This window comes from Flavobacterium gyeonganense (genome assembly GCF_029625295.1).
GTDB classification, from domain to species: domain Bacteria; phylum Bacteroidota; class Bacteroidia; order Flavobacteriales; family Flavobacteriaceae; genus Flavobacterium; species Flavobacterium gyeonganense.
In genome coordinates this window covers 4,094,670-4,325,355 of sequence record NZ_CP121112.1, presented here as the reverse complement: position 1 = coordinate 4,325,355, position 230,686 = coordinate 4,094,670, and the positions used below count along the sequence as shown (strand labels likewise).

184 protein-coding genes and 7 pseudogenes (1 of these 191 running past the window's edge) are annotated in these 230,686 nt (G+C 34.3%); 99 read left to right on the top strand and 92 right to left on the bottom strand.

The features are described 5' to 3' along the window. Positions 1-560 precede the first annotated feature (560 nt). From P5P89_RS18720 to P5P89_RS18700, 5 genes are all read left to right on the top strand, one after another. Complete coding sequence (locus tag P5P89_RS18720; protein WP_278009676.1) at positions 561-965, top strand: T9SS type A sorting domain-containing protein; 405 nt, start codon at positions 561-563, stop codon at positions 963-965. 348 nt (positions 966-1,313) lie between these two features. Continuing rightward, positions 1,314-1,718 carry a T9SS type A sorting domain-containing protein gene (locus tag P5P89_RS18715; protein ID WP_269235837.1) on the top strand — a complete coding sequence of 135 codons (405 nt, stop codon included), beginning with the start codon at positions 1,314-1,316 and terminating at the stop codon, positions 1,716-1,718. Between the two features lie 351 nt (positions 1,719-2,069). Further along, positions 2,070-2,474, top strand: coding sequence for a T9SS type A sorting domain-containing protein (locus tag P5P89_RS18710; RefSeq protein ID WP_278009675.1), 405 nt, complete (start codon positions 2,070-2,072; stop codon positions 2,472-2,474). A gap of 338 nt (positions 2,475-2,812) precedes the next feature. Next, positions 2,813-3,220: a T9SS type A sorting domain-containing protein gene (locus P5P89_RS18705; protein WP_278009674.1), complete on the top strand. Its 408-nt coding sequence runs from the start codon at positions 2,813-2,815 to the stop codon at positions 3,218-3,220. Positions 3,221-3,610: 390 nt separating this feature from the next. Beyond that, the gene (locus P5P89_RS18700) at positions 3,611-3,997 is read left to right on the top strand and encodes a secretion protein (RefSeq protein WP_278009673.1); all 387 of its coding nucleotides are present in this window, start codon (positions 3,611-3,613) and stop codon (positions 3,995-3,997) included. A 54-nt stretch (positions 3,998-4,051) separates the two neighbouring features. Here the strand turns inward: P5P89_RS18700 and P5P89_RS18695 are convergent, their stop codons facing one another. Beyond that, positions 4,052-4,273, bottom strand: coding sequence for a hypothetical protein (locus P5P89_RS18695; protein ID WP_278009672.1), 222 nt, complete (start codon positions 4,271-4,273; stop codon positions 4,052-4,054). Positions 4,274-4,697: 424 nt separating this feature from the next. Here P5P89_RS18695 and P5P89_RS18690 point away from each other — a divergent pair, with 424 nt between their 5' ends. After that, on the top strand, positions 4,698-5,069 hold the full coding sequence (locus tag P5P89_RS18690) for a flagellar motor protein MotB (protein ID WP_278009671.1): 372 nt from the start codon (positions 4,698-4,700) through the stop codon (positions 5,067-5,069). A gap of 71 nt (positions 5,070-5,140) precedes the next feature. On the opposite strand, the gene P5P89_RS18685 is transcribed toward P5P89_RS18690, so the two are convergent. Beyond that, positions 5,141-5,548: a helix-turn-helix domain-containing protein gene (locus tag P5P89_RS18685; protein WP_278009670.1), complete on the bottom strand. Its 408-nt coding sequence runs from the start codon at positions 5,546-5,548 to the stop codon at positions 5,141-5,143. Positions 5,549-5,744: 196 nt separating this feature from the next. Here P5P89_RS18685 and P5P89_RS18680 point away from each other — a divergent pair, with 196 nt between their 5' ends. After that, on the top strand, positions 5,745-6,065 hold the full coding sequence (locus tag P5P89_RS18680) for a hypothetical protein (RefSeq protein WP_278009669.1): 321 nt from the start codon (positions 5,745-5,747) through the stop codon (positions 6,063-6,065). A gap of 498 nt (positions 6,066-6,563) precedes the next feature. Here the strand turns inward: P5P89_RS18680 and P5P89_RS18675 are convergent, their stop codons facing one another. From P5P89_RS18675 to P5P89_RS18665, 3 genes are all read right to left on the bottom strand, one after another. Beyond that, entirely contained in the window at positions 6,564-7,178 is a 615-nt protein-coding gene (locus P5P89_RS18675; RefSeq protein WP_278009668.1) for a hypothetical protein, read from the bottom strand. Between the two features lie 122 nt (positions 7,179-7,300). After that, on the bottom strand, positions 7,301-10,741 hold the full coding sequence (locus P5P89_RS18670) for a methylmalonyl-CoA mutase family protein (protein ID WP_278009667.1): 3,441 nt from the start codon (positions 10,739-10,741) through the stop codon (positions 7,301-7,303). Between the two features lie 211 nt (positions 10,742-10,952). Further along, complete coding sequence (locus P5P89_RS18665; RefSeq protein WP_278009666.1) at positions 10,953-11,522, bottom strand: Crp/Fnr family transcriptional regulator; 570 nt, start codon at positions 11,520-11,522, stop codon at positions 10,953-10,955. Positions 11,523-11,760: 238 nt separating this feature from the next. On the opposite strand from P5P89_RS18665, the gene P5P89_RS18660 reads away from it, so the two are divergent. The 3 genes from P5P89_RS18660 to purU all read left to right on the top strand — a co-directional run bounded on the left by P5P89_RS18660 (position 11,761) and on the right by purU (position 14,733). Further along, complete coding sequence (locus P5P89_RS18660; RefSeq protein WP_278009665.1) at positions 11,761-12,864, top strand: pectate lyase family protein; 1,104 nt, start codon at positions 11,761-11,763, stop codon at positions 12,862-12,864. 265 nt (positions 12,865-13,129) lie between these two features. Next, positions 13,130-13,849, top strand: a complete 720-nt coding sequence (locus tag P5P89_RS18655) for a DUF4197 domain-containing protein (RefSeq protein ID WP_278009664.1) — start codon at positions 13,130-13,132, stop codon at positions 13,847-13,849. A 29-nt stretch (positions 13,850-13,878) separates the two neighbouring features. Beyond that, the gene (purU, locus tag P5P89_RS18650; RefSeq protein WP_278009663.1) at positions 13,879-14,733 is read left to right on the top strand and encodes a formyltetrahydrofolate deformylase; all 855 of its coding nucleotides are present in this window, start codon (positions 13,879-13,881) and stop codon (positions 14,731-14,733) included. A 68-nt stretch (positions 14,734-14,801) separates the two neighbouring features. Here purU and P5P89_RS18645 read toward each other — a convergent pair whose 3' ends face one another. Next, the gene (locus P5P89_RS18645; protein WP_278009662.1) at positions 14,802-17,501 is read right to left on the bottom strand and encodes an SdiA-regulated domain-containing protein; all 2,700 of its coding nucleotides are present in this window, start codon (positions 17,499-17,501) and stop codon (positions 14,802-14,804) included. Between the two features lie 193 nt (positions 17,502-17,694). Beyond that, entirely contained in the window at positions 17,695-18,864 is a 1,170-nt protein-coding gene (locus P5P89_RS18640) for a proline dehydrogenase family protein (protein ID WP_278009661.1), read from the bottom strand. Between the two features lie 289 nt (positions 18,865-19,153). On the opposite strand from P5P89_RS18640, the gene aroB reads away from it, so the two are divergent. The 5 genes from aroB to recQ all read left to right on the top strand — a co-directional run bounded on the left by aroB (position 19,154) and on the right by recQ (position 25,659). Then, positions 19,154-20,221 carry a 3-dehydroquinate synthase gene (gene aroB / locus P5P89_RS18635; RefSeq protein WP_278009660.1) on the top strand — a complete coding sequence of 356 codons (1,068 nt, stop codon included), beginning with the start codon at positions 19,154-19,156 and terminating at the stop codon, positions 20,219-20,221. Between the two features lie 291 nt (positions 20,222-20,512). Continuing rightward, a complete protein-coding gene (locus P5P89_RS18630; protein ID WP_223682891.1) occupies positions 20,513-21,916 on the top strand; it encodes a type III PLP-dependent enzyme domain-containing protein in 1,404 nt (467 codons plus the stop codon). Between the two features lie 101 nt (positions 21,917-22,017). Beyond that, the gene (locus P5P89_RS18625; RefSeq protein ID WP_278009659.1) at positions 22,018-22,986 is read left to right on the top strand and encodes a deoxyhypusine synthase family protein; all 969 of its coding nucleotides are present in this window, start codon (positions 22,018-22,020) and stop codon (positions 22,984-22,986) included. A 7-nt stretch (positions 22,987-22,993) separates the two neighbouring features. Further along, entirely contained in the window at positions 22,994-23,404 is a 411-nt protein-coding gene (locus tag P5P89_RS18620; protein WP_278009658.1) for a DNA primase, read from the top strand. A 137-nt stretch (positions 23,405-23,541) separates the two neighbouring features. Then, a complete protein-coding gene (recQ, locus tag P5P89_RS18615) occupies positions 23,542-25,659 on the top strand; it encodes a DNA helicase RecQ (RefSeq protein WP_278009657.1) in 2,118 nt (705 codons plus the stop codon). 94 nt (positions 25,660-25,753) lie between these two features. Here the strand turns inward: recQ and lon are convergent, their stop codons facing one another. Next, positions 25,754-28,207, bottom strand: a complete 2,454-nt coding sequence (gene lon / locus P5P89_RS18610) for an endopeptidase La (protein ID WP_278009656.1) — start codon at positions 28,205-28,207, stop codon at positions 25,754-25,756. A 288-nt stretch (positions 28,208-28,495) separates the two neighbouring features. Between lon and P5P89_RS18605 the strand changes: the two genes are divergently transcribed. The 4 genes and pseudogenes from P5P89_RS18605 to P5P89_RS18590 all read left to right on the top strand — a co-directional run bounded on the left by P5P89_RS18605 (position 28,496) and on the right by P5P89_RS18590 (position 31,678). Continuing rightward, entirely contained in the window at positions 28,496-29,065 is a 570-nt protein-coding gene (locus P5P89_RS18605) for an RNA polymerase sigma factor (RefSeq protein WP_278009655.1), read from the top strand. Then, the gene (locus P5P89_RS18600) at positions 29,049-29,585 is read left to right on the top strand and encodes an anti-sigma factor (RefSeq protein ID WP_278009654.1); all 537 of its coding nucleotides are present in this window, start codon (positions 29,049-29,051) and stop codon (positions 29,583-29,585) included. Before P5P89_RS18605 ends, P5P89_RS18600 begins: the two co-directional genes overlap by 17 nt. Then, entirely contained in the window at positions 29,569-30,630 is a 1,062-nt protein-coding gene (locus P5P89_RS18595) for a hypothetical protein (RefSeq protein ID WP_278009653.1), read from the top strand. The genes P5P89_RS18600 and P5P89_RS18595 overlap by 17 nt, the downstream gene beginning before the upstream one ends. A gap of 159 nt (positions 30,631-30,789) precedes the next feature. Beyond that, positions 30,790-31,678: pseudogene (locus P5P89_RS18590) on the top strand (carbon-nitrogen hydrolase). 83 nt (positions 31,679-31,761) lie between these two features. Here the strand turns inward: P5P89_RS18590 and P5P89_RS18585 are convergent. Beyond that, positions 31,762-33,036 carry an OmpA family protein gene (locus tag P5P89_RS18585; RefSeq protein WP_278009652.1) on the bottom strand — a complete coding sequence of 425 codons (1,275 nt, stop codon included), beginning with the start codon at positions 33,034-33,036 and terminating at the stop codon, positions 31,762-31,764. A gap of 588 nt (positions 33,037-33,624) precedes the next feature. Here P5P89_RS18585 and P5P89_RS18580 point away from each other — a divergent pair. Further along, a complete protein-coding gene (locus P5P89_RS18580) occupies positions 33,625-34,665 on the top strand; it encodes an agmatine deiminase family protein (RefSeq protein ID WP_278009651.1) in 1,041 nt (346 codons plus the stop codon). Positions 34,666-34,780: 115 nt separating this feature from the next. Here P5P89_RS18580 and fahA read toward each other — a convergent pair whose 3' ends face one another. Further along, complete coding sequence (gene fahA, locus P5P89_RS18575; protein WP_223683404.1) at positions 34,781-36,064, bottom strand: fumarylacetoacetase; 1,284 nt, start codon at positions 36,062-36,064, stop codon at positions 34,781-34,783. 108 nt (positions 36,065-36,172) lie between these two features. Between fahA and glyA the strand changes: the two genes are divergently transcribed. The 7 genes and pseudogenes from glyA to P5P89_RS18540 all read left to right on the top strand — a co-directional run bounded on the left by glyA (position 36,173) and on the right by P5P89_RS18540 (position 42,495). Beyond that, the gene (glyA, locus tag P5P89_RS18570) at positions 36,173-37,447 is read left to right on the top strand and encodes a serine hydroxymethyltransferase (RefSeq protein WP_278009650.1); all 1,275 of its coding nucleotides are present in this window, start codon (positions 36,173-36,175) and stop codon (positions 37,445-37,447) included. 130 nt (positions 37,448-37,577) lie between these two features. Continuing rightward, the gene (locus P5P89_RS18565; RefSeq protein WP_243234424.1) at positions 37,578-38,171 is read left to right on the top strand and encodes a MiaE family protein; all 594 of its coding nucleotides are present in this window, start codon (positions 37,578-37,580) and stop codon (positions 38,169-38,171) included. A gap of 106 nt (positions 38,172-38,277) precedes the next feature. Beyond that, positions 38,278-39,830 (top strand): annotated as a pseudogene (porX, locus tag P5P89_RS18560) (T9SS response regulator signal transducer PorX). Positions 39,831-39,900: 70 nt separating this feature from the next. Further along, positions 39,901-40,308, top strand: coding sequence for a tRNA (adenosine(37)-N6)-threonylcarbamoyltransferase complex ATPase subunit type 1 TsaE (gene tsaE / locus P5P89_RS18555; RefSeq protein WP_278009649.1), 408 nt, complete (start codon positions 39,901-39,903; stop codon positions 40,306-40,308). Positions 40,309-40,330: 22 nt separating this feature from the next. Continuing rightward, positions 40,331-40,804 carry a GNAT family N-acetyltransferase gene (locus tag P5P89_RS18550; protein ID WP_278009648.1) on the top strand — a complete coding sequence of 158 codons (474 nt, stop codon included), beginning with the start codon at positions 40,331-40,333 and terminating at the stop codon, positions 40,802-40,804. An 81-nt stretch (positions 40,805-40,885) separates the two neighbouring features. Next, positions 40,886-42,084 (top strand): annotated as a pseudogene (locus tag P5P89_RS18545) (alanine dehydrogenase). 36 nt (positions 42,085-42,120) lie between these two features. Beyond that, on the top strand, positions 42,121-42,495 hold the full coding sequence (locus P5P89_RS18540; RefSeq protein ID WP_278009647.1) for a DUF4258 domain-containing protein: 375 nt from the start codon (positions 42,121-42,123) through the stop codon (positions 42,493-42,495). Positions 42,496-42,803: 308 nt separating this feature from the next. On the opposite strand, the gene P5P89_RS18535 is transcribed toward P5P89_RS18540, so the two are convergent. Next, a complete protein-coding gene (locus P5P89_RS18535) occupies positions 42,804-46,031 on the bottom strand; it encodes a cytochrome c biogenesis protein CcsA (RefSeq protein ID WP_278009646.1) in 3,228 nt (1,075 codons plus the stop codon). Between the two features lie 244 nt (positions 46,032-46,275). Between P5P89_RS18535 and P5P89_RS18530 the strand changes: the two genes are divergently transcribed. From P5P89_RS18530 to P5P89_RS18485, 10 genes are all read left to right on the top strand, one after another. Then, a complete protein-coding gene (locus tag P5P89_RS18530) occupies positions 46,276-47,037 on the top strand; it encodes a Rossmann-like and DUF2520 domain-containing protein (protein WP_278009645.1) in 762 nt (253 codons plus the stop codon). Further along, positions 47,021-47,548 carry a KdsC family phosphatase gene (locus tag P5P89_RS18525; protein ID WP_278009644.1) on the top strand — a complete coding sequence of 176 codons (528 nt, stop codon included), beginning with the start codon at positions 47,021-47,023 and terminating at the stop codon, positions 47,546-47,548. Before P5P89_RS18530 ends, P5P89_RS18525 begins: the two co-directional genes overlap by 17 nt. 51 nt (positions 47,549-47,599) lie before the next feature. After that, positions 47,600-48,526 carry a geranylgeranylglycerol-phosphate geranylgeranyltransferase gene (locus P5P89_RS18520; protein ID WP_278009643.1) on the top strand — a complete coding sequence of 309 codons (927 nt, stop codon included), beginning with the start codon at positions 47,600-47,602 and terminating at the stop codon, positions 48,524-48,526. After that, the gene (locus tag P5P89_RS18515; RefSeq protein WP_278009642.1) at positions 48,519-49,103 is read left to right on the top strand and encodes a Maf-like protein; all 585 of its coding nucleotides are present in this window, start codon (positions 48,519-48,521) and stop codon (positions 49,101-49,103) included. The genes P5P89_RS18520 and P5P89_RS18515 overlap by 8 nt, the downstream gene beginning before the upstream one ends. Positions 49,104-49,113: 10 nt before the next feature. Further along, on the top strand, positions 49,114-49,644 hold the full coding sequence (locus tag P5P89_RS18510; RefSeq protein ID WP_278009641.1) for a mechanosensitive ion channel domain-containing protein: 531 nt from the start codon (positions 49,114-49,116) through the stop codon (positions 49,642-49,644). A 108-nt stretch (positions 49,645-49,752) separates the two neighbouring features. Then, positions 49,753-50,847 (top strand): AI-2E family transporter, encoded by a 1,095-nt coding sequence (locus tag P5P89_RS18505; RefSeq protein WP_278009640.1) that lies wholly within the window; start codon positions 49,753-49,755, stop codon positions 50,845-50,847. Between the two features lie 295 nt (positions 50,848-51,142). Next, positions 51,143-51,901: a hypothetical protein gene (locus tag P5P89_RS18500; RefSeq protein ID WP_278009639.1), complete on the top strand. Its 759-nt coding sequence runs from the start codon at positions 51,143-51,145 to the stop codon at positions 51,899-51,901. Between the two features lie 95 nt (positions 51,902-51,996). Continuing rightward, a complete protein-coding gene (locus P5P89_RS18495) occupies positions 51,997-52,749 on the top strand; it encodes a hypothetical protein (RefSeq protein ID WP_278009638.1) in 753 nt (250 codons plus the stop codon). 168 nt (positions 52,750-52,917) lie between these two features. Further along, positions 52,918-53,418: a hypothetical protein gene (locus P5P89_RS18490; protein ID WP_278009637.1), complete on the top strand. Its 501-nt coding sequence runs from the start codon at positions 52,918-52,920 to the stop codon at positions 53,416-53,418. Between the two features lie 215 nt (positions 53,419-53,633). Beyond that, entirely contained in the window at positions 53,634-55,253 is a 1,620-nt protein-coding gene (locus P5P89_RS18485; protein WP_278009636.1) for an LVIVD repeat-containing protein, read from the top strand. Between the two features lie 320 nt (positions 55,254-55,573). Here P5P89_RS18485 and P5P89_RS18480 read toward each other — a convergent pair whose 3' ends face one another. Together P5P89_RS18480 and gyrA are read right to left on the bottom strand one after the other, a co-directional pair. Beyond that, positions 55,574-56,842 (bottom strand): tetratricopeptide repeat protein, encoded by a 1,269-nt coding sequence (locus tag P5P89_RS18480; RefSeq protein ID WP_278009635.1) that lies wholly within the window; start codon positions 56,840-56,842, stop codon positions 55,574-55,576. A gap of 41 nt (positions 56,843-56,883) precedes the next feature. Next, positions 56,884-59,526 (bottom strand): DNA gyrase subunit A, encoded by a 2,643-nt coding sequence (gyrA, locus tag P5P89_RS18475; protein WP_278009634.1) that lies wholly within the window; start codon positions 59,524-59,526, stop codon positions 56,884-56,886. A 255-nt stretch (positions 59,527-59,781) separates the two neighbouring features. Here gyrA and P5P89_RS18470 point away from each other — a divergent pair, with 255 nt between their 5' ends. The 3 genes from P5P89_RS18470 (at position 59,782) to P5P89_RS18460 (ending at position 64,437) form a co-directional block, all read left to right on the top strand. Next, entirely contained in the window at positions 59,782-62,328 is a 2,547-nt protein-coding gene (locus P5P89_RS18470; RefSeq protein WP_278009633.1) for an ATP-dependent Clp protease ATP-binding subunit, read from the top strand. A gap of 141 nt (positions 62,329-62,469) precedes the next feature. Further along, a complete protein-coding gene (gene rimK / locus P5P89_RS18465) occupies positions 62,470-63,840 on the top strand; it encodes a 30S ribosomal protein S6--L-glutamate ligase (protein WP_278009632.1) in 1,371 nt (456 codons plus the stop codon). Positions 63,841-63,921: 81 nt separating this feature from the next. Then, on the top strand, positions 63,922-64,437 hold the full coding sequence (locus tag P5P89_RS18460; RefSeq protein WP_278009631.1) for a DUF421 domain-containing protein: 516 nt from the start codon (positions 63,922-63,924) through the stop codon (positions 64,435-64,437). 69 nt (positions 64,438-64,506) lie between these two features. On the opposite strand, the gene P5P89_RS18455 is transcribed toward P5P89_RS18460, so the two are convergent. From P5P89_RS18455 to P5P89_RS18435, 5 genes and pseudogenes are all read right to left on the bottom strand, one after another. Further along, entirely contained in the window at positions 64,507-65,358 is an 852-nt protein-coding gene (locus P5P89_RS18455; protein WP_278009630.1) for an IS3 family transposase, read from the bottom strand. A 14-nt stretch (positions 65,359-65,372) separates the two neighbouring features. Beyond that, positions 65,373-65,801: a transposase gene (locus tag P5P89_RS18450; protein WP_278009629.1), complete on the bottom strand. Its 429-nt coding sequence runs from the start codon at positions 65,799-65,801 to the stop codon at positions 65,373-65,375. A gap of 105 nt (positions 65,802-65,906) precedes the next feature. Further along, the gene (locus tag P5P89_RS18445; protein ID WP_025572948.1) at positions 65,907-66,356 is read right to left on the bottom strand and encodes a hypothetical protein; all 450 of its coding nucleotides are present in this window, start codon (positions 66,354-66,356) and stop codon (positions 65,907-65,909) included. Positions 66,357-66,581: 225 nt separating this feature from the next. Then, a pseudogene (locus P5P89_RS18440) lies at positions 66,582-67,930 on the bottom strand (DEAD/DEAH box helicase). A gap of 451 nt (positions 67,931-68,381) precedes the next feature. After that, complete coding sequence (locus P5P89_RS18435) at positions 68,382-69,005, bottom strand: NUDIX hydrolase (RefSeq protein WP_269235709.1); 624 nt, start codon at positions 69,003-69,005, stop codon at positions 68,382-68,384. Positions 69,006-69,012: 7 nt separating this feature from the next. Here P5P89_RS18435 and pyrE point away from each other — a divergent pair, with 7 nt between their 5' ends. From pyrE to P5P89_RS18420, 3 genes are all read left to right on the top strand, one after another. Beyond that, positions 69,013-69,657, top strand: coding sequence for an orotate phosphoribosyltransferase (gene pyrE / locus P5P89_RS18430; protein WP_278009628.1), 645 nt, complete (start codon positions 69,013-69,015; stop codon positions 69,655-69,657). A gap of 63 nt (positions 69,658-69,720) precedes the next feature. Continuing rightward, positions 69,721-70,113 (top strand): SRPBCC family protein, encoded by a 393-nt coding sequence (locus P5P89_RS18425; protein ID WP_278009627.1) that lies wholly within the window; start codon positions 69,721-69,723, stop codon positions 70,111-70,113. A gap of 255 nt (positions 70,114-70,368) precedes the next feature. Continuing rightward, complete coding sequence (locus P5P89_RS18420; protein WP_278009626.1) at positions 70,369-71,031, top strand: hypothetical protein; 663 nt, start codon at positions 70,369-70,371, stop codon at positions 71,029-71,031. A 42-nt stretch (positions 71,032-71,073) separates the two neighbouring features. On the opposite strand, the gene P5P89_RS18415 is transcribed toward P5P89_RS18420, so the two are convergent. Continuing rightward, positions 71,074-71,802, bottom strand: a complete 729-nt coding sequence (locus tag P5P89_RS18415) for a biotin--[acetyl-CoA-carboxylase] ligase (RefSeq protein ID WP_278009625.1) — start codon at positions 71,800-71,802, stop codon at positions 71,074-71,076. Positions 71,803-71,894: 92 nt separating this feature from the next. Here P5P89_RS18415 and rsfS point away from each other — a divergent pair, with 92 nt between their 5' ends. From rsfS to P5P89_RS18380, 7 genes are all read left to right on the top strand, one after another. After that, complete coding sequence (gene rsfS / locus P5P89_RS18410; protein ID WP_110306154.1) at positions 71,895-72,266, top strand: ribosome silencing factor; 372 nt, start codon at positions 71,895-71,897, stop codon at positions 72,264-72,266. Between the two features lie 18 nt (positions 72,267-72,284). Then, positions 72,285-74,210, top strand: coding sequence for an ATP-dependent zinc metalloprotease FtsH (gene ftsH / locus P5P89_RS18405; protein WP_278009624.1), 1,926 nt, complete (start codon positions 72,285-72,287; stop codon positions 74,208-74,210). Between the two features lie 115 nt (positions 74,211-74,325). Beyond that, complete coding sequence (locus tag P5P89_RS18400; protein ID WP_278009623.1) at positions 74,326-74,931, top strand: lactate utilization protein B/C; 606 nt, start codon at positions 74,326-74,328, stop codon at positions 74,929-74,931. A 1-nt stretch (position 74,932) separates the two neighbouring features. Next, the gene (locus P5P89_RS18395; protein WP_278009622.1) at positions 74,933-75,823 is read left to right on the top strand and encodes a phosphatidate cytidylyltransferase; all 891 of its coding nucleotides are present in this window, start codon (positions 74,933-74,935) and stop codon (positions 75,821-75,823) included. Next, positions 75,813-76,466 (top strand): phosphatidylserine decarboxylase family protein, encoded by a 654-nt coding sequence (locus tag P5P89_RS18390; protein ID WP_278009621.1) that lies wholly within the window; start codon positions 75,813-75,815, stop codon positions 76,464-76,466. Before P5P89_RS18395 ends, P5P89_RS18390 begins: the two co-directional genes overlap by 11 nt. After that, complete coding sequence (locus tag P5P89_RS18385) at positions 76,466-76,735, top strand: acyl-CoA-binding protein (protein ID WP_278009620.1); 270 nt, start codon at positions 76,466-76,468, stop codon at positions 76,733-76,735. The genes P5P89_RS18390 and P5P89_RS18385 overlap by 1 nt, the downstream gene beginning before the upstream one ends. 7 nt (positions 76,736-76,742) lie before the next feature. After that, a complete protein-coding gene (locus P5P89_RS18380; protein WP_278009619.1) occupies positions 76,743-77,522 on the top strand; it encodes a superoxide dismutase in 780 nt (259 codons plus the stop codon). An 84-nt stretch (positions 77,523-77,606) separates the two neighbouring features. Here the strand turns inward: P5P89_RS18380 and glmM are convergent, their stop codons facing one another. Then, on the bottom strand, positions 77,607-78,995 hold the full coding sequence (gene glmM, locus P5P89_RS18375; RefSeq protein ID WP_278009618.1) for a phosphoglucosamine mutase: 1,389 nt from the start codon (positions 78,993-78,995) through the stop codon (positions 77,607-77,609). Between the two features lie 207 nt (positions 78,996-79,202). Between glmM and P5P89_RS18370 the strand changes: the two genes are divergently transcribed. The 4 genes and pseudogenes from P5P89_RS18370 (at position 79,203) to P5P89_RS18355 (ending at position 85,248) form a co-directional block, all read left to right on the top strand. Further along, complete coding sequence (locus P5P89_RS18370) at positions 79,203-79,787, top strand: acyl carrier protein phosphodiesterase (RefSeq protein WP_278009617.1); 585 nt, start codon at positions 79,203-79,205, stop codon at positions 79,785-79,787. Between the two features lie 75 nt (positions 79,788-79,862). Then, positions 79,863-81,647 (top strand): chloride channel protein, encoded by a 1,785-nt coding sequence (locus P5P89_RS18365; RefSeq protein ID WP_278009616.1) that lies wholly within the window; start codon positions 79,863-79,865, stop codon positions 81,645-81,647. Positions 81,648-81,770: 123 nt separating this feature from the next. Next, positions 81,771-84,601: pseudogene (gene uvrA, locus P5P89_RS18360) on the top strand (excinuclease ABC subunit UvrA). A gap of 23 nt (positions 84,602-84,624) precedes the next feature. Then, complete coding sequence (locus P5P89_RS18355) at positions 84,625-85,248, top strand: DNA-3-methyladenine glycosylase (protein WP_278009615.1); 624 nt, start codon at positions 84,625-84,627, stop codon at positions 85,246-85,248. 20 nt (positions 85,249-85,268) lie between these two features. Here P5P89_RS18355 and P5P89_RS18350 read toward each other — a convergent pair whose 3' ends face one another. From P5P89_RS18350 to P5P89_RS18340, 3 genes are read right to left on the bottom strand one after another with little or no spacing between them, the layout of a single operon-like run. Then, positions 85,269-87,539 (bottom strand): ATP-binding protein, encoded by a 2,271-nt coding sequence (locus tag P5P89_RS18350; RefSeq protein ID WP_278009614.1) that lies wholly within the window; start codon positions 87,537-87,539, stop codon positions 85,269-85,271. 2 nt (positions 87,540-87,541) lie between these two features. Then, complete coding sequence (locus tag P5P89_RS18345) at positions 87,542-87,793, bottom strand: biliverdin-producing heme oxygenase (protein WP_278009613.1); 252 nt, start codon at positions 87,791-87,793, stop codon at positions 87,542-87,544. Positions 87,794-87,816: 23 nt separating this feature from the next. Further along, a complete protein-coding gene (locus P5P89_RS18340; RefSeq protein ID WP_278009612.1) occupies positions 87,817-88,137 on the bottom strand; it encodes a heme oxygenase-like domain-containing protein in 321 nt (106 codons plus the stop codon). Positions 88,138-88,532: 395 nt separating this feature from the next. Between P5P89_RS18340 and P5P89_RS18335 the strand changes: the two genes are divergently transcribed. Next, on the top strand, positions 88,533-90,041 hold the full coding sequence (locus P5P89_RS18335; RefSeq protein ID WP_278009611.1) for a PAS domain-containing sensor histidine kinase: 1,509 nt from the start codon (positions 88,533-88,535) through the stop codon (positions 90,039-90,041). Positions 90,042-90,400: 359 nt separating this feature from the next. Here the strand turns inward: P5P89_RS18335 and P5P89_RS18330 are convergent, their stop codons facing one another. Beyond that, on the bottom strand, positions 90,401-91,357 hold the full coding sequence (locus P5P89_RS18330; RefSeq protein ID WP_278009610.1) for a ClpXP adapter SpxH family protein: 957 nt from the start codon (positions 91,355-91,357) through the stop codon (positions 90,401-90,403). 150 nt (positions 91,358-91,507) lie between these two features. Here P5P89_RS18330 and P5P89_RS18325 point away from each other — a divergent pair, with 150 nt between their 5' ends. Further along, positions 91,508-91,819, top strand: a complete 312-nt coding sequence (locus P5P89_RS18325) for a winged helix-turn-helix transcriptional regulator (RefSeq protein ID WP_278009609.1) — start codon at positions 91,508-91,510, stop codon at positions 91,817-91,819. Positions 91,820-91,905: 86 nt separating this feature from the next. On the opposite strand, the gene P5P89_RS18320 is transcribed toward P5P89_RS18325, so the two are convergent. The 4 genes from P5P89_RS18320 to P5P89_RS18305 form a co-directional block, all read right to left on the bottom strand. Beyond that, the gene (locus tag P5P89_RS18320; RefSeq protein ID WP_278009608.1) at positions 91,906-92,382 is read right to left on the bottom strand and encodes a DinB family protein; all 477 of its coding nucleotides are present in this window, start codon (positions 92,380-92,382) and stop codon (positions 91,906-91,908) included. Between the two features lie 54 nt (positions 92,383-92,436). Further along, the gene (locus tag P5P89_RS18315) at positions 92,437-93,357 is read right to left on the bottom strand and encodes a hypothetical protein (protein WP_278009607.1); all 921 of its coding nucleotides are present in this window, start codon (positions 93,355-93,357) and stop codon (positions 92,437-92,439) included. 180 nt (positions 93,358-93,537) lie between these two features. Then, positions 93,538-93,852: a nuclear transport factor 2 family protein gene (locus P5P89_RS18310; RefSeq protein WP_278009606.1), complete on the bottom strand. Its 315-nt coding sequence runs from the start codon at positions 93,850-93,852 to the stop codon at positions 93,538-93,540. Positions 93,853-93,871: 19 nt separating this feature from the next. Continuing rightward, positions 93,872-94,666, bottom strand: coding sequence for an SDR family oxidoreductase (locus tag P5P89_RS18305; protein ID WP_278009605.1), 795 nt, complete (start codon positions 94,664-94,666; stop codon positions 93,872-93,874). Between the two features lie 125 nt (positions 94,667-94,791). Between P5P89_RS18305 and P5P89_RS18300 the strand changes: the two genes are divergently transcribed. Continuing rightward, the gene (locus tag P5P89_RS18300; protein WP_278009604.1) at positions 94,792-95,151 is read left to right on the top strand and encodes a winged helix-turn-helix transcriptional regulator; all 360 of its coding nucleotides are present in this window, start codon (positions 94,792-94,794) and stop codon (positions 95,149-95,151) included. A gap of 34 nt (positions 95,152-95,185) precedes the next feature. Here P5P89_RS18300 and P5P89_RS18295 read toward each other — a convergent pair whose 3' ends face one another. Together P5P89_RS18295 and P5P89_RS18290 are read right to left on the bottom strand one after the other, a co-directional pair. Beyond that, the gene (locus tag P5P89_RS18295; protein ID WP_278009603.1) at positions 95,186-95,755 is read right to left on the bottom strand and encodes a Crp/Fnr family transcriptional regulator; all 570 of its coding nucleotides are present in this window, start codon (positions 95,753-95,755) and stop codon (positions 95,186-95,188) included. Between the two features lie 4 nt (positions 95,756-95,759). After that, positions 95,760-96,572: an oxidoreductase gene (locus P5P89_RS18290; protein ID WP_278009602.1), complete on the bottom strand. Its 813-nt coding sequence runs from the start codon at positions 96,570-96,572 to the stop codon at positions 95,760-95,762. A gap of 47 nt (positions 96,573-96,619) precedes the next feature. Between P5P89_RS18290 and P5P89_RS18285 the strand changes: the two genes are divergently transcribed. Next, a complete protein-coding gene (locus tag P5P89_RS18285; RefSeq protein WP_278009601.1) occupies positions 96,620-96,757 on the top strand; it encodes a hypothetical protein in 138 nt (45 codons plus the stop codon). Between the two features lie 30 nt (positions 96,758-96,787). Here the strand turns inward: P5P89_RS18285 and P5P89_RS18280 are convergent, their stop codons facing one another. After that, a complete protein-coding gene (locus P5P89_RS18280) occupies positions 96,788-97,261 on the bottom strand; it encodes a hypothetical protein (protein WP_278009600.1) in 474 nt (157 codons plus the stop codon). Positions 97,262-97,573: 312 nt separating this feature from the next. Here P5P89_RS18280 and P5P89_RS18275 point away from each other — a divergent pair. Further along, positions 97,574-97,777 (top strand): annotated as a pseudogene (locus tag P5P89_RS18275) (IS91 family transposase); the annotation flags it as partial. 218 nt (positions 97,778-97,995) lie between these two features. Here the strand turns inward: P5P89_RS18275 and P5P89_RS18270 are convergent. From P5P89_RS18270 to P5P89_RS18215, 12 genes are all read right to left on the bottom strand, one after another. Further along, positions 97,996-100,119 carry a CHAT domain-containing protein gene (locus P5P89_RS18270; RefSeq protein ID WP_278009598.1) on the bottom strand — a complete coding sequence of 708 codons (2,124 nt, stop codon included), beginning with the start codon at positions 100,117-100,119 and terminating at the stop codon, positions 97,996-97,998. Between the two features lie 374 nt (positions 100,120-100,493). Then, positions 100,494-102,425, bottom strand: coding sequence for a glycoside hydrolase family 43 protein (locus P5P89_RS18265; RefSeq protein ID WP_278009597.1), 1,932 nt, complete (start codon positions 102,423-102,425; stop codon positions 100,494-100,496). Between the two features lie 48 nt (positions 102,426-102,473). Next, positions 102,474-105,047 (bottom strand): alpha-L-arabinofuranosidase C-terminal domain-containing protein, encoded by a 2,574-nt coding sequence (locus tag P5P89_RS18260; RefSeq protein WP_278009596.1) that lies wholly within the window; start codon positions 105,045-105,047, stop codon positions 102,474-102,476. Then, positions 105,047-106,417, bottom strand: coding sequence for a glycoside hydrolase family 27 protein (locus P5P89_RS18255; protein ID WP_278009595.1), 1,371 nt, complete (start codon positions 106,415-106,417; stop codon positions 105,047-105,049). The genes P5P89_RS18260 and P5P89_RS18255 overlap by 1 nt, the downstream gene beginning before the upstream one ends. A gap of 130 nt (positions 106,418-106,547) precedes the next feature. Continuing rightward, positions 106,548-108,968: a glycoside hydrolase family 2 TIM barrel-domain containing protein gene (locus P5P89_RS18250; RefSeq protein ID WP_278009594.1), complete on the bottom strand. Its 2,421-nt coding sequence runs from the start codon at positions 108,966-108,968 to the stop codon at positions 106,548-106,550. Between the two features lie 79 nt (positions 108,969-109,047). Beyond that, positions 109,048-110,634, bottom strand: coding sequence for a glycoside hydrolase (locus P5P89_RS18245; RefSeq protein WP_278009593.1), 1,587 nt, complete (start codon positions 110,632-110,634; stop codon positions 109,048-109,050). 207 nt (positions 110,635-110,841) lie between these two features. Then, on the bottom strand, positions 110,842-112,479 hold the full coding sequence (locus P5P89_RS18240) for a glycoside hydrolase (protein ID WP_278009592.1): 1,638 nt from the start codon (positions 112,477-112,479) through the stop codon (positions 110,842-110,844). Between the two features lies 1 nt (position 112,480). After that, positions 112,481-114,082, bottom strand: a complete 1,602-nt coding sequence (locus P5P89_RS18235) for a RagB/SusD family nutrient uptake outer membrane protein (protein ID WP_278009591.1) — start codon at positions 114,080-114,082, stop codon at positions 112,481-112,483. An 11-nt stretch (positions 114,083-114,093) separates the two neighbouring features. Next, positions 114,094-117,126, bottom strand: coding sequence for a SusC/RagA family TonB-linked outer membrane protein (locus tag P5P89_RS18230; RefSeq protein ID WP_278009590.1), 3,033 nt, complete (start codon positions 117,124-117,126; stop codon positions 114,094-114,096). 33 nt (positions 117,127-117,159) lie between these two features. Next, positions 117,160-118,557 (bottom strand): cadherin repeat domain-containing protein, encoded by a 1,398-nt coding sequence (locus tag P5P89_RS18225; protein WP_278009589.1) that lies wholly within the window; start codon positions 118,555-118,557, stop codon positions 117,160-117,162. Between the two features lie 682 nt (positions 118,558-119,239). Continuing rightward, positions 119,240-122,305 (bottom strand): hybrid sensor histidine kinase/response regulator transcription factor, encoded by a 3,066-nt coding sequence (locus P5P89_RS18220; protein WP_278009588.1) that lies wholly within the window; start codon positions 122,303-122,305, stop codon positions 119,240-119,242. A 77-nt stretch (positions 122,306-122,382) separates the two neighbouring features. Next, positions 122,383-123,243, bottom strand: a complete 861-nt coding sequence (locus P5P89_RS18215; RefSeq protein ID WP_278009587.1) for a ligand-binding sensor domain-containing protein — start codon at positions 123,241-123,243, stop codon at positions 122,383-122,385. Between the two features lie 264 nt (positions 123,244-123,507). Here P5P89_RS18215 and P5P89_RS18210 point away from each other — a divergent pair, with 264 nt between their 5' ends. Both P5P89_RS18210 and P5P89_RS18205 read left to right on the top strand, forming a co-directional pair. Then, the gene (locus tag P5P89_RS18210; protein WP_278009586.1) at positions 123,508-124,431 is read left to right on the top strand and encodes a phytanoyl-CoA dioxygenase family protein; all 924 of its coding nucleotides are present in this window, start codon (positions 123,508-123,510) and stop codon (positions 124,429-124,431) included. A 59-nt stretch (positions 124,432-124,490) separates the two neighbouring features. Beyond that, positions 124,491-124,847, top strand: coding sequence for a hypothetical protein (locus tag P5P89_RS18205; RefSeq protein WP_278009585.1), 357 nt, complete (start codon positions 124,491-124,493; stop codon positions 124,845-124,847). Between the two features lie 69 nt (positions 124,848-124,916). Here P5P89_RS18205 and P5P89_RS18200 read toward each other — a convergent pair whose 3' ends face one another. The 5 genes from P5P89_RS18200 to P5P89_RS18180 form a co-directional block, all read right to left on the bottom strand. Then, the gene (locus P5P89_RS18200) at positions 124,917-126,335 is read right to left on the bottom strand and encodes a TolC family protein (RefSeq protein ID WP_278009584.1); all 1,419 of its coding nucleotides are present in this window, start codon (positions 126,333-126,335) and stop codon (positions 124,917-124,919) included. Continuing rightward, positions 126,316-127,671 carry an HlyD family secretion protein gene (locus tag P5P89_RS18195; RefSeq protein ID WP_278009583.1) on the bottom strand — a complete coding sequence of 452 codons (1,356 nt, stop codon included), beginning with the start codon at positions 127,669-127,671 and terminating at the stop codon, positions 126,316-126,318. The genes P5P89_RS18200 and P5P89_RS18195 overlap by 20 nt, the downstream gene beginning before the upstream one ends. A 2-nt stretch (positions 127,672-127,673) precedes the next feature. Then, positions 127,674-129,329, bottom strand: a complete 1,656-nt coding sequence (locus P5P89_RS18190) for a peptidase domain-containing ABC transporter (RefSeq protein WP_278009582.1) — start codon at positions 129,327-129,329, stop codon at positions 127,674-127,676. Positions 129,330-129,425: 96 nt separating this feature from the next. Then, complete coding sequence (locus P5P89_RS18185) at positions 129,426-129,908, bottom strand: hypothetical protein (RefSeq protein ID WP_278009581.1); 483 nt, start codon at positions 129,906-129,908, stop codon at positions 129,426-129,428. Positions 129,909-130,003: 95 nt separating this feature from the next. After that, positions 130,004-131,233: a PQQ-dependent sugar dehydrogenase gene (locus P5P89_RS18180; RefSeq protein ID WP_278009580.1), complete on the bottom strand. Its 1,230-nt coding sequence runs from the start codon at positions 131,231-131,233 to the stop codon at positions 130,004-130,006. 310 nt (positions 131,234-131,543) lie between these two features. Between P5P89_RS18180 and P5P89_RS18175 the strand changes: the two genes are divergently transcribed. The 4 genes from P5P89_RS18175 to P5P89_RS18160 are packed head-to-tail and all read left to right on the top strand — an operon-like array spanning position 131,544 to position 136,821. Beyond that, positions 131,544-133,052, top strand: a complete 1,509-nt coding sequence (locus P5P89_RS18175; RefSeq protein WP_278009579.1) for an ankyrin repeat domain-containing protein — start codon at positions 131,544-131,546, stop codon at positions 133,050-133,052. Positions 133,053-133,105: 53 nt separating this feature from the next. Further along, on the top strand, positions 133,106-133,588 hold the full coding sequence (locus P5P89_RS18170; protein WP_278009578.1) for a DUF2271 domain-containing protein: 483 nt from the start codon (positions 133,106-133,108) through the stop codon (positions 133,586-133,588). Positions 133,589-133,615: 27 nt separating this feature from the next. After that, positions 133,616-135,799, top strand: a complete 2,184-nt coding sequence (locus P5P89_RS18165) for a PepSY domain-containing protein (protein ID WP_278009577.1) — start codon at positions 133,616-133,618, stop codon at positions 135,797-135,799. A gap of 14 nt (positions 135,800-135,813) precedes the next feature. Beyond that, positions 135,814-136,821: an FAD:protein FMN transferase gene (locus P5P89_RS18160; protein ID WP_278009576.1), complete on the top strand. Its 1,008-nt coding sequence runs from the start codon at positions 135,814-135,816 to the stop codon at positions 136,819-136,821. A 144-nt stretch (positions 136,822-136,965) separates the two neighbouring features. Here the strand turns inward: P5P89_RS18160 and P5P89_RS18155 are convergent, their stop codons facing one another. Continuing rightward, a complete protein-coding gene (locus P5P89_RS18155) occupies positions 136,966-138,000 on the bottom strand; it encodes a LacI family DNA-binding transcriptional regulator (protein WP_278009575.1) in 1,035 nt (344 codons plus the stop codon). A 156-nt stretch (positions 138,001-138,156) separates the two neighbouring features. Here P5P89_RS18155 and P5P89_RS18150 point away from each other — a divergent pair, with 156 nt between their 5' ends. Then, positions 138,157-138,948: a polysaccharide deacetylase family protein gene (locus tag P5P89_RS18150; protein ID WP_278009574.1), complete on the top strand. Its 792-nt coding sequence runs from the start codon at positions 138,157-138,159 to the stop codon at positions 138,946-138,948. Positions 138,949-139,028: 80 nt separating this feature from the next. Here the strand turns inward: P5P89_RS18150 and P5P89_RS18145 are convergent, their stop codons facing one another. After that, positions 139,029-139,517: a TlpA family protein disulfide reductase gene (locus tag P5P89_RS18145; RefSeq protein ID WP_278009573.1), complete on the bottom strand. Its 489-nt coding sequence runs from the start codon at positions 139,515-139,517 to the stop codon at positions 139,029-139,031. A gap of 257 nt (positions 139,518-139,774) precedes the next feature. Here P5P89_RS18145 and P5P89_RS18140 point away from each other — a divergent pair, with 257 nt between their 5' ends. The 3 genes from P5P89_RS18140 (at position 139,775) to P5P89_RS18130 (ending at position 141,222) form a co-directional block, all read left to right on the top strand. After that, the gene (locus P5P89_RS18140; RefSeq protein ID WP_278009572.1) at positions 139,775-140,236 is read left to right on the top strand and encodes a hypothetical protein; all 462 of its coding nucleotides are present in this window, start codon (positions 139,775-139,777) and stop codon (positions 140,234-140,236) included. A 223-nt stretch (positions 140,237-140,459) separates the two neighbouring features. Then, positions 140,460-140,912, top strand: a complete 453-nt coding sequence (locus P5P89_RS18135; protein ID WP_278009571.1) for a hypothetical protein — start codon at positions 140,460-140,462, stop codon at positions 140,910-140,912. Between the two features lie 4 nt (positions 140,913-140,916). Beyond that, positions 140,917-141,222 (top strand): hypothetical protein, encoded by a 306-nt coding sequence (locus P5P89_RS18130; protein ID WP_278009570.1) that lies wholly within the window; start codon positions 140,917-140,919, stop codon positions 141,220-141,222. 8 nt (positions 141,223-141,230) lie between these two features. Here P5P89_RS18130 and P5P89_RS18125 read toward each other — a convergent pair whose 3' ends face one another. The 13 genes from P5P89_RS18125 to P5P89_RS18065 all read right to left on the bottom strand — a co-directional run bounded on the left by P5P89_RS18125 (position 141,231) and on the right by P5P89_RS18065 (position 163,646). Beyond that, positions 141,231-142,175 (bottom strand): hypothetical protein, encoded by a 945-nt coding sequence (locus P5P89_RS18125; protein ID WP_278009569.1) that lies wholly within the window; start codon positions 142,173-142,175, stop codon positions 141,231-141,233. 53 nt (positions 142,176-142,228) lie between these two features. Then, on the bottom strand, positions 142,229-143,617 hold the full coding sequence (locus P5P89_RS18120) for a M20/M25/M40 family metallo-hydrolase (protein WP_278009568.1): 1,389 nt from the start codon (positions 143,615-143,617) through the stop codon (positions 142,229-142,231). A gap of 330 nt (positions 143,618-143,947) precedes the next feature. Then, positions 143,948-145,852: a family 43 glycosylhydrolase gene (locus P5P89_RS18115; protein WP_278009567.1), complete on the bottom strand. Its 1,905-nt coding sequence runs from the start codon at positions 145,850-145,852 to the stop codon at positions 143,948-143,950. Positions 145,853-145,961: 109 nt separating this feature from the next. Continuing rightward, positions 145,962-148,262, bottom strand: coding sequence for a beta-glucosidase BglX (bglX, locus tag P5P89_RS18110; protein WP_278009566.1), 2,301 nt, complete (start codon positions 148,260-148,262; stop codon positions 145,962-145,964). 196 nt (positions 148,263-148,458) lie between these two features. Beyond that, positions 148,459-149,832: a glucoamylase family protein gene (locus tag P5P89_RS18105; RefSeq protein WP_278012039.1), complete on the bottom strand. Its 1,374-nt coding sequence runs from the start codon at positions 149,830-149,832 to the stop codon at positions 148,459-148,461. Between the two features lie 79 nt (positions 149,833-149,911). Then, on the bottom strand, positions 149,912-151,372 hold the full coding sequence (locus P5P89_RS18100) for a RagB/SusD family nutrient uptake outer membrane protein (protein WP_278009565.1): 1,461 nt from the start codon (positions 151,370-151,372) through the stop codon (positions 149,912-149,914). A gap of 4 nt (positions 151,373-151,376) precedes the next feature. Further along, complete coding sequence (locus P5P89_RS18095; RefSeq protein WP_278009564.1) at positions 151,377-154,382, bottom strand: SusC/RagA family TonB-linked outer membrane protein; 3,006 nt, start codon at positions 154,380-154,382, stop codon at positions 151,377-151,379. Between the two features lie 244 nt (positions 154,383-154,626). Next, on the bottom strand, positions 154,627-157,371 hold the full coding sequence (locus tag P5P89_RS18090; RefSeq protein WP_278009563.1) for a helix-turn-helix and ligand-binding sensor domain-containing protein: 2,745 nt from the start codon (positions 157,369-157,371) through the stop codon (positions 154,627-154,629). A gap of 130 nt (positions 157,372-157,501) precedes the next feature. After that, a complete protein-coding gene (locus P5P89_RS18085) occupies positions 157,502-158,686 on the bottom strand; it encodes an acetate/propionate family kinase (RefSeq protein WP_278009562.1) in 1,185 nt (394 codons plus the stop codon). A gap of 76 nt (positions 158,687-158,762) precedes the next feature. Further along, on the bottom strand, positions 158,763-160,856 hold the full coding sequence (gene pta / locus P5P89_RS18080; RefSeq protein WP_278009561.1) for a phosphate acetyltransferase: 2,094 nt from the start codon (positions 160,854-160,856) through the stop codon (positions 158,763-158,765). A 49-nt stretch (positions 160,857-160,905) separates the two neighbouring features. Further along, positions 160,906-161,979 (bottom strand): magnesium/cobalt transporter CorA, encoded by a 1,074-nt coding sequence (gene corA / locus P5P89_RS18075; protein ID WP_278009560.1) that lies wholly within the window; start codon positions 161,977-161,979, stop codon positions 160,906-160,908. A gap of 216 nt (positions 161,980-162,195) precedes the next feature. Continuing rightward, positions 162,196-162,762 (bottom strand): Riean_0653 family protein, encoded by a 567-nt coding sequence (locus P5P89_RS18070; protein WP_278009559.1) that lies wholly within the window; start codon positions 162,760-162,762, stop codon positions 162,196-162,198. 212 nt (positions 162,763-162,974) lie between these two features. Continuing rightward, entirely contained in the window at positions 162,975-163,646 is a 672-nt protein-coding gene (locus P5P89_RS18065; protein ID WP_278009558.1) for a TetR/AcrR family transcriptional regulator, read from the bottom strand. A 217-nt stretch (positions 163,647-163,863) separates the two neighbouring features. Between P5P89_RS18065 and P5P89_RS18060 the strand changes: the two genes are divergently transcribed. Continuing rightward, complete coding sequence (locus P5P89_RS18060; RefSeq protein ID WP_278009557.1) at positions 163,864-164,688, top strand: bestrophin family protein; 825 nt, start codon at positions 163,864-163,866, stop codon at positions 164,686-164,688. A 16-nt stretch (positions 164,689-164,704) separates the two neighbouring features. Then, positions 164,705-165,346 carry a carbonic anhydrase family protein gene (locus P5P89_RS18055; RefSeq protein WP_269235633.1) on the top strand — a complete coding sequence of 214 codons (642 nt, stop codon included), beginning with the start codon at positions 164,705-164,707 and terminating at the stop codon, positions 165,344-165,346. A 250-nt stretch (positions 165,347-165,596) separates the two neighbouring features. Here P5P89_RS18055 and dnaK read toward each other — a convergent pair. Continuing rightward, positions 165,597-167,479 (bottom strand): annotated as a pseudogene (gene dnaK / locus P5P89_RS18050) (molecular chaperone DnaK). A 395-nt stretch (positions 167,480-167,874) separates the two neighbouring features. Here dnaK and P5P89_RS18045 point away from each other — a divergent pair. Continuing rightward, complete coding sequence (locus P5P89_RS18045; protein ID WP_278009556.1) at positions 167,875-168,549, top strand: hypothetical protein; 675 nt, start codon at positions 167,875-167,877, stop codon at positions 168,547-168,549. 88 nt (positions 168,550-168,637) lie between these two features. Beyond that, positions 168,638-169,075: an acyl-CoA thioesterase gene (locus tag P5P89_RS18040; RefSeq protein ID WP_163394670.1), complete on the top strand. Its 438-nt coding sequence runs from the start codon at positions 168,638-168,640 to the stop codon at positions 169,073-169,075. An 81-nt stretch (positions 169,076-169,156) separates the two neighbouring features. Here P5P89_RS18040 and P5P89_RS18035 read toward each other — a convergent pair whose 3' ends face one another. Then, positions 169,157-172,165, bottom strand: a complete 3,009-nt coding sequence (locus P5P89_RS18035; protein WP_278009555.1) for a LamG-like jellyroll fold domain-containing protein — start codon at positions 172,163-172,165, stop codon at positions 169,157-169,159. Positions 172,166-172,414: 249 nt separating this feature from the next. On the opposite strand from P5P89_RS18035, the gene P5P89_RS18030 reads away from it, so the two are divergent. From P5P89_RS18030 to P5P89_RS18020, 3 genes are read left to right on the top strand one after another with little or no spacing between them, the layout of a single operon-like run. Beyond that, positions 172,415-173,386 (top strand): alpha/beta fold hydrolase, encoded by a 972-nt coding sequence (locus P5P89_RS18030; RefSeq protein ID WP_278012038.1) that lies wholly within the window; start codon positions 172,415-172,417, stop codon positions 173,384-173,386. Between the two features lie 23 nt (positions 173,387-173,409). Next, on the top strand, positions 173,410-173,799 hold the full coding sequence (locus P5P89_RS18025) for a DUF1398 domain-containing protein (RefSeq protein WP_278009554.1): 390 nt from the start codon (positions 173,410-173,412) through the stop codon (positions 173,797-173,799). 19 nt (positions 173,800-173,818) lie between these two features. Continuing rightward, complete coding sequence (locus P5P89_RS18020; protein ID WP_278009553.1) at positions 173,819-174,667, top strand: sulfurtransferase; 849 nt, start codon at positions 173,819-173,821, stop codon at positions 174,665-174,667. Between the two features lie 80 nt (positions 174,668-174,747). Here the strand turns inward: P5P89_RS18020 and P5P89_RS18015 are convergent, their stop codons facing one another. Both P5P89_RS18015 and P5P89_RS18010 read right to left on the bottom strand, forming a co-directional pair. Continuing rightward, positions 174,748-176,199, bottom strand: coding sequence for a family 43 glycosylhydrolase (locus P5P89_RS18015; protein ID WP_278009552.1), 1,452 nt, complete (start codon positions 176,197-176,199; stop codon positions 174,748-174,750). A gap of 34 nt (positions 176,200-176,233) precedes the next feature. Next, positions 176,234-176,968, bottom strand: a complete 735-nt coding sequence (locus tag P5P89_RS18010) for a hypothetical protein (protein ID WP_278009551.1) — start codon at positions 176,966-176,968, stop codon at positions 176,234-176,236. 376 nt (positions 176,969-177,344) lie between these two features. On the opposite strand from P5P89_RS18010, the gene P5P89_RS18005 reads away from it, so the two are divergent. Beyond that, the gene (locus P5P89_RS18005; RefSeq protein ID WP_278009550.1) at positions 177,345-178,580 is read left to right on the top strand and encodes an ATP-binding cassette domain-containing protein; all 1,236 of its coding nucleotides are present in this window, start codon (positions 177,345-177,347) and stop codon (positions 178,578-178,580) included. 159 nt (positions 178,581-178,739) lie between these two features. Here the strand turns inward: P5P89_RS18005 and P5P89_RS18000 are convergent, their stop codons facing one another. Next, positions 178,740-179,174, bottom strand: a complete 435-nt coding sequence (locus P5P89_RS18000) for a winged helix-turn-helix transcriptional regulator (RefSeq protein ID WP_278009549.1) — start codon at positions 179,172-179,174, stop codon at positions 178,740-178,742. Positions 179,175-179,272: 98 nt separating this feature from the next. Here P5P89_RS18000 and P5P89_RS17995 point away from each other — a divergent pair, with 98 nt between their 5' ends. Together P5P89_RS17995 and P5P89_RS17990 are read left to right on the top strand one after the other, a co-directional pair. Continuing rightward, positions 179,273-180,073, top strand: coding sequence for an SDR family oxidoreductase (locus P5P89_RS17995; RefSeq protein ID WP_278009548.1), 801 nt, complete (start codon positions 179,273-179,275; stop codon positions 180,071-180,073). A gap of 4 nt (positions 180,074-180,077) precedes the next feature. Continuing rightward, on the top strand, positions 180,078-181,082 hold the full coding sequence (locus tag P5P89_RS17990; RefSeq protein WP_278009547.1) for an NADP-dependent oxidoreductase: 1,005 nt from the start codon (positions 180,078-180,080) through the stop codon (positions 181,080-181,082). Between the two features lie 143 nt (positions 181,083-181,225). Here P5P89_RS17990 and P5P89_RS17985 read toward each other — a convergent pair whose 3' ends face one another. Further along, the gene (locus P5P89_RS17985) at positions 181,226-181,867 is read right to left on the bottom strand and encodes a protein-L-isoaspartate(D-aspartate) O-methyltransferase (protein WP_278009546.1); all 642 of its coding nucleotides are present in this window, start codon (positions 181,865-181,867) and stop codon (positions 181,226-181,228) included. Positions 181,868-182,071: 204 nt separating this feature from the next. Between P5P89_RS17985 and P5P89_RS17980 the strand changes: the two genes are divergently transcribed. The 6 genes from P5P89_RS17980 to P5P89_RS17955 all read left to right on the top strand — a co-directional run bounded on the left by P5P89_RS17980 (position 182,072) and on the right by P5P89_RS17955 (position 187,477). Further along, positions 182,072-183,037, top strand: a complete 966-nt coding sequence (locus P5P89_RS17980) for a Gfo/Idh/MocA family protein (protein WP_223680797.1) — start codon at positions 182,072-182,074, stop codon at positions 183,035-183,037. Positions 183,038-183,125: 88 nt separating this feature from the next. Then, complete coding sequence (locus P5P89_RS17975; RefSeq protein WP_278009545.1) at positions 183,126-184,019, top strand: 3-hydroxyacyl-CoA dehydrogenase family protein; 894 nt, start codon at positions 183,126-183,128, stop codon at positions 184,017-184,019. A gap of 11 nt (positions 184,020-184,030) precedes the next feature. Next, positions 184,031-184,720 carry a YggS family pyridoxal phosphate-dependent enzyme gene (locus P5P89_RS17970; protein ID WP_278009544.1) on the top strand — a complete coding sequence of 230 codons (690 nt, stop codon included), beginning with the start codon at positions 184,031-184,033 and terminating at the stop codon, positions 184,718-184,720. 57 nt (positions 184,721-184,777) lie between these two features. Next, positions 184,778-185,125 (top strand): four helix bundle protein, encoded by a 348-nt coding sequence (locus P5P89_RS17965; protein WP_223680961.1) that lies wholly within the window; start codon positions 184,778-184,780, stop codon positions 185,123-185,125. 124 nt (positions 185,126-185,249) lie between these two features. After that, positions 185,250-186,611, top strand: coding sequence for an exonuclease domain-containing protein (locus P5P89_RS17960; protein WP_278009543.1), 1,362 nt, complete (start codon positions 185,250-185,252; stop codon positions 186,609-186,611). A 29-nt stretch (positions 186,612-186,640) separates the two neighbouring features. Then, positions 186,641-187,477 carry an ion transporter gene (locus P5P89_RS17955; RefSeq protein ID WP_278009542.1) on the top strand — a complete coding sequence of 279 codons (837 nt, stop codon included), beginning with the start codon at positions 186,641-186,643 and terminating at the stop codon, positions 187,475-187,477. On the opposite strand, the gene P5P89_RS17950 is transcribed toward P5P89_RS17955, so the two are convergent. Beyond that, complete coding sequence (locus tag P5P89_RS17950) at positions 187,474-187,632, bottom strand: hypothetical protein (RefSeq protein ID WP_278009541.1); 159 nt, start codon at positions 187,630-187,632, stop codon at positions 187,474-187,476. The genes P5P89_RS17955 and P5P89_RS17950 overlap by 4 nt on opposite strands. Between P5P89_RS17950 and miaA the strand changes: the two genes are divergently transcribed. Further along, positions 187,633-188,553, top strand: coding sequence for a tRNA (adenosine(37)-N6)-dimethylallyltransferase MiaA (miaA, locus tag P5P89_RS17945; protein WP_278009540.1), 921 nt, complete (start codon positions 187,633-187,635; stop codon positions 188,551-188,553). Positions 188,554-188,636: 83 nt separating this feature from the next. Continuing rightward, positions 188,637-189,386 (top strand): acyl-[acyl-carrier-protein] thioesterase, encoded by a 750-nt coding sequence (locus P5P89_RS17940; protein ID WP_278009539.1) that lies wholly within the window; start codon positions 188,637-188,639, stop codon positions 189,384-189,386. Positions 189,387-189,503: 117 nt separating this feature from the next. On the opposite strand, the gene P5P89_RS17935 is transcribed toward P5P89_RS17940, so the two are convergent. Genes P5P89_RS17935 through hutH form a run of 3 tightly spaced genes read right to left on the bottom strand, consistent with a single transcriptional unit; the run spans position 189,504 to position 193,085 of the window. Beyond that, positions 189,504-190,844 carry an inorganic phosphate transporter gene (locus P5P89_RS17935; RefSeq protein ID WP_278009538.1) on the bottom strand — a complete coding sequence of 447 codons (1,341 nt, stop codon included), beginning with the start codon at positions 190,842-190,844 and terminating at the stop codon, positions 189,504-189,506. Between the two features lie 33 nt (positions 190,845-190,877). Then, the gene (locus P5P89_RS17930; RefSeq protein ID WP_223680779.1) at positions 190,878-191,522 is read right to left on the bottom strand and encodes a DUF47 domain-containing protein; all 645 of its coding nucleotides are present in this window, start codon (positions 191,520-191,522) and stop codon (positions 190,878-190,880) included. A gap of 48 nt (positions 191,523-191,570) precedes the next feature. Beyond that, a complete protein-coding gene (gene hutH, locus P5P89_RS17925) occupies positions 191,571-193,085 on the bottom strand; it encodes a histidine ammonia-lyase (protein WP_278009537.1) in 1,515 nt (504 codons plus the stop codon). 549 nt (positions 193,086-193,634) lie between these two features. Here hutH and thrA point away from each other — a divergent pair. From thrA to thrC, 3 genes are all read left to right on the top strand, one after another. Continuing rightward, the gene (thrA, locus tag P5P89_RS17920; RefSeq protein WP_278009536.1) at positions 193,635-196,082 is read left to right on the top strand and encodes a bifunctional aspartate kinase/homoserine dehydrogenase I; all 2,448 of its coding nucleotides are present in this window, start codon (positions 193,635-193,637) and stop codon (positions 196,080-196,082) included. A 93-nt stretch (positions 196,083-196,175) separates the two neighbouring features. Beyond that, positions 196,176-197,099, top strand: coding sequence for a homoserine kinase (locus tag P5P89_RS17915; RefSeq protein WP_278009535.1), 924 nt, complete (start codon positions 196,176-196,178; stop codon positions 197,097-197,099). Positions 197,100-197,442: 343 nt separating this feature from the next. Further along, positions 197,443-198,732, top strand: a complete 1,290-nt coding sequence (thrC, locus tag P5P89_RS17910) for a threonine synthase (RefSeq protein WP_278009534.1) — start codon at positions 197,443-197,445, stop codon at positions 198,730-198,732. Positions 198,733-198,807: 75 nt separating this feature from the next. Here thrC and P5P89_RS17905 read toward each other — a convergent pair whose 3' ends face one another. The 4 genes from P5P89_RS17905 to P5P89_RS17890 form a co-directional block, all read right to left on the bottom strand. Further along, positions 198,808-199,476, bottom strand: coding sequence for a P-loop ATPase, Sll1717 family (locus tag P5P89_RS17905; RefSeq protein ID WP_422851768.1), 669 nt, complete (start codon positions 199,474-199,476; stop codon positions 198,808-198,810). Between the two features lie 13 nt (positions 199,477-199,489). Continuing rightward, positions 199,490-201,178, bottom strand: a complete 1,689-nt coding sequence (locus P5P89_RS17900) for a P-loop ATPase, Sll1717 family (RefSeq protein ID WP_278009532.1) — start codon at positions 201,176-201,178, stop codon at positions 199,490-199,492. A 603-nt stretch (positions 201,179-201,781) separates the two neighbouring features. Beyond that, positions 201,782-203,164 carry an MFS transporter gene (locus P5P89_RS17895; RefSeq protein ID WP_278009531.1) on the bottom strand — a complete coding sequence of 461 codons (1,383 nt, stop codon included), beginning with the start codon at positions 203,162-203,164 and terminating at the stop codon, positions 201,782-201,784. 492 nt (positions 203,165-203,656) lie between these two features. Next, entirely contained in the window at positions 203,657-204,427 is a 771-nt protein-coding gene (locus tag P5P89_RS17890; RefSeq protein WP_278009530.1) for a hypothetical protein, read from the bottom strand. 297 nt (positions 204,428-204,724) lie between these two features. On the opposite strand from P5P89_RS17890, the gene P5P89_RS17885 reads away from it, so the two are divergent. Further along, the gene (locus P5P89_RS17885) at positions 204,725-205,093 is read left to right on the top strand and encodes a GNAT family N-acetyltransferase (protein ID WP_278009529.1); all 369 of its coding nucleotides are present in this window, start codon (positions 204,725-204,727) and stop codon (positions 205,091-205,093) included. A gap of 103 nt (positions 205,094-205,196) precedes the next feature. Here the strand turns inward: P5P89_RS17885 and P5P89_RS17880 are convergent, their stop codons facing one another. The 5 genes from P5P89_RS17880 to P5P89_RS17860 form a co-directional block, all read right to left on the bottom strand. Beyond that, entirely contained in the window at positions 205,197-206,066 is an 870-nt protein-coding gene (locus P5P89_RS17880; RefSeq protein ID WP_278009528.1) for a phospholipase A, read from the bottom strand. A gap of 539 nt (positions 206,067-206,605) precedes the next feature. Continuing rightward, a complete protein-coding gene (locus P5P89_RS17875) occupies positions 206,606-206,989 on the bottom strand; it encodes a DUF3037 domain-containing protein (protein WP_278009527.1) in 384 nt (127 codons plus the stop codon). Continuing rightward, positions 206,979-207,761: a HipA family kinase gene (locus tag P5P89_RS17870; RefSeq protein WP_278009526.1), complete on the bottom strand. Its 783-nt coding sequence runs from the start codon at positions 207,759-207,761 to the stop codon at positions 206,979-206,981. Before P5P89_RS17870 ends, P5P89_RS17875 begins: the two co-directional genes overlap by 11 nt. A gap of 143 nt (positions 207,762-207,904) precedes the next feature. Then, entirely contained in the window at positions 207,905-208,951 is a 1,047-nt protein-coding gene (locus tag P5P89_RS17865) for an RluA family pseudouridine synthase (RefSeq protein WP_278009525.1), read from the bottom strand. Next, a complete protein-coding gene (locus P5P89_RS17860; protein ID WP_223680752.1) occupies positions 208,941-209,564 on the bottom strand; it encodes a PASTA domain-containing protein in 624 nt (207 codons plus the stop codon). Before P5P89_RS17860 ends, P5P89_RS17865 begins: the two co-directional genes overlap by 11 nt. Before the next feature lie 383 nt (positions 209,565-209,947). On the opposite strand from P5P89_RS17860, the gene P5P89_RS17855 reads away from it, so the two are divergent. The 4 genes from P5P89_RS17855 to P5P89_RS17840 all read left to right on the top strand — a co-directional run bounded on the left by P5P89_RS17855 (position 209,948) and on the right by P5P89_RS17840 (position 213,185). Beyond that, positions 209,948-210,919 carry a D-alanine--D-alanine ligase gene (locus tag P5P89_RS17855; protein WP_278009524.1) on the top strand — a complete coding sequence of 324 codons (972 nt, stop codon included), beginning with the start codon at positions 209,948-209,950 and terminating at the stop codon, positions 210,917-210,919. A gap of 186 nt (positions 210,920-211,105) precedes the next feature. After that, positions 211,106-211,798, top strand: a complete 693-nt coding sequence (locus P5P89_RS17850; protein WP_278009523.1) for a DUF421 domain-containing protein — start codon at positions 211,106-211,108, stop codon at positions 211,796-211,798. A gap of 96 nt (positions 211,799-211,894) precedes the next feature. Continuing rightward, positions 211,895-212,359: a pantetheine-phosphate adenylyltransferase gene (gene coaD / locus P5P89_RS17845; RefSeq protein ID WP_278009522.1), complete on the top strand. Its 465-nt coding sequence runs from the start codon at positions 211,895-211,897 to the stop codon at positions 212,357-212,359. Positions 212,360-212,606: 247 nt separating this feature from the next. Then, on the top strand, positions 212,607-213,185 hold the full coding sequence (locus tag P5P89_RS17840; RefSeq protein WP_278009521.1) for a PhnA domain-containing protein: 579 nt from the start codon (positions 212,607-212,609) through the stop codon (positions 213,183-213,185). Between the two features lie 85 nt (positions 213,186-213,270). Here the strand turns inward: P5P89_RS17840 and P5P89_RS17835 are convergent, their stop codons facing one another. Beyond that, positions 213,271-213,825, bottom strand: a complete 555-nt coding sequence (locus P5P89_RS17835; RefSeq protein WP_278009520.1) for a fasciclin domain-containing protein — start codon at positions 213,823-213,825, stop codon at positions 213,271-213,273. 212 nt (positions 213,826-214,037) lie between these two features. Here P5P89_RS17835 and P5P89_RS17830 point away from each other — a divergent pair, with 212 nt between their 5' ends. Then, entirely contained in the window at positions 214,038-214,559 is a 522-nt protein-coding gene (locus P5P89_RS17830; protein ID WP_278009519.1) for a biopolymer transporter ExbD, read from the top strand. A 12-nt stretch (positions 214,560-214,571) separates the two neighbouring features. Next, complete coding sequence (locus P5P89_RS17825) at positions 214,572-215,093, top strand: ExbD/TolR family protein (RefSeq protein ID WP_278009518.1); 522 nt, start codon at positions 214,572-214,574, stop codon at positions 215,091-215,093. Between the two features lie 84 nt (positions 215,094-215,177). On the opposite strand, the gene P5P89_RS17820 is transcribed toward P5P89_RS17825, so the two are convergent. From P5P89_RS17820 to P5P89_RS17810, 3 genes are all read right to left on the bottom strand, one after another. After that, the gene (locus P5P89_RS17820) at positions 215,178-217,763 is read right to left on the bottom strand and encodes a DUF7619 domain-containing protein (protein ID WP_278009517.1); all 2,586 of its coding nucleotides are present in this window, start codon (positions 217,761-217,763) and stop codon (positions 215,178-215,180) included. Positions 217,764-217,939: 176 nt separating this feature from the next. Continuing rightward, positions 217,940-219,718 (bottom strand): 30S ribosomal protein S1, encoded by a 1,779-nt coding sequence (gene rpsA / locus P5P89_RS17815; protein ID WP_229355991.1) that lies wholly within the window; start codon positions 219,716-219,718, stop codon positions 217,940-217,942. 371 nt (positions 219,719-220,089) lie between these two features. Next, positions 220,090-221,583 (bottom strand): aminotransferase class V-fold PLP-dependent enzyme, encoded by a 1,494-nt coding sequence (locus P5P89_RS17810; RefSeq protein WP_278009516.1) that lies wholly within the window; start codon positions 221,581-221,583, stop codon positions 220,090-220,092. Positions 221,584-221,765: 182 nt separating this feature from the next. Here P5P89_RS17810 and msrA point away from each other — a divergent pair, with 182 nt between their 5' ends. Both msrA and P5P89_RS17800 read left to right on the top strand, forming a co-directional pair. Then, entirely contained in the window at positions 221,766-222,299 is a 534-nt protein-coding gene (gene msrA, locus P5P89_RS17805) for a peptide-methionine (S)-S-oxide reductase MsrA (RefSeq protein WP_278009515.1), read from the top strand. Between the two features lie 9 nt (positions 222,300-222,308). Then, entirely contained in the window at positions 222,309-223,877 is a 1,569-nt protein-coding gene (locus P5P89_RS17800; protein WP_278009514.1) for a protein adenylyltransferase SelO, read from the top strand. Positions 223,878-224,522: 645 nt separating this feature from the next. On the opposite strand, the gene P5P89_RS17795 is transcribed toward P5P89_RS17800, so the two are convergent. The 6 genes from P5P89_RS17795 to P5P89_RS17770 form a co-directional block, all read right to left on the bottom strand. Next, complete coding sequence (locus P5P89_RS17795) at positions 224,523-225,491, bottom strand: YpdA family putative bacillithiol disulfide reductase (RefSeq protein WP_278009513.1); 969 nt, start codon at positions 225,489-225,491, stop codon at positions 224,523-224,525. Positions 225,492-225,498: 7 nt separating this feature from the next. Continuing rightward, positions 225,499-225,972 (bottom strand): CYTH domain-containing protein, encoded by a 474-nt coding sequence (locus tag P5P89_RS17790; RefSeq protein WP_278009512.1) that lies wholly within the window; start codon positions 225,970-225,972, stop codon positions 225,499-225,501. A gap of 93 nt (positions 225,973-226,065) precedes the next feature. Continuing rightward, complete coding sequence (locus P5P89_RS17785) at positions 226,066-227,112, bottom strand: o-succinylbenzoate synthase (RefSeq protein ID WP_278009511.1); 1,047 nt, start codon at positions 227,110-227,112, stop codon at positions 226,066-226,068. A gap of 103 nt (positions 227,113-227,215) precedes the next feature. After that, a complete protein-coding gene (locus P5P89_RS17780) occupies positions 227,216-228,418 on the bottom strand; it encodes a tetratricopeptide repeat protein (protein ID WP_278009510.1) in 1,203 nt (400 codons plus the stop codon). A 252-nt stretch (positions 228,419-228,670) separates the two neighbouring features. Next, the gene (locus P5P89_RS17775; RefSeq protein ID WP_278009509.1) at positions 228,671-230,209 is read right to left on the bottom strand and encodes a DEAD/DEAH box helicase; all 1,539 of its coding nucleotides are present in this window, start codon (positions 230,207-230,209) and stop codon (positions 228,671-228,673) included. Positions 230,210-230,317: 108 nt separating this feature from the next. Next, positions 230,318-230,686: the 3' portion of a DUF6155 family protein gene (locus P5P89_RS17770; RefSeq protein ID WP_278009508.1), read on the bottom strand. Its footprint extends 165 nt past the window's final position; 369 of the gene's 534 nt are visible here — the last part of the coding sequence; its start codon lies off the right edge, out of view; the stop codon is at positions 230,318-230,320.

The window sequence follows — 230,686 nt, the reverse complement described above, 5'->3', positions numbered from 1 at the left end:
AAATGCAAAAGCGAATGGAAAGCTAATTAGTTTTTGCTTTGAACAATTTTAATAAATCATACCATAAATAAGATATTGGAGATTTAATTGTTATGAGAAAAAAATTAAAAAAAAATAAAGTAAACACATAGTAATCATTTTTATCAAATTCTAATTAAATAGTGCTAATACCCGTAGGGAGAATTTATTCTCAAATTATCCTCATTTTTTCCTTTTTCAACACTTTTCTTTAATAAAACACCTTTAAAACACTATCTAATTGCATTTTTACAAATCAAAGAACAGATGAAAATTATTACAACCTTATTTTTTTCTTACAAAATTTGCGATATATTAATTATTAAACCGATTTATATTTCATATTCTCAGTCAAGCAAGAAACATTGAAAAATAATAACCATATAAGCCAAAACACCAAGAATAATTTAAATTTTAACATATAACGGTTTCGTAAATGAGAATATAGCATATATATCAGAAAATACAGTTGTGCATTCTACTACTCTGTTGAAGTAATTTAGCAGTATAGAAATCAGAACAATAATTTAAAATTATATATCATGAAAAAGATAGTTAAATTAAGTGTAGTAGCAGCATTACTTTTCGCAGGAACAAGTATTTATGCAATTGATGGTAAAGATTACGTTCTTCATGTAATTAAAGAAAACGGTAAAGAAATTACTTTTGGATTAAACAATACTACAAAAGCATACTTATCAATTTATGATGCAAGTGGGAATTTGATCTATTCTGAAAAAGCTTCCGGAAAACACGGAATCTTAAGAACTTTCAGCTTTGAAGAATTTCCGGAAGGAACTTATTTCTTAGAAATAGAAGATAATGTAAAAACAACAAAACACGAAATTACCATTACTAATAATACTACAGTATTATCAGCACAAGCAGTTTCTTCAGTTTATAAAGCAGGATTTTCTGCAGAAAATACAAGCGTAGCAGTACGCTAGAAAAGTTTATACTTTCATAGTATAAAAATGAGGTTAGATAGTTAGTAAAGTTTAAAACTTAACGGTTTTTGAAACAGCTCTTGGTGGTTCTTGAGCTGTTTTTTTTGTTCTAATAATTAATAAGAACATCCAAAAGCAATTATTTTCTACTCCTGTAATTACTTTTTAAAATTTGTTAAATAAACATCAAATTAACATTATCGGTATAAATAATTTAAATTTTAACCTATAACGGTTTCGTAAATGAGAATACAGCACATATATCAGAAAATACAGTTGTGTACTTTATTACCTTGTTGAAGTAATTTAGCAGTATAAAATCAGAACAATAATTTAAAAATATAAATCATGAAAAACATCTTAAAATTAAGCTTAGTAGTAGCAGTACTTTTCTCAGGAATAAGCAGTTATGCAATTGATGGAAATGATTACATCCTTCATGTTATCAAAGAAAATGGTAATGAAATCACCTTTGGATTAAACAGGGTAACTGAAGCAAAATTAGTAATCTATGACCAGGACGGAACTGTACTTTATTCTGAAAATGCGTCAGGCAAAGATGGGATCTTAAAAAGAATCACCTTTGAAGGTTTTCCAGAAGGAACTTATATCTTAAAAATAGAAGATAGTGTAAAAACAACAAAACATGAAATCATTGTTTCTTATAATAAAGTAGCTTTATCATCAAAAGCAATTTCAACAGTTTATAAAGACAACTCTTCTGTTAAAAATACAAGCGTAGCAGTACGTTAAAAAAGTTTATACTTTTCATAGAGTATAAAAATGAGGTTAGATAGTTAGTAAAGTTTAAAACTTAACGGTTTTTAAAACAGCTCTTGGTGGTTCTTGAGCTGTTTTTTTATTTCTTTTTTAGTGATAATTTAAAGAAACCGACTGATTTTCACATGTATACTCCTTCCCTGAATCTTATTAAATAATCATCAAATTAACATTAACGTAATAAATAATTCATATTTTAACCTATAACGGTTTCGTAAATGAGAATACAGCATATATATCAGAAAATAGAGTTGTGCACTTTATTACATTGTTGAAGTAATTTAGCAGTATAAAATTAGAACAAATAATTTAAAAAATAAAGCCATGAAAAAGACATTAAAATTAAGTGTAATCGCAGCAGTACTTTTTTCAGGAATCAGTACATATGCAATTGACGGAAGCGAAGGTGGAACTCTTCACGTGATTAAAGGAAATGGTAATAAAGTTACTTTTGGATTAAATAACATCACAAAAGCAAACTTATCCATATATGACGATGAGGGAAATCTTATCTATTCTGAAAGAGCTTCAGGTAAAGATGGAATCTTAAAAACTTTCAGCTTTGAGGAATTCCCTTCAGGAACCTATTTTCTAAAAGTTGAAGACAACGTAAAAACTACAACACACGAAATTGTCATTAAAGGTAATATTGCCGTTTTATCACCAAAACCAGTTTCATCAGTTTACAAAACAGGATCTTCCGCTAAAAGCAATATAGCAGCTAAATAATTAAACTTAACAGTTTAAAAAAACAGCTCTGGACGGGCTGTTTTTTTTTGTTACTATTCCCAAATAAAGCTATTTCCATTATTTCTTAATTTATGAAGAAAATTACGATACATTAAAAAGGCAATTGCAGCAGCAGAGATTCTTTCAACATGATCAAAACATTAAAAAATAGTAACCAAATTAACATTAAGGGCAATAATAATTCAAATTTTAACCTATAACGGTTTCGTAAATGAGAATATAGCACATATATCAGAAAATACAGTTGTGCATTTTACTGATCTGTTCAGGTAATTTAGCAGTATAAAATTTGAACAAACAATTTAAAAAATATAATCATGAAAAATATCTTAAAATTAAATTTAGTAGCAGCCTTACTTTTTGTAGGTATCAATACTTATGCAATTGGCGGTAATGATGATTTTGCCCTTTACGTAATTAAAGGAAATGGTAAAGAAGTGACTTTTGGTTTAAACAACGTTACAAAAGCCAATTTATCTATTTATGACCAGGATGGAAACCTAATTTATTCTGAAAAAGCTACAGGTAAAAACGGAATCTTAAAAACTTTCAGCTTTGAAGAATTTCCTGAAGGGACTTATTTTTTAGAAGTTGAAGATGGTGTAAAAACAATAAAACATGAAATTACGATTAGAGATAATGCAACTGTATTATCAGCAAAAGCAGTTTCAACAGTTTACAAAGAGAAATCTTCTGATAAAAATACAAGCGTAGCAATACGATAAAAAGTTTATGCTTTCATATAAGTATAAAAATGAGGTTAGATAGTTAGTAAAGTTTAAAACTTAACGGTTTTTAAAACAGCTCCTGGTGGTTCTCGAGCTGTTTTTTTTATTTTAAGATTTTACTCTCGAAAACAAAAAAGCTATAAGGATTTAACAAAACAATACCTATAACACCTAAAGTGCTAAATGTTAAAACATTAGATAAAATTTAAAAAAACAGAACCAAAAGCTCAATAAATTCGTAAGTATAGCAATAAAGAACAGAAATACTTTTAAATCAACAACTTAGTGTTAATAAAAATCACATAAAAAATTTTGATATAAGATAAGTATTTGTAGTTTTGTCAATACCACGAAAAAGAAAATTAAGATTAAAAATTAAAAAAAAAGATGAAACAAATTTTAAGACTGAGCTTTGTTGTAGCTGTATTTTTAACAACATTAAGTACGTATGCAGGTAATGAAAAAGGTGATTATATCTTGTATATAAAAACTGGAAATGGAAAAGTAGTGAGTTTTACATTAAACGCTGACGAAAAATCAAATTTTTCAATCCTTGACGAAAAACAAAATTTACTTTACACGGGAGAATTTTCTAGCAATGAATTAGAAGTTTCAAAAACCTTAAGCCTTGAAACTTATCCTGCCGGAACTTATTATTTAAAAGTTTTGGAAAACAACAAAGTGGTAAATCATAAAATTACGGTTTCTGCAAAAAAATCAAAAACAATTGCGTTAGACCAATCAGTAAACGAAAGTCCTGCCTTTCGTCGTTAATTTTATTTTGCCCCTGTAGAAAACAGCCCATCCCCAAGGGCTGTTTTTTTTATTTTATTTTCTCAAACAAAGCGCAATCTTTACCATTTTCCAAAAAATATCAGCTTCTGATGTCATCGTTATTTTTTTAGATTTTTTATAAAAAGAAGAATGTGCAAAAGCATAAACATAATCCAAAAGTTCTACAGCTGTGAAGTTTTGCCTGAATTCCGGACGTAATTCAATACTATTAGCAAAGCAAACATTTCCGGCTTCTTTTTCACTCGAAAATAGCAAGCCCAAACAATCTGAGAATGACTTTATTATTTTGCTATTTAGACTAACCGATTCAACTGATTTCTCAAAAAGATCCTAAAGCGTAAAATAAATCTTTGAATTATCCTCCAAAATTTTTGAAACTGTAGTTTCTAAATTATCATTAGAAAGCTGAGGAATTTCCTCCTCTACACTCAAATTGATTATTTTATTTGAATACTCTTGGATTGTCATAATGAGACTGGTTTACACTATAAAGTTATACCATATTATCTTATTAACATTTTCCTGTATAAAAAATGTCTGAAAACTTTTAGATAACACATCCTAAATAGTTAAAAATCATAAAAAAAGCATGCAAAAAAGACATATATCACTGATTTAAATATATTTGCGAAAACAAAAACAAAAAAATACCACGAACGATTCTCTTAAACCGATGCTTATGCAAAAAAGACTTGTTATTTTAGTATTAGGGACTATTTTTTCATTCAGTGCTGCTGCCCAAAGTGAAAAAGTCTTTATTACTAACAAAGTAAGCGATACTTATGCTTATGTTGATGTAATGAAAACGTACGAAAGGATTGCTGCAAAAGGCTACAAGTCTGTAGATTTATTTCAAAAATTAGGAGATTCTTCTTTCTCACATTTTAAACTGGAAAAAGCTGCCGAATGGTACAGTAAACTTTTTTCGCTGACTTTAGATTTAGCTCCTGAATATTATTACCGTTATGCTGAATCGTTACGATTCATTTGCGAAAATGAAAAGGCTGATGCTATCCTTGAAAAGCTGAAACTGGCAAAGAAGAAGGTTTGACACATCGTACTTTTCTAAAATAATAAAAGCAGCCCGTACAAGAGGCTGCTTTTTATATTTCTATTGCTTTTTTATTTTCCTTTAAGCAATTTTTCTAAATATTCGATTTTATCTTTTTCCACCTGAAGCAAACGTTCGTAAAGGTTTTTATTCTCTTCTACAGTTTCCATTAATTTATCTAATGGATTGAAAGTACAATTACTAAGTCCAAAATAGTTGTTAGGGCTTTCATTGAAAGTATTAAAATAATTGATCACACCTTCTTCAGAAAAATTCTTAATAGCTTCAACCGTTACGCCAAGCGCTTTTGCAACTTCAATAAGCTTTTGCTCATCTATGGTTTCACTGTTTTCTAAAACCGAAACAGCTTGCTGGTTTGTTCCTAAAGCCTGCGCCAAAGCTTCCTGTTTCATGTCACGAAGTTCACGAATGCGGCTTATTTTTCGCCCTATATGATTTGGTTTTGTAAGTGTGCTCATAATTCAAAGATAACAATTAAGTTCATTAACAAGAAATATGTAAAAAACATATTTACCGCCGTATCATACGGCAAAAAATGATTTGATACCGTGTAATCTATTTCTTTCTTGCAGTATGAAACAAAAATACATTTTTTCTGATAATAACAAATTCTAAAAGTCAAATTCTAACGATTCACACTCAAAAACCAACGAAATGGAAACCACTGAAATTAGAAATTTAGAAGTTCTCAAAAAATTAGCCAGCCGGTCTTTTCAAACACTAAAACCGGCTCCTGACAATTCAAAGTCCTACATCGCTCAAATTAAGCTTTCCAATTATGTCGAACTCGGCGGCTTAATTACCGACCTGATAAAATTATGCATTTTGGCACTGGATCCGGAAATACCTAAAATTGCTGATAAAAACAATGAACCTGTTAATGTGGGACTTATTTTAGAAACTGTGCTTCAGCTGTTTCCTTTGGAAGAGATGGAGTTTTTGAGTGATGTTGGGGAGGTTGTTGGTAAAGATTGAGTTCTTTAAAAACAACCACAATATTGTCATTTCGACGGAGGAGAAATCTTCACGAGAAATTCTACAAAGATTGGCGACATTCTGTACGGAGCTACTTGCGGAGATTTCTCCTTACGTCGAAATGACAAATTGGAAAGGGGAAACTTTGGGTTCACGAATGTAACGCTCCCGCAGCAAGGAAAATGGAGTTTTTGAGTAATGTTAAAAGGTTGTTGGTAAAGATTGAGTTCTTTAAAGATAACCCCAATATTGTCATTTCGACGGAGGAGAAATCTTTACGAGAAACTCTACAAAGATTGGCGAAATTCTGTACGGAGCTACTTGCGGAGATTTCTCCTACGTCGAAATGACAAATTGGAGAGGATAAGCTTTGGGTTCATGGGTAAAACGCTCGCAAAGATTGGCGACCTGCATTGTCGAGCTTCTATTGTGATTTCTCCCTTCGGTCGAAATGACAAACTTTATGGAATTTTATGTTTTGCTGGAGCGAGGAAAATTCTATTTTTGTGGCTCTAATGTTGCGATTAAATAATATTGCATTTCATTTGAAGATAAACCCAACAGATTTTGTAAAGTTATAATATCATCATCTTCCGAAAATATTATCTCATCTTGTCCGTCAAATCTATAACTATCATATTGAATAGTATCTAAAGTACCATCTTCATTAAATGATGCCGTAATTATTGGAAAATAATCGTCTTTTTCAAAATCATAAAAATACTTTTCAGTTTCCTCAAATTTTGGTAAGCCAGTTAAAAGATCAATAGTTTCTTGACATATCAGATTATTACTATTATTATACAAATATCTAGAATGACTTTTAAGTTTCATCTCTGAATATTCTTTATGAACTTCAATAATATAATTTCCAAAATCTAATTTTTCTATTATCGAATAAAAAATGCCTGAATAGCGATATAATTCAACAATATCATCTTCACTTTCTATGTTATTTTTGTAATGATCTATATGCTTTAAAGTATTATCAATATAAAATTCCTTTTTAAGTATTACTTGATTTTCACTAAACACTTTATGATATTCCCTTAAATTACTTAACTGCTCAATAGCTACATCTTCATCATTTATATTTTGGTATCTGATAGTCATTTTTAAACACTATATAATTATTCTTTCTATTTGCTAATATATAAAAGCTTTAATCTCATTTCAACAAAAAACCTCCCAAAAATCTTGAGAGGTTTTTTTCATATAATTAAAACAAATAAATTCTACATATTCCTTCTATACTGCCCACCCACTTCAAACAAAGCCGAAGTAATCTGACCTAACGAACAAACCTTTGTAGCTTCCATTAAATGATCGAATAAGTTTTCGTTTTTAATAGCAGCTTGCTGTAACGTATTTAAATGCTCGTTTACTTTTGCTTCGTGGAAATTATGCAAGTTATCCAGCATTGTAATCTGATATTGCTTTTCTTCTTCTGTAGCACGAATAACCTCAGCCGGAATTACCGTTGGCGAACCCTTTGAACTTAAGAAAGTGTTTACACCCACAATTGGGAAATCGCCGTTGTGTTTTAAGGTTTCGTAATACAAACTTTCTTCCTGAATTTTAGAACGCTGGTACATTGTTTCCATTGCGCCCAGAACTCCGCCACGCTCTGTGATTCTGTCAAATTCTTGTAAAACAGCCGCTTCAACTAAATCGGTTAATTCTTCGATGATGAACGAGCCCTGAATTGGGTTTTCGTTTTTCGCTAAACCTAATTCTTTATTAATAATCAACTGAATTGCCATCGCACGACGCACAGATTCTTCTGTAGGTGTTGTAATCGCTTCGTCGTAAGCATTTGTATGTAATGAATTACAGTTGTCATAAATGGCATATAAAGCCTGTAAAGTCGTTCTAATATCGTTGAAATCAATTTCCTGGGCGTGTAACGAACGTCCAGAAGTTTGAATATGATATTTCAGCATTTGTGCTCTTTCGTTGGCTCCGTATTTATTTTTCATGGCTTTTGCCCAAATTTTACGAGCCACACGACCAATAACCGAATATTCTGGATCTACTCCGTTTGAGAAGAAAAATGATAAATTTGGTCCAAAATCGTTGATGTTCATGCCTCGGCTCAAATAATATTCCACGTAAGTGAAACCATTTGAAAGCGTAAATGCCAATTGCGTAATTGGATTTGCTCCCGCCTCGGCAATATGATATCCTGAAATCGAAACCGAATAGAAATTACGAACGTTTTTAGTAATAAAATATTCCTGAACGTCTCCCATTAATCGCAAAGCAAATTCGGTTGAGAAAATACAAGTATTCTGCGCCTGATCTTCTTTTAAAATATCGGCTTGAACCGTTCCTCGAACTTGGGATAACGTTTTGGCTTTTATATCATTATACACTTCTTGAGGTAAAACCTGATCTCCGGTAACACCCAAAAGCATTAATCCTAAACCGTTGTTACCAGCAGGAAGTTCGCCTTGGTATTTTGGTCTTTCGATTCCTTTTTCTTTATAAAGTTTGTTGATTTTAGCTTCAACTTCTTTTTCTAATTCATTTGCTTTGATGTAAATCTCACATTGCTGATCGATTGCCGTGTTCATAAAGAAACCTAACAACATTGGCGCAGGCCCGTTAATTGTCATACTTACCGATGTCAACGCATGAACCAAATCGAAACCTGAATATAGTTTTTTAGCATCATCCAAACAGCAGATTGAAACTCCTGCATTTCCAATTTTTCCGTAAATATCCGGACGCAAATCTGGATCGTTTCCGTATAAAGTTACACTATCAAAAGCGGTCGAAAGACGTTTTGCAGGCATTCCCGCGCTTACATAATGAAAACGTTTGTTAGTTCTTTCTGGTCCGCCCTCGCCCGCAAACATTCTTGACGGATCTTCGCCTTCACGCTTAAACGGATACAATCCTGAAGCAAACGGAAATTCTCCAGGAACATTTTCCTGTAAATTCCAACGCAGAATATCGCCCCAGCCTTCATATTTAGGCAAAGCAATTTTTGGGATTTGCAAATGCGATAAACTTTCAGAATGTGTCGCAATCTTGATTTCTTTATCACGAACTTTAAACGAGTAAACTGGATTTTTATATTTCGCCACTTTTTCGTCCCAATTCAGAATAATTTCCCAGTTGTACGGATCTAAGTCCATTTTTACTTTATCAAATTGATTCAGCAACAGATTTAAAAAGATTCTGTTTTCGTCGTGTTCTGCAATGCCGCTTGGTAAAACAGTCGAATCATCAATTCCTGCTTTAGTTATTTGAGGCACTTTTCCTGAAACCGATTCTATGGTTTTGAAAATTCCGTATAATTTCTGCGCTACTTTTTGCTGCGAAAGTACGATTTCGTCATATGATCTGTTATTCTCTGCAATTTCAGATAAATAACGCGTTCTTCCCGGCGGAATCACGAAGATTTTCTCGCTCATTTCTTTAGTGATTTCAAAAGTCGATTTCAAATCTGAAGCCGTTTTTTCTACCACTTTATCCATAATCGCTTTATAAAGCGTGTTCATTCCCGGATCGTTAAACTGCGAAGCAATCGTTCCGAAAACGGGCATTTCGTCTGGGCTTTTATCCCAAAGATTATGGTTTCTTTGATATTGTTTTTTTACATCGCGCAAAGCATCAAGCGCGCCGCGTTTGTCAAATTTGTTTAAAGCCACTAAATCGGCAAAATCAAGCATGTCGATTTTTTCCAATTGCGTTGCCGCTCCAAATTCTGGCGTCATTACATATAAGGATACATCAGAATGATCCATAATCTCCGTATCAGACTGACCAATTCCTGAAGTTTCCAAAATAATCAAATCGTATTTTGCGACTTTTAGAACCTGAATTGCTTCGGCTACATATTTAGACAAAGCCAAATTGGACTGGCGCGTGGCCAGCGAACGCATATAAACACGAGGATTATTAATCGCATTCATACGGATTCTGTCTCCTAAAAGTGCTCCTCCGGTTTTTCTTTTCGAAGGATCGACAGAAATTAATCCGATTGTTTTTTCTGGGAAATCAATTAAAAAGCGGCGAACCAATTCGTCTACCAAAGATGATTTTCCTGCTCCACCCGTTCCCGTGATTCCTAGAACTGGAATTTTAGAATCAGCATTACTTTCGTGAATTTGATCAAAAACAGGTTTTGCAATTTCTGGGAAATTTTCTGCTGCAGAAATTAAACGTGCAATTGCTATTGGAATTTTATTTTCGATATGATCAATTTCTCCGTTTAGTTTATCTCCAATAGGAAAATCAGCACGCTGTACTAAATCATTAATCATTCCCTGAAGTCCTAAAGAACGTCCGTCATCTGGAGAATAAATTCTTGTAATACCATATTCATGTAATTCTTCGATTTCGCCTGGCAGAATTACACCGCCCCCGCCTCCGAAGATTTTAATATGTCCCGCTCCTTTTTCGCGAAGCAGATCATACATATATTTAAAGTATTCATTGTGTCCGCCTTGGTAAGATGTCATGGCGATTGCATTCGCATCTTCCTGTATTGCAGTGTTTACCACTTCTTCAACACTGCGGTCATGCCCTAAATGGATTACTTCAACACCAGTTGACTGAATAATACGGCGCATAATATTGATGGCTGCATCATGACCGTCAAAAAGCGAAGCGGCTGTTACAATTCTTACTTTATTTTTAGGAATATATGTTTTTTGTTGTTCCATTTTGAGAATATGATAATTTTATAGTACAATTTACAAAATATTTCATCAATTCAATGAAACGATAGTTTTATGTTAACAAAAAACAATTACTTTTCAGGCATACAAAATCCCTATCATCCAAAATACATTTTAAACAATAAATAAAATATTGATTTTAAGCCAATTAGTTTATTAATAAACTAAATGAGGTTTTTAGCTTATTTGTTTAAGATTAAAAACTTTTTTTGATTTTCGATAAAAATTCATGTGTTACTCCCAAATAAGAAGACAAATTTTTATTGTTTATTTTTTGGGTCTTTTGCGGATATTTCTTTACAAACTCAATATAACGTTGCTTTGAAGTTTTATTTAAAACATCAACCAATCTTTCCTGTATGGCGATATTTGCCCTTTCAACCATTAAAATATGAAATTGAATCAATTTTGGAACTTGTTTAAATAAAAGCATTTTATTGGATTTATTAATTACTAATATCTCACTATCTTCAATCGCTTTTATGTTATATTTAGTCAATTTATGATAATAAAAACTTTCCAGGTCGCATATCCATTCGTTTTCAAATGAAAAGAAAATGACAGTTTCTGTTCCGTTTTCATTCAAAATATAAGTCTTAAATGCCCCGTTCAGAATAAAACCTTCGTAAGAATTATTAGAGTCCTGGATTTGCAAAAACTCATTCTTTTTTAATTTAATAAATTCTGTTTTATCCAATATTAATTTCCACTCTTCGTCTGTAAGAGTAATTTTTCTTTCAATATTCTGCCTTAGTTCTTCGTACATACTTTTAATTATTTCTTAATTAAAATTTCTAAAATTCTAAAATTTGGGAGTGAATTTAAATAATGTAATCGATTACGCAAAAATATAAAAATTATATTATACTCAGAATAATTATACAAAAAAAATCAAATATTCAAATTAATTACAAAATAATTGAACAAGTTCAATATTCGTGTAGGATTTAATCAACATCTTTGCATTACTATAAAATGTAGTAATAACCAAACAAAAAACCATTATGAATTTTAAAACCAAATTTGCGATTTCGCTATTTGCGATTACCTTGAGTTTTGCAGCCTGTAACACAGATGATGATCAAAATGCTGACAACGCTGTCCTAAGTACCCAGGAGACAGTTTCTGCTTCAACTTCAAAAGTTGGGGTTTGCTCTGAAGTGCCGGGATGGGCTTCTCAAAACGGAAGCACAACCGGAGGAGGCACATCTGCAGAGACAACAGTAACCACTTATGCACAATTGAAATCAGCTATTGAAAGCAGTTCAGTAAAAGTGATCAAAGTGTCCGGTACTATCACTGTTTCAGCCCGATTATCATTACAAGACCAGACTGGCAAAACTATTTACGGCACCAGCGGTGCAAAACTGGTATCGACAAACCAGACTAAAGATGGTTCAGGAATAATCAACATTAAAAGATGTAAAAACCTGATTATCAGAAACCTTATTTTCGAAGGCCCGGGCGCTTATGATACTGATGGCTGGGATAATGTAATTCTTGACAACTGTCAGAATGTATGGGTTGACCATTGTGAATTCAGAGACGGTGTTGACGGAAACTTTGATATTAAAAACCAATCTGATTACATAACGGTTTCATATTCAAAATTCACCTACCTTAAAGCTCCAAGAGCAGGTGGTTCAGGTGGTTCAGATGACCACAGATATTCTAACTTAATTGGTTCAAGCGATGGGGCTACTGCAGATCGTGGCAAATTAAGAATCACATTTGCACGTTGCTGGTGGGCTAGCGGATGTAAAGAAAGAATGCCTAGAGTTCGATTTGGTAAAGTACATATTGTTAACAGTTATTTCAACAGTTCTGTTAGCAACAAATGTATTGCCGCAGGTTTTGAAGCCAATATCAAAGTTGAAGACAATGTGTTTGAAAATGTAAAAAACCCAATTGACCTAATGACTGGTTTCACTGCTGTAAGTGTAACGTCCGGAAATGTTTTCACTAATACAACTGGTAATAAAACAGGACAAAACACCGCTTTTACACCTCCTTATACCATTGTAAAAATTGCTGCGTCTGCTGTTAAATCTGATGTTTCTGCCAATGCTGGAGCTACATTTTCAGGTAACATTTGCGGTTCATTCTAACTAAGTATAAAAAAATTGTTCTATAAAAGCTATCCAAAGTGGGTAGCTTTTTTGTTTTTTATGAATCTTTTGAAGACGTCTGATGAAACTAAAATTTCTAACCTAGCCCCGATGGAAACGATATCCCGCGCTTTTTTTTGCGCGGAATTTAGTGGACAGCGGGACAAAAGTTAATTATGAAACAAAATGTTTATGCTCCTGAAATAAAATTGTGGCTTTGTTTTTGAATAAGTAGTATTTTTGAAACTTAATAAAACCCCATTTAATGAAAAAGATATTACTTCTTGCCGTAGCATTTTCTCTTAATTCCTGTGCACAGGTACAACAAACTTTAAATCAGTTACCGCAAATATCTTCGCAAATCCCGGGAGTTGGCGGTGTAGATATCGCTTCGGGCTTAAAAGAAGCTTTAAACAAAGGAATTACACAGCAGGTGAGCAAACTGACAGCTGTTGATGGCTTCTATAAAAATGAAGCAGTAAAAATTCTGATGCCTGCAGAATTGCAAAAGGTAGATGCCACTTTACGAAAAGTTGGTCTTAGCTCCCTGGCTGATGAAGGTATTAAAATGCTGAACCGCGCTGCAGAAGACGCAGTAAAAGAAGCCACTCCTATCTTTGTTTCGGCAGTAAGAAACATGACTTTTACTGATGCCAAAAATATTTTATTAGGCAATGATAGTGCTGCAACAAATTATTTACAAGGTAGCACTACAACTGCTTTATATTCCAAATTTAATCCGGTAATTAAAAATTCTTTTGAAAAAGTAGGTGCCGATGCTGTATGGACAAAAATCATTACAAAATATAACACGATTCCACTGGTAAAAAAAGTAAATCCTGATCTGACAGATTACACAACCAATCAGGCTTTAGCCGGCGTTTTTAAAATGATTGCTGTGGAAGAAAAGGAAATTCGCAATAATATCAGTGCAAGAACAACACCGTTGCTAAAAAGTGTTTTTGCTATGCAGGACAAGAAATAAGCCATTAACCTATTAACCAAAAATTTATAATGCAAAAAATAACTATTCTGATTCACTGCAAGGATCAAAAAGGAATTATTGCTGCAGTAACAGCTTTTATTGCGAAAGTAGAAGGGAATATTACATACATCGATCAGCATGTGGATACAGAACAAAATGTCTTTTTTATGCGATTGGAATGCGACTTAACAAATCACAATATCAGTATCGAAGCCATAAAAGACGATTTTAACCAAACCATTGCAGCCGATTTTGATATGTCCTGGGATTTATACAATCAGGAGCAGAAACCTAAAATGGCTTTGTTTGTATCTAAATACGATCACTGTCTGTTTGATATTTTAGGACGTTACAGTGCCGGTGAACTGAATGTCGAAATTCCGGTAATTATCAGTAATCATAATGATTTACGTTCTATTGCAGAACGTTTTGATATTCCATTTCACTGTGTTCCTTTTACAAAAGAAAATAAGGAAGAAGGTGAAGCCAAACAAATTGAACTTTTAAAAAGATATCAAATCAATTTTATTGTTTTGGCGCGTTATATGCAGATTATCACACCTGGTTTGATTTCACTTTACGAAAACAAAATCATCAATATTCACCATTCGTTCTTACCGGCATTCCCGGGAGCAAAACCGTATCATTCGGCATTTAAAAGAGGAGTGAAAATTATTGGCGCCACGAGTCATTACGTAACAGAAGAATTAGACGAAGGTCCGATTATTGAACAGGATATTGCACGTGTTTCTCATATCCATTCTGTTGAAGACTTTATTATGAAAGGACGTGATCTTGAACGAATCGTTTTGGCAAGAGCCATAAAATTGCATGCAGAACGCAAAACAATGGTTTATAGTAATAAAACTGTAGTTTTTTCTTAAAATTATAAAATTAAAGAAGCCGTTTCAGTTTATTTGAAACGGCTTTTTCATTGGCAAATATTTTGATATTATTTCTTAATCACACGGATTGTTTTACTATTTCCTCCCTGAATTACAATAACATTATAAATACCGATTGCATAATCACTTCCTATTCTTTGATTTTGCGCTTCGTTGATATCGTTGAACTCATAAGCATCTAACTGTCTTCCATTCATATCATATACTTTTATTACAACACTATCATTACTAAGTGTTCCTAAATCTAATTGGAAAACTGAACTGTAAGGAACCGGATAAGCTACTACTCTAAAAGTATTTATTTCCGAAGGGTTCTCAACACCTAAATTAGGGCTTGTTTTAACAAAAACACCAGGAGAACCAATTTCTGTACTGCTATTAGCAGCAACAAATGCTCCGTTAATACCTACTACACTTAATTGTGTAATAGGTGTAGTTATGGTTGCAAGTCCCTCAGTATTATTAAATGTTCTAAAAGTTCCTGTAGATGAAGCCCCGAACAATACAGAAGTTACTGGTGTACTGCTTGTAGCATTATATAGATTTACCTGATCACCACTTGCCCCTAAACCAATTCCGGAACCCGTATAATTTCCAATTCTCAAGCCTGCCGGACGATTTACTCCAAACCAGTTATTTAAAAATTCTGTCGTTTTTCCTGCTAAATCGGCAGTCTCAATAAATATTACAGATTCTCCCGGATTAATGCTTGTAATTCCGTTTAATACAACGGCAGCTGCAGGAGACTGTGAATTATCATCAACTTTCCAGCCTGTAATATCAACCGGTACTGCTTTAGTATTCGTAATTTCAAACCAGTCAGCTCCTACAGGGCTGTCACCGCTTGACCATGGCGCCACTTCAGAGATAAATAATTTTCCTGTAGTTCCTGGAGAACCAATTTGATTCGCATCATTTTTAGCTGCAAAAGCATCATTAACACCAACCTGACTTAATGTTGAAATTTCAGCGTTGTTGAGACTGGCTGCATTATTAAATGTTACATTGGTAGTTGATGTTTTAAAAATAATATTTGCTTTAAGATTTCCACTTGCATCAAATAAATTTACCTGATCGCCTCCTGAACTTAAACCTATTGAACCGCCAGTGTAACTTCCAACTTGTAAACCTGCCGGTACATTACTTCCAAACCAAACTGACTTGAAGTTAGCGATTACAGTTGTGTTATTTGCAGCAGTTGTTTCTAGGAAAATTACAGATTCTCCCGGTTTAATAGTGGTAATTCCATTTAAAGCTAAAGCGGAAGAAAATGCTTTAGAATCGTCATCAACTTTCCACCCTGTAATATCAAGATCAGTTGTTCCGTTGTTTGTTACTTCAAACCAATCGGCTTTAATTGGATCAATGCTGCTGGACCAGGGTGCTACTTCTGTAATGCTTACTGTTGCAATTGGTGCTACTTCATTAACTACATCTGTAACTGACAAGGTAAAGTTAACAGATGCATCAGGAGTTGAACCAACAGTTGTGTCATCTACATTGATAGTCACACTGTAACTCGTTTTAGTTTCATAATCCAATACTGCTCCTGCTTTGATATATAAAGTTGAACCAATGATTTGAAAAGAACCTGCATCTGCACCTGATAATGATAACGTGTTTGTACCTAATCCATCATCTGTAACCAAAATATCTGAAATTTTAACTGCAGGTGTAGTCGTTGTATTTTCTAAAACTGAATTTGTTGTATTTGCTAAAGTAACAGCTGTCGGTGCCTGATTTGGCAATGCTGAAGGAGCATACACCCAAAGCTGCGGATGATCAATATCTCCACCTCCATTTTCGTTAACTATATACAAATTACCATTACGGTCCATGGTCATCCCTTCATGTTGCTGATTAGCAGCATCTAAAGGATTTCCCGGATCTGACACGATAGTTAAAGTACTTGAAATTACGCCATTTCGGTCTATATTTACCACTTTTGCATTTTCCTGACTCAATACCAGTAAATTATTATATAAAGGCTGGCCATTTAGTGCCGGCAAATTCGATAAAGCAAAAACATCGGCAACATCTGAAAACCCTAACAAAGCAGGATCGAAAAGATTAACAGAATTATCTGTTGTAGCAGAACCATTTGTTGCAGTTCCTGCATTAAAATCAATTCCTGTCTGGAAAATTCCCATTGGAGATATCTCTTTTAAAACTATATAACCATTAGTCAACGGATCATAAGAAAGCCCTTCTATTCCTGTATTATTCACAAATGTTCCTAATTTTACTGTTTTTGTATTGCTCCTGGTAAGTGTTGTTCCCGCTGCATAAGTAAACAAAACTACTTGTCTGTCACGCTCTTCAGTCATTACAAACTGACCATTACCTATATAAGTAATTCCTTCAGAGTCATAAAAATCAGTTCCCTGAGGGCTGCTTCCCTGAGCCAGTGTCATAGTATCGATAAATTGTCCTGTCAGTGACACCTGAGTAACAGAGGTAGTTCCGTCTCCAACAATAAAAAGAGTATTGGTATCCCAGTTGTAGGTTACTCCTGAAGCTTCCTGTGCAAGTAAATTATTTGTTGGATGTGCTGTTCTCGTTGGTTCAGGCAAATCGTATCGACCCACTCTGACGTAAGTCGAAAGATCTACAGTCTGGGCAATACTATTTTGATTAAACGCTAATATTACCATAATCGTAAATAATCCTGTTCTCAAATTACGAAGCAATTCAGGCTTAAAATTGGTTACAGCGTTGTGTGGATTTAATAGTAAAGATTTTATCATATTCAGAGTAAATTTTAAATTCGATACAAATGTATCCAACAGTTAAAATTTGCATTTGATGTAATAGTTACGTTATGATTAACTCTTTGTGTTTTATTATTTAAGTAAATGTTACGAAATAGCTATCAAAAAAATAAGCTTAAAAAAACCGTCTCAGATTGTGAGACGGTTGTATTTAAGAGCCTATATCGTTTTATTTTTCTTTTCTTCTTTTACGTTCAGCCTTAATCATAGACAATTCACGGCTCGTTTGTCCGGCTACAGAAGTATTTTCTTCAGCGCGGCGAATCAGGTACGGCATCACGTCTTTTACAGGTCCGAAAGGCAAATATTTTGCAACATTATATCCATTCTCTGCAAGATTATAACTGATGTTATCACTCATTCCGTATAATTGTCCAAACCAAATTCTGTTATCACTTTTTGAAATTCCTTTTTGTTGCATCAATTCCATTAGTTTATAAGAACTCAATTCATTGTGGGTTCCAGCAAAAATTGACATTTTGTCAAGATGTTCCAACATATAAAGTACTGCTGCATCATAATTTTCATCCGTAGCTTCTTTAGAAACACAAATTGGCGAAACATATCCCTTTTCTTCCGCCCTTTTGTTTTCTTTTTCCATATAAGCACCACGAACTAATTTCATTCCAATAAAAAAGTCTTCATTTTTAGCAACCTCATGCAGTTTTTTCAAATAATCCAAACGATCCCAACGATACATTTGTAACGTATTAAATACAATTGCTTTTTCTTTATTGTATTTACGCATCATTTCGGTAACTAAATCATCAGCTGCATCCTGCATCCAGCTTTCTTCCCCATCAATTAATAATGCTACATCTTTTTTATGTGCTTCACTGCATACCTGGTCAAAACGAGTTACAACTCTATTCCACTCTTCTTGTTCAGCAGCATTTAAAGTTTGTTTTTCGCCTAATTTCTCATACAATTCAAAACGTCCTAAACCTGTTGGCTTAAATACTGCAAACGGAATCGCAAGGCGTTCTTTTGCAAATTCAATAGTTTTTAATGTCATTTCTAAAGCAGCATCAAATTGTACTTCTTCTTCTTTTCCTTCAACTGAATAATCTAATACAGATGAAACCCCTTTGATAAACATTTTATCCACTACAGTTAAACAGTCGTGTTCGTTTATACCGCCGCAAAAATGATCAAATACAGTGGCACGGATCAAACCTTCTACCGGAAGATGCGCTTTAATAGCAAAATTAGTAACCGCTGTTCCTATCCTAACCAAAGGTTCGCTGTCAATCATTTTAAAAAGAAAGTAAGCCCTGTCAAGTTCTGTATCGCTTTTTAACGAAAAGGCAACCTGAGTATTATCGAATATTTTTTCCATTAAGTTTAGTTTTGAGGCAAAGATAAAGAGTGTTTTGAATATTATTTAACAAAACAACTATATTTTTAAAAAATTATAACATAACAGCTAGAATTATAAATATCAAGTCTTTATTAATCTATTATAAGGAATAAGCAAAAAAATCAACCAAATATTTTTGCAGTATCGCCAATCAGAAATTCTGCCTGAATTAATATCAAAGCTCATTTTTTAAACAAATTAGACTCAGGTTTTGAATATTATTTAGTTTAAAATGCCTTATTTTGCGGATTCAATTAACCAAAGAATTATGCAATCTATTCAAGCAAATAATTATTTAGTCCATTTTAACCAAAATGCATACGAAGCTTTAAACAACCATTTAAAAGAGAATAAATACTCTACTATTTTTATTATTGTTGATGATAAAACAAATGAGCATTGTTTGCCTAAATTTTTGCCTTTACTGGAAACCAATTTGACAATTGAAATTATAGAATTTGAATCTGGAGAAGCCAATAAAAATATCGAAACCTGTATTGAAGTATGGAATGTACTCACCGAATTAGGTGCAGACAGAAAATCAATTGTCATTAATCTTGGCGGAGGTGTTGTCACAGATTTAGGAGGTTTTGTGGCTTCTACATTTAAACGCGGAGTAAATTTCATCAATATTCCAACCACTTTATTATCTATGGTAGATGCTTCTGTTGGGGGAAAAACCGGAGTTGATTTAGGAAATCTTAAAAATCAGATTGGCGTAATTAATGTACCTCAAATGGTTTTGATTGACACGCAGTATCTTGAAACTTTACCACAAAGCGAAATGCGTTCCGGTCTGGCAGAAATGCTCAAACACGGTCTTATCTATGATGCTGCGTATTGGCAACAATTTTTAGATTTACAATCCATAGATTACGCAGATTTTGATGAACTGATTTATCGCTCTGTTGAAATCAAAAATGAAATCGTAATTCAGGATCCAACTGAGAAAAACATACGCAAAGCATTAAATTTCGGGCATACTTTAGGGCATGCTATCGAAGGCTACTTTTTAGAAAGCGAACATAAAACAACATTGCTTCATGGTGAAGCCATTGCTGTGGGAATGATTCTGGAAAGTTATATTTCATTACATAAAAACCTCATTTCAGCTGAAGAATATGCCGAAATCAAAACGGCAATTAAAGGTATTTATGATGATGTAAAATTTGAAGAAGAAGACATCGAGCCGATACTAGAATTACTTATCCACGACAAAAAAAATGAGTACGGTTTAATTCAGTTTGCACTTATTGAAGGCATCGGAAAGATAAAAATTAATCAATCTGTTGAAAATAAATTAATTCTGGATGCGTTTCATGATTATAAGTCTTAAACTTTTTTTAAGTAAAAGCGTTGCATTAGGTATATATTATTTTTTACATTTGCCACAATGAAAACAAACAACAGACAAAGACATTTCAGCTCTTACCGAAACCGCCTCAACAGTTCTTTACTAAGGATGTTGAACCGTTTTTACAATAGCAAAAGTCCGTTTTGTCTGGACGTTTTTTTATGTTCAAAGGCAGAGCACGAAAAACTGGAAATTGTATTTGCCAATATCAGGGTTTGAATTAAGATTTAGAGACGTTTACTAAATTAAAATACATTCTAAATATTGGACTAAATGAATACAAAATATTCTGACTTAATCAATCAAACATACTATTTTCCCCAGGAAGAGTTCAAACTAAACAAAGACAACTTATTATTTCACAATATCGATTTGATGAAATTAGTTGAACAATACGGAACTCCTTTAAAATTCACCTATTTGCCACAGATTTCTGAAAATATCAACAAAGCAAAAGCCTGGTTCAGAAAATCAATGGAAAAGAACAAATACGATGCAAAATATTACTATTGCTATTGTACAAAAAGCTCTCATTTTGAATACATTATGAATGAAGCTTTTAAAAACAATATTCACGTAGAAACATCATCTGCTTTTGACATTAATATTGTAGAAAATTTACTTGAAAATGGTAAGATCAATAAAAGTACTTATGTAATTTGCAATGGATTTAAAAGGGACGAATATATTAGCAATATTGCAAGACTAATTAATAACGGACATAAAAATACTATTCCGATTATTGACAACTACGAGGAGCTTGATCTACTTCAGGGAGAAATAAAAGGAAAATTCAAAATCGGAATCCGTATTGCGGCTGAAGAAGAACCAAAATTTGAATTTTATACGTCAAGATTAGGTATTGGATATAAAAACATCGTTTCTTTTTATAAAAAACAAATTCAGGAAAATGACAAGTTAGAGCTTAAAATGCTTCACTTTTTCATTAATACCGGAATAAACGATACTGCATATTATTGGAATGAGCTTGTAAAATGTATCAAAGTATATATTGCACTTAAGAAAGAGTGCCCGACCCTTGATGGCCTGAATATCGGAGGCGGATTCCCTATTAAAAATTCACTGGCATTCGAATATGATTATCAATATATGATTGATGAAATTATCAATCAGATTAAAATTGCCTGTGATGAAGCTGAAGTAGATGTTCCTAATATTTTTACAGAATTCGGATCATTCACAGTAGGTGAAAGTGGCGGTGCTATTTATCAGATTTTATATCAGAAACAACAAAATGACAGGGAAAAATGGAATATGATTGACTCGTCATTCATTACTACTTTACCTGACACATGGGCTATAAACAAACGTTTTATTATGCTGGCGGTGAACCGTTGGAATGATACTTATGAGCGGGTTTTACTTGGAGGCCTAACTTGTGACAGCGATGACTATTACAATTCTGAACAAAATATGAACGCCATTTATCTTCCAAAATACAACAAAGAAAAACCGTTGTATATTGGTTTCTTTAATACAGGCGCATATCAGGAAACTATTGGTGGATATGGAGGTTTACACCACTGTCTGATTCCACAGCCTAAACATATTTTAATTGATCGTGACGAAAACGGAATTTTAGCAACTGAAGTTTTCTCTGAACAGCAAACTTCTGACGACGTTTTAAAAATTTTAGGTTATACTAAAAAAGCATAAAAAAAATCTGCAAATTAAAAGTTAATCGCTATAAAATTATTAATTTGCAGTATACCCAAAAGGTTAAACTTAATTCAAAAAAAAAACAAAAAAACAAAAAAATGAAAGGACCAATCAGTCAGTTTATTGAAAAACATTACTTGCACTTTAACTCTGCTGCCCTGGTTGATGCTGCAAAGGCCTACGAACAGCAATTGGCAAACGGAGCAAAGATGCTGGTAAGTATGGCTGGCGCAATGAGTACTGCAGAAATTGGTAAAATTTTTGCTGAAATAATCAGACAGGACAAAGTTCAGATTATTTCATGTACCGGAGCTAACTTAGAAGAAGACATCATGAACTTAGTAGCACACTCTCATTACGAAAGAGTGCCAAACTATCGTGATTTGACACCGGAAGACGAATGGGCCTTACTTGAAAGAGGATTGAATCGTGTTACAGATACCTGTATTCCCGAACATGAAGCATTCCGTCGTTTACAAAAACACATTTATAAAATCTGGAAAGATGCAGATGATAAAGGAGAACGTTATTTTCCGCATGAATTCATGTATAAAATGTTGTTATCCGGCGTTTTAGAAGAATACTACGAAATTGATTTAAAAGACAGCTGGATGTATGCTGCTGCCGAGAAAAATTTACCTATTATTGTTCCGGGATGGGAAGATAGTACAATGGGTAATATTTTCGCATCATACGTGATAAAAGGAGATTTAAAAGCGTCAACAATGAAATCCGGTATTGAATACATGACATTCCTTGCTGATTGGTATACTAAAAATAGTGGAAATGGAATTGGTTTCTTCCAAATCGGCGGTGGTATTGCTGGAGATTTTCCAATTTGTGTAGTTCCAATGTTATATCAGGATATGGAAATGCATGATGTTCCTTTCTGGAGTTATTTCTGCCAGATTTCTGATTCTACAACCAGTTACGGTTCATATTCAGGAGCAGTTCCAAACGAAAAAATTACTTGGGGTAAATTAGATATTAAAACCCCTAAATTTATTATTGAGTCGGATGCCACAATTGTTGCTCCGTTAATTTTTGCTTATTTATTAGATTTATAGGATATTTATGAAAAGAGTTATAGTAGACTACGCCAAACTTACCAACGAAATTTTAAACCTTTTGGTTGAAAAATTTCCTGACGGTTATGATGATTCGGATGTTATTCGTTTCAGAAATGCTAAAAACGAATTAGTCGAAGCTGTTGAAGTTCGCACTGAAGACACTATTTATTTAGTAAAAATTAGTACTAAACTTGCAGACAGAATCGAAAATTATGACGAAGATGATGATATCGATCTTGATGTTGATACAATCGAACCTGTAAAAGGAATTGATCTTGATGACGATAGTGACGATGACGAGGATGACGACAATATTGATAAACCTGATACAGATGGTGGAGACGATGATGACGATGACGATGAAGATAAAGATGATGTTTCAGATGACGATGACGACGAGGAGGATGAAGATTAATTCATTTATTTAAAATAAATTTAAAGGAACTCTATTCGGGTTCCTTTTTTTATTCTTTCATAACTAACGACAAGCTTAAAAAAAAATATAAGAAAAATATTATTTTTTAATTTATATTTGAAAAAAATATAAGCCGAATGAATCCAGAAATATTACACGCCAGATTAAAAGAAAATTTTGGTTTTGAAAAATTCAGACCAAACCAGGAAAACATCATAAATACAATATTGTCTGGTCAGGACACGTTGGCTATTATGCCTACCGGAGGAGGTAAATCAATATGTTTTCAGCTTCCAGCTTTGATTTTTCCCGGAATCACAATTGTTATTTCTCCATTGATTGCATTGATGAAAGACCAGGTGGATAGTTTAAAGACTAACGGAATTTCAGCTTGTTACATCAATAGCAGCCAATCATCCGAAGAACAGCAATTTTATATCGATAATTTAAAATCAAATACTTTCAAATTAGTTTATATTGCTCCGGAAAGTTTATCCTATCTGGATGTAATATTTAACGAATTAACAATCAGCCTTATCGCTATTGACGAAGCGCATTGCATTTCTTCATGGGGACATGATTTCCGTCCGGCTTACACCAATTTAGGCTATTTAAAAAACCGCTTCCCTTCTACTCCAATACTAGCTTTGACCGCTACAGCAGACAAAGCAACACGTACTGATATTACAAAACAATTAAATTTAAAAAACTCGAAAACTTTTATAGCTTCATTTGATAGAAAAAATTTAAGTCTTGAAGTTCGTCCGGCACTTGACCGTGTGAAACAAATAATTGATTTTGTAGAAAATAAACCAAACGAATCCGGTATTATTTATTGTCTTAGTAGAAAAACAACGGAAGAATTAGCAGAGAAACTAAAAAAAAGCGGCATTACTGCAAAAGCATATCACGCTGGACTCGATAATACTGTTCGCGCTAAAACCCAGGATGAGTTTATAAATGACGACTGTCAGGTTGTTTGTGCAACAATTGCTTTCGGAATGGGAATTGACAAATCGAATGTTCGCTGGGTTATTCATTACAATTTGCCAAAAAACATTGAAGGCTATTATCAGGAAATTGGACGTGCCGGCCGTGATGGATTACCCGCTGAAACTGTTTTGTTTGAAAGCTATGCTGATGTGATTCAGCTTCAGAAATTTGCCTCAGAAGGTTTGAATTCTGATGTGCAGCTGGCCAAACTAGACCGAATGAAGCAGTATGCCGATGCATTGAGCTGTAGAAGGAAAATCCTACTCTCTTATTTTGGTGAATTAGTGACAGAGGACTGTGGTAATTGTGATATTTGCAAAAATCCACCAACTTTTTTCGACGGTACAATTTTGGCGCAAAAAGCGTTATCAGCCATTACCCGTTTAAAGGAATCTGAGCCTTTAGCAGTAATTGTAGATTTTTTAAGAGGTTCAAAAAACGCTTACATTTACGAAAAAAACTATCAGGAATTAAAAACGTACGGAATCGGAGCTGACATTTCCTGGTATGACTGGAACCAATATTTGATACAGTTGATAAACTTAGGTTATTGTGAAATTGCTTTTCATCAGCACAACAGAATTTTACTGACTCCTTTTGCCAAAAAAGTTTTATTTGAAGGTGAAAAAGTAAAACTGACAACGGTTATTAAAAAAGTAATTGATAAAAAAGAAATCAAAGAAGCAAAAAGCAAAGTCAAAACAGTTGAAGGTTCTCTTTTTGAAATCCTTAGAAAATTACGTTACGAAATTGCTCAAAAAGATGAAGTCCCGGCTTATGTAATTTTTAGTGATGCCGCATTGAGACAAATGGAAACTTTACGCCCAATGAGTGATCAAGAATTCCTGGCCATTGACGGGGTTGGAAAAGCAAAACTTGAAAAGTACGGCTCTGATTTTATAAATGCCATTATAGAATTTCAAAAAAATAAAAAGATAAATAAGAAGTCTAAAAAAGAAAACAGTACTTATAAAACAACCTTAGAATTATTTCAAAAAGGAGTTAGTGTTGAAGAAATTGCTGAAACAAGAAGTTTAGGAATTTCAACTATAATTTCACATTTGGCAAAACTATATCTGGATGGCGCTGCTATTGATGCGAGCCAGTTTATCTCTGATAAAGAAGTTGAACAATTACAAAAAGCACAAGTCGAACTTCAAAACCCAAATGCTTTAAAACCTTATTTTGACCACTTTGAAGAAAGAATGGGATATGATAAAATTCGTTTTGGACTTGCTGTACTGGAGAAAAATAATCAATAAAGATTAAAAAGTAACAATAAAAAAATCCAAATTCCAATCTGAATGTTTCAAATTGGAATTTGGATTTTAATTTTTGGAATTTAACTATGAAATTTTATTTCAATGTCTTAGCATTCTTTACATTCTGATCTGTCAATGCAAGCGTCAATACTTCACTCATTTCTTTCACATAATGAAAAATAAGCCCTTCTAAATATTCTGCTTTAATTTCATCAACATCAGATTTGTTTTCGTGACATAAGATGATTTCTTTAATACCAGCTCTTTTTGCCGCTAAGATTTTCTCTTTAATTCCGCCAACCGGTAAAACTTTTCCACGAAGCGTAATTTCACCTGTCATGGCTAAACTTTTCTTTACCTTTTTTTGAGTTAATAAAGAAACAAGGGAAGTCAGCATAGCTATACCTGCACTTGGTCCGTCTTTTGGAGTAGCCCCTTCAGGTACGTGTAAGTGAATATTGTATTTTTGAAACAAAGCAATATCTAGTCCTAATTTTTTCGCATTTGCTTTAATATATTCCAAAGCAATTGTAGCCGATTCTTTCATCACAGTTCCTAAATTCCCTGTAATACTTAAGGAACCTTTTCCTTCAGAAATCAAAGACTCTATAAACAAAATATCTCCTCCTACACTTGTCCACGCAAGTCCAGTAACTACTCCGGCAATATCATTGTTTTCATATTTGTCACGTTCCAGTCTTGGTACGCCCAAAACCTTTACAATATCTTCATCAGTAACTTTTTTGTTATATTCTTCTTCCATCGCAACTGCTTTTGCGGCGTTACGGATTACCTGAGCAATTTTGGTTTCCAAGTTACGAACACCAGACTCACGTGTATAACCCTCAACAATTTTTTCCAATTGCTTTTTACCAATTGTTAAATCTTTGGCTGTTAATCCATGTGCTTCTAATTGTTTTGGGAAGAGGTGTCTTTTGGCAATCTCAACTTTTTCTTCAATCGTATAACCGGACATTTTAATCACTTCCATTCTGTCCCGTAACGCTGGCTGAATAGCCCCCATATTATTTGAAGTTGCAATAAACATCACTTTAGACAAATCATAACCCATTTCAAGGAAATTATCATAAAAAGCATTGTTCTGCTCTGGATCTAAAACTTCTAATAAAGCTGAAGACGGATCACCACTGTTCCCACTCGATAATTTATCGATTTCATCCAGAATAAAAACAGGATTTGAAGTTCCGGCCTTTTTCAAACTTTGAATAATTCGGCCCGGCATTGCACCGATATAAGTTTTTCTATGTCCGCGAATTTCTGCTTCGTCACGTAAACCGCCTAGTGAAATACGAACATACTCACGTCCTAGAGCCTCTGCAACAGAACGTCCAATAGATGTTTTTCCAACACCCGGAGGTCCTGTTAAACATATAATTGGTGACTTCATATCATTGCGAAGCTTCAAAACAGCCAAATGTTCAATCATTCTTTTCTTAACTTCATCAAGACCGAAATGATCTTTATCTAATATTTTTTGAGCATGTTTTAAATCAAATTTATCTTTGGAATATTCGCCCCATGGCAACTCTAAAAACAATTCCAGGTAATTACGCTGAATTCCAAAGTCAGGCGACTGCGGATTCATTCTGCGCATTTTTGATAATTCTTTTTCGAAATGTTGCTGCGTCTTTTCGTCCCATTTTTTGGTTTTCGCTTTCTGCCCCATTTCGTCCATTTCTTCCTCCTGTGAAACGCCTCCCAATTCTTCCTGAATGGTTTTCATTTGCTGATGAAGGAAATATTCACGTTGCTGCTGATCTAAATCAAAACGAACTTTTGACTGAATATCATTCTTCAGTTCTAATTTCTGAAGCTCAATATTCATATAACGCAGCGTTTCCAATGCACGTTCTTTCAATCCATTTATTGATAAAAGACCTTGTTTCTCTTTTACAGTCAAATTCATGTTAGAAGAAACAAAATTGATTAAAAACGACTGACTTTCAATGTTTTTAATTGCAAATGTAGCTTCAGACGGAATGTTTGGACTTTCTTTAATAATCTGAATCGCTAACTCTTTTACAGAATCTAAAATAGCTGTAAATTCTGTATCATTATCATCAGGACGTTCTTCAGAAACTTCTTGAATTGTGGCAGTCAGATAAGGCTCTTCTGAAACAACTTCATTAATCTCGAAACGTTTTTTTCCTTGTAAAATAACGGTAACATTCCCGTCAGGCATTTTTAAAACACGCAGGATTCTGGCAACAGTACCTATTTTGTGAATATCATCTTTAGACGGATCTTCGTCTTCTTCATTAATCTGAGAAACAACGCCAATAATTTTTTCACCGGCATTGGCATCGTTGATTAATTTTATCGATTTATCCCTTCCTGCAGAAATAGGAATAACAACACCAGGAAATAAAACTGTATTTCTTAAAGGTAAAATTGGAAGCGAGACAGGAAGCTCTTCATTGTTCATTTCCTCCTCGTCTTCCGGAGTTAATAATGGAATTAATTCTGCCTCCGAGTCAAATTCCTGAAGTGACAGATTGTCAATAGTTAGTATTTTATGATTTGACATAATAATATATAAGTCGTTTTGTCATTAAAAGGTTTGTTCCAATATCAAACACAAGTTAAGAAAGCAGTATTTAAGTAAAAAACATGCTTCAGATTGCCTTTGAAAATCAGGTGATAAAAATAGACAATCATTATGCCAAAAACAAAGACATTTTTATTTGAATTTTAAATCGTAAAAACTATTTGATGTCAACATGATATACATTCTCCAAAAAAATAAAATTAATTTTACCAAAACTGTAACAAATCCAAAAAGGCAAAGTCATTATAATAAACCAGCAATTATTACTTGAGCACAACCAATCAAAATATCGAAGAGTTAATCAAACTTTGTAAAGAAAATAATCAAAAAGCACAATTTGAAATTTACAATCGCTATTGCAAGGCTATGTACAATGTGGCTTACAGAATTGTAAAAGATGAACATTTTGCACAAGACGTCATGCAGGAAGGTTTTTTGAGAGCTTTTACCAAAATTAACGATTATAAACAGGAAGTTGCATTTGGAGCATGGCTCAAAAAAATCATTGTGAATCACAGCATCGATTTTTACAAAAAAAACAATGCTTTTCAGATGGAAGATCTGAACAAAACGCTTTACAAAATAGAAGAAAAGGATACATTATTATCTGAAAGTATTGATTTGAATTCACTTAAAGTGAAACAAGTCCTGGATGCCATTGCGGGTTTAAAGGATAATTACCGAATGATTTTAACACTCTTTTATATTGAAGGGTATGATCAGGAAGAAATTAGCGAAATTTTAAATATCAGTTATGCAAATTGCAGGACTACATTAAGCAGGGCTAAAGAATGTTTACGAAAAAAAATAGAAGAGATATATGAAAAAGGAAAATGACGACTTAGACAAATTATTTAAAAAATTTGAAAATCAATGGGATATACAGGAAATGAATTCTGGTCATCAGATGGATTTTTTAAATAAACTGAACAAAAAACAACCTAAGAGAAATAATTATTCGGTTTGGGCAATTGCCTCCTCAATAGTGATTTTATTAGGTGTGTCTGTTTTTTACAACAATAATGAAAAACCTAAGGAATTTAAATTTGCATCAAAAGAGACCAAACAAACCGATTCAATTTTTAGTATTTTAATTGAAAAAGAATTAGTTAAACTACAGGAAAAAAGCTCTCCGGAGAACGAACAAATTATAAATGATGCTTTAAAACAAATGAAAGTTTTTGATGCCGATTATGAAAAAATTATAAAAGAGCTTCAGAAAAATGGCGAGAATAAGCAAATCATTTATGCAATGATCAGCAACCTGCAAACCCGAATATCTTTTTTACAGACGGTTTTACAGCGTATAGAAGAAAATGAAAATTTAAAAAACACTACTCATGACGAAACATTTTAACATATTAATTTTATTCATTTTAATTCCTCTTACAGGATTTTCAAATGATGATACTTTTATTTCAAAGCAAAAAAACATTAAAAAAACCTTTATTGTTAACCCAAATGCAGGAATTGATATTGATAATAAGTACGGAAACATCACTGTATCAACCTGGGATGAAGATAAAATTGACTTTGACATTACTATAAAAGTTACCGGTGGAAACGAAAATTGGGTAAACGAAAAATTAAATAGCATCGACGTTGATATAAATGCGCTAAAATCGATGGTTACAGCAATTACGAAAATTGGAAGTTCAACTTTAAAAGTCAAAGGAAGCAGCAACAGTTTCGAAATCAATTACATAATTAAAATTCCAAAAAACGGCACAGTAAAACTAAATAATAAATATGGCAATATTACTGCACTTGCTTTAGAATCAACAACGGATATTTCCTGCAAGTACGGAAAAATCACTCTTGGAAAGTTAAACGGCCCTAACAATCGCATTAAAATTGAATATTGCCAAAACTCAGCAATTGATTACATTAAAAACGGAATTATTCAGGCATATTATTCAGGTTTAAAAATAAATGATTCCGGAAATTTAACTTTAGATACAAATTATACAGATTTAGCCATTTCTGATGGTCAAACCATTAAATACGACTGTAATTACGGAAATTTTAAATTTCAAAAAATAAACTCACTCTCAGGATCTGGTAATTACCTTACAATCAATGTTGCAGAAATTTCAAATAATATAAATATTGACGCCAATTACAGCAAAATAAACGTTGGAATAATTACAGAAAAAGCTAATAATGTAAATATCAATTCGGGCTATTCTGATGTTTCTCTGGGATACGACACCAATTATACATTTGATTTTAATATAAATACTAAATATGGAAATATTAAAAAGGATAATTCTTTAGATATTTCATCAACTGAAAGTAAATCCACTTCAAAAAAAATAAGTGGCTATAACAAAAGAAAAGGCCAAAATAAAGTCAATGTTAATTCGAATTACGGAAATGTAAGCTTAATCAAAAAACAATAATATTTTCAGAACAGTTTTTCAATCAGTAAAACACCAGTATATCAGTGCTGGTGTTTTTTCTATTATATGTAGGATAGTGAAATTGAGTTTTTAGGAACTCAGGACAGCCTTTGCCATTCGCTTAAAAAATTACTATTTTTGCACTCTAAATTTTATGTCATGCCGAAAAGAAAATATAAAATAGCCGTCGTTCAGTTAAACCTTAACGACGTAGCCGAAAATAATCTGAAAAAATGTATCACCTGGGTAAAAGATGCCGCTAATAAAGGTGCCGAAGTTATACTCCTGCCTGAGCTATACAGCAGCCATTATTTCTGCCAGAGTGAAGATGTTGATAATTTTGCATTAGCAGAACCTCTTTACAGCACTTCATTTATCGCGTTTAGCGAATTAGCAAAAGAACTAGGAGTTGTTATCATAGTTCCTTTCTTCGAAAAAAGAATGGCAGGAATTTACCATAATAGCGCCTATATTATTGATACTGACGGAACCGAAGCTGGTTTATACCGTAAAATGCATATCCCGGATGATCCGCATTTTTATGAAAAATTTTATTTCACTCCTGGTGATTTAGGTTTTCAGGCTATTGAAACCAAAAAAGGGAACTGTGGGGACATTAATTTGCTGGGATCAATGGTATCCTGAGGCAGCACGTATAACAGCCTTAAAAGGTGCCGAAGTGTTATTTTATCCTACTGCAATTGGATGGCATCCAAAAGAAAAAGAGCAATACGGAGAAAACCAATATGGTGCATGGATGAATGTTATGAAAGGTCATGCTGTTGCAAATGGCGTTTTTGTTGCTGCCGCTAACCGAATTGGTCTTGAACAATATATTGATGGAACCGATGGAATTCAGTTTTGGGGGGCTTCATTTATTGCTGGTCCTCAAGGGGAAATTTTAGCACAGGCATCACACGATCAGGAAGAAATTTTAATTGCTGAAGTTGATTTGGATCTACAGGAAAACGTTCGTCAAAACTGGCCGTTTTTCAGAGACCGAAGAATTGATGCATTTGGAGATATTACTAAAAGAGCAATTGATTAATCAATTCTATATTTTTTATAAAATAAAAAATGCTGTTTCAAATATATTTTGAAACAGCATTTTGTTATTAATAAGTATCTTATTTATTTCACCTGGAAAGAAACTCTTCTCACGATTTGACGAGCCTCTTTTGATTTTTTATTTACAGAAGTATCTTCTCCATTAGCAATTACATTTAATCTTGAAGCATCAATTCCTGCATTTATAGCAATTTGCTTAACAGCCTCTGCTCTTTTTCTTGACAATTCAACATTATAACTTGAACTTCCAATTTCATCAGCATACCCTACTACGTCTGCTGTTTTATTTGGATTATTTTTCAAATATTTTACTAAGAAATCAATACCAGATAAAGATGCAGTAGTTGGTTTAGTAGAATTGAAGTCAAAATATACATTTACATATCCATCGTTGATCAATTGTTCTACTGTGCTGTTTGTCTGAACACCACCACTTTTTTGACCATAAGTTTTTTCTAAGTAACTTTCTAATTCGTCAGGAACACCATTTTGATTATTATCAATAGATTGTCCTTTCGTATTGACAGCAACACCTGCAATTGAATTTGGTTCTAAATCATACAAATCAGCCACTCCGTCTTTATCTGTATCTAAAACACCTGTTTCAAGTAATGCTACTCTTTTTTCTAAATCATCATATCTGTCTTCTTCTCCAACCCAGTCAGCATGTTTTTGATTTTTACCTAAATAAAATGTTAATCCTAAAGATGCGTTTACCAAACCTCCATCAAAAACACCTGTTGGTGCAGATCCCATTCCATCAAAATTCCAATTTTGTTGGGCATGAACAATTCCGGTAAGATCCCCAGTCAATGCAACTCTGTCACTTAATCTTACCTGAGCTGTTAATCCTAAAATCCCATTAATCATATAGTCTTCGCCATCAAAACCTGTCTTACTGGCAAGTTGAGAAGCTCCAAGTCCACCATGAACTAATAAACCGAAGGTATTTGTCCAAGTTTCAAAATTTAAAGCTCTTCCTAGGTTTATGACTCCTTGTAAATCTGTTCTAATATATCTGCTTTTAAAATCTAATGAACCATTATTATCACTGTTTTGAAATTGGTCATATCCAAAATCTAACTTAAGACCAAATTTAGGATTGAACATATATCTTACCCCTAAATCAGCGTGAAAAGAATTAAGATTAAAAAATTCGGTATAGTAACCTGGGGTTAATGCTCTTGCTGGCTTAGTTAAACCACCATTTAATTCGATAGACCATTTATTATATGAAGGTTTATTATCGTAAGGTTCAGTTGAAGTTACTGTTTCATTTTGCGCATTTGCAAAAAATGAAAGAAATAAAAAAGTTAAGGAAGCTAATTTTTTTTTCATGATATTTAAGTGTTTTAAATTTTACATTTTAACGGTGAATTTTAACTTATGAGTCGTTAAAAACTCAGAGCAAAATTATGTTAACCATATAAAAAAAGCTTTCTATTCCTTTTCAGAATTTTTATATAATTCCCATACATTAGGCTATGCGGGGAATTATTGAAGGTTTAGCTTTTTTAAAACAACTTGGGGCGGGATATTTCAAATAACAAATTAATTTCAATTATTAGCTTATAGATCAAGAAAAAGCAATGAATTCTTTAAATCGATATATTTTTCTATAACTTTAACATAAAAATCAGTAAACTTAAATAGAAATTTGTTAAATTATCAAGGGTAAAATTAATGTTTTTTTTTAAAATAAAATGTTTTTTTCTTAAAAATTATCAACCATATATCTTTAATAAAATATTAATAAAAAAAGTATAATTGATTATTATTTACAAACATTTGATTTCTAAAACACTTTTTTTGAATTATTCACTGAATTACAAGAGCTTACGTGTAAATTTAAATTCAAAATTCCTATAATGTTTCATAATACTAATGAATGCTTATCTTTGTACTCTTTTAATTTAGAAAACTTTTATGAAATTAGATAATAGACGATTTCCGGCAGAATGGGAGAAGCAACAGGGCATTTTACTATGTTTTCCTCATAATGGAAACGATTGGCCTGGTAAATATGAAGCAGTTCAATGGGCTTTTGTTGAATTTATTAAAAAAGTAGCGATTTTCGAAACTGTATTTTTAGTTGTAGCTGATGAAAAATTAAAAGGAAAAGTGTTTGAAATGCTCGAAAGAGCACGGGTTAATATTGGAAATATTTCTTTTATTATTCATAAAACAAACAGAAGCTGGATGCGTGATTCAGGACCGATTATTGTAAAAAATGGTTCTAAAAGAGAAGCTTTAAATTTCAATTTTAATGGATGGGCAAAATATACAAATTATCAGTTAGACAAATTTGTCCCGGGTAAAGTAGCTGATTTTATTGATATTCCGTTAACTCAGGTAACGTATAAAGGGAAGCCAGTAATTGTTGAAGGAGGTGCAATTGATGTAAATGGAAAGGGAACCTTACTAACTTCTGAAGAATGCCTGATGCACCCTAAAATTCAGGTTCGAAATCCAGGTTTTACCAAACAAGATTATGAAGCCGTTTTTAAAGAATATCTTGGCGTAACTAATGTAATATGGCTTGGAGACGGAATTGAAGGTGATGATACCCATGGACATATAGATGATTTATGCCGATTTGTAAATGAAGATACTATTGTAACGATTGTAGAGACTGACAAAAACGATTCAAATTATAAGCCTTTACAGGATAATTTGAAAAGACTTCAGAATGCAAAATTAGAAGATGGAAAATCACCAACAATAGTTGCATTGCCAATGCCAAAACGTGTAGATTTCGAAGATTTAAGATTGCCGGCAAGTTATGCTAATTTCCTAATTTTGAATAATTGTGTTTTAGTACCAACCTTCAATGACAGTAACGATCGTATCGCTTTGAATATTTTAGCACAATGCTTTCCGGGTCGCGAAGTAATTGGAATAAGCTGTATCGATTTTATCTGGGGATTTGGAACTTTACATTGTTTGAGCCAACAGATTCCTGCTTAACATATAATATATTCTTAATTTATTAAAAAAAATGCCTAAAAAAAGAATAACTTCTTTGAGGCATTTTTTTTAGTATTATCTCCTATCCTATTTTAAGATAATTTTTTATTTCTCTTCATGGCCTTACAAAAGGTGGTAACAACTGGCTGCAAACTTCTCCAAAACCAATTCGAACCTCTGCATTTTCACAAAAACCTCTTATTATTACTGTATCATTATCTTCGATAAATTTACGTTCGCTTCCATCTTTTAATTTGATTGGATTTTTGCCTCCCCATGTTAATTCTAACATTGAACCAAAACTATCAGGCGTTGGTCCGGAAATAGTTCCTGATCCCATCATATCACCAGAGTTTACACGACATCCATTAGAAGTATGATGTGCCAACTGCTGACTCATAGACCAGTATAAATATTTAAAGTTTGATTTGGAAACGACTGTTTCTTCCTGATCCTCCGGTTTAAGTAAAACTTCCAGATGAATATCAAATGCTTTCTTTCCTTTCGTTTGCAAATAAGGTAGAGGTGTCGGATCCTGCTTAGGCCCTTTAGTCCTGAAAGGTTCTAATGCATCCATAGTTACAATCCAAGGAGAAATTGATGTTGCGAAACTCTTTGCCAGAAAAGGACCAAGTGGTACATACTCCCATTTTTGTATATCTCGCGCACTCCAGTCATTCAATAAAACCATTCCAAAAATATAATCTTCTGCTTCATAAGTCGAAATATTTTCGCCCATTACATTTACATCAGTAGTAATAAAAGCAGTTTCTAATTCAAAATCGACCAGACGCGACGGACCAAAAACCGGGTATTTTTCTCCCGCTGGCAAAATCTGCCCCATTGGCCTGTGAACAGGAATTCCGGACGGAACAATAGTAGAACTTCTTCCGTGGTATCCAACCGGAATATGCAGCCAGTTTGGCAATAAAGCATTTTCAGGATCACGAAACATTTTTCCTACGTTTGTAGCATGTTCTTTACTGGAATAAAAATCAGTGTAATCGCCAATTAAAACCGGCAATTGCATCTCTACATCTTCAATCTTAAAAATAACAACATCACGGTCTTTTTCTGAATCTCTAAGCTGAGGATTTGTTTCATCAAAAATATCTGCAATACGGTTTCGGACTAGTCGCCATGTTTTTTTTCCGTCAGAAATAAAATCATTTAGCGTATCCTGCATAAACATATCATCTGTTAAGTCTATTCCTTCAAAATAGTTTAATTGTTGTAAAGCCCCTAAATCTATAGCGTAATCGCCAATTCTCGTCCCTACAGTAACGACATTTTCTTTGGTAAGAAATACACCGAATGGAATATTCTGAATAGGGAAATCACTATTCTCTGGTACATCCAACCATGATTTTCTTTTGGTATCGTTGGCGGTTATTGGCATGTGAATGTTAATTATTTGTTGAAAAAATCTATGTCAAATATATCATAATCTAACAGTTTCACAAACGTTTTTTTGTATTTTTGCAGGAAATTAACGAAAAACGAAAAAATGCAACGCGACGAACAAATTTTTGACCTTATACTAGAGGAACAAGACAGACAAATTCACGGATTAGAACTTATTGCTTCTGAAAACTTCGTAAGTGATGAAGTAATTGAAGCTGCTGGTTCAGTTTTAACAAATAAATATGCTGAAGGATATCCTGGCAAAAGATACTACGGCGGTTGCGAAGTAGTTGACGTTATTGAACAGATTGCTATTGACAGAGCTAAAGAATTATTTGGTGCTGAATATGCCAACGTACAACCTCACTCTGGTTCTCAGGCTAATGCCTCTGTTTTTCACGCTTGTTTACAGCCGGGCGATAAAATTTTAGGATTCGATTTATCACATGGTGGTCACCTTACTCACGGTTCTCCTGTAAATTTTTCAGGCCGTGTTTACAACCCTGTATTTTACGGTGTAGACAAAGAAACAGGAAGATTGGATTACGATAAAATTCAGGAAATTGCTACTAAAGAGCAGCCAAAATTAATCATAGCTGGAGCTTCTGCTTACTCTCGTGATATGGATTTTGAACGTTTCAGAGTTATCGCTGACAGCGTTGGTGCAATTTTGATGGCTGATATTTCTCACCCTGCAGGTTTAATTGCAAAAGGATTATTGAACGACCCAATTCCACATTGTCATATTGTAACTACTACAACCCACAAAACATTACGTGGACCAAGAGGTGGTTTGATTTTAATGGGTAAAGATTTCGAAAATCCTTGGGGATTAAAAACGCCAAAAGGGGAAATCAGAATGATGTCTGCTTTATTGGATTTAGCTGTTTTCCCAGGAAATCAGGGAGGACCTTTGATGCACATTATCGCTGCTAAAGCTGTTGCTTTTGGTGAAGCTTTAAAAGATGAGTTCTTCACTTATGCAATGCAATTACAAAAAAATGCTAATGCTATGGCAGATGCTTTCGTAAAAAGGGGATACAACATTATCTCTGGCGGAACAGACAACCACATGATGTTAATTGACCTAAGAAATAAAAATATTTCAGGAAAAGATGCTGAAAATGCATTGGTAAAAGCAGAAATTACAGTAAATAAAAACATGGTTCCATTTGATGATAAATCACCCTTTGTAACTTCAGGGATACGCGTTGGAACAGCTGCAATCACTACTCGTGGTTTAGTAGAAAAAGATATGGAAACTATCGTCGCTTTAATCGATAAAGTACTTGCTGATCATACAAACGAAGCTCTTATCGAAGAAGTAGCTAATGAAGTAAATGAAATGATGAGCGAAAGACCAATTTTCGTTTACTAATTATAGTTTCATTTTTAAAGGTTTCAAGTTTAAAGTTTTGTAACGCGTAAGAAAACGTAAAACAAAACTTTAAACTTTTTTCGTTCCTAAAAGAACCTGAAACCTGAAACAAATAAAACAAAATAAACATATGGGCGTACTTAGATTACAATTGCCAACCGACCCAAGATGGGTTAATATTGTTGAGAAAAACATAGAAGAAATCTTAACCGATCACGCTTGGTGCGAGCAAAAAGCAGCTACAAATGCAATTACAATTATAACCAATAATTCTGAACATCAGGATTTAGTGCAGGATTTATTAGCTTTAGCCAAAGAAGAAATTGATCATTTCGAACAAGTTCATAACATTATCATTAAAAGAGGATTAAAACTAGGACGTGAACGTAAAGATGATTATGTGAATGAATTATACCAGTACATGAAGAAAAGCGGAGACGGAAGCCGTGTTTCAGGTCTTGTTGAGAGATTATTATTTTCAGCAATGATTGAAGCCAGAAGCTGTGAACGCTTTAAAGTACTTTCTGAAAATATTCAGGATGAAGAACTGGCTGTTTTTTACAGAGAATTAATGGAAAGCGAGGCCGGGCATTACACTACTTTCATCACATACGCACGTAAATATGGCACCGGAATTGACGTTGAAAAACGCTGGAGAGAATGGCTTGCTTTTGAAGAATCTATAATTACAAACTATGGCAAAGGTGAAACCATTCACGGATGATACTTTACATAAATAATTACAACTGATCATTTAATTTTATACTATTTTTAATACTTTTTAAGTTCTAGACTTTTAAATTGCAGTAAAATTAAAGTCAATTATGATTATGGATAAAATAAAAATACTTTGGGTCGATGATGAAATCGATCTTTTAAAACCTCATATATTATTTCTGGAGAAAAAAATTATTCAGTTACAACCTGCAATAACGGGCTCGATGCAATTGGGCTTTTTGAAGAAGAAAATTTCGACATCGTTTTTTTAGATGAAAATATGCCCGGAATGAGTGGTCTTGAAACACTTTCTGAAATGAAAGAAAAAAAGTCTGCTATTCCTATGATTATGATTACCAAAAGTGAAGAAGAATACATCATGGAAGAAGCAATTGGATCTAAAATTGCCGATTACCTGATAAAACCAGTAAATCCGAATCAGATTCTTCTAAGCTTAAAGAAAAACCTTGATCATTCCAGATTAATTTCTGAAAAAACGACTTTGGATTACCAAAAAGAATTCAGAAAAATTTCTATGGAATTAGCAATGGTAAATTCTTATGAAGACTGGGTTGAATTATATAAAAAATTGCTGTTCTGGGAATTAGAGCTTGAAAACATTAACGATCAGGCGATGATTGAAATCCTGGAATCGCAAAAAGTTGAAGCCAATTCGCAATTTGGTAAGTATATCGAACGAAATTACGAAGACTGGTTTGCTCCCAAAGCAGACAAACCAATTCAGTCACACAACTTATTTAAAGAATTAGTCGTTCCGGAACTGAAAAAGAAAGACAAACCTGTCTTGTTTGTTGTTATTGATAATTTGCGTTACGACCAGTGGAAATCTTTTGAAACCGTAATATCCAATTATTACAAGTTAGAAAAAGAGGTTCCTTATTTCTCTATACTTCCAACCGCTACACAATATGCCAGAAATGCTATTTTTTCTGGTTTACTGCCGGTTGAAATGGAAAAACAATTTCCTGAATATTGGAAAAATGATGTAGAAGAAGGCGGAAAAAATCTTTATGAAGCCGAGTTCCTTAGCGCTCAATTAAAACGTTTAGGACTCAATATAAAGGAAGATTATTTCAAAATCACCAATTATTCAGGTGGTAAAAAGCTGGCTGAGAACTTCAAAGCTTTAAAAGGAAATGATTTAGTAACTGTTGTTTATAATTTTGTAGACATGTTGTCGCATGCCAAAACTGAAATGGAAGTTGTAAAAGAGCTTGCTTCAGACGATAAGGCTTATCGTTCCCTCACTTTAAGCTGGTTTAAAAACTCACCTTTACTTGAAATAATTCAACAGGCACAACTTTTAGGTTTTAAATTAATCCTGACAACAGATCACGGAACCATAAACGTAAAAAACCCTTCAAAAGTTGTTGGGGATAAAAACACAAGCTTGAATTTACGTTACAAAACTGGGCGCAGCTTAACTTACGAACAAAAAGATGTTTATGTAGTAAAAGAACCAAAAACTATAGGCTTGCCAGCTATAAACATGAGCAGTTCTTTTATTTTTGCAAAAAATGATCTGTTTTTGGCCTATGTAAACAATTACAATCACTATGTTAGTTATTATAAAAACACCTACCAGCATGGCGGAATTTCGCTTGAAGAAATGATTATTCCATTTTTGGTATTTAACCCAAAATAAAAAACAATTTCAGTCCCGGTTTTATAATTACATAATTCCGGGACTAATTCAAATAAAGAAATACAAACCAATGAATATCGTTTTTTCATTAGATCAGATTCAGGAAGTAGCCAAAAAAATTATTGCTCGAAATCCCAAAAAAATCATTCTTTTTAATGGTGAAATGGGTGTTGGAAAAACTACTTTGATTAAAGAATTATGCAAAACTCTAGGAATTAAAGACGCTACAAGCAGCCCTACTTTTTCTTTAGTTAATGAGTATTACACCTCTAATAATCAAATTGTTTATCATTTTGATTTTTACCGGCTTAATAAAGAAACTGAAGCACTTGATATGGGTGTAGATGATTATTTATATTCCGGAAACTGGTGTTTTATCGAATGGTCTGAAAAAATTGCTGGTTTGATTCCGGAGGAGCATTCTATAGTTAATATTCAATTAAAGGCAGATGGTAGAAGAAACTTAGAGTTAATTTAATCCAACGAATGCTATTTTAACAATGAATCACCAAAATATCATAGAAATAATTCCTTTTTCACCTGAATTGAAAGAATACATTAAAACGTTGAATCTTGAATGGCTGACAAAATATTTCAGAGTAGAAGAAAAGGACGAATTAGTACTTTCCAATCCGCAGGAAGAGATTATAGCCAAAGGCGGAATGATTTTTTATGCTAAACTTAATAATGAAATCCTTGGCACGGTTTCCTTAATGAAAATTGATGCTGAAAATTTTGAATTGAGCAAAATGGCGGTTTCAGACAAAGCCCAGGGACTTGGAATTGGTAATAAATTGCTTCTTCATGCCTTTGCCATAGCCAAAGAAAATAACATCAAAAAGTTAATTTTATATTCAAATCGAATTTTATTACCCGCAATTCATTTATATAAAAAGTTTGGTTTTGTCGAAGTTGTCCTTGAAGAGGGACTTTACGAAAGAGCCAATATTAAAATGGAAAAAATGATAGTTTAACTGCTAATTCAATATTCGCAGAATATTTTACTAATTTTAAAACTTTTTACGTAATTTGTACTCTTAATTCTTGCATCACACATGTCAATAACCTTAACCCCATTTACCAAACAGCAATTGTTGCCACAAGAAGAAAAACTTGAAATTGGCCGCCAAAAAAGAGAACTTTTTATAGGTATCCCAAAAGAAACAAGTTATCAGGAACGTCGTATTTGCTTAACACCCGATGCTGTAAATTCATTGACATATGCAGGACATCGTGTTATGATTGAATCAGGTGCAGGTGAGAGTTCCAGCTATTCGGATAAAGAATACAGTGATGCAGGTGCAGAAGTTACTAATGATACTAAAAAAGTTTTTGGTTGTCCATTATTACTGAAAGTTGAACCACCTACTTTGGCAGAAATCAAAATGATTAATCCTGAAACGACAATCATATCTGCTATCCAGTTAAAAACTAAAAAGAAAGCTTATTTTGAAGCTTTAGCTCAAAAAAAATTACTGCACTTGCTTTTGAATATATTAAAGATGAAGACGGTTCCTATCCTGCCGTGAAATCATTAAGCGAAATTGCCGGTACAGCTTCTATTCTGGTTGCTGCCGAGCTGATGATTACAAATGAATTTGGAAAAGGACTTTTATTTGGAAACATTACAGGTGTTCCTCCTACTGATGTTGTTATTTTAGGTGCCGGAACAGTAGGTGAATTTGCTGCAAAAACTGCTATTGGTTTAGGTGCTAATGTAAAAGTATTTGATAATTCAATTACCAAATTACGTCGTTTACAAAACAATCTGAACCAGCGAATTTTCACCTCTACTATCCAACAGAAAGCATTATTAAAAGCCTTGAGACGTTGTGACGTAGCTATTGGTGCCATGCGGGGAAAAGAACGCTGTCCGATTATAGTTACTGAAACTATGGTCGAACATATGAAAAAGGGGGCTGTAATTGTCGATGTAAGTATTGATATGGGAGGCTGTTTCGAAACCTCTGAAGTAACAACCCACGAAAAGCCAACTTTTATAAAAAGTAATGTTTTACATTATTGCGTACCTAATATACCCTCAAGATATTCCAAAACAGCTTCACTTTCAATAAGCAATATAATTACTCCTTATCTTCTTCAGATAGCTGAAGATGGCGGTTTGGAAAGTGCTATCAGATGCAATAAAGGGTTAAAAAACGGAATCTATTTATACCACGGAATACTGACTAATAAAGCAATTGGGGAATGGTTTGATTTACCTGATAACGATATCAATTTACTTGTTTTCTAAAACAACTTTAGCGTACCTTTGCAAAAAATATAATTCATGAAGTTCGTACATCGTTTTGCTTATTATTTGGTTGGTTTAGTTATGGGATGCTTTTTTGTAGCGCTCGTTTTTAGCGGAAAAGATACCCGCTGCAATTATTTTCCGAATGCCAGGGTTTTAAATAGCCTGAGAACCAAACCTTTTCAATATTCTCCAAAAGCTCTTGAGACCCTGAACGAAAAATGGATTGATACAGCTGATATAAAGAACACACTGCAATTTGGTGATGTTGATTTTGACCAAAGTAATGTTCCTTATAAAAAAGGAAAATTATATGTTATCGAAGGAAAAACAATAAAAAATCAGGAAATTATCCTTAAAGTAACCAATTACGAAAACAAAGCCGTTTTAGAAGAAATCATAAAAAAATAAATAATTACTTTATTACAGTTTAAGAGGATAGCTTTGTGCTATCCTTTTTTATGTGTAAATATGGAATTTAACCTTTTTGATAAAACTACTAATAGAACCTATGGAATTAATCTGAGAAGTTTCATATTCACCAAGGCTTATTATGAAAACTGAAGCGCTAGCCCTGATGGGAACGGCATCCTTTTGTAGCGGGGTTCGCTACAAAAGATATAGTGTACAGCAGGTAATAGCTCCTAAAATTTCAAATTCATAAACTTAATTATTATAAACAAAAAAGGTTCAACCATAATAGCTGAACCTTCCCTAAATTATTTTTTTACTTGCTTCTTATAATATTTTCTGTATTTCGGATATGTCATAGCTCCTATTACTGAAATTGCAGCCAGTGAATAATATATCCAGTCAAGAGATTTTGCTTCTCCGCTCGCGTATGAATGCAGACCAACTAAGTGGAAATTCACACCATAATAGGTGAACAAAATAGATATAAAACCAAACATACTCATCAGATTGAATGTCCATTTTCCGCGTAATGCAGGTACAAAACGGGCGTGGATTATAAAAGCATACACCATAATTGAGATCAATGCCCACGTTTCTTTTGGGTCCCAACCCCAGTAACGTCCCCAGCTTTCATTGGCCCATTGTCCTCCAAGGAAGTTCCCTATCGTTAACATAATCAAACCAATTGTCAATGCCATTTCGTTGATATATGTGATTTCCTGTATGTTTAAATCCATTTTGGCTTTGTTATTTTTGTTTGTAAAGAAAATCAATAACAATGACACAAAACCTAAAATCATTCCGAGTGCAAATGGTCCGTAACTTGCCACAATTACCGCAACGTGAATCATCAACCAATATGAATTAAGAACCGGCTGCAGGTTTGCAATTTCAGGATCAATCCAGTTCATATAGGCTGCTGATAAAATCATTGCTGTCACAAAGGCAGAAGATGAAACAGTAAGTTTTGATTTTCTGTCAAATGCCAATCCGAAGAACATCGTTGCCCAGGCTACGTAGACAATTGACTCGTAAGCGTTACTCCAGGGAGCATGTCCTGAAATGTACCAGCGGGCAATTAACCCTAAAGTATGCAATCCAAATAAAATTCCGATAATGATATGGAAACCATTTATAGTAATACGAAGCCATTTTTTCTCAAAAAAGATATTTACAATCGTAAAAATCAACATAAGAACAGATACTCCAAGATACCAAAACGGCAACTTTTTAAAAACATCATATTTATTGTATGCAATTTCAGCATCAATTTTTTCTTCACTAGGTCGAACTTTAGCTCCAAATTTCTTTTGGAAACCGTTGATACTTTCGACTAAATCATCTGCAGTTTTAAAATCTTTTGAAATGGAACCATTATTTAGAGCATTAAAATAAAGAGGCAGAATCTGCTTTGTATACGTTGCCTCCATCCCTTTTAAACCTGCATGATCTAATTCCATATAGGATATCCATTTATCACCTGGATGATTTGGAACCGGGAATATTTTCAAAATACTTCCCATTAAAGCAGATTCCATCAGGTTGACCTTTTTATCGGTTTCAATAAAATCTTTTTCAAACTGATTCGGGTTTGCTGCTTTGTAAGCTGCATCTAAATAAGGAGATAATTTGTAATTACCGTTCTGGTCAAAAAACTTCACAAAAGGCGCATTTTTTGCCTCTTTATCTACGCCAATAATTTTTCTGATACTATCGTTTCCTGCTCTTAAATAAATAATCGGAACCTGAATCCAAACCTGGCCATATTGTGTCATTGACAAGAATACCTGATCAGAATTCATTCCGTTATATGTATCACTGTGGCTCACTTTTCTTAATAATTCGGACGAGAAAGTATTAATAGGCTTCATTCTTCCTCCTGCATCCTGAATAATCAAGCGGCCGAATTTAGCTGCATGAGCTTCCGGAGCTTTATAAATATTCAGTAATGAATCTATTTGCTTCTGGCTTGGCGGTCGTGTTACGTGATTAGCGTGATCGTTTGGGTCTTCATTATGAGTGTGCGTGTGGTTGTGATTATGATTGTCTCCCGGTGTATGTACATGAGGCTCTTGTGCAAAACCACTAAAACTTAGCATCAAAACCAAAATTGTAATTAATTCTGATTTTTTCTCTTTTACTTTCTCAAGTTTACGTTTTAAATCTGTAAAACGGGAACCCTTGGTAAACATAATAGCCATTAGACCAAAAAACAGCATAAAATATCCTAAATAGGTTATAGATGTTCCCCAAAAATCATGATTTACAGACAACACAGTACCTTTTTCATCCGGATCAAAAGAAGACTGAAAAAAACGGTATCCTTTATAATCTAAAACATGGTTCATATAAATTCTGGCATCAAAAGTTTCTATTGAATCCTGAACAGTAACCTTACTTTCAAATGCAGAATAACTTTTTTCTGTTCCCGGGTATTTTGTTGCAATAAAATCATTTAGTTTTACTTTAAAAGGCAAAATATATGCTTTACTTCCATAAAATAAACTGTATTCTATTTTTCCAATTTTGACAGTTTGAGGCTCTCCTACACTTCCTTTAGAACCTAACAGACGTACTTCTTTTTCCTGACCATCTGCCTTAACTTTTACAATTAATGCATCTCTATGGGATTTTGCTTTGTAGTCATTATTCGACTCATAATCAACAACTCCTCTTACTGCTGGATCCGGAAATACGATTCGGATATCACCAATACTGTATAAAGAACGCATCATTAAAGGCTGTACATTATCTTTGGTTACCTTTCCTTTTAACTGATCTGCCATTCGCATAAAATCACCTTCAAAAGGAGTCTGAATGGTATATTCTTTTCCGGTTGTATTAATATTTATCGCACCATCTGTTGGTTTATTCAAAGCAAATAAAACATTATGGATATTTTGAACTTCTCCCTCTTTTAAGAAATGTTCTTCACGCCCACCGGCTCCGGCTTCAACTAATTTAATATATAAAGTTCCTTTTGGATCGGGTTTTATGGTTTCTTTGGCTCCCATGATGTAATTCACATAACTAACTTCAAAAGGTGTTTCATCAAATTGACCTGAAAGCGTAAAATCATTATTGGTTACGGGTGAAAACAAAAGACTTTTCTCAAAAGTCCTGCGTTTCATTTCACCTTTGTATTCTCCGTCTGCAAAAACGGTTAAAAATGTTTTATCTGAATAGATTTGGTTTTCAGCAGCTCCTTCGCGAATTGGCATCATACCTTCATAACTGATATAGCGTGTAATAAATGCTCCTAAAAGAATAAAAATAAAAGCAACATGAAGTAATAAAGTTGCCCATTTTTCTTTTTTCAATAGCTGATAGCGCTTAATGTTTCCGAAGAAATTAATCATAAAAAATACCATTATAGCTTCAAACCACCATGTATTGTAAATTAAAATTCGGGCTGTATCAGTATTGTATTTACTTTCGATAAAAGTTCCGACACCCATTGCAATTGCAAATGTTAAAAAAAGAACGGCCATTAATCTTGTAGAAAACAAAAAAGAGAATATTTTTTTATCCATTTTTGAAGGAATTACTGTGTATAAAAGTGGCACAAAAGTACTTAAAAATGTTGATTTGCAGTATTTGTGTTTTGTTAATAAAAACCAAAAAGAGCACTCTGAAACCAAAGCATTTCCAATTAAACAGGTTTTCTATTACAATTCAATTTTAAAGACTTATAATATTGTCTGTCTTCAAATTTTATAAAGCGCAATTCAAAACTTTGACATTTCAATTTCTTTAAAAAAATGCTAATTTTGCGTTATGATTAAAATAACAATAATTGGTTCCGGAAATGTTGCACAACATTTGATAAAAGCTTTCACTAAAAGTGAACAGATTGAAATTGTACAAGTCTTTTCCAGAAAAAAAGAATCAGTGCTGAACTTAGTAAATGCTGATCGAATTGTTACAGAGTTTGCCAATTTGCATGAATCCGATTTATATATAATTTCTGTTTCTGATGATGCTATTTCAGAGGTTTCAGAACAGCTTCCCTTTAAAAACCAATTGGTTGTTCATACATCTGGCACAACTTCGATTGATGTTTTAGACTCAAAAAACAGAAAAGGCGTTTTTTATCCTTTACAAACTTTTTCTAAAGCAAAGTCTGTTGATTTCTCAATTATCCCAATTTGTCTGGAAACAGAAAATCCGGGAGACTACACTATTTTAGATACCATAGCAAAAAGTATTTCTGAAGCCGTTTTTTCAATTAGTTCAGAGCAAAGAAAATCATTGCATGTTTCGGCTGTTTTTGTGAACAACTTCACAAATCATTTATATCAAATAGGACAGGAAATTTGTGAAAACAATCAGGTTCCTTTTGATATTTTAAAGCCTTTAATTCTTGAAACTGCAGATAAAATAAAATTCCTTAGTCCTGCTGATGCACAGACAGGGCCGGCGAAACGCCATGACTCTACTACTATTGAGGCGCATCTTAATTATCTGACTGATGAAAACCAAAGAAATATCTATAAACTCTTAACACAATCTATACAACATAATGACAAAACACTTTAAAGAAATAATGAATGACATCACAACGTTTGTTTTTGATGTTGATGGCGTACTTACAGACAGTTCCGTTTTTGTAACCAATGAAGGAGAAATGCTTCGCACCATGAATATCCGCGATGGTTACGCAATGAAAGCTGCTGTAGAAAGTGGTTTTAACGTATGCATTATTTCAGGCGGAAGCAATGAAGGTGTTCGTATAAGATTGCGTAATTTAGGGATTTCAGACATACATTTAGGAACTCCGGATAAAGTAGAAACTTTTAAACAGTATACTGAAACACATAACATAAAACCAGAAAATGTGTTATACATGGGCGATGACATTCCTGATTTTCATGTTATGAAATTAGTAGGTTTACCAACCTGTCCGCAAGATGCAAGCCCTGAAATTAAGAATATCTGTCGTTACGTTTCGCATGTTAAAGGCGGAAGAGGAGCTGTACGTGATGTTATCGAACAAGTCATGAAAGTGCAGGGAAAATGGATGGAATATTTTAATGGGAAACACGACTAAATAATTATCAGCTTTTAATTATTAATTGTTAATCCAAACCTTCAAATCAAAATGAAATACCTCAAACTTATTCGTTATCAAAACCTGTTAATGCTTGCTTTTATGCAGGTTTTATTTCGTTATGCTTTTTTAAAAGGTCAAAATATCCCCTTAGCCTTGTCAGACTGGCAATATGCCCTATTAGTTTTAAGTACCGTTTTGATTGCAGGAGCCGGCTATGTAATTAACAACATTTTTGATACTGAAACTGATCAGATAAACAAACCTCAGGATGTTATCATTGGAAAAGCTGTATCAGAATCTTTAGGTTATAACATTTATATCTTTCTTAATATTACTGGCGTTGGAATTGGTTTCTATTTATCGAATGTGATACAGAGACCGGGATTTGCAACTATTTTTATATTAATTGCTTCAATGCTTTATTTTTATTCCACAACCTTAAAACAAATTATGGTTTTAGGGAATCTTGTTGTAGCTTTTTTATTAGCAATGAGCGTTATCATTATTGGTATTTTTGATATTTTTCCGGCAACAATAGCAGAAAACAAAGCACAAATGACCAGTTTGTTTTCTATTTTAACTGATTATGCCATATTTGCCTTTATGATTAATTTTATCAGGGAAATAATCAAAGACATAGAAGATGTTAACGGAGATTATAATCAGGGAATGAATACACTTCCTATTGCTATTGGTATTAGCCGAACTGCTAAAATTGCTTCTGTGCTGACAATCATACCTTTCATTTTATTATTGCTTTATATTAAAAATTATCTTGTAGAAAATGGACTATTTATAGCTACTTTATATGCATTTGTATTGGTTTTGGCACCACTTCTTTACTTTATAATCAAAACCTTCACTGCAAAGTCAAAAAAGGAGTTCAATCATTTAAGCACTGTACTCAAACTCATTCTACTTTTCGGAATTCTATCAATTGTGGTTATTACCTTAAACATTCATTATAATGCTTAAAGAAAAATTAAAAAAATACAACTTAATCCTAGCATCAGGTTCACCCCGAAGACAGCAATTTTTTAAAGACCTAGATCTTGACTTCGAAATCAGGTTAAAAGATGTTGAAGAAATATATCCTCCAGAATTAAAAGCAGTTGAAATTACAGACTTTTTAGCACTCTTAAAAGCAAATGCCTTTGATGGAGAATTAAAAAAAGATGAAATCTTAGTTACAAGCGATACTATTGTATGGCACGAAAGCAGGGCATTAGGAAAACCTAAAAATGATGAAGAAGCTTTTAAAATGATAAAATCGATGTCGGGAAAAACTCATGAAGTAATTACGTCTGTTTGTTTTAAAACCAGATCTACTGCTACCCTTTTACACGATATTACAAAAGTGACTTTCAATAATTTAACAGACGAAGCTATTTTATATTATATTGAAAACTACAAACCCTATGATAAAGCCGGAGCTTATGGAATACAGGAATGGCTTGGTTTTATGGCTGTTGCAAAAGTTGAAGGTTCTTATACCAATGTTATGGGACTTCCAACTGCAAAGGTTTACGAATATTTGAGTATATTAGAGTAAAATTTAATTTATGTTTTCATTTAAAGAATATAGCACGGAAATTCTAACCACTATAATTCTGCTATTAGCCTTAGCTGCACTACGGGTTATTATTGCGCAATTGGTACGCAGATACGCCAGTACTACTCACTTATTAGAACATCGAACTAATCTGGTTATTAAATACATTAATGTTTTAATGAACATTTTGGTAACAATAGGTTTGATCGTTATTTGGGGGGTTGAGACGAAAGATATTTTTATAACTGTTTCTTCCATTGCCACTGTAATTGGTGTCGCTATGTTTGCACAGTGGTCTATTTTAAGCAATATAACATCCGGAATGATCTTATTTTTTTCATTTCCTTTTAGAATTGGCGACACCATAAAAATCCACGATAAAGATTTCCCTATTGAAGCAGAAATAGAGGACATCAATGCTTTTCATGTGAATTTAAAAACTAAAGAGGGGGAAAAAATTATCTACCCAAACAATCTTCTATTACAAAAAGGAATTTCGATTATGCCTCCAGTATATGAGGATAAAGAATTTTTTGATTAACCCTCTTTAATGGGAATTTTATAAACTAAAATTTAAAAGCTGGAACGATTTAAAACAAATAAATTTCAAAATTTGTTTAGTGCAACTTTAGTTTAAAGAAATCAAAAAATGAACCAACCTTTACTATTGCCCTTTTATGCAAAACTTACATTTATATTGTTAAGTTTAATCTGTATTGGAGCCATAACCTACATCGGAAGTAATATAATAACTCCAGTGATGCTGGCATTTATGTTTACGGTTTTACTATTACCAGTACATTCTTTCTTACATTTTAAAATACGCTTACCTATTTATATTGCTTCTTTTATCTCAGTCCTGATTTTTGTACTTTGTATCGCTGCAATCCTAGCTTTCATTTCTTATCAGGTTACTGACATTGCAAATGATTTTGATATCATTAAAAAGAATGCAATATCATTTTTTAATAATGCCCAGTCTTATATCCATGAACAATTTCAAATCAGTATCTGGGAACAAAAAAAATACATTGAAAAAGTAACCAGCGATTCTGTACAAAATGGATCCGGAACTATAGGAATGGCGATAGGATCATTAAGTGAAGTATTGTTTAATTGTATGCTTGTAGTTGTTTTTACATTTTTATTCCTATTATACAAGACTCATTTTATTCTTTTTTTAGCAAAATTATTCGATAAAGAAGACCATGCGAAATTGCAACAAATCATTACTCAAATAAAAATTTCGATAAACAATTACATCTTGGGACTTATATTTGAAATGTTTGTAGTTTCTATTTTGACAGGTCTAGGACTATGGATTATAGGAGCCAAATATTTTATTTTACTTGGACTTATGACTGGTATCTTAAATTTAATTCCCTACATCGGAATTATGATTGCAGGTATTTTAACCATCTTATCTTCTCTTTCAGGAACACCTGAAATATCTATGATTATAGGTATTCTTGTAGTAAATATAATTGTTCAGCTTATTGATAATAATATACTTGTACCTTTAATCATCAACTCAAAAGTCGAAATAAATGCTATGGTTTCGATAATAGGAATTACCATTGGAGGTGGTGTTGCAGGAATTTCAGGGATGTTTTTAGCAATACCATTACTGGCTATTTTAAAAATTATTTTTGACAGAATAGAATCTTTAGAACCTTGGGGCTATGTTATGGGAAATCATATGCCAAAAAAATTTACCTGGCGTATTAAAAAAATTAAAAACTGAAAAGTAATTATTTATTTTCTCCGTTTAATTATATCATAAAAAAATCAATAATTTACGCTAACTTTATTAGCATGTCTTACAGGTTTGTAAAAATATTCTTCTTTCTAATTTTTCTTTGGAATTTTTCCCAAAGCACCTTTTCACAAGAAAAACAGACTAAAAAAGATAGTATAGAGAAATACCATAAAATTAAAAAGCTTTCAGAAAAAAGTAAGTTTACTAATTTCTTAAGAAAAATAATTTTCAAGCCTGCTAAAATAAAAAAAAGAATAAAACATTAGTCGAAAAGGAACACTTGCCTAATGTAGATGGAAAAATTATTCGCAACATCAGAATTATAACCTTAGATCCGTTTGGACAATCTGATACAGATTCTACTATGGTTCCTAAAAATTGGGGAGAAAGAACAGGAAATAAATTACACCTCAAGACGAAAAGATTTGCAATTCAGAATTTATTACTTTTTAGAAAAAACTCAGCTTACGACACTTATAAAATAAAAGAAACTGAACGTATTATAAGATCCCAAAAATTCGTAAGTAAAGTAAATATATCTGAGGAATTGGTTTCTCCAACAAATGACTCAATTGATATTACGGTTCGTGTTCTTGATACCTGGAGCTTAATTCCAAAATTTTCAATATCAAGTTCGCGGATTGGTATTGGATTTAATGACCGTAACTTCGTTGGTACCGGACAGCAGCTCGAATATAAATTTTCTAACAGATTTGAGGATGGACATAATGGTCATAATGCTCTATATACAATACCCAACATTAAAAACACTTTTGTTACTACAAAATTTAAATATTTAAATGATTTAGATGACAATTATATCAAAGGTATTGCTTTCGAAAGACCATTTTATTCTCCTTTGGCCAAATGGGCTGGTGGTATTATTATGGAACAGCAATATCGACGAGACACATTACAGGATGCAACATTAAAATATGAATACCAGCCATTTAAGTATAACTCGCATGATTTTTGGGCTGGTAAAGCATTTAACATAACTGGGGTAAATCCTAAAAAAAGGAGAGAACCACTAATTTGATTGTGTCCGGACGCTTTTTAAACATTGATTACACTGAAAAACCTAATGTTGAATTTGATACTATTAGTTTTTTTTCTGACGAAAAACAAGTTTTAATGGGATTCGGAATAAATACAAGGGAATTCGTGAAAGATAATTATATTTTTAGAAATGGTTTTACTGAAGACGTTCCAATTGGAAGAATCTATGGGATAACACTTGGTTATCAGTATAAAAATAAAATATGGCGCCCCTACGTAGGTGCCCAGGCTTCTTTTGGGGACTATTACAAATGGGGGTTTTTGAGTACTAACTTTGAGATTGGCACTTTTTTTAATCAATCTAAGACATATCAGACCTCTATTTCATTAAAAGCAAATTATTTTACTAGTCTATTGACGTTAGGAGACTGGAAGTTAAGACAATTTATTAAGCCGGAAATGGTTATAGGAATCAACAGAGCTAGCTCTGTGGGAGATCAGCTTACAATAAATGAAAACTATGGCCTTGCCGGTTTTAATGCAGCATATTACGGGAAAAGCAAAATGGTACTAACATTACAAACTCAGACATATGCTCCTAAAGAAGTTTTAGGCTTTAGGCTGAATCCCTATTTTAATTATTCTATTGCTGTATTAGGAAACAGTTCTTCAGGATTGCTGCAAAATAAATATTTTTCAAAAATTGGTGTCGGAGTTTTAATAAGTAATGATTATCTTGTTTTTAGCGCATTTCAGCTTTCAATTTCATATTATCCTACCATCCCGTTTCAGGGCGAAAGTATCTTTAAAACTAATACATTTGAAACTCAGGACATCGGACTTCAGTCTTTTGAATTAGGAAAACCTAAAATTGTGGAATATAAATAAGCATTTTTTGATTTTTTATTTCTAACTAAAACAAATTAATAATCAACAAGATACGATTTAACTATTACTTTTTAGATGGTTTTTTACAGTCAAAACACATTTGCCTTTTATGTTTTGGCACAATATATGGATATCCACATATAGATTAACATTAAAAAAGTATTAAAAATGAAAACAATCAAAATAGCAATCGTAGGATTATTTCTAATCGTTGCAAATTCAACACAAGCTCAGGTATCTGTAAATGTAAACATAGGAACACCTCCTGCCTGGGGACCAGTTGGATATTCAGAAGTAGAATATTATTATCTTCCGGATATTGAAGCTTATTATGATGTACGTGCTTCACAATTCATTTATTTTGGAGGAGGAAGATGGGTTAGAACCTCTTATTTGCCTAGACCTTACAGAAATTACGACTTATATGGAGGTTACAAAGTAGTTTTAAATGACTACCATGGAAGAACTCCTTATAAATATTTTGACAGACATAAAGTAAAATATTATAAAGGATACCACGGTGCGCCGCAAAGATGTTACGAACCACGACCTAGATATGCGTATAATGACCGTCACCGTGATCACCATAAAAACTATAAACATCACGATAGACATGATAGACATGACAGACACGAAAGACGTGATGATCATGGCCACGGAAGGAGATAAAACGTTATCTTAATTTTAGCAAAAGAGAGTATCAAAAAATTTGATGCTCTCTTTTTTTTCACGATAAAGTGTTAGTAAAATCCGTCAAAATGCACTTAAAGCTAAACAACTGTAAAACAAGCGTTTTTATTGAAAAAATTAACATTTTCACCTGCATTATGTTGCAAAAAAACAACTTACATTTGCACCGAATTTTAAAAATCCAATCACAACTTATGAGAAATAATATTTACTTATTTTCATTTTTAGCTATATCACTATTAATAGGATGTGAAAATAATAATGATAACTCAAATAACAATCAGGCAGCAAAAAACATTACTATAACTATAGATCAAACTTCTTTAAATAAAAGACTTGATTATTCCAATTCTGGAGTAATTTCAATCGACAACAATATTACAACAGGAAAATTTTCCAACACTACAATAACAACTCTTCCTTTAGTACAGATTGCAGAAATAGATCCTCCAGTTGATAAAGATGGCAGAACATTACAAGCTAGCCATGTTGCCGTAAATGGAAACTATGCATATGTATCTTATATTATGAGAGGCGATGCGTACTCAGGAGCGATTGACGTTATTGATGTTTCAGATCCTTACAAACCAAAACTAGTTACTTCTGCTTTAATTGCTAATACAGATATAACTTCACTTAGCTATTCTAATGGCAATTTAATTATTGGAGCAGCAAAAGATTTAGATACAGATCCATTGTTAACAAGTCCTTCAATAGTAATCAACATGGAATTGAATTCTGGTTTGCTTACGGATAAATACAAAATCAATTATTTAGAAAGCAGAGTTACAACTGATGTTGCTGCAAATGGTTCTTCTTATTTTGCTGTCACAGGCGATAAGGGAAGACTTTATAAATTCAATAGTTCAACTAAGGCAATTACAGCAAATATAATTATAGAAGATTTACGATCAGTTGCTTTAAACAATGATAAAGTTATAACCTTAAGCGGGACTAAAGGAGTAAATGTTTACAATCAGTCAAATCTGGCTCTGCAAAAAAACTTTAGTATACCAATAGATGTGAGCGGTGCAAAAAGAACAATGGAAATTAACGGAACAAAACTTTTAGTCTCTGAAGGATATAACGGCTTAGGAGTTTACGATATTAATACTGGTTCAAAATTACAAACTTTAAGCATAACTGCAGCAGGAGAGGATAATGTTACAAATGCAGTTTCTGCAAACGAAGGATATATTTTTGTTGCAAATGGTGCAGCAGGACTGAATGTTTATCAAAGTGGAGAGCAACTTAATTTATTAGGCACTTTAGGAATTTCGGGATCATCAAACTATGTTAAATCCAGCGATAATTATATCTATGTTGCAAGCGGCAAAGGTGGATTAAAAATCATTAAGATGGAGAAACCTAATTCAGCATTTGCCACCTGTTCTCAATATGGAACTTACAATCAAGGTAAAGATTTGATTTTAAATTCAAATGAAATCAAGTCGTTTTCAGGAACTACTGCAATTAATTCAGCGATAGTAAATTCAGGCGGTATATTAACCCATTGTGGTTCTATATCAATTCAGAATGGTTTGATCCTAAACAGCGGAGGTACTTTTAACATAAGAGGAAGCTTAGCCCAGGGTAAATATCAGCAGTCAAACCCAACAGAACTTATCATTAATAATAATGCCATATTACAAATAGAAGGATCGGCGGTAATTTGGGGTGATCTAAGACTTAACAGCGGTGCAAAAATTAATTTTATTGGAAATTCTTCAATTACCATTTATGGAAAAGTAACTAAAAATAGTGGAGTAACTATTACAGGTAATTATACTGATACCGAAAACAAATTGAAATAATTAGATTTTTTACTTAGAAATCCTAATCTTTAAACAGAAAGCAGATCATCGTTATTAATGGTCTGCTTTTTTATTAATTGGTTAAGAACAGTGTATCCCTTCACTAACTTCTCAATTATTATATTAGAATGAAATCATAAGCAGAATCAAATCTGGAATAATTTAACCTGGCAGGCAATTCCATTTCCTTATATCTTAAAAATATCAATTCGCCTGCTAACACATTATAAATCTTTTAAAATTGAATTAATAATTATACAGGAAATAAAAAACCGCCTAAATATTTTAGACGGCTTTACATTTTTATTTGCTTTAAACTATTACATTGTTGCTTTTAAGGCTTTGGCCTCAGCAGTCATTTCAAGAGCTTTGTAAACACCTAATAATGTCTTAGAAACATCTTCATTCTTTGGATCAAGCTCATTTGCTTTTTTAAGATATGGAATCACGCTTTTAAAAACATTTTCTCTTTGTTTTTTCAATACATCATAACGCTTCATGTCTTTATCAGAAGTACCCAATTTATTCATTTCATCAATAATTGGTTTTTCGGCTTCTAATTTTAATGCAGCAAGATTAAGATAAGCATTTGCATAATTAGGATCTATTTCAATCACTTTTAAATAATATTTTTCAGCATCTGCAGCATTTTTAGCATTTGCACTTAGTACACCAAGGTTGAAAATTAACTCTTTATTATTTGGATCTTTTTGCAAAGCTTCTCCAACTAACTTTTTATAAGTATCGTAATCTTTAGTTTCTAAATATAAATTAGCTTCGGAAAGGATTAAAGAAGAATCTTCCGGGTTAGCTTTTCTTGCATCAGCCAAAGCTTTTTTAGCATCTTCAGTTCTTCCTTTCTGAACTAAAATTAATGCATAATTTTTGTAAACTTCACCTCTTTTAGAAGGAATAACTTCTTTTTTAGGTTTTTCATGAGTTCCTAATTTTACAGCTAAATCTCTATCTTTTTCATTATTAAAACCATCTTCATTACCAGAAGCTTTATTCACAGCTGTATAGCTTGTTCCTTTTCCTGAATAATTTAATTTTTTCAACTCTTCATACATTGGTAAAGCTGCATCATAATCCTGAGCGTTTACATAAGTAGAAGCTGCATAATACAAATTGATGGTGTCTTTTTTATCTAAAGAGTAAGCATCATACAATTTTTTTGCTCCTTCTGCAGCTTTATTTGATTGTGTATCCGCAATAGCTGAATTAATTAACAATCCTTTGATTTGAGTAATTGAAGCGGCAGCCTGAGTTGAGAATTTTTGCTTTCCGGATGTTTTCTCAATTTCAATTAACTTTTTATAGCTTTCTGCAGCAAGAGACAAATTTTTCCCTTCTTCTACTTTTTTGTTTGCAAGATCTAAATAAGCATTTCCCTGAATAAAATAATATTGTCCCTGCTCTGTATCTTTTGCATTTACAATAAGATTTTCCGCGTCCTTTAATTGTGCAAGCGCACCTTGGGCATCTCCGCCTTTTAATGCTTTTTCAGCACTTTTTATCTGATCTTTCTGAGCAAAAGTAGCTACTGAAATCAATAATGCTGATGCAAGTATTACATATTTACTTTTCATAATATTCAATTTGTATTAATTTTTAATTTGTGTGGTTCATTTTATTCTTCAGATTCCTCTTCTTCAGCATCATCCTCATCTTCAACTTCTTCTTCAGAATCATCGTCTTCATCATCTTCGGCTACAACATCATCTTCAAGAACTTCTAAATCGGGTTTAACCCTCTCAATTCCGGATTCAATAACATTTCCGTCTTCATCTACAACAACTTCTTCAACTTCATCTTTCATCACAGTTGTAACAGCTGCAATAGAATCTTTCCCTTTTAAATTAATAAGTCTTACACCCTGAGTAGCACGCCCCATAACACGTAAATCTTCAATCGCCATTCTGATTGTCAGTCCTGATTTATTGATAATCATCAAATCATCAGAATCCGTTACAGCATTAATAGAGATTAATTTTCCAGTTTTTTCAGTGATATTTAGCGTTTTAACTCCTTTACCTCCACGGTTTGTAATTCTGTAAACATCTTCACCATCTTCATCAACTAATTTAGTACGTTTACCATAACCATTTTCAGTTACAACCAGAATTTGTGAATCATTAATATCATTTTTATCAACAGTAACCATACCAATAACTTCATCAGTATCATCTTTTAGTGTAATACCGCGAACGCCAGAAGCTGTTCTTCCCATTGGGCGCGTTTTCGTTTCTTCAAAACGAACCAGTTTTCCGGACTTTACAGCTAAGATAATTTGGCTTTCTCCGTTTGTTAACTGTGCCCCCATCAACTCATCACCTTCTTTAATAGTAATAGCTGCTACACCATTTACTCTAGGCTTAGAATATTTCTCTAAAGATGTTTTCTTAACCTGACCCTGTTTGGTAACCATAACCAAATTATGGCTGTTGATATAATCTTTATCTTTTAAATCCTGTGTACAAATGAAAGCTTTTACTTTATCATCGCTTTCAATATTTACAAGGTTTTGAATTGCTCTTCCTTTTGCCGTTTTACTTCCTTCAGGAATTTCATAAACACGCATCCAGAAACATTTTCCTTTTTGCGTAAAGAACATCATATATTGGTGATTCGTTGCTACGAACATATGCTCAAGAAAATCCTGATCTCTTGTTCCGGCACTTTTCTGACCAACTCCTCCTCTATTTTGAGTTTTGTATTCTGTTAAGTTTGTACGTTTGATGTAACCTGCATGCGAAATTGTAATTACTACATTTTCATCGGCAATTAAATCTTCAATACTTACGTCTCCACCAGAATATTCAATTTGGGAACGACGCTCGTCTCCATATTTATCACGGATTTCAACAAGTTCTTCCTTAATTAAGTCGGTTCTTAAATTTACGTCTGCCAGCAATGCTTTTAAGTGTTCGATTAATTTCATTAATTCTTCAAACTCAGCTCTCAATTTATCCTGCTCAAGACCTGTTAACTGACGCAGACGCATTTCGACAATTGCACGGGCCTGAATATCTGATAAACTAAATCTTTCAATTAATTTCTCACGGGCTTCTTCTGTATTTTTAGAACCTCTGATAATAGCAATTACTTCATCAATGTTATCTGATGCAATAATTAATCCTTCTAAAATATGGGCTCTTTCTTCAGCTTTACGTAATTCAAATTGAGTTCTTCTTACAACTACATCATGACGGTGTTCAATAAAATAATGAATCATGTCTTTCAGATTCAGCATTTGAGGACGACCTTTTACTAATGCAATATTATTTACACTAAAAGAAGACTGTAATTGTGTAAATTTATATAAGGTATTTAAAACTACATTTGGAGTTGCATCGCGCTTTAAGATGTAAACGATACGCATACCGTTTCTGTCAGACTCATCACGGATATTCGCAATACCTTCAATCTTCTTCTCGTTAACAAGGTCTGCTGTACGTTTAATCATATCAGCTTTATTAACCTGATACGGAATTTCAGTAACAATGATAGATTCTCTTCCGTCAACTTCTTCAAAACCAACTTTAGCACGCATTACAATACGTCCTCTACCGGTTTTAAATGCTTCGCGAACGCCTTCATAACCATATATTATACCACCGGTTGGAAAATCCGGAGCCTTAATATGTGTCATTAATTCGTCCACTTCAATATCGTTATTATCAAGGTATGCCAGAGTACCATTGATAACTTCTGTTAAATTGTGTGGAGGCATATTTGTAGCCATACCAACTGCAATACCTGTTGCCCCGTTAACTAACAATGTAGGAACTCTCGTAGGCATTACTTTTGGTTCATATAATGTATCGTCAAAGTTCAATTGAAAATCAACAGTTTCTTTTTCGATATCTGCCATAATTTCTTCCGAAATCCTTTTCATTCTGGCCTCAGTGTAACGCATTGCTGCAGGGCTATCCCCATCTACAGAACCAAAATTACCCTGACCATCAACTAAAAGATAACGCATACTCCATTCCTGAGCCATACGAACCATGGCATCATAAACAGATGTATCCCCATGAGGGTGATACTTACCCAGAACTTCTCCCACGATTCTCGCAGATTTTTTGTGGGCTGATCTTGATGTTACTCCTAAGTCATACATTCCGTAAAGAACTCTTCGATGTACCGGTTTCAAGCCATCTCTAACATCCGGAAGTGCCCTTGATACGATTACCGACATCGAATAATCGATGTAAGCTGATTTCATTTCTTCTTCGATGTTAATAGGAATTAACTTTTCTCCTTCAGACATAATGTTATATTAAATAATTATATTAATTTTCAAAACGTGCCAAGATACGTTTTTTTGAAATTTTTTCAGCTATTTCCTTACAGATATTTCAATGATTTATTAACAACTTTTTTTTAGTTTTAGTTAATAAATTAAGCCTTTTTTAACTGTTTTATTACTATTTTTTTTGTCTATTAGCTGACAGGTGTTTCTGAAAGGTATGGTTTTTGTTTTTCAATCACTAATTCATTAAATTTACAATACCAATTATATATTATGGATGATAATTTTTCACCAAGAGTAAAAGATGTTATTACATACAGTAAAGAGGAAGCTCTTCGCTTAGGGCACGACTTTATTGGTACTGAACATCTAATGCTGGGCATTTTAAGAGATGGTAACGGAAAAGCTATTCATATACTTAATAACCTGGCAGTCGATTTAGACCATTTACGCAGGAAGGTAGAAATACTGAGTCCGGCCAACCACAGCGTTGAAGTAAACACCGAAAAGAAAAATCTTCATCTTACCCGACAGGCCGAAAGGGCACTGAAGACTACTTTTCTAGAGGCTAAAGTATTTCAAAGTTCGTCGATTAGTACGGCTCACCTGCTTTTATGCATCTTACGAAACGAAAACGATCCAACAACCAAGCTATTGAATAAACTAAAAATAGATTATGATATAGCTAAAGAACAATATTTAAATATGACTCCAAACGAAGAAGAATTCTTAGAAAACTTGCCAAAAAACGAATCATATAACGATGATTCAGGACAAGATGACAGTTTAAAAGAAAGTAGTTTTAACAATCCAGCCAATAAGTCAAACAAAAAATCGAAAACTCCGGTATTAGATAATTTTGGGAGAGATTTAACAGAAATGGCCGAAGAAGGAAAACTAGATCCTGTTGTAGGACGCGAAAAAGAAATTGAACGTGTTTCTCAAATCTTAAGTCGAAGAAAAAAGAACAATCCACTCCTTATTGGAGAACCGGGAGTTGGTAAATCTGCTATTGCAGAAGGACTGGCTTTGCGTATAATCCAAAAGAAAGTATCGCGTATTCTTTTTCACAAACGCGTTGTTACTCTTGACCTGGCAAGCTTAGTTGCCGGAACAAAATACAGAGGACAATTTGAAGAAAGAATGAAAGCCGTAATGAACGAGCTTGAGAAAAACGACGATATTATTCTTTTCATTGATGAAATACATACTATTGTTGGTGCCGGCGGAGCAACTGGTTCACTTGATGCCTCAAACATGTTTAAACCAGCATTAGCAAGAGGTGAAATACAATGTATTGGTGCTACCACTCTTGATGAGTACAGACAATATATTGAAAAAGATGGTGCTTTAGAAAGACGTTTCCAAAAAGTAATTGTGGAACCAACTTCTGTTGAAGAAACAATTGCCATTTTGAACAATGTAAAAGACAAATACGAAGACCATCACAATGTAACTTATACTCCGGAAGCAATTGAAGCCTGCGTTAAATTAACCAACAGATATATGTCTGAACGTTTTTTACCAGACAAAGCTATCGATGCCATGGATGAGGCCGGATCTCGTGTACACATCACTAATATTGACGTTCCAAAGCAAATTTTGGATTTAGAGCGTCAGTTAGAAGAAGTTCGTGAGAACAAAAATATGGTTGTCAAAAAGCAAAAATATGAAGAAGCAGCCAAACTTCGCGATGATGAAAAACGTATTGAAAAAGACCTAGCACTTGCTCAGGAACAATGGGAAGAAGATTCTAAAAGTAATAGAATTGAAGTTACTGAAGACAATGTAGCCGATGTGGTTTCAATGATGACCGGAATTCCTGTAAACAGGATCGCACAAACAGAAAGCAACAAACTGGCCAAGTTACCGGAACTAATTCAGAATAAGGTAATTGGACAAAACGATGCTGTTTTAAAAATCGCACGTTCTATTCAGCGTAACAGAGCCGGACTTAAAGATCCAAACAAACCAATTGGTTCATTTATTTTCTTAGGTCAGACCGGAGTTGGTAAAACGCAATTGGCAAAAGTTTTAGCAAAAGAATTATTCGATTCTGAAGATGCCTTGGTTCGTATCGACATGAGCGAATATATGGAGAAATTTGCTATCTCCCGTTTAGTTGGAGCGCCTCCGGGATATGTTGGCTATGAAGAAGGTGGACAGTTAACCGAGAAAGTTCGCAGAAAACCTTATTGTGTAGTACTTTTAGATGAGATTGAAAAAGCACATCCAGATGTATTCAACATGATGCTTCAGGTTTTAGATGATGGTTATCTGACTGATAGTTTAGGTCGTAAAATCGACTTTAAAAACACAATCATTATCATGACTTCGAATGTTGGTGCACGTCAGTTAAAAGATTTTGGACAAGGTGTTGGTTTTGGAACTGCTGCTAAAGTTGCTCAGGCTGATGAAAATTCGAAAAGCATTATTGAAAATGCATTGAAGAAAACCTTTGCTCCGGAATTCTTAAACAGAATTGATGATGTAATCGTATTTAATGCATTAGAAAAAGCTGATATCGATCTTATCATCGAGATTGAGCTTAAAAAATTATACGCTCGTATTTCTGAACTTGGATATAATTTAAGCTTGACTGATAAAGCTAAAGCATTTATAGCCGAAAAAGGCTTTGACAGACAATTTGGGGCAAGACCTCTAAAAAGAGCTATTCAAAAGTATGTTGAAGATTTGTTAGCCGAAGAAATCATCACTTCAAAAATACATTCAGGTGATGAAATTGTAATGGATTTAAAAGATAATTCAGAAGAACTTTCAGTAGAAATACACAAAGCAGAGGAGCCGACCAATCAATAAATCAGTTTAAATTTATAACATAAATAACACACCCGTTACGTTTTCATAACATAACGGGTGTTTTTTTTTGATAAATCACTACCTTTAATAAAAGCAAATAGCTATTTTTGGTTATTAAATCTCTACAATAAAAAACAATATATGCTTCAAAACAAAGTCATTTTAGGCAGTGAAGAATGGTGCGCATTTCCTGAACTGGGAATCCCTACAATAAAGGCTCGTGTGGATTCAGGTGCAAAAACTTCGGCAATGCATGCCATCAATATAGCTCCATTTATAAAAAATGATGCCAATTGGGTAAAATTCGACATTAATCCAATTCAGAATAACATTAAAACCGTAATTCATTGTGAAGCTCCTTTGATTGATAAAAGAATTGTAAAAAGTTCAAGCGGTTTCAGGGAACATCGTTATGTAATTCAGACCAGCATTAAATTAGGCGAAATCAAATGGCCAATTGAAATGACATTGACTAACAGGGATTCTATGGGTTTTCGAATGCTTTTAGGTCGTGAAGCAATGAGCGGACGCGTATTAGTAGATCCTGAAGAAAAATACATGTTGGGACAGCCTTCTACTGAAACATTAAAAGAACTTTACCAAAATTCTGAAAAAGCAAGTTCTGGTCTACGCATCGGGCTTTTAGCCAGCAATCCCGAATTATACAGCAATAAAAGAATAATGGAAGCCGGAGAAATGCGCGGCCATGAAATGCATTTTTTGAACATCAAGGAATGTTACATGAAACTGGACGCTAAAACTCCCGAAATCCATTATCGTGGGGGAAAAATACTAAACCAGTTTGACGCTATTATTCCGAGAATTCGTCCAAGTATTACTTTTTATGGCTGTGCCCTGACCCGTCAATTCGAAGCTTTGAAAGTATTTGTTCTAAATTCGGCTACAGCTATAACACAGTCACGAGATAAATTGTACTCGCTGCAACTGCTTTTAAATAGTGGTATTGATATTCCAACGACTGGTTTTGCAAATTCACCTTTAGACACTGACAATTTAATTAAAATGGTTGGAGGCTCTCCTTTAATTGTAAAATTACTGGAAGGAACACAAGGAAAAGGCGTTGTTTTGGCTGAAACCAAAAAAGCTGCAGAAAGCGTAATAAATGCCTTTAAAAGTCTAAACGCAAATATATTAGTCCAGGAATTTATTAAAGAAGCTAACGGAAAAGACATTCGCTGTTTTGTGATCGATGGCAAAGTAGTCGCAGCCATTCAGCGTGAGGCTATGCCAGGCGAATTTAGAGCTAATATTCACCTTGGCGGAACTGCGTCAGTAATAAAAGTGACTGCTGAAGAAAAAAAGATCGCGATTAAAGCCGCAAAAGCAATGGATTTAAAAGTAGCTGGTGTTGACATCATTCGTTCATCTAAAGGCCCTTTGCTGCTTGAAGTAAATTCTTCTCCAGGACTTGAAGGAATTGAAGGTGCTACAAATAAAGATGTTGCCGGGGAAATGATCAAAGCAATAGAAAAGAATTTTAAATTAATTTAAGTTAAAACATACAGATATTTAAAAAGCTTTGTCAGGTTTAAACTTTGACAAGGCTTTTTTGTTAACTTTAAAATAAAAAACATGCTTTTCCCTTATTTAGACATTATTTTAAGAAGTGCTGCCGTCTATTTTTTTATGACAATTGCTATACGAATATTCGGAAAAAAAGAGCTATCCCAATTAAACACTGCTGACATTATCCTGATTTTACTGATTAGTAATTCCGTTCAAAATGCAATGGTAGGCCCAGACACCAGTCTTTGGGGAGGTTTGGTAGCTGCTTTGGTCTTGTTTGTAATCAACTTTATAATTAAAAAATTGACACACAAATACAAGCTTATTAGCGATTTACTTCTGGATAAGCCTGAAGTCCTTATTCATGATGGAAAACTTGATTTTAAAACTTTAAGTAAATTAGACATTTCCAACGATGAATTAAAAGAAGCAATGCGAGAACATGGCTTAGAACACTTTAATGAAGTTAAACTGTGCATGCTTGAAATTGACGGTACAATTAGTGTCATTTCTGAAGACAAAAAAAAACTAAAACAAACTCATTACAAAAGAAAACATAATCATAAGAATTTTAGGAAATAACAATGTTTTCTAAATCTTGTCTAGTCCTGAAAAAGTGATACAGGATTAATAAAAAATAAAAGTACAATTTTAGACAGTAGCAAGCTCAGTTTTGCTACTGTTTTTTGTTTTATAGGTTCTCATTTTAATTTTGTTTTGGTTATGCATCTGATTTGGAGTAAGTATGTAATTAGAATAATGAGGTCTGATTTCATTATAGATATCAATAGCTTCTTTTACAATTTTTTGCATGATTTCTGCTTTTTGATTGTATTTGTCAATCATAAATTCCTGTTTTAAAATACCATTAATCCTTTCTGCCACTGCATTTTCATAAGGGTCAGAGTTTTGTGTCATACTGCATAGAATTTTATTTTTATTAAGCTGCTTTTGATAGTCATTAGCACAATATTGAATCCCTCTGTCTGAATGATGTATCAATGGTAATTTTTTGTTGTTTCTGTGTTTAAGAGCCATTTTAAAAGCCTTCAAACTGCTTTCTGTGTTCATGTTATCGGCAAGATAATATCCCATAATCTTTTTAGAATAAGCATCTGTGACTAAGCTTAAATAGCAAGGATTATCTCTTTTTCCTAGATAGGTTATATCAGAGACCCAAACTTGCTCTGGTCTGTTAATTTCTAAATCTAGAATTCGATTTTGATGTTTATTAAATCGATGATGTGAGTTAGTCGTTAGATGATAACTTCCTTTAGGATGTATCAATAAATGATTGGCTCTGAGTATATCAAAGAACTTATCTCTTCCAATTTTCATTAATTGAAGTTTATCCAACAAAAGATAATATAGTTTTCGAGTACCTATTCTAGGCATTGTCTTCCTGATATTATCCACCATCAAAATTACTTCTTTGGCTTTGTTTTGTTTGGATGCTATTCTTCTAGTCTTTCGATAATAAACCTGTCTGTCTATCCCGAACAAATAACAGGTAAACGCTACTGTTTTTTGTTCTTTTGCTCTGAAGCGGGCGATTGTTCGGGTGCAGAGTTTTTTCGGATATCGATATGATATTCTTTCTCAGCTAAATCAATCATCATGTCAAACAAGATTGCTTTTTTATCTGCAACGTAAGCTTGTCGTTCTAAAAGAGCCTTTTGTTTTTCTAATAGCTTGACTTGGGCTTCAAGTTCCATAATTTTTTGTTCGGGTGACTTTGCCATATTCAAAGGAGATTGGTTTTCCCAATCAAAGTTACCAAATTTTCGTAACCAGCCCAGAACTGTAGCATGGCTTTGAATGCCATATTGTTTTCTAATTTGGGTAATTGATGAACTACCTTGCTCAACTTCTCTAACGATTTGAAGTTTTAAGGACATGCTGTAATCTCGCTGGGTGCGCTTTACATAATTGCTGTATTCTTCCATAACGATTGTTTTTGTGTATCGCTATTTCAGGACGGGACATCTTTATACTAAAAAAGGCTATCCAATTATTGAATAGCCTTTTTTAGTTTTATATTTTAAAGCAAATTATTTTTGAAATAATTTATTGATCTGATCTTTTACGAAAGGTTCAGAAACATTGCTTGAACCTGAAGAAGCGTCTTTGCTTGAAACCATAAACTGAACTGTAGATTTCTCAGGAAGAGTGTTTCCTGTATAATGTAACCAAATATAATTGTTAGGTAATTCTAATTTAATATCATATAAAGGAGTTGCATTAAAACCATTCATAATGATACTGTAAAGACTTGCATAGTCGTTATTAACGTTTTTAAAAGAAAATTTTCTTAAGCTTGAAGAATCGTCATCATCGCTCACAATACTAGTATAATAAACAGTATATTCATCTCCAATTTTTTGAATATAGTTGTTGTTTACTTTTCCTAATTTTTCAACAGGAACAGTTTCAAGTACTTTAATCTGTGCAAATGAAACAAAACTAAAAAGTAAAACGGCAAGGGTAATAATCTTTTTCATAATGAATTTGGGGTTAATTTTTATACTATTAATAATCGCCGAAATTATGAAAAATTACTTCTAAAACTATACTTTGATTAACATTAAATTGTGAATTTTATTTATTTTTTCACAACCTAATAACAAAACATCATTAACATTTTAGAAATCAACAAATTACACAAAATATTAAATTCAATATTTATAATATATTTTTTAACTTGAGTTAAAAAGCAAAACACTTATTTATCTTCCATCTTCTTTTTTTACAACTTTTCTCGCAACCTCAATTTTAAATTTCTTTCCTTTCATCTTCTCATCTTTTATATTTTTAAGTAAATCTTTCACTTTATTATATTTTACAGCTGCAAACGAAACGAAATCTTTCACTTCAATTAAACCCAAATCATCTTTTTCCAGTTTTCCTTTTTGCGAAAAGAAACCGACGATATCAAACTTATTCAGTTTTGTTTTTTTCCTCCACTGATATAAACAGTTTGAAATTCAGGAGGTTTTGGCAGAACAGCAGCATTTTCAACATTAAGCATTTCGATACTATAATCAATATAATCCATTTTTTTCTCACTTTCGTGAATAATAATGTAAGCTGTCCCTGAAGCCTGCATACGTGCGGTACGACCATTACGATGTGTAAATTCGTCTTCTTTCAAAGGCAAATGATAATGAATTACGTGTTTCATTTCCGGAATATCCAGCCCACGAGCAGCTAAATCGGTAGTAATTAAATAACTCATGCTTCCGTTTCTAAACTGAATTAAAGCACGTTCCCGTTCCTCCTGATCCATACCACCGTGATAGTAAATAGAATAAATTCCTTTTTCATTTAAAGTATCACTGATACGTTCGGCAGCATCGCGATGATTACAAAATATAATAGCCGACTGGGATTTTAAGGAACAAATCAAATTAAATAAGCTTTCTAATTTATCTTTAAGAGGCGAAACTACCATTTTCAACGAAAGATTTGCTTTTTCCTCTTCTTCCGGAATAAAATCTAAAATGATTGGATTTACTACTCTGGTGTATTTCGGAATTTCAACATCTGAAGTTGCAGAAACTAAAACTCTTTTATTCACTTTTGGTAATCTTCCAATAATAAAAGACATTTGCTCATGAAAACCTAATTGAAGCGACTTATCGAATTCATCCAGAATTAGAGTCTGAATTTTATCTGTCCGAAAAGTCTCTCTGTCAATATGATCTGCTATCCTCCCAGGAGTTCCAATTAAAACACCAGGCGGATTGCTTAAGTTTTTAATTTCTGTATCAATCGAATGTCCGCCATAACAAATATTCACTTTATAACTGGTGCCCATTTTTTTCCAGACTTGCTCAATTTGTAATCCAAGTTCACGGGACGGAACCAGAATTAAACATTGAACCGATAAAATTTCGGGCTGTAATAATTCTAAAACCGGAAGCAGAAAAGCCAATGTCTTTCCCGAACCTGTTGGTGACAGCAATAAAACATTGTTTTCATTTAAAATAGCATCTTGTGCCATTTCCTGCATTTCATTCAGGTTCTCAATTCCTAAATTCAAAAGTATATTGTCTGGATGTTGTTTTTTATTCATTTTGCAAAAGTAGGGAAATTTGTTTCAGGTTTTTCTTGTTTCAGGTTTCAGGCTGAAATACTAATGGTTTAAATTAATGCGTATTATTAAGTTTGTATTTTGGGACATATTATTTTCTAATCGAAAGCACAATTAGATTACAATTACAAACATTTTGTATATTCATTAAACCCATGTAAATATCACATTTATCTATACTTTAAAGCATAAAAAAATCAATTACACAAACAAGAAATTATTTTACGGTTTTACATACAAAGAAATATCAGAGAGTTTTTCACATACTTCCAATAATCTGGCAGCAAAAAACTCGAAACAAATTCTAAAATTTCGCGTGAGGGATAGAAGCAAGCTACCTAAGTAGCGCGCATAGCCCGACAGCATTTATTAAAAGCCCCAATGAACGCAAAGTTGATTGGGGCTTTTAATAAATGGTGGCACGTCATGATAATTAATTAGAGTCTGGAATTTTAAAAATTGGTTTTCCTTCCTCTTCAAACAATAATTTAATGTTTTCATAAGAATTTTTAAGCGCTTCTTTGATTTGTTCCGGATTTAGCCACGCTACTTTTTCGATACCCTCTTCTAGTTGGCCTTGAGGTGTTCCTTCAAAATCAGAGTACATCTCAAACCAATGCGTGATTTTTAATTTATATTTTCCGTTGCGCTTAAAAACATGATAGGTTTTTTGGAGTTTATTTGTAATTCGGAGTTGATTAACACCTGTTTCTTCCTCAACTTCGCGCATAGCAGTTTGTTCAATCTCTTCTCCTTTTTCAGTCCCACCCTTTGGCAAGTCCCATTTTCCGTTTCTAAAAATAAACAAAACTTCACCTTTTTTATTATAAACAAAACCTCCTCCGGCTTTATTTACAGGTATTTTGGCTTTTAGCGTCTTCATTATTTCCTTCTCGTCGGGATGGTATAAATAGGCCTTTTGAATTTTATTTTGAAATATTTTCACAATAAGCTGCTCTATATCAATACTCTCCAACAGGAACAATTGAAAATTAGTCTCTTTCGAGATTTCATTTGTCAAAAAAAGTGGTTTGTCGTTCACAAAAACTTTATACATTTGTACTATGATTTTTAATAAAGATACCGCCGAAAAAACAGCAGAATTGCTTTTGCAAATAAATGCAATTAAATTGAATCCAGAAAATCCTTTTACATGGGCTTCCGGATGGAAATCACCTATTTATTGTGACAACAGATTAATTCTTTCATTTCCAATTATCCGAAATTACATTCGTGATGAATTTGCGAAAAACATAGAAAAACAATTTGGCAAGCCAGATGTTATTGCAGGGGTTGCTACAGGAGCCATTGGAATAGGGATTCTTGTTGCGGAAAGTCTTGGATTACCATTTGTATATGTACGCCCTGAACCTAAAAAACACGGAAGACAAAATCAGGTTGAAGGCTTTTTGCAAAAAGGCCAGAATGTTGTTGTTGTCGAAGATTTAATCAGCACCGGTAACAGCAGTCTTATGGCTGTAGAAGCTTTACGTAATGAAGGTGCAAATATTAAAGGGATGGCAGCCATTTTTACTTATGGTTTTAGTGTTGCTGAAGAAAATTTCAAAAATGCAAATATTGATTTATTTACATTGAGTAATTATGAAAACTTATTAAGTTTAGCCGTTCAGAAACAATATATTAGTGAAGATCAGCAAACAACTTTACAAGACTGGAGTGTTAGTCCTTCAACGTGGAGACAGGAATAACATAAATTCTAATCTGCCTTTTAGGAACTTTACCAGAAAAATAATAAAAAACGATAAAACAAAATGAACTTAGAAAGTCCAAAAGTTACCGTTCAGAAATCAGCCCAGGAATTATTTGGTTTACTGTCTGATGTAAAGAATTTTGAAAAATTAATGCCGGATAATATAGCTAAATTTGAAGTAACCGGGGAAGATGCTTTTATTTTTGGACTAAAAGGTATGCCGGAAATAAAACTTAAAATGAAAGACAAAATAGCTCCTAACAAAATCATTTTGGGTGCTGCAAGTGATAAGCTTCCTTTTACTTTAGTTTCAAATATTGATAGTATTTCTGATTCAGAAAGTGCTGTTCAGTTATTTTTTGAAGGTGAATTTAACGCCATGATGGCCATGATGGTTAAAGGTCCGATCAGTAAGTTTATTGAAACTTTAGCCAATAATATGAATAAACTTTAATCCATTTATAGATTAGCACAATATTACAAAGTCCGATATAATCGGACTTTTTTTGTTTATAACATTGTCTCAATTTAGAATATTAATACAAAAATTAATTTGGTGAAAATGCAAAATATAAATCTTTATGCTTTTGTTAGTTTCAAATCTTTCTAAAAAACAATTCATCCTTAAAAAAATACAATTCGGAAATATAAATTATGTTCTATCAGAATATTAATGGAAGTTTGGTCCATCAAAACTAAAACATATCAGATGGAACCAGCAATTAAGATTTTAATTTACATTCACGCCTTTTTTGGAGGAATTGGACTAATTACAGGTATTGGAAATGTCGCTGTTAAAAAAGGCGGTAAATTACATAAAAGAATGGGGAAGTTATTTTCAATCGGGATGCTAACGAGTTCAATTATTTCGTTGATTATCTGTTGGATACCAAATCATCAAAACATTTTTCTATTTCTAATCGGGCTCTTCACAATCTATCTTGTTATTTCAGGAAATAGAATATTGAATTTTAAACACAAACTAAAAGCTAATTTAGCAGATAAAGTAATTTCGGGAAATATGTTGCTTTTTTCTGTAATAATGATTTTGCTCGGGATTTATTGCCAGTTAAATACTATTACAAATGGAATGTTGTTTATTTTCTTTGGAGGATTTGGTTTTTATATGAGCTATAAAGACTTTATCTTTTTCAAAAAATTACCAGAGACCAACAAAAGCTGGCTGGCAAAACATATAGGAAAAATGACTGGGGCACTAATCGCATCTATCACGGCTTATATAGTTGCAGGATTAGGAATTGGAAGTGCAATTGCCTGGATCACCCCAACTATTTTTGGCATATTTTATATTATTTACTGGAACAGAAAGATAGAACCAAAAACTAAAGCCGAATCAATTCATCAGATTTAGAAAGATTATTTTTAAACTTTGAACTTATGAATTCTTATCATTTTAATAAAGCATCTGAATTTCCTTTATTTCAAATTCAGCAATAGAATCATCTTCAAGTAAAACCTGCAGCTTTCCGATTGGTGAAACACCCTGAATAATTCCCATGAAATTTTTATTGTGAAGATTCTTAAATGGCATTGGCACTCCTTTTCTGAATAACAAATTGAAATATTCTTGCCGATACAAAGCAGAATTATTTTCCCATAATCCTATTTTTTGTTTCATTTTCTCAATGATTAAAAAAGGAAGGGATTCTTTATCAAATTCCTTATTACAAATTACTTTTAATGAAGATGCATTTGGTAAATGTTCAAAATTTTCCTGATTAACATTCAATCCTATCCCAACTATCGACACGATTCTGCCATCACTTTTTAGAGTATTTTCAATAAGTATGCCACCTATCTTCTTGTTATATGACATAATGTCGTTAGGCCATTTAATACTTAAATGAGGAATATCTAATTCTTTTAATGTTTGGATTACACTTAATGAAACTATTAAACTCATATCAAAAACCTTTTCCGTATGAAATAAAAAATTTTTAACCAAAACACTCATAATTAAGTTTTTACCGGTCTCAGAAAACCATTTGGCCCCCATTTGGCCTTTTCCTTTTATCTGATTTTCAGCTGTTACCACTGTGAAATTATCTATTTCATCCTGACTGGATAATGCCTTAAGAAAGTCATTTGTTGAATCTATGGCATCGAGTTTGATTAGTTTCATTAAAATAATTTTAATAACTTAATTTAATATTTTGTTAAGGTTCAAAAATAATGACAAATTTTGGTAACTTTACAAATTCATAAATATAATTCATGGCGAAAAAGACTATTAATAATGATGTTCTGTTGGCGAACATAATCAAAGGGATTGAAGAAGTAAAAGGAAATGATATCGATATTCTGGACTTAAGAGAAATAGAAACGGCAGTTTGTGACTATTTCGTAATTTGTAACGGAAGCTCAAACACACAGGTTAACGCCATAGTAAACTCCATTCAGAAAACAGTGTCGAAAGACTTAAAAGATAAACCATGGCACGTAGAAGGAACCGATAATGCAGAATGGGTTCTTATGGATTATGTGCACATCGTTGTACATGTTTTTCAAAAGCATATTCGTGAATACTACAACATCGAAAGCCTTTGGGGTGACGCCAAAATAACTACAATCGAAAACAAATACTAAAAGAAACTTTCTCTAATAATGGCTAAAGATAACAATCCAAATCCGAGTAAATTCAAAATAAGCCCCTGGCTAATATACGCCGCAATACTTTTGGTATTTTTATTTATAAGTTTTGCAACAGGAGGTTCTAATCTGAGCGAACCAGCCCAATTAAAATCGTCTGACATTGATAATATGCTGGCTAAAGGGCAAATTAAAAATGTTATTATATTCAACAATAAAGATGCTGAAATCTATCTTTCTGATGCAGCATTAAAAGATCCTGCGAATAAAAAAGTAGCCAAAGATATGTTTGACAGGCCTAACAAAGGTCCTCATTACACAACTAAATTTGGTGATTTAAAATCTTTTCAGGAAAAACTAGACAAAGCTAAAGCAGAAAAAAAGTTAGTTGATTATGACTTTAAAGAAGCGAGCAACTGGAGTGATATTTTAGTTAGCTTATTGCCTATCATCATCATCATTGGTGTATGGATTTTCATAATGCGCAAAATGTCTGGCGGAGGCGCTGGCGGAGGCGGACAAATTTTCAATATTGGAAAATCTAAGGCTAAACTTTTTGATGAAAAAACAGATATCAAAACTACTTTTAAAGATGTTGCTGGTCTAGAAGGAGCTAAAGAAGAAATTCAGGAAATTGTTGAATTTCTTAAAAACCCAGAAAAATACACAAATCTTGGAGGTAAAATCCCTAAAGGGGCTTTATTGGTAGGACCTCCTGGAACCGGTAAAACATTATTAGCAAAAGCTGTTGCTGGTGAAGCCCAAGTGCCTTTCTTCTCATTATCAGGTTCTGATTTCGTTGAAATGTTTGTTGGAGTTGGTGCATCACGTGTTCGTGATTTATTCAAGCAGGCAAAAGAAAAATCTCCAGCAATCATTTTCATTGATGAAATCGATGCTGTAGGTAGAGCCAGAGGAAAAAGCAATATGTCTGGCGGAAATGACGAAAGAGAAAACACCTTAAACCAATTACTAACAGAAATGGATGGTTTTGGTACTAACTCTAATGTAATTGTTTTAGCTGCAACCAATAGAGCTGACGTTCTTGACAAAGCTTTAATGCGTGCAGGACGTTTTGACAGACAAATTTTTGTTGATTTACCGGATATTCGCGAAAGAGCTGAAATTTTCCAGGTACACTTAAAACCTATTAAAAAAGTTGAAGGTCTTGATTTGGATTTTCTTGCAAAGCAAACACCAGGATTCTCCGGTGCTGATATTGCAAATGTTTGCAATGAAGCTGCTTTAATTGCTGCCCGTAACAACAAAGCAGCAGTTGACAGACAAGATTTTCTTGATGCGGTTGACAGAATTATTGGAGGTCTTGAAAAGAAAAACAAAATCATTACTCCAGAAGAAAAAAGAGCAATTGCAATTCACGAAGCTGGTCATGCAACTGTGAGTTGGATGTTAGAGCATGCTGCACCACTTATCAAAGTAACTATTGTACCCCGAGGACAAAGTTTAGGTGCTGCCTGGTATCTTCCAGAAGAAAGGCAAATCGTGAGAACAGATCAAATGTTAGATGAAATGTGTGCAACTATGGGAGGAAGAGCTGCCGAAAAAGTAACTTTTGACAGAATTTCTACCGGAGCATTAAGCGATTTAGAGAAAGTAACTCGCCAAGCTCGTGCTATGGTAACCATTTATGGCTTGAATGATAAAATTGGAAACGTTACGTATTACGATTCAACAGGACAAAGTGAATATAACTTTTCTAAACCATATTCTGATGAAACTGCAAAAATTATTGATGCTGAAATTTCAGAATTAATTGAAGGGCAATACCAAAGAGCTATTCAAATTCTCGAAGAAAATAAAGATAAATTAAATCAACTTGCTGATATCTTAATCGAAAAAGAAGTCATCTTTAAAGATGATCTAGAGACAATTTTCGGAAAACGTAGCTGGGATAAAAATTTAGAAGAGGTCGTTTCATAAATTATTCGATACATTAAGTAATATTTTTTAAAATCTTAATTCAAAATACCCTTTTGAATTAAGATTTTTTTATCTTTGAACGTTTTCAATTAACATGTAAAGTATTTCACATAAAATGAGTTTTTTCAAAAAAATATTTGGTTCTGCCAATACTTCATCTGATGAAGAAAATGAAAGTGAATATGGAAATAATCCTACTCCAAACAGTCATTTGTCAATAGATGAACAATTCATTTTTAATTTTAAAAAAAATGGAGGTAAATTTTTATATTGCGAAAACAAACAGGAAGTAGAGGAACAATTTGAAAATATTTTAGAAGAGAATGACTGGTTTGAAAATGAGGTTTTATGTTACGAACCTGCTCTTTTTCATTTATTAGAAGAAAACAAATTGCTCTATATTTCACCTAAAAGTCCAAAATTCCTATTGGCCTCATGTGAAAATCTTATTGCTGATGAAGGTTCAATTTTATTTTCGTCAAAACAAATTAGGCAAGACAAGCCAAACGAGTTACCAGCTAATATTGTCATAATAGCAACAACAAGCCAAATATTACCTATAAAAAGTGATGGTCTGAGTGCTATAAAAAGAAAATACGAACGAGATTACCCTACGAATATTACCACAATAAAATATTTCGAAAAAGCAAAAGAAGAAGATTTTACTCAATACGGAAGTGTTGCAAAAAATTTATACTTATTGCTCTTAGAGGACCTTTAAGATGAATGAAACACTCAAGAGAACCATTTCTGGTGCTGTTTATATTGCTTTACTGCTAACTTCTATTTTGTTTTCTACAGAAAGCTTTATTATTCTGTTTGGCATTTTTCTACTCATTACTGTTTATGAATTCAGCAACTTGGTTAACCTCAATAAAGTCTTTTCGATTCTTTTCAGTATTTTATTATACTCGGGTATTATACTATTAAGTCACTACAATAAACAAACTGCTTTATTTTTAGAAGATTTGTTTCATTTAGACATAAATTTAGATACCAATACCCAACAACTTGATTTAATACTTCTGGCTGTTACTATTGTTATCGCTATAAAATGTATTTTATTCTTATTCTACGACAATGTACAAAAAGTAAGTACTTCTTCTAAATACCTGTATTTACTTGGATACATTACCTTGCCATTTGTTTTTATCATTAAAATTTCTTTTGGAACTAATGATTATAATCCAAAAATAATTATTGGATTATTTATTTTGATCTGGACAAATGATACATTTGCTTATTTAGTTGGAAAATCCATTGGAAAACATAAATTATTTGAACGTATTTCGCCTAAAAAAACGATAGAAGGATTTCTTGGCGGGGTTGTTTTTGCTGCTTTTGCAGGCTTTTTAATTTCAAAATTTTACATTCAGCCCAATCCTGAATTCAGCAGCAGATCTATTTTGATCTGGACGATTATTGCTTTAATTGCCAGTATTTTTGGAACAATTGGTGACTTGATCGAATCAAAATTTAAAAGAATAGCAGCTGTAAAGGACAGTGGTGTCATCATGCCCGGACATGGAGGCATTTTAGATCGATTAGATAGTGTTATATTTGTAGCACCAGTTATATTTTTATTTTATCAAATTTTATATTATGTTTCATAAAGAAGGAGGACCGTCCATTTTATTAGGTGTAGTTTTTACTGTAATTGTGGTTTTATTAGCTGACCAATTTATTGATATTTACTGGCTACAAAAACTAGTGCAAATTTTTGCTTTAGCAGTTTTAATTATAATTCTGCAATTTTTCAGAAACCCAAAAAGAATTGCAATTCGAAACAGTAATCATATCCTTGCTCCTGTGGATGGAAAAGTTGTAGTCATTGAAGAAGTTTATGAAGGTGAATTTTTTAAAGACAAACGTTTACAGGTTTCTATTTTTATGTCGCCTATTAATGTGCACGTAACTCGTTATGCAATGGACGGAATTATAAAATTTAGTAAATATCATCCTGGGAAATTTTTAGTTGCGTGGCATCCAAAAGCAAGTGAAGAAAATGAAAGAACAACTGTTGTAATAGAAAACGACACATTTGGACAAATACTTTACAGACAAATTGCCGGTGCATTGGCACGAAGAATTGTAAATTATGCTAAAGAAGGAACTCAGGTTATTCAGGGCACTGATGCAGGCTTTATTAAATTTGGTTCAAGAGTAGATTTATTTTTACCTTTAGGTACTCCAATTGATGTAGTTTTGGGTCAAAAAGCAATTGGAGGTAAAACAATCATCGCTACGAAAGCTTAATGAGTAAAAAAGATTTAGATATTCGTTTTTCTGAAGCTGTAGAAAAAGCTATGAAGATGACACAGGCTTCACTGCCACAAGATGTGCAGTTAAGACTTTATGCATATTACAAACAAGCTACATTTGGAACTGCCGTGTACAATCAATCTGAAAATTTTGGCTTGCGTGACGCGTTCAAAACAAATGCATGGATGCAAATTAGTCATATATCTATTGAAGAAGCAAAAGAGAATTACATTGAAATAATCAATTCGTTAACATCAATATAATTAAATTATGAAAAAAAACATGATTCGTTTTACTTTCACAGCTTCATTACTGATGTTATTTTCCTGTAATGATAAAAAGTTGATTGAAGTTGTTGAAGTTCCTTTACCCACAAAAGAAGAAAAAATCATAATTGGAACTCCTGCAGATGTAAAAGCTGATGAAGGTTCTTTTGCTTTAACAAAATTACCTTTTAACTATGATGCTTTAGCTCCAGCAATAAGATCTCTGACTTTAGAAACCCATTATTCTAAACATTATTTATCCTATACTAATAATCTAAATAAAGAAATTGCCTCAACAGAATTTGAAAATGCGCCTATTGAAGATATCCTTAAAAAAATGGATATGAATAATGCCAAACTTCGTCAAAATGCAGGCGGTTATTACAATCATACTCTTTATTTTGATATTCTGACTCCAAAAGAGCAAACTCCAAAAGATACTTTGGCTGGCTCAATCAATAAGGAATTTGGATCATTTAACAACCTTACCACTCAATTTAAAAATGAAGCAACTAAACAATTTGGTTCAGGATGGGTTTGGCTGGTTGTTGATAAGGCAGGAAAATTACAAATTACAACTACTGAAAATCAGGATAACCCTTTAATGAGAAATGCATTAATTCCAGGCACACCTATTATGGGAATTGACTTATGGGAACATGCATATTATCTTGATTATCAAAACAGAAAAGGAAGTTACATCGACGCTTTTTACAAATTGATCAATTGGGAAAAGGTAAACGAAAATTACAAAACAGCTCTAAGCAAGGTTAAAAAGTATTAAAAAATCCTTTTAAAAAACAAAAAAGTTTGATGATATTATCTCATCAAACTTTTTTGTTTTATCCAATACCTATTATAATTAATTTTAAATACCTGCGATTGCTTTTATTTCATCAATTATTCGAAGTGCTAAAACATCGGCTTTTTCCTGAGAAGCTGCTTCTGTATAAATACGAATAATAGGCTCTGTATTTGATTTTCTTAAATGAACCCATTCTTCAGCGAAATCAATTTTTACTCCGTCAATAGTTGAAATATCTTCGTTTTTATATTTATCAGTCATAGCAACTAAAATTGCATCAACATCGATTTGAGGTGTCAGTTCTATTTTATTTTTGCTCATATAATATTCAGGATATGAAGCACGTAACGCAGAAACTGACATTTTTTTATTTGCCAAATGTGTCAAAAATAAAGCTACTCCAACCAAACTGTCTCTTCCATAATGTGATTCAGGATAAATAATCCCGCCATTACCTTCTCCTCCAATTATAGCATTATTTTTTTTCATTAATTCTACTACATTCACCTCACCCACTGCGCTAGCTTCATAATTTCCATTATGTGCTTTTGTTACATCGCGCAAAGCACGGGAAGACGACATATTCGAAACTGTATTTCCATGAGTTTTGCTTAAAACATAATCTGCACAGGCTACTAAAGTATATTCTTCTCCAAACATTTCTCCATCTTCACTAATAAAAGCTAATCTGTCAACATCCGGATCTACTACAATACCTAGATGAGCATTTTCCTTTACAACTAATTCAGAAATATCAGTTAAATGCTCTTTCAAAGGTTCAGGATTATGAGGAAAATGTCCGTTGGGTTCGCAATATAATTTTACAACTTCAACGCCCATTAATTCCAGTAATTTTGGAATAATAATTCCTCCTGAAGAATTTACACCATCAACAACAACTTTAAATTTTGCCTCTTTTACTGACTGAACATCTACTAATGGCAAGTTTAAAACTTCATCGATGTGAATATCCATATAAGCATCATTTACAGTAATTTCCCCTAAATTATCGACATCTGAAAAATTGAAAGCTTCAGCATCAGCAATTTCAAGGATTTTTGCACCTTCAGCACCACTTAAAAATTCGCCTTTTTCATTAAGCAATTTTAATGCGTTCCATTGTTTAGGATTATGTGAAGCTGTTAGAATAATTCCTCCATCCGCTTTTTCCAATGGTACAGCGATTTCTACAGTTGGTGTTGTCGAAAGTCCAAGGTCAATTACATTGATTCCCAGACCTATCAGCGTATTTACAACAAGATTATGAATCATTGGACCTGAAATTCTGGCATCACGCCCAATTACAACAGTGAGTTTTTCTTTTGAAGTATTATTTTTCAGAAAGGTTCCGTATGCTGATGCAAATTTTACAGCGTCGACTGGAGTCAGGTTATCTCCTACTTTACCACCGATTGTTCCTCTTATTCCTGAAATCGATTTTATTAAAGTCATTTTTGTGAGTTATAGTTATTTGTTACAAATATAAAAAAGTTGTCGGGTTACTGAGATGTTCAAACACTAAGATTTTAAAATAATCGTTAAGTATTAGGAGATATACTACTATTTTTTTAACAAAAATGATTTAAAAAGTTTTTTATACATTTACATTAAGGATCTGGTTTCTAAAAATTCCTTCAATTAATAATACCATAAAAACAAATGAATTTTCTTGCCCACATATACCTTTCAGGCGAAAACGATTTAATCAAAATTGGCAATTTTATGGCTGATGGTATTCGTGGAAAACAATTTGAACATTTTCCTGATGATGTACAAAAAGGAATTATTTTACATCGTTTTATTGATACATATACTGATTCGCATGATGTTTTCAGGCAAAGCACCAAACGTTTACACGAAAAATACCACCATTACGCAGGAGTAATTGTAGATATTATTTACGATCATTTTTTAGCTAAAAACTGGACAAAATATTCGGATGAGAAATTAGAAGATTTTATCAATCGTTTTTACAATTCATTACATGATAATTATTCTATGTTAACCGAAAAAACTCAGGACTTGATGCCTTATATGATTCAAAGAAACTGGCTTTTGAGTTACCGTACAGTGGAAGGAATTCATCAAATTTTGACTCAAATGAACCGAAGGTCTAAAAACATATCCAAAATGCAGTTTGCCAGCGAAGAATTAAAACAATATTATACCGATTTCGAAGAGGAATTCACTACTTTTTTTGAAGATATTCAATACCAGTCAAAACAAAAGTTACTTTCGCTGTAAGATTTACACTCAAAATTTACACGAATTTGAATTCTAAGAGTTAAATTTGTAACCTCCTTAATTTTTCGAAACAGAATGCTTAAAAAATATTTTAGAAAATTAGAAAGTATTATTGCTTTAGCCCAGTCATTAATGACACCAAAGCAGTTTATTTTCCTATCAAGTGTATTGATTGGCATCTCATGTTCGTTAGCCGTAATTATTTTAAAAACTTTTGCCCATAGCGTATTTTCTTTTGCGACCTATATTAGCGGAATTTTAAAATGGAGTTTTATCTCGGGGATATTACCTATTATTGGTATTTTGCTTACTGTTTTTGTTGTAAACAGAATATTGAACGGAAGTATTGAAAAAGGAACTTCCCAAATTTTATACGCAGTTGCAAAAAAAGCCGGTATAATTCCTAAAAAACAAATGTATGCCCAAATTATAACCAGCTCCTTAACAGTAGGTTTAGGAGGTTCAGCAGGTCTTGAAAGTCCAATTGTGATTACTGGGGCAGCATTCGGATCAAACTTTGCTCAAAACTATAAATTAGCCTATAAAGACAGAACGCTTCTTATTGGCTGCGGAGTTGCAGCAGGAATTTCAGCAGCTTTTAACGCACCTATTGCAGGAGTTCTTTTTGCCATAGAAGTTTTATTAGTAGACGTAAGCATTTCCGCCTTTACGCCTATTATGATTTCGGCAGCTACAGGAGCTTTAGTATCTGCTATTGTATTAGATGAATCCATCCTTTTATCCTTCAAAAAACAGGAAGCTTTTGATTATCATAACATCCCTTTTTATGTGCTTTTAGGAATATTAACCGGATTTATGGCGGTTTATTATGCCCGAAATTTTCAAAAAGTAGAGCATTATTTTTCGAAATTAAAAATGAATGCTTACAAAAAGGCATTATTTGGATCATCAATTCTGGCACTACTTATCTTTGTTTTTCCCACCCTTTTTGGAGAGGGTTATGAAAGTATCAGGACTTTATCTGAAACTGATCCGGGAAAACTATTAGAGAATACCTTGTTTGCAGATTTCAGAAATAATCAATGGATTTTGCTGCTATTTGTTGGATCTACGATGATGATCAAGGTTTTTGCTTCCGGACTTACCATTGGAAGCGGCGGAAATGGAGGTAATTTTGCCCCATCTTTATTTCTGGGTTCTTATCTGGGTTATTTCTTTTCAAAATTTATATCAATGATTGGCTTATCAAAATTACCAATCACCAATTTTACGATGGTAGGAATGGCAGGTATTTTGAGCGGATTGTTCCATGCACCGCTAACCTCGATATTCTTAATAGCTGAGATAACCGGCGGCTACGGCTTAATGATTCCGTTAATGATTGTCTCATCTATAAGTTTTGCAATTTCGAAACGCTTTGAAAAATATTCCCTTGATGTAAAAAATCTTGCTAAAAAAGGACATGCGTTTACCAGTAATAAGGATTCAAACATTTTATCTACCCTGGATATCGATTCTATCATTCAGACCGATTATCTGACCGTTCATCCAGATGAAAATTTAAATAAATTAGTAGATCTTATTTCGCATTCCAATCAGGTTGTTTTTGCTGTTGTTACTAATGAAAAAGACCTTGTTGGTATCGTACATTTTAACGATATCCGAGAAATTATTTTTAACACATACCGCGTAAAATACACTTTGATTAAAGATGTAATGAAAATGCCTCCTGCAACGATTTCCTCTTATGATAGTATGGAAATTATAATGACAAAGTTTGAAAAGACCAAATCAGCATTCCTTCCTGTTATTCGAAATGATAAATATTACGGCTTTATTTCTAAATCTATAGCGCTTGAAGCTTATAGAATGAAACTGCGTTCCATGACTATTGAATAATTTTACTATTTAGAATAGTTTAGTTCAGAATATGTTTTTTTGTTACAATTTTTAACATAAACTTCTGCAGCTTAGCCTAAAAAGAACAAATCAAAGTGGTAACTTTGCGTTTTGCTCAAATTTATGCTAGATAAAGACAATACTATTGAAGTTCTTGGTGCAAGAGTTCATAATCTTAAAAATATTGATATTTCAATTCCGAGGGAAAAACTTGTAGTTATTACAGGACTTTCAGGCTCAGGAAAATCTTCCCTGGCATTTGATACTATTTATGCTGAAGGGCAACGCCGGTATATAGAAACTTTTTCGGCGTATGCCAGACAATTCCTTGGAGGATTAGAACGTCCTGATGTTGATAAAATCGACGGACTTTCTCCTGTAATCGCGATTGAACAAAAAACAACCAGTAAAAGTCCTCGTTCTACGGTTGGAACTATTACTGAGATATATGATTTTCTTAGACTTTTATATGCACGTGGTGCTGACGCATACAGTTATAACACAGGCGAAAAGATGGTTTCCTACTCTGATGAACAAATTAAAGATTTGATTATTCAGGATTATAGCGGAAAACGCATCAATATTCTCGCCCCGGTCATTAAAGCCAGAAAAGGACATTACGCTGAGTTATTTCAGCAAATCACTAAACAGGGATTTTTAAAAGTTCGTGTAAATGGTGAAGTTCAGGATTTGGTAGCCGGAATGAAACTGGACCGTTACAAAACTCATGATATTGAAATTGTTGTTGATCGAATGGTAATTGAAGATAATGCCGATACACAAAAAAGGTTATCAGAAAGCATCAATACGGCAATGCATCATGGTGAAGATGTATTGATGATTTTAGATCAGGATTCGAATGAAGTACGCTATTTCAGTCGGAATTTGATGTGCCCGTCAACCGGAATATCGTATCAAAACCCTGAACCGAATTTATTTTCATTCAACTCTCCAAAAGGTGCATGTCCACATTGTAACGGGTTGGGAACGGTACACGAAATCAATGCTAAAAAAATCATTCCGAATTCGAAATTATCGATAAAAGCTGGTGGATTTGCTCCGCTTGGTGAATATAAATCGTCCTGGATTTTCAAACAATTAGAAACCATTGGAGAAAAATTTGGATTCAAAATCACGGATCCAATTGAAAAAATTCCTGAAGAAGCTTTAAATATGATTCTTTATGGTGGAAAAGACAAATTTACTATCAACTCAAAAGATCTTGGCGTTACGAGAGAGTATAAAATTGATTTTGAAGGAATTTCTAATTTCATTAAAAATCAATATGATGAAAGCTCTACAACAAGCATAAAACGCTGGGCAAAAGATTTCATGGACGAAATAAATTGTCCGGTTTGCGATGGTTCGCGTTTAAAAAAGGAAGCGCAGTTTTTTAGGGTAAATGGAAAAAACATTACCGAATTGTGCGAAATGGATATTTCTGATTTAACCGAGTGGTTTCTGGATTTAAATAATCATTTATCGGATAAGCAGCTTTTAATTGCTTCTGAAGTTGTAAAAGAAATTAAAGACCGATTAAACTTTTTGATGAATGTAGGCTTGAATTATCTGGCTTTAAGCCGAAGTTCAAAATCACTTTCCGGTGGTGAAGCGCAGCGCATCCGTCTTGCAACACAAATTGGTTCGCAATTGGTTGGGGTTTTATATATTTTAGATGAGCCAAGTATTGGATTACATCAAAGAGACAACGAAAAACTGATTCAGTCCCTCGAACAATTACGTGACATTGGGAATTCAGTTATTGTGGTAGAACACGATAAAGACATGATTGAAAGTGCAGATTACGTTATTGATATTGGTCCTAAAGCAGGAAAATACGGAGGGCAAATCATCAGTACCGGGACACCAAAAGAAACATTGGCTTCAAACACCATTACAGCCCAATATCTGAATGGTAAAATGAAACTGGAGATTCCTAAAGAACGTAGAAAAGGCAATGGCAAATTTCTTAAACTGACCGGAGCAACAGGTAATAATTTAAAAAATGTTTCGATTGAAATTCCGTTAGGACAATTAATTTGTGTTACAGGGGTTTCTGGAAGCGGTAAATCGACTTTGATTAATGAAACACTTTATCCGATTCTGAATGCATATTATTTTAATGGTGTAAAAAAACCTCAGCCTTATAAAAAGATTGAAGGTTTAGAGCATATAGACAAAGTAATTGATATTGACCAAAGTCCGATTGGACGTACACCACGTTCAAATCCGGCAACTTATACAGAAGTTTTTACAGAAATCCGAAACTTATTTACTATGACTTCTGAAAGCATGATCCGCGGATATAAAGCCGGACGCTTTAGTTTTAACGTAAAAGGAGGTCGTTGTGAAACTTGTGAAGGCTCAGGTGTGAGAACAATCGAAATGAATTTTCTTCCGGATGTTTATGTAGAATGCGAAACCTGTCAGGGAAAACGTTTCAACAGAGAAACCTTAGAAATTCGATACAAAGGAAAATCAATTTCGGATGTTTTGGATATGACAGTTGATGAAGCCGTTCCTTTTTTTGAAAATATTCCAAAGATCTATAGAAAAGTAAAAACAATTCAGGATGTTGGTTTAGGATACATTACACTTGGCCAGCAAAGCACCACACTATCAGGTGGTGAAGCACAGCGTATTAAATTAGCCGGAGAATTATCAAAAAAAGACACCGGAAATACATTTTATATTCTGGATGAACCCACAACAGGGCTCCATTTTGAAGACATCCGAGTTTTAATGGAAGTAATAAACAAACTGGTTGATAAAGGAAATACTATATTAGTAATAGAACATAATATGGACGTTATAAAACTAGCCGATTATATTATTGATATTGGTCCGGAAGGGGAAAAGGCGGCGGCCAATTGGTTGCAAAAGGAACTCCGGAAGAAGTTGCCCAGAATAAAAAAAGCTATACGGCTAAGTTTTTGAAAAAAGAGCTGATTTAATTCCATACAAATTATGTCTACATATGCTCAGGAAAGATCATATCAAATTACAATATTCTTATTATCAAAATCGGGATGTTCTTTATCTAGCAAAAGATCTTTTAGGAAAAGTGCTTTTTACTCAAATAAATGGACAAGTAACAGCTGATATAATTGTAGAAACTGAAGCCTATTATGGTCTAACTGACAAGGCCTCTCACGCTTACGGAGGAAGGCGTACTAACCGAAACGAAACGATGTATTCTGAAGGAGGTGTTTCATATGTTTATTTATGTTATGGAATTCATTATCTTTTTAATATTGTGAGTTCTGTAGAAGGCGAGCCACATGCAATATTAATAAGGGGTATTGAACCATTGATAGGAAAAGAAATAATAGAATCAAGACGTAAAATATCAGTTACAAATCCTTCTATTTCATCAGGCCCCGGATCTGCTGCTAAAGCACTCGGAATTGATAAATCTTTTAATGAAAAAGATTTGACAGGAGAAGAAATATGGATTGAAGATCATGGAACTCAATATCAAGCTGACCAGGTTGCCTCAACATCACGAATTGGCGTAGCATACGCGAAGGAAGATGCACTTTTGCCATGGCGCTTTTTTATTAAAAACAATAAATATGTAAGCAAACCCAATAAAATATAAAATATAAAATCAATTTCCACTTAATCTAAAAGTGTATCCAAAGGGTCACAGGGAAAAAAGATAGTTATATCAGTACCTTCTCCTGGCCTTCCTTCTGCATATATAGTTCCTCCCAGCGTTTGCATAATTTTTTTACACAATGCAAGTCCAACCCCTGATCCCGTATATTTTTCCTGATTGTGTAATCTTCCGAAAACCTTAAAAATTGTTTCTGAATAGCGCTGTTCAAAACCAATTCCATTATCTGAAAAACGAACCCAATTACAATAAATTTTATTCGAATAGGCTACTAATTCAGGTTCGGAGGAAGCGGTAATTTTAATATTAGGTGTTCTCTCAGAAGATGCAAATTTTAAAGAATTCTGCAATATATTTGAAAACAATTGTCGCAATAAAAAATTAACACCATGTACTTCAGGTAGGTTTTCATATTCAATTACAGCATTGTTTTCAGAAATAACTTCTTTCATTTCTTCCATTGTTGCTTCTAAGATATGATTCAAATCGATTTCCTGTAAAGCCTCTCTGGTATACTTAATTCTTGAAAATTTAAGAATATCATCAAGCAAAGTTCTCATTCTGCTAGCTGACTTAGACACACGGTGTAATGAGCTTGAAACTGATTCTGATTGTATAACATCAGGTTCTGCCAACATTTTAGAAGTAAACAACTGAATTTTACGTAATGGCTCCTGTAGATCATGTGTACTGATCCAGTTAAGATTTTCTAGTTCTGAATTTGTTTCCTTCAATATTTCACTCTGAGTACGATATTTCTCTTCTTCCTCACTTAAAATAACCATCATCAACTGATTATGAAGTACGTGTGCATATTGCAATGCTCCGTTTATCTCATATTCTTTCCAGGCACTGCTTTGGTTTTTTATAATCTGTTTCCAAATATTAAATGAGTTCCTTGGATGAAGACCATTATCATCTTTTATTATCGCTTTTTCCGGATCACCACCCCAGTTAATTTCTGATATTGTTTCTGGCCTGAACCAAATTACATAATCATCACTTCCAAGAGAATGATAAATAATACCCGCAAAGTCAGAAAATGATCCAAACTCCGGAAAATAATCACTGAGCTTATTTGTTATAAATACTTTTTCCGGAACCTGAGCGTTAATTAGCGTTATTAACTTCTTAACCTGTTTATCTGATGGCGTTAGGCCATTTTTATATATTTTACCTCTCGTTATAATTGAAACTCCTGATGCATTACAAATATTGAGCAATTGAGGAGCATTAATTATTTTTTCAATCGATTCCTGCAAAAGCGGAAGATCCAGACCTGTCAACTGCTCCAATGCCAAAGCTGTATTTTGCGCATTTATATTTTCATCATTTGATTGCCTAATATCAATCTGAGAAGTAATAAACTGCCCCTGTAGCTTCGCTGCAAGTCTGATATGTGGAGAAATGTTCTTTGGAGCATAATGATGGCAGGCAATAAGTCCCCATAAACGACCATGATGAATAAGAGAAATTGTCAGTGTTGCGTAAACCCCCATATTCTTAAGATATTCAACATGGATTGGTGAGGTACTCCTAAGTATCGAAAGGCTTAAATCCAGATTTTTATTTTCCCGATCGTCAATTGTAAAGATTGGAACTGCCTCATAATCCATATCAACTATCAGTCTAAGCTGATTTTTAATATACAATTCCCTTGCCTGCGCCGGAATATCTGTATGGGGATAGTGCAACCCTAAAAACGACTCCAAATCTTCCCTGCAGCTTTCAGCGAATACTTCTCCGTTATATTGTTTATCAAATCGATAAATCATTACACGGTCATATCCTGTTATTTCACGGGTTCCCTGAGCGACAAGCGCACACAAATCTTTTAGTGATCTGGTATTGTTCATCTGGGTAACAAACTGAATTGTCTGGGTATAGACATCTGCAAGTTCTTCCTTTCCTGGAAACAAGGGCTCTGCCTCTAACACATAAATATCAAAGCTTCTATGAATACTTACCTGAAATAATTTACCAAGCAGGTCTATTTCAAGAGGAAAAACATTCTGAATTGTATCATTTATGTATTCAAAGATTTGGTTTTCAGCTTTTGTACCAAAAACATCAATTAAATTCTTTCCAATTACTTCGGTATATGAAATACCAATAAATGAAGAAATATTGTTTGTACAATAATCAATTTTTCTTTCGGAAGTAAGACCAATTAAAAAGCCATGTGGCTGTATTTTGCCTGGTATATGTATAGGTTCATGCTCACAATTTGTTAAGGTGACAACATCACGATTAACTATATCTTTAATCTTCATTCTTATTTTATGCCTTCAAAATGCTTATGGATACTATCAAAAGCATATATAGCTCCCTCAATAATAGTATTACCGCAATTATAACTTTGCTCATATTCTTCCAGAAAAATAAGAAAAGATTTCCAATAATTTCCTGTTTTTTCCCCATATCCGTTAAAATAAGATACGCCCTGCCCTTTATCAAGCCCTGCAATTGTAGTAATATTTTTTAAAATATATCTGCCTCCAAGAGTAGACCCCTCAATAACATACAATATGCCTAAAGCAAAAGGAATGTTTATTTCTTTAACATTAAAAACTCTGGTTGCAATAGTTTTATTACGATTAAGATAAAATAGATCATCTTCGATAAGGTGTGTTTTTTTCTTAGTTCAATATCATCTATAATATCAGAAAGTAGCGGAAAAACAACACTCTCTATCTCTTTGTGAACATCATGCATTAAGCATAAATAATGAATATAATCAGACAATTTCATATCAGAGGATATGATTGAAGCTGAAACCGGCAGGCATTCTAATTTTTTATGAGAATTGGCAGTTTTTGTTTTTAAATCAACAAGAAAATTTGATGATACAGGAGCTAAATTTATACTCATTATTTTGGAAAAATTGCTTTTTTAAATGTTGTGCTATCTCTTATTAGCAAATGTAGAAAAAAACATTATATCAAAACATATATTTTCACAATAAAAACATTATTTTTTTGACAAATATTCAATAAAACTTGCGATTATTTTGTTTAATTTTCAAAATATTCTTTTAAACAAAATAAATTTTAAGATTTGAGTAATTGTTTATTTTAGTAAGTATTATAAAATAAAATCAGTTCCATATTAAAATAACTGTTTTATAAATTTTAATAAAAATTAAACAAAGCAAACAATTAAACATTAAATTACATTCTTACATTGTAATTTTGAATACTTTATGAAATTTGATGTAACAATGTTGATTTACTAAAAAGATAATTTTGTAATAAAATTAATAAACTATGTATCCAAACATAAGAATCTTAAAGGACATCGTAGATAATACACCTTTGCCAATAGCCGTTTATACTGGAGAAGAGCTTATTATAGAATTAGCAAATACTGCTATGATAGATGCGTGGGGAAAAGGCAGCGAAATAATTGGAAAAAAATATCTGGAAGTTCTGCCCGAAGTTAAAGATCAGGATCTGTTTCATCAGGTAACTAATGTCCTTAAAACAGGAATTGCTTTTCATGGAAAAAATAAAAAAGTTGACTTGATAATCAATGGAATAGCAAAATCACATTATTTTAATTACAGTTATATCCCGCTTTTTGATGAAGAAGAAAAAATTTATGGAGTTATGAATACTGGTGTTGATGTAACCGATCTTTACATAACAAAACAGCAGGTACAAAGTGCAGAAGAGCGGCTTCGAATTGCTATTGATTCATCTGGGATGGGAACTTATGAAATAGATTTGGCAACAAAAGAAATCAAAACCTGTGGTAATTTTAATTATATAACAGGTATTGACGCAACACTTTCAAGAACTGAATTGATTACAAAACTACATCCTGACGACTTGCCAATTCGGGAAAAAGCCTATAAGGAAGCGGAAAAAACCGGAATAATATCATATGAAGCAAGGATACTAAATGATGATCATACCTCAAAATGGGTTAAAGTCAACGGAAAAATAATCAAAAACGAAAATGGCGAATCTATCACTATAATCGGAACTATTCAGGACATTAATGAGCATAAGGAATTTCAGGAAGAATTAAAAAAACAGGTAGCCGAAAATACCGAACAGCTAAAACGATCTAATGATGATCTTTTACATTTTGCTAATGTGGTTAGTCATGATTTAAGAGAACCTGTTAGAAAAATTAAAATCTTCAATAGCTTTGTACGAAATGAAAAAAATTCGCATTTTAATGAGAATTCAATAAAGTATCTTAATAAAATTGATCAGTCGGCCCAGAGAATGCAAAACATAATTGAAGGCATTCTGGATTACTCTACATTAGATAAAAATAAACAGCCGATTGAGGATATTGATCTGAATGATGTTATAGAAAACATCAAGACCGATCTGGAACTTATTATAAAAGAAAAGCAGGCTACTGTAACCAGTTCAAATCTTTCATTTATACAAGGAGCACCAATTCTGATTAATCAGCTTTTTTATAACCTGATACAAAATGCCCTTAAATTTTCTAAAAATGATACGCCAACTACCATCATTATAACTAGTAAACATATACATGTAAACGGAAATGAAATGCTACAGATTTCGATTAAAGATAATGGTATAGGACTGGAAGCAGCTTTTACAGAAAGAATATTTAATGCTTTTGAAAGACTGCATTCTAAAGATCAATATGAAGGGAATGGCCTTGGTCTTTCACTTTGCAGAAAAATAGCAAAAAGGCACAATGGATTTATTACCGCAAAAGGAGAAAAAGATAACGGAGCTGAATTTATAGTAACACTTCCTATAAAACAAACTGAAGAATCGATATAAAAAGAACTTCTCTTCTTTTTTATTTGGAAACCAGTAAAAGTTCATTGTAACTAAAAAACAGCGGCAAAAAATATTTACTACCGCTTTTTTGACTTATTAAGATGATATTAAAATTAAACGTTATACCTGCTAATACATTTACAGGCTTTTGTGGCATTCCTGTTGCATTCCAATATTGTTAGATCCAATAAATTATTCCCCTTTAGATAAATTCTGTATTTAGGCTGATCATAAAACAATGCAGCGTTTAAAAGCATATAAGAAGGAAGAACAAATGTATTTTACAATTCCGGTGATAAATTCCTTTAGCTGTTTGCGAATAGCTATTGGATGTTGACAAATGAATTGGAATTAGTTTTTTAATGTGCTTTTCTTTGCCACAAAGAACCATTTTTCGTGGTACGTTTTTCTAATATACCCTGATCCCAGAGTTCATTTAACAGTTTTTCGCTTTCGTCTCGTTGGCTTTCTGATAACTCTGAAAACTCTTTTGCGGTAAGCGAATCATATTTTTCAAAAAGGGATTGCCAACTTTTTACATATTCATTTTTCTTTACTTTAGAATTCAGGTTTAAAACAGCTGCCTCATAAACTGAGTAGGGTTTCGTGCCGTAAACAGTTTCATTATTTCCTGATTTATCAAAAAAGAATATTGTGGGGAAGCCTCTTACTCCAAATTTCTTTGCCTGTTTTAAGTCTTCTTCAAAGGCTATTTTTGCTTTTCCCTCAAAGTCTGCTTGTAACTTTTCTGCATCAAGTCCTGCTTTTTTCGCAGCTGCTATCAAATGCTCCATTTTTGTAATGTTCTTTTTCTCTAAAAAGACCATTTCTCTTAAAAACCGCAAAAACAAAATTGATTTTTCATTATCCTGCAATTGTGCAGCTTTAAAAGCAATGGATGGCGGGTAAGAAGAATGTAAAGGATCTTCCAGCCAAACATCACCATCAATTGGCATATCATAATAAATACTTACTTCGTCCCAATGATGTGCCACGTCAGATGGTTTGCTGATGCCTCCACTGTTGTAACTCCAATCTGGCAATAGACCGCCCATTCGATATTCAAATTCTATGCTGTCTCCGTATTCCAGTTTCAGTTTTCGTAATTGAGGCTCTATTCCCCAACAAGAAGAGCAGATCGGATCTGTAAAATATACAACCCTGATAGGTTTTTCTGTTTTTTGCACCGTAACTTTTGAATTTGTTGCGCTATCTGGTATTCCACATATTCCTTCTACAGGGTCACATAAAAGCGGATTGTTTTTTTCTTCCATTTTATTAGTAGTCTGAGCCTGGCTGTATTGGCTGCCAAGCATGATTAAGATTATTAAAATTTTATTAATTGGGTTCATGTTAGGAATCTGCCTATGTGGCAACACTATTTTTTATTTCCTGTGCTATAATTAATCTCTATTTTTGTGTAAAATTGCTTTATATAAAATTCACATGCAATAAGTCAAAAATTTATGACTACTAAAAAAATGACTAGTGATACTGAAACTTGTCCTGCACAAGGGCTTTTGAAGTTGCTTTCGGGTAAATGGAAACCCGAGATTTTTCGTCTGGCAGTTGAGTCGCCTTTGCGTTTCAGCAGTTTGTTGCGTGAAATCAAGGGTACAAACAAACAATCCCTTTCTGCTGCATTAAAAGAACTTGAAGAAATCGGATTGCTGGAAAAAGTTGTTATAAAACAAAAACCCCTGCATATTGAATATTATCTGACTGAAAAAGGAAAGTCTTTAATTCCGGTTTTTAAACAATTGGAGTTTTTATCGTAGAGACGCATCAACTTCTAATGAATAAATGATTAAACTTCTATTGTCCTTTATCTCGTTTGAAAACGGTAAGATTATGAGTGGCTGCACTATCTCATAATATCTGTATCAACCGGAACGTAATTTAAATGTCTGCTAATTGACAATATTTGACCTTTGTGATGGTACTCGTGTGTAATAACGTGTGTAAATAATTTTAAGGCTGTTGCAGTACTTTTTATATTTTGAATTTCATACTGTATATCAGTAAAGCTTTCAATATTAGCAATGAAGATATTCATAAAATCATCTACCTGATCGAATAATTTTATAACATCAGATATACTTGTATTTTCCTCATACTTAGAATAAACAATATCACTTTTCAATGCAAGATTAGCAATCCAATATTCGTATGTATTGGAAATATGGACTAAGAGATTTCTCATACTCCCCCCACGCCCGAAAGAAGTGTTTTGGTTAATAAAATCCTCAGGAGAAATTGTCCTGCAATAATCAAACAAAACTTTTCTTGAACCTTTTACCAGTTTGTATTGTTCTTCGGTATATTTTAAAATTGATGCCATTTCATTATTGATTTTGCATTTAGTCTATTCATTTCCTGTAATATCTCTATTATATTACAGTTCTAAATTTGGCAGCACAAAAGACTTTGTATTGGGATGTAATCTTATCCATAAACCAGGATTTGTATTTAGTTGCTGCAAAGCTTCATCTTTATCTAAACTCAGGGCTGTATTAAGCACTTTTGCATACGTCTGAACTTTAGCAGGAGCAGAATCAGCATCTACTACAGACTGAACGATCTTTTTGGCTTGTAATATCGTAGCCGGCCCTAAAGTGAGAATATACTCAGCAGACCTGCATTCTTTTTCATCACTTTCATTTACGGGGCTTCCTCCGGCTTTGAACTTGCTAATGTGGTGCTCCAAAATGCTACTGGATATCGGAATTATCCCTGCAATATGATGACTCTGCGCTCCGGAGAAAGGTTTAATATAAGCAAGGTGTGAGGCCTTATTTTCTTCAGGACCATGCCCAATAAAAAATATATCCAACCCACCTAATTCTTCTAATTTATTCAAATAATTTATGAGTGCGGACTCTAAATCTTTTGTATTTGTTTGCATTGGTGTAAAGCTTTTTATTTTTTTGAAAAAAGCATCACCTAAAATACGTTCAAAATCCCTGACAAAACTAAAACCATTATTCATACTCAAAGGTGCAAGTGCATCCTGCGTAAAGACATTCAGCCTGGCGAGCAGCTGATCCTGCTCTGTTGTTTTAGCTAACTCACCAAGCAAACGATGTAACTCCTGAGCTCCTCTCCCACCCAAAAGGGCTATATTAATATCACCTTCTTTTGATGCTGCCGTGCTGTAAAGCTCATTTAACATTGCCTGACCAACCTCAGCTTCACTATTGAGAACGGTAGGTACTATGCCATAATCCGTAAAATTAAACTCCTGATTATTTTTTTTAGACAACCATAGATTATTGTTGTCTTCTGTTTTTGTGAATTGTGTATTTTGTGTATTCATTATCTTCATTAAAAGTTCATTGCATGATTCGGCCTTTAATAACGGTTAACTTTCTCGGCAAAAGTAAATCAAAAAGCTTCAGTCCGATAAATGTACAAAAGTTTAATAGAAACACAAAAGCCGAAGTTTGCACTTCAGCCCTGCTTTCCTAATACTTCTTTAGAGAATTCTATATTAGTTTTATACGATTTTTAACGATTGAATCAATCCATCTTCGAATTCATAATAATAAGTCATTGTAATCGGACTTCCGGGAAAATTCCCTGAAACCTCGGTTTTTAATGTCTGCTCAATTTCTGAATATTCAAGGGGTTTCATTGTTGCCTGATATTTTTTATTTGCCTTTTCTATCCAGTTTTCTATTTCTTTTCTCCCGTTATGCGTTTTGCCCTCGTCAAAAACTACGGCTGTTTCTTTAAAACATTTGGCATATGCAACACTGTCAAAACTGTTTTGTGTTTTTACTAATTCTGCTACTACTTTTGGTAAGTCCATAATTTATATTTTAAAATTATTAAATTGTTGGCACTGTTCCGCCATCTATTACAAAATTGGTCCCTGTTAAATAATTTGCTCTTGGTGAAACCAAAAAACCTACGAGTTCTGCTACCTCTTCAGATTCAGCAGGCCTTCCAAAAGGAATTCCGCCCAATGCATCCATTACACTTTGTTGCGCTTCTTCTACCGTACTATTCGCATTTCTTGCAATTTCACCCAGCCATGCTTTTGATGCTGTCGTATTAATCCATCCCGGCGAAACAGTGAGCACACGAACTCCTTTTGGAGTTACTTCGTTAGATAAACTTTTACTGTAGTTGATTAATGCTGCTTTTGAAGCAGCATACGGCAATGTAGAATCGTAAAGTGGTAGTTTACCCTGAATAGAAGCAATGTGAATGATAACACCACTTTTTCGGTCAATCATTTGTGGTAAAAATCCTCTGTCCAGTCGTACAGGAGCAAGCAAATTAGCCTGCAAGGTTGATTCCCAGTCTTCATCCGTTAATACAGCAAAACCTCCGGCAGCAGTTACTGAAGAACCAAGGTTGTTTATAAGAATGTCTAGTTTTCCATAAGTCGACAGCACTTCGCTTACTACTCTTTTTGCATCTTCTGCCTTACTTAAATCGGAAGCAATGAAATGCAGGTTTGTGTTTTCTTTTTCGGGTGCGTTTCTTGCAATAATGACAACTGTTGCTCCAGCTTGTAAAAGCCTTTCTGCAATTGCTCTTCCTGCTCCTTTTGTACCTCCTGTTACTAAGGCAATCCTGCCTGATAACTCATTGTTGAAATTAAATTGTTGTTCCATTTGCTAAATTATTTTAGGCAAAGTTGAGACTTATGTACGCTTCTCACAAGTACGGAATTACGATTCAGATAGGGATAAATTTTTCCCCTATTGCACAATTTGGAACATTGATTTAATTTTGTCTTATGTATGAAAGAAAGATTTTACCGAAGCTAAATTGTGGTTTGGATTTGATTGGCGAAGTACTGTACGGCAAGTGGAAAATTCGTTTGTTGTGGTTTATCAACGAAGGACATAAACGTCCGAGTGAACTACAGCGAAAAATTCCTGATGCAACAAGACGTGTCCTCAATATTCAGCTAAAGGAACTGGAAGACCACGAATTGATTACAAAAAAAATCTATCCCGTTGTACCGCCAAAAGTAGAGTATAGTTTAACTGAATTTGGCAAAACGCTAATCCCTGTAATTTCTGTGTTGGGAAACTGGGGTGACAAAAATGAAGAGCATTTACGTACAGTTATTTTAAGACGTTTGAAGTCCTAAAGTAATGTGTCTGCTAAAAAACTACGACAGTAAATTAACGGATATTTTTCCTAATCCTGCTCAACGAAGATTGTGTAACTCCCAGGTAGGAAGCCAAATAAAACAGCGGAATACGATTGACAAGCTGCGGATATTTTTCCATAAAAGCCAGGTAGCGGGTTGTAGCATCTTCCGAAACCAAGGGACTTCTTCTCTCTATCTTTTGTATTAATGATTTTTTGACGATTTTGTTTACAATACTTTCCCAACCCACAATAGTATTTGCGATTTCTTCCCAATTTTGTTTAGAAAACACAATTAGTTTGCAATCCATAATAGCCTGCACATATCCTGAAGATGGAATTTGGTTATCAAAACTGTCCAGATCCACAACAAAATTGTTTTCGTCTATAAAATATGTGGTAATCTCTTCGCCATTGTTATTGTAATAGCAAACCCGGAGAATACCTTCCAAAACGAATCCAACCTGTTTTGCAATTTTGCCAGCTTCTGAAAAATAGTCTTCTTTTCGAAGTATTAATTCTGTTGACATACTTGTAACAAAGTCTATTTGCTGCTTGTTCAAATTTCCGAATTGCAATAAATAATTGATAAGTGTTTCCATAGTTTTATTTCATTTGGCTCATTATCATTTTGTCAAACATTTTATCGGACAGAATTTTTCTGAAAAACAACATCATTTTGGCTCCCGAAGCCCCAACATATCTTGTTTTCGGGTGATTTGCTTCAATGCCTTCTCTGATCAGTTTAGCAATAACAATTGGATCTGCAGCATTTTTCTCTACTGCTGCATACATATTGATTACGCTTTTTGCCAAAGAACTGTATTCGGTATTGCCTGAAACTCTTGACATATATTCTGTTCCAACCCCTGTCATTTCTGATTTTGTGCCACCCGGCTCAATCACAATTACGTCAATTCCGAACGGCTTTACTTCTTTGCGAAGTGCGTCACTCAATCCTTCAATAGCAAATTTACTTGCATGATACCATACTCCCATTGGCAGCGTCACTTTACCGCCAACCGATGAAATATTTATAATTTTACCATAGCCATTTTTTCGCATAGCAGGCAATACCAATTGTATCAAACGTGCCACCCCAAAAACGTTTACTTCCAACTGATATTTTGCATCAGAAATTGGCATATCTTCCAACGCGCCGTAATATCCTGAACCTGCATTGTTGACTAAAATGTCAATGCTTCCTGCTTCTTTCAAAATTTGTTCAACACAGGCAACAAGGCTTTCTTCTTTGGTAACATCCAAATAAATTGGTTTTATACCGTGTGTTTTTAAATCTTGCATCTTCTCTGTTCTGCGTGCTGCGCCATAAACGTTGTAGCCGTTTTGTGCCAAATAAATTGCTGTTGCTTTTCCAATACCTGCCGAAGCACCTGTTACTAAAACTGTCTTTGCCATTATATCTTTTTTTAAATTATTAATGAGCAAAGTTGGCTCCATAAAAAATGGAATTATTTGTCATTTGGCAAAAAGTGAGTTTTAGTTGGTGGATGGCTTTTTGTGTTTTAAGCTCTTTATTTGGATTTGCCACCGAAGATACCCGTGAAGCAAAGCATCCAAAATACAAAACCTTATTTGATTAAGCTAAATGCCTAAATCCATTATATAGGCTGTTACCTGTCGATTTTATTCTGCCCGTTTTTAATTACCTCAATTTTCGTATATCTAAAAACATTGCCTGCTGCTGCTGCTTCAACCTTTGCTAAATTCCGATTTTTCGGAAATCCTTTTTTATTACTAATTTGTCCTGTAACTTTTATTATTACAGGTAAATTTTCTCCATTAAATAGTGTATCAGCATTTATTATTTTTTTGTCCGCTGGTTCCAGCCAATAATATATTTTCTTGTCTGGCATATTGTTAAAACGGGTTTCGCTCCATTGTGCACAAGTGCAGGAAATAGCATTGTAGATTAAAGTTAATGTTTCTATTTTACCTTCTGATTCTAAATCAGGTTCGTCAATAGCCTCATTCTTTGTATAAACATTATTTTTTGAATTAGATATAGACTTTGTTTTGGTCTGTTCACAAGAAATCAAAGTCAGACTAAAAAATAAAATTGTAAATGCGTTTTTGATTTTATTCATATTCTAAAGTGTTGCTTGTTTAAATAACAGTAACGTCAGTGGGTTAAAAAAATCCTAAGAAATCAAATATAGAAAAAAAGTATGCTCAAAGAGAATTTTTTTTATTTCAGGATGCAGTACATAACTGGAATCTCTTTTCTACCAAATCTGTATTTCCAGTCTGGAAGATGCTTAGATTTCAATAACAAGTTTAGATGAATCATCTACAAAATTTACAATACACTTTTGTTATTAATAGCCTCGTTACAAACGCTACAATTTATCTTTTTAATTTATGTAGATACTCGTTGCAAACGAGCACCAGAGGGAGGCAGTACTTGGAAGCGAGAGAAGCTGAAAATAGTACAAGAAAAACTCCAAGTTAAAGTGCTTAAAAAAGTAGAAAAAAAAGCGTTTTTACCTAAATGTCCTTTTTGCAAAATAGGAAACGTACACCCAATAGCGGTTTTTCACCAGCGTGGTCCACCTGCTTGGTATCTTGGCGGTAGCCAAAACCCAATTCCCCGTGAAAGTTAATTTTACGGGTAAGGGAACTTATGTCCTAAGGTGAAGGAAAACACGACAAAACCATCTTTGAAACCACTTCAAAAAAAAGAGGACACTAAATCCTCTTGAAATTCTTCTGACTCCTTTATCGAAAACCCATAGTAGCGGAATCTCAGCGGTTTCGTTCAACAGGAGTTTCATTGTTCGGCTTGCAGCCGCAACGAAACTCTAGCTGATGTATGCCGTTTTTAGTTATAAAATACACTTGACCCCCAGTAATATATATTCTTTTCCATTCCTTCGACAAGTTTTTCTTCCATTTGTTTTAAGTCTATTTCTTTAAATTCTCCAGTCAAAATTGAGAGAGCAGATTTTCCTTTAAAACATAATTGCCCAATTGTTTTAGTGTAAGAATTCCAAAAGTCATTTTCACTTATATTTAACGAATAAAGAGCCCCAAAAAATAAAGCAGGTTCAGTTTCCACTGGCCATAAATGTGAAATAACACATTGGCTCGAACTTGCTAAACTAGCACCAAAGCCATGCTCATAGAGAGAATCGTGTGTAGCTGAAGTTGCACCATCACACACATTTAAAAAAAGTAATCGTTGATTGTTGAATTCTGTTTGTGAAATTGCTAGCTCTTTAACGGTTATTTCCACATTTGGTAAAATACTTAGCGTCGATTTATGAGGAATCATATGATCATAATTACCATGAGTTGCAATCCAAATTATGTCATATTCAGGATTATTATATTTTTTTAGAAAACTCTCTTTTGATTCTTCCAAAATGTTTACCGCATCAACCAGAACACCTGATTTTTGAAGAATTTCCGAAATCAGTTCCAATTCTCTATCGCTTGATAGAGTGCCATAACACCAGAGTAAAACCTTCTCAATTTTCTTACTAGGTTTTGGCTCTTCAAATGAACAGTTTATTGGAGCCGATCGTCCCAATTCTTTTATCATTAAAGGTTGTATAGGGTGTTGGTATCCTGGAAGAATCACTAGGTTTTCAAAATCTTTTATTGGAGAATCTTTGAGGATGTGATTGCTATAGTAGTTAGAAAGCTTTTTTTCAAAATCAATACCTAAATCCTTGTCTGGTATGCCTAAGTATTTTGGCTCTTCTAGAACAAATTCTGGATCGTCATGAAGTGATATTTTTGTCCCTAAAAATTTATTTGATACATAAATCAACTGGCGATATTCGTCTGTAGATAATTCATTGCCCAATACAACAATATTATCCAAAATAAACGAGCAGATTTGTTTATTAATATTTAAGGCTAAAAAAAGGTGTTTGTTATAAAAGGGCGTTTTTTCATAGAACTTAGAAAGAATATGGAAAGCTAGTTTTGCTTTACCTTCTTTAAGACAAGTCATTACTATGCCTCTTATAATCCCAAAAATTCTTCCTTTTTCGTATTTTTTTGAATCTTCATTTAAATCTGAGATTGAATTAAGATAATCTGTAAAGCCTTTGTCCATGAGGTCAAAGTCTGATTCTAATTCGTGAAGGTTGGTCGTATAGTATATTGCTAGAGCATGAAGTAGTTCATGTCCCTTGCAATACTGAGAAAAATTATCGATTACCTCTTTTGCATAAAATTCAGGTTTTTTATCTGTAAACTGAGCGCCACCAGTTGCCAATTGTAAATTGGCAAGTTTTTGATTTAATGGTTCTAATTTTGGAATCCAACCTTTGATTAAAGGAGCTAATTGATAACCTTTGGTTTCTTGGTTGTTGATTGACCACGCAAGAACTTGACATAGTAAATTCAAAGCCTGACTTTCCTCATAATCCATCCCGTAATTTTTCGGTAAATAGGAAAGGCGATGTATTTCTTGATTAAGAATTAAATTTGCTAATTCTTTTAAACCGCCTTGATGCCTAGAATAATAGAATAATGTTGTTAGCCATTCGATATAAGTTGAAGTTACATTATGGGTAATAAATGGGATTTTGGAATGGAAAAAAATGTTAATTCTTTCAAGTAGAAATGTTACTTCTATTCCATAATCTATTTTATCAGAAATGGACCAAACTAACCAATCATGAACCTGTGTAAATATTCCATTTTGGCTTAAAAATGAAGCGGACCTGACACAAATGTAAAACTGCAAAAACTGCAAAACTTCCAACTCTTCATTCGTTGGATTAGCTTTCGGTGACAGAATGTCTTGAAGTAAATATTTTGCACATGAATGAAATTCATCAGTTCCCTCAACGGATTTCTCATAAAATACGCATTCGACAAATTTAATAAAACTGTAAAATGTTACTCCAACTAATTCATCTTCCCAAAAAGACTGATTTTGAGATTCGAATTTTGAACTGAAAAGTGGAAAAGTTTCTTTTATCGTCATTTTGTTTAAAATGGCATACAACTCATTTATATACGCATAAATTCAACTAATTTTATCCTAAATTGGTATGTTATGCGCATGTTTGGGTTCGTATTATTTTTTCAAATATAATTTATTTATAACGAAAATTCACCCCATAAAATTCTAAATATTTTTTTTACAATACCATTTTTATGAAACCCAAAAGCCCCTAGCCCTGACAGAAGCGGCATCTCCCGCTTTAGAAAAACAAGGCTTTTTGCCGTAGTTTTTGTTGGCGGGAATACAGCGGAGAGCAGGAACAAGCTCCTAAATCTAAAACTCAGAATTCTATAAAACAAAAAAAGCTGCTCCGGGGCAAGGTAGAGCAGCTTTTTACAACTAAATAATTTGCATTACTTAATTGCCTGTATTCCTGTATGCGTTGGGGTTGCCTGTTTAATGGTTCCGTCTGGGTTGAATTCTAATTTATCAATGCAGACTTCACGGTGAAAACCTCCGGCCTCGCCCATTTTTATTCCGGTTGGGTATGAAAATCGGTGGTACGTGATATACCATTCATCTTTGTTTGGGATTTGTAAAACCGAATTATGACCTGTTGCATAGATTCCCTGATCCGGGATTCCCTGAATTACGATGTTGTTTTCGGGAATTTCAATTGGTCCCAGAGGCGATTTTGAAGTTCCGTAGCGAACTTTGTAATTCGGGCTTCTGGTATCGTCTTCACTCCACATGAAATAATAGGTTCCTTTTCTGTAAATCACGTAGGTTCCTTCACGGAATGTTTTATCAACTTTAATGAGCTTCACATCGCCTTTGAATGAAATCATATCATCATTCAGTTCAGCTACAGCCATGTATCCGTTACCCCAGTACAAATAGCTTTTTCCTGTTTTAGGATCTGTAAAAACATCCGGGTCTATTTCCTGACCGCCTTTTACTCCTTCCGGTCTGGTCGCTACCAAAGCTTTTCCGCTGTCTTTGAAAGGTCCTGCAGGATTGTCTGAAACGGCAACACCAATTTTTTGCGCTGCAGTGAAATAATAGAAATATTTGTATTTTCCTTTTACCTTTTTCTCTACGATACAAGGCGCCCAGGCATTTCTGTTAGCCCAGCTTACATCTTTTGGAAGATCTAAAATAACACCTTCGTCTTTCCAGTCTACTAAATTATCAGATGAAAAAGTTTTGAAATACTTTCCGGACCAGCCATCAAATCCATCGCTGGTTGGGTAGATGTAATATTTTTTGGTTTTGTTTGAATATAAAATGTCAGGATCGGCATAATAGCCTTCTAAAACGGGATTGTTATTGATTTTCGGCAATTTTTCAGGAGTTCCCCATTTGGCAAGCAGCCTTTTCAATTCGGTACGTGTGATTGGCAAAATAGTTCCGTGACGGGGTTTGAAATCCATTGAAATCTCATCGTCAATTGCTTTGAAATTTTCTAAATCGGTACTTTTTGTAAACTGATATCTTCCTTTTTTATAAACATCATACATCAGGATATAGTCATCCGAATTGTTCAATTTGAAAACACTCGAACCTTCTACAGATTCTTTTGTCTGCTGCAGGTAATTGTCGTTTTCTGTCCATTTTCCTGAAGTCAAATCGGTTGTAGTAGCCACTTTGATTCCTGGATTTTCGGTCTCGGTTTTGTAAAAAAGATGATACACACCGTCCTTTTCGATAATGTCGCCGTCAATACACGCTTTTTCAGATTTTGGAACAAATAGTAATTTTGGCTCGCTTTCCAGTGCTGTAAAATCTTTATTCGCATAAGCGTAATAAATTTTATCCGCATCATTGTTATGCTGCATGCTGAAGTAAATCAGATACTTTCCGGCTTTTGCATCGTAAATGGTCTGTGGTGCCCAGACACGTTTCAGGTTTTCATTACCCGGAAATGCTTTCTGGATATTTACAATACTGCTTTTCCAGTTTACAAGATCGGTGCTTTTTAGCAACACCATGGCACGATTGCTGTCCCATCCTTTTGAAGAAGTCATATCGGTCAATACCATATAAAATGTTTTACCGTCATCACCGCGCAAAATATGAGGATCGCGCACGCCTCCTGTTGAACTGATTGCCTTACTGTCTATAACTGGTTTATCTTTGTTAAGGGTATAATAATGATAACCATCGGCACTTACTGCATAACGGACCGCTTCTTCTTCTACACTGTTTCCTGTAAAATACACAAACAAATACGCGGTTAAATCTTTGCCGGGAATAACTGGAGGACTTCCTGCTGCAGGCTGCTGTGCCTGTAGTACATTAAAAAATGCTACTAGTACTATAAGATAAAAATGTGTTTTTTTCATTATCATTTAATTTTATTATGCTCTTTAAATTCTGGTATCATGCAGAATTTAAAAGCTTTCATTTAAAAGTGTTTTAGAACTGATTTTCACCCGGATTACTGCGAAAGAATACGGAGGCAGTTCTTTTGAAAATGCTTCTTTGGCAGTCAGTTTCTGTGTAACCGGTCTTGCTGCTGTTTTATCTGGTTTTCCAGTCATCAGCGTGTAAGTTGTATTTTCAGCGGTTGAAAAATTCGTCAAATCTATGGAAGGCGTTACCGAAGCCGGAAGGAGATTGACCAATTTTACAATCAAATCACCAGTAGCGCTATCCTGAACAGCTGATATTCCGATACGCTTGCTGACATCGTTATTGGTGTCCGAAAGTTTTATAGTGTTTTGCAGGTAAATATCGCCCGGATTCTGACCGTACAATTGCTGTACAAAATAATTTACCGTTGGTTTTACTTCATTCCCATTAAAATAAATCAAATCAGGATTCCATTGTGTGTGTTTTTCGCGTGCCAGTAATGGCGCATACGAAGCCATTGCAACCACATCACCGTTTCGCTCGATTCCGGTCAGGTATAAGGCTTCGGCTAAAGCATTGTAAAACTTATTGCCCCAAGACGCATATTCACCCAGATATACTTTTGATTTTGAGCGGTCATAGCCATCATAAAAACTTTGATTGTTGATGAACCAGCCCGGGCTCTGGTAATAATGTTCGTCAACAATTGGCAGTTTCATATCGTCTGCAAGTGCCCAGCCTTCGTCATAATCTGATCCTTCATTAAAAGGTCCAACAGTACCAATTACAATGATTTCAGGATATTTTTGCTGTACGGCTTTTACAATCATTCGGTAGCGTTCTTCGAAAACATCACTGATCAGGTCTTCATTTCCGATTCCGACATATTTTAAATTGAAGGGCTTTGGATGACCTGCTTCAGCACGTTTTTTTCCCCAGACACTGGTTGCGCTTCCGTTTGCGTATTCAATCAAATCCAAAACATCCTGAACGTATTCGTCCATATCTTTCATCGGGATTCCGAATTGCTGTCCGGCACCTCCGTCAGAAGAGTTCTGGCAAGGAACACCGGCTGCTAAAACCGGAACCGGCTCTGCTCCCAGATCCTCACAAAACTGAAAGTACTCAAAATATCCTAATCCCATTGACTGATGGTAATTCCAGATATTTCGTGAAGGGATACGGCTTTCTAAAGGTCCAATCGTATTTTTCCATTTGTAAATATTATGAATTCCATCTCCATGTGCTACGCAGCCGCCCGGAAAACGCACAAACTTAGGATGCATTGCTGCAATAGTTTCTGCCAAATCTGCCCGAAGACCATTTTTACGGTTTTTGAAAGTCTTTTGCGGAAAAAGCGAAATCATATCAACAGCGATTTCGCCAGTTGTACTGATTTCCAAATTTGCATCTGTAACGGTTTTAGATGGTTTTAATACTGCATTTATTTTTTTCCAGGAAGACCCTGATTTTAAAGAGGCTTCCGCCAAAGTTTCTCCCGAAGCCGACTTTAATTTTACAACAAAACCTGCGCCTTTTGCAAATACACTAAAATCATATTTTTCATTGGCTTTAAGCGGAATGCCGCCAAATCCGGTGTTGCTGATAGTTCCTTTTGTAACTACAGCATAATTTGGATTGTTGACATGAATCGGGTTTTCTTTTGCGATTTTAAAATCACCGTTCCATGCCATTTTTGCGTTCCATTTTTCATCGCTGCCTTTTTTATCGTGCAGTGTATATTCGAAACCACGATTTTGAATCAGTTCGCCATATAAACCGCCATCAGCAGCATAATTAATATCTTCAAAAAATACGCCTGTAAGCATATTGCTTATTTTTTTAGGGTCTTTCGTAGTGATACTAATTTGAGCCGTTACAGGCTTTAAACCCGTAAATAATATACTGTCACTTTTTGGAGAAGCATCGTTCTGTTTGTCCCTGAACTTAGAAGCTTCCATATTTTTGATCAGTGAATTAACAAGGCTCCACTCTACTTCGGTCACTGTTCCTTTTACATTTTGTCCCTGCAAAATAATCTCTGTTCTTGAAGGAAGACTTTCTGTATGAATTGTTGTTGCACTATAATTTTTAAAATCTTTCGTGGTATTCGAATAGTTTTTATTATCAACTGTCCAGTGAATCACATACTGCCCGTTTTTACGGCTTACTTTTATATCTTTAATGATCGGCTTCACCTCTGTTTCTAAGCTTTTCATCGCCTGAACGTAATTCTGGCTTTTCCAGTTAATCAGATTTTTGCTTGAAGCATGTGCAAAAACATCATCATTTACACTCCATAAACAATGAAAAATTCCGTTATCATCTTTTATAAAATATGGTTCCGTCGTGCATTTGCCCGTTGGTCCCCAGCTGCCGTAATCTGATTTTAAAAAACTGTGCTCAGGTCCTATCGCAAACCAGTTTTTCTGATCTGTGCTCCATGCAAAATGAAGTCCGTTTCTGCCGTTGCTTTTTAATGTCGAATACGCAAAAAGATAGACCTTGTCTGGTTTTTCATCTTTTATTTTTAAAGTAAAAGCAGAAGAAAACAAAACAATGATTAAAAGCGATAGCTGAGCCAGCAGTTTTTTCGATGAAAAGTGGTTCATTATTTTTTGCTTTTTAGTTTATAAAGAACAGAACTGTGAGGTTTTAAAGTTGCGGAAACTTCTTTTGAAGAAAGATTTACTTTTTCGGCTGTCCACATGTTTTTACAATCTGCAAAACTGGCAATACCAAGATCTGAAAGACTTACCGAAACGTTTTGTGTTTCTGTATCTGAAATATTAAACAATGCCAGATACACGCTGTCGTCTTTTGGATTTCTTGAAGTCACGGCAATTTTTCCTTCTTTCTGAAAAAGCTGTTTTACATCGGTACTTTCATTGTGCATTTTTACTACTTCTTTATTCGTCAGCAATGCTAAAGTAAAGGCATCATTGCTAGGCAGATCACCTCCAAAGAACAAAGGTGATTTAAAGATATTGAAAAAAGTAATCAAGGTGTATTGTTCATCCTTTGTCAGACGGGTCATTCTGTCTTCTCCTCTTTCTCCCCTAACTGAAATACGTCCAAGCGGAATCATATCACAATCAGGCCATGTTCCCGGAGCAATGTACGGATACCATTTTTGCGCTACATCCATCAAATGTGTAATGTGCGGCCAGGTATCCCAAACATCATCTACCATACGCCACATATTGGCATGTTCTTTTACGTGCGCAGCAGCTGAAATTGGCGTTTCACCCGGAGATGTGCTTAATACGATTTTACGTCCGCATTTGTCTATTGCATTTCGGATCAAGTTGATTTCACTTTCGTGATACGGTCTCGACAAATCATCAATTTTAATGAAATCTACGCCCCATTGTGCATATAGTTCAAAAATAGAATCATAATATTCCTGCGCACCCGGTTTATTGGCTAAAATGGTATAATTGTCTTTCAGCCATTCGCATTGCAAAGCTGTTGTGTAAATCTGATCGGCTGTGATTCCGTTTGCGCCTTTAATCGGCATTTTTTCTTCAACTGCTTTTTTAGGAATACCACGCATGATATGAATTCCAAATTTCAATCCTTTTTTATGAATATAATCTGCTAAAGGCTTGAATCCCTGATTATCTTTTGCAGAAGGAAAACGGTTTACAGCAGGCTGATATCGTCCGTATTGGTCTATTACATGACGCGGGTCAGTCTGGTTGTAGCCTCCGGCTTTATCATTTTCTACAAACCATCTGATATCTACTACCACATATTCCCATCCAAATTTCTTCAGGTTCTGCGCCATATAATCCGCATTGGCTTTTACCTCATGTTCTTCTACTGTCGGACCGTAGCAATCCCAGCTGTTCCAGCCCATGGGAGGAGTTTGTGCCCATTGCTTAAATTCATCTTTCTTAAAAACTCCTTTTTGAGCATTTGAAAAAAATGGTGTTAAAAAAATTCCTAAACCAAATATAATGATGCTTTTAATTTTCATATCAGTAAAAAAATAAGTGTTAATAGTACACTTCAAATATAATAAACTTTTATTCATTATAACAAAAAACCTGCCTGCGAATACCAAAAATGCAGACAGGTTTAACTCAAATTAAAATAAACTAACTAAATTATCTTACATTCACAGTAATTTCAACCGGTTTTAACCATTGACTGGTAAAAGTGACTTTGATAGGCTGCGCTTCTCCCGTTGCTTCAATGTATGCCGCAATATGTCCGTGGTAAACTCGCTGAACATTATCTGTATAATCTGTCATGTCGCTGTTGTTTCCTGCTTCAAGTCCTAATAAAACTCCCGGACCAGTAATCGTACACGTCACTTCATTATCTGAAAGCATCACCGGAAGGCCGTTTTGATCTTTAACCTGAACCATTATTTTAGCAACGCCTCTGTCTTTGCTTATGGTGATATCTTTTTCAGCAATCGTTAATTCAACCGGCTGTTGGGTTGTTGTGATTGCATAACGGCTTACTTCTTTATCGTTTTTATCTAATCCAACCGCTTCTAATTTTCCTGAAGCAAAAGGAATATCCCAGTAAATGATTCCGGTTTTTTCGTCGTATAATTTGGTTTCGCCAACTACTTTTCCGTTTAATTCCAAACGTGCTTTTGCAGCATTCGTATAACAAACCACACGGATTTTCTGACCTGCCTCGTAGTTCCAGATTGCCCATGCATCTTTAGAAATATCTTTTTCATTTTTCAAAACATACGTTCCTAAATAAGCCATTGGTTTATCTGACCATAATGACTGACGGAAATACCCCCTTGGCTTGATTACTCCGGCAAAATCAACCAGTCCAGAATAAAATCCTCTTGAAGGCCATCTTCCTGATTCACCTAAATAATCAATTCCTGTCCATAAAAACTGTCCGAAAATATGCTTGTTGTTTTTTACAGCCAGCCATGGTTCCATGTCGTGCACATTTTCACTTCCAAAAATGACTCTTTTTGGATATTTTTCGTGATCCGACTGGTATTTGCTTTCTGTATAGTTGTATCCTGTAATATCCAAAGCTCCCGGATATTCAGTTTCGTTAGACATGGCAACACCTGCTAAGCCTGCAGTTGTAGGACGCGATTTATCGTATTTTTTTACTGCTGCAACCAGACGTTTTGCAATTGCACCAAGGCGCATCGCATCAGGAGCATCTTTTTTATATCCTCCGTAATTTGCCTGTCCGAATCCATTTTTACCCTGATCTAAAACAGGATGCGAATATGGATCGTTTGGATAATCTACTTCGTTACCAATGCTCCATCCAAAAACAGAAAGATGGTTTCTGTCACGGCGTACAAAATCTTCTAAGTCTTTTTCTGCCCAGTCAGCAAAAATATCAAATGAGCCTTCAAATCCAGGTGTTCCGTAATTCCAGCCTTCCAGCCATTTACGTTTAGGGAATTCCCACTCGTCATATGCTTCATTTAATACCAATAATCCTAATTCGTCGCAAAGTTCATAAAATTCAGGAGCCTGCGGATTATGGCTCGTACGAATTGCGTTTACACCAATTTCCTTTAATGTCTGTAATCTGGTTTTCCAAACTTCACGAGGAACTGCTGAACCCAAAACTCCGGCATCGTGATGTAAACAAACACCTTTCATTTTCATCCATTTGTCATTTAATGCAAAACCATTATTTGGATCGAAAGTGAATTTTCTGAAACCTGTTTTGGTAACCGTTTCGTCGATTTGTTTTCCGTCTTTTAAAACCGTTGTTTTTAACTGATACAAATTCGGATTGTCCAAATCCCATAATTGTGGATTTTTGATGTTTAATTTAGTCGAAATTTTTCCATTTTGATTGGCTGCCACATCCACTTTTGAAGAAGATTTAGCCACTGTTTTTCCATCTTTCGAAATCAATTCATTAATTACCGTAAGAGCTGATTTTGATGCTGAACCATTTTCAACCTCAACCTCAACATTCAAAGTTCCAGCTCCTTTTTTTACTTCAGGATAAGCGTAAACACCCCATTGTGCAATATGAACCGGATTTGCATATACTACCCATACATCCCTGTAAATTCCTGAACCGGTGTACCATCTTGAATCTGCACTCTGGCTGTGGTCCACACGAACTGAAATAGTATTTTCTCCTCCATATTTTATAAATGGTGTCGCATCATAAGCAAAAGAAATATAACCGTTTGGTCGTTTGCCTAAAGAATGTCCGTTGATGAAAACTTCGCTTCGGTTGTAAACGCCTTCAAAATATAAATATATTTTTTCGCCGCTTTTACTCTGTGGAATATTAATTGATTTTCTGTACCAGCCAATTCCTCCTGGAAGAAAACCTGTACAACTTGCCAATGTTGGGCTCAGCTGGCCTTTTACACTCCAGTCATGCGGCACATTTATCTTTTGCCATTTACTGTCGTCAAAAGCTGTGTTTTTTGCATCCGGAGTTTCCTGTAAATTGAACTTCCAGTTGTCATTAATTTTTTTAGAATCTCCAAACGAAATCTGGCTGCTCGCTGACAGACACGAAAAGAGTAATACGGGTAATAAGATCTTTTTTGTAAACATGTTTCTAAAGGTTCTAAGATGCTGAGATTCTAAGTTTCTAAGCTTCTTTAGTTTATTAATAGTTAATTTTGTTTCAGGTTTAATATTGTAATTCTCCCACAAACGTTACTACAGACCTTGCCGGAATTTCCAGGTTATCTGTTTTCTGAACTGTTCCTCTTTTTAAATTAGAGGTTTCAGAAGTGGTGTAAGGAGTAAATTCGTTATTTTTTACAACTCCTTTTGATAAATCAAATTTGTATTGCTGCGCTTCTTTTCCGCAATTTACTGCTACTACAATCAGTTTTTTGTTCTGAACATCTTTGTAAGCCGTTAGCATTACATCATTTGCGGCATCCTGTTCATTTTGATTGGGAACATCAATCCTTAGCATTCCGGGACGTACAAACAAAGAGTAATTCCCTAAAGCCCAAAGCAGTTTTGAATCGTGAAATTCACCATCATTACGAACATAATCAGGTGCTGTTCCTCCGTTAGTTTTTCCATCATCAAGATAGATTAAACCATCTTTGTAATCTACACGCGTAATAGAGGTCCACCATTGCCATGAAGCTGCATTGGCAACCGCAATATCATTATGAATTAATCTCGCTACGAACAAAGCGGTCTGCATTCCTAAATCCCTTCCTCCGCCTGAACCACCCGGAATTTCAGTTTCTCCCGGATTTTCTAAAATGCAGTATTCAGACTGCCAGTATTTTAATCCTGGTTTCTGTTTTATTTCTGCAGCAATCAATTTTCTGCTTAAAACCTGTTTTTCAACCGGCCAGGTTGTAAAATAACTGTGGCCTAAAATAACATTTTTAACATTCGGTAATTTAGAAATATTTGTTTTTGTTTTTCCAAAGAAATAATCAATCTGATTGTCGCGATTTTCTGCATTTACATTTCCATACAAATAATCGATTTGTGCTGCTTCGGCAACTACAATTTCTGTACTCATTTTTTTTGCTTTGAGTTTTTCAGAAAGCGCTTTGGTTACCTCGTATATCTCCTGATTTGTAGCCGGAGTACCTTCCTGACTATTGGTGTCACCGCTTTTGGGCATCCACTCCCACTGAGGTTCATTTAATGGGCTGACATAATCGAATTTTATTCCTTCATTTTTCTCCAGTCCCTGAATACTTTGAACTAAAAAATCGGCAAATTTTGGAATTGCACCATCTTTTAGATTCAGTTTATTCTTTCTGGAAGAAAAAGATAATCCATTATGCGTCATATAAACCGGCGGACTGTTGGTGAAAATCAGGAATTTTTCAACTCCTCTTTTTTTGGCTGCCTGAAGAAACCATCTCTGTCCTTCCTGCTTAGAAAAATCATAGGTTCCATCGGCATTCAGAAAACATTCGCTTCTTCTCCATTCGTCAGAAACTTTACTGTTTTCGCCTTGTTCCGTACTTCCTGCCCCTAGATTAAAACGCCAGATCGAAAGCCCGATTCCTTTTGGGTTTCCTTCTGCATCAATTTCTTTGCTGAATAACAAATCTGCAATCGCATTCTTTTTTTGTTCAGGCCAGTTTTTACCCACGAATTGCGCTCTCCATGCATCCGAACCTCCAAATCCATCCATGGTCTGGACTACATTATCTGTGCTGATAGTGATGGTTCGCTGTCCATACGACAGCGAACTCATTACCAATAAAAGCGAGATATATACCTTTCTCATTTATTTTTTGTTTTCTAATTGACTTTATCGTCTAGTTTGTCATTCCGAGGAACGAGACTCAAGCGATAGCGAACAGACGAAGCAAAATCTCACTAGAAATTCCGCAAAGTATTTCGCCAATCTTTGTCGATTAACGAGTGCGATTTCTCCTTACGTCGAAATGACAATATTGTGGTAAAGCCTTTGAAACTTTATCTCTTTGTATCCTTACTTGTATATCCCAACATACGTTACAACTGATCTTGCCGGAATTTCTAAATTCGTAGCATCAACAGACGCACCTTTTTTCAGGCTTAATGTTTCAGAAGTGGTATAAGGTGTCAGTTTATTATCTGTTAAAGCACCACCGCTAAGGTTGAATTTGTATGTTTTTGCGGCTTTGCTGATGTTTACCGCAACGATTACCAGTTTTTTAGCGGCAACATCTTTGTAGGCCGTCACCATCACATCGTTTACAGCTTTTGCGCTATCAACACTTGGAACCTGAACCCTTACCATTCCCGGTTTTACGAAGAAAGAAAAGTTTCCTAAAGCCCAAAGTGTTTTTGAATCCCTGATAAATCCGTCATTTTTACAATAGTTAGCATCTCCGGCACCATTACTTGAGCCATTATCAACATGAATTAATCCGTCTTTATAGTCTCCGCGGCTAATCGCTGTCCACCATTGCCATGAAGTAACACCTCCAACAGCAATATCAGTACTGATAATACGCGCTGTCCAAAGTGCCAGAGAAATTCCTAAATCTCTTCCAGGACCTGCACCACCCGGAAGTTCAGCTGTTCCAGGGCTTTCTAATACGCAATACTCTGATGACCAAAGACTCAATCCTCCAATAGACTGCGCTCTTGCAGCAGCCAATTCCCTTGAATTTACAAGCTCTCTCAAAGGCCATGCCTGCCAGTAACTATGTGCAGAAATGGTTTTCTTAACATTGCTTAAACCTGCAATATTTTTAGATGAATTAGAAGCAAAGAAGTAGTCAATCTGGTTCGATCTGTTTTCTTTTCCTACAATTGTTTTATACAAAGGTTCATACGATCCTCCTTCTCCAACCACAATCTGAGAATTCAGTCCTTTTGACTGTAATTTTGGCGATAAGACATTTACAAAATTGTAAATATTCGTATTGGTGGCCGGAGAACCTTCCTGTCCTGAACCATCCCATTCGTATTGCGGCTCGTTGAAAGGACTTACATAATCGATTGTCAGTCCGTGCTCTGATTTTAATTTATCTAATGAAGTTACCCAGAAATCAGCCAATTCCGGCATTTTCCCTTCTTTCAGATTGTAAAATTCTTTGATACTCGCATGCGCTTTTCCGTTTTGAGTCAAATAAACCGGAGCACTGTTTGAAAATGCCAGTAATTTATCTACTCCACGTTCTCTTGCCGCTTTCATGAACCAAACCTGACCGGCCTGCTTAGTCATATCATAGTTTACTCCGTCTTTAGTAAAACATTCTGTACGTCTCCATTCGTCACCAATATCACTGGCATCACCCTGTTCAGTACTTCCTGACCCAAGGTTAAAACGCCATAATGATAAACCAATACCTTTTGGATTTCCTTCAGCATCAACATCTCTGCTGAAAAGCAAATCTGCCATTTGATTTTTTTTATCAGAAGGCCAGTTTTTTCCAATAAAATTACACTGCCAGGCATCAGAAGCACCAAAACTTTCCATGGTCTGAAGATTAGCATCCAGATTTACTTTCAATTCTGAAACAGCATTATCAGAATCAGCATTTTCATTTTTATCAGAATCACAGCTTACTAAAAAAGAGCTGGCGAAAAGCAAGCCTGCACACAGCAGACTTACTTTATTATTTTTATATAATGTCATCTTAATAATTAGGGTTTTGAGTGATTACACCATTACTTAAATCTCTCTCGATTTGTGGTATTGGCCAAAGCAAGTGTTTTGCAGGATCAAAATTGATTCCTTTATCCTGTGCTTCTCTTGTATTTGTAGTCTCGTAAGGATCTGTAGAACTTAAGTTGTATTTAACGAAAGTACCGTTTGGACCCATCAAAGTTTCAATAACACGTTTTCCTGTTGTTGGATCTTTTTCACGACGGATGTCGAATAAACGCAATCCTTCAAAAGCTAATTCCAAACGACGCTCTTTGTAGATTTGTTTTAAAAGCGTTGGTCCTGAAATTCCTGTTTTAGGCTCCAAATCAACACGATCCCTGATGATATTAATATCTGCCAAAGCATCTCCGCCTGTGTGATAGTTTGCCTCTGCTCTTGTCAGGTACATTTCAGCAAGACGAATCAACGGAATATTTAAAGGTAAATGTCCGTCTTTTTTATCCAAAGTACGACGTGTAGCGACTGGAATGTAATATTTACGGCAGATACGTCCTGATTTATTATCATTTAAACTGAATTTGTGAGTGGGGTTTAAAACCTCATCTCCGTAAGCAGCTTCTCCCCATTTGGTAATAGTGCTTCTGCGGCGGATTTCATCATTTTCAGAAAGATAAGCATTCTCTAAATCACTGGTTGGCATACACCATCCCCATCCGTCAATAACATCTTTGGCATCATTACTAGGAAAGTTTTTCTTATCTTCTCCCCTTGCCCCTGATAAAGTTGGGAGCATAGATCCTAAAGCTTCATTTTGAATAGAAGAAGACTGCGCTTCTAAAATAGATTCTTTACCGTTATGATTGTTTACATTCCAGATATCCAGGAAATTTTCTTCTAACGAGTATGGTCCCTCTGTAATTACTTTGTTTGAATATAATTTTGCATCAGCCCACTTTTCCTGAAATAAAGAAACACGTGCCAACAAAGCATAAGCAGCCCATTTGTTTATTCTTCCGTTTCTGTTTACCGTAATTCCTTCTAACTTGGCAGCAGACTCTTTTAAGTCAGCTTCTATTTGAGCATATACCTCTGTAGCAGGGCTTCTCTCTAATTTTAAATCAGATGTCCCCAAAGATTTTGTATATAAAGGAACTGCTCCAAAAAGATTAACCAATTCGTAGTAGCAATATGCACGAACAAATAAGGATTCTCCCATATATTGATTTTTCTGAACATCAGTAATTGGTGAGTTTGCCATTTTTTCTAAACCGATATTTGCAGATTGAATTGTATAATAATGTGCCGTATAAATACTATTCATATCCCCCATATTATCAGGAGTAACGATATATTGCGAACAAGGCCTGTGAGCTGAATTATCCTGACCTGTATTACCCATCCAGGCATCATCTGTTGCCATTTCATTTGTAATTCTTGGTGCAAGCAATGTGAACCAGTCTTTAGAAAGCAATAACCTTTGCGTTAATTCATTGGTATATTTTTCGCATTCCTGCGCTGTCTGAAAATAGTTATCAAGTGTCTGTGTTCCTCTTTCTTCTTTTTCAATAAAATCATCACAGGAAACTGCAAACATTGAAAAAGCTATTATTGATAAAATTATTTTTTTCATGTTTTCTATTATTAAAATGCTACATTAAGACCCATCAAAATTGTTGGCTGAACCGGATAATTCCATCCGCCAAAACCTGATCCTTTAACTCCATCATCTTTTTTAGGATCACCTCCTGCAACTTCAGGATCAACACCAGAATAGTTTGTCCATGTCCATAAATTTTGCCCTGACAATGATATCCTCAATTTGTCTAAGCCAAATTTATTCTGGAACGTGTAGCCTAACTGAAGGTTCTTCATACGAACAAACGAACCGTCTTCTACATAGAAAGAAGAGAACTTAGTGTAGTTTTCGTTATTGTCATCTTTAGATAAACGAGGAATAGAATTAGAAGTTCCCTCGCCATGCCATGCCATCTGATCTAAACCGGCTACCTTGTTTGTTAAACTTGCGCCGTTATACAAATCTGAGATGTTTTGGTTTACAATATCATTTCCGATGCTTGAATAAAAATTAGCTACCAGATCAAATTGCTTGTAAGCAAAATTCAGATTCAGACCCACATTGTAATCTGCCCAAGGTGAACCGATTTTAGTTCTGTCTTTTTCATCTATTTTTCCGTCTCCATTCAAATCTTTGAAGCGAATATCACCCGCTTTTGCATAAGGCTGTAATTTAGTTCCGTGTTCATCTGTGTGAGCATTCAATTCGGTTTGATTCTGAAATAATCCGTCTGCAACATACCCGTAAAAATAACCAGGTTCATCGCCTTTAACCGTCAAAGTTCTGTTTCCTGCTCCGTAAAGCCTTTCCCCTTCAGCTGACAAAGAAACCATTTCTACATTTACTGTTGTAAAAGTCAGATCTACACCATAGGAGAAATCTCCTTTTTTATTTTTATACGAAAGCAATAAATCTATACCGCTTGACTGCATAGAACCTACGTTCGTCCAGATTGTTGCATATCCCGGAAAACCACTGTATGTTGGAAATTGTTTCTTAAATAACATATCGTTTGTTTTCTTCTGATAGTATTCTAATGAACCTGAAAATTTATTTTGCCACAAACTAAAATCAATTCCAAAATTGATATCTTCAACGGTTTCCCATTTGATATCTTTGTTTGCCATAGAAGATGGGTAAGAAGTATCTACCATTTCACCCCCGATTACGTAATAACCTTGTCCGATATTAGACTGATAAACTGAAGCTGGAAGTCCCTGATTACCTACTTTACCCCAACCTGCTCTTAATCTAAGATCGCTTATTACTTCTTTAGTATTTTCCATAAAACCTTCATTCGAAATTCTCCATGATGCAGAAGCAGAAGGGAAATTAGCCCACTTATTATTTGCCATGAACTTTGAAGAACCATCACGTCTGAAAGTACCTGTAAAATAATATTTACTGTCATAGTTGTAAGAAAAACGAGAAATGTATGACATTATAGAACTAGACCAGCTATTACCTTCGCTGTCACGGTTTTTAGTAGCTGCATTTACTTCTCTCATTGATTCTGAATTATTAGGAACGCCTTCTCCATATCCCCAGACATCATTACCATTATACTCTTCCATTGTACTACCAATCATTAATGAAGCATTGTGTTTGTCAGCAAATGTTCTTGAATACGTTGCAGTACTCTGCCATGTCCAGTCATGGTTTGTTGTCGCTCTTCTCTCAACGCTATTAATTTCTGCTTTTTCGTGAGCAGCATCAATGATGAAATCTGGTCTAAATATACTTTGTACTTTATTACCCACTTCTATAGAAGCCTGAGTACGGATCACAAGACCTTTTATTGGCGTATATTGCAAATATCCGTTTGTATTCAAGTTATACTGATCTGTATAATCATCATATCTTTTTACGGCAGCAACCGGATTCCATACATACGAAGGAGAACGTGCATAGATACTATATTCATTTTCTAATCCGGTTAACTGGTTTGCCGGTTTGTAAATTGGCGTAATAGGATCAATTTTAACAAAATCAGCCCAGTTTCCAGGACCTCCCCAGGTTTCATAACGTGGATTTAAAGTAACTCCTGCGGAGAATTTATCTGAGAATTTAAAATCATTATTGATTCTCATCGTGATTCTTTCCCATCCTCCTATTTCATACATCGATTCTGAATTGTAATAGTTTAAACTAACAGCATACGTGTGCTTGTCTGAACCTCCCGAAGCTCCTAAAGAAGCATTCGTTACAGGAGAACTTTTTCTGATTCCTGCACCCCACCAGTCTGTTGTTTTTCCTCTGTACTGAGAAGCATTTGGTAAATAATCTGAATATCCCGAATTATTATAAGCCGTATTCATAATGTTAGCATAGCCTTCAGCATCAGCCATATCATACGGATTGTTCATCATCTGCATACCCGAACTCAGGTCAAAAGTAAATCTTGTTTTTCCTGATTTACCTTTTTTCGTAGTAATAAGAATTACACCGTTTGAGGCACGAGAGCCGTAAATAGCGCTTGCAGAAGCATCTTTTAAAACCTCCATGGACTCAATTTCGTTATTACTTAAAAAGTTGATACTGGTTCCCATCGGAATACCATCGACTACATAAAGCGGATCTGTACCAAGATTAAGAGTTGAAATACCTCTAATCAATACCCTTGGCTGTGCTCCCGGACCACCTTGCCCGGTAATCTGAACACCAGCTACTTTACCCTGTAAAGATTCGGTTACGTTACCAACTGTCATTGTCTGCAGTTCTTTTCCTTTTACTGAAGAAATAGAACTGGTTACATCGCTCTTTTTTACAGAAGCATATCCTACTACTACAATCTCATCCAACACCTGACTAGACTCATCTAATGTTATATCCAAAGTAGTTTTATCTCCAACAGGAACGAGTTTAGTTGCAAAACCGATGAAAGAAAATTCAATCTGAGTATTTGCATTAGGAACAGAAATTGAGTATTTCCCATCAAAATCTGTTGCTGTTGAGTTAGAAGTCCCTTTGACCATTACATTCACACCCGGAATCGGCACATTGGCTTTATCCTTTACAGTTCCTTTGATTGTTATTTGCGCAAACGATGCTGTACTGCATAGTAAGGCAATAAAAAACCATATATCTTTAAATTTCATATTTAGCTATTTTATTTATAATGAGATAACAAATTATTTTTTTGTTATAAAGGCTCTTTCAAGTTCAGTATCCAGAACTACTTTATAAACACCCGGAGCTGCAGGATATTTTGCATTACCGTTTTCACCCGGTGACATTGTTGCAATACCATTTTTGATAAGTCTCCATGAAGGGCTCCACCATTGACCTGTAAAAGTAGCTTCCATAGTTCCTGTCAATGTATATTCTCCCACTAATTGATAAGGATTATCCGGGTTATTTGCTAAATGCAGCCCTTTCTGAACCCATGCATCCCAAGTGTCCCAGGTTGCACCCTGAATTCCGCCTCCGCAAACACTAACGAAAGGTCTTCTTTGCGCCTCAACATCATGCCATAATCCGTTGGCCACATCAGCCCATACCTTACTTGTTGGTGTATATTTAGTTGCAGTATATTTTAATGTATTTGGATTTACTTTTATTAGGTAATATCCTTTTGTAGGTAAAATAATTGGTGCTGAAGCAACATCATCAATAATGTTTCCTGACCCATCCAATCCAAAACAGTGTGGACCAAAGTCAGATTCCTGTCCTAAGAAATAAATTTCTTTATTGTCTTTATCGGCATAATATTTAAATTCAAAATCCTGTCCGCTTTTCTCGTGAAAATACATCGGAACACCAACAGCATCACTTACAAGATTAGTCCCTTTTGGCTGATCGCAAAGATAAAGAGCAGGATATTCATTAGTAGCGACAATATTGATGTTTAAGCTTCCGTTATTAGGAATTTTAAACTTATCTAAAGCCGTAATTGTCAATATATAATTTGCTGCAGTAAGAGGTAAAACATATTCTTTGCTGAATGTATATGTTTGCGGTGAACCTTCTAACTTAATTGTTTCGTCGATATGCAGAGCGTCACATTTAATCTGAACATAATCGATACCTGAATCATCATTCACAACAAAATTTACCGGCATGATATTACTTGTCGATAATAAAATAACGGCACCTTCTTTTGGAGACATCATACTTATTGCCGGAGCAGCAAATTCTCCGTCCAGGCGCAAGTCAATTTCCTTATTAACAGTATTACCGGAAACATCTGTAATCGTTAATTTGATTTTAAAAGTTTCAGAAGTACCTCTGTCAGCAGGAACCTCAAAAAAATAACTTAAGTCGTAGGTTTTAAGCAAAGGCTCTGTTGCAAACGTAATGACTTTATCAAGTGACAATTCAGGTATTTGAATTTGTACACTTTTTAGCCCCAGGTCATCTGCCAAAGCGGCCTTTATTTCAAATTTTCTGGTTGGGGCACCATAAATTTCTGTTGTTGCAACCACTATCGTAGGGTCGTCAGAACTTGGAAAATCAGCTTCATTATTTTGACATCCTGTAAACAGAAGGGCAAAAAAAGCAAGAAAAAATAAAAATACATTTTTTTTCATTTCTTTCATTTTAAGGTTAGGTTAGTTGTTTTTTTTATTCTTAAAGGTATTATTGTTAATGTAGGTTATTCTTATCTCTGTTTTTTTTGGGGCAAACAGGAGTGTAACTTACTTATGGATTATTTCATATTTATTTTTGGTTTGGTTAATAGTCAGTTATTATTATTTATAAGACCTCTACAGGTATCTAACTTTTGTATAAAACCCGCAGCATTTTACTGCGGGCAGATAAGTAAATAAGAGAAAACCACTCTTATCATATTATTTTAAAGAACGCTCAATTCTTTAAACAGATCAAAAACTTATCTCAAAAACTAACACTTACAACATAATATAGTAACACAACTTAAAATGCTACTATTACCTGCAAAGAAATATGTAATTCCCACTTTTGATAAGGGGTAAAATGGAAAAAAAAGGAGGTCAAATTCGCAACTAGCGATTATTTAGGCTTAAAAAATAAGAAGTACGAAAAAATAGAATCTTTTTTTTACACATAACACAATTACCAAGTGCTTTTATGAATATTCTAACAAACTGGATTTACTGCTTATAAATCAAAGCTATTTACTCGTTTTGACTGGTTCATGATAAGAATTTTGAAGAGGTTACATTCCAATCCTGCTTTCAGTAGATATGGAGAACTGTTTTAAAATTAGGTATAGCTTTATGGGAAAGGCAATTATTTAATAATATTCAAATCAGAATTAAAAGAACTTTTATATTTCTTAATATATTCAGATGGGGTCATTCCGAATAACTTCACAAATTGCTGCCTGAAATATTTAGGATCTTCAAAACCAACTTCGGCACTTGCCTGTGCAATATTAATATCTTCGGTAAGCATGAGCATGGCAGCTCTTCGGATTCTCAACGAACGGATAAAAGCATTTAAAGTCTGTCCGGAAATAATTTTGATTTTAGTATAAAGCGTTCTGTGGCTCATACCCATTTCAAGTGCAAAGGTTTTAATCGTAAAATCTTTTTTATGAATGTTGGCTTCTACAATGTCAATACATTTTTTCAAAATTTCCTGGTATTCAACCGGTACTTTCTGAGTATTCTCTTTTAAAGTAATACTGTTTAAAAAGTATGTCCGCAGATTGCTTCGGTTTTTCAATAAGGATTCAACACGAGCAACAAGTATTTCATCATCAAATGGTTTTGTAATGTAGTCATCAGCTCCATCGTTTATTCCCTGCAAATGTGTTTCAGGGTTTTTAGAAGCCGTGAGCAGAATCACCGGAATATGCGATAAATCATTGCTTTCCTTTATTTTTCTGCACAGCTCAAGGCCGTCCATTTCTTCCATCGTTATATCACTAATAACCAGATCCGGCATGTGCTTTTTGGTCAATTTTAAACCTTCTTCACCATTTTCAGCACTATACACGATATAATTCTCAGCAAATAATTTGATTAAGTAGTTTCTGATTTCAGTATTGTCATCTACAATTAAAACGGTTCGTTTTTCTGTAAGCATCACTTTTTGCAAATCGGCTTCAGAAAGTGTATTTTCAGATGTATTATCTCCCGAATCATCAATAATCAATTCATCAAACAGCTGGCTTCTTTTCTGAACGTCATTGGTAATCTCTGCATTTTCGAAATGTTTGTCGCCTTTTAGAAAGGTCAGTTTAAATGTACTTCCTTTACCAGGTTGACTGGTACAGCTTACGGTTCCTTTATGTTTGTCTGTAAAATATTTTACAATATAAAGCCCGATTCCAAAACCGGTTCCAATTGAAACTTTCGAATTGATTTGTTTGAATTTTTCGAAAATCACCTCAATATCTTTTTTATCGATTCCGTCACCGTTATCTGTAATTTCAAGGTGAACTTCATCATCTGTCTCTGATAGTTTAAGATCAATTTTTCCACCAATTGAGGTGTATTTAAAAGCATTCGACATCAGGTTAAATAATGAAATCTCAATTTTTTCATAATCCCCAATAATCACAATTTCATGATCCGGAATAGTAAAATTGTACTCAATATTTTTGTCTTTCGCCTGATTTACAAAACACTGATATACTTCATTACAAAGATTATTGACATTTATAGGAGATAAGCGAAGAGAATCTGCATCATTTTCAGCTTTTCTAAAAAGCAAAAGCTGATCGACCAGACTCAAAAGCCGGCGGGCGTTTCGGTGTGCAATCGCTAAATCACTTCCGGAAGAACCATTTTGAACACTTTCTTTCTGAACCGCTTTTTTCAATGGATTTATAATCAGTGAAAGTGGTGTTCTGAATTCATGTGAAATATAAGTAAACATTGACGACTGTTTCTCTGCAATTTCCTTTTCTTTTTTACTTTCAAGCTCTGCAATTTTAACCTTGTATTTTAATTTTTCTTTATTCTTCTGATAATCCAGATATACAAAAAGACCTCCGGCAATTGCCAGTAAATACAAAGAATATGCCCACCAGGTTCTGTACCATGGCGGTAAAACCTGGATAGAAACTAAACTAACCTCTTTATTCCAGCCTCCTTTGAAATTGGTGGTTTTTACTTTAAAAGTATATTTCCCTTCAGGCAATCTGGAATAATTGGCTTTTCTGTTCTGCCCTACATAATTCCATTGCTGATCCCAGCCATCTAACAAGTAAGCATAATTAATCTTATCTGCATTGTTAAAATCTAAAGCGACAAATTCCAGTGACAAAGTGGTTTGGTCATAATCTAAACTCACTTCTTTTATTTTATCTGAGTGTCTGTCAATCTCCGCTTTACTTTCCTCAATCGGCTGATTATTTACGTAAAAGTCTGTAAGCAACAGATGGTTTTCCTGACTGAAACTTTTAATATCTCCGGGAAAAAAACTATTGAAACCATTTATACCTCCAAACAGAAATTCGCCTGTAGACAATTTAATCCCGGCATTAAAACTAAACTGATTGCTCTGAAGACCGTCATTTACAGAGAAATTCCTAAAAGTCTTTCTTTTCTTATCAAACCTGCAAATACCATTATAAGTACTCATCCATAGATTTCCTTCTTTGTCTTCAAGCAGTCTCAAAATAGTATTGGAAGAAAGTCCGTCATCTGTAGTAAGCCTTTTAAACGAATTCGTTTTTCGGTCAAACAGCAGTAAGCCTCCCTCCTGCGTTCCAAGCCAGAGGTTTTTATCTTTGTCTTCATGAATACAGCGAACAGGATTGCCAATGGTCACTTTATTGATTTTCCTGGATTCTTTTTCGATAGAATACAGCACAGAATAATTTCCGGCCCAGAGCTTGCCGTCTGACGTTTCTGTCATGCACTGCAGATTATTTATTGATTTATCAAAAAGCACAAAACTGCTTTTAACACGGTCAAAAAGATACAATGCACCTTCGTTTGTTGCACTTGCCCAAATATTTGATTTTGAATCTTTATAAACAAACCAAATATTTTTTTCTACTTGTTTCGTAACAGGATTGTAACATGAAAAGGGTGTTACTGAGTTATTTTTCGGATTAATCCTGTTTACACCGCCTCCCCATGTAGAAAGCCATATTTCATTGTTATTATCCCTTACAATACCCGTTATAAATTTACTCGAAAGCTTATTTCCATAATTAATATAGGTATTTGTCCTGCGGTCCCAGTATTTCAGTCCTGCACCGTCTGTTCCAACCCATAAATTGTTTTTTTCGTCTTCGCAGAATGATAATATAAAATTCTCTGCAGGATCATTGGCATTGTACCGGATTGTTTTAAAATACACTGCCGAATTGCTAAGCATACTGATTCCGCCACGCAAAGTACCAATCCATTTATTTCCTGCTTTATCTTCGTAAATGCTCCAGACAGAATTACTTTTTAAGAGTTTGTTTTCTTTTACAGAACTGTACAGAACTGCTTTTTTTCTTTTCCTGTAACTTTATAAATACCATTCCCATCTGTAGTCACCCACATTTCTTTTTTCTTATCGATAAGAATGTCAGAAACTGTACATCTCCCAGAGAAGTAATTCTCAGAGAAAAAACCTGATTTTGTGTTAAATAGAAAAAGCCCCTCATCTGTTCCAAACCAAAGGTTTCCATCTGAAGCTAGTTCCAGGGTTTTTACTTCTACAGCAAACGGAAAAATAACTTTTAGCCGTTTTGAATCATTGTTATATACACAAAGCCCAACATTCCTGACATATATCCAGCACCGATTGTTTTTCGTATCATTTTGAACAGCTACTGCATCATAATTATGAACTACATTTCTGTTTCCGGACATCAGAAGCGGAACGCTACTTCCGACAAAAGAACCGTTTTCAAATACAAGTAAGCCTAAGTTTTGGGAGGCAACTAAAACACTGTTTTTAGAAATAGCTTTTACCTGATGAATTATATCTTTGACAATTTCAGGCTTTTTATTTAATGAAATATGTTTAACAGGATGAAACGCAGCACTGGTTTTATTGTAAACACAGACACCATTTGCACCGCCAATCCAAATATTATTTTTAGAATCTCCTTCGATGTTATAAATCGTATTAAAAGGCAGCGACTTTTTGTCATTAATCCGGTTACGGAATACCTTAAAATTATAGCCGTCATATCGATTTAGTCCGTCATAGGTTCCAAACCACATATATCCATCTGTATCCTGAAATATGGTCACAACCGAATTATTGGATAGACCATCTGAAATATCAAGAAATTTCACCTGAGTTTCCTGTGAAGAAACTGGTACGTAAAATCCCATTAATAAAATCAATGTTATAAAAAAATTCTTCAAGATTAGTTTATATTAAATTAGAAAGCATAATTAAACACTAAAATTATCAATAATTTAAAAAATTACAATAAAAAAGATAAAAAACTATAATTTTAGATATATATATATTATTAATAAAATCTCAAACATAAATTTAGTATTTGCATTACATTGAATAAAAAACAAGTATTTTAATCAAAATAATTATTTTTGAGTTGATTTCGTTTTTTAATAACCTCAAAACTAACAGATATGCCCTGGAATATTCTTGAAAATTTATGGAAACGCTCAGTAAATCCTGATCATTTTTCTTCTGAAAAAAAGGATAACTACACCTGGAACAATGAAATTAAAACTTTATTTCGACTGGGTATAAGCATGGAGGACACTTTACAATTTTTATACACCCAAAAGCCTGATTTTGAAGATTTCAAATCCTGGGTTAATGGAAGAAAAAAGGACATTGCCACTGAAATAGAAGATTTAACAGAAAATGTACTTACTGAAGAGGACCTTCAATTCTGGAAAAAAAATGGTTATGTAGTGGTAAAAAATGCTATTTCAAAAGAAGACTGCGAAGCTACACAAAAGGCTATCTGGGAATACCTACAAATGGATCCCGATAAAAAAGAAACCTGGTATGTGAGACATGAGGATCAGAAAGGGCTGATGCTTAATTTTTCTGACCATGAAACCCTAAATAAAAACCGATTTTCTCCTATAATAAAAAAAGCCTATGAGCAGCTTTATAAAACTAACAACATTTATAAAACAATTGACAAAGTAAGCTTTAATCCGCCTGAAAACAATCAGTTTACTTTTTTAGGAAGCCCGATTCATTGGGATACCAGTTTAAAACAACCACTCACATTCGGACTTCAGGGTCTGCTTTATCTAACTGATTGCGGACCTGATGATGGTGCATTTCATTGTGTTCCGGGTTTCCACAATCAAATAAATCAATGGTTGGATGATCTTGGTCCTGATGAAAATCCAAGGGAAAAAGCTGTTGAAACATTACGACCAAAACCTGTTGCAGGCAATGCAGGCGATTTTATAATATGGAACAACGCTTTACCACATTGCGCAACAGCAAACAAAGGGAAAACACCAAGAATGGTTCAGTATCTTACTTATTTGCCAAATGATTATAATACTTCAGGAGAATGGCTATAAAGAAGTCAAAATGTTATTTTTAATATATTTGCCTATTTCTTTTAAAACCTAAACAAGTAATGATAATACAAGATTTAATTGGCAGCTATTCCATTTCCGGAAGCAATCAGGACGGTTCTGATGAAATGACTTACAAAGGCATACTGACACTTTCTCTTGATGAAAACAACCGCATTAAAGCCAAATGGATGATCGGTAATCATGAACAAAAAGGTTCCGGTTTTTTTAAAGATAATATCCTGGTAATTAATTTCAGTTATAAAGGTGAAGATAAAAAAACATACAAAGGAGTTGCCGTTTACCGCTGTATCACCAAAGATTTACTGGAAGGATTCTGGTCAGAAAAACATGGAAATCCGCTTTATCTGGGAACCGAACATTGCATTAGAACAACAACTTCTGAACTGTTGAACTAAGTAAGTGTTGAAATAAAAAACCACTTATTTTACCTGAATAAATAAGTGGCCTGGAAAAGAAAAAAAATATCAATCAGGATTTGCAAGTATTTTAAACAATTCGGCATTTGAAATGTAAAACTGATTTTCAATGCTAATTTGTGATAGTTTGGCACTCACCAGATTATTTTCTCTGGAATTAATCAGAAATATAGAACTTTCACCGAAGGAAAACAGTTTTTCTTCCGAATTCAGCATTGTCATGTAATCTTTTACCAGATTATCAATTACACCTTTCTGCCTTTTCAAAGAAGCAATTTCAGTCTGCTGTGCTTTAATTTTATTTTTAAGTTCCAGTCGCTGCTGATCTATATCATATTTTAAATCCTGAATTTTTAATTTTGCCAGTTTCAGGCTTCCGCGTTCCTTTCTCAAAAAAATCGGAATACTAAAATCAACATTGAACTTATAATCATCGGCGTTGAAAGAATTGAAGTAGGAAGGTTCAGAAATATAGTTATAGCCCACATTTAATTTTGGAAGCAATGAATTCGCTTTTAACTGTCTTCCAACTTCAAGAATTGACATTTTGGTTTCCAGAGCCTGTATTTTTGGATGAGAATCCAGCGTTTCAACATCAACCATCATGGAATCTGTTCTCAGCGTTTCTTCAAGGGTTTTAATTAAATTTTCTTCCGGTTTAACACTATCATCCAGTTCAACAGGTACATTTTCGATCCATAAATAATTCGACAGGTTCAATTTTGCTTTCGCTAATTTCAAATTTCCGTTTTCTACATTTAATTCACGGTTTCGAACAGTAATTCCGGCTTCTACACTATCAATTGATGGCGCATCGCCCAGTTCAATCAGTTTTTTTACACCCTGAAAACGCGTGCTTGCAAAGCCCAGATATCGTTTATATAACTCAGCTTCATTATAACTTTTCCTCCATTCAAAATATGCTTCGCTGGCTTTGTATAAAACCTCGATTGCCCTTAGTTTTCGCTGCGCATCACTCAGTTTTACCTGCAGTTTTCCTTCCCGTACATCTGCCATTCTTTGGTTGATAAACATTCCCTGTCCTAAGGCAACATTGATTCCTAAAGAAGTCAGACCGGCTTCAGGAGTACGATTCTGCGGATTATAGTATTGTCCATCTGTCTGGTCAAAACCGGCTTTGATTTCAATTCCGTACCAGGTTGGAATTTTAAAACTGCTGTTTAATAGCGAATAATACTCTGTACCTTTAAATTCTTTTTTATTGTAATCGACTTCAATTTTAGGATCAAATCCCCCACGAGCCAGCATTAATGCAGCCTGAGCAGTACTAATCTCAAGATTGGCCTGCTTTACCAGCGGATGATATTTTTTTACATATCCTAAAAACTCGCTGTAACTCAGTTCTTCTTTATTAAAATCCTGGCTGTATAAATTAGAAAAGCCGAATAAAAACAAGAAAGAAAACAGCGCTGCAGCATGTCTCAATTTATTTTTTGTCTTTGCCATCCTTCGCCTCTTTTTCGTCTGCTTTATAATAATTTGGAGGAAAACCATTCAGATTACGCCATATTTCGTACCCTACTGAAACGGTTTCCAGCAATGCGATACTTTGTGCGCCTGCCCCTATACTCAATTCTTTTGGCCATTTATTATCAGGACCGTCAGGTGAAACCAGAACCCTGTATTTTCCATTAGAACTGATAAAATTTTCGATTGCGACAATTTTTCCTCCATAAGTTCCATAAGATAACCCAGGCCAGCCCGAAAATACTATTCTCGGCCATCCATCAAACCAGACACGTACTTTTGCGCCACGGTGCACCAATGGCAGATCGATAGGATCAACATAGGTTTCTACCGCAATATCATAACTTGCCGGCATAATGCTGACAATTGGAGTCCCTTCTTTGATTGTTTCTCCTAAACCTGCAAGCAAAGCACGGTTTACATATCCGCTTTGTGGCGCTGTAATGTAGTACAAACCATTTCTAATGCGGTAATTTACATATTGGTTCTCCAGTTTATTTACCTGAGCTTCTGTATCGTATTGTGTACTTAATGCAGTAAACTTATCGCTTTTTGATTTCGAGATTTTCTCAGTGTACTCAGCTGTGATTCGGTTTATTTCGACTTTTGCATTTATTAATTCATTTTTACTGCTCAAAAGCTTATTTTGCTGTGTAACGATATATGCTTCAGATTCCTGAAGTTTCAATCTTTTCTGTTCAACATCTGTAAGTGGCTTTAAACCTTCTTTATTAAGCGCTGTTGAACGGTCAAATTGGGTTTTAGCAATTCTTAACTGCGTTTTTATCGCTTCAAGATCCATACTATCACTCTTGATTTTCAACTGGGCTTGTTTGATTTTATTCTGTGCCTGCTGTAATTTTAACTCCCTTTCAGTACTAAGTGACTGCGCCTGAACATCAAGTGAATTCACCTTATCTCCATAGGATTCAACCGCCATTTTCTTAGCATCTACCTGTTGTTTTGTGTTCCCAACAAGATTTGGATCCAGATAGTCTTCTTTTACTTCAGAAATAAAAACAATTGTATCGCCTTTTTTCACATAATCACCTTCCTGCACATACCATTTTTCGATTCTTCCGGCAATGGCGTTATGAACCGTTTGCGGTCTTTGATCTGGTTTTAAAGTAGTTACCGAACCACTTCCTGAGATATTCTGTGTCCATGGCAGAAAAAGACATGCAATCAGAAAAATCAAAAACCCTATGATAACCCTGTTTAAAATTTTATAATGCGGTCTGCGGGCAACGCTGGTAATAGATTTGTATTTGCCCGGAGTTATCAGTACATTATTATCTTTAGATATATTGAGCATGATTAAAGCTTTATGTCGTTAATAATTTTTCCGTCATCGATCGTTATCATACGGTTACATTTGTTCTTCCAGATATCATTTTTGGAAGTTACAATTACCGTCCACTCATTTTGTTCAGAAAGTAAAAAATCGATAATTTTACCTGAGGTCAATTCGTCCATTTTATCAACCGGATCTTCAAGGAATAATATATTAGGTTTATGAACAATACTTCGTGCCAAAAGAATTTTCTGTATATCTGAAGCCGAAAGTTCGTTACCACCCGGATGTACCTGATGTTCAAGCCCGTTAGGGAATGTTTTAATATCCGGCGTAAGCCCTACGTTATCTAAAGCCCATTTAAGATCATCATTATTAAGTGTATCATTCCCAAACAGAATATTTTCTCTAATGGTTCCTGCAAAAAGTGTATCTCCCTGTAAATAAGTTCCTGCCTGTGCCTTGTAAGTATCCTCGTTAAGACGATTCATATAATTATCCGTTACATACATCGCACCGCTTTCCGGTTCAAGCAAACCTGACAATAAACGCAATAAAGTACTTTTTCCGGCGCCGTTTGTTCCCCTTAAAATGATCTTTTCGCCCTGATTTATTTTCAGGTTGATATTTTTAAGCGATTTTTTATTGTGCTCCGGATAATTGTAACCTACACTTTCAGTTTCGATGTTTATTCCTGTTTCAGTTACTGCAGATGTTTCCGGAATACAAGACGTTTCCATATCGGTTACTTGTCCAATTTTTTCTAATGATGTCAGTACATCATAGAAAGATTCCAGTCCGAAAATAATTTTCTCTACCGAATTAATTAATAAAACAATAACGATTTCAGCTGCCACAAACTGCCCGATGTTCATTTGATGGTGAATTACCAGGAAACCACCAATAGACAAAAGGGCAGCTGTAACAATAACTTTAAAAATAATCAGCTGAATATATTGTTTTTTCATAACCTGAAAATGTTTTTCACGATAATTCAGGTACTTGCTTACATAACCATCGTTTCTTTCCAGCGCATATTCAAAACCTCCTTTTTTACGAAAACTATCACGATTACGTGCAATTTCCTGAAGCCAGGCCGCTACTTTATACTTAAATTTTGATTCATTAAGGCTCGTTTCAAGTCCATCTTTATATGAAAATTTAAAAATGACATATAAAATTACGATAAACAAAAGACCGATTACGGTAAAGAAAGAATGGTACAAAACCAATAATATGATTCCCAGACCAACCTGTAAAAAAGCAGTACAAAAATCCAGTAAAAGCTTTGCAGTTCCTTTTTGCACCGTTAAAGTATCAAAAAAGCGATTGGCTTTTTCCGGGGCATATTCTGAATACATTTCCTTAAATTTAATCAAAGGCATCTTGTAGGCAAACTCAAATGAAGAACGCACAAAAATTCGCTGCTGCAGGTTTTCTACTATTCGAAGCTGTAAGATGGTCAGGATTCCTCCGAAACCAACTCCAATTGTAACCAAAATTACAAGTACAATCCAGGAAACACTTAGCTGTCCGCTCTGGATAAAATTAATAATTGCCTGAATCCCTAAAGGCAGTGAAAGGTTTACTAATCCGGCAAAAGCAGCATAAAAAATGATTTGATATACATCGCGCTTGTCAAGATGAAGTAGATTGTAAAAACGTTTTAATGGTGTCATGAATTTATATAATAAATACAATATTAATAAATGTAACATATGGTAAAAACCATAGTAAAGATGCCAGATTACTCCAACATATACAAAATTAAGTATTTATACTATAAACCGGGGAGGCGGTAAATGAATTTTACCATGAAAACCAAATGAGAATATCTGATTATCAATATAATTTTTTCTATTTGAACTAATTTGAAAGTACAAAACAGACAATGAGGTATTCAATGGAATTAAATAATCTAATAAAGGAACTCCTTTTGCAATTTTAGTTGCCTTTGTTTCTTTTGTTTCGTAGTCATCCAGTTCTTCTGGAATTCCGTCACATTTGAATATTTTTTTAAGAAAATTACAAGTCATACCTTTCACGGTACCAGTTTCTGCATTATCAGCTATAATTCTGCCAAAACTATTTGATACATTGATGCTGCTGATTAAAAAATAGCCGATTAACAACGCCTGAAGGCATTTACAAAAGACACTATTTTTAATTCTGCTCAACATTTTCCTTTTCTTAATGGGGCGCAAGTTAGGACGAAATTTTATGGCCAACATTAAAATAACATTAGAATTGAATTTCATTCTGTTATTTTTTTCTTAATAAGGTTCTAAAAAAAAGCCGGAAGATTGTGTCTTCCGGCTATTACTATTTTCAGTTAAAGCATTACTGAAATTCTTTATTTTTTATCGATTTTATACAGTCTTCCACCATCTGTTACAGCATACAAAGCTCCGTCATTTCCCTGGGTAATATCTCTAAATCGCTGACCTTCGCTAACCAGAAGCCTTTCTTCACCAATAACTCGATTGTCTTTAATGGCAAGACGTATAATGTGCTGACCGCTTAATGCACCTATAAATAAGTTGTTCTCCCATTCTGGCACACGATTACCTTTATAAAATGTCATTCCGCTAGGTGACACAACAGGATCCCAGTAATAAACAGGCTGTTCCATACCTTCTTTTTTCTGAATTCCTTCACCTATCTTTTGTCCGCCATACTCAATTCCGTAAGTAATAACAGGCCATCCGTAGTTACTGCCCGCTTTTAATCGGTTAATTTCATCACCTCCTCGGGGTCCATGCTCGCTAAGCCAGATTTCACCTGTATCTGGATGAAGTGCCAGTCCCTGCGGATTTCTGTGTCCTATACTATACAATTCTGGTAAAGCTCCTGCCTGATTAAAATTTGGATTACCTGATGCTGGCTGTCCGTCTTTAGTTATACGGATTACTTTTCCTAAGGCAGCCGTAACTGACTGAGCTAATGGTCTGGTTTCTAAAACAGAACGCTCTCCTGTACTAACGATAAGGTTTCCGGTTTTATCAAAAAGAATACGTCCGCCATAATGAAGATCACTTGGATTTGCCGGATTTGCACGATAAATTACTGTAGCCCCTTCGATTGTTTTTTCATCATTTGATAATTTCCCTTTGGCAACTGCAGTTCTATTTCCTCCTGTTCCTGCTTCAGCAAAGACCCAGTAAATCATTCGGTTGGATGCAAAATCAGGATCAAGACATAAGCCTAATAAACCTCCCTGATTTGACGGATTTACAGTCGGTAAACCTGTAATTGCTGCACTTACTTCCCCAGTCACTTTCACAATTCGTAAAGTTCCTTTTGTTTTTTCAGTAACTAAAAGTCTGCCATCAGGAAGACTTTTGACGCCCCATGGACTTGTTAACCCTGAAGTGATAATTTTTGCTTCATACTCTGTATTAGTCTGAAGCCCGCCAATTCTGGTTTGACCTTCAAATGCAGGAGTATAGACTGTGTTGGGTGAATTATTCTCAACCGGATTTGTTGGTGTGCCCGGATCATTCAAAGTTTTGTCATCATTTGAACAGCTGAATAATGTCAATACTGCCATCGAAAGACTCAGCATGTAGTTTGTTTTTTTCATAATTTGGGATTTAAATTTTAAATTAAATCAAAAATCTAAAATTTTAACTACTAAAATTTATAAAATTCACCTTATTACTTATATAATTTTCCTTAATAAAAATAAAATCAATATATACAAACCTTCAGTGATTATAATTATTTTAAAAACTTTCCCTGAGCCAAAATAAACATTGCTATTTTATTATTTATTTTTATATTTGCCTTATTTTTATTTATTCTAAATAATTTAATTTCAACTCGATTTAAACCTTTTGGTGATAAATGAATCAAATACTTCAAATCTATTAATAAAGAATTCTACAGAATTTATGAAAACTAACCTTTTTGTTTCTTTAGCCTTAGTAGCTTCGGCATTCGTAAATGCCCAGCAAAAAAACATATTATTAGAACAATCTTTTTGGAAAACAGCTCCCAATGTTGAAGCTGTAAAGGCAGAAATAGCAAAGGGAAACAACCCCTCTGCCTCAACATCAAATGCTTTTGATGCGGTTGTAATGGCAATTAATAATGATGCTCCAACAGAAACTATAAAATTCTTATTGGAACAGCCAGGGAATGAAATAAATAAGCCAACACATGATAACCGAATTTACCTTCACTGGGCTTCAGGAAAAGGAAATGCTGAAATTGTAAAATATCTGATTGCTAAAGGATCTGATGTGAACTTAGAAGACAGCCACGGTGCATTCCCTGTAACGGCAGCAGCCAGCAGCGGCCAAAGCAATCCTGAAATTTATGAGGCTTTTTTTAAAGCCGGAATAGATCCTAAGAAAAAATACCAAAATGGTGCTAACCTGTTATTATTGGCTATTTCATCTGATAAAGAATTAAAAGCTGCCGAATATTTTGCCACAAAAGGATTGTCCTTAAAAGATGTAGATAATGATGGTAATACCGCTTTTACGTACGCTGCAAGATCCGGAAATATAGCATTATTGAAAAAACTTCTTGAAAAAGGAGTTAAGCCAAATGATAATGCACTTTTTACTGCTGCACAAGGAAGCCGTAGAGAAAGTAATACAATCGAAACCTATAAATATCTGGTTGAAGAAGTAAAAATCAAACCAACTGCAATAAATAATTCAGGGCAAAATGTTTTGCATCTTTTGGCAGGAAAACCAAACCAGACAGAAATTATCAACTATTTCATAAGCAAAGGTGTTGATCCCAATAAAGCAGATAAAGAAGGAACAACTCCGTTAATGGCTGCTGCTTCTGCAAGGGAAACCTCTGCTCTGGAACTTTTCATTTCTACAACAAAAAATGTAAACCTTCAAAATTTAAAAGGGGAATCCGCCTTGACAAATGCAGTAAAATACGGAACCCCTGAAGCTGTAAGTTTGCTTTTAGCCAAAGGTGCCGATGTAAATGTAAAAGACAAAGACGGTAATAATTTAGGCGTTTATCTTGTTCAGTCTTATCGCCCGCAAATGATGGGGCGAGGTAACGATAACGCTAACGCAAAACAAGATCCTTTTGCAAGCAAAATAAAATTATTACAGGATAAAGGACTAAACTTAGCCACTCCTCAAAAAGACGGAAACACATTATACCATGTGGCCGTTATCAAAAATGATTTAGCCCTGCTTAAAAAAATGGCTGACTTAAACATCGACATCAATGCCAAAAACAAAGACGGATTAACACCTCTTCATAAAGCTGCAATGGTTGCTAAAGATGATACAATCCTGAAATATCTTTTATCTATTGGTGCAAAAAAAGAAATTATCACTGAATTTGACGAAAATGCTTATGCTCTGGCAAAAGAAAATGAGTCACTTACAAAAAGTAATATTTCAGTTGAATTTTTAAAGTAACCCTAATACAATTTCAATTTTTTAAATTTCAAATAAAAACAAATCAATTTCAAATGAAGTCTATTATTAAAACTGCTCTTACGGGAACCCTTATATGTCTTGTTTCTTTTACTATAAATGCGCAGGCCTCAAAATATAAATGCATGCTTCAAATGTCAAACTACATGGGTGAAGGAGCTTACATTGTAGTTTCACTTATCAATGCTAAAGGAGAGTATGAAAAAACACTTTATGTAATGGGTGACGATAAAAAATGGTATAAATCACTGAAAGAGTGGAACAAATTTCATACTAAAAAAACTGAAGATATCAGTGCCAAAACCGGTGCTTCTGTTACAGGGGGAGACCGAAGTATTACTTCTATAGAAATTGAAGATTCTAAAATCAACAAAGGCTACAAATTACGTTTTGAATCGGCTGTAGAAGATCAGAAATATTATGTAAACGATCTTGAAATCCCGCTTACCACTGAAGGTCTTGCTGAAAAAACAGAAGGTAAAGGGTACATCAGATACGTAAGACTAAACAAAATATAATCCGATTACTTTTCTAGAATACACGCAATGACTCTCTCTTTCTGGCGTTACGCTCATCTGGCTTTGGCCTTATTTTCTTCCGTATTTTTAATTTTGGCTTCGGTAACCGGAATCATTCTGGCGATCAATGCAGCTCAGGAAAAAACATTGCCATATAAAGCAGCCAATTTCGATCAGATAACTTTAGGAGAAACGCTGCCTGTACTAAAAAAAGCATATCCTGAAATTACAGAGCTGAGTATCGATTATAATCAGTTTATAACACTACAGGCAATCGATGGGAATGGAGATGACATCAACGCTTACATAGATCCTAAAACCGGTAAAATATTAGGTACGCCTGAGAAAAAAAGTGAATTTATTCAATGGGTTACAGGTTTTCACCGTTCTTTGTTTCTTCATGAAGCAGGACGTTTTTTTGTGGGTGTAATCTCTTTTTGCCTATTACTAATATCAATTTCGGGTTTTGTTCTTGTTTTAAAGAGACAGCGCGGAATCCGAAATTTCTTTTCTAAAGTCATTAAAGAATATTTTGCGCAATACTACCATGTCATTTTGGGACGACTGGCTTTGATTCCGATTTTGATTATTGCGCTTACCGGAACCTATCTGTCACTGGAAAGATTCAACTTTTTTATGGGTGATGAAAAAGCAAGGCCTGTAAAAACGGAATTATCGGAAGAAGCGAAAAAAACTTCCATATTCAAAAACACCTTTCTTTCTGATATAAAAAAAATAGAATTCCCTTTTACGGATGATCCGGAAGAATATTATATTATTGAATTAAAAGACCGTGAAATTGAAGTAAATCAGATTACCGGAGCTGTTGTTTCAGAAAAACGCTTCACTAATACCGTTCAGTTATCTGCGTTGAGTCTTGATCTTCATACAGGAAGAATAAATGCAGTCTGGGCTATCATTTTGGCTTTAGCCTGTTTCAATATTCTTTTCTTTATTTATTCGGGATTTGCGATTACTCTAAAACGACGCTCCAGCCGTATAAAAAATAAATATAAGGCTCATGAAAGCAGTATTATTTTTTTAGTGGGTTCTGAAAACGGGAGCACTTTCAGGTTTGCCAATGCAATTCTGAAGCAGTTAATAGATCAGGGACACAAAGCTTTTATATCCGAGTTGAACCGGTTTTCTGTTTATCCAAAAGCAGAGCATATTATTGTCTTTTCTTCGACGCACGGCTTAGGTGACGCCCCATCAAACGGAACTCAGTTTAAATCGCTTTTGCACAAGCAGCATCAACAACAGAAAATCAATTTTTCTGTTGTTGGCTTTGGTTCAGAATCGTATCCTGACTTTTGCCAGTTTGCAGTCGAAATCGATCAGCTTTTAGAAAACCAAAACTGGGCAGAACGTTTTCTGGAACTGCAAACCGTTAATGATAAATCGGCAGTTGAATTTGTTAACTGGGTAAAATTGTGGAGTAAAAAAACCGGAATTCCGTTAGCTGTTACTCCATCTTTATACAACCATGTTCCCAAAGGGCTGCAAAAACTCATGGTTTTAGACAAAACAGCTATTTCTGAAACAGAACATACTTTTATCCTAACATTGCGGACTAATATGCGGGCTAAATTCAAATCCGGAGATTTACTGGCTATTTATCCTGCTAATGATTCGCGCGAACGCCTCTACTCTATCGGAAATCATTCTGGAAACATTCAGTTGGTTGTCAAACTGCATCCTCACGGATTAGGTTCGGGATTTTTAAATAATCTTGAAGCAGGTAATACGTTTAAAGCCCGAATCATAGCCAACAAGACTTTTCATTTTCCGGCTAAAGCTCCAAAAGTAGCTATGATCTCTAACGGAACCGGAATTGCTCCTTTTCTTGGAATGATTGAGCAAAATAAGAAAAAAACTGAAACTCATTTGTACTGCGGTTTTAGAATGGAAACCGAAACCGTTTCCCGTTATAAAAAGTTTTCAGATGAAATGGTTCAGAAACAAAAGCTTATGGGGTTTCATATGGCGCTATCGCGTGAAGCCGAACATATTTACGTAATGGATTTAATAAAACGTGATACTGATTTTTTTATTGATTTATTACAGCAAGATGGCTTCATCATGATTTGCGGTTCTCTAGCCATGCAAAAAGACGTTGAAGAAATTCTGAATGAAATATGTTTAGTCAACAGCATTAAAACTCTTTACGATTATAAGAAAAACGGACAATTATTAACTGATTGTTATTAATATTTTTATATCAAATGAAATCATCTCATTATAAAATATTGCTTCTTTTTATCCTCATTTCAAGTATTTCGGGGAATTCGCAGGTATTGCGTAAAAGAACGACTTTGCTAATGGGTGGCCGTTTTGATATTAGCATTGTTGCTCATGACTCCCTGACAGCTGAACAAAGCATTAATGAAGTAATAGAAGAAATCAGCCGCATTGAAAACCTGATCTCGGACTGGAAACCAGATTCACAAGTTTCAGAAGTAAATCAAAATGCTGGAATCAAACCCGTAAAAGTAGATCAGGAGGTTTTTGAATTGACGCAGAGAGCAATCGAATTATCTAAAAAAACCAAAGGCGCTTTTGATGTGAGTTTTGCTGCCCTAGACCGTGTTTGGAAATTTGACGGATCCATGAACGAAATGCCTTCGGCGGAAGCGATCAAAAAATCAGTAGAGAAAGTGGGTTATAAAAATATTGTTTTAGATAGTGTAAACTCAACCATTTTCCTTAAACTAAAAGGAATGAAAATTGGCTTTGGTGCTTTGGGAGAGGGATACGCAACAGATAAATGCAGAAGCATGATGCTCGCTAAAGGCATAAAAGCCGGAATCATAAACGGATCCGGTGACATGAGCACCTGGGGAAAGCAACCCAACGGAGAAGACTGGAAAATCGGAATTACGAACCCATTTAAACCTGAAAAAATTTTGGCTGTTGTTCCTTTGAATAACGGTGCAGTAACCACATCAGGCAATTATGAAAAATATGTAGTTTTTAATGGTAAACGATATTCGCACATCATCAATCCGGCAACAGGATATCCGGCAACTGGTTTGTGCAGTGTTACTGTTTTTGGTCCTAGTGCCGAAACTGCAAATGGTTTTAGTACCTCATTAATGGTTCTCGGAAAAAAAACCGGAATGGATTTTATTGATCAATATCCTGATTATAGCTGCATAATGATTACAGATGATGGCAAAATTATTAAATCGAAAAATTTTAAAATCAGTAAAATTGATTCTAAACTGAAATAGAATCTATTTATGTGATAAAAAAAGTAAATATATAAATTATAGTTTTATAAGCTTAAAAGGCATTCTACTTATTCATCTGTATGACTGATATTAAGTGAACCTCGATAAGCGTATTCCAATAAAATATATTTATAAGTGTTTAACTTATTTTTTTCTTGCCGAAGACTCCCTTGCCAAAACCTCAGTATTTAAAAAAGTGATTTCCTTAACCTCATCACCTTTAGCTTTTTTTAGATTTTTAATGATAATATCAGCAGCAGCCTTACCCATTTTTTCAGCCGGATGAGTTATCGTAGATAAAGGAGGATCAATGATTTGAGAAATGGGGTCATTATTAAATCCAATAACAGCGATGTCTTCCGGAACTTTAATCCCTCGCTTTTTAGCCGTCTGAACAGCACTAACGGCAATAATATCACCAGCTGCAAATATACCATCCGGAATTGGATTCAAATCAAACAATTTATTGCTTGCCATTACTCCTTCTTCATAAGTAACTGATTTTAAATTCACAATCAGTTCTTCATCCACAGGCAAATTATGATCTTTTAAAGCTTCAATATACCCTCTTCTCCTTTCATTATATAAATTACCAAATTCAGACCCTGCAGTTAAATGCGCGATTCGGAGGCAACCCTGCTCTATAAGATGTTTGGTCGCTTTATAACCTGCCGAATAATTATCGATGATAACCCTGAAAGTATTGAAATCCTTAGGAACCCTGTCCACAAAAACTAGAGGAATATTATTGTTCGAAAATTGCAAAAAATGTGACGTATCCCTGGTTTCCATAGCCAATGAACAAATAACACCGCTTACACGATTGCTGTACAAAGACTTAGCCATATTTACTTCCTCTTCAGAAGAGTCATGTGACTGCATAATGATTACCGTGTAACCGGATTTTTGCGCGGCAATTTCGATACCACTGATTAATGAAGATAAAAAAGGCTGAGTAACTGTCGGAATTAAAACGCCTATGGTTTTGGTTTTATTGCCGCGTAAGCCAGCTGCTAAAGTATTGGGTACAAACCCCATTTCTTCTGCTGTCTTTTTTACTTTTTTTATTGTTTTATCACTAATCGTATGATGATCCTGTAAAGCCCTGGAAATTGTTGAAGTTGCTAAATTTAATTTTTTAGCAATATCGTATATCGTTACATGTTTATTTTCTTCCATGAAATAAATAATAAATGAGTGTAAAGATAGCTATTTTCTATTTGAAGTGATCTTCCGAAAATCAAAGAAATAAAACCATTTTTTTGTCTTTCTCCTTAAGTTTTTTCATATATTTCCAGCCAAAACTATTGAAAACCACTAAATAAATATGCTAACATGACCAGACTTCTTTATAAACTATTAAACAGAAACCTCAAAAACATAATAGTTCCCGGGATGGTTTTTCTATTTTCAGTCGCAGTTTTTGCCCAGGAACAAAAAAGAAACTGGAATGGTAAAAAATGCGCTGTTGTACTGACGTATGATGATGCTTTAAATATCCATCTTGACAAAGTTATTCCGATGCTTAATTCGTATCAGTTTAAAGGAACTTTTTACCTGATAGGCTCCTCGCCTGTTGTTTCTCTGAGAATCGAAGAATGGAGAACAGCTGCCAAGCAAGGACATGAACTTGGAAATCATACTTTAAACCATCCATGTAACGGAAATATGCCGGGAAGGGAATTTGTAACATCTGAAACTGATTTGTCGAAATATACCGTTGCCAGAGCGGTTAAAGAAACCCAAATTACCAATACCTTACTTAAAGCTATTGACGGCAAAAACGAGCGCACTTTCGCCTATCCTTGCGGAGATTTCACTATTAACGATACACTATATTATAATTTCTTAAAAAACGATTTTGTTGCTGCCCGGGGCGTTTCGTCTGGTTATTTAAACAAAAAGGAAGTTGATTTTTCTAATATAAATTCCTTTTTTGAAAACGGAAGTACAGCCGAACAAATGATAGCACAGGTCGAAGAAGCAGAAAAAAAGGATTCTTTTATTGTTTTTCTGTTCCATGGTGTAGGCGGTGAACATGCCCTGAATATCGATTTAGAAGAACACCGAAAATTACTGGAGTATTTGAAGAAAAGAAAAAAGATATTTGGGTTGCCACAATGGTAGATGTGGCAAAATATATTAAAGATAATTAAAATTTTGCAGATCAGTTAATTTAGATTGATCTGCAAAATTGTATAAAGTAATTATTGTGTCAACAATTCTTTCACCATTTCATTTAATTTATTACCATGGATATTTTTGGCCAGAATAATTCCATTTTTATCTACTAAAACATTGAATGGCAATGCTTGCACCATATAGTCAGTTGCTGCTGCAGAGCTCCAGTATTTTAAATCACTTACCTGTGTCCATGGAAGTTTGAGTTTTGTTATCACTCCTGTCCAAACCGGCTTTTTTGTATCTAATGAAACTCCGTAAATATCTAATTTTCCTGAATATGTGTTGTATAATTTTAATAATTCAGGCTGTTCTTTAATACAAGGCCCGCACCACGAAGCCCAAAAGTCAACTAATACTAATCCACCTCTTAAAGATGAAAGGGCTACCTTTTCCCCTTTTGTATCCGGAAGATCAATTTCAGGAGCTATATCTCCCACTTCAAGACCTACAACCTGTGCTTTAACGGCAATCACAGAAAAAAACAACAATACGGCAACAAATAATTTCTTCATATTTAATACACTCAATTTATAGAATTCTGATTTATTTTCCCAGACAAATATAAATAACAACACGTAACTTTTTAAATAAAAATTGAGCATTATTCTATTATAAAATAACTGTCATTTTATTTGGCAGCTATTTTTTTTATTACTTACTTTGTATTCCAAAGTACTTTTTATTAGATGCAGTAAAATAAAGAAAATTATAACTTATTATAGGAAAAGCTAAAATGAATACACTACTTTATATACCAACATTTTTTGGAATGAGCATTGAAGTTTATTTCATTTTGCTCCTACTTGGTATCCTGACATTTTTCTTTTGGAGATGGCTACTAAAAAAATTTATCAAGGCAGATAAGACACGAAAACTTGTTACTTGGACGGTAACAATCGTGTCAACACCACTAATTTATGCTGGTCTAATCATACTTTGGGTTTTGAGTATGAGTTACCATCCAGATCATGACTTTGACAAAGAAAAATGGTTTAACGATAAAGAAAAGCGTTACGAGCTTTCAGAAGACATTATTGATAGCGAAATGCTAATTGGGAAGACGAAAACTCAAGTACAACAATTACTCGGTAATGAAGATAATGCTAAAGAATCGAACAATTGGAGTTACTATTTAGGATTTAGACCAGGTTTTTTCACCATGGACCCAGACGTGCTTTCAATTGAATTTAAAAATGGTAAAGTAGTGAATGTTGAGCAACATGGAACATAAATGAAAACAGAAAGCACTGTTGCAATACGGGTTTTAGTTAAGCAGTCTGACTTCACTTAAGGTGTTTTATTTACTACCAAATTCAAACTTTACTCTACGAAAAGCCGCCAGGAGACTAAACCTAAAATCGCTAATTTCTAATCAAACATTTAATAAACTTTATATCAAAACTTTGAATTTCAAAGAACTTTTAAAAATAAAAAAATAAAATAAAATAAAAAAAATGAAAGATAAACTAATCGAAAAACTTTATGAATATACCAAAGTACCGTATCAAAAATTCTTTAAAAGAAACAAACCATGGGAAGTTGACAAAGCAACGCTCCTGAACTATCCGGAAGGCAGTTTAGGATTTGGATTAGGAAACTTTCTTGATAAAAATCATTTTGATATGCAGCCCAAATTAGAAGATCATGATGTCATTCACGTTTTAACTAATACGGGAATTTCAGTTACTGATGAAATCGGGATGCAGTATTATCTTTTGGGAAACGGAAAGAGAAGTTTGTATTTGTTTTTGGTAATCTTTTCAGGTACTCCCTTCTACCCTAAACAAATTCGGTATTTTATTGAACAATACAAAAGAGGTAAAAAAGCACATCCTTTTTATTATCTGAATTTTTCAAATATGCTTTCTGTACCTGTCAAAACGATTCAACACATTTTTAATATTTAAACTTATGCAAACTATCCATAAAAAACTTTCTGAGGAAACCCGGACTATTGAATTGGTAATGGGAACTTTTATAATCAGTACTGTCTTGTTTTCGTTTTATATGTTAACCAACAAAAACGATAATGTTCTGGTATTTGCTTTTCCGTTTGTTGTTTCAGCTTTGCTTCTAAACGGAATTATGCTGTTTCATCTGATAGACCGTTTTATAAAACTATATAATGACCGAAGAGATATTGCTGTTAAGATTTTGCTGCTGTTGAGTAATATTCCTATTGGGTATTTGTATTATGCTATTGCGATGAAATGGTAATAATGGCTTTATATTATTTCAAATATACTTTTTCTTTCTTCTTGAGAATTTAGTAGAAAATAATGCATATTCCAAGGTGCAGGTTTAACCTCATCTGAATAAAAACAACAATTTATCATCTCATAAGTTTGTAATTCTATACAAACTGCATTTATATCTAATTCATAACATTCAGAATATGTCAAATGAGCTGGGTTAGGAAAAGAATCTTTGTAGATTTTATTATATCTCGGTTGAAAATATTTAATTAAAGCAGCTTCTGTAAAATTTATTCTCTGTTGTTCATTTATACCTTCTCCAGTTAATTTATCACTAACTTTTTTTCTTCTAATATCATCTTCCTTTAGTTCCTCATTTGAAAATTTTGTACGACCATCCATCATCACAAAATTTATTTGGGAAAATGAAGCTAATGCTAAATAAATTTCACTGTCAGGATTATTTATTATTGCCTCTGCATAAATCCCTTGTAACGTTGAGTGACTTACTAAACGGTCTGGAGCTGTTCTTGCTCCATCTACACCATATGATTGCCCGATATAAAGCACTTCTAAATTTAAAAAATCCCCTGAAGCATAAGTTTGTAAAAAAGGGGAAACTTTTGCATCTACTAATACTTCGTCATTGCTTTTTAATTGAAATATATTAAAAGGATATGAAGAAACAATTTGAATATCTTTCGATTCTAAATTGTTTGCGAATTTATATTCTTTCTCTTCAATTACTCCTTTTCTGTTAATTCCAAATGTCATTTTTAGGTACTCATCACTTGCTTCAAATTTTTCTGGAATTATAGTAAGTCTTGGTTTTTTACATATAAAATAAATATGGCAAGGGCTGTTTTCGTCAAAATAATTAAATTCTGATACGAATTTTAATTCTGGTTGTTGGATAATCATTATTTTATCCAAGCTCATGTTTATTGCAAATTCAGTTGGAAGCCTTTTGCTCATTTATTTATTGAATTTATTTTTGCTTTTAAATTGCCACAATTAGTATTTATAAATCAATTAGCCCCCGGCAAAACAATTCCACCCTGATCTATCAAATAGAGCAAAGTAGTCATTGTAGCTGCACCCAGTTCCAGCTCTCTTTTATTGATGGCGTCAAATTTATCATTTGCTGCATGGTGGTAATCAAAATAACGCTGTGAATCCGGTTTTAAACCTGCTTTAACAATTGCTTTTGATGTTAAATGATTTATGTCTGAACCTGCATGGCCAATGGTGAAACTGTGTACCAGATAAGGCTCGAAAAGATCTTTGTAACCTTGTATTTTTTTCAAATTGGCATCGTCTGCTTCAATTGAAAATCCTCGTGGTGTAAATCCGCCCGAATCGCTTTCTAAGGCAAAAATATGGTTTTCGTTCTTTTGTTTTGAAACTTCTTCATATTTGGCCCCACCTTTTCCGCCGTTTTCTTCGTTCATAAATAAAACGACACGAATTGTATTTTTAGGTTTGTAATTGAAACTTTTAAGAATTCTAACCACTTCCATACTTTGCACAACACCTGCACCATCATCATGCGAACCGTCTGCCAGATCCCACGAATCCAAATGACCACCCACAACCATAATGTTTTCTGGTGTTACCGTTCCTGTCAATTCTCCGATTACGTTGTACGAAAGAACATCAGGCAAAGTCTCGCAGGATTGTTTGAAATAAAATTTTAAAGCTGGATTATTTTTTAAAGTAGCACTTAATAATTCAGCTCCGTTTGTACTGATTGCTGCTGTCGGAATATATTGTTCTTTTGGTAAATCGCCATAACTCTGCGCTCCTGTATGTGGAAAATCATCTAAACGTAGGTTCATTGAACGAACAATAGTTCCTACGGCTCCCAATTTAGCCGCTTCTTTGGCTCCGGCAAATCGCTGATCGACACAGGCTCCGTATGATTTAAAAGTTTCAATATTTTCAGGATTCATTGGTCTGTTGAAAAACACAATTTTTCCTTTTACTTTATCGCCTAACGTTTTTAATTCTTCAATACCCTGTACTTCTATTACTTCAGCGGTTAGTCCTGTTTTTGGGGTTGCAACAGAGCCTCCCAAAGCACAAATTGGTACTACGGTTTTTACTTTTCCGTCTAAAATAAATGCTGTTTCTTTTTCGCCACGTACCCAATGTGGCACCATCACTTCCTGAAGATACACTTTATCAAGACCTAAACTTTCTAATTGTGTTTTGGTATAATTAATCGCCAATTGAGCATTTTGTGATCCTGATAAACGAGCCCCGATATCGTTAGACAAATATTCTAACCAGGTATAACATTTAGAATCGGTTAAGGCTTTTTTATAGAACAGTTTAATGTTTTTTTCATCATTTGATTGTGCAAAAGATAACAATCCGCTTAAAATCAAAACAGGCAGAAGAGTTGTTTTTTTCATGTTTTTATAGGTTCTGGCGTTATGGTAAATTACCGTCAGTTTGAGTGTTTTATTTAAAAAATACAATAGTTTTTTAAAACAAAATGTATCGAGAACCTTAGTATTAAAAGCTTCTCGATACATTTTTTAATTATAAAGCTATCGCATTATTATTAAAAACCACTCGAAGTGACGAATGGAATCATTGAGTAATAACATCTGACTCCTTTCACAAAGAAACAAAAAATCTCCAGATCTGTCAGATTTTTTCTTCAGCCTTTTCACAAAAAAGCCCTGATTTACAAATTCTTCAATTTGTAGTCAGAGCTTTTATAAATTCGTTAAAAAAAATTATTCTACTTCGATAATCTTATTTTTTGTACCAATTCCATTTTCATTAAAGGCTTCAATGGTAAAATAATATTTTGTGCCTTTATCCAAACCTCTGAAATCATACGAACTATCGCCATAAATCATAATGCTGTTGTACAATTTATCGGGAGCAATTCCGTAATAAATAGTATATCCGATTGCATCATTTTGTTTTTTCCACGAAATTATAGCGTTTCGTGAATCAGCTTTATTTCTGTTTATTTTAAAAGAAGCAACTGCTTTTGGCTTTGCTGCTAATCCGTTTCCGAAAACCCTGAAATCTGAAATGGCGAACAATCCGGAAGCGTTATGAATGTTTTCCATTTTAATGTAACGCGCCTTAATTGATTTTGTGAGTTCAAGATAATCGTGTGGTGCATCTTTGTCATTTTTTGATTTATCGACAACTAAAGTCCAGTTTACAGCATCATCCGACATAAAAATTTTATACTGATAGTAAATATCCATTGCTTTATTGAACTGAGTAGCTTTATGGTCTGCGTAATTAATCTGTAAGGCTTTTATTTCCATTGGTCTTCCCAAATCCATTTGAAGCCATTCCCCGGGATTACTGGTTTTAGCAGACCAATAGGTCTGAATATTTTCATCTGTTAAATTTTCAGACCTGTAACAGAATTTCTCATAGACTTTTTTCCCGCCGTTATCCATTCGGTGTGTTTCGACTTCCATACATTCTTCAGAAGAAGAAACCGTTACCGGCTTTTTATACGAAAGCAGCATCCAGCCTGACGAAGCGCCTTTTGTCTGATCACGCTGGCTTGTTGGTAATACAATGGGTAAATCGCCGTATGAAGTAATAGAATACATAACATCATCCTTATCAAATCCGGCAGGAAACATATCGATACGGCGCTCAAAACGGTCTTTAATAGATATTTTACACGTTCCCGTATTCCAGTAATTCCCGTAATGGTCTGCAAAAGTATTTCCGTGTCCCGCTCCAATAACGAATCCGCCCGGTTTATATGACATCGGATTGTGTTTTTGATACGTAAAAGGCCCTAACGGATTATCTCCTACATGAACGCCATTGGCATAACCTTTAAATTCAGTTGCCGGCGCACCATACTGCATATAATATTTTCCGTTGTGTTTCGTCATCCAGGCACCTTCGATAAAATTTCCCCAGGGTGCAGGTTCCATATCATTGTTGGGGCCAAAACGTTCCCAGCCATGAGCTGATGGATCCAGAATCGCTACTTCTTTAATCTGACCATATGGTTTTTGAATATCTTCAACCTCGGTCGCTTTGTATAATGTTGCATAATCAGCCTGATTGCCTTTTGGAAGCCAGGTGTTGTAATCAACCTCAACACCAACTAGAGGCAATTTTCCACTTGAACCGTAATACATGTAGATTTTTTTATCATCATCCTGAAAAATCGCAGGATCCCAGGTTGGAAGCATGGCTTTATCAACATGGCGTGTCCATCTTCCTGATTTAGGGTCTGCAGTTTTCCAGACAGGATGATCTCTTTTCCAGGTTGAACCTACATAAAACAAAGTATCGTTTACCACCCAGGCTGCAGGAGCGCACTGATCATCATCTCCCGGCTGTCTCTGGAAACTTCCGTAAACAAAATTCCAGTCTGACATGTCTTTACTCCAAAAGAAACCCGCCTGATTGGTGGCAAATAAATAATAATCTCCTTTATACGTAATAATTACCGGATCGGCACTGGAGCGTCGGGATTCCGGAATTCCGTTGTGATTGTGTGTTGTATAATTGTAACCAATATTGATCGGATTACAATAGGTAGTTGCTGGTGCGTTTGGATCAAACCATTCTGTTTTTTGTGCCATGATACTGCTATTAAATCCTAACAGTAAAAGCAAAAACATAATTGAATAAATTGTTTTCATCTTTGTTATCTTTTATAAACCTTTTTGAGTGTATTTAAACCTGTACTGTTATTATAAAAAAAGCCCTTCGTATAACCAGTACGAAGGGCAATCACTAATAACAAACCAACTACTTAGTTAACTCAAAACTAACTTTCTTATCGGCAGCCGAATTTCCTCCTACGAAAACATCAAACTGTCCGGGCTCTGCTACAAATTGTAAATCAGAGTTATAAAATTTTAAATCTTCAACAGTGATCTCAAAGCTTACTGTTTGTTTCTCTCCTTTTTTAAGTGTTATTTTTTGGAAGCCTTTTAGTTCTCTAACCGGTCTTGTTACAGAACCAACCAGATCCCTGATGTACAATTGAACGGTTTCTTTTCCGTCAAAATTCCCTGTATTTGTTACATCAACCGTTACTTTCAGTTTTCCACTGAAATTCATTTTATCAGCTGAAATTTTCAGATTTGAATAATCGAAAGTGGTATAGCTCAACCCAAATCCGAATGGAAATAAAGGTTCGTTTCTTTCATCAATATAATTTGATCTGAATTTTTCGAACTTCCCTTCTGTATTCGAAAGCGGTCTCCCTGTGTTTTTATGTGCATAATAAATCGGTACCTGACCCACGCTTCTTGGGAAAGTTGTAGTTAGCTTTCCGGAAGGATTTACATCTCCAAATAAAACATCTGCAATAGCGTGACCCGCTTCACTTCCGGCAAACCAAACGTTTAGAATAGCAGGAACCGTTGCGTTTTCATCATTTAAGACCAAAGGACGTCCGTCAAACAAAACCAATACGACAGGTTTCCCGGTTTTTAGCAAAGCATTCAGTAAATCTTTTTGGGCCTGTGGAATTTCCAGATTTGTTCGGCTGCTGGATTCACCGCTCATTTCTGCAGATTCACCTAAGGCAGCCACAATTACATCGGATTGTTCCGCCACTTTTAAAGCTTCTGTAATTAATTCTTCTTTAGGACGAGGATCACGATTTAAGGTTTTGCCAAACATAGTAGCATTGGTTTCAAAAGTTTCGTCGTAATCTAAATTGCTTCCTTTAGCGTAAAGTACTTTTACTGATTTTCCGCCTACATCCTGAATTCCCTGCAGTAATGAGATACATTTTTCGCCTACAGTAGCTACACTCCAAGTCCCTGACATATTGTTTCTGGCATCTGCCAATGGTCCGATAAGGGCAATAGTACCTGATTTTTTAAGTGGTAATACCTGATTTTGATTTTTTAATAAAACCAATGATTGTGCTGCAATCTCACGGGCTTCTTTTCGGCTAGCTGTCGTAAAGATTTCTGTTTTGGCTCTTTTCGGGTCGCAATATTTATACGGATCGTGGAATAATCCTAAATCGTATTTGGCTTCCAAAATCAATTTAACGGCATTGTCAATAGTTTCTATCTTTACTTTTCCTTCATCTAAAGATTTCTTCAAGGTTCCCAAAAATCCTTCACCTACCATGTCCATTTCAACTCCGGCATTTAATGCTAAGGCAGAAACTTGTTGCAAATCACCCATTCCGTGATCAATCATTTCAGGAATCCCGGTGTAATCTGTTACTACAAACCCTTTAAAGCCCCACTGTTTTCTTAAAACATCAGTCATTAACCATTTGCTTCCCGTTGCCGGAATTCCGTCTACTTCATTGAAAGATGCCATCACCGAGCCTACTCCGGCATCAACTGCAGCTTTGTAAGGCGGAAAATAGTCATTAAACATTCGGATGTGGCTCATATCTACGGTATTGTAATCACGACCTGCCTCCGGAGCACCGTATAAAGCAAAATGTTTGACACAGGCTAAGATGGAATTATTTTTAGAAAGATCGTGCTGCTGGTATCCGTTCACCATTGCTTTTGCAATCTGGCTTCCTAAATACGGATCTTCTCCTGAACCTTCGGAAATCCTTCCCCAACGAGGATCCCGCGAAATGTCAACCATAGGAGAAAATGTCCAGTTGATACCATCAGCACTTGCTTCCTGCGCAGCAATCTGCGCGCTTCTCTCGATTAGCTTCATATCCCAGGTACAGGATAATCCAAGCGGAATCGGAAAAGTTGTTTCATAACCGTGAATCACGTCCATACCAAAAAGCAGCGGAATTTTTAAACGACTTTTTTCAACCGCAATTTTCTGTACTTCTTTAATTTTCTGAACTGATTTTATATTGAACAAGCCGCCAACTTTACCTTCAGCGATATTTTTTGCAACATCAGAACTGTTTGCCTGTCCTGTTGTAATATCTCCTGAAGTTGGTAAGTTTAACTGACCTATCTTTTCATCTAAAGTCATTTTTGACATTAATTCCGCCACAAACTCCGACTTTGGTTTAATTTTTACTGCATTCTTAGTATTCTTTTTTTGGGCGTAACCCATAATAGTACAACCTAAAAAGAATATGATTAATTTCTTTTTCATATGAAAATATTTATTGATTTTTATCTGTAATTTGTAATTCACATATTTCCATTGGTATTTGAAACCAATTTACTATAATGCTCATTTCATATTAGATAATGTTTGTTTTATGTAATCGCCATTGCTTATTCTTATTTTGGTTCAGAACAATGGCGATTTTATAAATGTGGTATTTATATTTTTTTACGTTGACTCGCTAAAAACCGTATTTTGTTGAATGAAAACCTAATTTTTGTAAACCTTGTCTAGTTTCTGGTGCGTTCATAAATAACTTCCATAAAAGCCCGGTTCTGTAATTTTCGATCATTACAACTTCTGGCCCCTGATCGATTGCCAAATAACGTTTTGCAACCCATTTGTTTCCTAAACTCAGTGCATCATAAAAGCCAGCATTGCCCCAGGTTTCATTTTTATGATTTTCATATAAATTACGTATTAAAGCCAATGATTCTTTTGGAGTATAAACAATAGAACTTATTGCTGCTGTAGGCGAAATAACCCCCTGATCGTTACTTGGCATATGAGCATTATACCCAACAGATCCATCAGGATTTCTGGAATATGATGCTGTGAGTCCCCAATAATCAGCACCGTACCCAGCAACCTTATTTGGGTTTGCTAAACAATACTCATAATTTATTTTGGTCTGATTTACATTCAAATCAAAATAATTAGCATATTGATCACTTAATTGATTTGGATCTAAACCAACATAAGAATAATGAGCCCAGAATAATGGTCCTCCAAATTCTTCAGCACCGTTATGCTTAAATAATAAAGGAATATTATATTTTGTTTTGGATGAAACGATTCCACCGCTTCTCGCCCAGCCTTCATGATATGCTTTTGCATCGATGGAATGAGTTGGCGAAGAAGCTGCCAGCACGTAAGTGATAAGGCATTCATTGTAACCCTCCAGAGGAAAATTCATCTCCCATTTATAGTTTGGCGACCAGTGCCAGTACAAAACATTTTTATTATTAGTGTACCATTTCCAGTCAATCCCTTTCCAAAGAGCATCGTATTTTTGAGCAACTGCTTTTTCTTTTTCAGAACCTTCTTTAAGATATTCACGAACAGTGATCATTCCTGCAGCTAAAAATGAAGTTTCAACCAGGTCGCCTCCATTATCTTTGGTTCCAAAAGGTTTTACTTTTCCTGTATTTCCGTCAATCCAGTGAGACCAGGCTCCGTGAAAACGATCTGCTTTATCTAAAAAATCTGCAATTTTATTTAATCTTTCAACACCCTGATCTTTTGTGATATATCCTTGAGATATCCCTGAAATAATGGCCATTAGTCCAAATCCGGAACCGCCAGTGGTAACAATATTGTAATCATTTTCGGGATAAACCCCATCCGGATGATAACGTTCTCTCGCTAAACCGGAATTAGGTTCAGCATAATCCCAGAAATATCTAAAAGTTTGTTTTTGAACCACATCCAAAAGCTGCTCATCAGTGAGTTTAGCTTCAGATACATTTTTTACTGCATTTTCTTTTGACTTATCAGTATTCGAACCACAACTAAAGAAAGTAAAAGCTAGTAATAAAACTGAAATTTTAATCATCATAAAAAAATTATGGTATTCTTAAAATAATCACTCCTAGCCATTTAAGGTTAAGACAGGAGTGATTCTGAAAATTTAATTAATAACCTCCAGGGTTTTGCTGAGAAAGTGTTCCTGCTTCTCTCAGGAAAGAAGTTGGAATAGGCCATAATTCATGTTTTCCAACTATAAAAGTTTTTCCATCTGCAGCCATAGCATCTTTAGCCTGACCTGTTCTGATAAGATCAAACCATCTGTCATGTTCAAATGCCAGTTCGACTCTTCTTTCTTTCCATATTGCCTTTCTTACATCAGTTTGGGTTAATGCAGGTGTTTCCCCTAAATTTGCTCTGAGCCTCACCTTATTTAATAGAGGAATAGCAAGTGAAGTCTGCCCCAATTCATTTAAAGCCTCCGCTTTCATTAGTAATACTTCTGCGTATCTTAAATATCTAAGATTCGTATCTGTAAATTCCTGATTAGAAAAATCTGATGAGTACGCTTTGTAGTTATACATCGGATTTGCAACTGACTCCGGTACTTCTGTACCATCATACAAAACCGATCCCCTGAAAATAATAGTAGCTGCTTTTCTTACGTCTCCCGGTTCATATGCATCTGCTAAACCCTGAGTTGGCGTATTAAAACCCCAGCCCCAGCCTCCGGATCCACGTGGTGCCTGAGAAACCGAGTAATTTCCGATTCCGAAACCAGGACTTGAAGTAGAACCAATTCCGTTGATTTCAAAAATAGATTCAATACCAAACTCCCCTTCTTTTTTGAATTGATAAGCATAATCGTCAACTAAATCATATCCGGTTACTTTATCACAATTGTCAATTACTTTCTGCCAGTTTTTCTGATATAGGTTTACTTTAGCAAGTAAGGCATAAGCAGACCCCTTGGAAACTCTTGTTTTATCATCTGCTCCATAAACTGATTTATCAGGCAAATTCATTATAGCATCATTTAAATCCTTTTCGATAAAAGCATAAACTTCTGCCGGAGACTTGCGGGTGAGCTGCATAATCCTGTCTTCTTCTGATGCTGGAAGTGGCAAATGATCAATAATTGGAACAGCCCCATATCCTTTTACCAAAGTAAAATACATAAAAGCTCTCATAAATTTTGTTTCTCCCTCTAGCCTTGTTTTTAGAGCCGATGTTGCTTTATCAAGTTTAGGAAGGAGATCCAAAGCCTGATTACATCTGTTTATTCCTGCATAATTAGCATCCCATATAGATTGAAATGAGGGAGTTGAAGCATTATAGGTTAAATTGTCAATTATATCCTTATCAGTACCCGCATCTCCCGGATCAGAGCCTTTGTCTGCATCATCTGAAATGATACTGGTAACAGCATTCCAGGCAAAAGATGACATTTCCCAGCCTAAAAATTGATTATAAATTGCTGTTACAAGTCCTTTAGCCCCTTCATCATTATTTATCAGTTCAACATCAGCAGGTACAGATTCAGTAGGGTTTACTTCTAAAAATTCATCTGCGCATCCCGAAAAGAGTAATCCGGTTAGCACAAAAATCGATATATATATTTTTTTCATGATATTAAAATTTAAAATTAGCACCTATTATAAATGATCTCAATGATGGATAAGCGTCTAATTCAACTCCCTGAGTACCTTCTACCAATTTTCCATCGCTTGTTATATCCGGTGAGAAACCTGAGAATTTTTGAGAAATAAACGGATTAATAGCATTGATATAAATTCGGCAAAAGCTAAAAAACTGATCATCTTTTAATGGGAGCTTATATCCTAAAGTAATGTTATTGATTCTAAAGAAATCTGCTGATTCTAAGAAAAAAGTAGAAATATAAGGTGTTACATTTGAAGGTCTTGGATTGGAAGCTGTCGTATTGGTTGGTGTCCAGAAATCATTAGCTACCGAGGCTTCAATATTTTCACCTCCAAAACGTTGTGCCTTTTTACCATTATATACTTTTGCTCCTCCTGTTCCATAACCATCAACAGAAAAATCAATATTTTTATAATTTAAACCTAAAGTAACTCCATAGGTAGAAGTTGGTAAAAGTGAGCCAACATACTTTTTATCAGTTCTCTCATTTAATGCTGTCTGAATTACTTTATCACCACTGGCGGTGTAATAAAGCATATTACCGTTTGCGGGATCAATTCCGGCAAATTCATACATGTAAAAACTTCCTAAAGGCTGTCCTACTGAAGTATTATCAAGTATTTTCGCATTTTGTCCATTTCCTAAACTTCCACCAATAATTGGTGATATCTGAACATTTTTAAGACTTGACAGTTCATTTTTGTTATGAGAAAAGTTTCCTCCAACCCAGTAACTTAAATTATCGTTTATTTTATCATCCCAACGTAATGCAATTTCATAACCTTTATTGAATACTTCTCCAACATGTGCCGGTGTTGCAAGTGTAATTCCTGATGTTCCGTAAGGTTTTACATTTAAAATTGTGTTGGTTGTTTTCTTATCATATAAATCAAATGAACCTTTCAATTTATTGCTGAATAACTCAAAATCAAAACCTGCGGAAAGTTCTTCTACAATTTCCCATGATAAATTAGGATCGACCTGCGAATTGATGGTGGTACCTGAACCAAGCCCTGGTACATCTACACCGGAAGTAAAAGTCTGCGTATTCAACGGTACGTTTTGATTTCCTAATCTACCCCACGAACCTCTTATTTTCAATAAGTTAATCGGCTCTATATCACTTAAAAAGCTTTCTTTTGATACAATCCAACCTAAACCAACCGATGGAAATGTTCCCCAACGTTTATCATCAGCAAATTGAGATGATCCGTCCCGTCTAACAGTTCCGGTAAGTAAATATTTGTCCATCAATTTGTACTGAAAACGGGCAAAATATGAGGCAAGCCTTCTTTGATTTAAAGCTTCATCTTTATATCCTGTCACTGTACTTGCAACATTAATATCTTTTAAAGACCAATAGTCAGCATTTGGATTTACATTTTTTCTGTCAATTGTCAATTTCTCTCTTGTACCCTGTACATTCGATTCAATACCTGCAGTAACTTCAACATCATGAATTTCAGCAAAAACTTTATTATAAGTTAAGTAGTTAGACAAATTCCAATTAAAATATTGATCTCTGCCCCTTGTTAAAGTATTTGTATTTAAACTTTTTGTATCGTACCCTGATGCTGCTCTTCCAGGATCTGCCGCAAGCCATAAAGCTAAATTATCAACATAGTTATACTGTTTGTAGGTATAAAATTCTCCATTAAATTGCGATGTAAATTTTAATGATTTTACAATTTCATAATCCAATTTCAAACCTCCCTGTAAAATAACGCTGTTTTGCTGCTCATTTGTATAATCTAACTGCGATACTGCATTACCAACATTGTTAAAAGATTCTCCTGTTTGGGCTACAATTCCATTTGAAACGAATGGTACACCATATTTCCCATCCTCATAACGCACAGGAACTAATGGAGTCTGTCTGTAAGCATTGGTAAAAGCACTCAAAGGAACTGGTCTGTTTTTTATGCTACTCACGCTAAAGTTTTGACCAATACTAAGTTTATCTGAAATTTTAAACTCATTATTACTTCTGAAAGTGGTGCGGCCATAATCAGATCCTTTTAAAATTCCTTTTTCTTCGTAATTACCAGCACTAAAAAAATATTTTATATTTTCTGAAGAACCTGAAATAGAAATATTGTTTTGGGTATAGGATCCTGTTCTGGTAATTTCATCAAACCAATTGGTATCATAAGGCTGATTGGCAGAAAACCTTCCTTGTGGATAAGCGTTACTATAAGCAACATTACTATAACGAACAAACTCCTCGCTATTTGCCATTTTTACTTTTTTCAATGGACTCCTAAAACCTGCAAAACTTTCAACATCTACAGTAAGTTTACCCTTTCCTGATTTTGTTGTAATCATAATTACACCATTAGCACCTCGGGTTCCATAAATAGCTAATGAGGAAGCATCTTTAAGAACTTCATAAGATGTAATATCATTAGCATTAATATTATTGATATTCTCAGTTGGCATACCATCCACAACATATAAAGGATTTCTTCCTCCTAATGCTGTACCGGCTCCCCTGATTAAAACTGAAGGTGTACTTCCAGGTGCATCAGAAGTTGAAACTTGTACACCGGCAGCTTTACCTTGTATGGCCTGTGATGCATTAATTACTTTCATCTTGGTAATTTCCTCAGATTTAATTGAGGTTACAGCAGAAGTATTATCAATTTTCTTTCTGGTTCCATATCCTATTACTACTACTTCTTTTAAGGCAGTATCTTCGGATTCTTTCAGTTTTATTTCCATTGGAACTGTTGTTGCAGGTAGAGACACAGCTTCAAAACCAAGCATTGAGATTTTAATGACTTCGCCTTCTTTGGCATTTATGGTAAAATTACCATCAAAATCAGTCTCAGCAGATGCTTTTGATTCCGAAGCCGAAATTATAGCTCCAGGAACTCCCATTCCACTACTATCTACTACTTTTCCTGTAATTGTTTGCCCTGACATATATGCAGGCAAAAGCAATAAGACAAAAAAGCTAAAAATAAAATTTTTCATAGAGTTTCTAATCGTTTAAGTTAGTAGAGCCAAGTTAAACAATTACAACGTTGTAGTACATCAATCTCTACCACTACACAGCTACATCAATATGCTAAAAAAAACACTTAAACACCTAATAATAAACATTTTATTATTTACATAAGTTTTATATATATAACACTATGATGTAGTAATGATGTATTGGAATAAGACAAAAAGCATAATAAAAAAATAAAATATATTCAAAATTCAATAGCACAAATTATATATTTAGTAAAAATTTCGAAAGATTTTCTTCCTGAGTAAGATTTAATTTCTTTCTTAAGCGATATCTATGTAGTTCAACACCTCTAAATGAAATATTCATTAATGGTGCTATTTCTTTTGAAGAAAGGTTCATTTTTAGATATACACATAGTTTGATATCTTTTGGAGTAAGTTTAGGGAACTTCTTTGAAAGAGTAGTTATAAATTCGTTGTGTATCTGATTCAGATTGGTTTCAAAGGTTTCCCATTCGTGTTTATTGACTTCATTGATTTTAATAGCTTTTTTAATCTCACTCCTAAGTTTATTAAAATCTTTCTCTGAATCTAATATATTTTGAATGTTTTCAATCATTTCACTTTGTTTGGCTATTGACAATGATTTTCCAGCTACTTCAGACGATTTGGTTTGAAGTTCAAGTTCAAGGATATGTTTCTCGTATTCCTGAATATTCAATTCGTTTTCAGCTTTTAATTCCATTTCCAGAATTTCACGCTGGTGTTTTAATTCTTCAGCCTGTAATTTTAATTTTTGAATATAACGAAGCTTATTCCATTTGTAATACAAAAACAACATTGCACTCACTAATAATAAATACAGAAGAATCATCCACACAGAAAAATACCATGGCTGAGCTACTTTAAAATCAAAATTGCAAATCTTGTCATAGTGAACACCGTCATGTTTATAAACACTAACAGAATGAAATCCGCTGCTTAAGTTATTGAGTAAAATATGTCCTTCATAAATAGGAACAAAATCCTTGTTGCTATTTATTGTGTAAAACAAATTAGGCTTGCTTGCACCATAAATCCCTGATATAACATTAATTTTCAGTTCTGTATTATATTTAATTTTAGAATCCTCTGGAAGCAGGACTCCTTCACTAAAAGCTTCAATTTTGAGATTCGTATTTTGATTGTTACTATATTTTAACTGAAGGGAAATAAATCCGTCATCAAGATTAAGCAAATAATGGTTTTGAGTTTTAAAAATTCTCAAATTGTCATTAATCAGCTTTCCTTTATAATATTTTTCCTGAATGATATTCCACACAAATTTATTTCCGGAAGCATAAATATGATATAAAATCCCATCCTGAAGGACCATAAAATGATTTTCATCGATTGCTACAACATCTGAAATATTTTTAAAATTGTCATTAAACAATTCATTTTCCTCAAGCTTATTCGTAATCGAATTGTAGGTATACCATAAATTATTGATCAGAAAAAGAATCTCATTTCTAAATTCAAAAATTTTTACCCCAAAATCATTTTCTATGGTACTCTTTTGTGTAATATTTTCAACCTTCCGGGTCTGGTACTTATCGCTATACAAAACACGATATAAACCCCGGTAGTTATCAGCAGCAAAAATTTCATTTTTTTTGTTTTGGGCCACATATTTTATTGGTTTCGAAATACCATCAATTTTTTTATATTCATTCAGTTTTGAAATATCATCGTATGCCAGAATCCCACTATAAGTCGATTGAAAACAGGTATTATTAATGCTGCTTTTCGATAAATTCCAACCACCACTTACATTATTTGTTTTAACTAAAGAACCGTTTTCATAACAAAAGGTCCCGTCATTATGGCCTATGATATATTTATTGCCATTTTTAGTAATATTCCATGCCTGTCCCTGAGTGTTTGGGATCATTTTAAATTTACCGGAATCAAATTCAAAAACACCATGATTAGAAGCTATTAAATAGCCTTTATTGGTAGTTGCAACGGAATATACCGAACCTAAAATTCCAGAATTGTCATAAAAAATGGATACTGGTGAATTTACTTCAACGTGTGCTATACCATTATCCAGACCTAGCCATAAATCATTTTCCTTATCAAATCCAATACTTAAGACAGAATTATTCATCAATACATTGTTCCGATCAATATTTTTGTAGCTGTCAGTTTTAAAATCATAGATAAAAACACCTTTGTTACCTGTACCTAAAACTAATTTGTCATTTTTTATAAACTTGGCTACGTTAATTGTAGCCGCTTTTAAAACTTCATTAAATGAATTATTCCAGGGTTTTAAAACTCCGTTTTCAACAATAAAAATTCCTTTTTTCTGAGTAAAAATATAGGTCTTGTTATTATATTTTTCTATTGCATGAACAACACTGTTCTTAAGAGCATCCCACCCTTTCGGATTGGCAATTTTGCTGTCGTCCATTTTAAAAACACCTTTTTCTACCGAAGCCACATACAGATTCTTATCAACTACAAAACAGTAAGAAATCAAAAATGGAAATCTGATTTTTCTGATCTGTTTTCCATTATAAATAAAAACATCGTTAAAAGATTGAAAATATATCGAACCGTTAAATTTGAAAATTTTCCAGATTTCTTCATTATCCTTTTCGTCGAATAAGCGTAGATTTTTGGTAATCGAAATATATCGCATCTTACCTTCCTTTCTCAGCCAATAGCCAAATTCTTTATAAGAACCGGAGTAAATTCTATCACCCTCAATCATTATAGAACGAATGATTGTTTTGTTTGGCAGCGTATATTTCTCCCATATAACGCCATCATATCGCAATAAATAATGATTATTGGCAAAATACATAGCGTTATCTTTCCCCTGAACAACATTCCAGATCTGATTGTCACCCTGATAATTGGATTTAGTATAATTTTCTACGAAAGGAAGTAATTCTTGCGATTGAATTTGAGCGGTAATGAAAAAGAAGAACAGTAATTTTAAGAGTATCGATTTCAAAATATTCAGATTTAACCTCAAATATACTCACAAATATTTAAAGTTTGAGCATAAAAAAGCTCCCTGTAGAGGAGCTTATATATTTAATTTTTATAATACTATTATAAAATTTGTCATTTTAAAATCCTAACTAATTCTGTAATAAATGATATACTTGACTGGCAATTTCAAATTCCTCATCTGTAGGAACTACCAAAACCTTTGCTCTTGAATTAGCTTTATTGATTTCTCTTATTTCCCTGGAACGGATTTGATTTTTTTCGTCGTCGATTTCAATTCCGAAATAATCCATATCAGCACAAACCAGTTTTCGCATATGTGAAGAGTTCTCGCCAATTCCGGCTGTAAAAACAATGGCATCTAAACCATTTAATGCTGCTGTGTAAGCTCCGATTGTTTTTTTAATTCGATATGCATTCATTAATAAAGCCAATTGGCAGTCTTTATTTCCTTTTTCAGCTTCTGATTCAATATCACGCAAATCACTGTAACCCGTAAGCCCAAGCATTCCGCTTTGTTTTAATAAAATGGCATTCACTTCATCAGCTGTGTAGCCCAGGTTTTTTATCAGATAAAAAATAACTGACTGATCAATATCTCCGGCACGCGTTCCCATTATCAACCCATTGGCTGGTGAAAAACCCATTGTAGTATCGATACTTTTTCCATCTTTTATAGCAGCCATACTACAGCCGTTGCCTAAATGAATGGTAATTATTTTGGAATTGCTCTCTAAATAGTCGATGGCTTTTTCAGAAACATATTTGTGGCTTGTGCCGTGAAAACCATAAACACGTACTTTATTCTCTGTCAAAAGATAATTCGGAATTGCATATTTATAAGCCTCAACCGGAATCGTCTGATGAAAAGCTGTATCAAAAACAGCTACCTGACTGGCCTCTGAAAAGATTTCTTCAGCAACATTTATTCCAACCAAATGTGCTGGATTGTGCAGAGGTGCCAATTCAGAAAGTTCTTTTATTTTTTCTTTCACCTCATCAGTTATAATAGTTGTATCCGAAAAATAACTTCCTCCATGTACAACACGATGTCCAACGGCAGAAATTTCTGAAGTCGATTTAATCACTCCTTTTTCAGTATCCAAAAGCATTTCAGCAACTTTTTGCAATCCCACTTTATGTGTTGGGACTGATACTATTTCTTGTATTGCATTTTCAGAAGTTTTAAAACTGATATTAGAAGTTTCAAGTCCAATCCTGTCAATCATCCCTGAACAAATTACTTCGTTTTCCGGCATAACCATTAACTGATACTTAATTGATGAACTTCCTGAGTTTATTATTAATATTTTCATTTTTTTTGATTCTATTTCTATTTATTACAAAACGTAAAAAACGTATAACATTTTACTTCTAACTTTTAACTTAAAATTACAATCCCTGAGCCTGAATTGCCGTAATAACCACTGTATTTATAATATCATCAACAGTACAGCCACGGCTCAAATCGTTTACAGGTTTATTTAATCCCTGCAGCATTGGTCCGATTGCCAGGGCACCAGTTTCTCTCTGAACCGCTTTATACGTATTATTTCCGGTATTTAAATCAGGAAAAATAAGTACGCTCGCCTGTCCTGCTACCTCAGAGTCCGGCATTTTGCTTTTTCCTACTGCACGATCCACAGCAGCGTCATACTGAATTGGCCCTTCAATTTTTAAATCAGGACGTTTTTGTTTTACAATTTCTGTTGCAGTACGGACTTTTTCTACCTCATCCCCTTTTCCTGATGAACCGGAAGAATAGGAAAGCATCGCAATTTTGGGTTCAATTCCGAAAGCTGAACTTGAATCTGCTGATGAAATTGCTATTTCTGCCAATTGTTCGGCCGTTGGATTAGGATTGATGGCACAATCTCCAAAAACTGAAACCCTGTCTTCAAGACACATAAAAAATACTGATGAAACTACAGATGAATTTGGTTTCGTTTTAATGAATTGCAATGCCGGTAAAATGGTGTGCTGAGTCGTATGCGCCGCTCCTGAAACCATTCCGTCAGCATGTCCTTTATAGACCATCATAGTACCAAAATACGAAACATCTTCCATTAAGTCCCTTGCCATTGTGATACTCACATTTTTGGCTTTTCTAAGCTCATAATACGTATTGGCATACTCTTCATAAAACTCAGATTCTATTGGATTTATGATCTTTACTTTCGAAAAATCAAACGTTAAACCTAGTTCGGTTACTTTGTTTTCAATTTGTTTTTTATCTCCGATGATTGAAATATCAACAACATCCATATCCAATAATCTTGAAGCGGCAATAATAATCCTGTCATCATTCCCTTCCGGAAGTACAATGTGTTTACGATGCTGTTTCGCTCTTTTTACCATATTGTACTGAAACATTTTTGGCGTCATTCCCTCAGGCACAAAAGTGATTAATCTTTCGGATAAAGCATCATTGTCAACATATTTTTCGAATGTTGTAATTGAGGTCTCAATTTTATGTGTGTTGTTGGCATAAATTTCAGACCGAATCGCACCAATTTTATTTGTAATATGATACGTTCCGCCATCAACCGCAATAATAGGAACGATTGCAGAAAGTCCTTCAATTAATTTTAAAATACTTTCTTCCGGAAGGATGTTCCCGGTAAGGATAATCCCCGAAATAGTAGGATAATTTGCTGATTCATTGGCCTGGAGCGCACCCAAAATAATATCGGAACGATCTCCTGGCGTAATAACAAGGGCATTATCATGCAGATGAACAAGATAATTATGCAACTGCATAGCACCAACGCTAAAATGACCAATTTCATTATTAAGATAGTTTTCTCCAAATAAAACCTTCGCATCCAGCTCATTAACAATTTCCTGCATTGTTGGATTGTTCAAACTTGAAATAAGCGGAATCGTATTGATCAGAACATTCGATGGTAGTGTTTTCTGAAGACTCTTTGTAACGAGTTCAATATTTTCAGGCTGAACTTTATTAGCAAATACTGATAAAACCTCAACTTCTTTTACTTTAAAAGAATCATAAACCAGATATAAACTATCTAGTAATTCCTCTAATGTTTTACCAACTCCCGAGCCAATTATAATCGTTGGAATTCCAAGGTTCTTAGCAATTAAAACATTCAAATCTAATTCTATTGAAGTTCCTTCACCAGTAAAACTGGTTCCTTCAACTAAAACAAAGTCAAAACGTTCTTCGAGTTTTTTATATTTTTCAATGATCAGATCCAGAACTTCTCCAATTTTACCTTTATTCTTTTTCTTGATTAGTTTGCTCTTGGTAATGGCATATGCATCATCAAATTTGATATCAAGATTAAAATGTGAAAGGACGGTTTCAATGTGATTGTCCTGTTCTCCATCAACAAAATCTTCAATAATCGGTCTGAAATAACCCACTTTAGCCGTTTTTCCAATCAAAATACTCATCAGACCGAGTGTTATGATTGATTTTCCGCTGTTCTGGTCGCTTGTGGCAATGTATATCGCTTTACTCATAATTTATATTTTGAATCTAATGTATTCGAATTATTTTAATACTGAATCTTTAAAACCAACGTCTTTTCTTAAAATAGATAATCAGGGCGATAACTAGTAAAAACATGATTCCCATAACAATAAAGTAACCGTTTTGGGCATGTAATTCGGGCATATTATCAAAGTTCATCCCATATACTCCAACAATAAAAGTAAGCGGAATAAAAACTGCTGAAATAATGGTGAGCGTTTTCATGATTTCATTCATTTTACGGCTTTGTTCCGAAAAATAAAAATTTGAGGCGCTTTCCAAAGAGCTCATATCCGATTCTATCTGTTCCAAAAGTTCAAGGCTTTTTTGATGCAGTCTTACAAAGAAATTAAAAGTCTCTTTTTGAATAAGACCATTCGTTTCATCATCATCTTTAATTGTTTTCAGATAATACAAAGAATCCCGAAGCGGTAAAATAGAGCGTTTCAAAAAATTAAAATTATCACGATGGTTTTCGATTTTCTCTAAAATAACCGGATCTGCCCCTTTTTTGGTTAAATCTATTAGTTCTTCGATATTATTCTCTTCATCTTCTATCGTAATATAAAAATTTTCCATTACGGCATCCAATAACAAATAAAGCAGATAATCTACCTTTTTGGTTCTTACAATTCCAGCATGTGCGCGAATACGTTCCCGGATATGTGTAAAGAAGTCGCTTCGTTTTTCCTGAAACGAAATGAGTATTCCGTCTTTTAGAATAAAACTAAGCTGTTCTACTTTAAGTCCGTCTGAATATTCTGAAGGCAAAAGCGATTTAATGTTAAAAAATAAAACATCACGCTGTTCTTCAAGTTTTGTTCGTTTTGTAGTATTTAAAATATCGGCAAGTAAAAAATCATCCAGCTTAAAATGATCACCGATTGTTTTAATAAGATTAATATCGTTTAATCCATGAATATTGAGCCAGTTATTTTTAGTATAATCAAAACAGGAATTTAGGGCTAAAACGGTAAACTTTTCATATTCAATAATATCTGAATCGTCATATACAAAAAGTTGCATCTCTGTTTCATGATCTTTGTGAGTCCCAGTATACTCTAAAGTAATATGTTGCAGCTTTCGTCCCTGTTTGTATTTTATCTTTCTCATTCATGAAATTTTACAATAGTAATATTACGAAAAAGAATCGGGATAAGAAATGACAATTGTCAGTTTGATATGAAGATATTGTTAGCAATTCAAAAAAATACTTTATAAAATCCAATACTTTTTAGTAAAACAATAATTCACGTTGTTTCATAAAATTAAGCCAAAAAAACCGGATCTGTTTTGTCAAATCCGGTTTTGTGTTAATTATTAAACTACTTATTTCGCTTCTACAACCTTATAAGTTAAATTATTAAAAACTCCTTCTTTAACTTCAACAACCTCAGGAGTAACAATTTTATTTTGCAAAATGCCTGCTTTTTCAGTTCTAAAACTAAAAGTCCCTGAAACAGTTTTTTTCTCAGCGTCCATAGATGTAATGGTAATTTTTCCAGATTTTACTAAATGTTCTGTATATGTATTACCATCGATTAAATATGTATTTACAAATAATGCATCACTTATTACTTCTGCATCAGATTCTTCTGCATCATCATCAGTAAAATTATATTGTCTTAGAGGCATTGTATTTGCAGATGTATACTCACTAGAACATGCTATGGAAAGCATTTGTGAATTATCCTTGGCACTAATATCAAAACGCTGTCCTTCACCAGGAAGTTTAATTAAGGAAACGTTAATAATTGTAGAAGGTTTCCATTCAGTACCGTTAATTTTTGCTGAAACTGATCCGCTTCCGCTGTTAGTGTTATCATTATCGTCACTGCTACATCCTGTAAATAGTATCGTTAATACCAATAATCCTAATCCCAAAATTTTTTTCATAGTTTGTTTTTCGATTAATTTTAGTTAAATTCTTTCCAAATTAACAACAAAAAAACCTAATAAAAAACTTAATAATTTTATTTTAAAAACAAATTATTAATCATTTTTATTACTAGCGTTTAAAATATCTAAAAGAATATATAAGGCTCTGAGGTTCTAGTTTTTAAAACACAAAGAACAATCTGGAGGGTTATCAAATATGATAAAAATCGCTAATCTAAAATTTTAAACAAAAAATCTTCAATAAAATGGCTGGTAAAACCCAAATTATTTTTTGATGAGACATCTGTAAGTTTAGGTAAATTAATACTAAAATATTGCTGATGATGCGAAGTTTCAATCAGCGTTGTACTTAAAGAGCGTGGGTATTTATATTTTGGGTTATATTCAGAAATTACCTCAGCTATTTTTCCACAGAGATCTTTATATGGTTTAAACACCTCATTTTTATTTATTTCTGCAACTTCTTTTACCAAATATACTTTACTGCTTTCTGCAATTACAATTTGATTAAGCAGCTTCTTGTTGTAGTCAAATTGATTGGTACTCTCTGTTGGTTCCTGAGTCAAAAGATTCACAATTATTTTTAATCTTTCCTTTTTATCTGTGACGTTTTCTAATTTGAACATCACTAAAAATTCCATATATGACCAATACCAATTAAGGATGTAAAGCAGAAGCCTGTGCTTGTTTTCAAAGTACCTGTAAATAGTTGCCTCTGTGCTATTTATTTCTATAGATAGCTTCTTGAAGGTAAACTGCTCAAAACCCAGCTCATAAATAAGGTCAATAGCCTTTTTTACCATTAATCTCCCTACCTCACTGCTTTCGGGATTTCTCAAGAAGATCTTTTCGTTTATATCAAATTTTACCTGAAATTCCATATTAATAACTGTTTTAGCAAATGTAATAAAGATTTATTACTTGATAGTATCTATATTCTATGAAATTATTTAACAATTATTTGAGATAGTATTACTATCATTTGAAATAGTTTTGTTATTTTTAAACCAAACCACTATAAACAATTGTATGCTGATAAATACTAAAATACCAGTCTCTTACCTTTTCTCCAAAGTTAAATATGAAATTTTATTTGTAATGATTATTGCAGTATTGGTTCATTTCCTTACTGCCAAATTCGAAAATCTCATACCTGTAATGCCCATAACCATTCCTGCTTTTATAGGGACAGCTATTTCTGTTCTTTTATCATTTAAGCTCAACCAGTCTTATGACCGCTGGTGGGAAGCCCGAAAAATCTGGGGAAGCATAGTAAATGACAGCCGAAGTTTAGTATTACAGCTGCAATCTTTCGTTTCAAAAGAAAGCCAGGAAGAAATCAAAGAAATTGCATTTAGGCATGTAGCATGGTGTTACAGCCTTGGACAAAACCTACGTGGATTGGATCCTATAGAAAATCTGGAAGATTTCATCACTAAAGAAGATATAACCGAAATAAAAAAACAGAGTAATAAACCACTAGCACTGCTGCAGCTAAACACGCTGCAGATAGCAGCATTGAGAGAGAAAAAATCACTTGAAATCTTCTCCCACGTACAATTAAACAACACTTTGGTTAATTTTTCAAATTACATGGGAATGGCTGAGCGCATCAAGAGCACTATTTTTCCTATAACTTACCGAATCTTTCTTCATTTCTTTATCTATATTTTTATTGTCACACTTTCAATTGCGCTACGAGATATAGAAAGCTATTTTGAGATTCCATTGTTGTTAGTGATCTCCACTACATTTTTTCTTTTGGAAAAATCAGCCACACACCTTCAGGATCCATTTAGAAACCGCCCAACAGATACTGCGGTAACTGCTATTGCAAGAACTATTGAAATAAATATTAAGGACCTGTTGAAAGAAACAGATATTCCTCAGCCCCTACAGCCGGAAAAATTTTATTTATCATAACTTAAATCAACCAAAAATGAAAACATTAACTAAAGAAATGCAGGCCGCAATTACTCCTTCAAAAGCCTTAGAGTTACTAAAAGAAGGAAACCAAAGGTTTGTAAGCAACCTGAAAATAAACCGTAATCTTCTGCAGCAGGCCAATGAAACTTCAGACGGCCAGCATCCTTTTGCCGTAATCCTGAGCTGTATTGACAGCAGAACTTCGGCAGAACTAATTTTTGACCAGGGCCTTGGAGATATTTTCAGTGTGCGTATTGCCGGAAATATCATCAATGAAGACATTTTAGGCAGTATGGAATTTGGCTGCAAAGTCGCTGGGTCAAAAATCATTGTTGTATTGGGCCACACAAAATGCGGGGCAGTAAAAGGTGCCTGCGACCATGTTGAAATGGGGAATTTAACCGCACTGCTAACAAAAATAAGACCAGCGGTTGATGATGAAACCCAGACAAAAGAAAATCGCAATTCAGGAAATCCTGATTTTGTAGAAAACGTATCGGTAATCAATGTGAAACGTACCGTTAAATCTATTATGGAAAGAAGTCCCATCTTAAAGGAAATGATTGAAAAGGGAGAGATAGGAATTGTAGGCGGAACTCATGATATTACAACAGGGGAAGTCGCCTTTTTAGCTGACACAATGATTTTTAAATAATATTTGTTTTTCTAAAATGCATATAAAATAATTTTTTGTAATGCATTTTTTATGCAGCTAAGAAATATTTTTTAACCTAAAATATGAAAAAGGGGCTGTCTCACAAGTCAGGACAGCCCCTTTTGAGTAAGAATGAATTTATTACTTAGATTCCTCAATAAAAGAAACAAAAAAGAATTTAAAAAAAAACCGCTATAAACATTAGTTTACAGCGGCTTAGCACTTATTATTGACTGATATTAATCAGTAATTATTTTACTTCTTCGAATTCAACGTCTTCAACGTTATCTCCTGAAGACTGCTCTTGTTGCGGAGCTGCTTGTTGACCTTCACCACCCTGAGCATACATTGCTTCTGTAGCTGTTTTCCAAGCTGCATTTACATTGTCTAATCCTTTTTGGATTGCGTCAAGATCCTGAGACTGGTGAGCCATTCTCAATTCAGTTAAAGCATATTCGATAGCTGTTTTGTGGTCAGCTGAGATTTTATCTCCTAACTCTTTCAATTGAGATTCAGTCTGGAAGATAGTACTGTCAGCTTCGTTTAATTTTTCAGCTCTTTCTTTTGCAATTCTGTCAGCATCAGCGTTAGCTTCAGCATCTTTTTTCATTTTTTCGATTTCTTCAGCTGTTAAACCAGAAGAAGCTTCGATACGGATATCGTGAGATTTTCCAGTTCCTTTATCAGTTGCAGAAACTTTGATGATACCGTTAGCATCAATATCGAAAGAAACTTCGATTTGAGGAACTCCTCTTGGTGCTGGTGGAATACCATCTAAGTGGAAACGACCGATAGTTTTGTTATCAGCAGCCATTGCTCTTGCCCCTTGTAAAACATGGATTTCAACAGATGGCTGAGAATCAGCAGCTGTAGAGAATACCTGAGATTTTTTAGTTGGGATAGTAGTGTTAGCATCGATAAGAGTTGTCATTACACCACCCATAGTTTCGATACCTAAAGCTAATGGAGTTACGTCAAGTAACAATACATCTTTTACATCTCCAGATAAAACTCCACCCTGAATAGCAGCTCCAATAGCCACAACCTCATCAGGGTTAACACCTTTAGATGCTTTTTTACCGAAGAATTTCTCCACTTCGTCAGCGATTCTTGGCATACGGGTAGAACCTCCAACAAGGATTACTTCGTCGATATCAGATGTAGATAAACCTGCATCTTTCAATGCTTTAGCAACTGGCTCCATAGAACGTTTTACTAAAGAATCAGATAATTGCTCAAATTTAGCTCTCGATAATTTTTTTACTAAGTGTTTAGGTCCAGAAGCAGTAGCAGTAACGTATGGTAAGTTTACCTCAGTTTCAGCAGAAGATGATAATTCAATCTTAGCTTTCTCAGCAGCTTCTTTTAAACGCTGTAATGACATTGGGTCTAAACGTAAATCAATACCTTCTTCAGATTTGAATTCGTCAGCTAACCAGTCAATAATAACCTGGTCAAAATCATCACCACCTAAGTGAGTATCACCATTTGTAGATAATACTTCGAATACACCGTCTCCTAATTCAAGAACAGAGATATCAAAAGTACCTCCACCTAAATCGTAAACAGCTATTTTTTGATCTTTACCTTTTTTATCCAATCCGTAAGCAAGTGCAGCAGCAGTTGGCTCGTTGATGATACGCATAACTTTAAGACCAGCGATTTCACCGGCTTCTTTAGTAGCCTGACGCTGAGCATCGTTAAAGTAAGCAGGAACTGTAATAACTGCCTCAGTTACTGTTTGACCTAAATAGTCTTCAGCAGTTTTTTTCATTTTTTGAAGTGTCATTGCAGACAACTCCTGAGCAGTATATAAACGCCCGTCAATATCCACACGTGGTGTATTGTTGTCACCTTTTACAACACTGTAAGGAACTCTTTTGCTTCTTCAGCCGTTTCAGCAAAAGTGTGTCCCATAAAACGTTTAATAGAAGCAATCGTTTTTGTAGGATTCGTTACTGCTTGTCTTTTTGCAGGATCCCCTACTTTAATTTCTCCACCTTCAACAAAAGCGATGATAGAAGGAGTAGTTCTTTTTCCTTCTGCGTTAGGGATAACAACTGCTTCGTTACCTTCCATTACAGAAACACAAGAGTTCGTCGTACCTAAGTCAATTCCGATTATTTTACCCATTTTTTATATATTTAATTTTTGATTTAATTTTTAAACTCATGTGGCATAAGTCAATCTTTGTGCCAAGATAAAAAAGCAATATAATTTGTCAGTTTGCTATTGGCATGCCAAAAAAAATCTGCCAACATGACATTTTAAAAACCTGACAAACGACAAAACTGTCTACAGAAGAACTCTAAATTCTACTTATCAATGGTAAAAAAGTTAGTTTTATCATTTTACGCCATGCTTCACTTTATTTAATAAGATTTACAGCAACTTTGACAGACATGGCACATGCAAAATTCTTTACTATTCTTTTTTTTGTAATATTTTTTCTATGTTTTCGCTCCCCTTTTTAGATCTCAAGATCAAACAGCTAAAATTCCCAAATACACAACTTAAAAACCTTATTAATGATTGACAATTTAAAATACACTACCAAACTTTTTAGCAGTGCCGCATTTAGTTTTCTTAAAATAAATATTATCGGACAACTATTAATTTGTGCTTTATCTGTAGCTACCTTATTAATATTCCTTTTTCAATCAGCCGATGGTCCCGGTGCACCAGGTGGTTTAACAATTATTCCAATCACCATGACTCTTTTCTTTGAGAGACCTATTGGCTTTACCCTTACTACTCTTTCTATTTTTGTCCTTCCTTTTATATTGTTTTCTTTTGGAAATAAATATATCATTTCGAAAACAACAAATAAACTATTATCCGATAAAGGAGAAAAGCTTCTGTTTCCGATTATTGAGAAAGTCCTGGGCAAAATTAAAACAAACCAACCCGGCTTATTAAAAAAAGGAGCAGACAATACAAAATTAAAACTAAGATTAATTCAGGAAATTAAAGATTCTAAAGAAAGTAATAAATGGTTAAAAAAAATTATTATTTACGGTTTTAAAAAAATAAATCTTGATGATGTTGATTTTACAAATGAAAACATAAGCTTTGTGGATATTATAAAAGAAAAAACTATATCCGGATTAAAAGATGTTTCAAACCCAAGCAGAAACTTTTTTTGGATTATTATAGGAATACAAATATCACTCTTGATTCTGGTTAGTACCCGAATGATATAACGAAAAGTTAAAACGAATAAAAATAACTTTAATTTAGAAAAACTACCATTTGATATTCGTAATTTCGATTTCAAATTAAAATTACAAAATGGCTTCATTTATAAAAGAAATATCCTTTCGCTGGTCCGATCTTGATCCTAATTTTCATGTCCGTCACAGTGCTTATTACGATTTTGGTGCTCAGCATCGTATCGAAATCCTAAACGAATTAGGTTTAACTTTAAGAGTAATGCAGGAACAAAGTTTTGGACCTGTTTTATTTAGGGAAGAATGTGTTTTCAGAAAAGAATTAAAACTTTCGGATAAAATTTTCATTCATACCAAAACATCCAAAATGAAAGCTGATGCTTCGCGCTGGTCTATCATTCACGAATTCCGCAGAGAAGACGATACACTTTGTGCCACTATTACAGTTGATGGTGCCTGGATGGATACAAAACTTAGAAAACTGGCTTCGCCAACGCCAGAGATTGCTGTCGAGGCATTGAGCATTTTTCCAAAAAGTGACGATTTCGTAGGACTTTAAAAAATATCCAATTCATTATAAATTAGAAAAACCGTTACAAAATAAATGTAACGGTTTTTTTTTATGATAATATTTTGTTTTTTACTCTGCTACAATTTTGTAATTGCTGTTTAAATTTTCTCCTGAAACATTTAAAATATAAAGTCCTGATACTTTTTTATTTGCAATGTTTAACTTAAAAACGCCATTTCCATCGGATGAAATTTTTTCCTTAAGAATAATTTTCCCTGTTACATCGCTTAACGTCGCTGTAACATATGATTGTTTATAACCTGGAATACTGATAAAAATCTGTTCTTTTGCAGGATTAGGATAGACAGTACCACTAACTTTATTTTGTGTAAACTTATCATTACTCAATAACGTTTGATTGTACAACTGCGTTATCTCTGTTGCAGTTAGTGCATAATTAAATATTTTAAGTTCATCAAATAAACCTTTGTAAGGTGCCGGAGTAGTATTGGCAAACAGTTCAAGTGCCCCGATATTCCCAATTACTAAATCTGTTGCTTCTCCAATCCCTACAGCTGTCCCTGTTGCATCAGTTTTCTCATTAGTAAAAACACCATTCGTATATATTCTTAATTTAGATGCGGTAACATCTCTCATAATAATCACATTTACCCAATTTCCTGTAAAATAACTGGTCGCTGCTAATGATGATGCAAGTTCCGTTTTTGTTTTATCATCATCTATTGCAAAACGCAATTGATTGCTTTTAATTTCCACATTAAATCTTCTTCCTGTTGCTCCTGTAGTCGTATTTTTTGTCATCGACCCTTTGCATAATATATATGAACTTAATGTTGAACCTGCCGGTATTAAACTGGCATCAGCTTTCATCCAAAATGAAACAGTAAAGGAATTTTTGTCAAATAAAATATTATCCTGATTAGGAACACTTACCATAAGTTTATTAGGCGTTAATGTTGCAAAATCTATGGCGTTGTTCTCTTTTCCGGCTACTCTCACATTACTATTATCAAAAGCTGCATCTAATTGTCCGTTGTTTCCATAGCCTGAAATATCTTCAATTTGCTGGCCTTCTCCTGCTGCTTCCTTAAACGGCCAATGACCAACAAGTTCTGGTGTCAGCGCACGGAAATTCCATACATCGCCGGTTATTGTTCCTTTAGCATTAGAAGCATCAATCCTCCAATAATAAGTTACTGCCGGACTTAATCCTGTAAGTTGATAAGATGGAGCTGCAACATAAGCTACATCAGCTAGCTTAGCTAAATTTAAAGGATCTGTACCAAAATAAACAGCATAAGTTGTTGTATTTGTGCTTCCACTCCATTTCAGCGTTAAATTCCCACTTGTCAACTGAATGTTAGTAAGTCCTGTAGCCGGATTAGGTGCAGATGCTTTAACTGGAGCTGACGGAATTGGCGGTGTAGTTACCGAAGCTGTTTCATATACTGATGATTCTGCGCTGTTCTTTGCTTTAACACGATAATAATATTGCGTATTTGGAAGCAAACCTGTATCATTATAACTTGTAGTGTTTGCCCCAAGGGTCGCGATTACATTAAAATTAGTGCCATTATCTGAACGCTCTAGAATATAATTATCTTCGTTTGTTGCACCGTCAATCCAGTTGACTTTTAAAGAACTTGCTGGTGGGACTTCTGTTGAAACCACATTCGTAAAATTCACATTAGATGGCGGAATAATAAAATCTACAGGTGTTGTATTGGTTAATCCGTTAATATACACTTCAATATTCAGATAAGGTGCATTTGTTGTACTTACCAATAAAGCATCGGCCGTATTTTTATCTAATCCGTTGGCGTCTTCCCAGGCATCCGGCATACCGTCATTATCTGTATCCAAAGAAGCCGGAGCACCATAAACATGTCCAGCACCTCCGTTTATAAAGCCAAACTTACTGGTCAAATCACTTTGAACATACACATACGTTGCTGTTGTACCTTTAGACATTAAATCTGAAATCATTAAATTTTCTACCTGATCCCGTCTTGGATAAGAAGCTCCAACGCTTGCTATAATCTTATTATAAGCATCCTGAGCAGACAATGTTGGATTTTTCATTGGATAATCATACGGTGTTGACAAAAGAGTTGATAAATCTCCGGTAGGATATCCTGTTAAATCGTAAGGAACTAGTGTACCATTTAAAACACCGTCCTTATTATTATCAAAATAATTTCCGGAACCATATAATGAGAAGTTATCATTTCCACGGTTAAAAGGTGATGAAACTGTATTACTTGTATTTGGTCCGCCTATAAAATAATTATTGATAATGTTAACATCTGAACCTCCCGCAGAATCTCCCCCCATAATGTAGGCATCTCCTGATTCAGTATGTCCGTATGTATTTCCGTAATTCCCCCAATTATAAACAACGTTGTTTACAAACTCATTAATCCCTTTTACTTTATTGTTACGGGTTTTATTACAGATGTACAAATTTCCAATTAGGCTTATTTTACCCCCGGCAGAAGGCTGCATTAACCCTCCGGCTGAGTGGTTGTGACGGTGCATTCCCTGTCCAATAATAGAATTCTGTATCGTTATGTTATCCGGGCTTAGACCTTTATTGTCCCAGTTAACAGAAAACACTTCGTCTGTACCCCAGGTAAAACTCATATGGTCCAAAATTATATTGGCACCATTTGATATACCCGACGCATCCTGATTTTGAGTGGTAGCCCCAAAACGAATACGAACATAACGGGCAATCGTATTGCTAGCTCCGGTAAATGAAACCTTTGCTCCTAACAGAACAATTCCCTCTCCTGTTGCTGTTTGGCCCGCAATAGTGGTGTTTTTTGCAATAGCAATTGGAGAAGCTACATTTATAATTCCCCCTACTTTAAAAATAACAAACCTTCCTTCCTGACTCACTGCATCACGAAATGAACCCGGTCCGCTGTCATTTAAATTTGTTACTAAATAAATTTGAGGATTTGCAGCTCCCCTTGCCCCTGTGGTAAATCTTCCGAAACCGGTAGCTTCCGGAAATGCCAGTGTCTGGGCTTTTAAATCACTGACGGTAGTAATTAATCCACAGACCATAAAAACTTTAAGCGCATGCTTAAATGTTAAGGTAATTTTTTTCATAATTGGTTAAATTGGTTAAATAGTTATACCTAATATAGTTAGAAGCCGTTGAGAGTCTGTCCTGTTGCATCCTGTATGCTGCTTAACTGCTCACTACTTATCACATTTTCTTTTTAAAAGAAAAATCTTTCTTACTGAAATAATTTTCTGATAACTTTAAGATTTTACGTTTTGCTTTTAAAATACTAAGCTTTAATTTTATAAATACCGCCGTTAAAAACATGCTGAAATGAAAAAACTAAAAATTATATTGCTCATACTTCCTTTTTTTGCTTTTCGCAGCAGGAAAAAATAAAAGCATTGGATATTAATTTAACGAATTATGAATATCCTTTTACGGTCAGTTTTCTAGAAATAAGCAATCAGCGACAGCTTTTAAAGATGGCTTACATGGATATCAAACCCAATAATTACAATAATAGAAACATTGTCTTATTTCACGGAAAAAATTTCAATGGAGCTTATTGGGAAACTACCATCAAAGCATTAGTAAAAGAAGGCTTCAGGGTTATTGTGCCGGATCAGATTGGTTTTGGAAAATCATCAAAACCGGATAATTTCCAATATACATTTCAGCAGTTTGCCGAGAACACCAAAAAACTTTTAGACCATTTGGGAATTAAAAAAACAGCTGTTTTAGGGCATTCTATGGGCGGAATGTTAGCTACAAGATTTACACTGATGTATCCGGAAACTGCTGAGAAATTAGTTTTGGAGAATCCGATTGGCTTAGAAGACTGGAAATTAGTCGTACCGTACAAACCTGTTGATTGGTGGTACGAAAGTGAATTAAAACAAAACTATGAAGCCATCAAAAAATACCAAATGACGAATTATTATGATGGGAAATGGAATGCTGATTTCCAAAAGTGGGCCGAACTTGGCGCGGGATGGACTTCTGATCCTAATTACAAAATTGTTGCCTGGAATTCTGCTCTTATGTACGATATGATCTTTACGCAGCCTGTTTTATACGAATTTAAAAATATCAAAAGTCCAACACTATTAATTATCGGAACAAGAGATAAAACTGCATTGGGAAAACCGCTTGTTTCGGAAGAAGTCAGGAAGACAATGGGCAATTATGCCGAACTGGGCAAAAAAACACAAAAAGCAATTCCGAATTCGAAACTTGTAGAAATCGCCAATACCGGACATTTACCACATATTGAATCTTTTGATCAGTTTATAAAACCATTAATCGTATTTTTGAAACAATAAAGTTAACCTTAAATCAAAATTTTATGTTTACAATCGAACAAATAAAAGAGGCACATGCCAAAGTAAAAAGCGGTGCCGATTTTCCAAATTATATACAGGACCTAATTATTTTGGGCGTAAAAGGGTATGATACGTTTGTTAACGATGGCCATGTTGAATATTATGGTGTAAATAATTATTCTGTCATCTCAGAAGAAAAATATGCTGAAATAAAAGTTGAAGATACAGCGAATAAAGAACGTTTTATAGAATTTCTGGTAGCGCATCAGGATGGTCAGACAGATTATATTACTTTTTGCAATCATTCCGGACAATGCGGAATCGCAAAATGGCGTGTTGATATTATGGAAATGACCTGTACCTATTTTGATAAATCTGGTGATGAAATCCTGATCGAAAAAATACCTGATTAATTATCTATAACAAAATCAGATGTCACAAAATTGGTACCCTATAATCGAACCCGAAGCATTACTACAGCTAAAAAATTCATCCGAAATTATATTGGTTGATGCCAGAGCCGGACTTAATATGGAGGAAAATTATAAAAAAGAACATTTAAAAGGTGCACGTTATGCAGATCTAAACCGTGATTTGGCTTCTGTGGACTGCAATCCTGCAAATGGCGGAAGACATCCATTGCCTTCGTTGAAAAAATTTTCAGGAGTCCTGTCTAAACTTGGTATTACACCGCAAAGTCACGTTATTGTTTATGACGATAAAAACGGTTCTAACGCAGCGTCAAGATTTTGGTGGATGCTAAAAGCTGTTGGTCACCAAAAAATACAGGTTTTAAACGGAGGTTATCAGGTGGCAATCCATAAAGGTTTTCCATTAAGCACCGGAATAGAAAGTTTTGATACAGCTGAAAAATATCCGGTTTCAGACTGGCAACTTGCTTTAAGCAATATTAACGAAGTAGATAAAGCCCATAACAACCCTGAAAATATTGTCATTGACGTAAGGGACAAAAATCGTTTTGAGGGGCTTACAGAACCGCTAGATTTGATTGCTGGTCACATTCCAGGTGCTATCAATGTTCCTTTCAGCGAAAACTTAGACGAAAACGGCTTTTATCTTTCTGCTGAAAAACTGGCAAAAAAATATACTGAAATTTTAGGTTTAGTGAAACCGGAGAATGTAATCGTTCATTGCGGTTCCGGTGTTACGGCCTGTCACACTCTATTAGCGATGGATTATGCCGGAATTCCAATTCCGCACCTTTACGTAGGATCATGGAGTGAATGGTCTAGAAGTAATAAACCTATGGTAACAAAGTAAAATTAAATTACTTAATCAGCAAAAAAATGAAAGGCGTACCTATTTTTAAGTACGCCTTTCATTTTGTATTGAACAAATATTTAGTGTGCTCTAAAATTCCATTTAGAATTATCACTATTCATATCAAATTTTGCAAGTGTTGGTGTACTGTCTCCAGAAGAAACTAATGCTAATTTTTCATTAGAATTCGGAACCACTTTTGGCATTATCCTGTAGGTTCCGTCAATTAATTGATCAATACGCCATAATTGTTCTGACGCGCCTGTAAATTTAGGAACGCTTATTAATTCACCCTCTTGTGTGGCTGCTAATGCACGTTCTGTTCCTGCTATTATTATTTTATAATACGGTGCTCCAAGATATCCTCCTGCATTTGGAGCTGCTGTAATAGTCCATTTTTGATGAGGACGAAACATATAATCTCCTATACGAATATTGGTATTTCCTTTCGGCCAGGTATCCATTACATCTGATAATTGCTGGGAAGGAACAGCTTTTACCGGCTCATTAGGGTCATGCTCCCAAGGACGCATCCTGCCTGGCATGCGAACGAAATCTACAGCTAATTCTAAAGCATATCCTCTTCTCTCCGATTCAATTTCATAAGTTCCTTCTTTGAAATTATCTCCTGCAACCGGCCATCCATTTTTCCATAATAAAGGACGAATACCCAATACGCTGCGTCCGTTTTGATCCAGATCTGCTTCATAATGGCAGGACATTTTTTGAACTCCGTCACCAAGATCAACAAGTCCAAAGTGTCCAGGTCCGTTAACTCTTCCACCTGCTGCTATTACCATTTTACCACCTCCTTTTAACATATCCCTACCCATGTTATCAAGGTATGGGCCTGTAACTTTTTTAGAACGTCCCACCACTATGTTATAAGTAGAATTGGCACCATCACAACAAGTTCCGTGTGTTCCAAGAAGATAATACCATCCATCACGGTATATCAAATCAGTTGCTTCACAATCAATTGCTATATCTATCGCTTTGTTACCTTTTACGCGTGCTCCGGTTTTAGGATCAAGTTCCACAAGACGTATAAAACCGAAATACGTTCCGTAAGAACACCATAATCTGCCATCGGTAGGATCTAAAAGAAGTCCCGGATCAATTGCATCATTATCTTCCATATTACTGGAAGAAGCAACCACTATAGGTTCTGAATATTTAAAGTTTGGAGAATTTGGATCAAGAGTCTTGTTCCACATCGTATTTATTTGTCCGTCATGACTACCTCCAAGTCCACCACCAGTTGAGCCGTAAGCAATAAGATAGCGATCACCAATTTTTACTACATCAGGAGCAGCTCCTCCCCCTGGTCTTACGCCTCCTTCATTCCAGGTCCAGCCATCCTCAGATATTAATCCGCCTCCACGAGTGCCAAATGTGTAATACTTTCCTTCACATTCCATGATAGTAGAAGGATCATGTATAAATGGTTTTCCTATTTGGGCATTTACTGTGCCAGTAAACCATATTGATAAAAAGGCTGTTGTGCCTATTAATTTATTTCTTATTTTCATAATAATTTCAAAATTTATACAAATGAGATTAATTTTATTCCAGAGTAATCGTTAAATTCTTAACCGGCTGCCCTTTTTCATCCAAGAAACGAACACAAAAATCACTCATTCCGGGCCCGTTGATTACTACACCGCGAATTATATTTTTTCCTTTGTTAAGTGTTAAACGTGGCGAGACACAATCATCCATTACCATACGTCTGTCTCCTGAAAGCAATACAGCTTCTTTTTCATTTACCCACCACATTGATGCTGAATTTGAACCTACTGCCATTCTTACATTTTTCATTTCCTTTGGGCTGTTCACTACTGTTACTGACCAAAACAAAACGCCGTATATTTCTTTTTTTAATCCATAAGCGAAACGAAATAATTTTACATTGAATTTTTTACTGTCCAGTGCATGCCATGTTAGCTCCTGATCCCCAACTTTTACCTTATCTCCACTCTTAGGAAGAACTGTAAACTGATTTGGAAAATACTCGGTAGAAAATGCGGTCCTGAGGTAACTATCTGTAAAGACAGTATTACTGCTATTGGGTTTATTAATTGGTTCTAATAGTAACCACCGTTGAATAAATCCTTCAGAATCTGGTGTTTTTTTTGATTTTGTTGCAGGACTAAAGTAAGACTCGATGCTTCTTACTGTATCGTTTTTAGCATTAGGATCAATTTTGCCTCCTGATGAGACAGTAAATCCTTGTAAACCTAATGTTGCCAAAAATACAAAGCACATTACTTTCAAGAATGTTTTGTGTTTAATTTTCATAATAGTTAATAGTTTTTTTACAGTTTTTCGGTTTTTTATTATTGGTTCATTCAAAAAATTAGTACAATTTTTTACTAAAATACAAATAAAAACAACCGGTTGTAATTTTATATATCATTTTACATTTAAAGCAATCAAAAGTAAAAATTGGCATACATATGAAAAGATTCTATATTGAAAAATGATTTTTTTATGAAATTAATTGGCATTTTCAGATGGTCAATAAAGTATATTTGTAAACTTAAAACTTCTTTATTTGGTTTTAAGTTCAATATTTCCAGACAATTATATACTTGTCGTTATATTCAATTAATAAATGAAGTAATCCGATAATCTGAATAATTAAAGAAAAGGAATACTTTTTAAGAAATAAATAATGCATCAAAAACAACATTGGGACATACTTTTAACCAATCAGGTTAATAAAAAAAAGTTCATAGACACCCTGCTTTCCGGCGAAGCTAAAGAAGAATTAGCGGTTTTTAATAACCAAAAAGGAATTTTATTCTCAGATATTTCGATCGAAAAATTTATCGAAAGGGAATACCAATACGAATCTGTTGAAGCTTCTCCAGAATCCCACAGGCAATTGCGGACTTTTTCTTCCGGTGAACGTAAAAAAGAGTTTTTGAAATACTGTATCAGCCAAAATCCGGATTTTATCATTTTCGATAATCCTTTCGACCATTTAGATCAGGCTTCGCGTCTGGCTTTGGCTCTTTCTTTAGAAAAACTTACTGATACAATATCTATTATTCAGCTTGTAAATCGTACGGTTGATCTAATGGATTTTGTGGTGAATAAAGTCCAAATCAAAGACAACTCTTTTACTTTATATCCTATTTCAAAAACCGAAAACCATTTTAAAACCTTAAATACAGCTGCAATTCCAAAGGCTCATGAAGCAGTGGCTACTTTTCACGAAAGTGAATTAATAAAAATGGATCATGTTTCAGTAAGTTATGAAGATCGAAAAATTCTGGACAACATTTCATGGACCATCAAACAAGGCGAATTCTGGCAGTTAATTGGCCCGAACGGTTCCGGAAAAAGCACTATCTTATCCCTAATTACAGGTGATAACCCGAAAGGATATGGTCAGGATTTATTTTTATTTGGAAGAAAAAAAGGAAGTGGTGAAAGCGTTTGGGAAATCAAAAAGCAAATCGGAATATATACGACTTCTATGATGGATTTGTTCCAAAAAAGCCATACGCTGGAACAAATGATTCTATCAGGTTTCTTTGATTCTATTGGATTGTATACAGAACCTACTACTTTGCAAAAACAAATTGTGACACAATGGCTCGAAGTAATTGAAATGAGTCATTTAAAAAAGAAACGTTTTATAGACCTTTCAATCGGTCAGCAAAGAGTAGCACTAATTGTTCGTGCGGTTTTAAAACATCCGCCTTTATTAATTCTGGATGAACCTGTGGAAGGTCTGGACGACGAAAACGTAGATTTGGTGATTCAGTTAATCAATACTATCAAACAGCAAACCAATGTAGCTATTTTGTACGTTTCACACAGAATCGAATCAGGTCTTGCACCTACATCGATTCTTGAGCTTATTCCTTCTAAAACGGGATCAGTTGGCAGGATTAAATAACACTTTAAAAACATAAAATAGTAACTTTATATGGTTACAAAGCTTTACTTTTTTACAACCTGGTAGCTACTTTTGGAGGTTCGAAAAAACAAAACAACCTTTTTAAAATCGATTTAAAAAAGGTTGTTTTATTCTTAAATAGTTATGGTGGCACTTCTTTTAGCTGTCGCTTTTTTTATCTTTTATTTTTATTTTCAATTCCTTTGTAATCTGTTTTACAAATTTCTCCTTGTCTTTTCTGGCTTCCTGAATTGTTGCTTTTAGGTCAACTGGCATTTCGTAATATTTATCCGCCCAAATATAGACTTCCATAATTATGGGCAATAAGTCAATTCCTTTTGGGGTCAGTTTGTACAAAAATTTTGCTTTACTGTCCGGGTGAGCTGATTTTTCAATAATACCATTTTCTTCAAGCCCTTTCAGTCTAGATGCTAAAATATTGGTAGCTATACCTTCATCTGACTTTAAAAAATCATTATAAGTACATTTATTTCCGAACATCAAATCTCTGATAATGAGCAAAGACCACTTGTCTCCAAACACGTCAAGAGAGCAGCTCAGTGGGCAGTTTGATCTTTTTTTATTCAATTCCATAAATTATTTTTAAATTTTAACTTGCATTTTAAAAGTTGTTTATATATTTGCACTTGCATTTAGCAAGCTAATTTACAGATAAATTAAAACAAATAAAAATGAAAAAAAATATTTTAGTAACGGGTGCAAGTTCAGGCTTTGGTTTACTTATCGCAAACGAGTTACACAAAAACGGTTATAATGTAATTGGCACAAGTCGGAATTCTGAAAAGTATATAGGTAAGGTTCCTTTTCAAATGATAGCATTAGACCTTGATTCAGAACAATCGATAAATAGTTTTTCGGAAAGAATTTTTAAGAAAATAGGGCAATTGGATATTCTTATCAATAATGCCGGCTTTTTAGTCTCAGGTATTGCAGAAGAAACACCTGTTGAGTTGGGCAGACAACAATTGGAAACTAACTTTTGGGGAACTATTAAAGTAACTAATGCTGTATTACCCCATTTTAGAAAACAAAAATTTGGTAAAATAATTACTGTTGGTTCAATTATAGGGCTTGTGTCATTTCCTAATGCAGCTTACTATGCGGCTTCAAAACACGCATTGGAAGGTTATTTTAAAGCATTAAGATACGAATTGAACGAGTTTAACATTAGTGTTGCCATGATTGAACCGGCTGCTTTTAAAACAAGCATTTTAGATAATTCCACTACAACATTAAATAAAATTGAAGATTACAATACGTTAAGAAATAAGATTGAAAAATTCACAGAAAATTTGGTAGATCAGGCCGAAGATCCTGCGATGGTTGCAGAAAAAGTGCTTAAAGTAGTTCAAACAGATAAACCAAAATTTAGAAATATTGTGGGTAAAGGGACTTCTGCCTTAATAAACCTGCAACATTTTGCTTATGGAGTTTTAGAAAAAAATGTTCTTAAACAATTAAACAAAGCCTAAAAAAATGAAAGCATTCATAGTAAAAAAATACGGCAAAAAAGAAAAATTACATTTGACAGATTGGGCAGTACCAAGTGTAAACGAAAATGATGTATTGGTACAAGTTCATTCGGCAGGTGTTAATTTATTAGATTCACTTATTAGAAATGGTGATTTTAAACTGTTTTTACCCTACAAGCCATCATTTGTAAATGGACACGATGTGGCAGGTATTGTAACCAAAATAGGTTCTAAAGTCAGCAAGTTTAAGGTTGGCGACGAAGTGTATTCTCGTCCCTCAGATTATAGGGTTGGTACTTTTGCTGAATACATTTCTATTGATGAAAATGATGTTGCCTTAAAACCCAAAAACCTTTCAATGGAGGAAGCAGGTTCTATTCCTTTGGTTGGGCTAACTGCCTGGCAGGCTCTTGTTGAAATAGGAAAAATACAAAAAGGGCAAAAAGTTTTCATTCAGGCTGGTTCTGGTGGTGTTGGCACATTTGCTATTCAGTTAGCAAAGCATTTGGGGGCTTTTGTTGCCACAACTACAAGCGCAAAAAATATTGAATTAGTAAAATCTCTTGGTGCCGATCTTATTATTGATTACAAAACGGAAGATTTTGAAACAAAACTGAAAGATTATGATCTTGTTTTGCACAGTAACAGAGATTCGAAAATTTTAGAAAAATCATTACGAATTTTAAAGTCTGGCGGGCAGCTTGTTTCATTAGTTGGCCCACCAACGCCTGAATTTGCCACAACAATTGGTTTGCCCTGGTATTTAAAATTAGTAACGAAATTGATTAGTCTGGGAGTAAAGAAAAAAGCAAAAAAATTAAACAGCAATTTTATATTTCTGTTTATGAGAGCAGAAGGCAGACAGTTAAGCGAAATAACAAAACTGATTGAAGCTGGGATTATAAAACCTGTTATTGATAAAGTCTTTTCATTCGAACAGACTAACGAAGCATTGTCTTATGTTGAAACAGGGAGATCCAGAGGAAAAGTAGTAATTAAGATTAAGTAATTTTTGTATGTACAGCTCGGTAAATTTCAGTTACCATAATAACTATTGTGAAAACTAATTCTCTAAGACCATAAAACATTTTTGCTTATTGATTCCAAATAAAAATGCCCCATAAATATTAAATTATTGTGGGGCATTTATTTCTAATTTTTATCTTCTAATAATGGCACAAATCTAAATTCTCCAAACTCATGTTTTTCAAATTGCGTTTCGTTTTTTCGGATTAACAATGTCATAATCTGAACGTCTTCCCCAAGTGGAATAACCAGTCTTCCTCCTATTTTTAACTGTGCCATCAACGGCTTCGGAATAAAGGGAGCACCGGCAGTAACAATAATACTGTCAAACGGAGCATGATTAGGAAGTCCTTTATATCCATCCCCAAATGAAAGATGTTTTGGTCTGATATTTAATTTCGGAAATAGATTCGAAGTTGTTTTAAACAGCTCTTTCTGTCTTTCAACGCTATAAACTTTGGCTCCAAGCATAAATAAAACAGCAGTCTGATAGCCAGATCCTGTACCAATTTCTAGAATTTTATGATCTTTTTTTACTTCCAGTAGCTGCGATTGAAAAGCAACCGTGTAGGGCTGCGAAATAGTCTGCCCTGCTCCTATAGGAAAAGCCTTATCCTGATAAGCGTAATCTTCAAAACTCGAATTTAAAAAAAGGTGTCTCGGGATTTTTTTTATCGCATCCAAAACCGCTTTATCAGTAATCCCTTTTTGCTCTAAAGTGCTTACTAATTGATTGCGAAGTCCTTGATGTTTGGCAGTATCTTTCAAAATAGGTAGGTTTTATTTTCGCAAAAATAAGAAACAAAACAGGAAATCAAATATTGATTTTTAATTATTAAATTAATAAAGTTGAAGGTTAAAAGTGAAAAGTCGAAAGCCCTTACTCCTAATTCAGAATTTACAATTCACAATTAGCTAAATTCTTTTTCACTTTCGACAAATAAATTCTATTTTTGTTTAAAATACATTCAAATGTTAAAAGTAGGAGTTTTAGGTGCCGGTCACTTAGGTAAAATACATTTACGCTTATTACAACAGTCTGACAAATATGAATTAGTTGGATTTTACGATGAAAATCAGGAAAATGCCGAAAGAATCTCAAAAGAGTTCGGCTATAAAAACTTCAACACAATAGCAAAATTAATCCACGCCGTGGATGTAATCGATATTGTAACCCCAACCCTTTCGCACTATAAATGCGCTAAAGTAGCCATCAAATCAGGAAAACATATCTTCATAGAAAAACCAATTGCCAACACTGTTGAAGAGGCCGAAGAAATAATTGCTTTGGCAAACGAGTACAATGTAAAAGGTCAGGTCGGTCATGTAGAACGTTTTAATCCTGCTTTTATCGCTACCAAAAACATGATCGAAAATCCGATGTTCATAGAGACACATCGTTTAGCCGAATTTAATCCTCGCGGTACAGATGTACCAGTAGTCCTGGACTTAATGATTCATGATATTGATGCGATTTTGAGTGTTGTAAATTCAAAGGTAAAACACATTAATGCCAGTGGTGTTTCGGTAATTAGTGAAACTCCGGATATAGCCAATGCCCGAATTGAATTCGAAAATGGCTGTGTTGCCAATTTAACTGCAAGCCGAATTTCGATGAAAAACATGCGCAAAACACGTTTTTTTCAAAAAGATGCCTATATTTCAGTCGATTTTTTAGAGAAAAAATGTGAAGTAGTCCGTATGAAAGACGCCCCAGAAGTTCCGGGAGATTTTGACATGATCCTTCAAAATGCTGAAGGAGTGAAAAAACAAATCTATTTTACCAATCCGGATGTAGAACAGAACAACGCCATTTTAGACGAATTAAATGCATTTGCTGATGCCATCAATAATAATACAACTCCGGTTGTAACATTGGAACAGGCAACAGATGCTTTACGTGTGGCATACCAAATAATTGACTGTTTTAAAAAATAAGACAAAATATAAATTGTAAATTTAAGGTTTAAAGCTTGCTGAAAAGTAACTTTAAACCTTAAATTTTAAAATATAAATACAAAATTAAATGAGAACTATAGCTGTAATTGGTGCCGGAACTATGGGTAACGGAATTGCACATACTTTTGCACAAAGCGGTTTTACTGTAAAACTGATTGATGTTTCTGAAAAAGCACTAGACAAAGGAATGGCAACTATTGCTGCTAATCTCGACAGAATGCTGGCTAAAGGAACAATAACGCAGGAAGAAGTTGCCAGAACAATCACCAATATCATTACCTATACTGATATTAAGGATGGAGTTGTCGGGGTTGATTTAGTAGTAGAAGCAGCAACTGAAAACGTTGAACTAAAACTGAATATCTTCAAACAATTAAACGAATCCTGCTCACACAATACAATCTTAGCAACGAATACATCTTCTATTTCAATTACACAAATTGGAGCTGTAGTCGCACATCCTGAACGCGTTATCGGAATGCATTTTATGAATCCGGTTCCGATTATGAAGCTGGTAGAAATCATTCGCGGTTATAATACCAGCGATGAAGTAACCAAAATCATCATGAATTTATCTGAGAAATTAGGTAAAACACCTGTTGAAGTAAACGATTATCCGGGTTTTGTTGCCAATCGAATTTTGATGCCTATGCTAAACGAGGCAATTGAAACGTTATATAACAAAGTTGCGGGAGTTTACGAAATCGATACGGTTATGAAATTAGGAATGGGACATCCAATGGGACCGCTCCAATTAGCTGATTTTATTGGTCTTGATGTTTGTCTTGCCATTTTAAATGTAATGTACGACGGCTTCAAAAACCCTAAATATGCTCCCTGCCCGTTATTAGTTAATATGGTAAGGGCTGGGAAATTAGGCGTAAAATCTGGTGAAGGTTTTTATGATTACAGCGAAAGTAAAAAGGCAGAGAAGATTTCTAAACAATTTCTTTCTGCATAAAAAATTTAATAATGTCAATAGCATCGAACTTAAATAAAATCAAAGAAAGCTTACCTGAACATGTTACATTAGTTGCGGTTTCAAAAACAAAACCTGTTTCAGATTTGATTCAGGCTTACGAAGCCGGCCAGCGAATTTTTGGCGAAAATAAAATTCAGGAAATGGCCGATAAATATCAGCAAATGCCAAAAGACATTCAATGGCATATGATTGGTCATGTTCAGTCGAATAAAGTCAAATTCATGGCACCGTTTGTAAATTTGATTCATGGAGTTGACAGCTTAAAATTATTACAGGAAATCAACAAACAGGCGCTAAAAAACAATCGCGTTATAGATTGCCTGCTTCAGATATACATTGCCGAAGAAGAAACTAAATTTGGTCTTGACGAAAAAGAACTTTCAGAATTATTGTCTTCATCAGAATTTAAAGAGATGAAAAATATTCGTATCTTAGGATTAATGGGAATGGCAACTTTTACAGAAAACCAAAACCAGATCAAAAAAGAATTCCTGTATTTAAAATCCATTTTTGATTCATTGCAAAACAAAGACGCACAATGCAGGGATACACAGCAATGTATTTCTACAGCAGCACATTTTTCTACGATTTCAATGGGAATGTCCGGTGATTATCAATTGGCTATCGAATGCGGAAGTACCATGGTTAGGATTGGGAGCAGCATTTTTGGAGGGAGATAAAAGTCAATGGCAATGACAATGACAATGGCAATATCAATTTTAAAATTTAAAATATAAATGGAAAAAATATTCAATTTTGATGATCGTCTGATTCGTTTTGCTGGAGAATGTATATTTTTTACAAGACAATTAGAAAGAATTTTTGAAAATGAATATTATAAAAACCAATTAATCAGATCGTCTGGAAGTGCTTCTTTAAATTTCGGTGAAGCACAGGGTACAGTAACTGATAAAGATTTTATATTTAAAGTTTCATTAGTTGTAAAAGAATTAAAGGAATCCAGAAATTCTTTAAAAATATTAGATTATATAAAAGAAGGTGATAACGATAAAAGAAACAAGCTTCTTACTGAAGTAGAACAACTTATTGCAATTTCATCAAAAATGATAATAAATAAAAAGTAATTTTTCAATAACAATAGCAATACAATGACAATTTCAATAAAGAATTTCAATTTTAAAACATTGATTTTTGACATTGTAATTGATATTGATTTTTGATATTGTCATTGATTTTTGACATTTGAAAATGTACGCAATATTAGACATAGAAACCACCGGAGGGCAATTCAATGAAGAAGGAATTACCGAAATCGCCATCTATAAATTCGATGGTCATGAAGTAGTTGATCAGTTCATCAGCCTTGTCAATCCTGAGATTCCGATTCAGCCTTTTGTGGCTAAATTAACCGGAATCAACAATGCTATGCTGAGTTCTGCGCCTAAGTTTTATGAAGTTGCCAAACGAATTATTGAAATTACTTCAGACTGTATTATTGTAGCGCACAACGCCTCTTTTGATTATAGGATCCTGCGTACTGAATTCAGACGCTTAGGTTATAATTTCGAATCTAAAACACTTTGTACTGTTGAACTGGCTCAAAAATTAATTCCAGAACAGCCTTCTTACAGTTTAGGAAAATTAGTCCGTTCACTCGGAATTCCGATAGCCGACAGACATCGTGCCAGCGGAGACGCCATTGCGACAACTAAACTATTCAAAATATTACTGGAAAAAGACCTGGAAAAAACCATTGTCAAAGATTTTGTGAAATTTGAAATTGAAAAAGGGATTTCACCAAAGCTTCAGGATCTTGTAAACCAGATGCCTGCTAAAACCGGTGTGTATTACATTCATAACGAAGGCGGAAATTTAATTTACATCGGCAAGAGCCAAAATATCCGAAAAAGAGTCAATCAGCATTTTACCGGAATTACAACCAAGAGCAAAAGAATTCAGGCAGAAGTTTTTACCATTACCTATGAAGAAACAGGAAGCGAATTAATTGCTTTATTAAAAGAAAGCCAGGAAGTAAAAATAAATCGCCCGAGATACAATCGCTCACAAAAAAAGACTGTTTTCCCGTACGCCATTTATGTAGAAAAAGATGCAAACGGTTATCTGAATGTAAGCATCGGAAAAGCCGATGGACGCAAAAAAGAAATTACGTCATTCGCTTCTTTGCAGGAAGGCAAAAATGCGCTTTTCAAATTTACTGCAAAGTACCATCTATGCCAAAAACTAACAGGTTTATATCAAACTAAAAAAGAGTGTTTTCAATATAAAATCAAAGAATGTGACGGTGCCTGCATCGGCGAAATCACTCCTGAAATCTACAATTTAAGAGTACAGCAGTTTATTTCTGAAAACAGTTTTGAAAACAAAAGCATGATTCTGCTCGACAGAGGGCGAAACGTAAACGAAAGAAGTGCTATTTTAATCGAAAACGGAATTTATAAAGGTTATGCTTATTATGATTTAAATTATCAGATTACCAATATCGAAATCCTGAAAAAAATCCTGATTCCGATGCAGCACAATCGCGACGTAAAAAACATTATTCAGCAATACATCCGAAAAAGCAAGTCTTTAAAAATACTTTACTTTTAGCAAACAGAACTTTGATTATCTTTAAGGATATGAAAAAGAAAAAATCACAATACGAAATCTTTAGGGAAAAAGTCAAAATCGTTCTTTACGGCACCAATACCATGTTAGGACGAATGTTCGATTTGGTTCTTTTAGGCCTGATTTTATTGAGCGTTTTATTAATCATGCTCGACACCGTTCAAGGAATCAGTTCTAAATACCATTACCAGTTATGGATCTGCGAATGGATAATCACCATCTTTTTCACCATTGAATATGTCTTAAGGATTATTTCTATACAAAAACCGGTCAAATATATTTTCAGCTTTTACGGAATAATTGACTTATTAGCCGTTTTACCCATGTATTTGTCGATATTTTTCCCCGGAGCCAGTATTTTATCCATCGTAAGAGCACTTCGTTTCCTTCGTTTATTCAAAATCCTTCAGCTTCCGCAGATTTCTCATCAGTCATTTCAGTTAAAAGAAGCTATTGACGCCAGTAAGGAAAAAATCCTGGTTTTTATCTATTTTGTCCTCATCAGTACTGTAATCATTGGCTCTTTAATGTATCTGGTCGAAGGCAAAGATTCCGGATTTACAAGTATTCCAATGGGTATTTACTGGACAATTGTAACACTTACAACGGTGGGTTATGGAGATATTTCTCCGCAAACCCCTTTAGGCCAGTTTATAGCCGCACTGGTCATGATTTTGGGTTACGGAATCATAGCAGTTCCAACCGGAATAGTTACAGCCGAATTTGCCAAGAAAAGCCTTCGTGACAATACTGTCAGTACAAAAAACTCCTGTCAGATATGCGGTTCAAAACTTCATTTTGATAACGCTAAATTCTGTCATGAATGCGGAAGTGAATTACATCATTAATTTTTAGAAGCTATTCCGGCTGTACATTGCAACTCCTCCTTATCTTTGTTGTTTTTTAAAGTCCTAAAAGCAGCTTCTAAAGTCGCTTCTTTTACGCCACAAAAACGAACAAATATAAGTCCGGGGTTTTCATTTCCATCCGGGCTAAAAAACATATGAAATACCTAATTACCATCGTCGGACCAACAGCCATAGGCAAAACAGCCCTGAGTATTGCTTTGGCACAACATTTTAAATGCGAAATCATATCATGTGACAGCCGTCAGTTTTTCAGTGAAATGACCATTGGTACAGCCGTTCCGAATCAGGAAGAACTTGCAGCTGCAACACATCATTTCATCCAAAATAAATCGATATTCGAAAATTATACTGTTGGCGATTACGAAAAAGAAGCTTTAGCAAAAATCGAAGAATTGTACCAAAATAATGATTTTGTAATTCTTATCGGTGGTTCCGGATTGTATGTCGATGCCGTTTTAAAAGGTTTTGATGAGTTTCCTGAAATCGATCCAAAAGTACGCTCAGAAGTAAATTCAAATTACGAAAAACTCGGAATCGAGTATCTTCAGGAACAATTAAGAAATCTGGATACTGATTACTTTCAGAAAATCACTTTAGAAAATCCGCAGACACTTCAAAACCCTCAAAGGATGATGCGTTTTGTTGAAGTTTGCATCGGAACTAAAAAACCATATTCCTCTTTTTTGAATCAAAAGAAAAACAACCGAAACTTTACCCCAATTTTAATTGGTTTAGAAGCCGACAGGGAAATAATGTACAACCGTATCAATCATCGTGTCGATATTATGATGAACGAAGGCTTGCTGGAAGAAGCCAAAGCCTTGTATCCTAATAAAGCGTTAAATGCGCTTCAAACGGTCGGTTATAGGGAATTATTCAGTTATTTTGACAGAGAATTCACTTTGCCTTTCGCTATAGACGAAATCAAAAAAAACACAAGACGATTTTCTAAAAGACAATTAACGTGGTTCAAACGAAACGAAAACACCAAATGGTTTGATTATGCTGAAGATAGAAAAGTAATTATAAATTATATTGAGGAAATTGTAAAATAAAATCTTTCTTCTTTAATATTTATTCTATTTTCGAAAAAATCCAAAATCTAAGAAGTTCAACAATCTAAGAAGTCTAAATTAAAATGCCAATATCACCAAACTTTACCTCCATTCTAAGCAAAGACTGGGAAATCAATTTTACACAATGTACCCCAAACGGTTTTTTAAAATATACAGACCTCTGCAATATTTTACAGTTAACAGCGGCGGCTCATTCAGAAATTGGCGGTATCAGTTTTTATGATATGCAGGAATTTCATCAGGCATGGGTTTTAAGCCGAATGCGTGTAGAAGTTGATGCTTTGCCAAAATCAGGGGATATTGTAACGGTAACCACCTGGATCAACAGCCTTGAAAATTCACGTTCTGTACGTGCACTGGAAATGCATGTCAATGGAAAAAAAATAGTGGGTTGCGAAACGTATTGGGCGGTTTTTAACACTCAATTACGCCGTCCGGAAGCTTTGGCATTACCTTATGAACATTTTGAATTATTTCCGGATAAAAGAGCCACAACAGAAGGCTTTTCAAAAATCAATATCAATCACGAAAAAGAAGCTGTATTCGAAAAAATAGTTTATTTATCGGATCTTGATATTGTCAATCATGTTAATAATGTAAAATATCTGGAATGGTGTCTCGATCATGTCAACCCTAAAAGAATTCTGAAGCAGGAAGTAAAAAGCTTTGAAATGAATTTCATGAAGGAGCTTTCATTAAAGGATACTGTAATAATTCACGAAAGTGATATTGAAGACAACTCAGCCACAACTTTTAGTATCACCAAAGGAGAAAAAACCTGTTATGCCTTACAACTAAACTGGAAAAAATAAAGGCTTTATTAAAACATTCATAAAGCAAAAAAGCTGGTTTCAATTAAGAAAACAGCTTTTTTTATATGTATTAAAACGCGATTTTACTTCTCACATTTTACAAAAATCATTTTACTTTTAGATAAACACACTCAGAACAAAATAAACCAATCCTGCCAATAAAGCCGAAATAGGAATCGTCAATACCCAAGCCCAGATCAAACTTACAGTAACACCCCATCTAACAGCAGATACACGCTTTGTTAATCCAACCCCGATAATAGATCCTGTAATGGTATGCGTTGTACTTACCGGAATCTTTAAATGCTCTGTAAAGTAAAGTGTTAAAGCACCTGCAGTTTCAGCAGCAACACCTTCAAACGAACTTACTTTTGTGATTTTGGAACCCATTGTTTTTACAATTTTCCATCCTCCGCTCAAAGTTCCCGCAGCAATAGCAGAATAACATGCTAAGGGAATCCAAGGCGGCATCTTAAATTCACCTGTTTCAGAAGGCAGAACTACATCTAACCACTCATCCATCTTAACTCCATGATGTGTATTAATATACACAACTACAGCTGCTGCAATAATACCCATTACTTTTTGCGAATCGTTTCCTCCATGTCCTAAACTAAAAGCCGCTGAAGATAGTAATTGCATTTTCTTTAACGCACCATCTGCCTGATGAATATTCAGACTACTAAATATCAAACAAAAAGCACTCACAGTCAATACAATAAATGCTACTAAAAGCCACTTAATATTATGTGGCTCAAAAGCAACACTCCAAAAAACAGAAGATTCAAAACGAGGTTTATGTCCGTCTTTTATAATTTCCTCATAAGGAATCATTTGCGTGTAAACAAACCAAATAGTGGCAATCATTAAAAGAACTGTAAATATTTTTGGACCTATATTTTTTCTTGAAGCATTTAAAAGCCAAATAGAAATTAAATATGATGCCAAAGCCCCTACCAAAGGTGCAAGTACAATAAAAGCTATAATAATAAGAACTCCAGACGGCATTCCACCATCTTTACCTGCTTTGTACCAGCTTACAATTTCGTACCAGTAATGTGTTGTACCGTCTTCACCAATATAACCTGAAAAACCGTGAACCGCAATGGCATGTGCCACAGCTGCACCTGCAAAACCACCAATTAAAGTATGTGATGAACTTGAAGGAATTCCTAACCACCAGGTTAGTAAATTCCAGCAGATTGCAGCTATTACCCCAGCTAAAATTACCACCAAATCTATTTGCATAGTATCTGCAGTTTTAGCAACAGTATCCGCAACACCAAATCCAAAGACCCAATAAGCGAGAAAGTTAAAAAATGCTGCCCAAAGTACGGCCTGAAAAGGAGATAAAACCTTTGTAGCAACAACAGTAGCTATAGCATTTGCCGCATCATGAAAACCATTGATGTAATCAAAAATTAAAGCTAATACTATAATAATTATAAGTATAGTCATAAAATTATAACTTCAGAATTGAAATAAATTGAATTAAGAATGTTTTACAGAAATAGATTCCAGTATGTTGGCAACGCTCTTACACTTGTCTGTTGCTGATTCTAAAACAGATAACACTTCTTTATATTTAATGATATTTTTAGCGTCTGTTTCGTTTTCAAAAATTTCAAAAACTGCTTTGTTATAAACGTTATCAGATTTGTTTTCCAGTTTGTTGATTCTGGAACAGGCATCCTTAATAACTTTGAAATTCTTTAAATTTCTTAATTCTTTTACTGCACTGTCAATGTTCTGACAAGCTTCAAGGTTAATCTCTGTCATTTTTCTGATTGACTTTGTAATCTTATCAACCTGATACAATTTCATTCTGCTTGATGCTCCGTGCAGGTAATCCGCAACGTTATCAATCGAAGTGATCAATGTATGAATATCCTCTCTGTCAAACGGAGTAATAAAGTTTCTGCTCAGCTCCAGATTGGTCTGACGTGTAATGTCTTCTCCTTTTTGCTCTAATTCATCAATTTTCTGAAAAAGGACTTCTCTTTCTTTTAATGGAAGGTTTACAGCTTCGTGTAAGTTAGAAGCTAATTCAATTAAATTGCTTGAAGCCTCTTCAAAAAGTGGAAAGAATTTTTTGTCTTTCGGCACTAAAAATTGGAAAATACTGTTTATTGACATTTTTATATTTTTGATAGTGCAAAATTACTTCATTAATATTTTGCAATGTTAAGCCATTGTTAACAAATCGTTTTCAATTTGGAAACTATTTAGAAACAAAATAGTCTTCTCAATATCATAATGTAAAATCCTGTCTTCCTTAACCAAAGGCACAATTTCTCTGTAACTGCTTAAAAACATTTCAATGAAATCACTGGATTTCAAAGGCTCTCTGTATGCAATTGCCTGCGAAGCATTCAACAATTCGATTGCCAGAATACGTTCTAAATTATCCATAACCTTTAAGGCCTTTGTTGCCCCATTTGCTCCCATGCTCACATGATCTTCCTGTCCGTTGCTCGAAACAATACTATCAACACTTGAAGGTGTTGCTAACTGTTTGTTCTGACTTGCAATACTTGCCGCTGTGTATTGCGGAATCATAAATCCTGAATTCAGTCCCGGGTTATCAACTAAAAATGCAGGGAGATTTCGCAGTCCTGAAATCAACTGATAGGTTCTTCTTTCAGAAATGCTTCCTAATTCCGCCAAAGCAATTGCCATAAAATCCAAGGCTAAAGCCAAAGGCTGCCCATGGAAATTTCCACCAGAGATTATCTGATCGGATTCTATAAATATATTTGGATTGTCTGTAACCGAATTAATTTCGGTCTTGAATACTTTTCGAACATAATCAATCGCATCTTTTGAAGCACCGTGAACCTGAGGCATACAACGGAAAGAATACGGATCCTGAACGTGTTTTTTTTGCTGCGTAATAATTTCACTTCCTTCTAAAAATTCATTTATTCGCTGTGCGGTTACAATCTGACCTTTATGTGGGCGTATAAAATGTATCAATTCGTTAAACGGCTCAATTCTTCCATCAAAAGCTTCGAGCGAAATGGTTCCGATTAAATCAGCCAGATACGAATATTTATAGGCTTTAATCAATATATGAACACCATAAGCCCCCATAAACTGTGTTCCGTTCAATAAAGCCAACCCTTCTTTTGACTGCAAAACAATCGGCTCCCAGTTAAAATGCTTTAAAACTTCAGCAGAAGCCATTTTTTTTCCTTCAAAATAAACTTCGCCCTCTCCTATTAAAGGTAAAGACAGATGTGCCAAAGGAGCCAAATCACCAGAAGCCCCTAATGAACCCTGAGTATATATTACAGGAAGAATATCATTATTATAAAAATCAACCAGACGGTTTAATGTCTGCAGCTGAATACCCGAATGTCCATAGCTCAGAGACTGAATTTTCAGCAACAGCATCAGTTTTACAATTTCAGCAGGAACTTCTTCACCGGTTCCGCAGGCATGTGACTTCACCAGGTTTTCCTGAAGTTTAGATAAGTTTTCATTCGAAATTTTCACACTGTAAAGTGACCCAAAACCAGTATTGATTCCATAAATAGGTTCTGAATGTGAGGCCATTTTTTTATCCAGATAATCCCGGCATTTCTGAACATTTACTTTGGCTTCTTCAGATAATTCTAATGCCTTATCGTGACTTAAAATTTCCTGCAAAGTTTCTAAAGTTATAGTTTCAGTACTAATATAATGGATTTCCCTCATGGTGATTTCAAATTAAAACATCAAAATTCAACAAATCAACATTAAAAAGCAACATTTTATCACAATAATTAAAATTTATAAAGAAGCTATTTTTCAAAATTATTTATTTCACAATACTAACTCAAGAAGTGGAATATCGCTTTTAATACATATCAAGCCAAAAAACAAATCACAAATCAAATAAATTCTAGTCCAAAATATATCAAAAAACCAAGTTAAAGCGCCTAATTTTAACAAATACTCAATATTGATTTTTTATCATTTGTTTTATTAAAATATTCGCAAAAAGGCAATTTAGCTTTTTAACTTTTATAAAAAACTGTACTTTTGAAAAATCAAAAATGAAATGTAACAGCATAAAATATCAATCTTCAATGACAGCTCAGACAAGAGTTGCAACTGCTGCTACAACATTTACTACTACAACAATCACTACCCCTTAGGGGTATACATTTTTACATATAATCCTGGTTATCTATACTTTTCTTTCTGAAAGAAGAAAGTCGTTGGATACATAAAAATATTTGCATAAAAGAAAAAACATCAAAAATGAAAGTATTAAAATTTGGCGGAACTTCGGTTGCCAATGCGCAAAATATAAAACTCGTTCTCGAAATAGTTAAACAAAAAGCTGAAAAGGACAAGCTCGTTGTAGTAGTTTCCGCATTAAGCAAAGTAACTGATCTGTTACAACTGGCTGCAGCAAAAGCAGCTGAAAATGATGAAAGCTTCAGGGATGTTGTTGCTGAAATCGAGAAAAAACACCTTGACACCTTAAAAGAACTTATTCCGGTTAGCGAACAAAGCAGTTTGCTAAGCCATATCAAAAGAATCATCAACCATCTGGAAACCTTATTGGATGGATGCTTTTTATTGGGGGAATTATCGCCAAGAACGGCTGATACCGTTTTGAGTTTCGGTGAATTGCTTTCTTCTTTCATTATTGCACAGGCATACCAGCAAATCGATAAAAATGCCGTTTATAAAGACAGCCGTGAGTTGATTAAAACAAATGCTGATTTTGGTAAAGCGGTTGTGAATTTTGAAATTTCGAATGTTTTGATTCAGGAATATTTCTCAGGAAATGATTCAAAAATCACTATTTTACCTGGATTCATTGCGCAGACCCTAGACGGAATCACTTCTACTCTAGGCCGTGGCGGTTCTGATTATACGGCTGCTATTATCGCGGGAGCGCTTGATGCAGAACAACTGGAAATCTGGACTGATGTAAACGGAATGTTTACTGCAAATCCAAAAATCGTAAAACAGGCACAGCCGATTGCTGCAATTTCGTATCAGGAAGCAATGGAATTGTCTCATTTTGGTGCGAAAGTGTTGTATCCGCCAACCATTCAGCCAGTTTTAAGAAAAAATATTCCGATTTTAATCAAAAATACTTTTGAACCGGAAGCAGAAGGAACTTTAATCACAAATCAGGCACCTTCAAACGGGGCAGCTGTAAGAGGAATCAGCCATATTGACAACATTTCATTATTGACACTTGAAGGTCCGGGAATGATTGGAGTTTCAGGTTCTTCAAAACGTTTGTTTGAAGTATTGTCACACGAAAAAATCAACGTTATATTTATTACTCAGGCATCTTCTGAGCATTCAATTTGTATCGGAATCCTGAATTCGGATGCTGATAATGCCGAAGAAGCGATCAATAAGGCTTTCGAAGTGGAGATTTTACAAAACAAAATAGATCCGTGTATTGTTGAAAAAGACCTTTGCATCATTGCTTTAGTTGGTGAAAACATGAAAAACCACCAGGGTCTGAGCGGGAGAATGTTCAGCACTTTAGGAAAAAACAATGTAAATATCCGTGCGATTGCTCAGGGTGCTTCTGAAAGAAATATCTCTGCCGTGATCAATGAAAGAGATGTCAAAAAAGCACTGAATACTTTACATGAAAACTTCTTTGAAGAAAATACCAAACAGCTGAATTTATTCGTAATGGGTGTTGGAAATGTGGGTGAAAAATTCATCGAACAGATTCACAGCCAGAAGAAATTCTTAAAAGAGGTGCTAAAAATCAATGTTCGCGTGATTGCTTTGTCGAACTCCAGAAAAATGGTTTTTGACGAAGACGGAATTTCATTAAAAGACTGGCAGGCTACTTTAGAAAAAGGAGAACCAGCTATTCCAACAGAATTCATCGCACGTGCAAAAGAACTGAATTTACGTAACAGTATTTTCGTAGACATTACAGCAAATGCAAGCGTTTCTGAAATGTATGAGAAATTCTTAAAAGAAAGCATTGCCGTTGTAACCTGCAACAAAATTGCGTGTTCTTCTGCTTACGATAATTATAAAAAACTAAAAAGCTTATCACGCCAATACAATGCTCCGTTTTTATTTGAAACGAATGTTGGTGCGGGATTGCCAATTATTGATACCGTTAAAAACTTAATTGCTTCTGGCGATAAAGTGCATAAAATTCAGGCGGTTTTATCAGGAAGTCTGAACTTTATTTTCAACAATTTTGACGAAAATAATTCTTTCCACGATGTAGTAAAAGAAGCTGGAGTTCAGGGATTCACAGAACCAGATCCGAAAATCGACTTAAGCGGGATCGACGTAGCGCGTAAAATCCTGATTCTTATTCGCGAAAGCGGTTACGAAATGGATATTGACGCCATTGCAAACGAATCGTTTCTGCCTGCTGAATGCTTAGCAACAACAAACAACGATGACTTTTTTGCATCATTGATCAAACATTCGGCTCATTTTGAAAACATTTACAAAGAAGCTTTATCAAAAGATTCAAGACTGAAATACGTAGCGCAGTTCGAAAAAGGAAAAGCAAGCGTAGGGCTACAGTTTATCCCAAAAGATCATCCTTTCTATAACCTGGAAGGAAAAGACAATATCGTGCTTTTCTACACCGATCGTTACGTAGATCAGCCTTTATTGATCAAAGGTGCCGGAGCCGGTGCAGCTGTTACGGCTTCAGGGATTTTTGCAGATGTTATTAGAATTGGAAACATATAATTTTTTGTTTCAGGTTTCAGGTTTCAAGTTGAAACTTTGCGAACCTTGCGGTTAAACTTGAAACCTGAAACCTGAAACCTGAAACAACCAAAAATGAAAGAAATAAAACTATTTTGCCCGGCCACTATCGCAAACCTCTCATGCGGATTTGACGTGCTTGGACTTTGCCTGGACAATGCGGGTGATGAAATGATTGTTCGAAAATCAGATCAAAAAGGCGTTCGGATTACTAAAATCGTGGGTGCTGATTTACCTCTTGAAACAGAGAAAAACGTTTCGGGTGTAGCGGCTTTGGCAATGTTGGCAACTTTGGACGAGCTGGACTTTGGATTTGAAATCGAAATTTATAAAAATATCAAAGCCGGAAGCGGAATCGGAAGCAGTGCCGCCAGTTCTGCCGGAGCGGTTTTCGGAATCAATGAATTATTGGGAAGACCATATTCCCGTAAAGATTTGGTTCAGTTTGCCATGCAGGGCGAAAAATTAGCCAGCGGAAATGCGCATGCTGATAACGTTGCTCCTGCCCTTTTAGGCGGATTTACGTTGGTAAGAAGCTACGCACCTCTTGACATCATAAGAATTGACAGTCCGGAAGAATTGTTCGCAACAGTGGTTCATCCGCAGATTGAATTGAAGACTTCTGACGCCCGTTCGGTATTGAAACAAACCGTTTCGCTGAAAAGCGCGATTATGCAATGGGGAAATGTGGGCGGATTAGTCGCTGGTCTTTACACCAAAGATTACGAATTAATTGGACGTTCGCTTCATGACGAAATCGTAGAGCCTTTAAGAAGTGTTTTAATTCCGGGTTTTGATCAAATCAAACAAACGGCTTACGAAAACGGCGCTTTAGGTTCCGGAATTTCAGGTTCTGGCCCGTCGATTTTCGCTTTAAGCAGAGGAAAAGAAACTGCCGAAAAAATCGCAAAAGCCATGAGCGAGGTTTACGAGAAGATGCATTTGCCGTATGAAATTCACGTTTCGAAAATTAATCCGGATGGTGTACGCGTTTTGTAAAATGTGAGATGTGAATTGTAAAAAGTATTAAGTACGAAGAATTAAGTATTAAGATTTATACGAAACGTTTGTCAGGCTGAGCTGAGTCGAAGCCCACGCAAAGTGAGACACAAAGTATAACACGTCCTATTTGTCATTCCGACGTGAGGAGGAAACTCCGCGAGAAGCTCGACAAAGATTTGACTTTCGTTGCGGAGTTACTTGCGAAGATTTCTCCTTCGTCGAAATGACAAAAAAGGCGATTAAAACAGTAAAACATAATTTATTGGAATTTAGAATTTTAGTATTTGGAATTTACTTTCTAAAAATCTAAAAATCTAAAGTCTAAAAATCTAAAATAAAAATGAAATACTACAGTTTAAACCATAATGCCCCAAAAGTTTCGTTTCAGGAAGCAGTAATACAAGGATTAGCGAGTGATAAAGGACTATATTTCCCGGAAAACATCACACCTTTAGATCCTTCTTTTTTTGATAAAATCGAAAGCTTAAGCCACGAAGAAATTGCTTTTGAAGCGATAAAACAATTCGTTGGAGACGAAATACCTGCAGCAAAACTAAAAGAAATCATCGCTGATACTTTAGTTTTTGATTTCCCAGTTGTGAAAGTCGAAAACGGAATCTATTCATTAGAATTATTCCACGGACCTACAATGGCGTTTAAAGACGTTGGAGCGCGATTTATGTCACGTTGTCTGGGTTATTTCAACAAAGATAAAAAAGATGCTAAAAACACGGTTTTAGTAGCGACTTCCGGAGATACAGGCGGAGCAGTTGCAAGCGGATTTTTAGGCGTTGACGGCGTTGATGTTGTCATTTTATATCCGTCAGGAAAAGTGAGCGATATTCAGGAAAAACAATTGACTACTTTAGGGCAAAACATTAAAGCACTTGAAGTTGACGGTGTTTTTGATGATTGTCAGGATATGGTAAAAAAAGCGTTTTTAGATGAAACTTTGGCGCATAAAAACCTGACTTCTGCGAATTCTATTAATATTGCACGCTGGTTGCCGCAAATGTTTTATTTCTTCTTTGCTTACAAAGCGTTGAAAAGCCAAAACAAACCATTAGTTTTCTCTTGCCCAAGCGGCAACTTCGGGAATATCTGCGCCGGAATTATGGCAAAGAAATTAGGTTTACCAATTGAGCATTTTGTTGCATCTACAAACGTAAACGACACGGTACCAAGATTCTTAGAAAACGGAAAATACGACCCGAAACCTTCTAAAGCGACAATCTCGAACGCTATGGATGTTGGAAACCCAAGCAACTTTATCAGGATTCAGGAATTGTACAATAATGACCTGAAAGCTTTCGAAAAAGACTTCTCTTCTTATAGTTATACTGATGAAGAAACTTTAGTTGCTCTAAAAAATATTTATAACACAGATGGTTATATCGCAGAACCTCATGGCGCTGTTGGCTATTTAGGTTTGAAAAAAGAACTGGAAAAACACCCTAACGCTATTGGTATTTTCTTAGAAACGGCACATCCTATTAAGTTTTTAGATGTTGTTGAACCTGCTTTAGGAATTACACTTCCTATTCCTGCTCAAATTGAGAGCGTTATTAATGAGGAGAAAGTTAGTGTTAAGATTAAGAGTTATGAGGAGTTGAAGGATTTCTTGGGGTAAAATCTTAATCAAATAAAAAGCCATAGGATTGCATATACTAATCTTATGGCTTTACTTCTATTTTTTATACATTTTTTAAGCTCTCATATCACATTCAAGAAAAGGCAACAAAGCATTATGAATTTTATATCTTTTTGAATTCAGCTTATTTGACATCGTTTTAATTTTTTTAAAATTTTCAACATCATATTCAAACTGAAATTCATTTGTTCTAACCTCTCTACCTAATATCGTTAAATCCACTAAATTATCTATAAATTTTTCAACATCTTCTTCAGTAACAATTGGTATTTCAGAATTTTCCATAAATTGACGTATCATAACCTCATTAATTATAGGACTTCCTCCAACTAACTCAAAAAGAAAGTCCTCCATTTGTTTATTTAAGATATTGTTTTCAACTAATAGTGATTTGAAAACCCAACTTGAATACTCCCTATAAGCAAATAAAACATCAGCTTCTTGTATAATTTCATGACCTCTAGAAACCGCAATATCTTTACAACTTTTACAAAAATAAATTAGATCACGAGGTCTTGGGAAAATTGAATTGATAATAAACTCTTTTGTTGGTACACCTCCAATTTCATTAATAAAGAATTTTTCAAAAAGTTGATTTCTATCATATTTATTATTGCTTAATTCTATAAATCTTTCTTCAATAATTCTAATTAATATTTCAGAATCATCCCACTTCAATCTTGAAACCTCAATCTTATCTGGCTCACGAGCAACAAGTTGTATATGCTTAAAAATATCACTGCGTAGAAAAAATTGTAAGATGAAATGATAAACTTGTCTGAATAGATTTTATATAAGAAAGCTCTTTAAATATTCGCCCTGACACACCAAGTAAACCTAAAATGTATCTACTTAAAATATTCAATCGTGCATCTTTCTTCCACGATTTATCTAGATTGTCAATCAAAACTATAAGTTTATGATTTTTTGGTATTAATATTCCAAAAAAATCTTTCATTTCATTAAATACACCATCATGAAGAATCTCAGCAACTTTTAGTCTAAATTCATTATTATTACCACTTCCAATTTTATTGATTTCATTTTCTCTAAGCTTTTTAATTTGTTCTTCCAATCTCGTAGAAAAATCAGTAAGAAAAATTGTTTCATTTAGCTCTATAAAATAAATATATTTATTTTCGTTTTCAGACAAAGCAAAAAGAGGTTTCTCTTTAATTTGATCATATAATGATTTTGCTATTTGCGAATAAATTAAAAATTTCCAAACAGTTTCTATCAAAAATCCCTTTTCAAATTCATTATTAGATTCTTCCATAAGAGCAATCAAACCATCCACTTCAAAATTTATAGGTTTAATCAAAACAACATGATTTCTACGATCTCGGGTCAAATCTTCATATAAATAATATAGTGTTGCTGTTTTACCTGTTCCTTTTCTACCAACTACTATATTATATTCATTTTTAATTAGTTGTTGAGTATGAGATGTATCTACATAATATTGATAGAGCTTATTGCTTTCATGTTCAGCTATTGCTTCCCCGAAATCTAAATTTTGCAGCTCACTTAATTTTTTTCGTGTGTCTATTCTTTCTCTTTCATTTATCAGAAGTGAAGCAATTTCTTTTTGTAAATCAACTAAATATTCTTTGACTATAACTGAACATTCCTGTCTATTACTAAATTTTTTCAATAGATCCCTATAATCAAGTGGAGTACTATATGGTTTTTCTGCAAGTAATTGAACTTTTAATCCTAAACCAACAGCCATTCCAGCAACTAAAGCGCATTTAGAATTATGTATCTCATGCCCCATTCTGGTCTGAGAAGAAAATTGTATTAAAACTGCTGGTACGGAATGCAATTTTTGAATATACCAACTTAAGGGCAAATTAGCATTTTCACTTGCGTCATCAACTATTTTAGGCAGATTAAAATAATCAATTTGGTTTAATATTTCAAGATTATAATTGGTTTCAATTTGACTAGTTAATACGAGAATTGCTTTCGTGTCTTTTTCTGGAGTAATTGTCTTTGTCAAATCATCCCAAATATTTCCAATAGGATCATATGGACGTTCGTCAAAGAAACCATTAACTATTCCATGGGTCTTAGTATACTTTTTATAACCTAGAGTGCTAAGTAAATCTAACTCTCTATACTTTTTATACGAATCTTCATAAGAAACATCATTAATTATGAATATTGGCTTTCTTCGAGCTAATGCATACCCGAGCTCAAATAGTACATTATCATTAAGACCTGTTAAATCACAACAAAAGAAGTCACTACTATCTATCTCATCGAGCACTTCATTAATTATAAAACGGCCAGAATTTCTTAAATTTGTCCAAGAAGTAATTTTTGCTTCTCCACTTTTATTAATTTGCTCAATAGCTTCTTCAATACATTCGCCACTTGATGAATATTGACTTCCATATGCAAAAAAACCTGTTTCTGACATAAATTAAAAAATTAGAATGAATGCTAAATTTAACAAACAATACATTATATTTTAACAATAGTTGATAAAATTTATTAACATTTAATCAATAACATCAGAAAAAGCACACTTTTTTTATTTTCATTTTTAAGAAATATATTATTTCGTGCGCAACGTTATACTTACGCTAGCAATTGAACTTAAAGAAAAAAAGAAACCTTAATAATTTAAGATCTCTTTTTCAATTTAATATATCTTCAAAAACGATTATTTACCCCGATCGCGCAGATATATCTCACACGTATGATAGCGCGGATTTGTAATCCTTGCCCACAAAGACATAACGACTACAATTGGCAAAAAAAATATGAAAAATTAAATTTCTCGCTTAGCCCCGATTACTTCGTCAGTTCGGTTCGCTAGTGTGCAGTGAAAATCCTTGTTTGCCGTCCCGATAGCTATCGGGAGGCAAACAAGATTACTTCTTCAGTTCGCTATCGATCAGGTGCAATCCGTTTGGTAAAGACAAGCAATCTAATCAATTTTAGCAAAAAAGAAAGGCTCTCGTTATCTAGAGAGCCTTTCTTTTCAAACAAAAACATTTACTATTTCTATTTTTTAGATTTAAGATTTTACTGTTTGATAAGCTAAATTTACAGCTGCAGGTAATTTTTCTTCTTCCTTATCTTTAACTAAAAGTTTTATAGCCAAAACTACAAATCCTGTTACCAGAATAATGAATCCCAATACATAAAAAGCACTTGTGTAATCAATCAAATCCTTGGTTTGTGATACTCCGCTTTCGTCAATCACATCTTTAGTAAATTTAACCGCTTTCGCTTTGAACAGGAAAGCAATCAACATCGCCCCAATATTTCCGCCTGCTCCTACAATTCCGGCAACACTACCTACCGCCTTTGGATTTACGAAGGGTACAAGACTATAAGTTGCTCCATTTGCCATTTTTAAACTCATTCCAAACAAGAACATTAAAAAGATAGCAACCCCTAACTGATTTGTCATTCCAAAGAAAATAACACCTACACCTTCTACAAGAAGCAGTAATGCAAGCAATAAATTTTTCCCTGAAAAACCATATCTCTTACCTACTTTGTCGGCAACGATTCCGCCTAATGGTCTTGCAAAAAGATTGATTAATCCAAAAATCCCTGCGCAGATTCCTGCCGTTTTCAAACTAGCACCAAAAGTATCTGTAAAATAAATCGGGGCAAAATTATCAATCGTAATCTCAACTCCAAAACAAGCTGCATAAGCAATGGTCAAAACCCAGGTACGGTAGTCTTTTACAGCCAGCATAAAGGTATTTTCTTTATTGGATGTTTCTATTCCAAGCTCTTTATAATTACCATTTGGCAAATCTTTGGTAAATCGGAAATATAAAAAAGCAAAAACCAATAATAGTACTCCGGGAACAATCATAGCATATCTCCAGCTGTCTTCCTTAGTACATACTCCTAATCCCACGAATCCGGCTGCAATAAGAGGCATGGTAATATTAGCTAAACCGGCACCTGCATTACCGAATCCTCCTGCTGTAGCATTGGCAGTTCCTTTAATGGACGGCGCAAACATTACTGAAGTATGAAACTGTGTGATCACAAAAGAAGCACCAATAACTCCAATAGCCAATCTAAAAAACAGAAAACTTTCATACGATTGTGAAATGCCAATCAATAATACTGGTACGGAGCAAATCAGTAATAACCAGGTATAAATTATTCTTGGTCCAAATTTATCGACTAATCGGCCTATTAATAATCTGGCGATAATGGTTGCCGATACCGACGCAATCTGAATGTTACCTAATTGGTCTTTTGTCAGGTGCAATTGCTCTTTGGCGATGGGCATAAGCGATGCCATACCAAACCATGCAAAAAAGCAAAAGAAAAACGTTAACCATGTAATGTGGAAGGTACGCATCTGAACTCCTTTGCCACTAAAAATGTTTAAACTTGAAAGCGGTTGATTTGTTGAAATTGAACTCATATCAAAAAAATTTAATCGTTTAGTACTGTTTATTTTTCTAAGTATCAAACTTAATTCTAAGTATTTTACTTATTTATACAGCAAAATTAAAAGCTTAACTTGGAACAAAAGCTGCCAAAACGCAGTTTTTTGAAAAAATATAAGTATTAATACTTAAGTATTTAATTCTATTTTCAATAACTCATCGCATAAGTTCGTGATCAACAAGAAATTAAATTGAATTTACCATGCTAGCGCGGGATGTCACGCTCATGTGTACAAAAGCTTGAATTAAATTCATCAGGTTTACGCAAAGTAATATAAAATGACTTTCAAGAAGTTTTAGCCGATGCGGGTATTACACGACCTATACTCGCTATTGCTATTCCGATCAAGGAAAACACGAGCTAAGTGAATTGGAAAAAATAATCTCCGTTAGAAAGTCAACAAAGATTGAAGATTTTAATGACGAAAATGTTTACGGAGATTACTCTTAGGTTATAATTGTAAATTTTATTTCCTCGTGCCCAACAAATACAAAATTTTAGTAGGTCCGGATTTTACTCTTCCAACTTCCCAATTAAAGTTGTCTTTGTTATCGAGCCTCGAAATCAATTCGTTCATTTCTTCAACAGAATAAGTCCTTAATGAAGAAACTACGCCATCCCATAAAATTAAAACCGGCACAATCGGAATCAGATACGTAAAAATGATTCTTCCAATATGAAATGGTCTTATAAAGGGTGCTGTCATCAACACACTAAACGGAGAAAAAATCATAGCCGTAATACTCTGAAAACTTCTTTCCTGCCCTTCAAAAATCGCAATTGAACTGTTCGTATCAATGGCATTTTGTAGAATCTGCTGGGCGTCTTTGGGCTTAAAGTGATGGAAGGATAAAAATTGCGTTCGAAGTCCTTTTAGGTTTTCGGGAACGTTTCTGGCATCGACCTGAGTTTTTACAAAATCGAAATTGTCGGCTTGTTTTTGTGTGTGTTCGAAGGCAGGAATATTGGGAAAATAATCGGTGAGCAGAATTTTCAAATCGGGATTGTTTTGTCGCAATTCGGTGTTGAGCCAGATAAGTCCGCCACCACCACCCGAGGCAAGATCAATAATCTGATTGGTCTGGCTTTCTTTCAATCCTTTTTCGATTATCGGAACTATGCCTTTGTACATCGCAGTTTTATTAGAAAGAAACTGTAGAAAGTCGGTTATGTAATTTCTAATAAACTCCGGAAGCCATTGCTGATCTTCAAATTCGAATAAATGAATTCTGCTCATACTTATCGATATTGTGTTTCATGCAAATTTGAAAAATTTTATTTACATATCCGCTTACATAAATTTAAAATAGCTGTTTAATTCCACATCAAATTGTAATTTTACTTTTATTTAAACTCCACACAACATCTAACATTTTACGCTTGACATTTCACAATTTAGATTTCAAAAAATGATTATAAAAGCAACTTTAGAAGACATTCCCGCATTAGTAACGCTTACAGAGGGGAATCTTCCAAAAAAGGCTGGACAACCGAAGCCCACTTACTCGAAGGGAAAAGAACAGACGAACAAGAAATGAATGGAATCTTTCAGCATCCAAAAAACACGATTCTGAAATATACTGAGAACAATACCATTATCGGTTCGGTTTTATTGGTGAAAAAAGAGCATCAATTGTATTTAGGAATGCTGACGGTTTCACCTGAACTTCAAAACAGCGGGATCGGCAAAAAGCTTTTGGCTGAAGCCGAAAATTATGCTAAATCTTTGGACTTATCGAGTATTATCATGACCGTTATTTCGGTTCGTCAGGAGCTTATTGCATGGTATAAACGCCATGGGTATGTAGATACGGGCGAGCGTGAGGCTTTTCCTGAGAGTGGTATTCATGTTACGGTTTCTGATGAGCCTTTGGAGTTTATTTATTTGGAGAAAACTATATAATTTTTTTTCACCATATAAGTGATAGTAAGTTCATTTAAAAAATTGGTTCGAAAATTATTCCAAGTCGCAAAGTTCATATTATAAAACACGATACTGCTTTACCTTAAAAAATACCCATATTCTCCGGTTTGATCGTAAATCCAATACGTAACATGCTTCTATGCTCCTGATAGTAGATTAAATTTTCTGTATAACCTACAAACCATTGCAGGGTGAGATAATAATTTTCGTTTCTGTATGGTCGCCAGTTTAGCTGTGTCTGTAAAGACCCATAATTGATAAGACCGCTTCCTTTTCTGAAAAGAATGTCGGCGCTCCATCGCCCGGGTTGTATCTGATAAGTGGCACTCGCTTCGCCATATCCCACATATTTCGTAAGTCCGGGATTATCTTCCTTATCCACAAGAGGAATCCATCCTCTCAAACCCACTACCCAACGTGGTGAAATCTGTGATTTTAAAGAGAAAGCAAGCATGTTCCAGGTTCGTGAATAAATAGAATCCCTGCCATTTGATTCATGTTCCATTGAGATTGCCCCATACGTTAGTCTTCCGCCTTTCAAATAAAAAGGACGGACAAGAGCTATACCCGGATTAAAATTAATTTCTGAAAATGGCTTTGAATTGGCATAAATATCCCAAAACGCTTTTTGGGTGTACATCAAATAAGGGAAAAAACCTCCCCATAAAGGCTCTGAGTTCAATCTAAGCTTAAAACTTACCTGGTATTTAACATCAGCATTATCACTGGTAACATGCGTATTGACTGGTATTCCTGTCAAAAAATAATTGTCTCTGTGAACCGAGAAACTAGGTTCTTTCAACAGCGAATCTGCTGCGCGAAAATTTTTACTAGGTTCTAAAATAGGCTCTAAAATTTGGGAATTTACTTTGATTGATAATAAAATAATAAAAATGAATAGGTGTTTTGAGCGCATTCTGTAATCTAAATTTGGATTATTTGTGTTTGACAAGTTATATTATTTCGATATCAAATATTAACTCAAATAAAACAACAGTTGCCCCAAATGAATAAATTATGAAAGACTTTAGGCATTTTATCTCAGAGATTCGCAAAGGAGTGCGCAGAGGTTCGCTAAATTTTTCTTTTTTAATCTCGCAAAGGCGCGAAGGCGTAAAGTTTTTCTCTATTCAACACAAAGTAACCGCATAGTTTGTCATTTCGACGGAGGAGAAATCACACTCGTAATTCTACAAAGATTGGCGATTCTGATTGCGGAGTTTCTAGTGTGATTCCTCGTTCCTCGGAATGATAAAAATGAGAAAAATTCTAAGTGAAATATAATATTTAATGTTTCTCAAACTTTGCAATTCATATGCATAAATTTTCATGAAAGCCTATTATGAAAATGAGTGCCCTAGCCCTGATGGAAGCGGCATCCTTTTGTGCCGTCCCGATAGCTATCGGGAGGCACAAAAGATATAGCGGACAGCAGGAACAGCTTCTAAATAAAAATCTCTGAACCTTTGCTACTCTGCTACTTTGAACCTGTTAAAGAACCAAGTCTTCAAACAATCGCTGAATCGTTTTCTCCAAGTCTTCACTCAAACCCGGATGAGGTCTTGAGGTTTGAATCGCAGAGCTTCGAATAGCTGTTAGCCATCGAAAGCGTGACGGAATATCCATTTCTCCAATTGGACCGCCATCTTTTTCACCACTGGCAATTTTCTTAAGGGCTGCTACATTGCAGTACAGCTGCTCCAGATCAAAATCATTAGAAAGAGCTTGTATTTTCACATCGTCGATATGCGATAATACTTTTATAAATTTCGCTTTTTTGCAAAACAAAATGATTCCGATATTCAGGAATTCTTCACGCTCTACCCTTGGTACAACCCGAATCACAGCATATTCGTATAAGTGACTATCTTGCATTTTGAGCCTGATTTACAAAAATTTCAGAATTGGCTAATCTCGTTTTTAGAAACTGCAGATATACGTTTCGCAAGCCTTCCGGTGTTTCATCGGTGTCTTCCCACTGCAGCCAGTCTAACGGAATTGTATTGACAATTTCTTCTAAAATTTCGGGAGTTAAAATTGCTTTAAATTCGGCATCGACTTCTTTTAAAAGTGAAGCCTGAGGAAGTAAAACATGATCTTTAATCAACGCAAACGGACTTTTGGCATGTTGTTCCCAGTTGTTCCAGGAATGATGAAAATACAGACATGCTCCGTGATCGATCAGCCACAATTCTTTATGCCAGATCAGCATATTGGTGTTTTTAAAAGTTCGGTCTACATTAGTAATATAAGCATCCAGCCAGACAATCTGCGAGGCCTGTTTATCATCAACAGTGGTTACCACCGGATCAAACGTAATCGCACCGGATAAAAAGTGAAGCGCCAGATTGAGTCCCTGGCTTCCCTGCAGTAAATCCTGAATTTCTTCATCGGCTTCAGTACGTCCAAAAGCTTCATCGAGATTAGCGAAAACCAATTCCGGAAGCTGTAGTTTTAAGGCTTTGGCAATTTGTCCGCCAACCAGTTCGGCAATCAAAGCTTTTACACCATGTCCGGCACCTTTAAATTTCAGTACATATTTAAAATCGTCATCTGCCTCTGCCAAAGCAGGCAAAGAACCTCCCTCGCGCAAAGGCGTGATGTAACGGGTAACATTTACCGTTCTTAGATCGAAATTGTTTTTCATATGCAGTATTTACTATTCTACAAACTTACTCTTTTAGACGATTTGATTCTTATACTTGATTAATTTTTCGATTTCAAAATTCCCACAATTATAAAAAAGAAAAGCCCCATCAGGAGCTTTAAAATATTTAGTAAAATATCTAATTAATTCTCTTCATCCTCAGTATTATGCGATTTCACATAACTACGCCATTTTTCAATACAATCCTGAAAATCCTGAGGCAGTTCGGTATCAAAACGCATCATTTCACCTGTATTCGGATGAACAAATCCAAGTGTTTTAGCATGAAGTGCCTGACGTGGCAAAGCTTTAAAACAATTTTCTATAAACTGCTTGTATTTCGTAAACGTTGTACCTTTTAAAATCAAATGACCTCCATAACGCTCGTCATTAAACAACGGATGCCCAATATGCTTCATGTGTGCACGAATCTGGTGTGTTCTTCCTGTTTCCAGTTTGCATGAAATCAAAGTCACATAACCAAAACGCTCCAAAACTTTATAATGCGTGATCGCCGGTTTCCCTATTTCAGGATCAGCAAAAACCGCCATTTGCATGCGGTCTTTTAAGTGTCTCGCCAAGTTTCCTTCGATCGTTCCGCTGTCTGCTGCAACATTTCCCCAAACCAGCGCGACATACTCACGCTCTGTAGTTTTAGCCTCAAATTGTTTGGCCAGATGCGTCATAGCCGCTTCCGTTTTGGCAATAATCAAAAGTCCGGATGTATCTTTATCAATTCGGTGAACCAGACCAGGACGTTCACTGCTGTTCATCGGTAAATTTTCAAAATGAAAAGCCAAAGCATTTACCAAAGTTCCGGTATAATTACCATGACCCGGGTGCACTACCAGTCCGGGTGGTTTATTGATAAGCAAAAGCGCGTTGTCTTCATAAACGATATCCAGCGGAATATCCTCCGGATCTACCCTATTTTCAAACGGCGGATGCGACAACATTACCGTTATCACATCAAAAGGTTTTACTTTGTAATTTGATTTTACCGGAATATCATTCACAAAAATGTTTCCGTTCGTTGCCGCATTCTGAATTTTATTTCGCGTGGCATTCGGAATCAAATACATTAAATATTTGTCAATACGCAAAAACGCCTGACCTTTTGGGACTTCAAATCTGTAATGTTCGAATAACTCGTCTTCCAGATCTAAATTTTCTTCATTATTATTGTTCATCAGCCGGGGTTTCTTCAATTGGCGCAGCAGTACTGTCTACAGCCTCACTTTCATCAACATAACTTGCTTTTCCGTCACCTAAAACCAAATCAATTTTAGATGCTTTCAATACTCTGTCTCCTGGTTTCAGGTTTCTGCCTTTATATCGGAGCTCCAAAACCATATCTTTTCCAAGGTTCGGAATATAAGTAATCGTTCCTTCCTGAAGCCCTAACGCTTTCAACGTTGGAACTGCTTCACGATATGTTTTATCAATTAAATCCGGGATTTTAACAGACGAAAATCCTGATGCATTAATTTTAATATATATTTTTCTTCCTACTTTCACCATCGTTCCTGGCAGCGGATCCTGTTCTACAACACTAAATTTAGGATATTCACTTCTGTAATCAACACTATCCAAAAGCACATAATCCAGATCCAGCTCATCCAGTTTTTCTTCTACCTGTTCTTCCGTCAGTTTAGCTAAATTTGGAACCGCAATTTCATGTCCGTGGTCCGTTGTAAACGTCAGCCAATGCATAAACAAATAACCTAAAACGGCAATAATAGCTGCCGCACCCAACACTTGTAAAAAAAACACACGGCTCGTTAAATACTTACGTAAACTCATAAATTTATTTTTAGATGAACGCAAAGATAAAGCTATTTCGTTTCAAAAAAAATGATAATTTTGTTTTAAGCAAGAAAGCTAATAATACACGTTATTATAAGGAGCTGTTTCCTGCTGTCCGCTGTATCTTTTGCGCCGAACCCCGGCACAAAAGGATGCCGCTATCATCAGGGCTAGGGCTTTAAGGTTTCATAAGAGCATTCTTTCTATAGATATTGCTTTGTCATCCCGAGGAACGAGGGATCTCCATTAGTAGCTCGACAAAGATTGGCGATTTTGATTGTAGAGTTTCTTGCGAAGATCCCTCGTTCCTCGGGATGACAAACTGAATGAAAATAGATTAACAAAAAAATAAAAACGATTAAACACATAAACACCAAAAAATGAAAAACATAGCCATCATCATGGGCGGATATTCAAGCGAATATAAAATCTCTCTAATCAGCGGGAAGGTTGTAAAACAATACCTTGATAAAACAAAATACAACGGGTTCCGAATTCATATTTTCAAAGAAAAATGGGTTTATGTTGACGAAAATGATGCTGAATTCCCGATTGACAGAAACGATTTCTCTGTAACCGCAAACGGAGAGAAAATCAAATTTGACTGTGTTTTCAATGCTATTCACGGTTCTCCGGGCGAAGATGGTCTCATGCAGGCGTATTTTGAACTGCTGGGAATTCCGCAGACTTCCTGTGATTATTATCAGGCTGCCGTGACCTTCAATAAACGTGATTTATTATCAGTTTTAAAACCATACGGAATCAAAACAGCCATTTCTTATTACCTGAATAAAGGCGATATAATCAATACCGAAGAAATCGTGAAAAAAGTGGGACTGCCTTGTTTCGTAAAACCAAACAAAGCCGGATCAAGTTTCGGAATCTCTAAAGTAAAAACCGAAGCCGAATTGCCAATCGCCATTGAAGTGGCCTACAAAGAAGACAACGAAATCATCATCGAAAGTTTCCTTGATGGAACCGAAGTTTCTGTTGGGGTGATCAATTACAAAGGCGAAATTATCGTTCTTCCTATAACAGAAATCGTTTCAGACAATGATTTCTTTGATTATGAAGCCAAATATGAAGGAAAATCACAGGAAATCACACCTGCAAGAATTTCAGATGAACTGACACAAAAAATTGGCGAAACCGCCAAACGTGCTTACGAAGTATTGAAAATGAAAGGTTTCTCAAGAAGCGAATTCATTATTGTAAACAACGAACCGCACATGCTGGAAATGAACACCATTCCGGGATTAACAACCGAAAGTCTGATTCCACAGCAAGCAAAAGCAGCCGGAATTTCGCTGGAAGATTTGTTTACCAATGCAATTGAGCTGGCGCTGGCTTAAAGATGCTAAGATACTGAGGTGCTAAGATTCTAAGATTTTAGCACCTTATTTTTTATTAGTCTTGTAACGAAAACATACAATATTGTAATTCCTGACAAAGGAGTAATGACAAATCAAGAAAATTTAGGTTTTAGAGTAAAAAACTTAGTAACTTAGAATCTCAGAACCTTAGCAACTTCAAAAAAAATGAAAGAAATCTTTGAATGGAACAGATTGTTATTTAACGAATTACCCGTAGTATTCCTTCTGGAAGTAATATTTCGTTCCAGCGTGATGTTCATCATTTTACTGTTAACGATGAAACTTGCCGGAAAACGTGGCGTAAAACAACTTTCAATCTTCGAAACCGTAATCATCATTGCTTTAGGTTCTGCTGCCGGAGATCCAATGTTCTATGAAGATGTCGGGATTGTACCGGCTATTATCGTTTTTGCTGTTATTATGATTTTATACAGGGCTGTAACCTGGCTGACCGGAAAAAGCAAAAAATTTGAAGAATTTATTGAAGGCAAAACGGAATGTCTTATTAATGACGGAAAATTTTCTGTAACCAGTTTCAAAAAAGAAACTTTGGCCCAGGATGAATTTTTCTCTGAGCTCCGTGTAAATTCTGTTGAACATTTAGGACAGGTAAAACATGCATTTATAGAACCAAGCGGTGAAGTAAGTATCTTTTACTACGAAGATGAAAAAGTTGGATATGGATTACCGATTTTACCAGCTTTGTTTAATAAAAAAAACAAAATTATTCCAGCTGACGGTACTTATTCCTGCACTTTTTGTGGGCATACCGAAGAGCAAAAAGCAGGAACCGCAAAATGCCAGGTCTGCCAAAAAGAAGAATGGGTTGAAGCTATAAATACAAAAAGGATAACGTAGAGAAATTCCAATATTTAAAAATATCAAATTCCAAAGCTTGCTGCTTTGAAAAAAACTTAGACGCTTAGCTCCTCAGAACCTTAGAAACTTTAAAAAATGAAAAAAGCTATATTTCCGGGATCGTTTGATCCTATTACTCTTGGACACGAAGACATTATCAAAAGAGGTATTCCTTTATTTGATGAAATTATAATAGCCATAGGTGTCAATGCCGAAAAAAAATACATGTTTTCCCTCGAAGAAAGAAAGCGCTTTATTGAAGAAACCTTTAAAAATGAACCAAAAGTTTCGGTGATCACTTACGAAGGACTAACCATCGATCTGGCAAAAAAACTTAAAGCCAATTTTATTTTAAGAGGTTTGCGTAATCCAGCCGATTTCGAATTCGAAAAAGCGATTGCACATACGAACCGAAAACTTTCTAAAATTGAAACGGTGTTTTTATTAACTGCTGCAGGTACTTCATTCATCAGTTCAAGTATTGTTCGTGATGTATTACGTCACGGAGGCGAATATGAAATGCTGGTTCCAGATGCGGTGAGGGTGAAGAAAGATGTATAGTATCTAAACATCATCTTATGAAAACAAAACTTCTAATTTAGCCCCGATAATAGTGGTATCCTTTTTCTGACTTCTTTAGGCAGAAAAAGATACAAGCGGTTAGCGGGACAAACGGTCTTGAAATATGAAATTTGTGCTTCAAAAACAAATACAAACATCTTCAATTTCAAGATTTACAAAGCCAAATATAAATTTGTAAGCGAATCAAATTAAAACTAATTTCGCCACCTCAAATAAAAATTAAACCATGAGCATCGAAAGAGAATTAAGCAAACGCAGCGGATCTAAATGTGAACTTTGCGGCGCAGAAGAAAACCTAAAAACATATCAGGTTTTACCGACTCAAAAAGGAGGCATTGATGAAGCTGTATTAGCTTGCAGCACTTGTATTGACCAAATTGAAAATCCGGACAATGTCGATTTGAATCACTGGAGATGCCTGAATGACAGTATGTGGAATGAAAACATTCCGGTTCAGGTTGTGGCCTGGAGAATGTTGAGCCGTATGCGTGCTGCCGGCTGGCCTCAGGAACTACTTGACATGATGTATTTAGACGAAGACACCCTTGCATGGGCACAAGCTACGGGCGAAGGTGAAGATGACGAAAATAAACTGGTTCATCGCGACAGCAACGGCGTAGTTTTACAGCACGGAGATTCTGTGGTTTTAATAAAAGATTTGAAAGTAAAAGGATCCAGTATGGTTGCCAAACAAGGAACTGCTGTTCGTAACATACGCCTGGACCATGAAAACGCTGAATATATTGAAGGAAAAGTCGATGGTCAGCAAATTGTCATTATTACACAATACGTGAAGAAGATATAATTTAAAAAGTCCCGGTTTCATTAATAGAATAAAACCGGGACTTAAAAACACTTATAATAAAATCAATTAACCTTATATTTTGATTTTACATTTTTGGTAACAATACAGTGTCCACTACATGTATTACACCGTTTGACTGATTGACATCAGCAATTGTAACTTTAGATTTGTTTCCGCTTTCGTCTGATATATATAAGTCTTTACCTTTCATCCAGGCAGTTAAAGTTCCACCGCTCACAGTTTTAAGCGTTGCTTTCCCTTTACCCATTTTTATTGCTTTTGCAATGTCAGAAGCGTTCATTTTTCCTGCAACAACGTGATAAGTCAGGATTGTCTGCAGTTTCTTTTTGTTTTCAGGTTTTAATAATGTTTCTACAGTTCCTTTTGGTAATTTATCAAACGCTGCATTTGTTGGGGCAAAAACAGTGAATGGTCCTTTACTTTGTAATGTTTCTACTAATCCCGCCGCTTTTACTGCTGCAACCAATGTGGTATGATCTTTTGAGTTTACAGCATTTTCAACAATATTTTTACTTGGATACATGGCAGCTCCCCCGACCATTACTGTTTTTTGAGCATTTGATGTAAATGCAAATCCTAAAGCTAAAACTGCTGCTGCTAAAAATTTTCTAGTTTTCATAATGAATGTTTTTAAGTTATAAGCTCATTTACGGGGATAAACCTCTTTTGGTTTTCAAAAAATGTTTATCTGCTAACAAAAAATGGATAATATTAGCCCTAAGCCTTGCAAAACAAAACATTATAAATCATTTTATTTTTTATTAAATTTCTAAAGATGTATCATTTTTATATTGATTTTATTATTAACTTTAAAATCAAAACGTATCATTCATGGAAAATCTGCCTAAAAAAGTGAGAAGCAAAAAGTTAAACACAAGAGTCGATTTAACTGCAATGGTTAGTATTTCTTTTTTACTGATTATATTTTTTATGGTAGCAGCGGAATTAAGAAAACCGAAAATAATGGATTTAGGTTTGCCGGATTATGATGACGATATATGTAGATGGGGCTGTGGCGCCGGTTTAGCAAATCGAACCTTAACTGTTTTACTTGATGACAAAAATAAAATCATAACCTATTCAGGATTATTAGAATTTTCTGATGAATCACCAAAAAAGCTAAAATATGGCAAAGATGGTATTCGAAAAGAGTTAGTAACTAAAACGAAACAAATTCAAGAATACACTGGAGACTACAGAAAAAGTATTATCGTAATCATAAAACCAAGTAACAAATCTAATTATGGAAACCTTGTTGACATTCTGGATGAAATGGCGATCACTAAAATTCAAACTTATGTAATTGTCAATGATTTCACTCCCGAAGAAACAAAATTATTAGCAGCCAACTAAAATTCTTAGCCTATGGAAATTAAAAAAGTCAGAAGCAGAAAATTAAATACCAGAGTTGATTTAACAGCAATGGTCAGCGTTTCATTTTTACTGATTGTGTTCTTTATGGTTACAACTGAATTGACCAAACCGAAAATTATGGACTTAGATTTTCCTGATTACGGATGTTGTGACTGTCGACCTTATAGAGATCAAGGAGAAAATAGATCTCTTACTATTTTATTAGGTGAAAATAACAAGCTAATATATTTTGTAGGTCTTTTAGATAATCCAATAAAGAAGCCTCAAAAAATTGCATATGGAAAAGAAGGAATACGTAAAGAGTTATTAATTAGAAATAAATTTCTATTAGATCATTCTGCAAAAGCAGGTAAATTAGGAACAGGAATCACAGTAATAATAAAACCCAGCAAAAAATCTAATTACGGAAATCTGGTTGATATTCTTGACGAAATGAATATTACCGGAATAAATAATTATTCGATTATTGATGATTTTATGCCAAAAGAGACTGAATTATTAGCTGCCAATTAATTTATTCTAAAAAAGATTCTCTCAAATTAAAACAATAAAAAAGTCCTACACGCCGTAGGACTTTTTTATTTAATGAATATTATCTTATTTCTTTATAAACTTCATACCTGAGCTTCCTTTATCCGTTTTCATTTTTATAAAGTAATTCCCCGTTCTAAGCTTAGAAACATCAATATTAGAAACTGATTTTGCATTTGGAACCGCAATAACCAATTGTCCTAAAATATCATAAATCGCCAATGATTGTATTTCAATATCCTGTTTAGTATTAATATTTAAAACATCATTCGCAGGACCTGGATACAAGGTAAAATAATTCGAAAATTCAAAATCGGGATTCGTTAAAGTATTTTGGAATTTTGATGTAGCTTTATTGGTCAGTATCGGGAAATTATAATCAAAATAAATATTAGCCTCATTCGTAAAGGAATCACCCACTTTTAATGTTGGAAGTGTTTTAATTTTAAAAGCAACATACCCATCATTATTCGCATCATCAAAAGGAAGATTAATATTTTCAAAGATAAATTCCACTTTGTTTCCTTCTGAAATTTTAGTTACAAAAGAATGGCTTGAACTAGTTGGAATTAAAGTTGAAATATCAAATTTAGATAAATCAATCATATCTTTTACCACAATATTTTGTGCAGCATACGTTCCTGTATTTTCAAAACGGATCATATAGTGAACATATTGGCCTATTAAACTTGGTGTGATAATCGAACCTTCTAAACAGGTTTTATCATTTGGATCGTATGAACCAACAACAGTTTGATTTAAAGTGAATGTGTTGTCAATTGGCGTTTCGTCTGTATCCTGAGTTGTAATTGTCGTTGTAAATTTTAAAATATCCCCTGCATTTACGGCAGGAGTTTCTGTTGGTTTGTTTACATTTATAGTAAATGAAATTTCCTTACTTTCAAAAGGTTTCAGATTATTAAAATTCCATGCTAAATTATCAGCTTTTTGGATTGCTATTGATACGTCAGAGGAAATATAATCTAAAATATTATCATCAAATTTTAGGTTAATAAAACCTGATAGTTCGACATTACCTTTATTTTTATAAACAATTTTATACTTTGCATCAAAACCAGGTCTTGCCGGTTCTAAGGGAAGTAAAGTGATTTCTAAATCCGGATGATTTCCATTTGCGGTTATACAGAAATTTTGCGTAAATGGACTTGTTTTAGTTGGAAAAGCAACTGTTGCCGTTGTGGGAGAAATATTAAAATAGGTTGGTTTTTCTAAAACCGGAGTTATATCATGATTTCCTGCCTGAACCGCAATAGAGTAATTTCCTGAAGCATTTGCAATAAAATTTCCGTTTGTAATACCGTTTGTAATTTTAAAATTTAAATATGGATAAACAATATCCAAAGCATCACAACCATTTTTATTTGTATCTAATCGACTAGTGCCTTGAATCGCATAAAAAGTTCCTCCAGGTACAAAAGTACAATAACTATTTACGTTACAAGTAGCTGAATAACCATATTGATTAATTTTATTCTGCACCATATTTATATCTTCCTCATCTATACAAACATATACTAAATTATCGTTGTTTTGAAAATCTAAGGTAGACCACCATAAATTATTATTTTTAACAAATAACGCTGTTAGTTCATTATTTTGACAAGCCAAACCCTGCAGGTTAGATAAAGCTGAAAAATCCAAAGTTGCTAATTTATTATATTCACAAGATAAAAATATTAAATTAGTTAGATTCGAAATATTCAAACTAGTTAAATTATTATTAGAACATCTTAAATCCGTCAAAGCAATTAAACCTGAAAGATACAATCCAACCAATTGATTTTGATCACAATGTAGATTTACTAACTTTTCACAACCTGTTGCATTTAAACTTTTTAATTGATTATTTGTACAATATAACTGTTGTAAATTAATTAATCCAGAAACATTTAAGCTAATTAGTTGATTGGAGTCACATTTGATCTCTTTTAAATTATTACAACCTAAAAAACTTAAATTAGATAAATTATTAAAAAAACAACTCAATATAAGTAAATTACTACATCCTACCACATCTAAACTAGATAGTTGATTGGAATAACAATACAAATCTTGCAGATTAACTAAATTCGAAACATTCAAACTAGACAATCGATTATGGTTACAATAAAATTCTTTTAAATTAGTTAATCCTGAAACATTTATATTAGATATTTGATTTTCTGAACAATATAAATTTCGCAAACTAGTTAAACCAAAAACATTCAGACTTGTCAATTTATTAGAACCACAATTCAATCCTTCTAGTTTATTTAAACCTGAAACATTTAAACTTAATAATTGATTAGACCAACAACTTAAATTTTTTAGATTAATTAACCCTGAAACATTTAACTCTGTTAATTGATTAGCACCACAATTCAAATAAATCAAATTTGTAAAATTTTCAATACCTGTTAAATCTCTAATTGATGCACCACTAATATCTAATCTTTTTATAGCTGCTGCCTCACTAACTTCAATTTCACCATTGTTATTAGCATCAATTACATTATAAGAGGAAACTATCCAAGCACCATTCCCAGCATTATAAATTGGCGTCTGGACCGATGCAACTGAATTCTTAGAATTTGCGGCCAATAACTTCGCTTTAAAATTAGCATCAGGAAAATTAATAACCTGTCCACTCAATCCATTAAAAAAACACAAAGCCAAAACCAAAAAGTAAATTTTCTTCTTATAAATAAATTTTCACGCAAAAGTAACTTTTCAAAACTATAACACAACTTTATTTGTTAAAAAAAATTATGGAAACAAAAAAAGCCCCACATTACTGTGAGGCTTCCTATATTAAAAAAAGCTAAGAATTATTTTTTCTCAGTTTTTTCCATTTTAGCTTTTAAAGCAGCTAATACATCATTGTTATCTCCTAAAGTTGCAGCTGGTGCATTAGTAGTAGAGTTAGATGAAGTATTTTCAGTTGCAGCTTTCACGTTTTTCTCTTCTTCTTCACGGAAGATAGCAGTGTGAGAAGCAACTACTCTTTTGAATTCTTTGTTGAATTCGATTACTTTGAAATCAGCAGTATCACCTTTTTTCAATTTCTTTCCGTCTTCTTTTTCAAGGTGACGAGTAGGAATGAAAGCAACGATATCATCACCGAATTCTACAGTAGCTCCTTTGTCAACGATTTCAGAAATTTCACCATTGTGGATAGTTCCTACAGCGAAAGAATCTTCGTATTGATCCCAAGGATTAGCAGTAGTTTGTTTGTGACCTAAAGATAATTTACGTCCTTCAACATCTAATTCTAATACAACTACATCAAGTTTTTCACCAACGTTTACAAATTCAGATGGGTGTTTAATTTTCTTAGTCCAAGAAAGGTCAGAAATATAGATTAATCCATCAATTCCTTCTTCTAATTCTACAAAAATACCAAAGTTTGTAAAGTTTCTAACGATACCTGTATGTTTAGAACCTACTGGGTATTTAGAAGTAATGTCAGTCCATGGATCTTGAGTCAATTGTTTGATACCTAATGACATCTTACGATCATCTCTATCTAAAGTTAAGATAACAGCCTCAACAACATCTCCAACTTTTACGAAGTCCTGAGCAGATCGTAAGTGAGTTGACCATGACATTTCAGAAACGTGGATTAAACCTTCAACACCTTCAGCAACTTCGATGAAAGCACCGTAATCAGCGATTACAACTACTTTACCTTTAACTTTATCACCAACAGTTAAGTTAGCATCTAAAGCGTCCCATGGGTGAGCGTTTAATTGTTTCAATCCTAATTGAATTCTTGTTTTCTCATCATCGAAATCAAGGATTACAACGTTTAATTTTTGGTCTAATTCAAGAACTTCACTTGGGTGGTTGATTCTGCTCCAAGAAAGGTCAGTAATGTGAATTAATCCGTCAACACCACCTAAGTCAATGAACACACCATAAGAAGTAATGTTTTTAACAACACCTTCTAATACTTGTCCTTTTTGTAATTGACCGATGATTTCTTTTTTCTGCACTTCAATATCAGCCTCGATAAGAGCTTTATGAGATACAACAACGTTTTTGAATTCGTGGTTGATTTTTACCACTTTGAATTCCATCATTTTGTTTACATATACATCGTAGTCTCTAATTGGCTTAACGTCAATTTGAGATCCAGGTAAGAACGCTTCGATTCCGAAAACGTCAACAATCATACCTCCTTTAGTTCTACATTTAACAAAACCGTTAACGATTTCTCCAGTTTCATTAGCTGCAATAACTCTATCCCAAGATTTGATAGTACGTGCTTTTCTGTGAGATAATACTAATTGACCTGTTTTATCCTCACGGATGTCAATTAATACTTCTACTTTGTCACCTACTTTTAAATTAGGGTTGTAACGGAATTCGTTTAAAGAAATAACACCTTCAGATTTAGCATTGATATCAACGATAACGTCTCTATCTGTAATTCTAACAACAACACCTTCAACTACTTCTTCCTGATCTGTAGCGATGAAAGTTTTTGATACTAGTTCTTCAAACTCTTGTAAGTTTTTCTCATCTACTGCGTCGATTCCTTCTTGGAAGTTATGCCAGTTAAAATTTGCTAAAAACTCTTCTTGTGATTTTAATTGTTCAGACATGCTGATAAAAAAATTTGTATTCTGTTTTCCTCGAGTTTCATAAAGCAGTAGAAAAAACAGAAGTTGTTTTACATAAATGGTTGATACCTAATGGAAACTCTTCTTTGCCAAAAGGACTGCAAAATTAGCACATTTATTTGTAACAGCCAACAAAAATAAAGATGATTATCAGTTAATTACTCAGAAGCAGGCATTTTTCGCGTTTTCAAGACCAAAAGTCCCGCTTTCGCTCTTATCTTTCATGGCAAACACTGCCATAAAAGGATAACCGCTCTATCAGGGCTAGATTAGAAGTTTATCATTTATAAGAACAGCAAACCCGGCAAACTTTCAAAATTTGTCGGGTTCTAATACTTTTTTATTTTCAGAATTTAAGAATTAAACCACCCAGCCACCAATTCATCTTCAAACGAATTAGCATTTTTATGTACAAACTCATTCGTGTTTTTATCATACGCATAATCCAGTTTCCAAACTTCATGGTTCGCAGCCAGTTCTTTAATACTTTCGCAGACAAAAGCAATTTCTTCATTTGTAGTCGTCGGATGAATTGACATTCTGATCCAGCCCGGCTTTTTAATCAAATCACCAATCGTAATTTCATCAACCAGTTTACTTGAAGTTTCCTGATCAACATGCAATAAAAAATGCCCGTAGGTTCCGGCACAGCTGCAGCCTCCTCTGGTCTGAATACCAAATCTGTCATTCAGTAATTTTACACCCAAATTAAAATGCATGTCGTCTATAAAAAACGAAACCACTCCTAACCTCTCCTGATGATGCCCTGCCAGAATATTAATATTCGACACAGGATTCAGTTCTTGAAAAACAAAATCTACAATTTCATGCTCGCGTTCAAGAATGTTTTCAATTCCCATTTCTTCCTTCAGCTCAATCGCAAGAGCCGTTTTAATCACTTGCAGAAACCCTGGAGTTCCGCCGTCTTCACGGTCTTCAATATTATCAATGTATTTATGTTCTCCCCAAGGATTTGTCCAGCTAACAGTTCCTCCGCCCGGACAATCCGGAATCATATTATTGTATAATTTTTTATTAAAAATCAAAACTCCTGAAGTTCCGGGACCGCCCAAAAATTTATGAGGCGAAAAGAAAATCGCATCGAGATAGGCTTCCGGATCTTCAGGATGCATATCAATTTGCACATAAGGCCCTGAACAGGCAAAATCCACAAAACAAACCCCATTATACTGATGCATTAATTTTGCCACATCATGAAAAGGCGTTTTCAAGCCTGTAACGTTTGAACATGCCGTAATCGAAGCAATTTTTATCGTTCTGTCTTTATATTTTTCAAGCAATTGTTTCAGATTATCCAGACTAAAAAGCCCTTTTTCAGTTTCAGAACACGGAATAATCTCAACATCCGCAATGGTTTCCAGCCACGAAGTCTGGTTCGAATGATGTTCCATGTGTGAAATAAAAACAATCGGTTTTTTCTCAGCCGGGATATTAGTGAAAGCTTTTAGGTTTTCAGGCACTTTCAAGCCTAAAATTCGCTGGAATTTATTAATTACACCTGTCATTCCGGTACCATCTGTAATTAAAACATCATCAGTATTGGCGTTTGTATGACGCTTGATAATGTGACGCGCATGATGATATGCTTTAGTCATGGCAGTACCTGAAACAGTGGTTTCGGTATGAGTATTCGCAACAAAAGGACCAAATTCATTTAAAAGCTTTTCTTCGATTGGGCGATAGAGTCTTCCGCTGGCAGTCCAATCGGTATAAATGATTTTCTTTTTACCATAAGGAGAATCAAACTCCTGATCAATTCCAACAATATTCTGCCTGAAATCGTTAAAATAAGCTTCTAAACCCGTGGTATTATTTTTGCTATTCATGGATGTACTTCTGTTTGACGGCAAATATATTGCTTTTAAATAAAATTGCAGAATTATCAATTAAAAACTTAAAATTTAAAATTACTTTTTATTATCTTTAATCAAATAGTGCTTTTACAAACAATTTATCAGAATACCCTACATAACTAATAGGGAAAATCGGTAAACTAAAATAATATCAAATGAAAAATTTATCAGTAGCAACCTTTGGCGGTGGCTGTTTTTGGTGTATAGAAGCTGTAATTCAGCGTTTAAACGGAATCGAAACCGTGAAATCCGGATATTCTGACGGACAAATTAAAAATCCGGCCTACAGAGAAGTCTGCACCGGAAGAACCGGACATGCAGAAGTGATTCAGGTTGTTTTTAACCCTGACATAATTTCATATCATGACTTAATTACCATTTTCATGACAAGCCACGATCCTACAACTCTAAACCGTCAGGGAGCAGACAGCGGAACACAATACCGCTCAATCATTTTGTATCATGATGAAACACAAAAAACAATTGCGGAAGAGGTTTTCAGCGAACTCAAATCTGTTTTTCCGGATCCGATCGTAACGCAGCTAAAACCTTTTCAGGTGTTTTACGAAGCTGAAGAAGAACATCAGAATTATTATAATGACAATCAGGAAGCTGGTTATTGCCGAATGGTGATTGATCCGAAAGTATATAAATTGAAAAAAATGTATGCTGATAAATTAAAAGATTGAAAATTTAAAATGAAACACTTAAAAATACATAATCGTTTTACAACCGAATTGCCTGCAGATCCTAACGAAACTAATGAAACCCGTCAGGTTCTTAATACGCTTTTCTCTTATGTAAAACCAACAACACCAACTGAACCTAAATTAATCCATGCTTCAGAAGAAGTTGCGGAATTAGTTGGAATTTCAGCAGATGAAATTCAGTCTGAAGAATTTGTAAATGTTTTTTCAGGAAAAGAAATCCTTCAGGAGACTAAACCTTACGCAATGTGCTACGCCGGACATCAATTCGGCAATTGGGCAGGACAATTAGGTGATGGCCGTGCTATTAATTTAACCGAAGTTGAACATAATAATCAATATTTTACTTTACAACTAAAAGGCGCAGGAAAAACCCCTTATTCCCGAACTGCAGATGGATTAGCGGTTTTGCGCTCTTCAATCCGGGAATATTTATGTGCTGAAGCAATGCATTATCTAGGCGTTCCCACTACCCGATCACTTTCTCTAATACTATCCGGAGACGAAGTTTTAAGAGACGTTTTATACAATGGAAACCCTGCTTATGAAAAAGGCGCCATTGTATGCCGTGTCGCTCCGTCTTTTATTCGTTTTGGAAGTTTTGAAATGCTTACTGCCCGAAATGAACTTAAAAATCTAAAACAATTTGTTGAATACAACATCAAATATTACTTTCCTGAAATTACAGGCGAACCAAAAGAGCAATATTTGCAGTTTTTCAAAACCGTTGCCGATAAAACCAGAGAAATGATCTTGCAATGGCAGCGTGTAGGCTTTGTTCATGGTGTAATGAATACCGACAATATGTCGATTCACGGAATAACAATTGATTACGGACCTTATGGCTGGCTGGAAAATTTTGATCCAAACTGGACACCTAATACAACTGACAGTCAAAACCGAAGATATCGTTTTGGAAACCAGCCTCAGGTGGCACAATGGAATTTGTTTCAATTAGCTAATTCGCTTTATCCGTTAATCAATGAAGCGGAGCCTTTGGAGGAAATATTAGAATCATTCATTACTGATTTCAATTCAGATTACACAAAAATGATTTTATCCAAACTAGGATTGTTTTCCCCATCAGAAAATGATGCTGAATTTATAACCTATTTAGAATCAAATCTGCAATTATCAGAAACCGATATGACTATTTTCTATCGAAATCTGAATAAAATCAAAAAAAGCGATTCGGCAGAAAAAGCTTTAGAAACTATTAAAGATGCTTTTTATAAACCAGAAGAAATCAAAGACACCATTAAATACAACTGGCTCTTGTGGTTTACCGATTACCTGGAACGTCTGAATCTTGAAAATACTTCTGATGAAGAACGAATCAAGCTTCAAAATTCGGTTAATCCAAAATATGTTTTGCGAAATTATATGGCACAATTAGCAATTGATGCGGCTGATCAAGAGGATTATTCTCTAATTTCAGAATTGTATGAATTGTTAAAAAAACCATACGATGAACAGCCTGAATATGAAAAATGGTTTGCCAAAAGACCGGATTGGGCACGTTCTAAAGTTGGGTGTTCTATGCTTTCGTGTAGTTCTTAGTTATGAGAAATATTATCGCAGAAATAGGGAATTAAAAAATTAAAGAAATTTTGATGAAGTCAAAACTTAGTATAACTGAATTTAGAAACAGATTAAAAGATAATACAAAAATTGGCAGACCTAACATACAATTATCACTTGGAATATTCTCAGTCTTTTTTTTAAGTACAAAAAAATTTTATGGAACGTTCGACGATTCAACTTTTCGACTCACAATAAATTATAATTTCACTTCAGGTTTTTATATTCTTAAAGGTAAATATCAAAACATTGACCACAAACTAAAACTAAATTATATTATTGAGCCTATTAGTCGAATAGGAATTATTTGGATAAAATATTTTCCATTTGTTGCCCTGATTGGTTTTAATTGCTTTTACTTTTTTAATTTAAAAAACGTACCAAATGAAATAAATATACTTTTTAATTCATTCATTGTATTTATAATATTCTTTTCGCGATGGGACATGAAAAGGAAAAAGAAAAATTTGGAGCAAAAATTCTTTGAAATATTCGAAATAGAAAAAACAAATAAATAAAACACTCCTATTTAAAAACCTTAAGTGTCACATCGAGCAGAGTCGAGGTGCTTTAGCAACAAAATATTCTTGACTCCGCTCGAACTGACATTAGCAACTGTCATTTCTATTTCGAAGTAATATAGTTCACAATCATGCTGGCATGGATACGCGAATTCTCAATAAACCATTTGTGTGTCTGCATACCTCCGCAGACTACGCCGGCTAAAAACAATCCTGCAACATTCGTTTCCATGGTCTCTGGATTGTAAGTTGGTATTTTCAATTCATCATCGGATAACGCAATGCCCATTTTTTCAAGGAAAGACAAATCAGGTTTATAACCCGTCAAGGCCAGAACGAAATCATTTTTGATCGTGATCTTGCCGTTTGGAGTTTCTATTTCTACTTCTCCCTCTTTGATTTCAGTAATATTCGATTCAAAATAGGCTTTTATGCTTCCTTCGGATATTCTGTTTTCAATATCCGGTTTTACCCAGTATTTTACCCGATTATTGATTTCGGTTTTACGAATTACCATGGTTACGTTTGCGCCTTTTCGCCAGCATTCCAAAGCTGCATCAACTGAGGAATTATTCGCTCCCACAACCAAAACATTCCTAAAAGCATATTCGTGAGCTTCTTTGTAGTAATGGCGAACTTTAAGCAAGTCTTCACCTTTTACATTCATTTCGATTGGAATATCGTAAAATCCTGTCGCGATGATGACATTTTTGGCTTCGTAAAGATTTTTATCTGTTGTAATTTTAAAAAGCTGATTTTCAATTTTGTTAACTTCAGTCACTTTTTCAAACAAATTAATATTGAAATTAAAATATCTATGAATATTCCGGTAATATTCCAAAGCCTCCTGACGACCTGGTTTTGGTGCAAGGCAATTAAACGGAATATTACCAATTTCAAGCCTTTCTGCTGTAGAGAAAAAAGTCATATACAAAGGATAATTGAAAATACTATTCACAATTGCCCCTTTCTCAATAATCAGATAATTCAGTTTTTTCTTTTGAGCTTCGATCGCACAGGCAAGACCAATTGGACCGCCGCCTACAATAATTAAATCGTATGATTGTGTCATAAATTGTTTATTTTCCCCAGTCTTTAAATGGATTTTTGCTTAAATAAGCATTGTAGTAGCGCTCATCATTTGTAACCTCATCACCCAGCCAGTCCGGTTTTTCAAAAGATTCCGTTTCAGATTCCAGTTCGATTTCTGCCATTATCAGACCTTCGTTTTCTCCATAAAATTCATCCACTTCAAAAACATGCTTGCCTGATTGTATTTCGAAACGTGTTTTTTCAATCTTTCCTTTCTCACATAATTTAAGCAATTCCTGTGCTTCGCCTAGCGGAATTTCGTTTTCCCACTCAAAGCGCGTCATTCCTCCATGATGCCCGATCCCTTTTATCGTAATGAATCCTTTTTCACCTTTGATACGAATGCGCACTGTTCTTTCAGGAAGTGAGCTTAAATATCCCTGGGCGATTTTATTTTGGGCGAAAGCCTGTGCTTTGAATTCGTCAGATTTTACAAGAAATTTTCTTTCAATCTCAACCATTAGTTCTGCAATTAAATTTAATGCAAGTTACTTAATTTAGCGCAAAACTGAATTCGTTTGTCCGGATTTTGAGAAGACAAAAAAGTAATTTTATTACACCTTTTCTAAAAATGTAGTATCCCATTTTTTAGTTTTACTGTACCACAATTTCCCTTTCAAAACTTCCAACGGACAATCAATATTATTAGTATAAAGTGCTCCGGTACCTAATCCTTGAGGCATATTTGAATTTTGTAAAAACGTCCATTGCGCAATTGCATTTAAACCAACATTGCTTTCCAGTGCTGAAGTAATCCACCACCCAATATTATATTTTTCAGCCAGGGTAATCCATTGCTGGGTCCCTCTAAAACCACCGACAAAACTTGGCTTCAAAATGATGTATTGTGGTTTTATTTTTTGTAAAAGTGCTTCTTTTTCTTCAAATAAAAATACTCCAATCAGTTCTTCATCCAAAGCAATAGGAAAAGGAGTATTTTTACACAACTCTGCCATACTGTCAGTGTTGTTTTTTTGAATAGGCTGTTCTATACTATGTAATTCGAAACCAGACAATTGTTTTATCTTATCTAAAGCTTCATTTAAAGAAAAAGCTCCATTCGCATCAACCCTGATTTCTATTTGTTTAGCGGTAAAATGAGTACGAATAAAGCGTAATAAATCCAGTTCTTTTTCAAAATCGATCGCTCCAATTTTGAGTTTTATGCAGATAAATCCCTGAGCAATCTTTTCTTCAATTTGCTCTTTCATAAATGCTTCTTCTCCCATCCAGACCAGACCATTTATCACAATTGATCTCGAATTATTGGTGAAATCTGAAGGAAATAGCACATACGGATTTTCACTTTTAAGAGATAAAAAAGCCATCTCTATTCCGAATTGAATGGATGGAAATTCCAGTAAATTTTCCCAAAGTGCTTTTTCACCCAAATGAATATTTTGGCAAACCCAGTTTAATTTCTCTTCATAATCTTCTCGGTCATCTGCACTTAACCCTCTTAGAATACCACACTCTCCTATTCCCTTTTTGCCGTTTTCTTCGAGTACAATAAACCAGGTTTCTTTTTCGGTCATAATACCTCTCGACGTCCCCGAAGGACGTTTGAATTCGAGCATATATTTGTGGTAAGTAGCTTTCATATGTGGTGCTTTTTTAAACCATAAAAGTGATTATAAGAAAATTTAAGTCAGCTTTGTCGGCAAATTTAAATGAACTTATAATCACTTATATGGTGAAAATATTTTAATTATATAATTTCAAGACTCTCTCAAAGTCAGATGAAGGCAATCCTGCTTTTTGAAAAAGTATAAAATCCTGTTTAGTTTTGTCTATCCAGCTTACACTATCAGTAACGTTTTGTGACTGGTATTTTTTATAAATCTGCTTTGCATCGCTGTAATTATCACTAACCAGATAAGCATGGGCCAAATTAAGTTTTACCAACAACTCAGTATCATCTAATTTTTCACCTTCTTTCAAAAACTTTATGGCTTTTGCATATTGTTTGGTCAAAATATAACTGTAACCAATTGAACTGTAATCCAAAGCTGTTGCTTTTCCTGCTCCTATGATTGTGTTAAGCTTCGAAATTGCTTCGTTGTATTTCTGAAGTTTAATGAGCGTATTTGCCTGAGTACGCAAATCATTATATACGTTTTTAGAAATTGAAGCATCATTATAACAGACATTTCCAAAATCTTTATAAATTTTAGTTTTTTCTATTGCAAGCAATTTTTGATACTCACTATAACGGTATTGCTTCATAATTTTATCCAGGATGCAAACACAAAAATCGTCTGAATTGGCCATTTTTTGAGCCATTGTAGAAGTTTTACAGAGACTGACTATTTCGTTTTTGTTATCGACATTCCAGCCACGGTTTAGTTTTGTATCTACCCATGGCACAACCTCTAAAACTATTTTTTGTTTCAGCAGCCAGTTTTTGCTTTCGAAACCAAACCAAATTGTAGTAGTGTTTGCATTGAGGCAGGAAGATTTATCAATTGATAAACGTTTGGCATCTTTACTTACCGGTTCTGTCTGAGCGTAACAGGCTTCGTTGGCTTTTCCGTTATCAATGTATTTTTTTGCATTTGAATCAGACGTAAAAAGTGCATAAGTGCATTTATCATCGCCCGATATTTTCGACATAAGTAATACTGCGCCTGCAGAGCCCTGCCCTATGCCGTAAGGATCAGGAATTGCTTTTAACACATTCACCAGACTGTTTGCCATTTGCTGATTTTCATCAAGAAGTGTGACCCTGTAAACAACTTCAGTAGTCCCAACAGGTAAATCCTCTGTTTTGATTGTTATCCGGTCACCTGCAGAGACTATTATTTCTTTTGTAGTGGCGCGTTCCTTGTCCCAATAGCCGTCTTTTTGCGCAAAAAGATTATGAAAAGAACCAATTAAAAACAAAACAACAATTTTCTTCAAATTCATTTTTTATGGATTACACGTTATAGCCCTGATGGGAACGGCATCCTTTTGTGGTGGGGTTCGCCACAAAAGATACAGTGGACAGCAGGAAATAGCTTCTAAAAATCAATTTCAATTTCAATGACAATGACAAAATTCAATATCAAGTTCAATTTCAAAAATCACTTAATGGTAAAATCAATTTCAATTTCAATGCCAAACTTTAATGCGTTCAACTAGCACGTCTTGATATTTTTTAAACCTGAAACATTTTCATCAATCCGGTTCGTTCATGATTTTTTCACGATATTTTTTACCAATTAATAACGTCAAGTTTTTCTTGTAGTCATCAACCAGCCATTCGCGATAATTTTTACTGCATTGGCTCAGACATTTTGAATAACGCTTAATGCGGCATTCGATATCATCATCAAGTTCTTTAGCCAATGCTTTTGCTTCCTGAAGTGTTTCGGTATTATCGACACACATTGCTGCATGCTGTTCCAGTGATTTATCTAATACAATCTTTGAACGTAAATTTTGCTTAATCGCTAATTTGTGCTCTTCATCAACATCAAATGTAACATCAGCCGTTTTACTGAATTTTGCACGCAATTCAGGCGGCATGCTGTATTTGAAAAACATTTCGATTTCGGTATCATCACGTAAGTTCTCTAAATAAAATTCCGGTGATTTAAAGATGTGCTGCCAGTTTACCGGCTCACTCCATAAACCAAAACGGGCTGCATTGTTACCCAGGTCAATTACTGTAAATTCATCTTTACCAGGCAATTTTCGGGATCCGCGTCCAATCATCTGGTAATATAATGTCAATGATTTTGTAGCTCTGTTCAAAATAATTGTTTCAACCGTAGGCTCATCAAACCCAGTTGTTAAGATTCCTACAGAAGTCAGGATAGCATCCGGAGTTTTTTTGAACCATGCTAATATTTCTTTTCGTTCTTCTGAACTGCTTGTATTGTCGAGATGTCTGATATCGTAACCTGCTTCCCTAAAAGTATCATACACATATAATGAAGTATGAATACCATTATTGAAAATTAAAGTCTTTTTACCTAAAGAGCGTTCAGTATAGGCATGCAGCAATTTTTCCTGCATCATGGTATTTGTATACAAATCATCAGAAGATTTTACCGTATAATCACCGTTGATACCTACCTTTAACGAAGTCAGACCTACATCATAACTGTATGTTGTAGCCCTGGCAAGGAATCCTTTATCTATTAATGAACTAATGGTATCACCCACAATAAGTTCATCATAGCTCTGGTGCATTGGTAACTTTATATTTGAACTCAATGGTGTAGCGGTTACTCCAAGAATAAAAGCATTTTTGAATGAGTTTAATAATTTTCTGAATGAATTATAATGTGCCTCATCGATAATCACCAAACCGATATTATCTAAGTGTAGTTTTTCGTCATTAATACGGTTTTTCAAAGTCTCAACCATCGCAACAAAACACGAGTAATCGTTTTGATCCGGCAATTCTTTTACCTTACTATTGATGATTTTATTAGAAACTCCAAAGCCTTTCAGCATTTTTGAAGTCTGCTTACAAAGCTCGATACGGTGTGTCAGAACGACTACCTTTTTGTTATTATGTGCTAAATAACGACGAACGATTTCGGAAAAGATCACTGTTTTTCCACCGCCTGTAGGCAATTGATATAATAAATGATGTTGGGGCGGAGCATTGTCTAAACGATCAAAAATGGCATCAATATCGCCCTTTTGGTAAGCGTAAAGTTCTTTTTTCTCTTCTCTTTCTATTTCTAAAGTATTTTGAGACATTGTATTTTTTTCGATTTTTGCAAAAGTACATCTAAAAAACAGTTATTCATTGTATTTTAACCTAAAATAAAATGTTTTTTTAAATAAGATTTTTTATGAGAAACGCATTTATAAGTCTATTTTCTCTAAAATAGCTTCAAATTCATATTTATTTTTCCACTTTTGTTGCATAGTTTCTTGTTGAATTGCAATAATTCTTGGTTTGAATTCACTTAAAACCCCATTAGAAATCACAAAATTTACCGCCTGTTCAAAAGAATTCAGCATGCTTTTATAGAATAATTCCTGTTTGATAAAGTTTCCTGAAGAATAAGTTTGGGCAATTTCGATATTATAAAGCATGACATCTGCAATCACAAATGGGTCAACTCCCAATGAAATAAAATGCTTAATGATTTTTTGAGCTACAGAGCGACGCATCTTGGCCTTAGGACGCCATTTTGCACCGGGCTTTTTGACTGGAAAGTATTCATGAGA

Bases quoted from the DNA above. Each gene is read 5' to 3' on its own strand.
- P5P89_RS18595 (WP_278009653.1), top strand. From the start codon at position 29,569: ATGACGAAACATTTTAACATATTAATTTTATTCATTTTAATTCCTCTT.
- rpsA (WP_229355991.1), bottom strand. From the start codon at position 219,718: ATGTCTGAACAATTAAAATCACAAGAAGAGTTTTTAGCAAATTTTAAC.
- P5P89_RS17875 (WP_278009527.1), bottom strand. From the start codon at position 206,989: ATGCAAGATAGTCACTTATACGAATATGCTGTGATTCGGGTTGTACCA.
- purU (WP_278009663.1), top strand. From the start codon at position 13,879: ATGCAAAAAATAACTATTCTGATTCACTGCAAGGATCAAAAAGGAATT.
- P5P89_RS17930 (WP_223680779.1), bottom strand. From the start codon at position 191,522: ATGTCAATAAACAGTATTTTCCAATTTTTAGTGCCGAAAGACAAAAAA.
- P5P89_RS17810 (WP_278009516.1), bottom strand. From the start codon at position 221,583: ATGAATAGCAAAAATAATACCACGGGTTTAGAAGCTTATTTTAACGAT.
- P5P89_RS18255 (WP_278009595.1), bottom strand. From the start codon at position 106,417: ATGAAAATTAAAAGCATCATTATATTTGGTTTAGGAATTTTTTTAACA.
- P5P89_RS18150 (WP_278009574.1), top strand. From the start codon at position 138,157: ATGACCAGACTTCTTTATAAACTATTAAACAGAAACCTCAAAAACATA.
- P5P89_RS18205 (WP_278009585.1), top strand. From the start codon at position 124,491: ATGATAATACAAGATTTAATTGGCAGCTATTCCATTTCCGGAAGCAAT.
- P5P89_RS18240 (WP_278009592.1), bottom strand. From the start codon at position 112,479: ATGACATTATATAAAAATAATAAAGTAAGTCTGCTGTGTGCAGGCTTG.
- P5P89_RS18335 (WP_278009611.1), top strand. From the start codon at position 88,533: ATGTATCCAAACATAAGAATCTTAAAGGACATCGTAGATAATACACCT.
- P5P89_RS18295 (WP_278009603.1), bottom strand. From the start codon at position 95,755: ATGGAAACACTTATCAATTATTTATTGCAATTCGGAAATTTGAACAAG.
- P5P89_RS18660 (WP_278009665.1), top strand. From the start codon at position 11,761: ATGAATTTTAAAACCAAATTTGCGATTTCGCTATTTGCGATTACCTTG.
- P5P89_RS18120 (WP_278009568.1), bottom strand. From the start codon at position 143,617: ATGAAAAAAACAACTCTTCTGCCTGTTTTGATTTTAAGCGGATTGTTA.
- P5P89_RS18600 (WP_278009654.1), top strand. From the start codon at position 29,049: ATGAAAAAGGAAAATGACGACTTAGACAAATTATTTAAAAAATTTGAA.
- P5P89_RS18350 (WP_278009614.1), bottom strand. From the start codon at position 87,539: ATGAAGATTAAAGATATAGTTAATCGTGATGTTGTCACCTTAACAAAT.
- P5P89_RS17940 (WP_278009539.1), top strand. From the start codon at position 188,637: ATGCCAATATCACCAAACTTTACCTCCATTCTAAGCAAAGACTGGGAA.
- P5P89_RS18065 (WP_278009558.1), bottom strand. From the start codon at position 163,646: ATGGAATTTCAGGTAAAATTTGATATAAACGAAAAGATCTTCTTGAGA.
- P5P89_RS18690 (WP_278009671.1), top strand. From the start codon at position 4,698: ATGCAAAAAAGACTTGTTATTTTAGTATTAGGGACTATTTTTTCATTC.
- P5P89_RS18420 (WP_278009626.1), top strand. From the start codon at position 70,369: ATGGAACCAGCAATTAAGATTTTAATTTACATTCACGCCTTTTTTGGA.
- P5P89_RS18000 (WP_278009549.1), bottom strand. From the start codon at position 179,174: ATGGAATTGAATAAAAAAAGATCAAACTGCCCACTGAGCTGCTCTCTT.
- P5P89_RS18095 (WP_278009564.1), bottom strand. From the start codon at position 154,382: ATGAAAAATTTTATTTTTAGCTTTTTTGTCTTATTGCTTTTGCCTGCA.
- coaD (WP_278009522.1), top strand. From the start codon at position 211,895: ATGAAAAAAGCTATATTTCCGGGATCGTTTGATCCTATTACTCTTGGA.
- P5P89_RS18105 (WP_278012039.1), bottom strand. From the start codon at position 149,832: ATGATTAAAATTTCAGTTTTATTACTAGCTTTTACTTTCTTTAGTTGT.
- P5P89_RS18040 (WP_163394670.1), top strand. From the start codon at position 168,638: ATGGCTTCATTTATAAAAGAAATATCCTTTCGCTGGTCCGATCTTGAT.
- P5P89_RS18055 (WP_269235633.1), top strand. From the start codon at position 164,705: ATGAAAACATTAACTAAAGAAATGCAGGCCGCAATTACTCCTTCAAAA.
- hutH (WP_278009537.1), bottom strand. From the start codon at position 193,085: ATGAGGGAAATCCATTATATTAGTACTGAAACTATAACTTTAGAAACT.
- P5P89_RS18655 (WP_278009664.1), top strand. From the start codon at position 13,130: ATGAAAAAGATATTACTTCTTGCCGTAGCATTTTCTCTTAATTCCTGT.
- P5P89_RS18620 (WP_278009658.1), top strand. From the start codon at position 22,994: ATGAAAAGAGTTATAGTAGACTACGCCAAACTTACCAACGAAATTTTA.
- P5P89_RS17830 (WP_278009519.1), top strand. From the start codon at position 214,038: ATGGAAAATCTGCCTAAAAAAGTGAGAAGCAAAAAGTTAAACACAAGA.
- thrC (WP_278009534.1), top strand. From the start codon at position 197,443: ATGAAATACTACAGTTTAAACCATAATGCCCCAAAAGTTTCGTTTCAG.
- P5P89_RS18200 (WP_278009584.1), bottom strand. From the start codon at position 126,335: ATGGCAAAGACAAAAAATAAATTGAGACATGCTGCAGCGCTGTTTTCT.
- P5P89_RS17870 (WP_278009526.1), bottom strand. From the start codon at position 207,761: ATGAAAAACAATTTCGATCTAAGAACGGTAAATGTTACCCGTTACATC.
- P5P89_RS18380 (WP_278009619.1), top strand. From the start codon at position 76,743: ATGAAAAAAAACATGATTCGTTTTACTTTCACAGCTTCATTACTGATG.
- corA (WP_278009560.1), bottom strand. From the start codon at position 161,979: ATGAGAAAGATAAAATACAAACAGGGACGAAAGCTGCAACATATTACT.
- lon (WP_278009656.1), bottom strand. From the start codon at position 28,207: ATGTCAAATCATAAAATACTAACTATTGACAATCTGTCACTTCAGGAA.
- P5P89_RS18035 (WP_278009555.1), bottom strand. From the start codon at position 172,165: ATGAAAAAAATTACCTTAACATTTAAGCATGCGCTTAAAGTTTTTATG.
- P5P89_RS18645 (WP_278009662.1), bottom strand. From the start codon at position 17,501: ATGATAAAATCTTTACTATTAAATCCACACAACGCTGTAACCAATTTT.
- P5P89_RS18045 (WP_278009556.1), top strand. From the start codon at position 167,875: ATGATTGACAATTTAAAATACACTACCAAACTTTTTAGCAGTGCCGCA.
- P5P89_RS18245 (WP_278009593.1), bottom strand. From the start codon at position 110,634: ATGAGAAAGGTATATATCTCGCTTTTATTGGTAATGAGTTCGCTGTCG.
- P5P89_RS18175 (WP_278009579.1), top strand. From the start codon at position 131,544: ATGAAAACTAACCTTTTTGTTTCTTTAGCCTTAGTAGCTTCGGCATTC.
- P5P89_RS18680 (WP_278009669.1), top strand. From the start codon at position 5,745: ATGGAAACCACTGAAATTAGAAATTTAGAAGTTCTCAAAAAATTAGCC.
- P5P89_RS17960 (WP_278009543.1), top strand. From the start codon at position 185,250: ATGTACGCAATATTAGACATAGAAACCACCGGAGGGCAATTCAATGAA.
- P5P89_RS18535 (WP_278009646.1), bottom strand. From the start codon at position 46,031: ATGGATAAAAAAATATTCTCTTTTTTGTTTTCTACAAGATTAATGGCC.
- ftsH (WP_278009624.1), top strand. From the start codon at position 72,285: ATGGCTAAAGATAACAATCCAAATCCGAGTAAATTCAAAATAAGCCCC.
- P5P89_RS17860 (WP_223680752.1), bottom strand. From the start codon at position 209,564: ATGAGTTTACGTAAGTATTTAACGAGCCGTGTGTTTTTTTTACAAGTG.
- P5P89_RS18315 (WP_278009607.1), bottom strand. From the start codon at position 93,357: ATGAATACACAAAATACACAATTCACAAAAACAGAAGACAACAATAAT.
- fahA (WP_223683404.1), bottom strand. From the start codon at position 36,064: ATGCCAATAACCGCCAACGATACCAAAAGAAAATCATGGTTGGATGTA.
- gyrA (WP_278009634.1), bottom strand. From the start codon at position 59,526: ATGTCTGAAGGAGAAAAGTTAATTCCTATTAACATCGAAGAAGAAATG.
- P5P89_RS18445 (WP_025572948.1), bottom strand. From the start codon at position 66,356: ATGAAAAAGATTATTACCCTTGCCGTTTTACTTTTTAGTTTTGTTTCA.
- P5P89_RS18400 (WP_278009623.1), top strand. From the start codon at position 74,326: ATGAGTTTTTTCAAAAAAATATTTGGTTCTGCCAATACTTCATCTGAT.
- P5P89_RS18705 (WP_278009674.1), top strand. From the start codon at position 2,813: ATGAAAAATATCTTAAAATTAAATTTAGTAGCAGCCTTACTTTTTGTA.
- P5P89_RS18505 (WP_278009640.1), top strand. From the start codon at position 49,753: ATGAACCAACCTTTACTATTGCCCTTTTATGCAAAACTTACATTTATA.
- P5P89_RS17895 (WP_278009531.1), bottom strand. From the start codon at position 203,164: ATGAGTTCAATTTCAACAAATCAACCGCTTTCAAGTTTAAACATTTTT.
- aroB (WP_278009660.1), top strand. From the start codon at position 19,154: ATGCAATCTATTCAAGCAAATAATTATTTAGTCCATTTTAACCAAAAT.
- P5P89_RS18665 (WP_278009666.1), bottom strand. From the start codon at position 11,522: ATGTACGAAGAACTAAGGCAGAATATTGAAAGAAAAATTACTCTTACA.
- P5P89_RS18415 (WP_278009625.1), bottom strand. From the start codon at position 71,802: ATGAAACTAATCAAACTCGATGCCATAGATTCAACAAATGACTTTCTT.
- P5P89_RS18355 (WP_278009615.1), top strand. From the start codon at position 84,625: ATGCTCAGGAAAGATCATATCAAATTACAATATTCTTATTATCAAAAT.
- P5P89_RS18675 (WP_278009668.1), bottom strand. From the start codon at position 7,178: ATGACTATCAGATACCAAAATATAAATGATGAAGATGTAGCTATTGAG.
- P5P89_RS18515 (WP_278009642.1), top strand. From the start codon at position 48,519: ATGCTTAAAGAAAAATTAAAAAAATACAACTTAATCCTAGCATCAGGT.
- P5P89_RS18325 (WP_278009609.1), top strand. From the start codon at position 91,508: ATGACTACTAAAAAAATGACTAGTGATACTGAAACTTGTCCTGCACAA.
- P5P89_RS18390 (WP_278009621.1), top strand. From the start codon at position 75,813: ATGTTTCATAAAGAAGGAGGACCGTCCATTTTATTAGGTGTAGTTTTT.
- P5P89_RS18005 (WP_278009550.1), top strand. From the start codon at position 177,345: ATGCATCAAAAACAACATTGGGACATACTTTTAACCAATCAGGTTAAT.
- P5P89_RS18115 (WP_278009567.1), bottom strand. From the start codon at position 145,852: ATGAAAACAATTTATTCAATTATGTTTTTGCTTTTACTGTTAGGATTT.
- P5P89_RS18180 (WP_278009580.1), bottom strand. From the start codon at position 131,233: ATGAAAAAAACAAACTACATGCTGAGTCTTTCGATGGCAGTATTGACA.
- P5P89_RS18640 (WP_278009661.1), bottom strand. From the start codon at position 18,864: ATGGAAAAAATATTCGATAATACTCAGGTTGCCTTTTCGTTAAAAAGC.
- P5P89_RS17795 (WP_278009513.1), bottom strand. From the start codon at position 225,491: ATGACACAATCATACGATTTAATTATTGTAGGCGGCGGTCCAATTGGT.
- P5P89_RS18285 (WP_278009601.1), top strand. From the start codon at position 96,620: ATGGAATTATTTGTCATTTGGCAAAAAGTGAGTTTTAGTTGGTGGATG.
- P5P89_RS18025 (WP_278009554.1), top strand. From the start codon at position 173,410: ATGTTTACAATCGAACAAATAAAAGAGGCACATGCCAAAGTAAAAAGC.
- P5P89_RS18435 (WP_269235709.1), bottom strand. From the start codon at position 69,005: ATGTATAAAGTTTTTGTGAACGACAAACCACTTTTTTTGACAAATGAA.
- P5P89_RS18260 (WP_278009596.1), bottom strand. From the start codon at position 105,047: ATGAACCACTTTTCATCGAAAAAACTGCTGGCTCAGCTATCGCTTTTA.
- P5P89_RS18340 (WP_278009612.1), bottom strand. From the start codon at position 88,137: ATGAGTATAAATTTAGCTCCTGTATCATCAAATTTTCTTGTTGATTTA.
- P5P89_RS18470 (WP_278009633.1), top strand. From the start codon at position 59,782: ATGGATGATAATTTTTCACCAAGAGTAAAAGATGTTATTACATACAGT.
- bglX (WP_278009566.1), bottom strand. From the start codon at position 148,262: ATGAAAAAGAAATTAATCATATTCTTTTTAGGTTGTACTATTATGGGT.
- P5P89_RS17970 (WP_278009544.1), top strand. From the start codon at position 184,031: ATGTCAATAGCATCGAACTTAAATAAAATCAAAGAAAGCTTACCTGAA.
- P5P89_RS18550 (WP_278009648.1), top strand. From the start codon at position 40,331: ATGAATCACCAAAATATCATAGAAATAATTCCTTTTTCACCTGAATTG.
- P5P89_RS18140 (WP_278009572.1), top strand. From the start codon at position 139,775: ATGAGCATTGAAGTTTATTTCATTTTGCTCCTACTTGGTATCCTGACA.
- P5P89_RS18310 (WP_278009606.1), bottom strand. From the start codon at position 93,852: ATGGACTTACCAAAAGTAGTAGCAGAATTAGTAAAAACACAAAACAGT.
- P5P89_RS18020 (WP_278009553.1), top strand. From the start codon at position 173,819: ATGTCACAAAATTGGTACCCTATAATCGAACCCGAAGCATTACTACAG.
- P5P89_RS17915 (WP_278009535.1), top strand. From the start codon at position 196,176: ATGAAAGAAATAAAACTATTTTGCCCGGCCACTATCGCAAACCTCTCA.
- P5P89_RS18265 (WP_278009597.1), bottom strand. From the start codon at position 102,425: ATGAAAAAAACACATTTTTATCTTATAGTACTAGTAGCATTTTTTAAT.
- P5P89_RS18585 (WP_278009652.1), bottom strand. From the start codon at position 33,036: ATGAAAAAAAAATTAGCTTCCTTAACTTTTTTATTTCTTTCATTTTTT.
- P5P89_RS17850 (WP_278009523.1), top strand. From the start codon at position 211,106: ATGAAAGAAATCTTTGAATGGAACAGATTGTTATTTAACGAATTACCC.
- P5P89_RS18125 (WP_278009569.1), bottom strand. From the start codon at position 142,175: ATGAGCAAAAGGCTTCCAACTGAATTTGCAATAAACATGAGCTTGGAT.
- P5P89_RS17935 (WP_278009538.1), bottom strand. From the start codon at position 190,844: ATGACTATACTTATAATTATTATAGTATTAGCTTTAATTTTTGATTAC.
- P5P89_RS18480 (WP_278009635.1), bottom strand. From the start codon at position 56,842: ATGAAAAGTAAATATGTAATACTTGCATCAGCATTATTGATTTCAGTA.
- P5P89_RS18485 (WP_278009636.1), top strand. From the start codon at position 53,634: ATGAGAAATAATATTTACTTATTTTCATTTTTAGCTATATCACTATTA.
- P5P89_RS18015 (WP_278009552.1), bottom strand. From the start codon at position 176,199: ATGAAAATAAGAAATAAATTAATAGGCACAACAGCCTTTTTATCAATA.
- P5P89_RS18395 (WP_278009622.1), top strand. From the start codon at position 74,933: ATGAATGAAACACTCAAGAGAACCATTTCTGGTGCTGTTTATATTGCT.
- recQ (WP_278009657.1), top strand. From the start codon at position 23,542: ATGAATCCAGAAATATTACACGCCAGATTAAAAGAAAATTTTGGTTTT.
- P5P89_RS17835 (WP_278009520.1), bottom strand. From the start codon at position 213,825: ATGAAAACTAGAAAATTTTTAGCAGCAGCAGTTTTAGCTTTAGGATTT.
- P5P89_RS18580 (WP_278009651.1), top strand. From the start codon at position 33,625: ATGAAATTAGATAATAGACGATTTCCGGCAGAATGGGAGAAGCAACAG.
- P5P89_RS17825 (WP_278009518.1), top strand. From the start codon at position 214,572: ATGGAAATTAAAAAAGTCAGAAGCAGAAAATTAAATACCAGAGTTGAT.
- P5P89_RS18525 (WP_278009644.1), top strand. From the start codon at position 47,021: ATGACAAAACACTTTAAAGAAATAATGAATGACATCACAACGTTTGTT.
- P5P89_RS18710 (WP_278009675.1), top strand. From the start codon at position 2,070: ATGAAAAAGACATTAAAATTAAGTGTAATCGCAGCAGTACTTTTTTCA.
- P5P89_RS17980 (WP_223680797.1), top strand. From the start codon at position 182,072: ATGTTAAAAGTAGGAGTTTTAGGTGCCGGTCACTTAGGTAAAATACAT.
- P5P89_RS18365 (WP_278009616.1), top strand. From the start codon at position 79,863: ATGCTTAAAAAATATTTTAGAAAATTAGAAAGTATTATTGCTTTAGCC.
- P5P89_RS17950 (WP_278009541.1), bottom strand. From the start codon at position 187,632: ATGTTTTTTAGCCCGGATGGAAATGAAAACCCCGGACTTATATTTGTT.
- P5P89_RS18460 (WP_278009631.1), top strand. From the start codon at position 63,922: ATGCTTTTCCCTTATTTAGACATTATTTTAAGAAGTGCTGCCGTCTAT.
- P5P89_RS18625 (WP_278009659.1), top strand. From the start codon at position 22,018: ATGAAAGGACCAATCAGTCAGTTTATTGAAAAACATTACTTGCACTTT.
- P5P89_RS18280 (WP_278009600.1), bottom strand. From the start codon at position 97,261: ATGAATAAAATCAAAAACGCATTTACAATTTTATTTTTTAGTCTGACT.
- P5P89_RS18170 (WP_278009578.1), top strand. From the start codon at position 133,106: ATGAAGTCTATTATTAAAACTGCTCTTACGGGAACCCTTATATGTCTT.
- P5P89_RS18060 (WP_278009557.1), top strand. From the start codon at position 163,864: ATGATTATTGCAGTATTGGTTCATTTCCTTACTGCCAAATTCGAAAAT.
- P5P89_RS18320 (WP_278009608.1), bottom strand. From the start codon at position 92,382: ATGGCATCAATTTTAAAATATACCGAAGAACAATACAAACTGGTAAAA.
- P5P89_RS17890 (WP_278009530.1), bottom strand. From the start codon at position 204,427: ATGAGCAGAATTCATTTATTCGAATTTGAAGATCAGCAATGGCTTCCG.
- P5P89_RS17865 (WP_278009525.1), bottom strand. From the start codon at position 208,951: ATGAACAATAATAATGAAGAAAATTTAGATCTGGAAGACGAGTTATTC.
- P5P89_RS18450 (WP_278009629.1), bottom strand. From the start codon at position 65,801: ATGGAAGAATACAGCAATTATGTAAAGCGCACCCAGCGAGATTACAGC.
- P5P89_RS18495 (WP_278009638.1), top strand. From the start codon at position 51,997: ATGGGATTCGGAATAAATACAAGGGAATTCGTGAAAGATAATTATATT.
- P5P89_RS18010 (WP_278009551.1), bottom strand. From the start codon at position 176,968: ATGAAAATTAAACACAAAACATTCTTGAAAGTAATGTGCTTTGTATTT.
- P5P89_RS18215 (WP_278009587.1), bottom strand. From the start codon at position 123,243: ATGGGATTTTACGTACCAGTTTCTTCACAGGAAACTCAGGTGAAATTT.
- P5P89_RS18720 (WP_278009676.1), top strand. From the start codon at position 561: ATGAAAAAGATAGTTAAATTAAGTGTAGTAGCAGCATTACTTTTCGCA.
- P5P89_RS18565 (WP_243234424.1), top strand. From the start codon at position 37,578: ATGGGCGTACTTAGATTACAATTGCCAACCGACCCAAGATGGGTTAAT.
- P5P89_RS17780 (WP_278009510.1), bottom strand. From the start codon at position 228,418: ATGAATTTGAAGAAAATTGTTGTTTTGTTTTTAATTGGTTCTTTTCAT.
- msrA (WP_278009515.1), top strand. From the start codon at position 221,766: ATGAAAAATTTATCAGTAGCAACCTTTGGCGGTGGCTGTTTTTGGTGT.
- P5P89_RS18160 (WP_278009576.1), top strand. From the start codon at position 135,814: ATGAAATCATCTCATTATAAAATATTGCTTCTTTTTATCCTCATTTCA.
- glmM (WP_278009618.1), bottom strand. From the start codon at position 78,995: ATGACTTTAATAAAATCGATTTCAGGAATAAGAGGAACAATCGGTGGT.
- P5P89_RS18235 (WP_278009591.1), bottom strand. From the start codon at position 114,082: ATGAAAAAAATAATTTTATCAATAATAGCTTTTTCAATGTTTGCAGTT.
- P5P89_RS18130 (WP_278009570.1), top strand. From the start codon at position 140,917: ATGCAAACTATCCATAAAAAACTTTCTGAGGAAACCCGGACTATTGAA.
- tsaE (WP_278009649.1), top strand. From the start codon at position 39,901: ATGAATATCGTTTTTTCATTAGATCAGATTCAGGAAGTAGCCAAAAAA.
- P5P89_RS18490 (WP_278009637.1), top strand. From the start codon at position 52,918: ATGAAAACAATCAAAATAGCAATCGTAGGATTATTTCTAATCGTTGCA.
- P5P89_RS17995 (WP_278009548.1), top strand. From the start codon at position 179,273: ATGAAAAAAAATATTTTAGTAACGGGTGCAAGTTCAGGCTTTGGTTTA.
- thrA (WP_278009536.1), top strand. From the start codon at position 193,635: ATGAAAGTATTAAAATTTGGCGGAACTTCGGTTGCCAATGCGCAAAAT.
- P5P89_RS17955 (WP_278009542.1), top strand. From the start codon at position 186,641: ATGAAAAAGAAAAAATCACAATACGAAATCTTTAGGGAAAAAGTCAAA.
- P5P89_RS17900 (WP_278009532.1), bottom strand. From the start codon at position 201,178: ATGTCAGAAACAGGTTTTTTTGCATATGGAAGTCAATATTCATCAAGT.
- P5P89_RS18370 (WP_278009617.1), top strand. From the start codon at position 79,203: ATGAATTTTCTTGCCCACATATACCTTTCAGGCGAAAACGATTTAATC.
- P5P89_RS18250 (WP_278009594.1), bottom strand. From the start codon at position 108,968: ATGTTTACAAAAAAGATCTTATTACCCGTATTACTCTTTTCGTGTCTG.
- P5P89_RS18510 (WP_278009641.1), top strand. From the start codon at position 49,114: ATGTTTTCATTTAAAGAATATAGCACGGAAATTCTAACCACTATAATT.
- P5P89_RS18305 (WP_278009605.1), bottom strand. From the start codon at position 94,666: ATGGAACAACAATTTAATTTCAACAATGAGTTATCAGGCAGGATTGCC.
- P5P89_RS18630 (WP_223682891.1), top strand. From the start codon at position 20,513: ATGAATACAAAATATTCTGACTTAATCAATCAAACATACTATTTTCCC.
- P5P89_RS18700 (WP_278009673.1), top strand. From the start codon at position 3,611: ATGAAACAAATTTTAAGACTGAGCTTTGTTGTAGCTGTATTTTTAACA.
- P5P89_RS17785 (WP_278009511.1), bottom strand. From the start codon at position 227,112: ATGAAAGCTACTTACCACAAATATATGCTCGAATTCAAACGTCCTTCG.
- P5P89_RS18195 (WP_278009583.1), bottom strand. From the start codon at position 127,671: ATGCTCAATATATCTAAAGATAATAATGTACTGATAACTCCGGGCAAA.
- P5P89_RS18155 (WP_278009575.1), bottom strand. From the start codon at position 138,000: ATGGAAGAAAATAAACATGTAACGATATACGATATTGCTAAAAAATTA.
- P5P89_RS18520 (WP_278009643.1), top strand. From the start codon at position 47,600: ATGAAATACCTCAAACTTATTCGTTATCAAAACCTGTTAATGCTTGCT.
- P5P89_RS18185 (WP_278009581.1), bottom strand. From the start codon at position 129,908: ATGAAATTCAATTCTAATGTTATTTTAATGTTGGCCATAAAATTTCGT.
- P5P89_RS18165 (WP_278009577.1), top strand. From the start codon at position 133,616: ATGACTCTCTCTTTCTGGCGTTACGCTCATCTGGCTTTGGCCTTATTT.
- P5P89_RS18190 (WP_278009582.1), bottom strand. From the start codon at position 129,329: ATGACACCATTAAAACGTTTTTACAATCTACTTCATCTTGACAAGCGC.
- P5P89_RS17790 (WP_278009512.1), bottom strand. From the start codon at position 225,972: ATGGTTGAGATTGAAAGAAAATTTCTTGTAAAATCTGACGAATTCAAA.
- P5P89_RS18100 (WP_278009565.1), bottom strand. From the start codon at position 151,372: ATGAAAAAAATATATATATCGATTTTTGTGCTAACCGGATTACTCTTT.
- P5P89_RS18540 (WP_278009647.1), top strand. From the start codon at position 42,121: ATGAAGTTCGTACATCGTTTTGCTTATTATTTGGTTGGTTTAGTTATG.
- P5P89_RS18330 (WP_278009610.1), bottom strand. From the start codon at position 91,357: ATGCTTGGCAGCCAATACAGCCAGGCTCAGACTACTAATAAAATGGAA.
- P5P89_RS18085 (WP_278009562.1), bottom strand. From the start codon at position 158,686: ATGAAAATATTAATAATAAACTCAGGAAGTTCATCAATTAAGTATCAG.
- P5P89_RS18230 (WP_278009590.1), bottom strand. From the start codon at position 117,126: ATGAAATTTAAAGATATATGGTTTTTTATTGCCTTACTATGCAGTACA.
- P5P89_RS17965 (WP_223680961.1), top strand. From the start codon at position 184,778: ATGGAAAAAATATTCAATTTTGATGATCGTCTGATTCGTTTTGCTGGA.
- P5P89_RS18270 (WP_278009598.1), bottom strand. From the start codon at position 100,119: ATGACGATAAAAGAAACTTTTCCACTTTTCAGTTCAAAATTCGAATCT.
- pyrE (WP_278009628.1), top strand. From the start codon at position 69,013: ATGATTTTTAATAAAGATACCGCCGAAAAAACAGCAGAATTGCTTTTG.
- P5P89_RS18670 (WP_278009667.1), bottom strand. From the start codon at position 10,741: ATGGAACAACAAAAAACATATATTCCTAAAAATAAAGTAAGAATTGTA.
- P5P89_RS17855 (WP_278009524.1), top strand. From the start codon at position 209,948: ATGAAAAACATAGCCATCATCATGGGCGGATATTCAAGCGAATATAAA.
- P5P89_RS18715 (WP_269235837.1), top strand. From the start codon at position 1,314: ATGAAAAACATCTTAAAATTAAGCTTAGTAGTAGCAGTACTTTTCTCA.
- glyA (WP_278009650.1), top strand. From the start codon at position 36,173: ATGCAACGCGACGAACAAATTTTTGACCTTATACTAGAGGAACAAGAC.
- P5P89_RS17840 (WP_278009521.1), top strand. From the start codon at position 212,607: ATGAGCATCGAAAGAGAATTAAGCAAACGCAGCGGATCTAAATGTGAA.
- P5P89_RS18135 (WP_278009571.1), top strand. From the start codon at position 140,460: ATGAAAGATAAACTAATCGAAAAACTTTATGAATATACCAAAGTACCG.
- P5P89_RS17975 (WP_278009545.1), top strand. From the start codon at position 183,126: ATGAGAACTATAGCTGTAATTGGTGCCGGAACTATGGGTAACGGAATT.
- P5P89_RS18425 (WP_278009627.1), top strand. From the start codon at position 69,721: ATGAACTTAGAAAGTCCAAAAGTTACCGTTCAGAAATCAGCCCAGGAA.
- P5P89_RS17800 (WP_278009514.1), top strand. From the start codon at position 222,309: ATGAAACACTTAAAAATACATAATCGTTTTACAACCGAATTGCCTGCA.
- P5P89_RS18225 (WP_278009589.1), bottom strand. From the start codon at position 118,557: ATGAAAAAAAATGTATTTTTATTTTTTCTTGCTTTTTTTGCCCTTCTG.
- rimK (WP_278009632.1), top strand. From the start codon at position 62,470: ATGCTTCAAAACAAAGTCATTTTAGGCAGTGAAGAATGGTGCGCATTT.
- P5P89_RS17990 (WP_278009547.1), top strand. From the start codon at position 180,078: ATGAAAGCATTCATAGTAAAAAAATACGGCAAAAAAGAAAAATTACAT.
- P5P89_RS18145 (WP_278009573.1), bottom strand. From the start codon at position 139,517: ATGAAGAAATTATTTGTTGCCGTATTGTTGTTTTTTTCTGTGATTGCC.
- P5P89_RS18070 (WP_278009559.1), bottom strand. From the start codon at position 162,762: ATGAAAAAAATTTTGGGATTAGGATTATTGGTATTAACGATACTATTT.
- pta (WP_278009561.1), bottom strand. From the start codon at position 160,856: ATGAGTAAAGCGATATACATTGCCACAAGCGACCAGAACAGCGGAAAA.
- P5P89_RS18300 (WP_278009604.1), top strand. From the start codon at position 94,792: ATGTATGAAAGAAAGATTTTACCGAAGCTAAATTGTGGTTTGGATTTG.
- P5P89_RS17885 (WP_278009529.1), top strand. From the start codon at position 204,725: ATGAATGGAATCTTTCAGCATCCAAAAAACACGATTCTGAAATATACT.
- P5P89_RS17775 (WP_278009509.1), bottom strand. From the start codon at position 230,209: ATGTCTCAAAATACTTTAGAAATAGAAAGAGAAGAGAAAAAAGAACTT.
- miaA (WP_278009540.1), top strand. From the start codon at position 187,633: ATGAAATACCTAATTACCATCGTCGGACCAACAGCCATAGGCAAAACA.
- P5P89_RS18530 (WP_278009645.1), top strand. From the start codon at position 46,276: ATGATTAAAATAACAATAATTGGTTCCGGAAATGTTGCACAACATTTG.
- P5P89_RS18290 (WP_278009602.1), bottom strand. From the start codon at position 96,572: ATGGCAAAGACAGTTTTAGTAACAGGTGCTTCGGCAGGTATTGGAAAA.
- P5P89_RS18385 (WP_278009620.1), top strand. From the start codon at position 76,466: ATGAGTAAAAAAGATTTAGATATTCGTTTTTCTGAAGCTGTAGAAAAA.
- P5P89_RS18685 (WP_278009670.1), bottom strand. From the start codon at position 5,548: ATGAGCACACTTACAAAACCAAATCATATAGGGCGAAAAATAAGCCGC.
- rsfS (WP_110306154.1), top strand. From the start codon at position 71,895: ATGGCGAAAAAGACTATTAATAATGATGTTCTGTTGGCGAACATAATC.
- P5P89_RS18210 (WP_278009586.1), top strand. From the start codon at position 123,508: ATGCCCTGGAATATTCTTGAAAATTTATGGAAACGCTCAGTAAATCCT.